This window comes from Cognatitamlana onchidii (genome assembly GCF_004804355.1).
GTDB classification, from domain to species: domain Bacteria; phylum Bacteroidota; class Bacteroidia; order Flavobacteriales; family Flavobacteriaceae; genus Cognatitamlana; species Cognatitamlana onchidii.
This window is the reverse complement of the sequence record NZ_SRWZ01000002.1, coordinates 346,030-576,715: the sequence shown is the minus strand read 5'-3', so window position 1 is coordinate 576,715 and position 230,686 is coordinate 346,030. Positions and strand designations below refer to the sequence as shown.

188 protein-coding genes, 3 tRNA genes, 1 other RNA gene, 1 pseudogene and 1 riboswitch (1 of these 194 cut by a window edge) are annotated in these 230,686 nt (G+C 35.2%); of the genes and pseudogenes, 71 read left to right on the top strand and 122 right to left on the bottom strand.

Annotation, left to right across the window (positions count from 1 at the left end):
- Window positions 1-154 precede the first annotated feature (154 nt).
- The 35 genes and pseudogenes from E5D58_RS06045 to E5D58_RS05875 all read right to left on the bottom strand — a co-directional run bounded on the left by E5D58_RS06045 (window position 155) and on the right by E5D58_RS05875 (window position 39,341).
- Entirely contained in the window at window positions 155-2,572 is a 2,418-nt protein-coding gene (locus E5D58_RS06045; RefSeq protein WP_136480937.1) for a PorP/SprF family type IX secretion system membrane protein, read from the bottom strand.
- Window position 2,573: 1 nt separating this feature from the next.
- The gene (locus tag E5D58_RS06040) at window positions 2,574-4,010 is read right to left on the bottom strand and encodes a T9SS type B sorting domain-containing protein (protein ID WP_136480936.1); all 1,437 of its coding nucleotides are present in this window, start codon (window positions 4,008-4,010) and stop codon (window positions 2,574-2,576) included.
- Between the two features lie 158 nt (window positions 4,011-4,168).
- Window positions 4,169-5,497: a hypothetical protein gene (locus E5D58_RS06035; RefSeq protein WP_136480935.1), complete on the bottom strand. Its 1,329-nt coding sequence runs from the start codon at window positions 5,495-5,497 to the stop codon at window positions 4,169-4,171.
- A 291-nt stretch (window positions 5,498-5,788) separates the two neighbouring features.
- Complete coding sequence (locus E5D58_RS06030; RefSeq protein ID WP_136480934.1) at window positions 5,789-6,238, bottom strand: hypothetical protein; 450 nt, start codon at window positions 6,236-6,238, stop codon at window positions 5,789-5,791.
- A gap of 190 nt (window positions 6,239-6,428) precedes the next feature.
- Window positions 6,429-9,575, bottom strand: a complete 3,147-nt coding sequence (ccsA, locus tag E5D58_RS06025; RefSeq protein WP_235835853.1) for a cytochrome c biogenesis protein CcsA — start codon at window positions 9,573-9,575, stop codon at window positions 6,429-6,431.
- Window positions 9,576-9,660: 85 nt separating this feature from the next.
- Complete coding sequence (gene nrfA, locus E5D58_RS06020) at window positions 9,661-11,157, bottom strand: ammonia-forming cytochrome c nitrite reductase (RefSeq protein ID WP_136480933.1); 1,497 nt, start codon at window positions 11,155-11,157, stop codon at window positions 9,661-9,663.
- 14 nt (window positions 11,158-11,171) lie between these two features.
- Window positions 11,172-11,771, bottom strand: a complete 600-nt coding sequence (gene nrfH, locus E5D58_RS06015; RefSeq protein WP_136480932.1) for a cytochrome c nitrite reductase small subunit — start codon at window positions 11,769-11,771, stop codon at window positions 11,172-11,174.
- A 496-nt stretch (window positions 11,772-12,267) separates the two neighbouring features.
- Window positions 12,268-13,227, bottom strand: coding sequence for a Fic family protein (locus tag E5D58_RS06010; RefSeq protein ID WP_136480931.1), 960 nt, complete (start codon window positions 13,225-13,227; stop codon window positions 12,268-12,270).
- A 142-nt stretch (window positions 13,228-13,369) separates the two neighbouring features.
- Entirely contained in the window at window positions 13,370-14,437 is a 1,068-nt protein-coding gene (locus E5D58_RS06005) for an ABC transporter permease (protein WP_136480930.1), read from the bottom strand.
- A gap of 9 nt (window positions 14,438-14,446) precedes the next feature.
- Window positions 14,447-15,397 (bottom strand): ABC transporter ATP-binding protein, encoded by a 951-nt coding sequence (locus E5D58_RS06000; RefSeq protein WP_136480929.1) that lies wholly within the window; start codon window positions 15,395-15,397, stop codon window positions 14,447-14,449.
- A 2-nt stretch (window positions 15,398-15,399) separates the two neighbouring features.
- Window positions 15,400-16,548, bottom strand: coding sequence for an NEW3 domain-containing protein (locus E5D58_RS05995; protein ID WP_136480928.1), 1,149 nt, complete (start codon window positions 16,546-16,548; stop codon window positions 15,400-15,402).
- Window positions 16,549-16,634: 86 nt separating this feature from the next.
- Window positions 16,635-17,585, bottom strand: coding sequence for a DUF4340 domain-containing protein (locus E5D58_RS05990; RefSeq protein ID WP_136480927.1), 951 nt, complete (start codon window positions 17,583-17,585; stop codon window positions 16,635-16,637).
- 29 nt (window positions 17,586-17,614) lie between these two features.
- The gene (locus E5D58_RS05985) at window positions 17,615-19,117 is read right to left on the bottom strand and encodes a GldG family protein (protein WP_136480926.1); all 1,503 of its coding nucleotides are present in this window, start codon (window positions 19,115-19,117) and stop codon (window positions 17,615-17,617) included.
- Window positions 19,118-19,133: 16 nt separating this feature from the next.
- Complete coding sequence (locus tag E5D58_RS05980; protein WP_136480925.1) at window positions 19,134-19,856, bottom strand: ABC transporter permease subunit; 723 nt, start codon at window positions 19,854-19,856, stop codon at window positions 19,134-19,136.
- Between the two features lie 2 nt (window positions 19,857-19,858).
- Window positions 19,859-20,788 (bottom strand): ATP-binding cassette domain-containing protein, encoded by a 930-nt coding sequence (locus tag E5D58_RS05975; RefSeq protein WP_136480924.1) that lies wholly within the window; start codon window positions 20,786-20,788, stop codon window positions 19,859-19,861.
- Between the two features lie 37 nt (window positions 20,789-20,825).
- Window positions 20,826-21,245, bottom strand: coding sequence for a hypothetical protein (locus E5D58_RS05970; protein WP_136480923.1), 420 nt, complete (start codon window positions 21,243-21,245; stop codon window positions 20,826-20,828).
- A gap of 23 nt (window positions 21,246-21,268) precedes the next feature.
- The gene (locus tag E5D58_RS05965) at window positions 21,269-21,622 is read right to left on the bottom strand and encodes a hypothetical protein (protein WP_136480922.1); all 354 of its coding nucleotides are present in this window, start codon (window positions 21,620-21,622) and stop codon (window positions 21,269-21,271) included.
- A 466-nt stretch (window positions 21,623-22,088) separates the two neighbouring features.
- Entirely contained in the window at window positions 22,089-22,403 is a 315-nt protein-coding gene (locus E5D58_RS05960) for a DUF6730 family protein (protein WP_136480921.1), read from the bottom strand.
- 12 nt (window positions 22,404-22,415) lie between these two features.
- Window positions 22,416-23,273: a relaxase/mobilization nuclease domain-containing protein gene (locus E5D58_RS05955; protein WP_136480920.1), complete on the bottom strand. Its 858-nt coding sequence runs from the start codon at window positions 23,271-23,273 to the stop codon at window positions 22,416-22,418.
- Window positions 23,270-23,794, bottom strand: a complete 525-nt coding sequence (gene mbpA, locus E5D58_RS15105) for a mobilization protein MbpA (protein ID WP_235835852.1) — start codon at window positions 23,792-23,794, stop codon at window positions 23,270-23,272. Before mbpA ends, E5D58_RS05955 begins: the two co-directional genes overlap by 4 nt.
- Entirely contained in the window at window positions 23,769-24,632 is an 864-nt protein-coding gene (locus tag E5D58_RS05945) for a toprim domain-containing protein (protein ID WP_136480919.1), read from the bottom strand. The genes mbpA and E5D58_RS05945 overlap by 26 nt, the downstream gene beginning before the upstream one ends.
- Before the next feature lie 207 nt (window positions 24,633-24,839).
- Window positions 24,840-26,045: pseudogene (locus tag E5D58_RS15210) on the bottom strand (primase-helicase family protein).
- A gap of 26 nt (window positions 26,046-26,071) precedes the next feature.
- The gene (locus E5D58_RS05935) at window positions 26,072-26,359 is read right to left on the bottom strand and encodes a helix-turn-helix domain-containing protein (protein WP_136480918.1); all 288 of its coding nucleotides are present in this window, start codon (window positions 26,357-26,359) and stop codon (window positions 26,072-26,074) included.
- 322 nt (window positions 26,360-26,681) lie between these two features.
- Window positions 26,682-27,845, bottom strand: a complete 1,164-nt coding sequence (locus E5D58_RS05930; RefSeq protein ID WP_136480917.1) for a tyrosine-type recombinase/integrase — start codon at window positions 27,843-27,845, stop codon at window positions 26,682-26,684.
- A 169-nt stretch (window positions 27,846-28,014) separates the two neighbouring features.
- Window positions 28,015-29,430, bottom strand: a complete 1,416-nt coding sequence (mnmE, locus tag E5D58_RS05925) for a tRNA uridine-5-carboxymethylaminomethyl(34) synthesis GTPase MnmE (protein ID WP_136480916.1) — start codon at window positions 29,428-29,430, stop codon at window positions 28,015-28,017.
- 12 nt (window positions 29,431-29,442) lie between these two features.
- Window positions 29,443-30,276, bottom strand: a complete 834-nt coding sequence (locus E5D58_RS05920) for a CvfB family protein (protein WP_136480915.1) — start codon at window positions 30,274-30,276, stop codon at window positions 29,443-29,445.
- An 87-nt stretch (window positions 30,277-30,363) separates the two neighbouring features.
- Window positions 30,364-30,702, bottom strand: a complete 339-nt coding sequence (locus E5D58_RS05915; RefSeq protein ID WP_136480914.1) for a DUF2853 family protein — start codon at window positions 30,700-30,702, stop codon at window positions 30,364-30,366.
- 93 nt (window positions 30,703-30,795) lie between these two features.
- On the bottom strand, window positions 30,796-32,556 hold the full coding sequence (menD, locus tag E5D58_RS05910) for a 2-succinyl-5-enolpyruvyl-6-hydroxy-3-cyclohexene-1-carboxylate synthase (RefSeq protein WP_136480913.1): 1,761 nt from the start codon (window positions 32,554-32,556) through the stop codon (window positions 30,796-30,798).
- Window positions 32,557-32,595: 39 nt separating this feature from the next.
- On the bottom strand, window positions 32,596-33,732 hold the full coding sequence (locus E5D58_RS05905) for a chorismate-binding protein (RefSeq protein ID WP_136480912.1): 1,137 nt from the start codon (window positions 33,730-33,732) through the stop codon (window positions 32,596-32,598).
- Between the two features lie 5 nt (window positions 33,733-33,737).
- A complete protein-coding gene (locus tag E5D58_RS05900; protein WP_136480911.1) occupies window positions 33,738-34,163 on the bottom strand; it encodes a PaaI family thioesterase in 426 nt (141 codons plus the stop codon).
- A 124-nt stretch (window positions 34,164-34,287) separates the two neighbouring features.
- Window positions 34,288-34,974, bottom strand: a complete 687-nt coding sequence (locus E5D58_RS15015; RefSeq protein ID WP_205660300.1) for a hypothetical protein — start codon at window positions 34,972-34,974, stop codon at window positions 34,288-34,290.
- A 145-nt stretch (window positions 34,975-35,119) separates the two neighbouring features.
- A complete protein-coding gene (locus tag E5D58_RS05890) occupies window positions 35,120-36,538 on the bottom strand; it encodes a hypothetical protein (RefSeq protein WP_136480910.1) in 1,419 nt (472 codons plus the stop codon).
- 35 nt (window positions 36,539-36,573) lie between these two features.
- Entirely contained in the window at window positions 36,574-37,395 is an 822-nt protein-coding gene (locus tag E5D58_RS05885) for a transporter (RefSeq protein WP_136480909.1), read from the bottom strand.
- Between the two features lie 104 nt (window positions 37,396-37,499).
- Window positions 37,500-37,982, bottom strand: a complete 483-nt coding sequence (locus tag E5D58_RS05880; RefSeq protein ID WP_136480908.1) for a PAS domain-containing protein — start codon at window positions 37,980-37,982, stop codon at window positions 37,500-37,502.
- A gap of 114 nt (window positions 37,983-38,096) precedes the next feature.
- A riboswitch (cobalamin riboswitch) is annotated at window positions 38,097-38,233 on the bottom strand.
- A 157-nt stretch (window positions 38,234-38,390) separates the two neighbouring features.
- Window positions 38,391-39,341, bottom strand: coding sequence for an NAD(P)H-dependent flavin oxidoreductase (locus tag E5D58_RS05875; protein WP_136480907.1), 951 nt, complete (start codon window positions 39,339-39,341; stop codon window positions 38,391-38,393).
- A gap of 167 nt (window positions 39,342-39,508) precedes the next feature.
- Here E5D58_RS05875 and E5D58_RS05870 point away from each other — a divergent pair, with 167 nt between their 5' ends.
- Window positions 39,509-40,009 carry a hypothetical protein gene (locus E5D58_RS05870; protein WP_136480906.1) on the top strand — a complete coding sequence of 167 codons (501 nt, stop codon included), beginning with the start codon at window positions 39,509-39,511 and terminating at the stop codon, window positions 40,007-40,009.
- 4 nt (window positions 40,010-40,013) lie between these two features.
- Here the strand turns inward: E5D58_RS05870 and E5D58_RS05865 are convergent, their stop codons facing one another.
- From E5D58_RS05865 to dnaK, 3 genes are all read right to left on the bottom strand, one after another.
- A complete protein-coding gene (locus E5D58_RS05865; RefSeq protein WP_136480905.1) occupies window positions 40,014-41,246 on the bottom strand; it encodes a class I SAM-dependent rRNA methyltransferase in 1,233 nt (410 codons plus the stop codon).
- 109 nt (window positions 41,247-41,355) lie between these two features.
- The gene (locus E5D58_RS05860) at window positions 41,356-41,877 is read right to left on the bottom strand and encodes a lipocalin family protein (protein ID WP_136480904.1); all 522 of its coding nucleotides are present in this window, start codon (window positions 41,875-41,877) and stop codon (window positions 41,356-41,358) included.
- A 99-nt stretch (window positions 41,878-41,976) separates the two neighbouring features.
- Window positions 41,977-43,890, bottom strand: a complete 1,914-nt coding sequence (dnaK, locus tag E5D58_RS05855; RefSeq protein WP_136480903.1) for a molecular chaperone DnaK — start codon at window positions 43,888-43,890, stop codon at window positions 41,977-41,979.
- A gap of 322 nt (window positions 43,891-44,212) precedes the next feature.
- Here dnaK and E5D58_RS05850 point away from each other — a divergent pair, with 322 nt between their 5' ends.
- From E5D58_RS05850 to E5D58_RS05825, 6 genes are all read left to right on the top strand, one after another.
- A complete protein-coding gene (locus tag E5D58_RS05850) occupies window positions 44,213-45,634 on the top strand; it encodes an L-serine ammonia-lyase (protein ID WP_136480902.1) in 1,422 nt (473 codons plus the stop codon).
- Between the two features lie 194 nt (window positions 45,635-45,828).
- Window positions 45,829-46,767 carry an NAD-dependent epimerase/dehydratase family protein gene (locus E5D58_RS05845; protein ID WP_136480901.1) on the top strand — a complete coding sequence of 313 codons (939 nt, stop codon included), beginning with the start codon at window positions 45,829-45,831 and terminating at the stop codon, window positions 46,765-46,767.
- Window positions 46,768-46,822: 55 nt separating this feature from the next.
- Window positions 46,823-47,923: an NAD(P)H-dependent flavin oxidoreductase gene (locus tag E5D58_RS05840; protein ID WP_136480900.1), complete on the top strand. Its 1,101-nt coding sequence runs from the start codon at window positions 46,823-46,825 to the stop codon at window positions 47,921-47,923.
- 198 nt (window positions 47,924-48,121) lie between these two features.
- The gene (gene panB / locus E5D58_RS05835; protein WP_136480899.1) at window positions 48,122-48,940 is read left to right on the top strand and encodes a 3-methyl-2-oxobutanoate hydroxymethyltransferase; all 819 of its coding nucleotides are present in this window, start codon (window positions 48,122-48,124) and stop codon (window positions 48,938-48,940) included.
- 26 nt (window positions 48,941-48,966) lie between these two features.
- Window positions 48,967-49,665: an RluA family pseudouridine synthase gene (locus E5D58_RS05830; RefSeq protein WP_136480898.1), complete on the top strand. Its 699-nt coding sequence runs from the start codon at window positions 48,967-48,969 to the stop codon at window positions 49,663-49,665.
- Window positions 49,666-49,699: 34 nt separating this feature from the next.
- Complete coding sequence (locus tag E5D58_RS05825; RefSeq protein ID WP_136480897.1) at window positions 49,700-51,079, top strand: aldehyde dehydrogenase; 1,380 nt, start codon at window positions 49,700-49,702, stop codon at window positions 51,077-51,079.
- A gap of 2 nt (window positions 51,080-51,081) precedes the next feature.
- Here the strand turns inward: E5D58_RS05825 and E5D58_RS05820 are convergent, their stop codons facing one another.
- The 5 genes from E5D58_RS05820 to E5D58_RS05800 all read right to left on the bottom strand — a co-directional run bounded on the left by E5D58_RS05820 (window position 51,082) and on the right by E5D58_RS05800 (window position 54,243).
- On the bottom strand, window positions 51,082-51,882 hold the full coding sequence (locus tag E5D58_RS05820) for a sensor histidine kinase (RefSeq protein WP_136480896.1): 801 nt from the start codon (window positions 51,880-51,882) through the stop codon (window positions 51,082-51,084).
- Window positions 51,858-52,562, bottom strand: coding sequence for a hypothetical protein (locus E5D58_RS05815; protein WP_235835851.1), 705 nt, complete (start codon window positions 52,560-52,562; stop codon window positions 51,858-51,860). The genes E5D58_RS05820 and E5D58_RS05815 overlap by 25 nt, the downstream gene beginning before the upstream one ends.
- Window positions 52,563-52,581: 19 nt before the next feature.
- Window positions 52,582-53,088, bottom strand: coding sequence for a hypothetical protein (locus E5D58_RS05810; protein ID WP_136480895.1), 507 nt, complete (start codon window positions 53,086-53,088; stop codon window positions 52,582-52,584).
- A 68-nt stretch (window positions 53,089-53,156) separates the two neighbouring features.
- Window positions 53,157-53,783: a CPBP family intramembrane glutamic endopeptidase gene (locus E5D58_RS05805; protein WP_136480894.1), complete on the bottom strand. Its 627-nt coding sequence runs from the start codon at window positions 53,781-53,783 to the stop codon at window positions 53,157-53,159.
- Window position 53,784: 1 nt separating this feature from the next.
- Window positions 53,785-54,243 carry an Lrp/AsnC family transcriptional regulator gene (locus tag E5D58_RS05800; protein WP_136480893.1) on the bottom strand — a complete coding sequence of 153 codons (459 nt, stop codon included), beginning with the start codon at window positions 54,241-54,243 and terminating at the stop codon, window positions 53,785-53,787.
- Window positions 54,244-54,403: 160 nt separating this feature from the next.
- On the opposite strand from E5D58_RS05800, the gene E5D58_RS05795 reads away from it, so the two are divergent.
- Complete coding sequence (locus tag E5D58_RS05795; RefSeq protein WP_136480892.1) at window positions 54,404-55,633, top strand: aminotransferase class I/II-fold pyridoxal phosphate-dependent enzyme; 1,230 nt, start codon at window positions 54,404-54,406, stop codon at window positions 55,631-55,633.
- Here the strand turns inward: E5D58_RS05795 and E5D58_RS05790 are convergent.
- Complete coding sequence (locus E5D58_RS05790; RefSeq protein WP_136480891.1) at window positions 55,620-56,642, bottom strand: metal-dependent hydrolase; 1,023 nt, start codon at window positions 56,640-56,642, stop codon at window positions 55,620-55,622. The genes E5D58_RS05795 and E5D58_RS05790 overlap by 14 nt on opposite strands.
- Before the next feature lie 94 nt (window positions 56,643-56,736).
- Here E5D58_RS05790 and nhaC point away from each other — a divergent pair, with 94 nt between their 5' ends.
- The 5 genes from nhaC to E5D58_RS05765 all read left to right on the top strand — a co-directional run bounded on the left by nhaC (window position 56,737) and on the right by E5D58_RS05765 (window position 60,268).
- The gene (gene nhaC, locus E5D58_RS05785; protein ID WP_136480890.1) at window positions 56,737-58,221 is read left to right on the top strand and encodes a Na+/H+ antiporter NhaC; all 1,485 of its coding nucleotides are present in this window, start codon (window positions 56,737-56,739) and stop codon (window positions 58,219-58,221) included.
- A gap of 35 nt (window positions 58,222-58,256) precedes the next feature.
- A complete protein-coding gene (locus E5D58_RS05780) occupies window positions 58,257-58,856 on the top strand; it encodes a potassium channel family protein (protein WP_168796637.1) in 600 nt (199 codons plus the stop codon).
- A gap of 136 nt (window positions 58,857-58,992) precedes the next feature.
- Entirely contained in the window at window positions 58,993-59,637 is a 645-nt protein-coding gene (locus E5D58_RS05775; RefSeq protein WP_136480888.1) for a peroxiredoxin, read from the top strand.
- Window positions 59,638-59,715: 78 nt separating this feature from the next.
- A complete protein-coding gene (locus E5D58_RS05770) occupies window positions 59,716-60,030 on the top strand; it encodes a thioredoxin family protein (RefSeq protein ID WP_136480991.1) in 315 nt (104 codons plus the stop codon).
- The gene (locus E5D58_RS05765; protein WP_136480887.1) at window positions 60,011-60,268 is read left to right on the top strand and encodes a DUF6952 family protein; all 258 of its coding nucleotides are present in this window, start codon (window positions 60,011-60,013) and stop codon (window positions 60,266-60,268) included. Before E5D58_RS05770 ends, E5D58_RS05765 begins: the two co-directional genes overlap by 20 nt.
- A gap of 172 nt (window positions 60,269-60,440) precedes the next feature.
- Here E5D58_RS05765 and E5D58_RS05760 read toward each other — a convergent pair whose 3' ends face one another.
- Both E5D58_RS05760 and katG read right to left on the bottom strand, forming a co-directional pair.
- Window positions 60,441-60,911, bottom strand: coding sequence for an ankyrin repeat domain-containing protein (locus E5D58_RS05760; RefSeq protein ID WP_136480886.1), 471 nt, complete (start codon window positions 60,909-60,911; stop codon window positions 60,441-60,443).
- Window positions 60,912-60,982: 71 nt separating this feature from the next.
- Window positions 60,983-63,175, bottom strand: a complete 2,193-nt coding sequence (gene katG / locus E5D58_RS05755; protein ID WP_136480885.1) for a catalase/peroxidase HPI — start codon at window positions 63,173-63,175, stop codon at window positions 60,983-60,985.
- Window positions 63,176-63,435: 260 nt separating this feature from the next.
- Here katG and tpx point away from each other — a divergent pair, with 260 nt between their 5' ends.
- From tpx to ribB, 6 genes are all read left to right on the top strand, one after another.
- Window positions 63,436-63,942 carry a thiol peroxidase gene (gene tpx, locus E5D58_RS05750; RefSeq protein ID WP_136480884.1) on the top strand — a complete coding sequence of 169 codons (507 nt, stop codon included), beginning with the start codon at window positions 63,436-63,438 and terminating at the stop codon, window positions 63,940-63,942.
- Complete coding sequence (locus E5D58_RS05745) at window positions 63,935-64,303, top strand: diacylglycerol kinase (RefSeq protein WP_136480883.1); 369 nt, start codon at window positions 63,935-63,937, stop codon at window positions 64,301-64,303. The genes tpx and E5D58_RS05745 overlap by 8 nt, the downstream gene beginning before the upstream one ends.
- 178 nt (window positions 64,304-64,481) lie before the next feature.
- Window positions 64,482-66,872 carry an FtsK/SpoIIIE family DNA translocase gene (locus tag E5D58_RS05740; RefSeq protein ID WP_136480882.1) on the top strand — a complete coding sequence of 797 codons (2,391 nt, stop codon included), beginning with the start codon at window positions 64,482-64,484 and terminating at the stop codon, window positions 66,870-66,872.
- A gap of 10 nt (window positions 66,873-66,882) precedes the next feature.
- A complete protein-coding gene (locus tag E5D58_RS05735) occupies window positions 66,883-67,518 on the top strand; it encodes a LolA family protein (RefSeq protein WP_136480881.1) in 636 nt (211 codons plus the stop codon).
- Between the two features lie 8 nt (window positions 67,519-67,526).
- On the top strand, window positions 67,527-69,533 hold the full coding sequence (locus E5D58_RS05730) for an LptF/LptG family permease (RefSeq protein WP_136480880.1): 2,007 nt from the start codon (window positions 67,527-67,529) through the stop codon (window positions 69,531-69,533).
- A 136-nt stretch (window positions 69,534-69,669) separates the two neighbouring features.
- On the top strand, window positions 69,670-70,830 hold the full coding sequence (gene ribB, locus E5D58_RS05725) for a 3,4-dihydroxy-2-butanone-4-phosphate synthase (protein WP_394345704.1): 1,161 nt from the start codon (window positions 69,670-69,672) through the stop codon (window positions 70,828-70,830).
- Window positions 70,831-70,833: 3 nt separating this feature from the next.
- On the opposite strand, the gene E5D58_RS05720 is transcribed toward ribB, so the two are convergent.
- The 3 genes from E5D58_RS05720 to E5D58_RS05710 form a co-directional block, all read right to left on the bottom strand.
- Entirely contained in the window at window positions 70,834-71,955 is a 1,122-nt protein-coding gene (locus E5D58_RS05720) for a T9SS type A sorting domain-containing protein (protein WP_136480879.1), read from the bottom strand.
- Window positions 71,956-72,360: 405 nt separating this feature from the next.
- Window positions 72,361-73,554, bottom strand: a complete 1,194-nt coding sequence (locus tag E5D58_RS05715; RefSeq protein WP_136480878.1) for a DegT/DnrJ/EryC1/StrS family aminotransferase — start codon at window positions 73,552-73,554, stop codon at window positions 72,361-72,363.
- Between the two features lie 145 nt (window positions 73,555-73,699).
- A complete protein-coding gene (locus tag E5D58_RS05710) occupies window positions 73,700-74,329 on the bottom strand; it encodes an NAD(P)H-dependent oxidoreductase (RefSeq protein ID WP_136480877.1) in 630 nt (209 codons plus the stop codon).
- A 218-nt stretch (window positions 74,330-74,547) separates the two neighbouring features.
- On the opposite strand from E5D58_RS05710, the gene E5D58_RS05705 reads away from it, so the two are divergent.
- The 3 genes from E5D58_RS05705 (at window position 74,548) to E5D58_RS05695 (ending at window position 76,719) form a co-directional block, all read left to right on the top strand.
- Window positions 74,548-74,632 (top strand) — tRNA-Ser (locus E5D58_RS05705).
- A 356-nt stretch (window positions 74,633-74,988) separates the two neighbouring features.
- On the top strand, window positions 74,989-75,669 hold the full coding sequence (locus E5D58_RS05700; RefSeq protein ID WP_136480876.1) for a hypothetical protein: 681 nt from the start codon (window positions 74,989-74,991) through the stop codon (window positions 75,667-75,669).
- An 87-nt stretch (window positions 75,670-75,756) separates the two neighbouring features.
- Complete coding sequence (locus E5D58_RS05695; protein ID WP_136480875.1) at window positions 75,757-76,719, top strand: D-2-hydroxyacid dehydrogenase; 963 nt, start codon at window positions 75,757-75,759, stop codon at window positions 76,717-76,719.
- 185 nt (window positions 76,720-76,904) lie between these two features.
- Here E5D58_RS05695 and E5D58_RS05690 read toward each other — a convergent pair.
- The 3 genes from E5D58_RS05690 to E5D58_RS05680 form a co-directional block, all read right to left on the bottom strand.
- Window positions 76,905-76,979 (bottom strand) — tRNA-Pro (locus E5D58_RS05690).
- A gap of 21 nt (window positions 76,980-77,000) precedes the next feature.
- Window positions 77,001-77,084, bottom strand: a tRNA-Ser gene (locus E5D58_RS05685).
- 95 nt (window positions 77,085-77,179) lie between these two features.
- On the bottom strand, window positions 77,180-79,234 hold the full coding sequence (locus E5D58_RS05680; RefSeq protein WP_136480874.1) for an HD family phosphohydrolase: 2,055 nt from the start codon (window positions 79,232-79,234) through the stop codon (window positions 77,180-77,182).
- A gap of 119 nt (window positions 79,235-79,353) precedes the next feature.
- Here E5D58_RS05680 and E5D58_RS05675 point away from each other — a divergent pair, with 119 nt between their 5' ends.
- A complete protein-coding gene (locus E5D58_RS05675) occupies window positions 79,354-80,532 on the top strand; it encodes an acetyl-CoA C-acyltransferase (protein WP_136480873.1) in 1,179 nt (392 codons plus the stop codon).
- 9 nt (window positions 80,533-80,541) lie between these two features.
- On the top strand, window positions 80,542-81,291 hold the full coding sequence (locus tag E5D58_RS05670; RefSeq protein WP_136480872.1) for a C40 family peptidase: 750 nt from the start codon (window positions 80,542-80,544) through the stop codon (window positions 81,289-81,291).
- 229 nt (window positions 81,292-81,520) lie between these two features.
- Here E5D58_RS05670 and E5D58_RS05665 read toward each other — a convergent pair whose 3' ends face one another.
- Together E5D58_RS05665 and gyrA are read right to left on the bottom strand one after the other, a co-directional pair.
- A complete protein-coding gene (locus E5D58_RS05665; protein WP_136480871.1) occupies window positions 81,521-82,774 on the bottom strand; it encodes a tetratricopeptide repeat protein in 1,254 nt (417 codons plus the stop codon).
- 17 nt (window positions 82,775-82,791) lie between these two features.
- The gene (gene gyrA, locus E5D58_RS05660) at window positions 82,792-85,353 is read right to left on the bottom strand and encodes a DNA gyrase subunit A (RefSeq protein WP_136480870.1); all 2,562 of its coding nucleotides are present in this window, start codon (window positions 85,351-85,353) and stop codon (window positions 82,792-82,794) included.
- Window positions 85,354-85,613: 260 nt separating this feature from the next.
- On the opposite strand from gyrA, the gene E5D58_RS05655 reads away from it, so the two are divergent.
- From E5D58_RS05655 to E5D58_RS05635, 5 genes are all read left to right on the top strand, one after another.
- A complete protein-coding gene (locus E5D58_RS05655; RefSeq protein ID WP_136480869.1) occupies window positions 85,614-88,160 on the top strand; it encodes an ATP-dependent Clp protease ATP-binding subunit in 2,547 nt (848 codons plus the stop codon).
- Window positions 88,161-88,237: 77 nt separating this feature from the next.
- The gene (locus E5D58_RS05650) at window positions 88,238-88,843 is read left to right on the top strand and encodes an RNA polymerase sigma factor (RefSeq protein WP_235835849.1); all 606 of its coding nucleotides are present in this window, start codon (window positions 88,238-88,240) and stop codon (window positions 88,841-88,843) included.
- 12 nt (window positions 88,844-88,855) lie between these two features.
- Window positions 88,856-89,422 (top strand): hypothetical protein, encoded by a 567-nt coding sequence (locus E5D58_RS05645; protein ID WP_136480868.1) that lies wholly within the window; start codon window positions 88,856-88,858, stop codon window positions 89,420-89,422.
- A 56-nt stretch (window positions 89,423-89,478) separates the two neighbouring features.
- A complete protein-coding gene (locus E5D58_RS05640; protein WP_136480867.1) occupies window positions 89,479-90,567 on the top strand; it encodes a hypothetical protein in 1,089 nt (362 codons plus the stop codon).
- Window positions 90,568-90,591: 24 nt separating this feature from the next.
- Entirely contained in the window at window positions 90,592-91,323 is a 732-nt protein-coding gene (locus E5D58_RS05635) for a head GIN domain-containing protein (protein ID WP_136480866.1), read from the top strand.
- 59 nt (window positions 91,324-91,382) lie between these two features.
- On the opposite strand, the gene E5D58_RS05630 is transcribed toward E5D58_RS05635, so the two are convergent.
- Window positions 91,383-92,768 (bottom strand): MFS transporter, encoded by a 1,386-nt coding sequence (locus E5D58_RS05630; RefSeq protein ID WP_136480865.1) that lies wholly within the window; start codon window positions 92,766-92,768, stop codon window positions 91,383-91,385.
- Window positions 92,769-92,831: 63 nt separating this feature from the next.
- The gene (locus tag E5D58_RS05625; RefSeq protein WP_136480864.1) at window positions 92,832-93,656 is read right to left on the bottom strand and encodes a M48 family metallopeptidase; all 825 of its coding nucleotides are present in this window, start codon (window positions 93,654-93,656) and stop codon (window positions 92,832-92,834) included.
- A gap of 148 nt (window positions 93,657-93,804) precedes the next feature.
- Here E5D58_RS05625 and msrB point away from each other — a divergent pair, with 148 nt between their 5' ends.
- Window positions 93,805-94,272 (top strand): peptide-methionine (R)-S-oxide reductase MsrB, encoded by a 468-nt coding sequence (gene msrB / locus E5D58_RS05620; RefSeq protein WP_136480863.1) that lies wholly within the window; start codon window positions 93,805-93,807, stop codon window positions 94,270-94,272.
- Window positions 94,273-94,370: 98 nt separating this feature from the next.
- Here msrB and E5D58_RS05615 read toward each other — a convergent pair whose 3' ends face one another.
- Complete coding sequence (locus E5D58_RS05615) at window positions 94,371-95,654, bottom strand: NAD(P)/FAD-dependent oxidoreductase (RefSeq protein WP_136480862.1); 1,284 nt, start codon at window positions 95,652-95,654, stop codon at window positions 94,371-94,373.
- Between the two features lie 107 nt (window positions 95,655-95,761).
- Between E5D58_RS05615 and lpdA the strand changes: the two genes are divergently transcribed.
- Window positions 95,762-97,138: a dihydrolipoyl dehydrogenase gene (gene lpdA, locus E5D58_RS05610; RefSeq protein ID WP_136480861.1), complete on the top strand. Its 1,377-nt coding sequence runs from the start codon at window positions 95,762-95,764 to the stop codon at window positions 97,136-97,138.
- A 73-nt stretch (window positions 97,139-97,211) separates the two neighbouring features.
- Here lpdA and aroQ read toward each other — a convergent pair whose 3' ends face one another.
- Together aroQ and E5D58_RS05600 are read right to left on the bottom strand one after the other, a co-directional pair.
- Window positions 97,212-97,631 carry a type II 3-dehydroquinate dehydratase gene (gene aroQ / locus E5D58_RS05605; protein ID WP_136480860.1) on the bottom strand — a complete coding sequence of 140 codons (420 nt, stop codon included), beginning with the start codon at window positions 97,629-97,631 and terminating at the stop codon, window positions 97,212-97,214.
- A 76-nt stretch (window positions 97,632-97,707) separates the two neighbouring features.
- Window positions 97,708-98,310, bottom strand: coding sequence for a porin family protein (locus tag E5D58_RS05600; RefSeq protein ID WP_136480859.1), 603 nt, complete (start codon window positions 98,308-98,310; stop codon window positions 97,708-97,710).
- 162 nt (window positions 98,311-98,472) lie between these two features.
- Between E5D58_RS05600 and E5D58_RS05595 the strand changes: the two genes are divergently transcribed.
- Window positions 98,473-99,369 (top strand): site-specific tyrosine recombinase, encoded by an 897-nt coding sequence (locus E5D58_RS05595; protein ID WP_136480858.1) that lies wholly within the window; start codon window positions 98,473-98,475, stop codon window positions 99,367-99,369.
- A 48-nt stretch (window positions 99,370-99,417) separates the two neighbouring features.
- Here the strand turns inward: E5D58_RS05595 and rny are convergent, their stop codons facing one another.
- The 4 genes from rny to E5D58_RS05575 form a co-directional block, all read right to left on the bottom strand.
- Window positions 99,418-100,992 carry a ribonuclease Y gene (gene rny / locus E5D58_RS05590; protein ID WP_136480857.1) on the bottom strand — a complete coding sequence of 525 codons (1,575 nt, stop codon included), beginning with the start codon at window positions 100,990-100,992 and terminating at the stop codon, window positions 99,418-99,420.
- Between the two features lie 58 nt (window positions 100,993-101,050).
- A non-coding RNA gene (gene ssrS / locus E5D58_RS05585) (6S RNA) lies at window positions 101,051-101,159 on the bottom strand.
- 55 nt (window positions 101,160-101,214) lie between these two features.
- Window positions 101,215-101,508, bottom strand: a complete 294-nt coding sequence (locus tag E5D58_RS05580) for a cell division protein ZapA (RefSeq protein ID WP_136480856.1) — start codon at window positions 101,506-101,508, stop codon at window positions 101,215-101,217.
- A gap of 14 nt (window positions 101,509-101,522) precedes the next feature.
- Window positions 101,523-101,813: a hypothetical protein gene (locus tag E5D58_RS05575; RefSeq protein ID WP_136480855.1), complete on the bottom strand. Its 291-nt coding sequence runs from the start codon at window positions 101,811-101,813 to the stop codon at window positions 101,523-101,525.
- A gap of 178 nt (window positions 101,814-101,991) precedes the next feature.
- On the opposite strand from E5D58_RS05575, the gene E5D58_RS05570 reads away from it, so the two are divergent.
- Window positions 101,992-103,683, top strand: coding sequence for a M23 family metallopeptidase (locus tag E5D58_RS05570; protein ID WP_136480854.1), 1,692 nt, complete (start codon window positions 101,992-101,994; stop codon window positions 103,681-103,683).
- A 12-nt stretch (window positions 103,684-103,695) separates the two neighbouring features.
- Window positions 103,696-106,155, top strand: a complete 2,460-nt coding sequence (locus tag E5D58_RS05565) for a TonB-dependent receptor (RefSeq protein WP_136480853.1) — start codon at window positions 103,696-103,698, stop codon at window positions 106,153-106,155.
- Here the strand turns inward: E5D58_RS05565 and E5D58_RS05560 are convergent.
- Window positions 106,152-107,303, bottom strand: coding sequence for a cysteine desulfurase family protein (locus E5D58_RS05560; RefSeq protein WP_136480852.1), 1,152 nt, complete (start codon window positions 107,301-107,303; stop codon window positions 106,152-106,154). The two genes, E5D58_RS05565 and E5D58_RS05560, sit on opposite strands and share 4 nt — an antisense overlap.
- 127 nt (window positions 107,304-107,430) lie before the next feature.
- On the opposite strand from E5D58_RS05560, the gene E5D58_RS05555 reads away from it, so the two are divergent.
- On the top strand, window positions 107,431-108,348 hold the full coding sequence (locus E5D58_RS05555; protein ID WP_136480851.1) for a hypothetical protein: 918 nt from the start codon (window positions 107,431-107,433) through the stop codon (window positions 108,346-108,348).
- Here the strand turns inward: E5D58_RS05555 and E5D58_RS05550 are convergent.
- Window positions 108,345-108,905 (bottom strand): Smr/MutS family protein, encoded by a 561-nt coding sequence (locus tag E5D58_RS05550; protein WP_136480850.1) that lies wholly within the window; start codon window positions 108,903-108,905, stop codon window positions 108,345-108,347. The two genes, E5D58_RS05555 and E5D58_RS05550, sit on opposite strands and share 4 nt — an antisense overlap.
- Window positions 108,902-109,099, bottom strand: a complete 198-nt coding sequence (locus tag E5D58_RS05545) for a hypothetical protein (protein ID WP_136480849.1) — start codon at window positions 109,097-109,099, stop codon at window positions 108,902-108,904. Before E5D58_RS05545 ends, E5D58_RS05550 begins: the two co-directional genes overlap by 4 nt.
- Before the next feature lie 157 nt (window positions 109,100-109,256).
- Here E5D58_RS05545 and E5D58_RS05540 point away from each other — a divergent pair, with 157 nt between their 5' ends.
- Both E5D58_RS05540 and E5D58_RS05535 read left to right on the top strand, forming a co-directional pair.
- Window positions 109,257-109,538: a DUF2752 domain-containing protein gene (locus E5D58_RS05540; protein ID WP_136480848.1), complete on the top strand. Its 282-nt coding sequence runs from the start codon at window positions 109,257-109,259 to the stop codon at window positions 109,536-109,538.
- Window positions 109,539-109,540: 2 nt separating this feature from the next.
- A complete protein-coding gene (locus tag E5D58_RS05535) occupies window positions 109,541-109,873 on the top strand; it encodes a CCC motif membrane protein (RefSeq protein WP_136480847.1) in 333 nt (110 codons plus the stop codon).
- Between the two features lie 68 nt (window positions 109,874-109,941).
- On the opposite strand, the gene rocD is transcribed toward E5D58_RS05535, so the two are convergent.
- From rocD to E5D58_RS05520, 3 genes are all read right to left on the bottom strand, one after another.
- Complete coding sequence (rocD, locus tag E5D58_RS05530) at window positions 109,942-111,222, bottom strand: ornithine--oxo-acid transaminase (protein ID WP_136480846.1); 1,281 nt, start codon at window positions 111,220-111,222, stop codon at window positions 109,942-109,944.
- A 136-nt stretch (window positions 111,223-111,358) separates the two neighbouring features.
- Window positions 111,359-111,745, bottom strand: a complete 387-nt coding sequence (locus tag E5D58_RS05525; protein WP_136480845.1) for a DUF6768 family protein — start codon at window positions 111,743-111,745, stop codon at window positions 111,359-111,361.
- A complete protein-coding gene (locus tag E5D58_RS05520; protein WP_136480844.1) occupies window positions 111,735-112,289 on the bottom strand; it encodes an RNA polymerase sigma factor in 555 nt (184 codons plus the stop codon). The genes E5D58_RS05525 and E5D58_RS05520 overlap by 11 nt, the downstream gene beginning before the upstream one ends.
- 132 nt (window positions 112,290-112,421) lie before the next feature.
- Between E5D58_RS05520 and rlmD the strand changes: the two genes are divergently transcribed.
- The 4 genes from rlmD to E5D58_RS05500 all read left to right on the top strand — a co-directional run bounded on the left by rlmD (window position 112,422) and on the right by E5D58_RS05500 (window position 116,074).
- Complete coding sequence (rlmD, locus tag E5D58_RS05515) at window positions 112,422-113,834, top strand: 23S rRNA (uracil(1939)-C(5))-methyltransferase RlmD (RefSeq protein WP_136480843.1); 1,413 nt, start codon at window positions 112,422-112,424, stop codon at window positions 113,832-113,834.
- Window positions 113,835-113,853: 19 nt separating this feature from the next.
- Entirely contained in the window at window positions 113,854-114,396 is a 543-nt protein-coding gene (locus E5D58_RS05510; protein WP_136480842.1) for a DUF6452 family protein, read from the top strand.
- Complete coding sequence (locus E5D58_RS05505; protein ID WP_235835848.1) at window positions 114,383-115,108, top strand: DUF6048 family protein; 726 nt, start codon at window positions 114,383-114,385, stop codon at window positions 115,106-115,108. The genes E5D58_RS05510 and E5D58_RS05505 overlap by 14 nt, the downstream gene beginning before the upstream one ends.
- Before the next feature lie 81 nt (window positions 115,109-115,189).
- Window positions 115,190-116,074: a dienelactone hydrolase family protein gene (locus E5D58_RS05500; RefSeq protein ID WP_136480840.1), complete on the top strand. Its 885-nt coding sequence runs from the start codon at window positions 115,190-115,192 to the stop codon at window positions 116,072-116,074.
- A gap of 21 nt (window positions 116,075-116,095) precedes the next feature.
- Here the strand turns inward: E5D58_RS05500 and E5D58_RS05495 are convergent, their stop codons facing one another.
- Window positions 116,096-117,253, bottom strand: a complete 1,158-nt coding sequence (locus E5D58_RS05495) for a THUMP domain-containing class I SAM-dependent RNA methyltransferase (RefSeq protein WP_136480839.1) — start codon at window positions 117,251-117,253, stop codon at window positions 116,096-116,098.
- Between the two features lie 166 nt (window positions 117,254-117,419).
- On the opposite strand from E5D58_RS05495, the gene E5D58_RS05490 reads away from it, so the two are divergent.
- Genes E5D58_RS05490 through E5D58_RS05480 form a run of 3 tightly spaced genes read left to right on the top strand, consistent with a single transcriptional unit; the run spans window position 117,420 to window position 119,305 of the window.
- Window positions 117,420-118,151 (top strand): class I SAM-dependent methyltransferase, encoded by a 732-nt coding sequence (locus E5D58_RS05490; RefSeq protein ID WP_136480838.1) that lies wholly within the window; start codon window positions 117,420-117,422, stop codon window positions 118,149-118,151.
- A gap of 46 nt (window positions 118,152-118,197) precedes the next feature.
- On the top strand, window positions 118,198-118,872 hold the full coding sequence (locus E5D58_RS05485; protein WP_136480837.1) for a ZIP family metal transporter: 675 nt from the start codon (window positions 118,198-118,200) through the stop codon (window positions 118,870-118,872).
- A 4-nt stretch (window positions 118,873-118,876) separates the two neighbouring features.
- Window positions 118,877-119,305, top strand: a complete 429-nt coding sequence (locus tag E5D58_RS05480) for a DUF4268 domain-containing protein (RefSeq protein WP_136480836.1) — start codon at window positions 118,877-118,879, stop codon at window positions 119,303-119,305.
- On the opposite strand, the gene E5D58_RS05475 is transcribed toward E5D58_RS05480, so the two are convergent.
- Genes E5D58_RS05475 through E5D58_RS05465 form a run of 3 tightly spaced genes read right to left on the bottom strand, consistent with a single transcriptional unit; the run spans window position 119,302 to window position 121,103 of the window.
- Complete coding sequence (locus E5D58_RS05475) at window positions 119,302-119,796, bottom strand: GNAT family N-acetyltransferase (protein WP_136480835.1); 495 nt, start codon at window positions 119,794-119,796, stop codon at window positions 119,302-119,304. The two genes, E5D58_RS05480 and E5D58_RS05475, sit on opposite strands and share 4 nt — an antisense overlap.
- A gap of 1 nt (window position 119,797) precedes the next feature.
- On the bottom strand, window positions 119,798-120,424 hold the full coding sequence (gene trhA / locus E5D58_RS05470; protein ID WP_136480834.1) for a PAQR family membrane homeostasis protein TrhA: 627 nt from the start codon (window positions 120,422-120,424) through the stop codon (window positions 119,798-119,800).
- Window position 120,425: 1 nt separating this feature from the next.
- Complete coding sequence (locus E5D58_RS05465; RefSeq protein ID WP_136480833.1) at window positions 120,426-121,103, bottom strand: DUF4294 domain-containing protein; 678 nt, start codon at window positions 121,101-121,103, stop codon at window positions 120,426-120,428.
- Between the two features lie 104 nt (window positions 121,104-121,207).
- On the opposite strand from E5D58_RS05465, the gene E5D58_RS05460 reads away from it, so the two are divergent.
- Both E5D58_RS05460 and E5D58_RS05455 read left to right on the top strand, forming a co-directional pair.
- Window positions 121,208-122,296: a M42 family metallopeptidase gene (locus E5D58_RS05460; protein ID WP_136480832.1), complete on the top strand. Its 1,089-nt coding sequence runs from the start codon at window positions 121,208-121,210 to the stop codon at window positions 122,294-122,296.
- Between the two features lie 45 nt (window positions 122,297-122,341).
- A complete protein-coding gene (locus tag E5D58_RS05455) occupies window positions 122,342-122,896 on the top strand; it encodes an NUDIX hydrolase (RefSeq protein ID WP_136480831.1) in 555 nt (184 codons plus the stop codon).
- 99 nt (window positions 122,897-122,995) lie between these two features.
- Here the strand turns inward: E5D58_RS05455 and E5D58_RS05450 are convergent, their stop codons facing one another.
- Window positions 122,996-123,595 (bottom strand): YceI family protein, encoded by a 600-nt coding sequence (locus tag E5D58_RS05450; RefSeq protein ID WP_136480830.1) that lies wholly within the window; start codon window positions 123,593-123,595, stop codon window positions 122,996-122,998.
- Between the two features lie 312 nt (window positions 123,596-123,907).
- Between E5D58_RS05450 and E5D58_RS05445 the strand changes: the two genes are divergently transcribed.
- The 3 genes from E5D58_RS05445 to E5D58_RS05435 are packed head-to-tail and all read left to right on the top strand — an operon-like array spanning window position 123,908 to window position 127,382.
- A complete protein-coding gene (locus E5D58_RS05445) occupies window positions 123,908-124,393 on the top strand; it encodes an acetyl-CoA carboxylase biotin carboxyl carrier protein subunit (RefSeq protein WP_136480829.1) in 486 nt (161 codons plus the stop codon).
- Window positions 124,394-124,396: 3 nt separating this feature from the next.
- The gene (gene accC, locus E5D58_RS05440; RefSeq protein WP_136480828.1) at window positions 124,397-125,836 is read left to right on the top strand and encodes an acetyl-CoA carboxylase biotin carboxylase subunit; all 1,440 of its coding nucleotides are present in this window, start codon (window positions 124,397-124,399) and stop codon (window positions 125,834-125,836) included.
- A 4-nt stretch (window positions 125,837-125,840) separates the two neighbouring features.
- Complete coding sequence (locus tag E5D58_RS05435) at window positions 125,841-127,382, top strand: acyl-CoA carboxylase subunit beta (RefSeq protein ID WP_136480827.1); 1,542 nt, start codon at window positions 125,841-125,843, stop codon at window positions 127,380-127,382.
- A 297-nt stretch (window positions 127,383-127,679) separates the two neighbouring features.
- Here the strand turns inward: E5D58_RS05435 and E5D58_RS05430 are convergent, their stop codons facing one another.
- From E5D58_RS05430 to E5D58_RS05415, 4 genes are all read right to left on the bottom strand, one after another.
- Complete coding sequence (locus E5D58_RS05430; protein WP_136480826.1) at window positions 127,680-129,287, bottom strand: helix-turn-helix transcriptional regulator; 1,608 nt, start codon at window positions 129,285-129,287, stop codon at window positions 127,680-127,682.
- 108 nt (window positions 129,288-129,395) lie between these two features.
- Window positions 129,396-129,974 carry a YceI family protein gene (locus tag E5D58_RS05425; RefSeq protein ID WP_136480825.1) on the bottom strand — a complete coding sequence of 193 codons (579 nt, stop codon included), beginning with the start codon at window positions 129,972-129,974 and terminating at the stop codon, window positions 129,396-129,398.
- 111 nt (window positions 129,975-130,085) lie between these two features.
- Window positions 130,086-130,667 carry a Crp/Fnr family transcriptional regulator gene (locus tag E5D58_RS05420; RefSeq protein WP_136480824.1) on the bottom strand — a complete coding sequence of 194 codons (582 nt, stop codon included), beginning with the start codon at window positions 130,665-130,667 and terminating at the stop codon, window positions 130,086-130,088.
- 3 nt (window positions 130,668-130,670) lie between these two features.
- Complete coding sequence (locus tag E5D58_RS05415; RefSeq protein WP_136480823.1) at window positions 130,671-131,117, bottom strand: DinB family protein; 447 nt, start codon at window positions 131,115-131,117, stop codon at window positions 130,671-130,673.
- Window positions 131,118-131,212: 95 nt separating this feature from the next.
- Between E5D58_RS05415 and E5D58_RS05410 the strand changes: the two genes are divergently transcribed.
- Window positions 131,213-132,436, top strand: coding sequence for a multidrug effflux MFS transporter (locus E5D58_RS05410; protein WP_136480822.1), 1,224 nt, complete (start codon window positions 131,213-131,215; stop codon window positions 132,434-132,436).
- Window positions 132,437-132,438: 2 nt separating this feature from the next.
- Here the strand turns inward: E5D58_RS05410 and E5D58_RS05405 are convergent, their stop codons facing one another.
- On the bottom strand, window positions 132,439-132,960 hold the full coding sequence (locus E5D58_RS05405; RefSeq protein ID WP_136480821.1) for a DinB family protein: 522 nt from the start codon (window positions 132,958-132,960) through the stop codon (window positions 132,439-132,441).
- A gap of 12 nt (window positions 132,961-132,972) precedes the next feature.
- A complete protein-coding gene (locus E5D58_RS05400) occupies window positions 132,973-134,733 on the bottom strand; it encodes an ABC transporter ATP-binding protein (protein WP_136480820.1) in 1,761 nt (586 codons plus the stop codon).
- A gap of 162 nt (window positions 134,734-134,895) precedes the next feature.
- Between E5D58_RS05400 and E5D58_RS05395 the strand changes: the two genes are divergently transcribed.
- Window positions 134,896-135,510 (top strand): fumarylacetoacetate hydrolase family protein, encoded by a 615-nt coding sequence (locus E5D58_RS05395; protein ID WP_136480819.1) that lies wholly within the window; start codon window positions 134,896-134,898, stop codon window positions 135,508-135,510.
- Window positions 135,511-135,579: 69 nt separating this feature from the next.
- On the opposite strand, the gene acs is transcribed toward E5D58_RS05395, so the two are convergent.
- The 4 genes from acs to E5D58_RS05375 all read right to left on the bottom strand — a co-directional run bounded on the left by acs (window position 135,580) and on the right by E5D58_RS05375 (window position 140,939).
- Entirely contained in the window at window positions 135,580-137,487 is a 1,908-nt protein-coding gene (gene acs / locus E5D58_RS05390) for an acetate--CoA ligase (protein ID WP_136480818.1), read from the bottom strand.
- A 117-nt stretch (window positions 137,488-137,604) separates the two neighbouring features.
- Window positions 137,605-139,302 (bottom strand): sodium:solute symporter family protein, encoded by a 1,698-nt coding sequence (locus tag E5D58_RS05385; protein ID WP_136480988.1) that lies wholly within the window; start codon window positions 139,300-139,302, stop codon window positions 137,605-137,607.
- A 13-nt stretch (window positions 139,303-139,315) separates the two neighbouring features.
- Window positions 139,316-139,588: a DUF4212 domain-containing protein gene (locus tag E5D58_RS05380; RefSeq protein ID WP_136480817.1), complete on the bottom strand. Its 273-nt coding sequence runs from the start codon at window positions 139,586-139,588 to the stop codon at window positions 139,316-139,318.
- A complete protein-coding gene (locus E5D58_RS05375) occupies window positions 139,581-140,939 on the bottom strand; it encodes an alanine/glycine:cation symporter family protein (RefSeq protein WP_136480816.1) in 1,359 nt (452 codons plus the stop codon). Before E5D58_RS05375 ends, E5D58_RS05380 begins: the two co-directional genes overlap by 8 nt.
- 89 nt (window positions 140,940-141,028) lie before the next feature.
- Between E5D58_RS05375 and E5D58_RS05370 the strand changes: the two genes are divergently transcribed.
- The 4 genes from E5D58_RS05370 to E5D58_RS05355 all read left to right on the top strand — a co-directional run bounded on the left by E5D58_RS05370 (window position 141,029) and on the right by E5D58_RS05355 (window position 145,931).
- A complete protein-coding gene (locus tag E5D58_RS05370) occupies window positions 141,029-142,120 on the top strand; it encodes a heparan-alpha-glucosaminide N-acetyltransferase domain-containing protein (protein ID WP_136480815.1) in 1,092 nt (363 codons plus the stop codon).
- A gap of 4 nt (window positions 142,121-142,124) precedes the next feature.
- On the top strand, window positions 142,125-142,487 hold the full coding sequence (locus E5D58_RS05365) for a TfoX/Sxy family protein (protein ID WP_136480814.1): 363 nt from the start codon (window positions 142,125-142,127) through the stop codon (window positions 142,485-142,487).
- 80 nt (window positions 142,488-142,567) lie between these two features.
- Window positions 142,568-144,934, top strand: coding sequence for an outer membrane beta-barrel family protein (locus E5D58_RS05360; RefSeq protein ID WP_136480813.1), 2,367 nt, complete (start codon window positions 142,568-142,570; stop codon window positions 144,932-144,934).
- Window positions 144,935-145,124: 190 nt separating this feature from the next.
- Entirely contained in the window at window positions 145,125-145,931 is an 807-nt protein-coding gene (locus E5D58_RS05355) for a carbonic anhydrase (RefSeq protein WP_136480812.1), read from the top strand.
- A gap of 68 nt (window positions 145,932-145,999) precedes the next feature.
- Here the strand turns inward: E5D58_RS05355 and E5D58_RS05350 are convergent, their stop codons facing one another.
- Window positions 146,000-146,461, bottom strand: a complete 462-nt coding sequence (locus E5D58_RS05350; RefSeq protein ID WP_136480811.1) for a hypothetical protein — start codon at window positions 146,459-146,461, stop codon at window positions 146,000-146,002.
- 461 nt (window positions 146,462-146,922) lie between these two features.
- Between E5D58_RS05350 and E5D58_RS05345 the strand changes: the two genes are divergently transcribed.
- Complete coding sequence (locus E5D58_RS05345; protein WP_136480810.1) at window positions 146,923-147,570, top strand: HAD family hydrolase; 648 nt, start codon at window positions 146,923-146,925, stop codon at window positions 147,568-147,570.
- Window positions 147,571-147,849: 279 nt separating this feature from the next.
- On the opposite strand, the gene E5D58_RS05340 is transcribed toward E5D58_RS05345, so the two are convergent.
- Complete coding sequence (locus E5D58_RS05340) at window positions 147,850-147,975, bottom strand: winged helix-turn-helix transcriptional regulator (RefSeq protein WP_317129271.1); 126 nt, start codon at window positions 147,973-147,975, stop codon at window positions 147,850-147,852.
- A 305-nt stretch (window positions 147,976-148,280) separates the two neighbouring features.
- On the opposite strand from E5D58_RS05340, the gene E5D58_RS05335 reads away from it, so the two are divergent.
- Window positions 148,281-148,577, top strand: a complete 297-nt coding sequence (locus E5D58_RS05335; RefSeq protein WP_136480809.1) for a putative quinol monooxygenase — start codon at window positions 148,281-148,283, stop codon at window positions 148,575-148,577.
- Between the two features lie 554 nt (window positions 148,578-149,131).
- Here the strand turns inward: E5D58_RS05335 and E5D58_RS05330 are convergent.
- Both E5D58_RS05330 and E5D58_RS05325 read right to left on the bottom strand, forming a co-directional pair.
- Window positions 149,132-149,560, bottom strand: coding sequence for a GNAT family N-acetyltransferase (locus tag E5D58_RS05330; protein ID WP_205660299.1), 429 nt, complete (start codon window positions 149,558-149,560; stop codon window positions 149,132-149,134).
- Between the two features lie 171 nt (window positions 149,561-149,731).
- Complete coding sequence (locus tag E5D58_RS05325; protein WP_136480807.1) at window positions 149,732-150,190, bottom strand: hypothetical protein; 459 nt, start codon at window positions 150,188-150,190, stop codon at window positions 149,732-149,734.
- Window positions 150,191-150,414: 224 nt separating this feature from the next.
- Between E5D58_RS05325 and E5D58_RS05320 the strand changes: the two genes are divergently transcribed.
- From E5D58_RS05320 to E5D58_RS05305, 4 genes are all read left to right on the top strand, one after another.
- The gene (locus tag E5D58_RS05320) at window positions 150,415-151,272 is read left to right on the top strand and encodes a sugar phosphate isomerase/epimerase family protein (RefSeq protein WP_136480806.1); all 858 of its coding nucleotides are present in this window, start codon (window positions 150,415-150,417) and stop codon (window positions 151,270-151,272) included.
- 553 nt (window positions 151,273-151,825) lie between these two features.
- Window positions 151,826-153,706 carry a DUF885 domain-containing protein gene (locus tag E5D58_RS05315; RefSeq protein WP_136480805.1) on the top strand — a complete coding sequence of 627 codons (1,881 nt, stop codon included), beginning with the start codon at window positions 151,826-151,828 and terminating at the stop codon, window positions 153,704-153,706.
- 684 nt (window positions 153,707-154,390) lie between these two features.
- Window positions 154,391-155,632 (top strand): DNA (cytosine-5-)-methyltransferase, encoded by a 1,242-nt coding sequence (gene dcm / locus E5D58_RS05310; protein ID WP_136480804.1) that lies wholly within the window; start codon window positions 154,391-154,393, stop codon window positions 155,630-155,632.
- Window positions 155,589-156,758 (top strand): type II restriction endonuclease, encoded by a 1,170-nt coding sequence (locus tag E5D58_RS05305; protein ID WP_136480803.1) that lies wholly within the window; start codon window positions 155,589-155,591, stop codon window positions 156,756-156,758. The genes dcm and E5D58_RS05305 overlap by 44 nt, the downstream gene beginning before the upstream one ends.
- 201 nt (window positions 156,759-156,959) lie before the next feature.
- Here the strand turns inward: E5D58_RS05305 and E5D58_RS05300 are convergent, their stop codons facing one another.
- Together E5D58_RS05300 and E5D58_RS05295 are read right to left on the bottom strand one after the other, a co-directional pair.
- Window positions 156,960-157,907: a phosphoribosylaminoimidazolesuccinocarboxamide synthase gene (locus E5D58_RS05300; protein ID WP_136480802.1), complete on the bottom strand. Its 948-nt coding sequence runs from the start codon at window positions 157,905-157,907 to the stop codon at window positions 156,960-156,962.
- Window positions 157,908-158,057: 150 nt separating this feature from the next.
- Window positions 158,058-159,011: a PhoH family protein gene (locus E5D58_RS05295; protein WP_136480801.1), complete on the bottom strand. Its 954-nt coding sequence runs from the start codon at window positions 159,009-159,011 to the stop codon at window positions 158,058-158,060.
- Between the two features lie 243 nt (window positions 159,012-159,254).
- Here E5D58_RS05295 and E5D58_RS05290 point away from each other — a divergent pair, with 243 nt between their 5' ends.
- The 7 genes from E5D58_RS05290 to dnaN all read left to right on the top strand — a co-directional run bounded on the left by E5D58_RS05290 (window position 159,255) and on the right by dnaN (window position 165,224).
- Complete coding sequence (locus E5D58_RS05290) at window positions 159,255-160,151, top strand: SAM hydrolase/SAM-dependent halogenase family protein (RefSeq protein ID WP_136480800.1); 897 nt, start codon at window positions 159,255-159,257, stop codon at window positions 160,149-160,151.
- A 17-nt stretch (window positions 160,152-160,168) separates the two neighbouring features.
- Complete coding sequence (locus tag E5D58_RS05285) at window positions 160,169-160,477, top strand: putative quinol monooxygenase (protein ID WP_136480799.1); 309 nt, start codon at window positions 160,169-160,171, stop codon at window positions 160,475-160,477.
- Window positions 160,470-161,015, top strand: a complete 546-nt coding sequence (locus tag E5D58_RS05280) for an isochorismatase family protein (protein ID WP_205660298.1) — start codon at window positions 160,470-160,472, stop codon at window positions 161,013-161,015. The genes E5D58_RS05285 and E5D58_RS05280 overlap by 8 nt, the downstream gene beginning before the upstream one ends.
- 52 nt (window positions 161,016-161,067) lie before the next feature.
- Window positions 161,068-161,787: a gliding motility-associated ABC transporter permease subunit GldF gene (gldF, locus tag E5D58_RS05275; RefSeq protein ID WP_136480797.1), complete on the top strand. Its 720-nt coding sequence runs from the start codon at window positions 161,068-161,070 to the stop codon at window positions 161,785-161,787.
- Window positions 161,784-162,269: a hypothetical protein gene (locus E5D58_RS05270; protein ID WP_136480796.1), complete on the top strand. Its 486-nt coding sequence runs from the start codon at window positions 161,784-161,786 to the stop codon at window positions 162,267-162,269. The genes gldF and E5D58_RS05270 overlap by 4 nt, the downstream gene beginning before the upstream one ends.
- Window positions 162,262-163,929, top strand: a complete 1,668-nt coding sequence (gene gldG, locus E5D58_RS05265) for a gliding motility-associated ABC transporter substrate-binding protein GldG (protein ID WP_136480795.1) — start codon at window positions 162,262-162,264, stop codon at window positions 163,927-163,929. Before E5D58_RS05270 ends, gldG begins: the two co-directional genes overlap by 8 nt.
- Window positions 163,930-164,105: 176 nt before the next feature.
- Window positions 164,106-165,224 carry a DNA polymerase III subunit beta gene (gene dnaN / locus E5D58_RS05260; protein WP_136480794.1) on the top strand — a complete coding sequence of 373 codons (1,119 nt, stop codon included), beginning with the start codon at window positions 164,106-164,108 and terminating at the stop codon, window positions 165,222-165,224.
- A gap of 126 nt (window positions 165,225-165,350) precedes the next feature.
- Here dnaN and E5D58_RS05255 read toward each other — a convergent pair whose 3' ends face one another.
- Window positions 165,351-165,689, bottom strand: a complete 339-nt coding sequence (locus E5D58_RS05255; protein ID WP_136480793.1) for a DUF4870 domain-containing protein — start codon at window positions 165,687-165,689, stop codon at window positions 165,351-165,353.
- A gap of 155 nt (window positions 165,690-165,844) precedes the next feature.
- Here E5D58_RS05255 and E5D58_RS05250 point away from each other — a divergent pair, with 155 nt between their 5' ends.
- The 3 genes from E5D58_RS05250 to E5D58_RS05240 all read left to right on the top strand — a co-directional run bounded on the left by E5D58_RS05250 (window position 165,845) and on the right by E5D58_RS05240 (window position 171,995).
- A complete protein-coding gene (locus tag E5D58_RS05250) occupies window positions 165,845-167,689 on the top strand; it encodes a sigma 54-interacting transcriptional regulator (RefSeq protein WP_136480792.1) in 1,845 nt (614 codons plus the stop codon).
- Between the two features lie 185 nt (window positions 167,690-167,874).
- Window positions 167,875-168,429: an OsmC family protein gene (locus E5D58_RS05245; RefSeq protein WP_136480791.1), complete on the top strand. Its 555-nt coding sequence runs from the start codon at window positions 167,875-167,877 to the stop codon at window positions 168,427-168,429.
- A 77-nt stretch (window positions 168,430-168,506) separates the two neighbouring features.
- Window positions 168,507-171,995, top strand: coding sequence for a 4Fe-4S binding protein (locus E5D58_RS05240; protein WP_136480790.1), 3,489 nt, complete (start codon window positions 168,507-168,509; stop codon window positions 171,993-171,995).
- 123 nt (window positions 171,996-172,118) lie between these two features.
- Here the strand turns inward: E5D58_RS05240 and E5D58_RS05235 are convergent, their stop codons facing one another.
- The 31 genes from E5D58_RS05235 to E5D58_RS05085 form a co-directional block, all read right to left on the bottom strand.
- The gene (locus E5D58_RS05235) at window positions 172,119-173,804 is read right to left on the bottom strand and encodes a GH39 family glycosyl hydrolase (RefSeq protein ID WP_235835847.1); all 1,686 of its coding nucleotides are present in this window, start codon (window positions 173,802-173,804) and stop codon (window positions 172,119-172,121) included.
- Window positions 173,805-173,905: 101 nt separating this feature from the next.
- Window positions 173,906-174,673, bottom strand: coding sequence for a 3-keto-disaccharide hydrolase (locus tag E5D58_RS05230; protein WP_136480788.1), 768 nt, complete (start codon window positions 174,671-174,673; stop codon window positions 173,906-173,908).
- A gap of 9 nt (window positions 174,674-174,682) precedes the next feature.
- Complete coding sequence (locus E5D58_RS05225; RefSeq protein WP_136480787.1) at window positions 174,683-176,272, bottom strand: sulfatase; 1,590 nt, start codon at window positions 176,270-176,272, stop codon at window positions 174,683-174,685.
- Between the two features lie 172 nt (window positions 176,273-176,444).
- Window positions 176,445-178,238 carry a glycoside hydrolase family 43 protein gene (locus tag E5D58_RS05220; RefSeq protein ID WP_136480786.1) on the bottom strand — a complete coding sequence of 598 codons (1,794 nt, stop codon included), beginning with the start codon at window positions 178,236-178,238 and terminating at the stop codon, window positions 176,445-176,447.
- A gap of 12 nt (window positions 178,239-178,250) precedes the next feature.
- Window positions 178,251-179,216 carry a T9SS type A sorting domain-containing protein gene (locus E5D58_RS05215; RefSeq protein WP_136480785.1) on the bottom strand — a complete coding sequence of 322 codons (966 nt, stop codon included), beginning with the start codon at window positions 179,214-179,216 and terminating at the stop codon, window positions 178,251-178,253.
- A gap of 224 nt (window positions 179,217-179,440) precedes the next feature.
- A complete protein-coding gene (locus E5D58_RS05210) occupies window positions 179,441-180,694 on the bottom strand; it encodes a Gfo/Idh/MocA family protein (protein ID WP_136480784.1) in 1,254 nt (417 codons plus the stop codon).
- A gap of 15 nt (window positions 180,695-180,709) precedes the next feature.
- Complete coding sequence (locus E5D58_RS05205; RefSeq protein ID WP_136480783.1) at window positions 180,710-182,047, bottom strand: Gfo/Idh/MocA family protein; 1,338 nt, start codon at window positions 182,045-182,047, stop codon at window positions 180,710-180,712.
- 1 nt (window position 182,048) lies between these two features.
- Window positions 182,049-183,431 (bottom strand): 3-keto-disaccharide hydrolase, encoded by a 1,383-nt coding sequence (locus E5D58_RS05200; protein ID WP_235835846.1) that lies wholly within the window; start codon window positions 183,429-183,431, stop codon window positions 182,049-182,051.
- A gap of 102 nt (window positions 183,432-183,533) precedes the next feature.
- Window positions 183,534-185,045, bottom strand: a complete 1,512-nt coding sequence (locus E5D58_RS05195; RefSeq protein ID WP_136480781.1) for a nucleoside hydrolase-like domain-containing protein — start codon at window positions 185,043-185,045, stop codon at window positions 183,534-183,536.
- A 67-nt stretch (window positions 185,046-185,112) separates the two neighbouring features.
- Entirely contained in the window at window positions 185,113-187,971 is a 2,859-nt protein-coding gene (locus tag E5D58_RS05190) for an alpha-L-rhamnosidase (protein WP_136480780.1), read from the bottom strand.
- A 101-nt stretch (window positions 187,972-188,072) separates the two neighbouring features.
- Window positions 188,073-190,937, bottom strand: a complete 2,865-nt coding sequence (locus tag E5D58_RS05185; protein ID WP_136480779.1) for a glycosyl hydrolase — start codon at window positions 190,935-190,937, stop codon at window positions 188,073-188,075.
- A gap of 36 nt (window positions 190,938-190,973) precedes the next feature.
- Complete coding sequence (locus E5D58_RS05180; RefSeq protein ID WP_136480778.1) at window positions 190,974-193,532, bottom strand: InlB B-repeat-containing protein; 2,559 nt, start codon at window positions 193,530-193,532, stop codon at window positions 190,974-190,976.
- Between the two features lie 405 nt (window positions 193,533-193,937).
- Entirely contained in the window at window positions 193,938-194,990 is a 1,053-nt protein-coding gene (gene rhaT, locus E5D58_RS05175) for an L-rhamnose/proton symporter RhaT (protein WP_136480777.1), read from the bottom strand.
- 239 nt (window positions 194,991-195,229) lie between these two features.
- On the bottom strand, window positions 195,230-196,459 hold the full coding sequence (locus E5D58_RS05170) for a mandelate racemase/muconate lactonizing enzyme family protein (RefSeq protein ID WP_136480776.1): 1,230 nt from the start codon (window positions 196,457-196,459) through the stop codon (window positions 195,230-195,232).
- A gap of 7 nt (window positions 196,460-196,466) precedes the next feature.
- Complete coding sequence (locus E5D58_RS05165; RefSeq protein ID WP_136480775.1) at window positions 196,467-197,927, bottom strand: sulfatase family protein; 1,461 nt, start codon at window positions 197,925-197,927, stop codon at window positions 196,467-196,469.
- A gap of 280 nt (window positions 197,928-198,207) precedes the next feature.
- A complete protein-coding gene (locus tag E5D58_RS05160) occupies window positions 198,208-199,452 on the bottom strand; it encodes a DUF2264 domain-containing protein (RefSeq protein ID WP_136480774.1) in 1,245 nt (414 codons plus the stop codon).
- Window positions 199,453-199,514: 62 nt separating this feature from the next.
- On the bottom strand, window positions 199,515-200,900 hold the full coding sequence (locus E5D58_RS05155; RefSeq protein ID WP_136480773.1) for a sulfatase: 1,386 nt from the start codon (window positions 200,898-200,900) through the stop codon (window positions 199,515-199,517).
- A gap of 62 nt (window positions 200,901-200,962) precedes the next feature.
- Window positions 200,963-204,478 carry a glycosyl hydrolase gene (locus tag E5D58_RS05150; RefSeq protein WP_136480772.1) on the bottom strand — a complete coding sequence of 1,172 codons (3,516 nt, stop codon included), beginning with the start codon at window positions 204,476-204,478 and terminating at the stop codon, window positions 200,963-200,965.
- 19 nt (window positions 204,479-204,497) lie between these two features.
- The gene (locus tag E5D58_RS05145; protein WP_136480771.1) at window positions 204,498-205,943 is read right to left on the bottom strand and encodes an arylsulfatase; all 1,446 of its coding nucleotides are present in this window, start codon (window positions 205,941-205,943) and stop codon (window positions 204,498-204,500) included.
- 20 nt (window positions 205,944-205,963) lie between these two features.
- Entirely contained in the window at window positions 205,964-207,409 is a 1,446-nt protein-coding gene (locus E5D58_RS05140; RefSeq protein WP_136480770.1) for a sulfatase, read from the bottom strand.
- A gap of 93 nt (window positions 207,410-207,502) precedes the next feature.
- Complete coding sequence (locus E5D58_RS05135) at window positions 207,503-210,697, bottom strand: glycosyl hydrolase (protein WP_235835845.1); 3,195 nt, start codon at window positions 210,695-210,697, stop codon at window positions 207,503-207,505.
- A 105-nt stretch (window positions 210,698-210,802) separates the two neighbouring features.
- A complete protein-coding gene (locus tag E5D58_RS05130) occupies window positions 210,803-213,550 on the bottom strand; it encodes an alpha-L-rhamnosidase (protein WP_136480768.1) in 2,748 nt (915 codons plus the stop codon).
- A gap of 64 nt (window positions 213,551-213,614) precedes the next feature.
- Window positions 213,615-214,778 carry a glycoside hydrolase family 88 protein gene (locus tag E5D58_RS05125; protein WP_136480767.1) on the bottom strand — a complete coding sequence of 388 codons (1,164 nt, stop codon included), beginning with the start codon at window positions 214,776-214,778 and terminating at the stop codon, window positions 213,615-213,617.
- A 38-nt stretch (window positions 214,779-214,816) separates the two neighbouring features.
- Window positions 214,817-215,935, bottom strand: coding sequence for a PKD domain-containing protein (locus tag E5D58_RS05120; RefSeq protein ID WP_205660297.1), 1,119 nt, complete (start codon window positions 215,933-215,935; stop codon window positions 214,817-214,819).
- Window positions 215,936-216,074: 139 nt separating this feature from the next.
- Window positions 216,075-217,394, bottom strand: a complete 1,320-nt coding sequence (locus E5D58_RS05115) for a BNR-4 repeat-containing protein (RefSeq protein ID WP_168796636.1) — start codon at window positions 217,392-217,394, stop codon at window positions 216,075-216,077.
- Between the two features lie 109 nt (window positions 217,395-217,503).
- Complete coding sequence (locus E5D58_RS05110) at window positions 217,504-219,888, bottom strand: alpha-L-rhamnosidase-related protein (protein ID WP_136480765.1); 2,385 nt, start codon at window positions 219,886-219,888, stop codon at window positions 217,504-217,506.
- Window positions 219,889-220,284: 396 nt separating this feature from the next.
- Window positions 220,285-222,186, bottom strand: a complete 1,902-nt coding sequence (locus E5D58_RS05105) for a glycoside hydrolase family 88 protein (RefSeq protein WP_136480764.1) — start codon at window positions 222,184-222,186, stop codon at window positions 220,285-220,287.
- Window positions 222,187-222,286: 100 nt separating this feature from the next.
- The gene (locus E5D58_RS05100; RefSeq protein ID WP_136480763.1) at window positions 222,287-223,696 is read right to left on the bottom strand and encodes an L-fucose/L-arabinose isomerase family protein; all 1,410 of its coding nucleotides are present in this window, start codon (window positions 223,694-223,696) and stop codon (window positions 222,287-222,289) included.
- Between the two features lie 11 nt (window positions 223,697-223,707).
- Window positions 223,708-226,956, bottom strand: coding sequence for a family 78 glycoside hydrolase catalytic domain (locus tag E5D58_RS05095; protein WP_168796635.1), 3,249 nt, complete (start codon window positions 226,954-226,956; stop codon window positions 223,708-223,710).
- Window positions 226,957-226,972: 16 nt separating this feature from the next.
- Window positions 226,973-229,507, bottom strand: a complete 2,535-nt coding sequence (locus E5D58_RS05090; protein WP_136480761.1) for a family 78 glycoside hydrolase catalytic domain — start codon at window positions 229,505-229,507, stop codon at window positions 226,973-226,975.
- Between the two features lie 16 nt (window positions 229,508-229,523).
- Window positions 229,524-230,686, bottom strand: the 3' end of a protein-coding gene (locus E5D58_RS05085; protein ID WP_136480760.1) for a family 78 glycoside hydrolase catalytic domain. It continues 2,107 nt past the right edge of the window; the window shows 1,163 of its 3,270 coding nt (coding positions 2,108-3,270); its start codon lies beyond the right edge, outside the window — the gene reads right to left on this strand; it ends in the stop codon at window positions 229,524-229,526.

The window sequence follows — 230,686 nt, the reverse complement described above, 5'->3', positions numbered from 1 at the left end:
CCAAATTCATATGCTTCAACGCTTTAATTAAATACTGATTAACAAAAAAATAGCACCAATCAGAATTGTTTCTAACTAGTGCTATTTTGCATATAACATGGACACCAAAAAACTATACCTATAAATTATTACCTAACTAACTAATTTATTAGTATTAATCTTCAATCCTTACAATAGACATATTGTTATTATAAGCTTTACTGCCTTTTGTTGCCATCGTATTCTGCGCAGAGCTAATATTTGAGTGCTTGTCATAATAGATATAATATTTACTTGTATTTACATCATAGAAGAAATCAATATTGGACTCGCCAGCCGCAACCGCCTTTTTTAAGAAGTCGTCTCTTTTCTTAACATCTGAATGGATAGCAACCACCAAATAGTAGCCCTCTTCTACATGCTTAAGACCTTTAATTATTTGGATATTATCCAATGTTTCACCAGAATCAAAATCACTTGCTTTCAAAGGAACAACACTTACCGAGGTTGTTTGCTTAATTCTTTCGAGACTAGCTCTATCTTTATTATATCTATCATCTTCATTATCATAAAGAGCCCGCTGAATTCTACGCTTTCTTTCAATTTTAATATCCTCTTTAAGTTGTTCAATTCTCAACACCGAACTTTGTCTTAATTGAATGGCCTTTAATTGCTTAGATTTCAGATCTTTTATTTTTTGTTTATAAAACTTATTAGTTGGATCGTCAGAATTAGATACCGTTTTTAATCTTTGTTTATAGATGTTATCTAATCTTCTAATATTGCTATTTTGAGACTTAATTACCTTATCAATCTTTGAAGTTAAAGCCTCAAGTTCTCGGTTTTCCTCACTAATACTTTTAAACGGTTTAGGTGGTTTTATTATACCTTGCTCACTTAAGTCGTTTTCTTCAATTAAATCGTCTAAATCTTTTTGCTTAGCACTTACCTTATCAGCTAATTGGCTCAACAATTCATCTTGCTCTTTATCCGATTGTAAGGCTTCTTGAGTGATTTCATTCATTTCTTTAGTAGCCTCATCTGTTGGCACTATAGGCGCTTGCACAACTTCTTCTTCCGCTCCGGCTAAAGCCTGGGCTTCTTGTTCGGCTTTTAGTCTAGCAGCTTCTTCTGATTGACGCTGTGCTGCTTCCTCTGCCTCTAATCGTTCCGCTTCTGCTAAAGCCTGGGCTTCTTGTTCGGCTTTTAATCTAGCAGCTTCTTCTGATTGACGTTGCGCTGCTTCCTCTGCCTTTAATCGTTCCGCTTCTGCTAAAGCCTGGGCTTCTTGTTCGGCTTTTAATCTAGCAGCTTCTTCTGCTTGACGTTGTGCTGCTTCCTCTGCCTCTAATCGTTCCGCTTCTGCTAAAGCCTGGGCTTCTTGTTCGGCTTTTAATCTAGTAGCATCTTCTGATTGACGCTGTGCTGCTTCCTCTGCCTTTAATCGTTCTGCTTCTGCTAAAGCCTGGGCTTCTTGTTCGGCTTTTAATCTAGCAGCTTCCTTCTCTTTATTTTGTTGTACCAATAAAGCAGCCGCTGCAAGCTCAGTACCGTTTTCTTTCGCTTTACTAGTTTTTCTTGGGTCTGGTTTCGTTCTTGGATTTCGTTTTGCTACTTTACTTCTTTTGTTTTCTTTTATAAGCAAGGCTTCTTCCCTATCGTCCCCACTATAGTCATATCTATTATTATCTTTAAACCTGTAAGCTATAGTAATGTCATGAGAGTGTCCAAGTACATTTATGTCTCCCAATGCTTTTTCATAATTATACTCAATGGCTATCTGAGAACTAATATTTAACCCGACTCCTGCTGAAAAACCATGCAACGTGTTATAACCCACTTGCCCCCATAATCCCTTTGGTACGCTTACCATCATAAGCCCCGAAATAATGGTTTGATCTGGTTTAAACTCTGAACGAATAAAACCAGTAAATTTACTTTCATCGAAAAAACCTCTACTATTAAAGTAGCCCGTATACATACCATGAACTTGAATAGCCTGTTCAGGATTATCTTCCAGCATATTTGATTCTGAAATGTTATAGGCCACAATATTGTTGAGAGAAACTCCTATATCAATAAATCCGGTACCATAGTTTATTCCTGGATTAACTGTAACTAACATATTTGACGGCACATTATCCAGAGCTGGATCCGAAAAATTACTCACCACTTTTCCTTGATTCAATCCACTACTATAAGCCCCTAAATTAAGTCCAAAGGTGAGATTACTATCGCGGCTCAACACCACATTATAGGCAAAATTGGCAACCCCTCCAAACGTTGTTAAAACCCCATAGTTTTGTTGAAATAAACTCAATCCTGCTCCAATGTTTTCTTTAAACCTACCGGAATATCCAGCAATATAAGTTAATGGGGCATTATTAAATTGACCCCATTCGCGTTTATTGGTAAAGCTAATATATTTATTTTGCTCTCTAACAAAACTAAACGTTGGATTAACCAACTGTCTATTAAACTTTAGAGAATTTCTAACAGGTAAATTTAGGGCTACCACGCCCCCTTCCTGTCCATTCAAAAAAAAAGACGAACAGCATGCAAATATCAATATATGTAAAATATATTTTTTCATACTACTTAAATACTGTAATGGTTCCTTTTTTGGTTTGTCCTCCTTCTACCGTTATTACGTAATAAAAGAGCGGATTAACACTATTAAAATCAATAGCGTTTTCTGGCCAATTGTTTTGATAATTGTTAGTTCTTAGTTCTATTTTACCTTGAGAATTCAGTATCAAAACCTCTGTTTCTGAATTGTTTACATAAACTTTAGGAATAACCCATGTGTCGTTTATACCATCACCGTTAGGGCTTATAATATTCGGAATGTTTTCTACATTAGGAAAGGCTTCACTTACTTTAAAGAAAGACTGAGTGGTAAGCTCGCATCCTGAGGTTTGAGTTACCGCTACCATGTAGTTCCCAATTTCACTAACCATATAACTTGCAGTCGTAGCTCCCGATATTTCTTTTTCGTTTAAATACCATTTGTACTCCGGATTAATAGCTTCGGTGGTTACTGTTACCAAAAAGGTCTCTCCTTCATCCAAAACATTATCTTCTAATGCATCTATAGTGCTTTCAAAACGTCCATTATCTAAAACAATTGATGCACTTGTTGTGCAACCTCCTAAGTCAACAACCACAGAATACTCTCCGTCTTCATTAGTCTCATAAACTTGTTCTGTGGCCTCTGGAATTTCGATACCTTCTTTATACCACTGGTAGCTAATACCATTTACAGTGCTTAAAGATGTTGGTCCCTCACTAGCGCAAAACGGGTTTCCTAAACTTGAAGTGATATTACTTGAACCTCCACCAGATGCAATTTCTGATACGGTTACTCTATTTGAAAATGAATTGGAAGTACAAGTCCCATAATTGGTTTCTACAAAATAGGTTCCTGGCGTACTTACGGACAAACTTGCCCCATCTGCTACAAAATCGGCCGTAGTTGGGCTTGTTTCTCTAAACCACCTATAAGTTAAAGATGGATACTTTAAGGGTGAATCGTTTGTTGGTCCACCCGGATTATCTATAGTTAACAGGTAACTACCATCGGTACAATAAGAGGCAGTTGATACTAAGTTATTAATTGAAAATGGGGTGTCTTGAAGCTTAAAGTAAGCTGGAAAAGCATCTGAACTGGTACTAGTTGCTACAGGTGCCGTACTTTTTATTCTTATTTTATAAGACTCCCCTGAGACGGTACTAGGAAAAGCAAAGGTAATAGTTGCCGGCGATGTTGTTATACTCCCAGCAGCTGACGTATAAATGACTTCAGATTCAGAAAAGCTTCCTGAACTATCTGAAAGTTCTATAATAAATTGATTTGTGGTACTTACTGAAGAATCTGGTGAGAACGAAAACCTTACATTATAGGTATTAAAAGAAGGGCTGGCACAAGCTTGACTAAACTCTAAATTAGGCTTACCAATAACAATTTGTGCAACAGATATATTTACAAAACACAAAATGAATAATAGCTTGATATAAACTTTTGAAAACATTCCCATATAACCTTTATTTCAGTAGTTTTTAAAGAATAGACTTTCTCTCTATAAATATTGCTAATTACATGGTGTGAATTAATCACTGTAATCCATGTAATTAGCATTAATTTATTGTCTTGAAAATTGGATGAATTAATATAGCATAACAGACTAAACTAGTTGTCCTTTAAATCAGAGTCAACTTCATTTGACGCAATAATTTTATTAATTCGAAGTCTGTAATCAGGTCTTTTAGAGTTATTTGCAATATCAATAAAAGTTTCTGCATTATGACTTTTAGAGTAAACATTGAAGAATGCATGATTTCCATACCAATTCTCTAAATCCTCGTTATTGGTGTTATTCTCAACAAAAATATTTCCATTGCAATTATTGAAATACATATTTGAAAACTTTATTCTCTCTAAGTTTTCTTGATTAACAACTATTTTTTCTTCAAATATAACGGCAGGATTAAATCCTGAAATAACACTTTTGGTCATATCAAGAGATGCATTTTCTCTAACGTAAACGGCTTCTCTGACAAGTCCCATCTTAATATCTTCTTTAATATTATCGCTTGTATTAAAAAATGTTAAGTTAGTGGCTGATACCGAAGTCATTTTCTTTGTAAAATCTACCTCTTCCTTTTTATCATATGACGCAATTTGTATACATCTTGCTCCACTGCTGTTTGAAACGTATGGCGACCTTAATGCTAAGGAATTACTTATTGCACTTTGTGATCCAAAATTGAATTTAAAATCATTATTATTAGCCTTGTATGATACCGCTTTATTAAGGTTGATGTTACCTCCCCAGATTTCAAAAGAATTTCCAGCACAATAACTAACCATAACATTTTCAAGAAGTGTCTCTCTTCCAACACCTGCTAATAAAAGACCATTAAAATAATCTCCTCCCTTAATACGCTTCCCAGCATATTCGATTCTTACATATTTTAACTTCCCTGAATTACTATTTGCGTTGTCACCGCCGAAATTAGTATTAGCGTAGTTTGATGGATCTGTTTGGTCGTAGAACGACGCTACAGAACCATTTCCAAATCTATTTGTAGGCGCATCTCCTAAAATAATGAGACCTCCCCAATCTCCTGCTCTTTTAACACTTCTATTAGATGTAAATATAATGGGGTCTGTTTCGGAACCGTTAGCAATAATACCTGAACCTCTAGATATGGTTAAGGAACCTTTTGATTGATAGTCACCAATAATAACAGTTCCTGGTTCAATAGTTAACACCGCATTGTTAGTAACAAAAACATTGCCTACTAATAAATAAACATGTCTCTTTTCTAATTTAAGATCTTCGACTATGTTACCAGTTAAAATTTGTGTTGGCTCATCATAGTCCTCATTTCCTGGTTGAAATTCTGTCCAGTTTAACAACCAGTTGTTTGTTCCAATAATTCCCTTTTCCTGTTGAGCAAAAACACTTGTAATAGCAAAAAGAAATATGAAAACGATTTGGGTAAAGCTTTTCATAATAAAAACATTTTAATGTTAAAACCTAATTACGATTTTGTAAAAATTAATTAATACCCAAACATAGTAAAAATTATCCATGAAATACCAATTATTTCGATAAAATACATTTTTTAGTAAAATTTATCAAAATTTTAATCGATGAAATGCGCATATCAACGACAAAAAAGTTTACTGTCTTTATAGAAATTATGAAGTATACGTCCCTAAAGGATTAAATTAGTGTTTCATAAAAAATCCCCTTCAGCATAAAACTGAAGGGGATTTAACAAAACGTTTTGAGATTCGAACTTATCTAAATTCATTATAGGTATGAAGAGATTTCATTATCTCCTCATAAAATAGAATAGCTGCTATAAGATTTTTTGTGTCACTATAAGGTAAGAACTTGCCTTGAAACTCTAAAGTTTTTTCCAAATAATCATCTGTATTATCAAATTGCTCCTCTAAAGCCTTTGTATTATCGTTATTGTCAGGAATACCTAAAGATGTCATAGTAACCCCTGGTTTGGTAGCAAATGCAACGTATGGCAAAGTACTTGTTAAAACCTGATTTCTCTCCGTATAAAGAGCTATTAAATCTCCTTTCCCCATGCGCTCTAGCTCTTCCTTATTGTGGTACTTACTTATACTAAACTTATCAGTAATTATACTCTTAGGTCCTTTACCTTTTTTTTGTGCAAAACTAACGCTCACAATTAAAAAAAGACTAAAACTCAATAACCATATTTTAGATTTCATGTCTAAGATTTAAGGATTTCATCCACAAATTTATGCAATTAACCGAATAAAACAAGCGTTTTATCGATTTTTTTAAAATAATATAAATTTAGTAAGTTTTTTCTTTCTAACGTAAAACTTTAGATTCTTAATTAATTTTTATATTTTACTGTAAATCAATCTTTAGCCTTTATATACACCATACTAACATCTAATCCGATTTTAGTTTAAACTTATCTTTTCTATAAAATGCCAATACAGACACCAAAATAACTATTGCAATTAACACATAAATAAAAGTTGGTACTGGCAATGGATCTCCTGCAGCATAGCTATGAAGGCCAGATAAATAGTAATTAACCCCAAACGATGTCATAATTATAGAACCAAAGGCAAAAACACTTACCATATTTAATACATAAGCACCTTTTAAACCTGGTATTAATCTTAAATGCAATACTATAGCGTATACAATAATACTAATAAGGGCCCAAGTCTCTTTAGGGTCCCATGCCCAATAACGTCCCCACGACTCGTTAGCCCAAATCCCTCCTAAAAAAGTACCTACAGATAAGACAAATAAACCAATAGTCATGGAAATTTCATTAATATAAGTCAATTCTTTAATCCTAATATCTATTTCTTTTTTAGTTTTTTCAGTTTTAAAAATTATCAGTAAAAGCGCCATAAAACCTAATACAGCTGATAAAGCCAGAGGTGCATAGCTACTAACTATTGTAGCCACATGAATTTTTAGCCAAAACGACTTTAACACAGGCATTAAGTTTGTAATTTCTGGACTTAACCAATCTAAATAACTTACAAATAATAAGGCGCCTGCAAATAATGTTGACAGAGGTAATGCAAAATCCGATTTTCTAAACGTAAGTAGTCCACACAATAATAATACCCAGGACACAAATACCAGCATTTCATAGCCATTACTCCATGGGGCATGTTGAGAAACATACCATCTTAAGATAATATTTCCTGTAAACATTAAAAAACAAACTAAAGTAATAATAATTAATAAGTTCCAGAGCACATCAACCACCTTTGGTTCTGTAAAAATTTTAAGAATTGCAATAACGAGTAAGATAGCTCCTAAAGTAAAAAGTACTTGAAACAACCAAAAGTTTAAATTTAATTGATTGTACCAGAGTTCTGCTTCAATTCGTTTTCTGCTGGGAATAATCTCTTTACCCAAAACATCTTGAAATGTTTTAATATATTCTAGTTTTTCACTAGCATCAACCCAGTTCTTATTGTTTACATCACTGAAATAAGTAGGAATGATTTTTTGAGCAAACTGGCCATCCTCTTCTGGAAAGTCTTTAAAGTGATGCGTCTGTGAGTGCCATTTATTGTTGTTATCGTTACTGTTTGGGAAAACCTTAAAATAATTTCCCGAAAAAACATTGAATAAAATATTGAAACGCTCATCTACTTTTAAGATTTCCTTATCAAGCTCGCTTCGTTCCGCCGGCTTTTTCTTGTTAGCCAACTCCGCAGCTTCCGCTAAAATGTACTTTCCATTTTCGTCTAACAACCCTGTGAAAGAAACTAACCCATCCTCACTAATCTCCAGACCTTTAAAAAGTGTACCTCCTTTTTTGGCATCTACTTTTATAAGCGGAACATATTGCCATATGTTTGATGCTGCTTGCATCCCAAGAAACGCTTGATTAGCACTCAATTTAATCCGTGCTCCTTCCTTTGAAAACTGAAAATACGGTTTCCTTGAAAGCTTACGTAAAAATTCTGAGGCCAAGGTATTCATCGGTTTGATACGCCCATCTAAATCTTGAACCATTAATCGCCCAAACATATTGGCATGCTGCTCATCAATAGCTAACTGCTTTATGGTAGATAATGTTACTTCAGGAGCTTTGGTATTACCCTGTCCGTAAACCGATGCGCCAGTTAGTAGCAATAAAACAACCGTTATAAGAGATTTATTCTTCAGCTTTTTCAAACTCTTATTAATTAGAGTGAATCGCGAACTCTTGCCAAATAGTGTAAAAAACATACCAATCATCATTAAAAAGTATCCAACGTAGGTAATATTGGTGCCCAGAGCATCATGATTAACGGCTAATACCGTTCCAAGCTCGTCTGTGTCATAGCTAGCCTGAAAAAACCTATACCCCTTATAATCTAAAACATTGTTCATAAATATTCTATGAGGCGTTGTAATATCGCCATCCAAAACTTTTACTTCACTCGCATAGGCCGAGGGGCTTGTAGAACCAGGATAACGCTTCAATTGAAAATCGTCTAAATGAATTGAAAAAGGCGTCGTAATAGGCTCCGATCCGTAAGAAATTGTAACTTTAATATCATCAAAATCAACCTCATGCTTTGTTGGTAAGAAACCTTCACGATATAATAGTTTTATGGGCTTTAACTGTTTATCTATACTAACATTCACTAATAAAGCATCGTCTTTTTGTTCGTCATTATCTTTGGGTTTTTCTGAAATGCTAACTAATTGAATTTCTGCATTTGGGTGGTATGATAGAGGTACAAAAGAAGCATCTCCATCTCTATATAGAGTGCGTAATTCCATTCTGTGAACACTATCTTTCTTGATGGTTCCTGCTGTTTCAGTGGCCATGACAAACGTAGATAAGTTTCGGGGCGATAAAATGCTAAACACACCGTTATTTTCCATGATGTTTATAACGCCTTCGCTTTCCACATCAAAACCTATTTTATGCTGATGCGCACCAATAGCTTCAATTTCTCCGCGCTCTAAAAAGACTGTTTCTCTGCCATTTCCGGCAGAAACGACCATTTGAATCATGGCCTTTCCATTTTCTACATCATCTTTTATCTCTGGAACAGCATCTGCTATGAATTCATCATATGCTATTGAAACCGTTTTGCCTTTAAACTCATCAACTATTTCAAAATAATTATTGCTTATTGGCGAAAACTCTATTTTTTTTCTAATCGTTTTTGCTGTATGCCCATCAGATAAATGAACATGCAAGTAGTTTTGATCAGAGATAATTAAATTAGAAGCAGCACCCTCTCTTATTCTCATAATACCACCATAGGAGGCATACCTTGTAATCCCTGCTCCTAACAATATGACAATAAACGCTAAATGAAATGTCAATAATGCCCATTTCTCTATACGCCAAAGTTTATACTTGTAAATGTTCATTATAAAACAGATACCAAGCCCCAACATGACCATTTCAAACCACCAGGCGTCATAAATTAATTTCCAGGCTGTAGTTGTACCAAAATCATTTTCAATAAACGTCGCCAAAGCCATGGCTAAACCAAAAACAAACAACAGCACTACTGCCAATATGGGAGATGAAAAAAATTTAAATAGTCGATTCATTGAGCAAGTATTTGTGTATAATCAAAAAAATACCTCATTATAACAATGAGGTATTTTTCTATGTGTATTCTAAATATTAGTATGATTAATTAACAGCCGAAACTGTATTTACTGGCATTTTATCTTCACGAGCTTTAGCAGCCTCTAACCATTTTGGCAATACATTTTCTTTAAAAGCTTCTTTTTCAGCCTCTAATTTTTCCATGTCTAAACCAATAAACTCCTGGGCTTTCTCTTTCGTAGAAATATCGGGCATATCTATAGGTTTATTGTGTCCTAGCTCGGCTAACAGTCTTGCCAGCTTAACGCGGGCCTCCTGAGCAATAACCAATCCACTTCCTATAACCCGAGCTGTTTCAACAGGTGAATGAAACGAAGCGCCGTGAGCTGCTGCAGAATAATCCCAACGCCATTGCGCATGACGAATATCGGTAAGCACTGCCTTCATTTGTTCCTCGGTTGCACCCAAATCCCAGCAAGCTTTGGCTTCTAAATGAGCTTTTACCAGCAGGTCTTCTAATTTTAATCTGTTTTCTGTTGCTTTACGCTGTCTGTCGTAAACATTGGCAATTAATTTCTGTGAATCTTCTCTATGACAAACTTGACAGGCGTTGGATGTATTGTTTAATGGAGACTGAATATGATGGTCTGTAAACTTCTGACCTCCTTCACTCTTGTACGGCATATGACAATCTGCGCAAGAAACACCTCTATCTGCATGCACCCCAGTTGTAAAAGTTTCATATCCTGGGTGTTGTGCTTTCAACATAGGCGCTTTACTAATTTTATGCGTCCAATCTTTAAACTCAAGGTTGTCATAGTAATTTTCCATATCCTCGACAGTCATACCGTCTTTCCATGGAAAAACTAAGTAAGGCGTACCTTCTTTTCCTGGTAAGTTTTTGTTGAAATAATACTCGACATGACACTGCGCACATACTAAAGAGCGCATTTCGTTATGCGTAGCTTGATTAATATCTTTACCCATTGCATCAAAAGCTTCCACTAATGCAGGGCGCGTAATACGAAGTTTCATCGATTTAGGGTCGTGACAATCTGCACAACCTATAGGATTTACAACTTCTTCACCTTTATCAGCCCATTTTCCACTATAAAACTCCTTAATACCTATTTCATTCATAAGTCTCGGAACATCTGGACTTTTACAAGTCCAACATGTTGCAGGCATAGGACCATCTCCTTTTCCTTTTGGGCCTCCTGTTCTTAAAGTGTTATGAATATCTTCGATAGCATACGCATGTCCTCTCCCTTGATTATAATCCTTTGAAAACCCGTAACCAGCAAAAAGAATAACTAATCTTGGATCTTCTTCAAGAACATCGCGCATGGCAGATCCTCCTTGCATAGAAGCAAACGATGTATCTAAAGTTTGCATGTAAGATTGATACTCTAAAGGAAAATTTTCTCCCCAAACTTCATTTCTTGGCTCATTTTCAGCGATATCAACCTGCGGTACATACTTGTACTTGGCTTCCGACTTTCTATTAACAATACTTGATGCTAATAAACCCAATAAGAAAACCACAATAATGGTTACAATAAATAATACTTTGTTTTTCATCTGGTACGCTTTTGTTATTCTTTTATTTGTTTTTCCATCCAAGAAGGAATCACAAGTTCATCCTCTTGATCTGTTGGAATTGGTGCTACATTAAACTTTATAGTTGATAATCCATGGACTTTACCATGTGGTATAAGCTTATGGCAACTCCAACATTGTCTACCCGTTCTATTCCCCTCATGCTGCTCAATCCAACCTCTATACTTGGTTTGAGTAACCTGCTGAACATGGCAACGAATACAGTTTTGTTGCACAACTTCTTGCGAAGCTTCTTTCATTTCAATAACATCAGGCTCTGCTCTAAGAGTAAAAACAGACGCATGATATAGCCCATCTTTTGCTTTAAAATAATACTTATTAAAAATATTATCATGAGGGACATGACAGTCGTTGCAATTAGCCCATTCTCTATGCGAACTATGCATCCAACTGTTATAAACAGGGGTCATAACATGACAGTTTACACAAGCTGTGGGATCGTCTGACATGTAAGACAGTACTCTAGACTCTCTTGCCATAAACAATCCTAAACCAATAATAACAGCTATAAAGAATATGGCTGTTGGCCGCCATCTAGACGTCTTTGGTGGTAATATTTCCTTTTTACGCTTCAAAATAGTATATAGAGTTAGATGTATTTAAGCACTTAAAATAGGAACCAAATTGTATTGAATTACCTTTGTTAAATTTATGAATTAAAATATGTAGTAGCTGGCTATTCAAATCTAATTAGGTAGTGTTAAAGTAAAGTTAATACTTTTATTCTTTTAAACAAGTACTACAAAGTTAATTCTACAATAATATTTGAAATGTGATATTTATCATAGTTTCAAAATAAAAGATTTGATCGTCTTTAATTTTTTGAACAAATAAAAACAACCTATGACAAGGTAATTATGTCTTCTGCAGGATTAGGTGCTTTATAAGAGGGCTCCTAGGTATTACTTTCCAATACAATATGTAACTTCCCTTATTTTATAAGGGTATTAGTGGCATGAGGTGTAAATATGCTACAAAAAATAGCTTCTGTTTTTTTAGCTCGGTAATATTTTCTTCATTTTCATTGTTAATAAATAAAATAGTATTCCCAATCAATGAGCTTATGCTTCCTCAAAATCTAAATTGATATTTAGTTAATCTTTTATCTCCCACTTTTATTAAAATGTTCTGTATAACTGCCCATTTTAAATCCCTGCTTGCTGTCGCCTGGCTTATATCTTTAAAGTTTAACAAATAATCCTTACGGCTAAATTGATTTTCTTTTACGATATCTTTGTACAGTTCAATCCTATCTTGTGTTGTAAGTGTTCTGTTCTGGGTTTTAAATAGGTTTTCTAAGGCTTGAAGTATTATGTTTAACATGAACTCAATAAATGGTGTAGAATGTCCAGATTTATCAGACATGCTTAATACCTTATAGTATTCCTCCTGATTTTCTTTAATGAGACTTTCTACTGGTAGAAACTCAAATACCGGGTATTGTTGCATCAAAATTAAAGTTTGCCATAACCTACCCATACGACCATTACCATCTAAAAACGGATGTATAAATTCAAATTCATAATGAAAAACACAACTTTTGATAAGCAAAACATCGTTATCGATTTTAACATAGTCAAACAAGTCATTCATGAGACCTCTAACCATATCTCCACTTGGAGCAAGATGCTCTACTTTTGAACCTTTAACAATACCAACATTTTTATTTCGCAGCTTTCCTGCATCTTCAATTAAGCCATTCATTAAAATAGCATGAGCCTTTTCTAAGTCTCCTAATTTATTTGGATTAAATGTCCGTAACTGCTCATACACTTTTATAGCGTTTTGAACCTCCAAAATATCCTTTTGCGGCGCAATTACACGTCTATCGTCTAAAAGCGCCGTAATCTGTTCTTCCGTAAGCGTATTACCCTCAATCTCTAAAGAGGATTGTATGGTTTTAATGCGGTTCTTTTTTCGTAATTCGGTTGGTGGTTTGTATAAATGGGTTGCGCTAATTTCTCCGAGTCGCTCAGAAATGGAAACAACTAATTTTAAAATGTTATCAGTAATCTGATAAGGTGGCTTCATTTATAATAGTATCATTTGATAGTATCACAAAGATAGAAGAATATTATTTAATTTTTAAGGAAGCCCATATTATAAATAAAATAATTACACAATTCACTTCCTCCAGAAAAACTAGACTTTTTAATCTAATTAATAAAATTTTCTACTCTCTAGAACGAATTTCCCGCTTCATAAAAATCACATAAGAAAACAAAAAGCATAATAAAGTTAATGCCAATAAACCTGTAACCTGAGGCCAAACCAACAATAGACTTTGTCCTATTGACAAAGTACTTGGAATGGCTCCCTGCATTTGCTCCATAGTTAACGGTCCTAAACTACGTATAGACGGAACCAAAATAGCCGAGGTAATTTGGTCAAACAACTCATTAGGCATTATTTGAACTAAATAAAACTTTAACTTTTGGTATAATAAGATTTTACCTTGGGGTGCATACTTTCCAGGCTCAAATCCTTTTACTATTATATTCACAATAAGCGGATAAAAAATTGTAAAGAACAACCATACAGCCAACCCTAACAATGCTGAAGTTGCAGGTTGTTTAAAACGAGTTGAAAACAAAATAGACAGGTTCAACCAAAAAGAAACATATACAATACTTAATATGGTATAAACAACAATACGCATAAACTCTTCTGCTGTAGGCGGTATTCCGAGAGCAACTAAACCTGCTCCCAAAACCAAAAAACTTAATGCAAAAAGCATCACGCTTACCACAATTATTCCTGCCAAGAATTTCGCATTAATAATATAATCTCTTGGAATTGGTTGCGCCATGGTGCGGCTCAATGTTCCCTTGTTTTGTTCAGAACTAATCGCATCAAACCCTAAGCCTATTCCAAACAATGGCCCCAAAAAGCCTACAAACACAAAAAACGATGGTAAAGTTCCATTTGATTTGGTGAACAAATTCAAGAAAAAGAAAGTGCTATCTGAATTGCTTGTAGTAAGTATTTTGGCACTATCTGACAATGTTGAAAATAAAGTGCCCAAACAAGCTAAAGCAATAATGCTAAATAGGATAATGAAACGCCAGTTTCTTATATGATCCGTAATTTCCTTTTTCACCATTACTTTAAATACTTCTATGCGGGAATTGGAACTATTACCTGGATTTCTTCTTTTAAAGAAATCCTCAAAATTGAACAATTTCAAAGATTTTATTTTGTCTAGTTTTGAAAAACTTATGTTATTTACTATAGTATTCATATTTATTTTTTACTCTTGAAAATATTGATGATAAATATCGTCCAAACCATATTCTTTTTTAGTTAAGTAACTAAGCCCATATCCCAAACTCACAACAAGTTTAGATAGTTCTCCAGAAACATCATGCTTCGATTCCACTAAGAAATGATCCTTGTTTAGTGTCACTTTTCCAACACCTTTTATTGCATTTATCTTATTTGCGAGTTCTTCTAAAGAACAGCTTAAATTACTCTCTTTATTAGTAACCCCTAATTCGATAGTAAATGCATTTTTAGAGAACAATTGTTCTGCCAAGTCACTAATTTTCCCCTTTGCCAATAACTTCCCTTTTACAAATATCCCCACGCGGTCACATACTTGTTGTATTTGATGTAAATGATGTGATGAGAAAAGTACGGTAATACCTTTCTTTCTACTTAGTTTAACAATAAGCTCAAGAAACTTCCTTACCCCCTCTGGATCCAACCCTAATGTAGGTTCATCAAGTATAATAACCTCAGGTTCTTTAATTAGTACGTCTGCAAGACCTAATCGCTGGCGCATTCCCCGAGAATAATTCCCAACCTTTTTATCTTTTGCATCCAATAAGCCTACTTCTTCAAGTATGTTTAAAGCATGTCTTTTTGCTTGTTCTTCAGGAATATTATTTAAACGCGCTATATACATTAAGTTCTGGAGTCCAGAATAGTCGTTATAAAAACCGACATCTTCAGGTAAATACCCTACTTTTCTTTTAACATCCAGTGGATAACGTGTTGCATCAATACCGCATACTTCAACATGTCCAGAATCAACTTCTGTTAGACCAAGAAGCATAAGTATGGTTGTTGATTTACCTGCTCCATTGGGGCCAAGCAAGCCAAAAATCTCGCCTTTTTCAATAGAGAGTGTTAAATCGTCTACTGCTACAAAATTTCCGTACTTTTTGGTTAAACCAGATACTTCTATACGTTTCTCCATAACTATCTTCTACCGTATTTTTTAAATAGATAATAAATAGCTCCTAATGTTCCTGCAATTATTAAAATACCCAACCAACCCCATAATAAAGATGTTTTTACCAGAACTCTTATGGACGCTATTGAAGATACTTCAGGCGTTTTAGCAGTAATTTTTGAAACATAATCTCCCGGAATTGCTTTGTCAGCAGCCTTTATGGTGGCATATACCTGCGTACTGGCACCAGCTTCCAATGAAGGTATGGTATCTGGTTTTATGGATATTTCCCAATTTTTAGGTTTTGAAGTATTAAAAGTAATATCACTCAACCTACTAGAACCAGAATTCTTTACTAATAGTTCTATTTGCTTTTCTCTACCAGAAGTTATACTGGTACTTAATAGACCTGTTGGAGTAGTTAATTCTAAATCATAAGAGCCATTTATAACGACCTCCAATTCTAATTTAGCTGTACTATACTTATTAGTTGCTTGTACAGGTATTTTATAGGTTCCTGCTTTTATACCGTAAGGTGGTTTTACTTCAATGGTAATATTAGCCGTATTTCCAGGTTCTATTTCAACAGCTGTAGCTTGTTTGTAATTAGGTTTAAAGATTACATTCCAACCACGAGGCACTCTTGCTTGTAAAGAATATAATTGTTTCTCCCCGGTATGGTTTTTTAATTGTGCGGAAAAATTAAAATTTGACTTGGAGTGCCCTTCCATGTTAATCTGGTCGGAAGTGAACTCTGTTTTAAAAGTACCTTGTTCTGATACGTCAATTACTATAGGGAGTACATCATAGTTTTTGGCAATCACCCTAATTTTATAGGTTCCTTTATCTACTTTTGAAGGTACATTTATCGTTAAGGAAACCGTTTTTTTCTCTCCGGGAAGTACTGAGATTCTATTAATACTGTAACCTCCTGCCTTTAAAGTGGAATTCCAATCTTTAGGCAACCCTGATAAAGAAATATCAACATGCTTTACCTGACTTCCATAATTTTTAATATCAATGGAATAATCAATAGACTCACCAGGAGGAACTGAAATATTGGTATAGGGCGTATACAAAATAATTCCATTACCTGCCTGAGCGGTGAAATTAAAAAACAATAAAAAAGCTAATGAAAATAAAAAAGTGTTTAGTTGTAATTTTTTGGTTGTCATAAAAAACTATTTTACAATTTTTAAATATGTTTAAAAAAATATGATGATTAATAAACTAAGTGTATGTTTCTTAGTAGTAATTATTTTTAAAAATGATCTTGACTCACAAACAATTGCTTAAATAACCCAGTAGAATCACTCTCAACAAAAACATTCGGATGTTGTGAAGAATTCAAGAAAAACTTATTTTTTATGGAATCCCTATAAGCTTTCACAACCAGGTCTTCTATTGAGTTTCCTTGAATTGTTAGCTTATAATCTGCTTTGCTTTTTGGGGTAAACTCATTTGCGAATTTTGAGCTATTTTGATGGCGCAATGTATTGAGGTATTGAGCCACTTTGGTAGAATCCGGCGTTAGGTTGCCCATAGTCCAAACAGATTCGTTTTTAGAAAGGGAAAAACCACTGTTATCTTCGGTTTCAAATTTCAATTGTGTAATCAAATCTTTATCAACCTTAATAAATTCAGTATTTCTCCATGTATTGAAATTACGCTTAAATGTATTAGCTAGTCCGCTTTTTGTAGCATAGGTTTTAGGGTTTTTATCTATTCTAAAATAAGTAGAGGCATCAACAGAAGGTCGCCCTCCATATCCGGGGTTTTGAGATTGTTTATAGGTTGTTTTCCCAAAATACAGCTTTGTTATCTGTTCTTTACCCTGCTGATGGATTTCAACACATTGTGCCAAAGAATCGGTTAGTGCGTATGCCTTCCATTTATCTTTGGATTTAGCCACTAATCTCTCGGTTTTCATTTCTTCCAACTGACCCAATGTATTCTTAACTGTAGATTGATTCGCTTTAGTTTTAACAGTTCCTTGTTCAACTAGCCAACTATCATTGTCTTTCGAAATAATAATTGGTTCTTCCTCTGTAACTAATGATGAACGAATGACAATTTTATTCACCATGGATGAATCCAATTGAATTACTTCAGATTTAAAATTTGTATTGCTATTCTTTTTAAAATAATTTGTGGCTACAAATAGCAACACCAATCCAATTAATACTATTATTAATATGTTATTTTTTTTCATCTTTTATAACTTAGAATATGATTTAGTTTTTACTCATAATTTTCTTCTATTCTTCTACTGCGCTTATTCCTGTTCATCTGAATCCTAACTACACCATAGATGATTACCAGTGCAATTGGTAGTAAAAAGTTGAGATATTTTAAAGTAGTTTTAGTCCCTTCTTCTAAGGTATCTATTGGGCGGTATCTTATGCCTTTATTTCTTAGATCGATTAATCCAGTATCATCACTTAACCAATCAATGGCATTGACCATAAGGTTAACATTTCCTGATTGTAACTGTTGTTGGCCAGTATTAACGGGAAAATCACCATCTGTAACTACACAAATTCGTGACTTATTACCATTATCATGAATCCGTTCCAATACCCCAGCTACTACTTGATTGGGAGCATTAAAATCCCTTTCTGTCCATTGTTTTTGAATGTCAAAAAACTGGGGAGCCGCCAATGTCGCGGAATTTTTTGATGAAAATGCTAAAGGGGTAAACGTGCTAAGAGAATCTTTGGTTGTAAATTTTAAAGAACTAGGAAATTGCATTACCACTGCTTCCAGACCTTTGGTTACTGGGTGGTCTGCAAATTGGCTTACAATAGGAATGTATGGAAAAGAAACATTCGAGGTAAAATTAAAGAATCCCTGTTGCTGTTGCACACCTACGGTGGCACATTGGGCATCTACAACAAAATCTTCACGCACCTCCAATCCCTTTTCTTTCAGCCATTTTTCTATACCAGTTGTAACTCCATTTCCATAAGAATTATTTAAATCTCCGTTTACCCGATTCAAGGCAATAAACAAGTTACCTCCATTTTCCAAAAATTCATCTAATTGATTAAGGGTAGAATTATTTATAGTATCTGTAGGACGTACTATGGCTAAGGTCTTTATCTCATCAGGAACCTGAATGCTATCGTTTACGATAGTAGACTTAAAATCATATAAAACATCTAAAGCTGTTTTTACTTGTGAAAGCTCTCTAATTGAGGCTTGTCCATTACCTTCCATCAAACCAATTTCTGGTTTATCGGTAACGGCTATCTTCTTTATTGACGAAGATAACAAGTATTCCAAAGGAGCTCCAGGTTGCATAAATGGAATCACTTCTTTTTGGTCTTCCAATTCCAAAACTGCTCCTAAAAATGCTCTTTGCTGCTTCATTTGATCCTTCTCACGAACATTAATCATCACCGAATTAATCCCTGCTTCAACAGCATCGCGTTCTGTTTTTTCATTTTCATTAGGATTAATAAACGTGTATACCAGATTGTCATCTGAATTTCTAGCGTACTCTATTAAATATTCTTCAAAATTATCTTTGGTCTTAGCTATATGAGGTGGAAGATTCTCAGAAAAATAGGCTTTGACGGTAATGGGGTTTTCCAAAGACTTCATGATATCTATTGTTGCTTCACTTAAAGTATATTGCTTGTCTTCGGTTAAATCTATTCTAAAAAAATATTGTTCAGACACTAAATTTACAAATAGCAGAATACCAAAAACCAATAGAATAGTTATGTATGTTTTTTTCATGTGTTTGTAATATTGATTAAGAAAAATGTCTTTTTGATAGGGCCCATTCTCCCAGGTAAAGCCCTAAAACGGTTATAGAAAGAAAATAAACTAAATCCTTAGAATCTATGACTCCCCTGGAAATTGATTCAAAATGAGATTGAAGATTCAAGGCTTCAAAAACCTGTCCCAAAGTACCTGTAAAGTTTTGAGCTAATACGCCAAAAATGATATGGAAAAAGAGACCAATAAAAAGAGCCGTCATAAAGGCGACTATCTGGTTTGTGGTAATACTACTTGCAAAAATCCCAATGGCTGTATATGTAATACTCATCAATAATAAACCAAAGTAGCCACAAATTGTACCACCATTATCCAAATTACCTATACTGGAAACCGTGATTACATAAGGTAATGTTGCCAATAAAGCAATACCTACCAACAAAACCGAACCTAAAAATTTACCTAATATTAATTGACGATCGGATACCGACTTTGTTAGTAAAAGTTCCAGAGTACCTGTTTTTCTTTCCTCTGCTAGCATTTTCATAGTTATAGCTGGAATGAAAAAGAAAAGACTCCATGAGGCAATACTGAAGAATACCCGCAAATTTGCCTGACCTACCAAAAAAATATCGTTTCCATAAAGCCAGGTAAAAAAACCACTAAATCCTAAAAAAAGCCCTAAAATAATATAGGCTATAAGTGAGTCAAAAAAAGTTGCCAATTCTCGTTTGGCTATAATCCATATTGTTTGCATATTTAGTTTACCGTTAAGTTTCTGAAAATATCTTCAAGCTTAGTTTCCATAGGTGTAAGTTCTGTCAAAACCCATTTATTCTGAACACACAGATCAAATATATTCCGCTTGGAAGTTTTCTCTTCAAGGCTCTGTATTTCAAATGCATTTTGGTTTTTCTGAATATACTCTACTGATTGAACAGAATCTAATTCACTCAGTGATTTAAAAATTACATCAGCATCACCGTCTTCAATACGTAATTTTAATACTTCATTACCTTGAGCCTGTTTTCTCAAGGTTTCCGGTGTGCCGTTTGCTACTATCTTACCTCTATTAATGATAAGAATACGGTCGCATGTGGCCTCTACTTCGGGAAGAATGTGTGTACTAAGTATCACTGTTTTTTCTTTTCCTAAATCCCGAATTAATTTTCTAATCTCGATTATTTGATTAGGGTCTAGTCCTGTTGTAGGTTCATCTAAAACTAAAATTTCAGGGTCGTGAATCATGGCCTGAGCTAGCCCCACGCGTTGCCGATACCCTTTTGATAATTCTCCTATCTTTTTGTGCTTTTCTCTATTCAAACCACAAACCCCCACCATTTCACGAATCCTTTTGTCAATGTTGGGTTTGTCTATTCCTTGGAGGGATGCACAAAACTCCAAATAGTCTATTACGGGCATATCTAGGTATAGCGGGTTGTTTTCTGGAAGGTAGCCGATATGCTTTTTTAAGTCATATGAAGGATCTGTAACGCTTTTTCCTCCTATCTGAATATCACCTTTTTCAATGCCTATATAGCCAGTAATCATTTTCATGGTGGTAGATTTACCTGCCCCATTGGGACCTAGAAAACCAAGGACCTCTCCCGTCTTAACATCAAAGCTGATATCATTTACAGCAGTTTGAGGCCCGTAAGTTTTGGTTAGTTTTTCTATTTGTATATCCATATTGATATATCACGTATTTATTTGGTTAAACAATAATTTAAATTTTATTGGTAGGCGATTGCTTTTTTTTGGGCTGATGCCTTTTGAAAATACTATCAAATAGTTTTTGACGGGCTTCTAATCTTTGCTTCCAGATGGAATCGAAGTTTCCAAAGTTTTGTGGAAATATACTAGGAAAACCAAATTCTAAGCTATCAAAAGGATCTCTAAAGGGCATGGATTCTCGATTTGAAAAAAAATGCTTCATTATGGAATCCATTGCTTTAGCTTCCATATTGGAACTACTACTGGAATAACTGTAAATGGAATCATACCTGATAAGGTTTCCATGTTCATCAAACTCTTTATTTACTTCTATTTTCTCCTTAGGCTGTTGTATGGAATCCTTTTTTTGGGCATACGTGGTTGCACTAAACCATAAAGAAATTATTAAAAGTGTTATGCTTAACTTTTTCATGATATTTCAAATTAAATTGATACTTAAGAAGCCTCTACTAGTTTAATATAACTACCTATATTGTCTTTTTGGGTAAGCTGTATTTGTAACGTGTCATTTTCAAATAAAGCAGAGTTTATATATTGATATCGCTTATCAGGTAGAAGTATATCAAAATCTATATATTCTTCATTCTCTTTAGGGCATTTTATCTTAAGTCGGAGTCTTCCATTTTGCACTTCTATCTTATAATTTTCCTTTTTGAGAAAACTGGCCGAAATGAGTATATGAATTCCTGTGGCGTCGAAATCCATTTTAAATTTTTTAAATCCCTTTGAAGAAAAAGTGTTAGGTCTAAATTGATTATTCTTTTTTTTAATAGTATTTATTGATTCCATGGCTATTTTTTTAAATTATACTTGAATATTCCTAAGTATTCGACTAAAGAAACAGAACGAAGAATGATAATTTTATTAAAAAGTAAGACTACATATATTTGAAGAGTCCCTTAGTAGTATTAGTGAGTGATTATCTATAAAACTTAAATTCAAAAAGTTTTATTCCTAAAAGAAGCATAGGAAAGATTAATCGAAATGACATTGGGGAGGATTGTAGTTCCTCATTAAGCCCGCTACTAATTTTGTTCGGCACTAATTTGCCTGTTACTTTTCCAATTGACCAAACAAAAAATGCGGGCAAAAAGCTATTTTCTTGTTTAATAAATTGCATATTTATGACTATTACAAATTTCTGTTAAAATTAAAAAATCAAGAAAATACTAAAAGTTAAAAAAAGTTAAAATGTTAGTTTTGAATCAATATGTATTCGTCATGATAAGGTATTTTTTTAGACATCAGAAGATTTTTAATCAAAAAAATTTATAACAATTAATGTTATACTAATTAAAATACTCAATATAAATACAACTACCACCCAAGTCGGATATATCTTGGCATCCTCAATCTTACTATTGAACCTCCTTTCAAAACTTTTAATCTCGTTTAAATGCGATTGCATCTGCTGTTGATGTTCTTTAATTATGGATTTATATTCGGTAACGTCCATCTGGATTTTTGTGTCTTGTAATTGACTATTGATTGTTTCCATTTTTTCTATACCAGTCTTAAAGTCCTCCAGTTCATTGACCAATAATTCTGTTAGTTCTTCTAGTTTTCCCATGGTGTTTGCTGTTTAATATCCTATGCCTTTTTGTACGGTTTTCTTAATGATGAACTTGGTTAGTTTTAATGCCATGTTTGGGGTAAGGTCTACTACTTTATCTGCTAGTTGTATGGTATTTAAATTTTCTTTTGACATACTGTTTCCTTCTATGCCTGCTATTTGCTTGCCTATGTTTCCAAGTGACATTTGGCGGTGTACTTCACTGCCTTTGAGGTTATGTCCGTCAAATTCAAATCTAAAGCCTTGTAGTTTGTTTTGGTTGTTTATGGTTGGTATGACCTTAACGCCATTGGTTTCCATGGCTTTTAGGTAATCATCAAAGGATTTGGGTTGAAATTGTTTCATGGTCAGATCGTGCCTGCGTTTTATTTCTGCTTGTATTTCGCTTTGGTTGAATTCTTTTTCCATTTGTACTTGTTTTACGGTGGTCAGCCCCAAGTGTTCTGCTGTTCTTTCTGCTGCTTGTTGGCTGCGTTTGCCTATAAAGCTGTCATTGTAGGCTTGTCCTTTAAAGTCTATACGGTTAACGTATAAATGGATGTGCTTGTGTTCTTTGTCCTGATGTACAAAGGCTATGGCTTGCCGCTCTCCTATTGCCATTTCTTTTATGAATTGTCTTGTAATGTTTTCGAGTTCTTTTGTGTTTAGTTTTTTACCGTCTTCTATGGTTGGGCTTATAACAAATGACAGGGTGTTCTTTTTGCAGTGATGGTTCTGGTCTTGTATCATCTTAAATTCTTCTGTGATCTCTGCCGGGGTTTCGCCGTACAGGTATTCTTTTAAGATGATTTCTGCTTCTTTTTCCTGGTTCCATCCATAGGACATAGATGCCCTGGTATGTGATATGCTTTTCCCCTTCCCTATCATGTTTGTAGTTTTTGAAGGTGGGTCTTGATTTCTGCTGCCAGTTGGTATACGGTTTCCGTGAGTTTGGGGTTTCGTTTCCTGTACATGTTTCCTATGGCTTTAAAGTTGTTATGGTATTTTATGAGTGTTTTGTATATGTCTATATGTTCATCTGTCATACGCTCTATAATTTCTTTTTCCAGTACGCTTCTTCTTATATATTCGCTTAGGCTCAATCCACTTCTATCGGCTTTTATTTTTAGGAGTTTCTTTTCGAAGGCTGTACATCGAAATTTTACGAGGTCTCCCTTGCCCTTAAACACTCTTTTTGCTTTGCGACCTTCGGGAGCAAACGAGTTTGTGTCCACAGACACACATCTCGAATTCCTCCCCAACGTCAATTTTGTTTCCGATGCGTCGGTTTTTATATCCAAAGGAATGGCATCTGATTCTTGTAACTGCTCGGTCGGAATTTTTAAATACCGAGGTTTTTCTTTTTTTGGCATCCACTGGAAATCATCTTCTGTCCATTTTTGTTTCATATCTTAATAATTCGTTTAGGTCTTTATAATGTTTATAACTCGCGCTTTGGTCTTTGATGTGTTTAAATTTTTTGGTCAGGTATTGGGATATGTTTTGCCCCGTATTATCTTTGTCTAAATAGAGGCGTACTGTTGTATAGTTGGTTATATATTGTTCCACATCTTTTATAAATGCTATGGAATTTAATATGAGTATATCCGAGGTATTTAGCAGAACATTACTCATTACTGCCAATGACATCAGGTCAAACATGCCTTCCAGAATTATCAGTTGAGAATGCCCTTGATTTATATGGGTAAAGGTTTTTGGGCTACTACTATTTTTTAAGATTTTATTCCGTAGCTCCCAACCTCCCAGATCATTTTTTAAACCTATGGCAAAATAGGTTTTGGTTTTATGGGTGTACCAAACTTCTTTGCAGTATAATTTTGCTATGGATAATGGAATGCTTCTGGATTGTAGATAGCGTATCAGAGCAGGGTGTTTTATCTCCTGAACTTTTGTAATTATAATGCCCGTGGTTCTTTGCAGAATAATGGGTTGCTGTTGAAAAGAAAAATGAGAAATTTCATTGTTTAAAAACTCCAGGGCTTCTTTTACTGTACATTTTAGAATCCTGCTTACTAAATCTATGACATTACCTCCTATTCCCATCCCATGATCGTACCACCTGTTCCTGGTTAAAGAGACTTTAAAAGAGGCTTGGGTTTCTGACCTGAAAGGACTTAGAAACCAAGCTTCTTTTTCCGTTGTCCGATTGGGAAAGTACCCGAGTTTTTCCAGGGCCGTTAGCACGGAAAAATTACGGGCTGTTTCACAATTTATCTTTCTTTTCATTAGCAAGTGTGTATTGGTTTATTTTTTGATGATTTGATGATTTTCTCTGTAAAACCCTATCAATACTAGCTTTGACCTAGCATCATTTTTTCATCGTTTCATCGTTTTTGGTTTTTATCTCTTGTATTCTGTCATCATTATTTTTTTTGATGACAGAATGATGACTGTTTGATGACAACCTTAGCATCAATAAATACAGGGCTTCATCTACTCTGTCATCGTTTCATCAAAATTTTGGACTAAAAAATCCTTTTGAACTGTAAAATATCTTCCTTTGGCGTCTACCATGGTCATATCGCCATCAGTCCAGATTACAAATTTTTGATAGCTATTTGAATTATCTTTATTTGTCAGTTGCCAGTCCTTTTTCAGCAAGCGGCGTAACTGTGTTAAATCTGTTTTTACCCGGGTTCTATTGAGAGCCAATAAGGCATCCATTGGGCAGAGATCTACTGCTTCTAAATCAAACTTCTCTATTACATCTAATAAAATGCTGGCTAATTCCTTTTCTACACGATTGCGGTTGTTCTGTACCAACTTGGTCAGGGCTTTTGTTTTTATTTGTTTTGGGGTAAACCACATACGGGTTACATGTTCTGAATGCATCTTACGATTTGCTAGAAAATGCAGAAATGCAGGTATTTCTGCAATCAAATTTTCTAAGAAATGGGTATCTTCTTTGTCCAACACTGGTACTTTTATAACCCAAAACCTGGTTTCATTGGCATCAATCTTTATAAAGTTCTATTCATTATTACTGCAGAGTATAAACTTTCCAAAAAATTCAACTTCCCGCTTATCTTTTCCTTTCGCTTCCAGTTTGTTGATATTGGTGGTGCTCAGGTATTTAATACGCTCGGTCAGTTCTTCTTTGTTGAACAGGACTTCATCAATGCATATTAAAAGCTTATTTGCCCAATCTGCATTGAACTGGCTACTGAAGCTATCATTGGTCAAATAAGTGAGGTTGTTCTCAAAGATTTCCTTGAGCCATTTTAAGAAGGTGCTTTTTCCTGTGGAACGTTCTTTGGAAACCAAACATAAAATGGGCAGTACTTGTATGGGCTTTTGATATAATAATTGTAGATAATCCAAACCCAATTCAAAGTGTTTTCCGAAAATATGCTCTATAAATTTTAAAGAGTTAGAAACATCGCCCGCTTTGGGAGATTTGCCTAGTGGATAATAAATATTGTAGAAGCCCAGATATTCCTGTTTAAATTCTATATGACTTGGAATACAGGTAAATCCATCATATTTGGGTATTTTGCCTAAATGATCCTTGCCATGGTCCTGTTTGATTGTTTCCATATTCCAAGGCACTAAGATTTCATTAAAATGGCCTGCTATGGTGGGTGCCTTGACTTTTTTATAATAGGACGTACCCACACGTATATATGGTATCTGTTTCATGTCAATAATTTTTCTTATAGAGACCCTTATCTTAATTTATTGCGATTGGTGTAAGTCAGGGCTTCTGCTTCGAGCTCCTGTTTTGATTTCCGATTGTTTTGGAGTAGCCAATCCACCAGTTTTTTCTTCTCAAAGAAGAGCATTTTGCCATTGGGTTTGGAGTGCGGAATCTTGCCTGAAGATGTTAGTTTATAGAGATAACTTCTTGATATACCTGTATAATCACAGGCCTCATCAAAGGTCAATACTTCCTTGTGACCTATGAGCAATTTTTCTAAACGATCTAATCGTTCCAGAATTAATAAATTGTCCATTTTATTCTTTTTAGGATTTATAAAATGAACAAAAGCGCTTTTGTTTTCCCTTTTGGGAGTATGTAAATAAAAGTATAAAAATAGGCTAATGAAAGAAGAAGCAAACCTTATTATTTATTCACAAAAATCTCTTATACAGCAAATTAACTTAATTTAAGACAAATTTCATTACAACAGTAAAGTATAATTTTTCATGAAATCATTTGATGTTATTTAACTATAATATAAATTACGTCTAAGAACCAATATTTAGAAGGTTTTTGAGTTATTAACAACTAGAAAGGTATAGGGTTATTTTTTCTACTCTAAGGAACGTCAATTTTCATTCAACCCCATCTAATTCCAGTTCTAATTTTTGAATCAAATTAGCAGCTTCCTTCATTTTCTTGTCTATGATTTTGGCATATATTTCTGTGGTTCTAATTTCTTTGTGTCCCAGACGCTTAGAAACTGTATAGATATCTGCTCCATTTTCCAAAAGCAAGACTGCATTTGTATGCCTTGCTGAATGAAATGTAATATGCTTAGTTATACCTGCAAACATGCACCATCGTAATAATTGAAGATTCATATGAGCACTATAACGAAGTCCTTTAAATACGCGTGCTTTAGAATCTTGTCTTTTCCCCAGGAGTTCTCTAGCCTGCTCAGATATATACAAGTATTCAACCCCATCTGTTTTCTTCTGCTGAAATACAATACGGTAAATATCATTTCCTGAATTATCTGCCCCCTCTTCGCGTACCTCAGACCATTTTAGTTTATTAACATCAGACCACCGAATCCCAGTTAAAGCCGAAAAGAGAAAGGCACGCTTTAGCAAAGGAATAGAACACCGTGTTTCAGCTAATTTTTGGAGTTCATCAGAAGTAAGGTATTCTCTGGTAGACTCACCCATTGTAAATCCTTTAACTTTTTTGATTAGGTTTTCTTTTAAATAACCTTCATCAAACGCAGCATTTAAACAAGCTTTGAATTTATTAAAGTAAGTATGCTTAGTATTTTGCGATAATCTTTTTTTACTTTTAGTAACAGCAACCGTATCGAGATATTTCCTAAACCCTTTAATAAAGTCTACGTCAATATCATTAAAAGTAATATGTTCTGGACAATATTTCTCTAAGTGTTTTTGGGCAGCATCCCAATTATCATAATTACCTTTGGTTTCATAACGTTCTTCCTTCTTCAATTCATAAAAATCCAATAATGTTGTTTTACCCTTATGGGTATTTTGGATTTTATACTTTCCCTGTAATACTTCCGCTTTTCTAATTACAAAAATTTGTTCAGCTAATTCTAACTGTTCTTTGTTTTTCTTTCTTTCAAAACTAGTTTGAGGATCATCAGTTAGGTATAGGTTTAAATACTCAAATTCCCTAATATGTTTAATTTTTCCTTCTTGAGTAGTTTTAAAACCTTTGTAATATTCAATGTATAAACTTAGCTTCCCACTTTTTAGTTTTTTCTTTCTTAGATGTAATTTCATAATTCGCATTTTTTTACACCTCGGGTGTAAAAATCAATTTTGAGGTGTAAATGAGGTACAAAAAAGTACTAAAAATGAGATATAAAAAGAAATTATAAATCAAAAAGTTTTCAACAACAATTTGATTTACAGTTAATTAAAACCAATTGACATCAAATAAAATTACTGTCTATTTGCCAATACAAAAATTAGCAAAAATGTTCCCTAGTAAATCATCATTGGTAATCTCACCTGTAATTTCACCAAAATAGTAAAGTGCTTGTCTAATATCAATAGCTAATAAATCGCCGGACAAGCCTATTTCTAATCCTTCTTTTACTTTTTGAATATCTTCAAAGGCCTTTAATAAAGAATCATAATGCCTTGAATTTGTTACAATAGTATCATTATTTCTTAAGGCTCCAGTGTTTACATAACTTAGTAGTTTATCTTTTAAGCTATCCACACCAATATTCGCTTTGGCCGACAGCATAATAAACTGTGCGCTTTCTAAATCCCTAAAAACCTCTATTAATGCTGCTTTATCTGCCTCAGAAATTTTATCAATTTTATTTGCTACAACCACTAGTGGCTTTTGAGGGTATCTATTTTTTATTTTTTCGATCTCAACACCAATATTGGATGCTTTAACATTGTTTCCAGAAATAGCATCGGCTTCGAATAAGTAGACCACTACTTGAGACTGTTCAATTTTTTCAAAAGTTTTCTTGATGCCTATACTTTCAACAACATCTTTTGTATCTCGAATTCCTGCCGTATCAATAAATCGAAAACCAATCCCTCCAATGCTAATTTCATCTTCAATCGTATCTCTTGTGGTACCTGCAATATCAGACACAATAGCACGATCCTCATTTAAAAGGGCATTTAATAATGTCGATTTTCCAACATTGGGCTCACCTACAATAGCTACAGGAATACCATTTTTTATAACATTACCTACCGCAAACGAATCTATAAGTCGTTTTAAGACATGGATAATTCTGTCTATTAAATCCTTGAACTGCGTTCTATCGGCAAACTCTACATCTTCTTCAGCGAAGTCAAGCTCCAATTCTATTAGCGATGCGAAGTTTAAAAGTTCTTCTCGCAATTTTGCAATCTCTGACGAAAATCCGCCCCGCATTTGTTGCATTGCGATTTGATGACTGGCTTCATTATCACTTGATATTAAATCGGCAACCGCTTCAGCTTGGGATAAGTCAAGTTTTCCATTTAGAAAAGCCCTCATGGTAAATTCTCCCGCTGTTGCCACTCTGCACCCTTCCCTGAGGAATAACTGAATAATTTCCTGCTGTATATACGTAGAACCATGACAAGATACCTCAACTACATTTTCTCCGGTATATGAGTTCGGATTTTTAAAAACAGAAACCAAAACCTCATCAATGGTACGCTTATTATCCACAATGTGACCTAAATGTATGGTATGTGTGGCTTGTTCCAAAAGGGATTTGTTAGCTATTACAGATTTAAAACAGTTGTTAGCAATTTTTATAGCATCCTCTCCAGACAGCCGAATAACTGAAATAGCACCTGCCCCCGAGGGTGTTGCTAAAGCAACAATGGTATCTTGATTAATCATGGTATCGTGAATTTAAGAAACAAGATAAATACCTTCAGGCTTTATCTCTATTTGGCGCTGCTTATACAATGCTCCTATAGCCTTCTTAAAATTTTTCTTACTCATCTGCATGACTTCCTTAATATCTTCTGGACTAGATTTATCGTTTAAACCTAAAAATCCACTATTATCTTGAAGTTCTTTTAAAATACGTTCTGCATTGGGTTCTATATTTCTGTACCCTATCTGACCCAGTGCAATATCGAGCTTATTTCCTGGTCTTATTTTTTTAACAATACCCTTTACTTTATCGCCAACACTTAAATCTCTAAAAATATTATCCTTGTAAATAATGCCTGAATGCTTCTTATTAACAATAACGTTCATTCCAATCTCTGAAGGATGAGATACTATCAAATCTACTTCCTCAAACGGCTCTACAGTTAGCTCTTTATTATCTAAAAACCTATTGGTTTTACTTGATGCCACTAGACGTTCTGTTTTTTCATCTAAATAACAATACACCAAATACCACCCTCCTGGTTTCATTTTAAAAGCCTGCTCTTTAAAAGGACAAAACAATTCCTTTACCAAACCCCAGTCCAGAAAGGCACCATATTCTGTGACCTGATTACATCGTAACAAGGCAAAATCATTACACTTTACATAGGGTGTTTCCGTAGTTGCTACTGGACGTTCCTCGTTGTCCAGATACACAAAAACATCTAGCTTATCCCAAATCTTAAAAGACTGGGGGACATACCTATTGGGCAATAAAACCTCGTTATCTTCTTCATCAATTAAATAAATTCCGTGATTGGTTTCACGCATTATTTCTAACGTATTTATTTGCCCAAGTTTAATCATGCCGCAAAGGTAATCATATTAGTTTTTTAGATAATAAAAAAGCGTCACAATCTTGTGACGCTTTAAACCTTTAAAATTGTATTGATGCTAATAAGCAGATTCTTTACCAAAATGCTTCGTTAATAAATAATAAACAACAGCTCTATATTTATTTCTATTAGATTGCCCATATTGTTCCATAACAGACGCGATACCTGCATCTAAATCGTCGCTATCAGTAAGCCCTAGCTTTTTAATTAGAAAATTATTTTTAACGGTTGCCAACTCAGACTCATCCGAACTAGAAACAGTTGAGGAGTCAGCATTGTAAATTGAAGGTCCACAACCTATGGTAACTTTTGTTAATAAATCCATATCTGCGTTAACTCCACATTTTTCTTTTAAATCTGCTGCGTATTTAGCAATAAGATCATCTCTTTTACTCATAAATAATAACTTTTTAATGAATTGAAATTTGATTAATAGATAACTTTTTAAAGATACTATTTTTTAGACACAGCTCTAACTTAAGCGTCACAATTATTTTAAATACTCAAAATAGTCTAACAGTATGGTATCATTTATAGATTTTGGTGTAAATACCTCAAGTACTTTTGGTCTTCCTCCGTTTAAATAAAAGGATGTAAGTGCCATTTTTAATTCACCTTCATTAAAAGCAGACTGGTATTCAAGGTTGTACATTTTGCACAAATGCTCTGCTGTTAACTGATGGTTCGTTTCAAAATAGGTGTCGAAGTTCTCCGTGTTTTTATGCCCAGGTAGTATTCTAAAAATACCACCTCCTTGATTATTTATTACGATAATTCTAAATGACGTTGGAATATGATTGTTCCAAAGTGCATTACTGTCATATAAAAAACTTAAATCGCCCGTAATAAATATTGTTGGTTCGTTCCGAGCAACTGCACAACCAATGGCTGTAGAGGTACTGCCATCAATGCCACTTGTCCCTCTGTTACAATATACTTCAATATTTGATTTTAAATTAAATAATTGCGTATAGCGTATTGTTGAGCTATTTCCTGATTGTAAAATACTGTTATCTGGGATAGCATCTAAAACATGTTTAAATACTTTAAAATCTGAGAAAGGTATCTTCGTTAAATACGCTTTATGTCGATTTGCTCGATAATCATTTATGCCAGACCAATATGGTTTGTAGCTACTTTTAGTAGTTTTAGACACCTTAGGCAGAAAGGCCTTAAAAAAGGAATTTGGTGTTGTTTCTATATGTTTATTTAAGCTAAAAAAGGTATCGTTTGCCTTTTTAGGATCCACATGCCAATGATGCTTAGGCTTAAACTTTCTTAATAATTGCTTTATCTTTTTTGAAACTACAAGTCCTCCAAAGGTCAATAAAACATCTGGTTGTAGCTCTTTCTGATTTTTTTCCGTAAGCGGAGCTATGAGCTGATCTATATTGCTGAAAAAACTGTGATGATGCAAATTAGAGGTAGTCTCGGTCAACACAATAACGCTATCGTCTTCTGCTAATTTAACCAACCAATCAGGGTCTATTTCATTAGGATAATTAACCCCAACCAATATCATTTTTTTTAAAGAAGTATTCCACGTATCAACACATGCTCTTATTAATTCGGTTCCAACGTTTTGGTGGTTCTTTTTAAAGTCTATGGCCCTTGGAGATACGTTTAGGCTTTGGACTATTTCATATAGAGGCTCATCAAAAGGTACATTTATATGAACAGGTCCATTTTCTACAATGGCCGCGCTTATTGCCTTATTAATGGATTGCTCATTATAAGCTTGTATATCTTCCTTTAAACCTAAGGTGTGCTCTAGTTTATTTTGAATATTCTTAATAATAGGGGGTTCGTTTGCATATGTCATTTGCCCATCCGTCTTTAAGTCCAGTTTTAAGTTGACAGAAAGCACAACATGATTCTCAAAAACATTTTTTTGATTAATGGTTTGCCCATCACCAATACCTACTAAATATTTGGGTCTATCTGCAGATAAAACAATTAAAGGGATATCGCTATAATAGGCTTCAGATACCGCCGGGTAATAATTTAGTAGAGCGCTTCCAGACGTACATACCAACGCCGTGGGCTCTCGCAACTGTTGCGCAATTCCCAAGGCAAAAAAACCTGCACAACGTTCGTCTACAATACTATAGCATTTAAAATAAGAATCGTTAGTAAAGCCAATTGTTAGCGGTGCATTTCTGCTACCTGGAGAAATAATTATATGCTTAACGCCTTGTAATTTGCATAACTGGATAACAGTTTGTGCAAGGGGAATTTTAGGGTAAATCATTCAGAATTTATCAATAAACAAAAATAAGAAATACGATGGTTATAAAATGCTTTTCATTACCAAAGATTTTGATACAGTTTCTTGCCATTCATGCACTGGATTTGATTTATTGGTTATCCCACCGCCCACATAAATATATGCTTGGCTCTTTTTAATTTGCATGCAGCGTAAATTAACATACAATTGCGTACTACATCTATTTATAGTATATGCCCTATTTTCAATATTTCTTTTGCCAGATCTTGGCGCCACCATGGATTCAAGATTCAATTCACCTAGGAAACCTGTATAGAACTCTCGATTATAGTCCTCATTATTCAAAATAAACTGTTTCGATTTTCCTTTGGGAAGTCCACATACAGCAGGTGTTGGGTGCAAAATATCAATGACCTCTTTTAATGAAACATGTTCTTTTAACAAGGCGGTTACCATTGTTTTTAAATGTACCAGATTGCCTGCCTTAACTGTAGTCGTTGCTAATGCCTGTTTTGTTTCAGTCAAAGCATCTAAACTGTCAATAATAAAATCGGTAACTAGTTGCTGCTCTTCTTTTTCTTTTTCCTCCCATGTTACATCTAAACTGCCGTTATAAACCTGAGTCCCAGCTAAAGCCATCATTGAAAATCGTTTTCCTTCAATTTTTAATAACGTTTCTGGTGTAGCTCCCAACCAAAGTCCTACTTTTGGATGATACCAACCATATACAAATGCTGATTGATATTTACTAATAAGACGTTTAAACGTAGTAATAATATCAAATTCTTTTAACTCAATACACTCCCGTCTAGTAATAACTAATTTTTGGAAACTATTAGAATCCAAAGCGTCTAAACACTTATTAACCAAATCAATATGAATATCCTTAGAATCCCCATTTTCATCATCATAAAGCGTGTTCTTTACAGAGGTATTCTTATCCGCTTCATTATATGCATAGTTCCAATCCTGACACTTTATTGTTTCAGATTTATTATATGGTAAAAGTACCGTTGGTTTAGTGTTATCAAATGGCGAAAAAACAAAACCCTTTTCAGTAAAGTTTTCAGTAAAATAAAGTTGATCTGTATTTTGAAAAATGCCTTTTACTTCTGAATCATTGGGTTTTCTATACACAACAAACGGCAGTTTATTTTTATATTGCTCAACAACACGAGCAATAAAATCCTCTGAATTCATTTTATTTATTTAGATTTTGGAAGTGCAATAGTAGTTAGCTTGCAAATTGAAATTAAATTATCAAAATCATCAGTTACTCTAATTTCTAATAATTGCGTAGTTCTTCCTTTATGCAAATAAGATGCTTTAGCATATACATAGCCGTTTCTTACACTTTTTAAATGATTAGCTGAAATCTCAATACCTCGAACAAATATATTATCTAAATTCATTAATATTTCAGCAGCAAAACTTCCAGTAGTTTCTGCTAGAGCCACTGTAGCACCCCCATGTAATACGCCATCTGGTTGGTGTACCTTAGGCGTTACAGGCATTTTAGCAATGACGTAATCCTCTGAGAAATCTGTAATTTCAATATCTAATGTTTCCATTAAAGTGTTTTTACATACTTTACTGGCTCTAATTAAAATTTCTTCTCGTGATAATTGCATGGTTCTTTTTTCTTGTAAAAATACAAAACCATTGGGTGTGTTTAAATGAAATGATAACATTTCCATAAAAAAAATGCCGCGTGTAAAGTAACACGCGGCACAATATATTGCTTAATAAAAAAATCTATTTCTTTTCTGCCTGTTTAGCAAAGGCTCCTAAAACTTTCTTAGCATATGGCCCAGCGACAGCTGAAGCAGAACCTGGATCTGTAATATTACTAGCGACAACAGCAACTAACTGACGATTTTCAGTCCTTTCTAAATCGTAAATTACTGTTTCTAACTTATATATTTCAGATTCATAAGTTCTTTGAGAACGAGGTACGTAAGTTCCTCCATAACCATAAGGCGAGTAAAACGAACCATAGTAGCCTCCAAAACCACCATATCCACCATAGTATGCAGGGTAGTATCCGCCAGTTGTATACCCACCAGATTCCTCTGTTCTTATTTCTGTTTTTACATCTTTTAAAACCGTTAACGCAATCCCTGTAAAGCCATCACTTTTAAACTTCTTAACCAATCCATCGATATCAGCTTCTGTTAGCTTTTGATTGTGCTTAACTTTGGGGTACTTCACGTAACTTGAAGTAGCATCAATCCCCGCTGCTTGCATTTTAGAGGTTAACTCCTGTTCAAATAACTGCCTAGAAGCTAAATCATCGGTTCTTGCAATAATCAAAAACTTATCATCCATCATTTCTCTAGCGTCTGGTGCAGACCATGAGTCTGTAACTTTAATGGAAGGTCCACAACTATACACTACGGCTAGAAGAATTAAAGCAGCAAATATTTGCAATTTTTTTCTCATAATTTTTGTTTTAATGTTTTTACATATCTGTAAAATAACAGATTTCCTTATTTAAATTAATAGTACGTTCAAATATAAGCAATATTGAAATATATTTATAGTACAAGCAAAAAACAAATTTAGAAAACCCGTGCATATGGTATCCCTAAAAATAATAAACAAAGCCAATATTTAAATTAAGTTGATTTATTGAGGTTTTGGTATTACTAGTTAGCTCGCCTAAAAGGAAGTTTTCTTCTAAAGGATCTGAAATATTTATAATTTGAGAATCTCCTGTGCTCCTACCAGAAATATATGATAGCCCATAAATAAGCTGAAAATGCTTTAAATAATGGCTTAATCCTGCTGAAACATTCATCAAATCCCATTGAGAAATGGAAGGAACAAAATCGGTCGCCCTATTAAGTTTAGAATCGTCAAAACTGTTATTATCCGTATTAAAACCCAGATACAAGGTTGTTTTTGCATTCAATTCTTGAGCCAATCCAATTCCAAAATTTGTTACCGATTTAATGGCTGTTTTCGGAACACCAAAAGCACTAAATTGGTTAAACATACTTGAATTATCGAATTCTTCCTTTTCTATTAATTCATAGGTTCCTACTCCTAAATAATGGGCAATTCTAGCAGAAAGTTCTGTCTTACCAAATTGGTATGTCGCACCTAAATCTAAAGCAAAAGGAAGCTTATTTATGGTATTAATTTTTTCTTGAAATGCAACTTGCCTTATATTACTCTCATCAGTGTTATCTGAAGTAATAAACAACTCCCTATTAATATTTCCTTTCCCAATAAAATCAACATTAATTAGAGGACTGGATAAGGTTAATCCTAGCCTTAGGTTTTCTATTCTATAAGAAAGTCCCAGCTTAAATACTAAACCAGCAGACCTATAAGCAAAGTTTTCATTTAAAGAAGTATTGGCTATAGTTCTAACAAAATCATTTTCCTGATCCACTAAAATGGCGCTGGCGTTGGTGCTTTGAATATAATCAATACTTTTTGCCACTATAAAGGTAGTTAAGCCTACCCCAAAGTTTTTATTGATTTCGTAGCCTGTAGCAAGTCCTAACCAATTTTCTTTCAGTCTGGTATTATAGTTGTAGTTTGCCAAATAGGTCTCCTCTCCAGGATTACTACTAATAACATCCAATTGAGTTTCATTATATGCCCCTAAACCATAATCGGAAAAGGCTTGCGTGATAATTCCAAATGAAAGCGTCCATTTGCTTTCTTCATTGTTTTTTATAACACCGTAAGAACTAGATGGCACAATACCTACAGCCGATTGTTCCAAATCTATATGATCTCCTGCTCCATTTTCGATAAGTAGGCTATTAAAAAAGAAAGACTGCATGTTTAAAGACACGCTATTATTTTTAACAAAAGGTAATAACCCTGGATTATAATAAGCTGCCGCTTGATTTTTTGCATTTGCAACAGCAGCACCACCGGTAAGGGAAGCAATAGCGCCCTGATGAAAATTCCAATAATTATTTTCTTGAGCCGCAATCAGGCCTCCAACGAAAAACACAATTAACAAAAACCTAATCCTTAATCTCATACTAACTTATTCTTAGCTCATTAAATAGCAAAAAACTAAAAAAACAGCGTAAAGCCAAAAGATAACATGGAACGATAAAAATCATTCCCTTCTAGCCTAGGTTTATAGCTCCCTTTAATAATGAACTGTCTTGAAAATTTATAACCAACCAAAGCACTAAAAAACAAGTTGCTTTTGGATGTTTTAGGGGTATACCTATAGTCTGGGGATCCGAAAATCCAGAATTTATCATTTTCGAATCCAAAGAACGATTCAACTCTAACATAATTATTCGCTAATGACTTCTCTGGTAACGTCGCAAAATGATATCTATAGCGTAAAATTCCAGAAATTAACCAATCTGGATTAAATACACTCCACTGCGCTCCTACTTGTGGCTCAAAAGCCCAATTATCAGAACCACTAAAATATTCTTCCCTGCCTGTAGGTATAGTAAGTTTGGCTATTGCAATCATGCCGACGTAGCCTACATCTTTTTTGTTTTTAGGTGTAATATTTCGTTGATAGGTTATATCTAAATCGCTTGGCGAAAAGTATTGTTGAGCATCCGTAAATGTATTTACGAGACCTAACTCAATTTGAAATACCTGATCTTTACTAAGGTATGGTTGGTATATAAAGTGATGATCTAAATAACTGTTCTTGGCATCAACAGTATAATATTCTGCATTATAGTCTATCCAACCATAAGGTAATAGGATATCATTAATTTTATCTTTTTCACTTTTCTTTTCAACAATTCCGATTACCGTACTGTCATTAAGTGTTATTTCTTTGTTCTGTGCAAAAAACAATTGATTCGTGAACAAAAAGCATAAGAGAAAAATTAACTTCCAAAAAGCTAAATTTAATTTCATTAGAGCTATTTAGGTTAAACTGCTTCCAATTTTTTTAAATTATTCAAAAAATACTGTCAATTCAAATATAATCTTTAAAGTTGAAAAGCACTTAATGTTTAAATTTATATATACTTCAACTCTTTTTCGAAAGCTATAAAGTGTGTAATTGTATTCTCATAATTCTTAATTGGATAGATATTCAATTCACATTTGTAAAGACTTCCATTCTTCTTATAATTTAAAATATACTCTGTAAACGGAGAGCCATCCTTTAGCCTCTTTCTTATTCTGCCTAAAGAAGCTTTACTTGTTTGTTCTCCTTGTAAAAAACTTGGCTTTTTGCCAATTGCTAATTTAATGGGATACCCCGTCATTTTTGTAAATCCCCTGTTAACCCATGCAATCTCTCTATTTGCAGAAGTTAAAACAATAGCATCAAACTCTATATCATGAAGTGTGGAGCTTATATTAAAATTCCAATTATATTTATCTTTAAAGATAGAAAGTGTTTTAATGTCCTCATTAATCCTAAAAGATTTAGACTGATTTGATAAATACATGGCGTAAATATCCCAACTTTTTAACGGCCCTTGTTTTGTTTTCATAGTTAAGTAAATTTGCGTGCTTGCAACAAAAAAGCTATCAGCAGTTTAATACTTAATCAATTAAACTCGTTGGAAAATGAAAACATCCTGACCTGCTTCAAATCGCGAAAGCACCATTGGTTATCTATTAAGGGAAGTATCTGGCTCATAATGGTATCTAACCATTAAATACAGTTGCGCGACAGCTTGTGATTTTAACACAATTCCTTCTTTTTATTAGCTCATGCTAAACCTTAATAACTTTACAAAAATATTAAGTTAAAAAAACAATACAAAATTAATAGGTCTATCTGCTATTTATTTTCATCAATTCTGGTTCTTAAAAACGCTTTGTTCTTAACAGAATTATAGGATGGGCTTAAACATATTTCACTTAAATTGTACTAAAGGCGATATAAAACTACAATACTAACGCTCTATTAGCCTTTTAATAATGTCTTTAGTAGGTAATATATTCTTTGTATGTTCTATACTAGGTCCTGCTACCCAAACTGTTTTATACGTAGCTTTGGTAGCAGCATTTTTTGTGGCATTCATGCCAATAGCAAAGCGAATCATTTTTACCCACTTCTTTAGTTTTTTGTTTTTGTTCAAAATTGATTCTAACCAAGTTTGCTTGGTCCCAATTTTTTGAACATAAGGTGTATTAATAACGGTACATGGGGTTCCAGATATACGTTCGGTAATAACAATGTCTTTAGCCCCATAATCAACACAGGCTCGCTTATACTCCTGTGTTACTTGCGCTTCTGTAGAAGCAATGAAAGGACTACCCACAGAAACACCATCCGCACCAAAGCTTAACATCCTATCGACATCCTCTTTTCTACCTACCCCTCCAGCCGAAATAATTGGGATCTCACAGTGCGTCTTCAATTCTTGTATCAAGTCTTTTGGAGACCTATCTCCTCTATGCCCACCAGCTTCATTGTTAACGGCAATAATGGCATCGGCTCCTAAATTCTCTACCTTTTTAGCAAACTTTAAATCGACCACATCGCAAAATACTTTAATCCCAACTTGATGCCCTAGCCTAATTGTCTCTTCAGGGCTTCCTAAGGAGGTTATAATAAAGTCGCACCCCTCTTCGCAAATAACTTTTAATTGGCTTTTATATTTAACATTAGACTTGTTTACAATGAGGTTAAAACCAAAAGCACCTCCCTCTGGTTTTGCCTCCTTTAACGCTATAAGAGCGGCTCTTAACTCCTCTAACGTTCTATAATTGAGTGCTGGGATACATCCCGCAATTCCACTATCCATGGCCGCTTTAACCATAGCTACATTAGACACTAAAAACATGGGAGCTTGGATAATTGGATATTGAATATTTAGCAATGCTGTAAGCTTAGTTTCCATGATTTGTAATTGAGTTTAACAAATATAGTAAATATTATGCACGCATAACACTAGAACAAGTAAGCCACGCTGAAGCTATGAGATAAAAATCTGATATTATGACTATTATCATATTTTTACTATGCACGCATAGTTATTTTTGTCTAATAAACTAAATCCTTAATTCCATGAAATCTTTTTACACCCTGCCTGTAGCGTTAGTATGCTCTTTCTTGTTAAACGGACAAACTATTCAGCTTCAAGAAACTTATATAAACTCCAATATCAGTTATTCTCAAATTGCACAAAATGACGATTTACCACCTTCGATAAAAAAAATAGAAAGCAAAATATTAACTTACGATTTTAAAAATCTTCAGGCATTGTATGATAATAATGACGACGTATACACTGTAACTTTTAGATTACCTGAAGGCAAAGCAGTAGCCAGTTATGATAAAGATGGGCGTATTGTTAAGACCGTTGAAAATTACCAAAATGTAAAACTACCAACAAGTGTTTTGAACACTATATTGAAACAATACCCAGATTGGAACATTAAAGAAGACCAATATTACTTAAGTTATACAAAAGACGCGCCATCATTAGTTCAGATCTACAAAATAAAACTTGAAAAAGACAATAAAACCATGTCTATTAAAACAAACGAAAAAGGAGATATACTCTAAGTCTTTAAGTATCTAAAAAACGATAATACCCACATTTTAAATAAGCGCCTTCTGGAAAACCAATTGGGTGGTCGGTATCGTGTTTCGTTTTTTGTATAGTCTTAAACCGTCGCTGGTTGGAGACTAAAACACTATGATTAATTTCAAAAAAGTCGGTATCCAATACTCGGGATGAGCAAGAAGCCAAAACCAACAAACCATTTGTAGCCGCAAGTTTTTGCCCTAGTTCAGCTAATTGCTTATACTTTTTCTTAGCCAGTTCAATTTCGGAGGATTGCTTTGCAAAACTTGGTGGATCGATAACAACAACATCAAATCTAACTTTGTTTATTATTAATTTTTTAAGCTCTTCAAAGGCATCACCAGCAATGGTTTTATGAGTCCCCGTATAACTATTTAGCTTTGCATTTTGAACGGCAATTTCTAGAGCTTGTTTACTAATATCTAAGCTCGTCACTTCTTTAGCGCCATTGGCAAGGGCGTGCACTGAAAATCCGCCCGCATAGGAGAACACGTCCAATACTGTTTTTCCTTGACTCCAAGCTCCTACTTGCTTTCTATTGGCTCTATGATCTAAGAAATACCCTGTTTTGTGGCCTTTAATCACATTTGCCGAAAAATTTACGCCATGCTCTATAAACTGCACAACTTCATTTTCAAGTGTTCCATAAACGACTTCGCCGTTAATTAATTGATGAAGTTTTGACTGCTCTAATTGCCTGCTTAACCTAATTACAACCGACAATGCTTTTGAAATGTTCTGTAGACTAAGAACAATATCCTCTAAATAAGGAAACCAAATTTCAGAATAAATCTTTACCACAAGTACCGAGGCATAAACATCGGCAATTAAGCCCGGGAATCCATCATTTTCTCCAAAAAGTAAACGATAACTATTGGTATTTGTTTTTAATAGAGGTGTCCTTTTATCATAGGCGTTTTCTATTTTCCTCTGAAAAAACTCAGCATTTACGTCGGCTTTTTCAAAACCATGATGTATCATTTTAATTTGAATAGGGGAATTCAAATCAAATAAGCCCAACCCAATGACTTTATTTTTCTTCTTACTAAAAACAATGGCCAGATCACCAGGTTTTCCATCATTACTTACTTTCGTGATATTATTTGAAAACACCCATGGATGTCCTTTCTGTACGAACTGTTCTCCTTTAGCATTAAGTTTGACTGCGAGACGTTTTGGTCTATCGAAATATGTTAGTTTTGAAGAGAATGACATTTACTAATTTTCTTTACCCAAATGTATTGTTTTAAACCTTATTATTTATCTTAAAGCAAAAAAAAGCCACTTATATAAAAGTGGCTTTCCTCTAATATGGTATAATCGTTTAAACTCTTTTAAAAGAGGCTTCCAACACAAATGTACTTGTTATAGCCTCATCATCTTCTATCTCTGTCTCCTCCTCATAAACTTTAATGACAAGTTCGGTATCAGTTAGTGTCAAAATTTCGACTTCGGTTTCCTCACCTGCTTCGGTAATAATAAGGGTATTACCATTTAATTCCCAAGTACCTCCTTCTAAAAATTCAAAATCCTCAATTTCTTCAGTCAATTCTGTTCCATTTAAAGAATAGGTTAGTCTCATACTAATCGTGCCTTCAGACTCAATAGAACTTGGAGACTCATTAAAGGTCACCAAACTATTATCCAAATCAAACCCTTCGCCTGTAACGCTTGAGGATATTGGTGTCCCAGATACTTCCGCTTGAATTTCTCCGGTTAAATCTAATTTAGTTACATTCCAAGTGCCAACTATATCACCCGTTATAGTGTTTCCTCCATCATCGTCGCTGGAGCAAGCTGACATAACAAGACATAAAATGGATACAAATAAGCTTATTTTTTTCATACTTTTTTTTGTGAAGATAGGTTTAAAAAAAAACGCAACCAAATTGGTTGCGTTTTTTACTTTAATTTATGCATTACCTGCAAAGTAAGTATTGTTCAATTACTTTACTTCTTCGAAATCTACGTCTTCAACATCACTTCCTTCAGACTGTGCTTGATCAGCTGCACCAGCATCTGGCCCTGGCTGTGCACCACCTGCTTGAGCTTCGGCTGCTTGTGCTTTGTAAATCTCTTCACTTGCCGCTTTCCAAATCTCATTCAAGTTATCTAAAGCTGGTTGAATTAAAGCTAAATCTTTAGTTTCAAATTGTTTTTTCAATTCTTCTAAAGCAGCTTCTATCTTCGATTTATTATCAGCTGATAATTTATCGCCAGACTCTTCTAATAATTTTTCAGTTTGAAAAATCATAGAATCCGCTTCGTTTAATTTCTGTGCTTGTTCAGCTGCAGCCTTGTCTGCTTCCGCGTTTGCTTCAGCATCTGCTTTCATTTTCTCGATTTCTTCTTCAGTTAAACCAGAAGAGGCTTCAATTCTGATATCTTGTTTCTTACCAGTCGCTTTATCTTCTGCAGACACTTTAATGATACCATTAGCATCAATATCGAATGTCACTTCAATTTGAGGCGTACCACGTCTTGCTGGTGGAATACCATCTAAATGGAAACGTCCAATTGTTTTATTATCTGCTGCCATTGCACGTTCACCTTGTAATACGTGAATTTCTACTGAAGGCTGATTATCGGCTGCTGTAGAGAACACTTGCGATTTCTTGGTAGGAATGGTTGTATTGGCTTCGATTAACTTGGTAAATACATTACCCATCGTTTCAATACCAAGAGATAACGGCGTTACGTCCAATAAAAGAACGTCTTTTACATCTCCTGTTAATACACCTCCCTGGATTCCAGCTCCTAACGATACTACTTCGTCTGGGTTTACGCCTTTACTTGGCGCTTTTCCGAAAAATTTCTCAACTGCTGTTTGTACCGCAGGAATACGTGTAGAACCACCTACTAAAATAACTTCGTCTATATCACTCTTACTTAATCCAGCCGCTTTTAAAGCAGACTCACATGGCTCAATCGTACGCTTTACTAAATCGTCGATCAATTGCTCAAATTTAGAGCGTGTTAAAGTGCGCACCAAGTGTTTAGGTCCGCTCGCTGTTGCAGTAATATAAGGTAAGTTAATTTCTGTTTGCGCAGAAGATGATAACTCAATCTTTGCTTTTTCAGCTGCTTCCTTTAAACGCTGTAAAGACATAGGGTCTTCTCTTAAGTCCATAGACTCTTCAGCCTTAAACTCTTCAGCTAACCAGTTAATAATTTTTTCATCTACATCATCACCACCTAAGTGCGTATCTCCATCTGTAGACAATACTTCAAATACACCGTCTCCTAATTCAAGGATCGATACATCATGGGTACCACCACCAAAATCGAATACTACTATTTTTTGGTCAGACCCTTTTTTATCTAAACCATAAGCTAATGCTGCGGCGGTAGGCTCATTAATAATACGCTCTACTTTTAAGCCTGCAATTTCACCTGCTTCTTTAGTTGCTTGACGTTGGCTATCGTTAAAGTAAGCTGGTACAGTAATTACCGCTCTACTTACATCGACTCCTAAATAATCTTCAGCAGTCTTCTTCATTTTTTGAAGAATCATTGCAGATAATTCTTGTGGTGTATATAAACGTCCATCAATATCTACTCTAGGTGTATCATTATCACCTTTCACAACATTATATGGTACACGATCTGCTTCTTTTTGAGACTCACTATATTTATTACCCATAAAACGTTTAATAGAATAAACTGTTTTTGTTGGGTTTGTCACCGCCTGACGCTTTGCTGGATCACCAACTTTAATTTCTCCGCCTTCAACAAAGGCAATTACAGAAGGTGTTGTTCTTTTCCCCTCTGCATTAGGAATAACTACAGGCTCATTACCTTCCATTACAGAAACGCAAGAGTTGGTTGTTCCTAAATCAATTCCAATAATTTTACTCATAACTGTTTATTTATATTGTTGAATATTCTTTTTTAAATTCTAGTTGTATAAGTCAATCATTATGCCAACCCCAAAAGTATGACACAGTGTCATATTCAGTAAGTAACAATTTTTTATTATTCTAATGGCGCATCCCTATCGGGTCAGGCTATACGCTACAAGTCCGCGCTCATACTTCGCTGTGGGCTTTTCACTACTATCCTTTGCGCAACCAAGAAGGCTCTATTAAGCAATGGTAATAACTGACAAACTTTACCTAAACGCCATTTGTAAGCCAAAAAACAATATTTATATTTGTTTAACTATAACGTTTTCGTAAACTATGGAAAGTATCTCTGTTTTTGACATGCTTAAAATTGGAATTGGTCCCTCAAGTTCGCACACATTAGGCCCTTGGCGCGCGGCTCAACGCTGGATTCAAGAACTAAAAACAGATCAATCTTTTGACGCCGTCAATACCATAACCATACAACTCTATGGCTCACTATCGCTTACTGGTAAAGGTCATGCCACAGATAAAGCTATTGTATTGGGTTTATTAGGCACAGATCCTGAAACCCTATCAACCAGTAGCATTCCCAAACTAATTAATGAAGTTAAAACCACAAAAACGTTACTTTTAAATGGCGAAAAACCACTTCCTTTTAATTACGGCTTAGATATCGTATTCAATAAAACGTTTTTACCTTTTCATGCCAACGGACTTAGTTTTCAGGCTCATTTAAAAAAAGAAATCAAAACTTCAACCTTCTACTCCATTGGGGGCGGTTTTGTAGTAAAAAAAGAACTTAAAAACTCAAAAAGAAACTATGAAATTAAATGCCTTTTTCCGTACCCAATTGAAAAAGGAATTGACCTTTTAAACTACTGTCAGTTATATGATAAATCGGTTTCACAAATTGTTTTAGAAAATGAAAAATCTATAAGAAATGAAAGTTCTATAGATTATGAACTAAAACGAATTTGGAACGTCATGCTTGAGAGCATGTATCTTGGTTGCCATACCGAAGGCGAATTACCTGGTGGTTTAAAGGTTCGCCGTAGAGCTTTTGACACACATAAAAAGCTTATTGAAAATGCAGAATATTCTACCCCGATTGAATGGATTGCAGCCATAAGAAATACTGAGGTTAAATTTCGCCAAATCATAAAATGGGTTAGCTGTTTTGCCCTTGCTGTAAACGAGGTTAACGCCGATTTAGGTCGCGTTGTTACGGCACCAACAAATGGTAGTGCTGGCGTTATTCCAGCAGTACTCATGTATTATTTAGTCATAGAAAACCATGATGGTAATTTTGAGGATGTTAAAAGATTTCTGCTAGTAGCAGGCGAAATAGGAAGTATTTTTAAAAAGGGTGCAACTATTAGTGCAGCCATGGGTGGTTGTCAAGCAGAAATCGGTGTATCATCGGCCATGGCTGCAGGCGCCTTATGTGAACTTCTTGGTGGAAGCCCTGAACAAGTTTTAATAGCTTCAGAGATTGCTATGGAGCATCATCTTGGCTTAACCTGCGACCCCATTGGAGGATTAGTTCAAGTACCATGTATTGAACGTAACGCAATGGGAGCCATTAAAGCAATTAACGCAGCAGAACTAGCTTTAGATACAGATGCCCATCATGTTAAAGTACCGTTAGACAAGGTAGTGACCACAATGTGGGAAACCGCTAAGGATATGAACTCTAAGTATAAAGAAACCAGTAAAGGTGGCTTAGCTGTAGGAGTTCATTTAACGGATTGTTAATCTATTATTCCTACCAAATACAGCATCCGTAAAGCTGTTTTCTGCAATGTTGGGTGAATTTCTTGATTTTGTACTAATTTTCAGCTATCTTTAAAAACAATCATATTGAAGATTCGCTCCCCTTATTTATGTCACATGGTCTTTATATTACCTCTTGTTTTATAGTGGCATAACTAATCAAAAAACCAGAAAATATGAAAACAGTTGGAATTATTGGGGGCTCAGGATTTATAGGAAGTCATACTACATTAAAATTTTTAGAAGAAGGTTATAAGGTAAAAGTTTCGGCAACAGATATTTCTAAAACCGAAAAATACAACCACCTAAAAGCGTTGCCCAATGCTGAGAATCTTGAAATTCTTCCTTTAAAAGTTGAAAACAAAAGCCAATTAAGGGAATTCGTAAAAGGCTGTGACATCGTGGTACATGGTGGTACCCCGTTTCAGTTAGATGTGCAAGACCCTAAATTGGAGCTATTTGATCCTACTATTAAGGGTACCGAAAACTTTCTTGAAATCGTTAACGAAACCCCAAGCATTGAAAAAGTCGTTTTCGTAGCGTCTGTTGCGGCATATAACACCAATTTCCCAATGCTTCCAGACGGAAAAAACTTAGATGACACCATTGACGAGAACGACACGCCTTTTATGAGTGAAGAAAGCCACCCTTATGCTCAGGCTAAGTTTATTGCTAACCAAACCGTAGAAAAATTTATAAAGGAACATCCAAATACTAATTTTGAGATAACAAGTGTTTCTCCTGTAGCAGTTATGGGAAAATCATTATCAAGCAGAGAGGATTCTACATCTTCAGGTTTACAGTTTTTATTTAAAAATAAGATTGCACCAAATCCGTTTGTGCAAATGCTATTCGACACAGATGCTGAATTTGCAGTTGTTGACGTGAAGGATGTCGCCAATGGTATTTATAGTGCAAGTAATAAAAAAGGCTTAAACGGTAAAAATTACTTACTAAGTGCTGAAAGCTGGAAGGTTTCAGATATATCTGCCATGCTGAACGGAGAAAAACCAAGTGGGCAAACTAGAATAGTTTATAAAAACGATGAAGCACAAAAGGATTTAGAAATTGAATTTAGTCCTGCAATTGTTCCTTTAACTGAGTTTAACAGCTAAACCACGAGATTAAAGCTATTGTCAAACAAACCTACTCCCAGAAAAACCAATAAAAATGAAAAAAAAGGACCATTCTTCAAGAAGGAATTTCTTAAAACTAAGCTCATTAGCTGGATTAGGATTATCCACTACAATTTTTTCTTCTTACAAATCAGAACAACTCAAAGAAACCAAAAAAGAAATAGGGAAATTAAATGAGAGCAGTAAAAGATTATTAAAACTGTTCAATTTAAAATACCCATTTTTTCAAGCTGCTCCCGGTGGTGAAAAGTTAGCTATTGCTGTTGCCAATGCTGGTTGTATGGGAAGTATTCAATTAGCCTGGAAGAAACCAGAAGATGCTTACGAAATAATCAAGAGGTTAAATAATGAAACCAAAGGCAATTATTATGCAAATTATGTATTGCATCGTGGAACTAAATCACTTGATAAGGCCTTGGAAGCAGGTTGTAAAAATTTTCAATTTTCCTGGGGTACTCCAGAAAAAAGTATTGTGGATAAAATTAGAAACGCTGAAGGAACATTAGGTATTCAAGTAACAAGCCCGCTAAACACAAAAAAAGCATTAGAACATAGCCCAGATTTTTTGATATGCCAAGGTATTGAAGCAGGAGGTCATGTTCAAGGGACTTCATATGTGAAGGATATATTACATGAAATAATAGAAACAGCTGGTTCTGTACCTGTTCTTGTTTCAGGAGGAATCTCTACAGGTCATGACATTAGAAATGTAATCAATATGGGTGCCGCTGGAGCCGTAATGGGAACCCGATTAATTGCCACAATAGAAAGTGATATTTCTGATTTTTATAGGCAAAAACTTGTTGAGGCTCAAGAAAACAGCACTGTCTATACCAATTGTTTTAGTGACAAATGGAACGCGATGACCAGAGTATTAAGAAATAGCACATTCCTAAACTGGGAGGCCGCAGGTTGCCCGTTACTAGGAAATAAGCCGGGAGAAGGTGACGTAATAGGTAAAAAGGAGAATGGCAAAGACATTTATAGATATTCTACAGCGGGCCCTTTTGAAGGTGCAACAGGCAATTTAGAAGCAATGATTATGTATGCTGGGAAAGGCGTAGATAAAATAAATGATATTCCTAGTGCTGCCGAATTATTAGAAAGACTTTGTAAGGAGTTTGAGAATAGATAAAATACTAACTGTTTTTTTCTGCTACGACAACTAGCGAACTCACGATTAAAAAAGGTTAAATAGAACTATATGTAAGCAACTTGTTCAATTTTAGGGCTAAACTAACTGATATATAGCCTCCTACCCTCCATTAAAGAAAATAGTAACAGCATAAGCCTTTATTTAGTATTTTTACTTGCTAAATTAAATAAAGAACCAATGTCTGTAGCCAAAAAAGAATACAAACGCGTAACCGTAAAAACTTTAGTAGATATGAAAGCCAATGGTGAGAAAATATCTATGCTTACGGCCTATGATTATACCATGGCCAAAATAGTTGACGGTGCAGGTGTTGATGTTATTCTTGTTGGCGATTCTGCTAGTAATGTTATGGCAGGGCATGAAACTACTTTGCCCATTACTTTAGATCAAATGATTTATCATGCCTCGTCCGTTGTAAGGGCCATTTACCGAGCTTTGATTGTGGTCGATTTACCTTTTGGAAGCTACCAAAGTGACCCTAAAGAAGCACTTCGTTCGGCTATTCGAATTATGAAAGAAAGTGGTGCGCATTCGGTAAAACTTGAAGGTGGTAAGGAAATAAAAGAATCTATTAAGCGTATCCTTAATGCAGGAATACCAGTTATGGGGCATTTAGGACTTACACCACAATCTATTTACAAATTTGGAACTTATACTGTTAGAGCTAAAGAAGAAGAAGAAGCGGAGCGCCTTATTGAGGACGCCAAGTTTTTAGAACGTGTTGGATGCTTTGCTATTGTTTTAGAAAAAATACCTGCCAAATTAGCGAAACAAGTAGCTGAGAGTGTTAGTATTCCAATTATTGGTATTGGGGCTGGACCAGATGTTGATGGTCAGGTTTTAGTGCTACACGACATGCTTGGAATGACTCATGAATTTAACCCCAGATTTTTAAGAAGGTATCTCCACTTATACGATGATATGACAGATGCTATCTCTCAATACGTCGACGATGTAAAAACGCAGGATTTCCCTAATGAGAGTGAAAAGTACTAGTTTGTTGGTTTAAATAATAGAACGCTGTGTCAAACAAAATACGTTCCAACAAGAATAACTTAAGTATTCTTTATGAGGATAATCACATTATTATTGTAAATAAGCGTGCCGGCGATATAGTTCAAGGCGATAAAACTGGGGACAAGCCTCTAAGCGACGTAGTTAAAGAGTTTCTTAAAAAAAAATATAATAAACCTGGTAACGTTTTTCTAGGGACTGTGCATCGATTAGATAGACCTACCACAGGGCTTGTTATTTTCGCTAAAACTAGCAAAGTCCTGCCAAGACTTAATAAACTATTCTTATCCAAAGATATTCACAAAACATATTGGGCACTGGTAAAAGTTAAACCACCCAAAAACCAAGACACCTTAGTACACTGGTTAAAGAAAAACCCAAAGCATAACAAATCTAAAGCCCATAGTAAAGAAGTTCCAGAAAGTAAAAAAGCGATTCTGCATTATAAGCTTCTTAAAACGCTAGACAACTATTATTTACTTGAAGTACATCTAGAAACAGGCAGGCATCATCAAATTCGTAGTCAATTAGCTTCTATTGGATGCCCAATTAAGGGTGATTTAAAATATGGTTTTGAACGAAGTAATAAAGATGCAAGCATTAGCCTGCATGCTAGACATATAGAATTTATTCACCCGGTAAAAAAGGAAAAAATTTCAATAAACGCGGCGCTACCCAGCGATTCTATTTGGAACGCTTGCTTGTAATAATTTTAAATATCTTTAATAAAATTATCATACTTTGGATTCTATTACTAACATTATTAACAAGCAGCGAGCCTTTTTTAAGTCTCAGCAAACCAAAGATGTTGCATTTAGATTGCAGTTACTTAAGTCGCTTAAAACTGAAATTGAATCTAATGAGCAAGCTATTTTTGATGCTTTAAATAAAGATTTTAAAAAATCTGAGTTTGAATCTTATTTAAGTGAACTGGGCTTAGTGCTGTCTGAGTTAAACTTAGTGATTAAAAATCTAAAAAAATGGACTAAACCAAAACGAGTAAAATCATCGTTATTAACCTTTCCTTCAAAAGACTACATATATAAATCACCATACGGAAATACGCTAATAATAGCGCCTTGGAATTATCCCTTTTTATTGGCAATGGAGCCATTAATTATGTCGTTTGCTGCAGGTAATACCATAGTTTTAAAACCAAGTGAATTAACTCCAAATACCTCGAGATTAGTTACCCAAATTATTAGCAACGTGTTTCCGGAGGCTGTAGCGATATGTATAGAAGGTGATGCCGAAGTAGCTAAACAATTATTAAATAAAAAGTGGGATTTTATATTTTTTACTGGAAGCACTAAAGTGGGAAAGCGGGTTGCTCAAGCTGCCGCTTCCACATTAACTCCAGTTGTACTCGAGCTTGGTGGTAAATCGCCCTGTATTATTGACGAATCGGTTAATCTAAAACTAATTGCTCGTAGGCTTGTTTGGGGTAAATTTTTAAATGGAGGGCAAACCTGTATTGCACCAGACTATGTTTTAGTTAAATCTAATATTAAAAAGCATCTTATAGAAGCTTTAAAAGCAGAAATTGTTAAACGCTATACAAGTACACCAATACAATCACCAGATTTCCCAAGAATTATCGATAAAAAAAACACACAAAGGCTTTCTAATTTAATTAGTGGTTTAAATGTTCCTTTTGGAGGTGATATAAATTTAGAAGAGACCTATATATCACCTACTCTTATTGATAATCCCCCTTTACATCACCCCCTAATGAGAGAAGAAATCTTTGGCCCTATATTACCAATAATAGCTTTCGACAATGAACAAGATATAGAAAAAATTATCTGGAGCCTAGATACCCCATTGGCGCTTTATGTATTTTCTACCAACCAAGTTTTTGTAGAAAGCATACTTTCAAAGTTTAGTTTTGGAGGAGGTGTAATTAATGATTTACTTATTCATTTTGGCAATCAACGTTTACCATTTGGTGGTGTAGGACATAGTGGTATGGGAAAATACCATGGTAAATATGGTTTTGATACATTTTCGCATGATAAATCTATAATTAAACGAGGCATATCTACCGATCCTTCTGTAAGATATGCACCATACGCTGGAAAACTAAACCATTTAAAAAAAATCTTTAAATGGCTTGGATAATACTATATGAGTGGGTAAACCAGTGTTAAGGTAACGCCCTGATTTACTCTAGAAGTTAATTCTAATTGCGCCCCAATTAATACGGCTCTGCTCCTCATATTTATTAAACCAGACCCTTTTTCAACGTGATCAATTTCGAACCCCTTGCCATCGTCTTTGGCTGTAATAATAAGAGCTTCGTTTGTATATTTTAAAGCAACATTGATATTTTTTGCTTCCGAATATTTTACAGAATTCGACAAAAACTCTTGAACAATTCTGAATACTATAATTTCATGCTTTCTGTTTTGAAAAGGCACTCTGTTTCCAAAGGTTTCAAGTTCAGCTGAATCAAACTTCATTTTCTTTAATCTATTTAACTCATTAGTAATAGATTTCTCGAAGCCTAAATTAAGTACAACCTCATTATTTAAAGATTTTGACAGCGCCCTTACCTCTGCTAAACTCTCCTTTAAAGCATTCGATGTGTCTTTTAACTTTTCTTTTATATCATTATCAACACTCATCTTTAAAATACTTAACTGCATATTGGCAAAAGATAACAACTGTCCAATATTATCATGTAGTTCCCACCCAATATTTTTTAACGTTTGCTCTTGGCTTTCTGTCTGCGCCTTTGCTATTTCCGATTCAAAAACCTGCTGCTGCTGCATTTTCTCTTGAAGTAGTTTGTTTTTTCGTTTTAAAAACATGATAAAAAACATAATAACTAGCGTGGTTACAATAACCAAGACAGCTATCATGTATACTAATAGATATCGTTCTGCTGCTGTACTTGCTAGTCGTTCTCCGGTCTGCACCATATTAAAGCAAAGGTAAAAGTTGAATACATAAGTATATTTGCAAATAAATAAATTTGCCATTTTAAGAAAATGAAATTCCAATCTCTATGAGAATTATAAATATCGTAAAAAACTAAGGGTGTAATGATTAACCACCATATAAATATAGCTGCACTAATATAAAAATTTAATGATTTGTAAAAGGTTAATATCTTATCACTAATAAGAGTCTCAATAAAATAAAACACCGTGCACATAAAAATTATAACTGCCCCAAAAACACTTATAGAAGGAAAGAATTTGACAAAATATTCATCCAAATTGATTAGTACGAGTAATACCGAATATAAAACAAAACTATACCCAGAAATCTTAATAATCTTTATAAAAAGAGGTCTTTTAAGTACTTTATTATAATAAAATACAACGAAGATAATTGCTCCTATTTTCCAATAAAGCGTAGTCCACCAAAAATTTCTTCTTAATACAGTATCTTCTAAAAAACTTAAAATCCCATTATCTTTGACCAAAAAAATATACATATTTGCTAAATCACAAGCAAAAACCATTATTAAAAATATTACAAAAAATTTAGCAGCTGTATGTTTATACTTTTTATAAAGTATAATTCCTGTAGCAGCAGCTAAAAATTCAAAACAGTAAGTAATTAAATTATAATACTCTAATAAAAAATCATTCATAGATTAGCATCAAAAGTACTTAATATGGTTCTTGCCCACCTCCACCTTCATTCAACGGTCCAGTACCACTTTGAATAAAACTAGAAGAAGAAAATCCTGCCTCCGCATTTAACTTAGATCCAATTGGAGCAATAAACATGGTAGTAAAACCTTCATTTTCCTTGCCTTGTTTATCACCATAAACTCCTAAATAGACACGAATACTGTCCATGCTATAACCTTGTTTTTCAGATTCAACTTCTGCCCAATCTAAGTAATTTCTAACATCGGCTACAGACCAGCCCACAGAGCGTTTATCTATTTTCCTACCCTGTCTTGCAGCAGCAGAATCAACGGCAGGCTTTCTGAATTTTGTCCAATTTTCACTTAGTTCTTTTGCTTCAGTAACAGTTATCACACCCTTCGGTTTGATCATTTTATTTTCTGATATTTCTGTAACCCCTGAGTCGTCAGGACGTGGACAAAAATAATAGGTTAATACAGCTCCAACAATAAAGCCCAAAACAACGTAGATTAATTTTTTCATGATTAATAAGTTTGATTAATAGACTTCTAAAATAGTGAAAGTTTTTTATTGCAAGACTTTATATGAAATCAAGAAGGAAATCCCAATATACTCCCCATACCCACGGTAAACAACCATGAGCCGTAAACGGCATGCTCAATTGAAACTAAAAGAGTTGATCGTATTTTATTATAAGAAAAAGCAAATAGGAACCCTCCTAAAAATGTAATAACTAAAACTAATGTATTCTTAAACAGCATATGAGCCAATGCAAATAAAAAAGCATTTACAACAATTAAAACAGCAGAGGTATTAAATAAGGCTTCATAACGCTTAAAGAAAAAAGTTCTAAATATTAACTCCTGCGGATAAACTGAAAACAACGAGTAAATAATTAAAATAACGACCCAAAGCTGGGGTTTATTTAATAACACATGAAACAAAAACGCTTTATTGGTCAACCAAACAAATAGAGTTGTAAGCGTCGCAATGACTAAAAGTTTAAACAACGTCGTTTTTAAAAATAACATCCAATTTATGTTTTTTGATATTTTTATTTTTTGTTTTTCAACTTTAATTAAAACAAACAAAACATAAAGAAAGCCACTAAGACCTAGGAGTATTTTAACCCAAGGCGCATAATCAAAAAGAAAACTAATGGGAGTAAAGACAAACAATATGAATAACTCGATGTATTTATACAGGGGTGTTCTCATACTAGAAATTAATAACTGAAGTTTGCTTTACCTCATTAATAACAAACATACTGTGCGTACTCCCAATATGATTAATCGTAGTTAATTTGTCAACCATAAAACTTCTAAATTCTGTCATATCCTTGACAATTACCTTTAATAAATAGTCATAATCACCACTCAAATGATAGCACTCCAATACTTCATTTAATTTTTTCACCTCACGCTCAAAACGTATTACAAAATCTTGGCTGTGCTGAATTAACTTAACATGACAAAATACTACAAAATTTCTATCAATACGTGCTTTATTTAAAACGGCTGTATAGCCATCAATAAACCCTTCTTTTTCCAGTTTCTTTATACGTTCGTAAACAGCTGTTACAGAAAGTCCTAGCTTGTTTGATAATTCTTTATGGGTTTGCTTACTGTCTTGCTGTAAATATTCCAGGAGGCGCTTATCTATACTATCGAAAATCATAACAGAAGGTTTTTCTAAATTAAAAGGTTAAATTGAAAGATTCACAAAATAAAAACAACAATTACCATAATATATAGTTTTATTTTCTATAAAAGTAAATAAAAATTGATAATAATTCTAAAATATCATAATTTTACTTAGCATTAATAAAATTATAATCATGGCCTTTAAACCAGCAAATAATATTCAAGATTTACAATATTTTGGTGAATTTGGCGGTGTTAACCCGTCCATTTCTGATTCTTCTACGTATACATTCTTATCGGCAAAAACCATGTTTGATACCTTTGAAGGAAATGCCGATGGGTGCTATTTGTACTCCAGGCACTCTTCTCCCTCCAATTTATATTTAGGCGAAGCCTTGGCCGCGTTGGAAGGAACAGAAACAGCTAATGTCTCTGCATCTGGAATGGGAGCTATTACAGCCACTTTAATGCAATTATGTCATGCCGGTAGTCATATTATCTCTAGCAGAACCATATACGGTGGCACCTACGCTTTTTTAAAAAATTTTGCTCCAAAATTTAATATCACTACAAGTTTTGTTGATATAAATAGGCTCGATCTGATAGAAACCTTAATTAATGAAAACACCAAAGTTATTTATTGCGAATCTGTTAGCAACCCATTGCTTGAAGTGGCCGATATAACTCGACTCTCTAGGATTGCTAAAAAGTATAATCTTAAACTGGTAGTTGACAACACCTTTTCTCCACTGTCTATTGCGCCTGCACTTTTAGGGGCCGATGTGGTTATCCATAGCTTAACCAAATTCATAAATGGATCGAGCGATACGGTTGGTGGTGTGATTTGCGGCTCTCAAGAATTTATTAACGCGCTAAGAAATGTAAATGATGGCGCGTCCATGCTTCTAGGTTCTACATTGGATAGCCTAAGAGCTGCTTCCGTTTTAAAAAATCTACGAACCCTGCATATAAGAATACAACAGCACAGCAAAAATGCTTTGTATTTAGCTCAAAAATTTGAGGCTGATGGATTAAAAACCGTTTACCCGGGACTTGAGTCGCACCCCTCCCATAATTTGTTTAAAAGTATGATGCACGACGCTTATGGTTTCGGAGGGATGCTCACTATTGATGTAGGATCGCTAGAAAAAGCAAATGAGCTCATGGAAATGATGCAGGGCGAAAACTTAGGATATTTGGCTGTTAGTTTGGGGTTCTATAAAACGTTGTTTAGTGCGCCTGGTAGTTCTACCTCTTCGGAAATCCCAGAAGAGGAGCAAGCAAAAATGGGGCTTACAGATGGCTTAATACGGTTTTCTATTGGTTTAGATGCAGATATTGAACGTACGTACAAAGTTATGAGAAATTGTATGCAGCAACTTGACATAGTATCACCCAAGGATGCTTTCATTAAATACCTTTAATACGCTTCCACATAGCCATTAAAACATTACTCATACTATCGAACTCTGGCTCGAAAGGTTTCATGTTAAACCTGTTTTTGTCCTTATATAACTTTAAACTAAATACAGATGATTTTGGGTTGTCTAGATCGATTAAAGGATAGCGTAAATCATTGTATTTGTAGGTACCATCATCAAGTTTATAAATGCTATAATATTGGTTGCTAAACCATGATAGATTTAAAACATCCTTACTAGTTTCTGGTTTTAAGTCTCTTTGTTTAGGTATGCTTCTAAAATTCAAAAACCTGTTTTTGGTATCGAATAAGGAATAATCAGAAACAAAATATGTAGAAGATGTTTCGGCTATACCATACCATAAGATATTATTAAAAATAGCAGGCTGACTGCTAAATCGAGTATACTCAATTTCACTTTCTTTTAAAGATTTTCTAAAAATAGAGTCAACATATAGTTTATTACAAACAGTCATCAGCATATAAACTGAACTGATGCTAATACCTAACTTCAACCATAGCCTTCTTTTTAAAGAGGTTCTTTTAAAAAACATTAGCACCATAATACAGACTAAAAATGGCAAGGTATATAAAGGATCTACAACAGCAATATTGTTAAAAGCCACTCTATAATTGGTAAATGGCGCAAATAATTGGGTACCATAAGGAGTAAAACAATCAAGGATGGGGTGTGTGAATAAAGACCAAAAAAACAGACTTATCCAGTTTCTTACCGAAGTCGTGCCTTTGCGTTTTCCAGAATCATATAACTTATGTACAACCCATCCTAAAATAAAGGCTGCCAGTACCGAAAACAAAATAGAGTGCATAAACCCTCTATGAAACAGCATCGCATCAATTTCATTTCCATAAATTAGACTTCCCACGTAAACATCTAAATCTGGAATGGTTCCACCAATAGCCCCAAACAAAAGTGCCCTATTTCCTATTTTTCTTCCTAGAACCGCTTCTCCACAGGCTGCTCCTAATACAATTTGTGTTAATGAGTCCATAAATTTCTTTGTTGACTCGCAAAAGTAATGAACTATTTCTATTTGCATAGATGACCCGAAAATTGTAACATTACGTATAAATTCAACCTTGAATATGCAAAGCAAAGATATTAAGCCTCATCAACCACAAGACGATACTATTATTGAGAATAAAGCGCTTAATATTTGGGAAGCGTTAATTCCCGTTTTCGTTTTGGTAGGGATGCTTTTCTACAATGTTTTTTTTGTCTTTGGAGATGACGCCCTTAGCGGTAGCAATCAGTTTATACTTATTCTTGGCGCGGCGGTTGCAGCGGTTGTTGGTTTTTACAACAACGTTAGTTATAAACAAATGTTAGATGAAGTTGCCGAAAACGTTAAATCTACAAGTGGTGCCATTCTTATATTGCTTATGGTTGGTGCTTTAGCTGGCACCTGGTTAATTAGTGGAATTATTCCTTCCATGATTTATTATGGATTACAATTGCTTAATCCTACTATATTTTTAGCCGCCTCGGTAGTTATTTGTGCCATTATATCCATTGCAACTGGAAGTTCATGGACCACCTCGGCAACAGTGGGTATAGCCTTGATTGGCATTGGGGAAACCTTAGGGATTTCTCTTGGTATGACAGCGGGGGCTGTTTTGTCTGGTGCTTATTTTGGAGATAAAATGTCACCTCTTAGCGATACCACTAACTTAGCACCAGCTATGGCTGGGGGCGAACTGTTTTCTCATATAAAATATATGTCGTTAACCACAGTTCCTACTATTGTTGTAACTCTGGTGGTATTTATAATAATTGGATTGAATATAGACACTACTGGAATACCCAATATTTCTGGTAAACTAATAGCCATAGATAATGCTTTTAATATTTCACCGTGGCTCTTTTTAGTTCCTATGGCGGTAATTTTCATGATTATTAAAAAGACACCGCCACTTATTGCTTTGCTAATTGGAACCTTGTTAGGTGGTATTGCGGCAATTATAGCGCAACCTAATATCGTTATTAATATCTCAGGAGCCGATAACTTAACATTTCAATCTGCATATAAGGGGGTAATGAAAGCAATTACCGTAGATAGTGCTGTTGAGACCTCTAGTAAAGAACTTAATGATTTGTTTTCATCGGGTGGCATGTCTGGTATGTTAGGCACTATTTGGTTAATTATTTGTGCCATGGTTTTTGGTGGGGTTATGGATGCCATAGGTGCCTTATCTAGAATAAGCCAAGCACTTCTTAGCTTAGCTTCTACTACCTTTGGCCTATTTGCAAGTACCGTAGCTAGTTGCTTAGCCCTAAATGTGACAGCTTCTGATCAATATTTAGCGCTAGTAGTTCCTGGAAAAATGTTTAAAAAGGCTTTTGAAGACAAAGGGCTAGCACCAGAAAACCTAAGTAGAACTCTAGAAGATTCTGGTACCGTTACATCTGTCTTAATTCCATGGAATACTTGTGGTGCTTATCAATCTGGAGTGCTTGGAGTGCCTGTAGCAGACTATTTCTTTTTTGCTATTTTCAACTGGTTAAGTCCTTTTACAACCCTACTTTTTGCAGCTTTTAGAATTAAAATTAAGCAAATTGTATCTAAATAAATGTATTGAAAATGACTAGGTGGATTTTAAACATAATGAATAATAAGCCCGTAGCTTCTGTGCTTTTGCTTGTGCTATCATTAATTTTCATTTTTTTACTACCTGTATTTGAGTATAATAATAAATTCATTTCCGTTATACTATTATCGTTTATTATAATTTTAGCGGGATACTCCATAAGCATAAAAGTAACCGTAATAGGCATCGCAACTGTTTTAATTGAGTTATCTACCAGAGCAACAGATTTTATATATCTAAATTATCTCGCAGAAATTACTTCTAATCTCTTTTTAATTTATATCGTAGGACATCTCATAAAAACCCTAATGAAAACAAAAGATGTTAATATATACACCCTTATAGATGCAGGAAACGGGTATTTACTTTTAGGTCTTATGTTTTATAGTCTAGTTGGGTTTTGTAATCAATATTTAGCTGGGGCCTATAATGCCTCTGCAGAAAGTAACATGGAATTAGTTTATTATACCATGATTACATTAACCACCATTGGATATGGCGATATAACACCTCAACTCCCTATTACACAATCTTTAGCAATGCTAATAGCCGTAACCGGGCAGTTTTATGTTGCTGTAATCGTTGCAATTTTGGTTGGAAAATACTCCAGCAAATAGTATACTCAGGGTGTCTTCGCTTGAGATAAACAAAATCTATGTTTAAATAAGAAATTAAAATTTTATTTACTTCTAAAAGCCTGTGTTAATATTAAATTTGCGACTTAAAATCAATAATAATTAAAACATATTTCAGATGTCATTAGTAGGAAAAAAATTTCCAGATTTAAACGTAGACGCCATGAACGAAATGGGCGATACTTTTAAAGTAAACGTTCTTGAAGAAGCAATAAATAGCAAAAAGAAAGTGCTTCTTTTTTGGTACCCAAAAGATTTTACGTTTGTTTGCCCAACTGAATTACATGCTTTTCAAGCAGCTTTACCAGAATTTGAAAAACGCAATACCATTATAATAGGAGCGTCTTGCGACACACCAGAAGTTCATTTTGCTTGGTTAAACACTGAAAAAAACAACGGAGGTATTGAAGGCGTAACGTATCCGCTTTTAGCTGATAGCAACAGAAACTTATCTAGTGTTTTAGGTATTTTAGATATTACCAATGAAACTTACGACGAAGAAACAGGTACTGTTCAGGTAGAAGGAGACAATGTTACTTACAGAGCTACTTACATTATTGATGAAGAAGGTGTGATTCAACACGAAAGTGTAAACAATATGCCTTTAGGAAGAAATGTTGGAGAATATTTGCGTATTGTTGACGCCCTTACACATGTACAAGAGAAAGGAGAAGTTTGTCCTGCAAACTGGGAAGATGGTAAAGAAGCTATGAACGCAAACGCAAAAGCTACTGCCGAATATTTAGCTGCTCACGTAAACTAAAAACTTCAATAGATAAGTTCGAAGTTCTAATGTAATGTCATGATTAGAACTTGGAATGATTCAACTAAAAAAAATGTCATGTTAAAAGAATTGAGTGAAGATAATCTGCAAAGTTTAGTCTCTGATAATGAGACGGTTGTTGTACAGTATTCAGCAACTTGGTGTGGTAATTGTAGAATCATGAAACCAAAAGTAAAAAAGTTAGCATCTGAGTTAGCAGACGTTACTTTTATTATTGCTGACGCGGAAAAATTCCCTGAAAGCAGAAAATTGGCTACCGTAGATAACTTACCAACCTTTGCCACTTTTAAAAATGGGGCATTTGTGAACCAAGTGCAGACTAATAAATTTGATGTTTTAAAAGACTTAGTAAATGAAGTTACCAGTAATTAAGCATTTAACTCAATTTATTGAAGACAATGACGAGGATTTCGTTGTTGAAACTATTGAGACCCTCGAGGCCTTAACCGAAGTGCCTTCACTTAAAGATGAAGAACTAGATGTTATAGGTGAATTGATTTCGAATATGTATGGTGCCATTGAGGTTAATAACATGGTTAAAGAAGGTACGCCTAAAAAAGACGCTTTAAATAGTTTTATGCAGCGGGTTCTTGGTTCTATTGACACATAATTGAAAAAGAAAAATTAGTTTATAAAACCACTTCAATTGAAGTGGTTTTTTTATTCTCAAATATTGACTTTGCAAAAATATTCAGCCACCTATTTTCCTATCTGCAATGCCTCACTAAAACGACGTAACCAACTAGTAAACGAAAAACCCATGAAAATGGTTTATAGATAACTCAATGCAACAACTCTAAAATCCCCTTAAACCCTTTTTCTTCAGCATAGTTTAAAGCTATTTTACCCTCATTATCTTTTAAGCGTTTATCTGCTTTATGTTTTAACAATAAATCGACCATACCAACTTGATTATACATGGTTGCAAAAATCAAAGGTGTTACGCCATTATTATTTTTGGCATTAACATGTGCGCCATGTTTTATTAGTACATCTGCTAAACTCGTATTCCCTTTAAAGGCAACACCTATTAACGCGGTATTACCTTGGGTATCGGTAGCATCAATCGTTACTTGATGTTCCACTAAAGTTTTAACAACTTCAACTTTATCAAAATAAGACGCAAAAATAAGCGGTGTAAAACCTCTTGCGTCTTTAGTATTAACCAAATCTGGATTTCTGTTTAATTGAGCTTTCAGGGCTTCAATATTACCCGTTTGTATGGTTTTAAAAAATAATTCGTTTTCGTTCATGGTAGGATTTTATAAACAGAAAAGGGATAAGCTTAAAACCCATCCCATTTCCTTTAGTACTTACATTTATTTTATTTTAAATCAAATCGATCTAAGTTCATAACTTTAGTCCAAGCCGCAACAAAATCCGTAATAAACTTTTCTTCACCATCATTCGCGGCATAAACTTCGGCTACAGCCCTAAGCTCCGTATTCGAACCAAATATTAAGTCGGCACGAGTTCCTTTAAATTTAACCGCTCCGGTTCTTCGATCACGCCCTTCAAATAGCGTACTATCATTTGAAGTAGCACTCCAAGTCAAGGCAAAATCTAAAACATTTGAAAAGAAGTCATTAGTTAAATGTCCTGGTGTCTCTGTAAACACACCGTAATCCGAATTATCAAAATTTGCTCCAAGCACTCGCATTCCGCCAACTAAAACAGTCATTTCAGGAATTGACAAAGACATCAAATTAGCTCGATCTACTAATAAGTCTTCAGCAGCAACTTTTAAACCCTCTTTTTTATAGTTTCTAAAGCCATCAGCCAAAGGTTCTAAATATCCAAAAGACTCTAAATCGGTTTGCTCTTGTGATGCATCTCCTCTACCTTGAGTAAAAGGAACTTCAATAGCATGCCCAGCATTTCTAGCAGCCTCTTCAATTCCTGCATTTCCAGCAAGTACTATTAAATCTGATATGGATACGTCTCCAGAAAAATCCTTTTGAATCCCTTCAAGAACGTTTAGTACCCTATTTAACTGTTCTGGATTATTCACCTCCCAACTTCGCTGTGGTTCTAAACGAATTCTTGCACCATTAGCTCCACCTCGCTTATCTGAATCTCTATAAGTAGAAGCAGATGCCCAAGCGGTAGTTACTAGTTCTGATATTTTTAACCCAGACGCCAAAACCATCTTCTTTAATTGTGCTAAATCATCACTACTTAAAGTATAATTCACCTTTGGTATTGGATCTTGCCAAAGCAACTCTTCTTGTGGCACTTCGGGTCCTAAATACCGGTCTACAGGTCCCATATCACGATGTGTTAATTTATACCACGCTCTTGCAAAAGCATCCTCAAATTCTTTCGGATTTTCGTAAAAACGTTTTGAAATTTTCAAATATTCAGGATCCAATTTCAAAGCCATGTCGGCATCTGTCATCATTAAGGCCTGTTTTTTTGAGGCATCACCCGCGGCTGGAGCCATTCTAGCCTGGGAAGCTTTGGTTGGTGTCCATTGACTCGCACCGGCTGGACTCGTTGTTAATTCCCAATCATAATTCAATAACACGTCAAAGTAATCATGGTCCCATGTTATAGGGTTTGGCGTCCAGGCTCCCTCTAAGCCACTAGTTATAGCATCATCCAACACGCCAGAACCATAACTATTCTTCCAACCTGTACTCATATTTTCAATGGGAGCTCCTTGAGGTTCAGCGCCAACATACTTGTCGGGATTAGCCGCACCATGGGCTTTCCCAAAAGTATGACCACCAGCCGTTAGCGCTACAGTCTCTTCATCGTTCATAGCCATTCTACCAAAAGTCTCGCGCATTAATTGCGCTGAACCAAGCGGATTCGAAGATCCATTAGGTCCTTCAGGGTTTACATAGATAAGCCCCATGTGCGCCGCGCCTAAATGACCTTCTAATTTTTCCTCTTCAAACCTTTCCCTATTTCCTAACCATTCTGTTTCAGACCCCCAGTAAACATCTTGTTCAGGCTCCCAAACATCTACACGCCCTCCAGCAAAACCAAAGGTTTTAAAACCCATTGATTCCAGAGCACAATTTCCAGCAAGTATCATTAAATCTGCCCATGATAGTTTTGCGCCATACTTCTTTTTAACAGGCCACAGCAGTAAACGTGCCTTGTCTAGGTTTCCGTTGTCAGGCCAACTGTTAAGTGGTGCAAAACGCTGATTACCAGTATTTGCTCCTCCTCGACCATCTCCCACCCGATAGGTGCCCGCACTATGCCAAGCCATACGTATCATAAGTGGTCCGTAGTGCCCATAATCTGCAGGCCACCAATCTTGAGAATCGGTCATTAAATCTATAACTTCTTGTTTAAGCTTGTAGTAATCTATACTATTAAACGCCCGAGCATAATCAAAATCTTCAACCATGGGGTTCGACTTTTTATCATGCTGTCTTAATATATTAAGTTTAAGTTCATTGGGCCACCAGTCTCTGTTCTTGGTTCCTCCTCCTGCTGTTTCTTTCTGAGTACCACTCATAAATGGGCACTTGCTAATGTCGTTGCTGTTTGAGTTGTGCATAGTCTTTTATTTTAATTAATATCCTTCCTCTAGTTCCCATAAAGTTAAGGATTGTATAGATTCAAAATACAACCAACATATCTTTATATATTATATTTTCATTGAAAAAACTTATTATTGGTCAAAAAACCATAATTTAAACTAATACTTGTGTTTTTAGAGTTTGTAATATCTTCGTCATAATTATTTCATAAAGATGATGTTTTCGGGTCTTTACATTTTAAATATGCTTATTTTAGTCGTTCTAAAAAAAACAAAAAATGGCTAATATCACTTTGGGCGGAACCCCAGTAAAAACTTCCGGAAGTTTACCAGTAATTGGATCTCAATTACAAGATTTTGAATTGGTAGCAACAGACCTATCTTCTAAAACACTTAATGATTTTGCTGGTAACAAGTTAGTTCTAAATATTTTTCCTAGTGTAAATACTAGAGTATGTGCAGCTTCTGTAAGACAATTTAACACTGAAGCAAGCGAATTGGAAAACACTAAAGTTCTGTGTGTTTCCAGAGACTTACCTTTTGCACAAGATCAATTTTGTGCTGCTGAAGGCTTAGAAAATGTAATTATGCTATCTGATTTTAAAACAGGCGCCTTTGGAAAAGCAAACGGTTTAATTTTTGAAACTGGTAAATTTTCTGGACTACTTTCGAGATCTATTATTGTTACAGACTCACATGGCAAAATAATTTATACTGAACAAGTTTCTGAAACTGGAGAAGAACCTAACTATAAAGCAGCTTTAGAAGTGCTTTACAATGAATAAAAAGGAATCCTTTTTTAAAAATAGAATAAAAAGTGTTGGGTATGCTTTTAAGGGGGCATTATTACTATTAAAAACCGAGGCGAGTATTCAGGTGCAATGCGCCATTGGTGTAATTGTTACCATAGCTGGATTCTATTTCAAGATTTCTACTAATGAATGGATTTTACAAACATTGGCTATTGGACTGGTTATGAGTATGGAAGGTATGAATACAGCTATTGAAGAAATTGCAAATTTTATTCATCCAGAAAGACATTCAAAAATTGGATTGATTAAAGATCTTGCCGCAGGAGCTGTATTTATTGCTTCCGTTTTTGCTTCAATAGCTGGATTAATCATATATATTCCGAAAGTATTTTAACCCCGCCTAAGAGTCCTTTATTATGTAAAAAGCTTGGCACATATTCATAATATGTAACTGGTGCAATTTTTCAAAATAAAGTTTCGTTAACGTTAGTAATTTGTATTTTTGTTGCATTGTGAAAACAATTCAGTACAAGCAATTTTTTAATGTTTGAAATTAAACCAACAAGCTATTAATGGCTAAACGCAAACCCAAAACTAAAAAAGCACCTAAAAAACAAATAAAAATGCCCAGTTTTAAGTTGTCAAATCAACAAAAGCTGGTGCTTGGTAGTTTTTTGGTAATATTGGGCATATTACTGGCTATCGCGTTTATCTCCTTTTTATTTACAGGTGAGGCCGACCAAAGTGCCCTCTCAGAATTTGCTGCCAGAGAAGTAAAAACAAAAAACTGGTTGAGCAAGTCTGGGGCATGGCTAAGTGATCTTTTTATTCAAAGAGGTTTTGGAATTCCTTCTTTTATCTTTTCTGGTTTGATTTTTCTATCAGGGGTTTATGTGCTAATGGATTTGAGTAAAACTAAGTTAGCAAAACACTGGTTTTGGGGTACTCTTATTGTGATTTGGTTTTCAATTCTTTTAGGCTTTTTTAATAAACAATATGACATACTTGGAGGTACTATAGGTTTTGAAACCAATACGTATCTTCAAGATTATATAGGAAAAATTGGTGTTTTACTTTTATTAGTATTTGGGCTAATAACCTATCTAGCTATAAGGTTTCAGGTTACTTTTGAAAGCATTTCTGGATTATTTAAATCTACGAAGAAAAATATACAAGGTGATCTTTCTGAACTCAAGGAGGACCTCATTATTCCTGTTGATAACAATTTGTCTGATGAAGCTGAAGCTATAAAAACCGCTTTTGAAATTCCTTTAGAAAATAAAAAACCTGAAGCAGAAGTAGTTGAGAAAAAAATAAAAGCTGAAACGGCCCCTCTTCAAGTTAAGGTTACTGAACCTGAAATTGAAGAGACTCCTGAACTTGAAATAAAAGTTGAAGATTTAAAAGAGGAAGTCTCCGAATCTAACAATTTAGCCCAGAAGCTAGTTGAAGATTTTGGGCAATTTGATCCTACTTTAGAACTAGCAAAATATCAATTCCCAACATTAGATCTTTTAAAGAAATATGATACCGAAGGCATCAAGATAAATCAAGAAGAACTTGAAGAAAACAAAAACAGAATTGTTGAAACCCTCAATAATTACAAAATAGGTATTGCAAGCATAAAAGCAACCATAGGCCCTACGGTTACCCTATATGAAATTGTTCCTGAAGCTGGGATTAGAATATCTAAAATAAAGAATTTGGAAGATGATATTGCTTTATCATTATCTGCCTTAGGTATTCGTATTATTGCACCAATACCAGGTAAAGGAACCATTGGTATTGAAGTCCCTAATAAGAACTCTACCATTGTCTCGATGCGCTCTGTTATTGCTTCAAAGAAGTTCCAAAACTCCAATATGCAGTTACCTATTGCTCTTGGTAAAACTATTAGCAACGAAACTTTTGTTGTTGATTTAGCAAAAATGCCTCACTTACTCATGGCAGGAGCAACAGGGCAAGGTAAATCGGTTGGGCTAAACGCTGTATTAACCTCCTTACTCTATAAAAAGCATCCGGCCGAAGTTAAATTCATACTCGTTGATCCTAAAAAAGTTGAGCTTACGCTATTCAATAAAATTGAACGTCATTATTTAGCAAAATTGCCTGATAGCGAGGATGCCATTATTACAGATAATACAAAAGTGATTAATACTTTGAATTCGCTTTGTATTGAAATGGATAATCGATATGAACTGCTTAAAAATGCCATGTGCAGAAATATAGCAGAGTACAACGCAAAATTTAAGGCTAGAAAATTAAATCCTAATGATGGGCATCAATTTTTGCCATACATAGTACTGGTGGTTGATGAGTTTGCCGATTTGATTATGACGGCCGGAAAGGAAGTGGAAACGCCTATCGCAAGATTAGCACAATTGGCACGCGCCATTGGTATTCATTTAATCATTGCCACGCAACGCCCTTCTGTTAATGTTATTACTGGTATTATTAAGGCCAATTTCCCGGCAAGAATAGCCTTTAGGGTAACTTCTAAAATTGACTCACGTACTATTTTAGATGGCTCTGGTGCCGACCAGCTTATTGGACGAGGCGATATGTTATACACTCAGGGCAACGACCTTATTCGTGTACAATGTGCTTTTGTAGATACCCCCGAAGTCGAAAAAATAACAGACTACATCGGATCTCAAAAAGCATATCCTGATGCCTATATGTTGCCAGAATATATTGGTGAAGAGAGTGGCACAAGTCTTGATATAGACATTTCGGACCGAGATAAATTGTTTAAAGATGCCGCCATAGTGATTGTAACTGCACAACAAGGATCGGCGTCTTTGCTGCAGCGAAAACTTAAATTAGGGTACAATAGAGCCGGAAGACTCATAGATCAATTAGAAGCTGCTGGTATTGTAGGTCCCTTTGAAGGAAGTAAAGCGCGACAAGTTTTAATTCCAGATTTACAAGCTTTAGATCAACACTTAGAAAATGAAATATAATTATAAGAGCATGAAAAGAATCATTACCATATTAATACTGACCTTTAGTATACACACATTTGCCCAAATCAATGCGGAAACTTTGCTAAAAGAAGTGTCGGAGAAAGTAAAGAGTTATGACAACATAAGTCTAGATTTTAAGTATGTTTTAGAAAACACTTCAGAGCATATTAAACAAGAAACCAAAGGAGATGTGGTTATGCAGGGCGATAAATACCGATTGAATATTCTTGGAGTGACACGGCTTTTTGATGGCAAAGCATTATACAGCATAAGTGCTGAAGATGAAGAAGTTTCTATAACTTCTAATATTGATGAAGATAATAATAGTATTACACCTAGTAAAATGTTATCTTTTTATGAAGATGGATACACATATAAACTAGATATTGAGCAAAACATAAAAGGCAGAAAAATACAATATGTCAAATTAATTCCTATTGATTCTAATTCAGAAATAGAGAATATCCTTTTAGGAATTGACGCTCAAACCAAACATATTTATAACTTAATTCAAACTGGCAAAAACGGTACTAAAACGACTCTTACGGTAAGCACTTTTGAAACCAACCAGCCTTTATCAAAAACTTTATTTGTGTTTGATGCTAATAAGTATAAAGACTATTACATCAATAACCTCGACTAAGCTTATAAGTGAAAATTCTAGATCGCTACATATTAACCTCTTATCTTAAAACCTTCCTCAGCGTGTTTATTATACTCATGCTGATTTTTATTTTACAGACTATCTGGCTTTATATTAAGGAACTGGCAGGGAAAGATTTAGACATTATAGTTATTGTAAAATTTCTGGTCTATTTCATGCCAAAACTAATTCCCTTAGTTTTACCACTAACCATACTTTTGGCTTCCATTATGGTGTTTGGGAGTTTTGCCGAGAATTACGAGTTCGCTGCCATGAAATCTACAGGAATCTCGCTTCAACGTGCTATGTCTGGTTTAAGTATTTTTATTGTAGGCTTGGGCATCTTAACATTTTTGTTTTCTAACAATGTTATTCCTTGGGCCGAATTAAAGTCCTATAATCTAAGGCGTAACATAGCCAAATTAAAACCGGCTATGTTATTGGCAGAAGGACAATTTAATGAAGTAGGCACCTACAACATTAAATTTATAGACAAATACGGCGATAGAGATCAGTTTTTAAAGGATGTTACCATTCATGTTAAGGGTAACGACGGAAGAACAAATGCGACTGTAATTAAATCTAAAACTGGAGAATTAGCGAGTGAAAAGGATTCAAACGTACTAAAACTAATTTTACTAGATGGTTATTATTACAGTGATCTTTCACCTAAAAAAACAAAAGAAAAAGAGAAGAAACCATTTGTGAAAAGCTCTTTTGAGAAAAAAGTAATCAATATTGACTTATCGAAACTCAATGAAGTAAATTTTGATGACGAGTCTCAGACCGACAAATACAATATGCTTAATATAGTGGGATTAAATACAACCATTGATTCCTTAGTTAAGCGCAGTGAAGTTGACCATAGGGCTTTTTCTAAAAATTTACATCAACGGTCTGGTTTTACAAGGTTTAATAGAAATTCCATTCGTCCCGTTAAAAATAAAAAAATAAGCAAGCCAGATAGCGTTCAATATTCTGGCAACCTGTTAGATATTTATAAAACAAAAGATAAAATTGAGCTTGTCGATTTTGCGACAAAATCATTGAAAAGTTCCAAACAGATTATTACATCTAAAGACTCCACAGTAAAAAGCGCGAAAGCATGGCTAAATAGGCACATCATTTCGTTTCATGAAAAATTTGCCTTAGGCTTTGCCTGTATTATTCTGTTTTTTGTTGGAGCACCTCTTGGAGCCTTAATTAGAAAAGGAGGTATTGGTCTACCTATGGTTATAGCCATCCTGTTGTTTTTAACGTATCATTTTATTGGTATTTTTGCCACCAATAGTGCAAAAAGTGACGGATTTAATCCAATATTAGCCAGCTGGTTTTCTACCTTAGTTATGTTGCCCCTTGGGTTCTTTTTAACCAAGCGCGCCACAGCCGATAGAGGCCTATTTGAAGGTCAAGGGATTTTAGAACCTCTTAAGAAAGTATTTGGCATTAAGCAAGCAAGTACCGATCCTGACGAATCTAAATATGATGTTTCCTCTAAAGAGTACGAAACCTTAAATGCTTACGACAACAATAAACTTATTAACATAATTAAAAATTACAGGGAGTATGACTATTCCATAACTTACAAAAACACCGCACTTTCTGTTTTAAATAATAGAGGTATTACGAATCAACAGTTAAAATTTGCAGGGCATTTTACCAATCAAAAATTTGAAGAAGCTTTTAGATTAAGAAATAGATTTACGGAAGATTCACAACTAGCATTTATACTTTATATCATTTTTGCAGTGTTAAGTTTAACTGGTAGGATTTTAGAAAACAATGGCTACGAATGCATTGGAAATCCGTTGTTTATATTTGGAGTTTTGGTTGGAGTCTTGTATTTCTTCGCTTTAATTAGATCTTTTATAAGTAGCTCTATTTTTAATAAGCATGTTGGTAAGGAGTCGTTAACTGGATCTATAGTTTTTATTCTTATTGGCTTACCTGCATACTTTTTAGTGTACTTATATGAGAAGAAAAAAGTTGACAAAAGTTTACATCTTACCGATTAAGCCACTCTATAAATTTAGAAAAATACGCTCTCATTGGTCTCTCAATTTATCTAAACTATTAAATCTCTACCTTAAACAAACAAAGACTAAAGCCCTAATAGTTTAGAATCTTTAAAATAAGCAATATCTTTGCATTATGACAGTAAACACCATGACACCAAAAAACGGTACACCTTTGAAATTAAATACCATTCATGAGGCTATTGATGACATTAGAAACGGAAAAGTAATTATTGTTGTAGACGATGAAAACCGTGAAAATGAAGGTGATTTCTTGGCCGCAGCCGATAAGGTTACCCCAGAAATGATAAACTTTATGGCTACCCATGGTAGAGGGCTTATTTGCGCGCCACTTACCGAAAACAGATGCAAAGAATTGGAACTAAATATGATGGTTCGTAATAATACGGATCCCATGGAAACTGCTTTTACAGTATCTGTAGATTTGCGTGGAAATGGAGTAACAACAGGTATATCTGCTAGTGACAGAGCCAAAACAATTAAGGCTCTCATTGACCATGACACCAAACCTTTTGAATTGGCACGTCCAGGTCATATTTTTCCTCTGGTAGCAAAAGAAGGTGGGGTTTTAAGAAGAACAGGACATACTGAAGCCGCCATTGATTTTGCTCGATTAGCAGGTTTAAATCCAGCTGGAGTCATTGTGGAAATTATGAATGAAGATGGCAGTATGGCTAGGCTCCCTGAATTATTTGAGGTGGCCCATAAACTGGATTTAAAAATTGTTTCTATTGAAGACTTGGTTGCTTACAGAATGCAACATGACTCCTTAATTGAAAAAAAGGAAGATTTTCAAATAACAACAAGATTTGGAAGTTTTAGGTTAAGAGCCTACAAGCAAACCACTAACAATCAAATACATATTGCTCTTACTAAAGGACAATGGAAAGATCATGAGGAGGTACTAACCCGCATTAATTCTACCTTGGTTAATAATGATATATTAGGAACACTAACCAATAATGCCGATAAGCAACTAGACGATATGTTTAGAGTCATTAATGATGCTGGAAAAGGTGCTATTATTTTTATAAATCAAGAATCTCAATCTATGAATATTTTAAGTAGACTAGCCTACTTAAAAGAAAATCAATCTAATAAGCAAATAGCTAAAGCTCCTAAGGTTAATATGGATAACAGAGATTTTGGTATTGGCGCACAAATATTGCACGACTTAAACATCCATAAGTTACGTCTCATTTCAAACACCAAACAAACCAAGCGCGTTGGTTTGATTGGTTATGGTTTAGAGATTGTCGATTATGTAAATTATTAATTGTTACTTAATTACTAGTTTTCTGGAAAATTTATTGTTTTCTATATCTACGCGTAAAATATATAATCCCGATTTAAGGCCTTCTACATTCAATTGATTGACTTTATTTGACGACAGTACTTTTTTACCTAGTAAATTATAAAGTTCTATAGTATTAATGGTTCCTGCAGATTTTATATTAAGCACCGTTGAAACAGGATTAGGAAACACCTTAAAACTATCTTCCTCAAAAGTACTTATACTTAATCCTATCATACTATAAGTAGCTTCCTCTTTATATTCAGGAAGCCACTTATCCGTTCCAGAATCCCAATTTTCATAAGTAAAAACACTTCTATTTCCATTGTCATACTCGCTCGAGGCTCTATCGCTGTTTTCCCAGCTGCTACCATTCCACGTTTGCGTTAATTGCTCAGTTTGAAGTGTCCCCATATATGAGTATAAAGATCTTTCTGATGTATCCCATCCACTGCCATTCCATGTTTCCCCAAAATCTTCTTCTGGTAAATCATTCATATTGTAACTTCTTTGGATACGTTCGTCTAGTTCCCACATTTCGCTGCTTTCATTCCACTCGCTAAACACCCCTTGAGAAGCGAGTCCAGAAGAGTAGGATAACTCCAATTTATCTTCGTTAACCCATTTACTCATACCGATATCCCATCTTTGGTCAATCTGAACAGTTAAGTTAGAACCATCATACTCATATTTAATTCTAGAACTATTCTGGTAACTCATGGTTAAAAAGTTATAAGTCTCTCTGGTTTCTTCCTTTAAATTACTTGATCCATTATAATAAACATAGGTTACTTTTGAGCCATTTAACCACTCCATTGAAGAACTATCCCAAAACTGCTGAATCGCTAATGTTATGTTATTGTTAGCATCATAAGTCTTTGTAATCTGATAAATCGTTTCCATACTTGGCACTTGATATGCCAGTATTTTCGTTTCCTTATCTCCTCCGTTATCATAAGTATATTGCTCGGTAACATCGTGTTTCCATTCTGAAGGGTTCGAACTTGTATCCCAAGAATAAATTTTTTTCGTCTCTATCTTGTAATTCTGTGCAAAACTAAAGAGCGAGAAGAAAATAAATACTGAAAAAAAATAGAATTGTTTCATGATTAATAGCTTTAAATTAAAATATGTTGAAATAAGCCGTTACTACCTATACAATATCCTTTAAAAACTAGAAAAAAAACGAAGCAATTTAAAACCTTATATATTTAGCAACTACCTTTTTGCTACTAATTAATTGCTTATACGTAAAACGACAGAAGTTCTTAACGTTTTACTTTGCAGAGAGAATAATCTAAAATATTTGATTAAAGATACAAAATTAAATTATGATTTAAAAGAATTAAACAAACACAAAAAGACTTTAACTAACTGTAATAGATGTGTTTAAAACACCATCTCATGTAAATGACATAAGAAAAAGCCAAAAAAGTACAAGTAAAAAAAATACCCTAACAGACCAGGTTATGCGGTCTCCTAGGGCATATTTCGAATCTACGTTCTTATATTTTAAAGACAAGCTTTTATAGCCATAACCATTTTAGCTGCTCTATCTTTAACTTCCTCTTCTGTCCAAGATAGTTTTATTAAGCAAGAAATATTTCTCGCTATTAATGCATCAGACTGCGGGAATTCAGCCGTTTTAAGATAGGCCAAGCCTTCTTTTACTTCTTTAGATATTGGAAATAAAGATTTTAACTCTTTTAAATGATCCCATCTCCTAATATAATGCCAGTTATTATTATAATAATGAAAACATCCATCAACACCATTTTCTTTAAACGCTGCAGACACTTTATTTGTTATTTCTAAGCTCGGCAAAAAGAAACTTAAAAACCCATAGTTTTCAACACCTCCTTCTGGTACTGTTCTAAAAGCAACTTCTGGAATTTCTGAAAGCGCCTCCTTTATAATACCAAAGTTCTTTTCTTGAATTGCCAAAAACTCAGGTAAACGTCTGGCTTGCGCTAAGCCCACAGCTGCATGTAATTCTGAAATCCTAAAGTTGTATCCTAAAAACGGATGTGTTTCGGCCCCTCTATCGTTACCAACATGATCATGACCATGGTCGGTGTAATGATCTGCATTTAAATAATAATCCTCATTATTGGTTATTACCGCACCGCCTTCTGCACTAGTTATAGTTTTTACAAAGTCAAATGAAAAACACCCTAAGTCGCCAATACTACCAAGAGGAACCCCATTAAAAGTGGCTCCAATAGCTTGGCAAGCATCTTCAATAAGCAAAACATCATTCTTTTTTGCTATAGCTTGTAACTCTCCCATTCTGGCCATACTGCCACACATCTGTACCACCATTATAGCTTTAGTTTTTGGGGTTATAGCAGCTTCTACAGCCTTAGGGTCTAATCCAAGGGTGTCGTCAATATCTACCAAAACAGGAATGGCACCCAAAAGCATAATGGATTCAAAACTAGCCACAAAGGTAAATGTTGGCATAATCACCTCGTCTCCGGCTCCCACACCAGCCGCTGCCAGTGCTACGGTTACGGCAGCTGTACCACTAGAAACTAATTGTACATGTTTAGATTGTAATTTTTGTCCAATCTCGGCTTCCAATTCTTTAGCTTTCCAATGGCCATTGCGCATACCATCAAAACCATAGCGCATAAAGACACCATTATCTAAAACATCGTTTACTTCTTTTCTCTCTAAATCTCCAATTAATTCAAATCCTGGCATAATTTTAATATTTTATTATATGTTGATCGTATTCTTGCGTTAGGGATTGAGGCATTTGTTGAAGCTCCTCGCAGAGAGCGACTGCCGAAAGCCTGACCTATATACTGAACTAAATTCAGGATATAGGTAACGCCCAATTTATTCATTATAATTCAATTACTGCTTGCGCAATTGGTTTTCTTACTTTTTTGAAATCTGCAAATATATCGTCATCTGCTCGATAGCCAATAGGTAATAGCAACACCGATTTTAAGCCTTTTTCTTCTAAATTTAAAATACTATCGTACTTTGCTGGTATAAAGCCTTCCATAGGGCAGGAATCTATCCCTTCAATGGCGCACACGGTCATTAAATTACCTAATGCTATATATGCCTGATTGGTCGACCATTGTTGACGTTCGCTAACAGACATACTCGCCATCATTTTAATTAAATCGTCTTTATAAGGATCTAGTATTTCATTTGAAGTTCGTCTTATATCCTGAATGTTGTCATAATAAGCTTCAACATCTTTTTTTTCAATATCCTTTTGAATGCATATAACCAATAAATGCGAGGCTTCTAAAACCTGTTTTTGAAAGTAAGAATGCTCTACTAGACTTGCTCGTAAAAGCTTGTCTTCAACCACTAAAAGCTTAATTGTTTGCAAACCAAATGAGGTTGCCGTTAAATTAAAAGCTTGTTTTAAAAGACTTAATTTATCTTCTGAAAGCTTTTTGGAGGCATTAAATTTTTTAGTTGCATAACGCCATTGTAGCTTCTTTATGGTTTCCATCTTAAGATTATTTGAATGCAAAAATACGGGATGTGGATGTGATTTTAAACACAAAGGAATAAAAATATAGTTTGAAGCAAAATCAATGAAAATTATTTTTAAAAAAATGACGAATTATTTGAAAGAATTGAAAAAGGGTTCTATATTTGCACCCGCCTACGGGAAAAGAATTTCCCTCCGGCGGGCAAGCCCGCTAAAAGGCAAACGCAATAGACACTGGAGAAATGGCAGAGTGGTCGAATGCGGCAGTCTTGAAAACTGTTGAGGGTCACACCTCCGGGGGTTCGAATCCCTCTTTCTCCGCAAAATAAACCCGAAACTTTCGTTTCGGGTTTTGTATTTTCAGAATACGTTGAAAGTTTGCTTTCATAAGCGTATGAAAATGCAAAACCAAACAAGCGCTATGCTTGACATATAAAAAACGTAGGCTTTGTTCTAGCTTTTTTTTGTTCATATAACTTTAACATGAGCAAATACTTTAACAAGACTGAGACTTTCTTTCTCCACTTAAAAAGTACTGAAAAAGGTTCATGTATGTTCTGAATATTTTTTTTACCCTCGCCTATCTATAATAAGTTGATTCATTTATATTTGTCTTTAATACAAAGAGCCTAATTATAGATTAGGTAATTAAATCTAAATTCAATTAAACTTGTTTTATGTCTAAAAAAAATACGCCTTTTGCAAAACTTTTATTAGTAGCTGTTCTTGCCATATGTTTTTCAAACTGCTCAACCGTGAAAGTTGTGAACTCATGGTCCTCTGATAATATAGAAACAATAGCTTCCAAAAATATATTGGTAATAGTAAAGGCAAAAAAAGACCAACTCAGACAAACGTATGAGGCCAAAATTGCAAAAAAGCTTAGAGGTGCTAATTTTAATGCTATTGAGAGCTACTCAAAATTTCCTGAATTAAATCCTAACGATTCTATTTCCGAAGCCGATATAGACAGAATAAAAGCACTTTTCAAAAAAGAAGGCTTCAATGCGGTAGTTTATAGCGCTGTTATTGGAGTTGAGACGCTTTCTAAAACATCGGTTTCTGGAGGATATGAGGCAGGAACTACTTTAGGAGCTCATCCGTACATAAACACTGTAGGATTTTATGGTTTTTACACCTCTCCTATTCCTACACCGGCTTTTAAAGGCGTATATGAGGAACCTACCTATGACATACAAACTGCAAAAATATATGTATTAGAAACCAGAACATACAATCTAGACTTACCTGAAAAAGAGCAGCTTGTTGCAGTGGTAACATCAAAAATTGAAAATGTTGAAACCTCGCATAATTTAGCCAACAATTATGCTAAAGCTGTTTTAGAAAGTTTAAAATAATTATAATACCAACATTTATTGAATTCTTCTTCATAGGAATCGTTCTGAAATTATAATGAACTGTCCCTGTGATTAAACCCTATTATAATGAAAATAGTAGTTCTTGACGGTTACACCCTTAATCCAGGAGATTTAAGCTGGGAAGGCATCAAAAAGTTTGGCGAATTAAAGGTATTTGACAGAACCCCTTTTAATACGTCAGATATTCTGACTAATATAGGCGAAGCCGATATAGTGTTAACCAACAAAACGCCTATTAATAAAGCGGTTATAGAACAATCAAACAACCTAAAGTACATTGGTGTGCTCGCTACTGGGTATAATGTTGTAGATGTTGAAACGGCTCGAAAACACAATATTGTAGCTACCAACGTACCAGCGTACAGTACCATATCTGTAGCACAATTTACCATGGCACTCCTGTTAGAAATGTGTCATCATATTGGGGGGCACAATCTAGCTGTTAAACAAGGAGATTGGGTTAACAGTAAAGATTTTAGTTTCTGGAAATACCCACTTATTGAATTACAAAACAAAACCATTGGACTTATAGGCTTTGGTAATATAGGACAATCAACAGCGAAAATGGCGCAGGCTTTTGGGCTAAAGGTACTTGTTTACAGCAGAACCATTAAACCAGAATTTGAAAGTGAAACCTGCAAATTTGTTTCTTTCAAGGAACTTTTAAAACATTCAGATATTATTAGTTTGCATTGTCCTCTTACTGAAAAGACTTCAGGAATCATTAACAAAACTAATATCGCCAAAATGAAAGATGGCGTTATGCTAATTAACACCTCTAGAGGTCCATTAATAGTGGAAGACGATTTAAAGGAGGCTTTAAACGCAAACAAGATAGCGTACGCAGCCTTAGATGTTATCTCTGAGGAGCCCATGAGAAAGCATAACCCTCTATTAGAGGCAAAAAATTGCATTATAACACCACATATTGCTTGGGCTCCAAAAGAAGCTCGTCAAAGACTTATGGATACGGCCTTAAACAATATTAAAGCGTTCCTACAAGGTGCTCCCATCAATAGGGTTTATTAGACGCAAAAGCTTATTTTAGAATGCGCTATTATATTTTGGATAACAAGTTACTGGAATAACTAAAAGTTAATAGAAAAGCTTATATATTAAGCTTTTTTAATGGGCTTCCATTTTAAACAAATAACTCCTTATTAAAATAAAAAAAGCCTCAATTCAAATGAATTGAGGCTTTCAAGAACTATTCGTCGGGGTGGCAGGATTCGAACCTGCGACCTCCGCGTCCCAAACGCGGCGCGATAACCGGGCTACGCTACACCCCGATTCTGGTTATCTAAAAATTGCGGAGAGACCGGGACTCGAACCCGGGCAGCACTTGCGCGCTGACAGATTAGCAATCTGCTCCATTACCACTCTGGCACCTCTCCTAAAATTCTATAAGAACTTCTGCAATAAAATTGCGGTTGCAAATGTAGCCTAAACTCAATAAGAACGCAACTATTTTATTTACTTTTTTTAATTTTTATTCGGGGTATTCAATCCTTAAATGATAAATGTTTGCTAGCTTGTGTTTTAGCACTTTTTTTATCGATTGAATTTCTTTAAAAGTAATATTAGCATTTAAAAATTGATCCTCTTCAATTTGTTTGTTAATGATATTTTCTACAAAGGATTCAATTTTTGACGAGGTTGGTTCTTTTAAACTTTTGGATGCGGCCTCTATACTATCGCACATCATTAAAATAGCCGTTTCTTTGCTGAACGGTTTTGGACCAGGATAACTAAAATCTAACTTATCTACCTCATTATCAGGATACGCATTTTTTTCCTGCATATAAAAGTAATATACCATGCTAGTACCATGATGCGTTCTTATAAAGTCAATAACGCGATCTGGTAAATTATTTTTCCTGGCTATTTCAATACCATTAATAACATGATCTACAATAATTTTAGCACTCTCTTTTGATGAGAGCTCGTCATGAGGGTTAATACCTGTAGATTGATTTTCAGTATAGTAAGTTGGATTTTTCATTTTACCTATATCATGATACAAAGCACCCACTCTAACTAACATGGCGTTCGCTCCTATTTCGTTAGCAGAGGCTTCGGCTAAATTCGCCACGTTTAAAGAATGATGAAACGTGCCTGGAGCCTTATTAGCCAATTCCTTTAACAATTTGGTATTGGTGTCTGATAATTCTAATAGGGATACATCGGAAACTAGTCCAAAAAGTTTTTCATAGGCATATATTAAAGGCTGAACAAACAAAGTAGCAACCCCCCCAAGTATAAACCATATAAAAGTTTCCCACTTAAGTGCCTCTACACTTCCTTCATGGATAACAAAAAAAGCAAAATAAGCAATAATGTATATAAGTGTTATTTGCCCTACAGAAATAAACAAATTAGCTCGTTTGTATAATTCAGACACGGTAAGTATAGTTACTATTCCTGCTATAATTTGCAAAAATACGTACTCATAACTATTAGGTACAATAAAACCTAAAAGAAGCACTGTAAGAACATGAGCAAACAGCCCTAACCTAGCATCAAAAAACGCTTTAAAAACTAGAGGTAATACACAAATGGGGACCACATAAATGTACTTAGAATTATAATTTACTACCAAAGTAGTTATAAATATTAATAGGGAAATATTGAAGAAAATAAATGTTACTTTAGTATTATTCTCAAATACGTTTGTTCTATATTTCCTTAAAAAAAGTAAAAGCATGAGCAATGCTAATGACACAAGTAACGTATAAGCAAAGAGAATCCAATTGTAGTTAGACTCATTCCATACTTGAGATTCGTATTCTGACTGAAGTGATTTTAGTATTTGAAACTTATCGCCCTCAACCACCTCTCCTTTAGAGACAATAAGGGTTTCTTTGGCCACACTTCCTCTGGTGTACGCGACTTTAGTTAACTCATCCTTTAATAAATTATCTGAAAAAGCCTTATTAAACTCTAGGTTAGGCTCAACCAAATCGAAAAATAATGCAATAAAATCTTCTTTATAATCCAGTAAACTACTTCCAACAAACTCGTTTTCAATTATTGGAGCCAATTCATCTTGCGCAATTAAATTACTAAAAAAACCTTCTTTGAACTTTTCTCGCCCATCAATAACGACAATACTCCTTTCTTTGCTATAATTCAATTTTTCATTTAGCACTCCATATGCATAAAGGGTTGAAATAATATTTTCACCTGCTTGCTGTAACTTCTGAAACTTCGATTTTGGAATAGAATCTAAAAACTGACTCTTTAACTGAACAATAAAATCCTCCTTTACTTTAGAATGAATACTCTTATCTATATTAAAATACAACACAGAATTTGAAGTGATTGCCCTTTTTTCTGAAGCAATCTCTAAATCGGTCTTTTTAATGGCAAAATCGAAAGGCGCATACAAGTTTTCAGATTGCCAAGGTTTGCCTTTTTCAAAACTATACTTAAACTTACCACTTTTAGGAAATAAATAAACAATTAAAATGGTAGTACAAATAAAAAGCAGAGCCTTGTAAATTAAGGAATGATTTCTGTATAATTTATTAATAAGGTCTTTCATGTAGATACCAAAAATAATAAAATTATAAGCTTCTAGCGTTATTTTATACTGAAGGAATCATACATTTATAAACTAAAAAATCGTTATTTTCGCAAGTACTAAACTAAATTGTTTAATAGATGAATAAGGAAGTTGTTATCGTCTCTGCAGCCAGAACGCCAATAGGCAGTTTTTTAGGTGCTTTATCCACTATTCCTGCGCCTAAACTTGGTGCCATAGCTATTCAAGGTGCCCTGAACAAGATAAACCTTAGACCAGATCTTGTCGAAGAGGTTCTAATGGGTAACGTTGTGCAAGCGGGAACTGGTCAAGCCCCCGCAAGACAAGCAGCTATTTATGCAGGTATTCCTGATACCGTACCATGCACAACGGTTAATAAAGTATGCGCATCTGGCATGAAGGCCGTTATGCAAGCTGCTCAATCCATTGCTTTAGGAGATGCCGATGTAATAGTAGCAGGAGGCATGGAGAATATGAGTTTAATTCCTCATTATACAAATATAAGAACAGCAACTAAATTTGGATCTTCAACTTTAATTGATGGCATGCAACGAGATGGACTTGTTGATGCATATAATAGCAATGCCATGGGAATTTGTGCTGACGCCTGTGCTGGAAAATACAAGTTTACAAGAGAAGACCAAGACGCCTTTGCTATTCGATCGTATAAGCGATCCAAAAGCGCTTGGGATAATCATAAATTTAATGATGAAGTCGTCCCAGTTGAAGTTCCTCAGCGCAAAGGAGACCCTATATCGATAACTCAAGATGAAGAGTTTCTAAATGTAAAAATGGATAAAATACCACTGTTGCGTCCAGCTTTTTCAAAAAATGGCACCGTTACGGCAGCCAATGCATCTACAATTAACGATGGTGCTGCTGCCTTAATACTTATGAGTAAAGAAAAAGCAATTGCGCTTGGTATAAAACCCATGGCAACCATAAAAAGTTATGCAGATGCAGCCCAAGAACCAGAATGGTTTACCACAGCACCTGCCAAAGCTTTACCAAAAGCTTTAAAAAAGGCTAATATAAACCTATCTGATGTAGATTTTTTTGAACTAAACGAGGCTTTTTCTGTTGTTGGACTTGCTAATATGAAAATTTTAGGCCTTAATGAAGACAAGGTTAACGTTCATGGGGGCGCTGTATCTTTAGGGCATCCTTTGGGTTGCTCTGGCGCTCGAATTATAACCACATTATTAAATGTTCTTGAACAAAACGATGCCAAAATTGGCGCTGCAGCTATTTGTAATGGTGGCGGAGGTGCATCGGCAATTATTGTAGAACGTAATTAAGAGGTTTTAATGCAATACGGAATTTGTAATTTAAGCATTGTCCCTCTGAGAAATGAACCAGCAGACACGAGCGAGCTAGTATCGCAAGTGCTATATGGTGAAATTTTTAAAGTAATAGAGCATCGCAAAAACTGGAGTAGAATTAGATTAGCCTTTGATAATTATGAAGGGTGGCTAGACAATAAACAGTTCGTTTTTATTTCAGAAACCAATTATAAAGCGTTAAACAAAGAAACACCAAGACTTTCCTCAGACCTGGTTGAATTTATTGAAGATGAGAACAACCAACTATCCCCTATTTCTATAGGTTCATCACTTAATGGAATAAAACTTCTAAACCATAAGTATGACGGTAATGAAACCAATATAGCGAGTGTTAAATCCAACTTAGTACATACTGCATTTACCTACCTAAATTCTCCTTACTTGTGGGGAGGAAAAACGCCTTTTGGAATTGACTGCTCTGGCTTTACTCAAATGGTCTATAAATTAAATGGTTATAAGCTACTTCGCGATGCATCGCAACAGGCCACGCAAGGCGAACCATTAAGTTTTATTGAAGAAAGTGAACCAGGCGATTTGGCATTTTTTGACAATAGCGAAGGCCAAATTGTGCACGTAGGCATAATTATGAAAGATAATTATATTATTCATGCACATGGTAAGGTAAGAATTGATAGATTAGATCATTCTGGGATTTATAATGTGGACAAAAAAACACATACTCACAAATTGCGTGTTATTAAAAAGATAGTTTAAAAATAAATTTTTAATCTGTAAATGTAATACCAAATAAGAGCTACACTTTTAATTAAAGAGTCTATTGAAACTTATAAAAACCTAGGACCTCATTTAGCCCCTAACTTGAAAACTCCAAACTTTGTTCTAACAAAAAAACCTGCGAAGTTAACTTCACAGGTTTAATCTAGTTTATTTAATAATCTGTCAACCTATTTTAGGACGACTCACTTAGAAAAGTTGAATACTTTTATTGAGCACTTTCAATGTCCTCAACCTTAGCTTTCATCTCTTTAAATTTATCAGTTTCTCCAAGAATACTATAAATATTCATTAAGGTTTTGGCAGCGTTAATATTTTTAGGAGCCATTTCAAGGGCCTTAGTTAGATACGGCACAGCATCAGAATATAATTTTTCACGTTGCTCACGCAACTCATCATAACGCTTGTTATCTGCAGAAGAATTTCCTAAACCATTCATCTCTTCAATTAATGGTTGCTCTCCAGACAAAATTAAAGCCGATATATTAATATAGGCGTTAACATATTTTGGATCTAACTCAATGGCTTTTTCGTAGTAGGCTTTTGCCTCTTCTGGGTGGTTTGCCTCAGCTGCTATAACACCAAGATTGTATCTTAGTTCGGCATTATTTGGATCAATCTCTACCGCTTCTTCCAGAAGCTTTCCAAACTCCTCCATATTACCCATTTTAAAATGAACATTTGCTTCAGACAATATTAGGTTCACATCATTTGGACTCGCAGCTCTAGCATCTTTCATAGCTTCAATAGCCTTTTCATTATCGCCATTGTTTACATAAATAAGCGCTACATTTTTCACAATCTCTCCTCGTTTAGAATCTGTTTTTCTAATTTCAGGATTTTCGTGCGTACCCGATTTAACAGAAAGATCGCGCATACTAACACTTGGAAATGTGTCCACCTCTCCAGTTTCTTTATTTGTAGCAACAATTTCCTCTACTATTCCGGTATAACCTAAATCTTTTAGTTTCTGATATAAAACTAATGCACGATCGTAATCTGGTACACTTACAGCCGTAGCAGCCGCATAATACAGATAAACAGTATCTTTTGTATTTAAATCATAGGTTTTTTCGAAATACTTTGAAGCTTCTCCATAGTTCTTCTGTTCGTATTGCTTATTCCCTTTTTGCAAGAAATCGTTAGTCATCTGAGTTTTTAACTCCGATTTTTCATTTTGATATGTATCCTCTAACTTTTCAAGATCTTTTAGAGCTACATCAATATCCGCATCCTTTCCTTGGCCGTCCGCAAACAAAGCTAAACTGTGCAAATAGTAGTACTTCTCTTTTAGTTTAGGATCGAGTGATTCAAGCATTGGCTCAACCGCATTTAACGCGGTAACAGCATCTGCAAACCCCTTGCTCTTAATAGCTTTTTCAGCAGCCTTTAACTCTTTTTTTTGCGCAAAAGAGAAACCTCCTAATGCAATTGCCAAAGCTACAATAATTTGTTTTTTCATTTTTTGTAATATTTAATTTAACTTTCAGTGTTATTGTTAATGTCGTTGTTATCAAGAGCTGTGCCATCTTTAGACTCACTACTGTTTTCAGCCGCTTCTATGTCTTCAACCTCATCTTCATCATGCATCACTTTAGCTACAGCCGCAATAGAATCGTTCCCTTTTAAATTAATCAATTTAACCCCTTGAGTCGCTCTTCCCATCACTCTTAAGTTTTCGACTACCATCCTAATGGCAATTCCGGATTTATTGATAATCATTAAATCGTCATTATCTGTTACAGTCTTAATGGCAACTAGATTCCCCGTTTTCTCAGTTATGGAAATCGTCTTTACACCTTTACCTCCTCTGTTAGTTACTCTATAAACGGGCTCTCCATCTTCTGGATCATCAATATAGGTGCGCTTACCATATCCATTCTCCGAAACCACCAATACAGATTCTTCCTGCGGATTTTCAACCGTAACCATACCAATTACCTCATCTTTATCATGAGCTAATGTAATGCCTCTTACTCCAGAAGCCCCTCTTCCCATAGGACGTGTTTTAGCCTCTTCAAAACGAATAGCTTTTCCTGATTTAAGCGCTAACATAACCTGACTGTTTCCAGTGGTTAACTTAGCCTCTAAAAGCTCGTCATTATCTTTAATTGTAATGGCATTAATCCCGTTAGTTCTTGGTCTTGAATATTGCTCCAGCGATGTCTTTTTAACCTGTCCATTCTTGGTAGCCATGATTACATAATGACTATTAATATAAGCCTCATCTTTTAAGTCCTGAGTACAAATAAAGGCCATCACCTTATCATCTTGCTCAATATTTATAAGGTTTTGTATCGCTCTACCTTTTGATGTTTTGCTTCCTTCTGGTATTTCATAAACACGCATCCAGAAACACTTCCCTTTTTGGGTAAAGAACAGCATATATTGATGGTTAGTCCCAACAAAGAGGTGTTCCAGAAAATCTTCATTCCTAGTAGTCGATGCCTTCTGTCCAACACCTCCTCTATTTTGTGTTTTATACTCAGTTAAGGAAGTTCTCTTAATATAACCCGCATGAGAAATAGTTATTACTACTTTTTCATCAGGAATCATATCTTCTATACTTAAATCCCCTCCAGCGTATTCAATCGTAGATCGCCGTTCGTCACCATATTTATCTTTGATGATTACTAACTCCTCCTTAATAATATCCATTCTTCTTTCTTTCTTATCAAGAATGTCTTTAAGGTCTTCTATTGTTTTCATCAACTCCTCATATTCAGCTCTTAACTTATCCTGCTCTAGACCAGTAAGTTGACGCAACCTCATTTCAACAATCGCTTTAGCTTGAATCTCTGTTAATTTAAAACGTTCAATTAACTTTGATCTGGCCTCATCAGCATTTGCTGAAGCTCGAATTAACGCAATGACTTCATCAATATTATCCGATGCAATTATCAGACCTTCAAGTATATGCGCGCGCTCTTCAGCCTTTCGCAACTCATATTTTGTTCTTCTTACAACAACCTCGTGCCTGTGCTCAACAAAATAATGAATTAAATCTTTAAGATTTAATAGCTGTGGCCTGCCATTTACAAGCGCGATGTTATTAACACTAAATGAGGATTGTAGAGCTGTATACTTAAATAATTTATTTAAAACAATGTTTGGTATTGCATCGCGTTTTAAAACATAAACAATTCGCATACCGTTTCTATCTGACTCATCACGAATTGTTGAGATACCTTCCAACTTCTTATCATTAACTAAATCGGCAGTTTTTTTAATCATATCTGCCTTATTAATTTGATAAGGTATTTCATCTACCACAATACATTCTCTGCCATTTATTTCTTCAATATTTGCTTTTCCTCGTATTACAATGCGCCCTCTTCCTGTCTGAAATGCTTCTTTTACACCATCGTAGCCATAAATTGTTCCGCCCGTAGGGAAATCCGGCGCCTTTACAAGCTTTATAAGGTCATCAACTTCAATATCATTATTATCAATATAGGCGATTGTTCCATCTACAACTTCTGCAAGGTTATGAGGCGGCATATTAGTAGCCATACCAACAGCAATACCCGAAGCTCCATTAACCAACAATCCTGGAATACGGGTTGGCAAAACAGTAGGTTCTTGAAGGGTGTCGTCGAAATTTAATTTATGATCAACTGTTTCCTTTTCAATATCCGCTAACATATCCTCAGAAATCTTCCGCATTCTTGCCTCAGTATAACGCATTGCTGCAGGACTATCTCCATCAATAGACCCAAAGTTTCCTTGACCATCAACTAACATATAACGCAAACTCCACTCTTGTGCCATGCGCACCATAGCATCATAAACAGATGTATCCCCATGTGGGTGGTATTTACCTAAAACCTCTCCAACTATTCTTGCGGATTTTTTATGTGCCGAATTAGCTCTAACACCAAGTTCATGCATACCATAAAGCACACGTCTATGAACTGGTTTTAGACCATCTCTTACGTCAGGTAAAGCACGTGACACAATGACCGACATAGAGTAATCTATGTAAGCCGATTTCATCTCATCCTCAATGTTAATAGGAATCAATTTTTCTCCTTCTGCCATATATAATTTAATTTAATTTTTCAGTGTTTTTCAAAACATGCTAATATAAGTATTTCAGCAGTCATAGTAAGACTATCACGCCTTGTTTTTCGTGTAATTTATTAACAATTTTTACGACTAGTTTGGTTAATAAGTATGAACCCTAAAATTTTGATTTAATAAAGATTTTTTCGTCAATTAGCGTTTTAGCGTTTAATTAAGGAACAGTTTTTGTCTTTAGTAAAATGTTTTACTATTTTTAATGCAGAAAGGATATAATTATGGATGATAATTTTTCACCTAGAGTAAAAGATGTTATAGCTTACAGTAAAGAGGAAGCTTTACGTTTGGGACACGATTTTATTGGCACCGAACACCTCATGCTTGGGCTACTTAGAGATGGAAGTGGAAAAGCAATAAATATTTTAAGTGCCCTTGATATTGATTTAAATCATTTAAGGCGTAAAGTAGAGATTTTAAGTCCTGCCAACCCTAACATAAGTGTAATGTCTAACCAAAAAAAGAATCTACACCTAACAAGGCAAGCAGAGCGTGCTTTAAAAACCACTTTTTTAGAAGCTAAACTCTTCCAGAGCTCATCAATAAATACAGCGCATTTGTTGCTGTGTATTTTGAGAAATGAAAACGACCCTACTACCAAACTCTTAAATAAGTTAAAAGTTGACTATGATAATGTTAAAGAACAATTTAAATCTATGATAACAAACGATAACGATTATATAGAACCGAAAGCGGAATTTCAAGATGACGATACCGCCTCAAGTGAGGACGCTTCAAAAGACAATATTTTTAATGCGCCTGCAGGCAAGTCTAATAAAAAGTCTAAAACACCTGTTTTAGATAATTTTGGGCGTGATTTAACGGCTTTAGCCGAAGAAGGAAAGCTTGACCCTGTAGTTGGTCGAGAAAAGGAAATACAGCGTGTTTCTCAAGTTTTAAGTAGAAGAAAGAAAAATAATCCGCTTTTAATTGGAGAGCCTGGCGTTGGTAAGTCGGCTATTGCAGAAGGCTTAGCCTTAAGGATCGTAAAAAGGAAAGTATCTCGCATCTTGTTTAATAAACGTGTGGTGACGCTCGACCTAGCCAGCTTAGTGGCCGGGACCAAATACCGCGGTCAATTTGAAGAACGCATGAAAGCTGTAATGAATGAATTAGAAAAAAACGACGACGTTATTCTATTCATTGATGAAATCCACACCATAGTTGGTGCCGGTGGCGCTACTGGAAGCTTGGATGCCTCAAACATGTTTAAGCCGGCCCTTGCAAGAGGAGAAATTCAATGTATTGGCGCTACAACCCTTGACGAATACAGGCAATACATTGAAAAAGATGGTGCCCTTGAAAGACGTTTTCAAAAAGTAATCGTAGAGCCTACTTCGGTTGAAGAGACCATTGAAATTCTTAACAATATAAAAGGCAAATACGAAGAACATCATAATGTTGATTATACACCAGGAGCTATTGCTGCCTGTGTGAAATTGACCAATAGATATATGACCGAACGGTTTCTTCCAGACAAAGCGATTGATGCATTAGATGAAGCGGGATCGAGAGTTCATATAACTAACATTGATGTTCCAAAGCAAATTATCGAGCTTGAAAAACAGTTAGAAGCTATCAAGGAAACTAAAAATGCGGTAGTAAGAAAACAAAAGTATGAAGAAGCTGCAAAACTAAGAGATGATGAAAAGCGCATAGAAAAAGAACTTGCTAGCGCTCAAGAGAAATGGGAAGAAGACACAAAGCAACATCGTGAAATCGTTACAGAAGATAACGTAGCCGATGTCGTGTCTATGATGACGGGGGTTCCTGTAAATAGAATTGCCCAAACCGAAATTAATAAACTTGCGGAGTTACCAAATCTTATAAAAGGAAAAGTTATTGGCCAAGATGACGCCGTTGCTAAGGTAGTAAAGGCCATTCAAAGAAATAGAGCTGGCTTAAAAGATCCTAATAAGCCTATCGGTTCCTTTATATTCCTGGGTCAAACTGGTGTTGGTAAAACCCAATTAGCAAAAGTACTATCAAGAGAATTATTCGACAGCGAAGATTCTTTAGTTAGAATTGATATGAGTGAATACATGGAGAAATTTGCCATTTCAAGACTTATTGGTGCTCCTCCAGGATACGTGGGCTATGAAGAAGGTGGTCAACTTACCGAAAAAGTAAGACGCAAACCTTATGCAGTCATATTACTTGATGAAATTGAAAAGGCGCATCCAGATGTTTTCAATATGTTGTTACAAGTACTTGATGATGGCTACCTTACCGATAGTTTAGGTAGAAAAATTGACTTTAGAAACACTATCATTATTATGACTTCGAATATTGGTGCTAGAAAACTGAAAGATTTTGGAACAGGTATTGGTTTTGGAACGGCCTCTCAAAAAGCACAGGAAGATGCTAATGCCAGAAGTGTTATTGAAAATGCCTTAAAGAAATCGTTCGCACCAGAGTTTTTAAATAGAATTGACGATGTTATTGTTTTCAATCCTTTAGAAAAAGAAGATATCAATAAGATTATCGATATTGAGCTTGAAAAACTACTTGGTAGAATTAAAAACCTTGGATACAATCTTAAACTTACAGATGGCGCTAAAGATTATATTGCAGAGAAAGGTTTTGACAAGCAGTACGGAGCGCGACCTTTAAAAAGAGCCATTCAAAAATATGTGGAAGATTCCCTTGCGGAAGAAATTGTTGCTTCAAACCTAGAAGAAGGTGACCATATTAAGATTGACTACGATAAGAAAAATGATGAATTAAAAATCACAATTGAAAAGGCCGAAAAGCCCACAGAATCATAACAACTTGGTTTATCTGAAGAAAAAAAATCCTACTTTCATTCGAATGTGGGATTTTTTTTTTGAATAAACTGTAACAAATGCAAATAACTACAATCTATATAATAACAACAAAACTATTAGTGACGCTAACCAACTTAAATACTGAAGAACTAATCACACTTTGTAAATCTAAAAACCAATCAGCCCAATTGGAAATTTACAACAGATATTACAAGGCTATGTATAATACTTCAATAAGAATTGTAAAGGATAGTTTTGAAGCAGAAGACATCATGCAAGATGCTTTTTTACAAGCCTTTACCAAACTTAAAACACTTAAAGACGATAGTACTTTTGGTGCTTGGTTAAAACGAATAGTCGTTAATAAAAGTATACACCACTACAGGCAATTAATAAAAAAGAACGAAACCTCTATTGATGATGTTTTATATAAAATTGAAGAAAGCACATATGAATCTGAACAAGATCATAACTATAATAATTTAAAAGCTAATCAAGTATTAGACACAATGAAAACTTTAAAGGATAATTACAGAATTGTGCTAACGCTAAACTTAATAGAAGGTTATGATTACGAGGAGATAGGTGAAATTTTGAATATATCCTATCAAAATACACGAACCATGGTGTCTCGAGCTAAAATGAGCTTAAGGCAAAAATTAAATCAAGTAGCAAGGATTTAAAAATAAAAAAATATGAACGATAATAATATAGATAAAGTTTTTGAAAATTTAAAGAATCAATTTGATGTTGATTCTCCAAAATCCGCACACGAATTACGATTTCAACAAAAACTAGAAACACAGAATAACAGTGCTGCAAAAGTCCTAAAACTTAAGCCCAGCATATGGAAACCCATATTTGCTATAGCAGCATCTATAGTTATGCTACTTGCTGTTTTTATTAATTTGAATGGAGGTGATAAAAAGTCAGATTTAGCCAGTGTATCTCCCGAAATGGCAAAAACTCAGGACTTCTTCACTGCTTCAATTAATGAAGAATTGAGAAAATTAAAAGCTGAATCCTCTCCCGAAGTTCAAGTACTAATACAAGACGCACTAAAGCGTATTCAGGTTTTAGAAAATGACTATGCTGGTTTAAAAATAGACTTAAAGGAAAGCGGTGAAGACAATCGTGTTATTTATGCTATGATCTCAAATTTTCAAAATAGAATCGACATTTTACAAAATACTCTAGAGCAAATTGAAATAGTTAAACAATTAAATTATTCATCAGACGGTTTATTAGAATCAAATATTTAATAGCAAAAAATGATTAAATAAAAATTTATCGATCGTCCCTATTAAAAAACGAACACATGAAAAAAATTATACACATTGGCATAGTAATCAGCTTGCTTATACTTCCTCTACTAATTTCAGCTTCAAGTAAGACAGATTTTAAGCACACTAAAACTAAGACTATTAAAAAGGAGTTTTCTGTAAATAAAAATGCCTCTTTAGAAGTTGACAATAGCTACGGAAACCTTGATGTAGTCACTTGGGATGAAAACAGAATTGTTTTTGAAATAACCATAACCACCTCAGGGAACAATGAGGAAAAAACTCAAGAAAAACTTGATGAAATAACGGTTAATTTTTCTGCAAATTCTGATGCCGTCTCTGCAAGAACCATGTTTGGCAATAAAAAATCTGGCTCCTGGTGGAATTGGGGTAATAGTGGAAAAATTAAAATGAAGATTAATTATCTCATCAAAATGCCAATAACCAATAAGATAAACTTAAGTAATGACTATGGTAATATTAACGTTGACAAATTAAAGGGACAGGCCAAATTGAGCTGTGATTATGGCAAGATTACTACTAAAGAGCTTATGGCTGCAGATAATGCTATAAGTTTTGATTATTCTAAAGGCTGTTATTTTGAGTATATTAACAGTGGTAAAATTAATGCGGACTATAGTGATTTTACCATAGCAAAAACTAAGGATATTCATATTTCTGCAGACTACTCCAACTCCAAAATAGAAATTGCTGAAAACGTAAAGTATACCTGCGACTATGGAAATATGAAAATAGATGCCGCAAACAATATTGACGGCAATGGCGATTACCTAACAACCGTAATTGGAGATGTTTACAACAACGTCACTCTAAGAGCCGATTATGGATCTATAAAAATAAAACATCTAACAGAAAGCGCTGGAAATGTAGATATTAAATCTGATTACGTTGGAATTAACATTGGATACGCGCAAGATTACTATTTCGACTTTAATATTAGACTAGATTATGGCTCGTTAAGGGAAAGTGATGGTTTAACATTTATTAAAAAGAACATACAATCAAGTGATAAATATTATAGTGGCTATCGAGGAACACAATCTACAGGCAACTTAATATCTATAACATCGGACTATGGCAGTGTTTCATTAAAACCATACTAATATCATTAATCAAAATCAAAATTTATGAAAACTATTAGCATCTTAAAAATCGCATTTACAATTATTAGTTGCTTACTAATTTCAACCACTCAAGCACAATGGAAAAAAATTAAAGGCAATGGCAATAAGGTTTCTATTATGAGGTCTACGCCAGAATACAGTGGCATTAAGTGTGCTGGATCTTTTGACTATATTTTAGTTAAAGGCAAAGAAGGTTCCTTAACGCTTGAGGGCGACGAGAACTTACTAGATTTTATAATTACTGAAGTAAAAGGAGATATCTTAAAAGTAAAAGTGAAAGATGGCGTGAGCCTAAAAACAAGGAATGGTAGCTCTATAAAAATAACCATTCCTTTTGAAAGTATTAATAAGGTAGCTTTGGCAGGTTCTGGAGATTTATATAGCAAAAACGTAATTAACACTTCTAGTTTAGATGTCTCTCTCGCTGGTTCTGGAGATATCACTTTAGATATTAAAACGGAATCTGTAGAAAGTGCACTATCAGGATCTGGCGATATTACTTTAAAAGGTACAACCGAAAACCTTGAATCGAAAGTTGCCGGGTCGGGCGATTTCCATGGCTTTGAGCTAGACGCTAATAACACTGAAGTTTACGTTGCTGGATCTGGAGACGCCAAAGTAGTTGGTAACAAAACTTTAAAAGCAAGGGTTTCAGGATCTGGTGATATTGCATATCATGGCTCTCCTGAAAAAGAAGACACCAAGGTTTCAGGGTCAGGAAGTATTAGCAACTAAATTTTCATCAATCAATAATCTGTTTAAAACCTCATGATTCGTCATGAGATTTTTTAGCATTATACTTCAGCGCTACCCTTAGGAACTCTAAGTAGCATTACGATCCCCAGCAAAAAGAAAATAAACAGAAACAATATGGCGTTACGCATAGTACCAGTAATTTGATCGATACTAGCAAAGATTACCATACCTATTACGATACCAACTTTTTCGGCAACATCATAAAAACTAAAATAAGACGTTGTGTCTTCTGTTTCCGGTAAAAATTTTGAATAGGTAGACCTAGCTAATGACTGGATACCTCCCATAACAAAACCAACTACCCCAGCAGCAATATAAAACTGTGTTGGGGTAAACATAAAATAAGCATAGAAACAAGTAGCCATCCAAATCATGTTAATACCTATTAAGGTTTTAATATTACCAAACTTTTCAGAAGCCAATGAGGTTAAATATGCTCCAAGAACGGCTATTAGCTGAATAATTAGTATACTTCCAATCAAGCCAACAGTTTTTTCAGAATCACCTCCCCAATTAATTTCTTCTTCTCCAAAATATACAGCTACTAACATAATAGTTTGTACAGCCATACTAAACACGAAAAAAGCATACAGGTACCTTTTTAATCTTAAATTTGACTTTAATTGAACCCATACCTGTTTCAGTTCTCGTATCCCATTAAAAATTATAGCTCTAGTTACTTTATTACCAGAAGAAACACCCTTTGGCAAATAATAAAAGGAATACTGACTAAATAAGGCCCACCAGACACCAACCGTAACAAAAGACACTCTCATAGCTTTGATAGAAGCGTTATTCTTTGCGGCCTCTAGAGCTTGGTTTACGGCTGATTCATTTCCTGAGTTTAACAAGGCTTCAGAAATTGATATTTCGAAACCAAACCACTCTGGCTTCATAACCATAGCTAAGTTTAAAATTAACAACAAAACACTACCAATATATCCCCAAGCAAATCCTTTGGCGCTTATCCTATCTTGTTGCTCTTCAAAAGCAATGTCTGGTAAGTAAGAATTATAAAATACCAAACTCCCCCAATAACCAATTAGCCCCATAAAATAAAATAGCAAACTAACATGAATATGCTCCAGATTGAACCAATATAACCCAATGCAACCTAAGCTTCCCAGATAGCAAAAAAACTTCATAAAAGCTTTCTTATTACCCACGTAATCTGCAATGCCAGATAGAATTGGAGATGTTAAAGCCACCACCAAAAACGTAAAGGCCGTAACAAACGTTATTAAAGCGGTACTTTTAAATTCAAACCCAAAAGCAGATACCGTTTTAATCTCAGAAATAAAAAGTGCCGAGTAAAAAATGGGAAAGATAGAAGATGCTATGGTAAGTGTATAAACGGAATTCGCCCAGTCGTAAAACGCCCAAGCATTTAGTAGCTTTTTACTACCTTTTTTAAGTTCTGACATATAAAAAGCTGCTCTTTTGTAAGCAGCTTCTAAAGTAATCAAATATTTTTAGTTAGTAGAAAATTAGTATTCTCTAAATTTTGTTACACCAAATTTTTGAGCCTCGGCAGCCGCCGCAGGTGCCAATGCTGTTAAGTTAGCGATGCGAGAATCATTAGAGGGGTGTGTGCTTAAAATTTCTGGAGGCGCTTGCCCGCTCCCGCTATTAGCTTTCATGCGTTTCCATAATTCTGCTGCTTCAGCAGGATCATAGCCCGCTATAGCCATTAAATACAGTCCAATTTTATCTGCCTCAGTTTCATGGCTTCTGCTAAAAGGAAGCATAACCCCAAGTTGCGAACCAACACCATAATACTGGTTAAATGCATCTCTTGCTCTTGGATCATTTAATGCAATATTACCCGCTACTGCTCCAACTTGCTGGAGCATACCAGCACTCATTCTTTGCTGTCCATGATTAGCCAACGCATGTGCTACTTCATGTCCCATTATAGCAGCAACCCCTGTTTCAGATTTCGCAACAGGTAGAATCCCCGTATAAAACACTATTTTACCTCCTGGCATACACCAAGCATTCACCGTTTCGTCATCTACTAAATTATATTCCCATTTGTAATCATTTAAATAACTGTGGTGCCCATTAGCAGTTAACCACCGTTCGGCTGCACTAGCAATTCGTTGCCCTACCCTAGTAATCATCTGAGCGTCTTTAGTTCCTGTTACTACTTTATTCTCTGACAAAAATTGATCATATTGAGCAAAAGCCGTTGGAAATAACTGTGAGTTTGGCACAAGAGCCATAGTCTTTTGGCCAGTAAATGGATTGGTGGCACAAGACCATATTACCAATACCAAAACCAATAACCCTCCAATTTTATTAAAATTCATAAAAGTCTGTTTAATTCGTTCTAAAAATACAAATTTGTTCCTTTACAATTATAAGACACGTTCTACTTTTTTGGTCACATTTTTAATACTAAAACCATATTTTCTTTGTAATGTTTTAATTTACAAAACGACTGGATAAAGAAAAACTATGAAACATTTAATAATACTTTGCTTACTCGTGATAGGATGTAAAGGTAATAGTCAAAAAAAAACTACAGATAAATACAAGGTATCGAAGGCCGAGGCCGAATGGAAAGCACAATTATCGGACCAAGAATATTACGTTTTAAGAAAATCAGGCACAGAGCGTGCGTTTACGAGTCCGCTAAACAAACATTATGAGAAAGGAATTTACGTTTGTAAAGCCTGTGAAACTCCATTATTTAAAAGTGATCACAAATATGATTCTGGAAGTGGTTGGCCTAGTTTTGATAGAGAAATAAAGGGCAATGTGGCCTTTTCAACAGACTATAAAATAGGTTATGCTAGAACAGAAGAGCACTGTGCCACCTGTGGTAGCCATTTAGGACATGTCTTTAATGATGGCCCTCGAGACACTACAGGCAAACGCCATTGCATTAATGGCATTGCTCTAAAATTTATTCCGAAATCATAAGTTTAAGGCTCTATCATTATGGAATAGCGTGCTACTCATAAACCAAAATAAATTCAGCCAAGAGAAAAAAAGAAAGCACTATACGAATGACATGTAAATCAATCCTCCACCCTATTCTTAAATGGCCTTATAATTAACCTAGCTTCCCTGTCGAACCTAACATAGTTATATACCCAATTAACAAAAACGACCATTCGATTTCTAAAACCGATAAGAAAAAATAGATGGACAAACATCCATACATACCATGCAAAAACTCCTTGAAACTTAAAACGTTTTAAATCTACCACGGCTTTATTTCTTCCTATAGTAGCCATGGCCCCCTTATTAGTATATTCAAAAGGGCGCATAGGTTTTTCTTCAATCAAGTTTAAAATATTGTCGCCCAATTGGTCTCCCTGTTGCATGGCAGGCTGTGCCATCATAGGTAATCCGTTCGGGCTTTCTTTAGTGGCCATGCAAGCAATATCTCCAATGGCAAAAATATGATCGAAACCCTTTACTTGATTAAATTCGTTAACTAAAATGCGGTTACCTCTGCTAACAAATTCCTGGGCATCCAGGCCTTTAATTGTGGCGCCTTTTACTCCTGCGGCCCAAACTAAAGTTGCCGTATCAAAAGTTAAATCTGAATTTGTTGTAACCGTTCGGCCATCATAATTAGTAACCTTAACATTCTTCCATATATTAACACCTAATTTCTCTAAGAAAACTTCTGCTTTCTCCGATGCCTTGGCACTCATACCTTTTAATAAGCAGTTTCCAGATTGTATAATATGTATTTGGGCCATCCTAGTATCAAGATCTGGATAATCTTTAGGCAAAATACCTTTCTTAATTTCAGCCAATGCACCAGCTAACTCCACCCCTGTTGGACCGCCACCTACAATCACAAAATTCATTAAGGCATTTCGCTCGTTTAAATCTGATGTTAAAAGAGCTTCTTCAAAATTCTCAAGAATCAAACTCCTTAAATTCAAAGATTGTGGTATCGTTTTCATTGCCATGCTATGGCGCTCAATTTCAGAATTCCCAAAATAATTAGTTGTAGAACCTGAAGCCACTACTAAATAATCGAACTTAAGCTTTCCTATGTTTGTTTGTACCTTGTTTTTTTTAATATCAATTTCTTCTACATTGGCCAATCTAAAAAAGAAATTAGGAAAATCCTTTAATATCTTTCTAATAGGATAGGCTATAGAGTCAGGTTCCAAACCACCCGTAGACACTTGGTATAGTAAGGGCTGAAATGTATGATAATTGTGCTTATCTAAAAGTACAACTTGCACTTCTTGCTTTGATAATTTCTTTGCCAGAGCAATTCCAGCAAATCCACCGCCTATAATTACTATTCTAGGATAACTAGTTCTAGGTATGTTCATAAAATCAAACTTGTTCCACAAAGGTAAGATTTAAGACCTAAATTTAAGGGCTTCTAAATTCATTATTCGAATTCGATTTTGTAAATTCGTACCCTAAAATTTAACACATGAGTAAATACGATATTATTGTTCTTGGAAGTGGTCCTGGTGGCTATGTAACAGCTATTAGAGCATCTCAATTAGGTTTTAAAACCGCTATTGTTGAAAAAGAAAGTTTAGGTGGTGTATGTTTAAATTGGGGATGTATTCCAACAAAAGCCTTGCTAAAATCAGCCCAAGTGTTTGAATATCTGAAACATGCAGAAGATTACGGACTTAAAGTAAATGATGCTAAACACGATTTTGATGCCGTTGTAAAACGCAGCCGTGGTGTTGCAAATGGAATGAGCAAGGGAATTGAGTTTTTAATGAAAAAGAATAAAATTGACGTTATAAAAGGTTATGGAAAACTTAAACCTGGGAAGAAAATTGACGTTGATGGTACTGAATATAGCGCTAATAACATCATTATAGCTACAGGAGCGCGTTCAAGAGAATTACCTAGCTTACCTCAAGATGGTAAAAAGGTTATCGGTTATAGAGAAGCCATGAGTTTACCAAAACAACCAAAGAAAATGATTGTTGTTGGTTCTGGAGCAATTGGTGTTGAGTTCGCTTACTTTTACAACTCAATGGGTACTGAAGTAACTGTTGTTGAGTATTTACCTAATATTGTGCCAGTTGAAGATGAAGACGTATCGAAACAATTAGAGCGTTCGTTTAAAAAGAATGGTGTGAAGATTATGACCTCTGCCGAAGTTACGTCGGTTGACACTTCTGGTGATGGTGTTAAAGCCACTGTTAAAACTAAAAAGGGCGAGGAAGTTCTTGAAGCTGATGTTATTTTGAGTGCTGTTGGTATTAAAACGAATATTGAGAATATTGGTTTAGAAGACGTTGGTATTGTTGTAGATAGAGATAAAATTATAGTAAATGATTTTTATCAAACTAATATCCCTGGTTATTTTGCTATTGGAGATGTTACACCGGGTCAAGCGTTGGCACACGTAGCTTCTGCTGAAGGCATTTTATGTGTTGAAAAACTTGCAGGACATCATGTTGAAGCTTTGGATTATGGCAATATTCCTGGTTGTACCTATTGTTCTCCTGAAATAGCTTCTGTTGGTTTAACCGAAAAGCAAGCTAAAGACAAAGGCTTAGATATTAAAGTTGGTAAATTTCCATTCTCGGCTTCTGGAAAAGCGAGTGCAGGAGGAAATAAAGATGGTTTTGTAAAAGTTATCTTTGATGCTAAATATGGGGAATGGTTAGGCTGCCATATGATTGGTGCTGGAGTTACCGATATGGTTGCCGAGGCTGTGGTTGCTAGAAAACTAGAAACTACTGGACACGAAGTTCTAAAAGCTGTTCACCCACACCCTACTATGAGTGAGGCAGTAATGGAAGCAGTTGCCGATGCTTATGACGAATGTATCCATATATAAGAGCTATAATAAATTCCAAAATAAAAAAGTTCCAGAAATCTGGGACTTTTTTATTTATGTCTGTTTTTTAAATTTAATCAAGAAAGCTTTGAATGGCTAGTTCGTAACTCTGAAGTCCAAACCCAAGAATTACCCCTTTTGCATTTGGAGAAATATAGGATTGATGACGAAATTCCTCCCTACCAAAAGTATTTGAAATATGAACTTCTATAACTGGAGTTTCAATACCCTTTATCGCGTCTCCAATACCAATACTTGTATGTGTATAGGCACCTGCATTAAGAATAGCACCATCATAACTAAACCCTATTTCATGTAGTTTATTAATTATCTCTCCTTCTATATTTGATTGATAATAACTCAATTCAACAGTGGGATACTTATTTTTGATTTTATCAAAAAACTCTGTAAATGTTAAACTACCATAAATATTTGGCTCTCTTTTGCCCAATAAATTTAAATTAGGTCCATTGATAATAATTAGTTTTTTCATATTTCAAAAATATAAAAAAGCTATAAAAAAACCGAAGTTCAAAACTTCGGTTTAAAATATTCGTATTTAACGGTTTTCAAATGTCAAAAATAACTCCCACGTTAAAAGCAGAGGTAGCATTAAATACACTAAAATCTTCGTCAAACAAATCAACGAAACCATTATACCCCTGATATTGAATGTACAATTGTGTATCATTGGCAATATCAAATTTATAGCCTATACCTACTCCCAAACCTACATCAAAAGAACTTTCAATCATGTCTTTAACATCCACGTTCCCTTCTGGGGTATCTGCTTTAGCACTAACTAAAAATCCAATAGTGGGACCAAAATTTAAGAACCAATTTCTTCTTGACCCAAAATGCCAATTAGCATGTAAAGGTATAGCTATGTAATTCAATTTATCAATAAAGTCTTGACCAGATATAGTAATTTTAGTTCCTTTAGAGTCATAGATAAGACCTGAACGAAAGCTCCAACGGTTATTCAAATAATATTCAACAGTAGCGCCAACATTAAAAGCTGTCCTAATTTTATTATTTAAACTTTCCGAACTCGAATAATTTGAAAAGTTTAAACCCAATTGAGGAGCTACTGTGAAGTCCCCTTTTTCATTCTGTGCGTTCATAATAGAAAAAGCTAATACCATAATGGGTATCAAAAATAATTTCTTCATAATATTTTATTATTAATTTGGATGCGGCAAATAAATAACAAAAAAAGTATTTTACCACACATATTTGAGGTTTATTCATACAAAATATCTTAAAATTTAGTAATATAACTAAACCCAAATATGCTTGTATAGATAAAAACCTTATTCGTACTTTTACTTATCATGAAATGGCAACAAGCACTTAAAGACTACCAGTTATATTTAAAAATAGAACGCGGGTTATCTCAAAATTCTATTAACAGTTATGTTCTAGACATTAAAAAATTAATGAACCATCTGGAAGCTAATAATATAGCGAAATCCCCAATTTCAATTGAATCTGATACCATTCAACAATTCATCTATCAAATTGCTCAGGTAGTGAATGCTCGATCTCAATCTCGAATTATCTCAGGACTTAAAAGCTTTTTTAACTACTTAATTTTTGAAGATTACCGAACCAGTAATCCCTTAGAGCTCATAGAATCTCCTAAAATAGGAAGAAAGCTTCCGGACACCCTTTCTGAAGATGAAATTGATACTCTTATTAAAGCTATAGATTTAAGCAAACCAGAAGGCGAAAGAAACCGTGCAATGCTAGAAACCTTGTATGGCTGTGGTTTGCGTGTAAGCGAGCTTATAAATCTTAAAATCTCTGATTTGTTTTTTGAAGAAGGGTTTATAAAAGTAACTGGAAAAGGAGATAAACAACGTTTTGTTCCTATTATTGACATTACTCAAAAATATATTAACCTTTACCGATATGAGATTAGAACTCATTTAAACATTCAAGCTGGCTTTGAAGATACATTATTTCTTAATAGAAGAGGCAAACAGCTTACTAGGGCTATGGTTTTTACAATAATAAAACAACTTGCTGAAAAGACTGGGCTAAAGAAAAAAGTTTCTCCCCACACTTTTAGACATTCTTTTGCAACGCACCTATTAAAAAATGATGCCGATTTGAGATCCATACAGCTTATGCTTGGACATGAAAACATCACTGCCACAGAGGTATACGTACATCTAGATAAAAGTCATCTAACTAAAGTTGTAGAAAAATATCATCCTAGAAAATAAAAATCCAGCATAAAGCTGGATTTAATATTTTGAACATGAGAGAATAAGCTATTTTGCAATATTAACCGCTCTTGTTTCCCTTATTACTGTTACCTTAACCTGACCAGGATATGTCATATCGGTTTGAACTTTTTGAGAAATATTAAATGATAAATCTGCTGCTTTTTGATCATCGACCTTTTCACTTTCAACAATGACTCTAAGTTCACGACCAGCCTGAATAGCATAGGCCTTTTTTACACCGTTAAACCCAAAAGCGATATCCTCCAAATCTTTTAAACGTTGTATATAACTGTCTAATACTTGACGTCTTGCCCCTGGTCTTGCTCCCGAAATAGCATCACAAACTTGAATTATAGGAGCTAACAAAGATTTCATTTCAATTTCATCATGGTGCGCTCCAATGGCATTACACACCTCTCCTTTTTCATTATATTTTTCAGCCCATTGCATCCCTAAAATAGCATGAGGCGTTTCCATATCTGCTTCTGCATCTGGCACTTTTCCAATATCATGAAGTAAACCTGCTCGTTTTGCAAGTTTAGGATTCAACCCTAATTCGGCCGCCATAACACCACAAAGCTTAGCTACTTCACGAGAGTGCTGAAGCAAATTTTGTCCGTAAGAAGAACGGTACTTCATTCTACCTACCATTTTAATTAATTCTGGGTGTAAATTATGAATCCCCAAATCAATAACGGTACGTTTACCTACTTCAATAATTTCCTGTTCAATTTGCTTTTGAGTTTTCTTTACAATCTCTTCAATCCTTGCTGGATGGATTCTGCCATCGGTTACTAGCTTATGCAAAGATAAACGAGCTACTTCTCGTCTTACAGAATCAAAACATGATAAAATAATCGCTTCAGGCGTATCGTCTACAATAATCTCAACACCAGTCGCCGCTTCAATCGCTCTAATATTTCTTCCCTCTCTACCAATAATTCTTCCTTTTACGTCATCCGATTCAATATTAAATACAGACACACAATTATCAACAGCCTCTTCGGTTCCAATGCGCTGAATGGTATTAATAATAACCTTTTTAGCGTCCTGTTCTGCCGTCAACTTAGCCTCTTCCATAGCACTTTGAATAAAAGCCATGGCATCATTTTTAGCCTCACCCTTGAGAGATTCAACCAATTGTTCTTTAGCCTCTTCAGCAGATAAACTAGAAATAACTTCTAATTGCTGTACCTGACTTTTATGCAGTCTATCTAACTCCTCTTGCCTTTTTTCAAGAACATCTAGCCTGTGATTGTAATCATTGATTTTTCTGTCAAGACTCTCATTGAGCTTCTTACCTTTAGAGAGTTCGTTGGAAATCTGAGACTCTTTATCCCGTGTGCGCTTTTCAGCTTCGGCCATTTTTTTATCTCTTGCCAGAATGACCTTTTCATGTTCTGCTTTTAGTTCAATAAACTTCTCCTTAGCTTGAAGAATCTTATCTTTTTTAAGGTTTTCACCTTCGCTTTTCGCTTCTTTAAGTATTAATGAAGCACTTTTTTTTGCTTCCTTAACAAGTTTTGAAGCATTATTTTTCTCTAATGTCTTGGCTATAATAAATCCTATGATTAAGCCTAATATGACACCGCCAACTGCAAATATAATTGAGTTATCCATCGTTAATTTAGTGGTTTATATATATAAAAAAAGCCTACACTAGTATAAAGTTTTGTATAAACTCCTTAAAAACAAGTTTAGGGCTAACAAATTGATCAAGGATCTGCGACTAAGGCAGCATGCTTTTACAACTTAAACTCACCCTTTTTAAAGAATTAACGTTGAGTTTATCAAAAAAAATAACCAATGCAGGCAGTAACTTTTATCTATTTTAAAGAACGTTTAAGAAACTAAATGTTTTGTGAGTAATTCGTCTAAAGCCTTAAGCTTTTCTTCAACATGCTCACTAACATTTGCTTTATCTATTGTTTTCTGTTCTACTTGAGAGGCAAACTGCAGCGCACACATCGCTAAAACATCTTGTTTATCTCTTACAGAATAACTTTGCTCAAACTGTTTAATCATTAGCTCAATATTCTTAGCTGCTTTTCGTAAACCTTCTTCCTGAATTGCATCAATAGTTAAAGGATATACTCTATTCGCTATAGATAGCTTTATTTTAAGCTTTTCGGCCATTACAATCTTCTACTTTAATCCGAGAGTTGCGCTATACAATGATCAATATCTCTGATTAAGGCATTTATTTTAAGCTTAGTTTCTCTTTTATTATCGTCACTACCAAGTATGGAATTTGCCATTTTTAGAGCCTCATACTTTTCTTCCCAAGCACTAATTTCAGTTTTTCGAGAAGAATTTAAACGCTTTGAAACCTCTAACTCTTCATTTAATTTCAAATTAGCATGCTTTAAAAGCTCTAGTTTGTGTAATAATTTACTAATCTTGTTTTCTAATGAATCTACAATATCTTCAATATTACTCATTTACAAAATTCAATACTTACATCACAAAGTTAACATTACTTGCTTTAAATAACAATTGTTTTTTCATAAAAAATAAAAATGCTATTCCTCGATACTGCGAAGAAAATACTGGCTTGATTTTTGTTCACAGCTTTGCGTTTTAGTATCAAATTAATAATTTAGCCCCACATTATTAGATATGCGATTTTTACCTGCCCTTTATTTACTGCTTCTTTTATCAATTGTAACTCAAGCTCAAACTTCGTATCCACAAGATTATTTCAATCCGCCATTAAACGTTCCTTTAGTATTATCTGGTACTTTTGGTGAGTTACGTTCAAATCATTTCCATGCGGGTTTAGACATAAAGACTCAGCAAACTACAGGTTTAAAGGTTTTTGCATCTGCGAATGGTTTTGTAAGTAGAATTAAAGTATCTCATTTTGGCTATGGTAAAGCTTTATATATTACTCATCCCAATGGTTACACAACTGTTTATGCACATTTACAAAAGTTCGCCCCCACTATTGAAGCTTATGTTAAAAAGGCTCAATACAAAAAAGAGTCCTACGAAATAGAACTCTTTCCAAAAGCAGAAGAATTGCCCGTTTTTCAAGATAGTTTGGTTGCATATAGTGGGAATTCTGGAGGTTCGGGAGGGCCACATCTTCATTTTGAAATAAGGGATAAAAATGAACACCCCATGAACCCAATGTTATTTGGGTTAGATGTAAAGGATACTACAAGTCCTGTTGTTAAATCTATCTATGCTTATCCTTTAGATACTAAATCCTTTATAAACCAAAGTAACACAAAACAAAAGCTTCGATTAATACCTTTATTAAACGGCGATTATAAAGTTGAAAATATTGATGCCATTGGTTCCATAGGTTTCGGTATTGAAACAATAGATAGGCAAGATCTAGGAGCCAACGCCAATGGTGTTGCTAATATTCAAACTTTTGTTAATGGTAGTAGAAATTTTGAGCTCGATTTTAAACGGTTTTCTTTTAACGAAAGTAAGCACATAAATCAACTCATTGATTATGAAAACTACATTAGCAAAAAGTCTAGAGTTCAGAAATTATTCAAAAAAAACAATCCTCTTAGTATAATTAAGTCGTCTGCAAATAATGGATTTATAGCCATTGAAGATAGCACTAACGTTGTTTACAAGATAAGAGTGGCCGACTATAAAAATAATGAAGCTTGGGTAACCGTGCACATTAACGGAACAAATTTAACCAAAGGAGAAGCTATAAAAACGATTGCATCCCCTTATTTTGTTAACTCAAAACAAACAATTAATCTTAAAAAAGGGCGCGTATCTGTTGATTTTTACAAAGACACATTCTACGAAAACTTCTATATTGATTTTGACGTTAAAAATGACACGCTTTTTTTACATGATGACACTAAGGCGGCTAAAAAAAACTTTCGTGTTGCTTTTGACGTAAGTCACTATAACCAAAAAGACAGAAACAAACTTTATATTGCTCGTCTAATAGGCAAAAAAAAGTATCCGACTTATACAAGTACCAAAAGAAAAGGCAACGAATTAGTCACAAATACGAAAAAGCTAGGCACTTATGCGCTGGCGCTAGACACCGTAAAACCTTCTATAAAGCCGGTAAATTTTAAAAACAAACAGTGGTTAAAAAACTACAGGTTTCTAAAAATTAAAATTGATGATGACGCTTCTGGTATCTCCAATTTTAGAGCTACGGTAAACGGGAAATGGATTCTTATGGAGTATGATTACAAAACTAAAACATTATCTTATGATTTTAATGATAAGATGATTCTTGATACAAAGAATAATTTAAAGCTTATTGTTACTGATAATGTTGGAAATAATTCTACATTTGAAACGTTATTTTACAAAAAATAAACTTTTTTACTTTTGAGAGCAGGACTTTTACGAACCACTATACTTCTATTTTTATTTACAACCATAAGTTTTGCTCAAACAGCAACCATAAGAGGAATCATTTTAGATGAGAACGACAGACCCGTTGATGAGGTAAATATAAAAGCCAATAACACAGGAACCACGTCTAATAAAAATGGATTTTATAATCTTACTATACCAACAGACCAAGATGTAACCGTAGAATTCACTCATATTTCCCATAAAAAGATTTCAAGCGTATTTAACCTTAAAAAAGGCGAAGTTTTTGAATTTAATCCTGTTATGAGCGCATCTGTAGAGCAGATTACTACTGTGGTTATTACAGGAAATAGAAGAAAAGATGTTGAAGGTATTATTACATTAAAGCCTGAAGCGATTAGAAAAATACCCGGAGCTAACGCTGGAGTTGAAAATCTGCTCCTTACACTACCTGGAGTTAGCAACAATAACGAATTAAGCACACAATATTCGGTTCGTGGTGGAAACTTTGATGAAAACCTCGTTTACGTAAATGACATTGAAGTGTATCGACCGTTTTTAATTCGTTCTGGTCAACAAGAAGGCTTAAGCTTTGTGAACACCGATATGGTTCAGAATGTAGAGTTTTCTGCTGGTGGTTTTCAATCTAAATATGGAGATAAACTCTCATCTGTATTAGATATTACCTATAAAGACCCATATCAGTTTGAGGTTAATGCCGACTTGAGCCTACTTGGAGGCAGTCTATCGGTTGAAAATATTAGTAAAGATTCTAAGTTCACAGCAATTGTTGGAGGGCGGTATCGAGATAATAGTTTATTAGTTAATGCAAGAGAGACCGAAACAAATTTTCAACCAACTTTTGCCGATATTCAAGGTTTTTTTACTTACCGATTTACAAATAAATTTCATTTAAGTTTTTTAGGAAACGCCTCGATAAACACCTACAACTACGAACCAGTTTCAAGGCAAACTAATTTTGGAACCTTAGCAGAGCCTATCGCTCTTATAGTCTTTTATGAAGGACAAGAAAAAGACAGATACCAAACATTATTTGGAGCTCTAAAAGGATCCTATTTTGCGAGCGACGATTTAACGCTACATCTTATTACCTCAAGTTATCATACAAGAGAAGAAGAATACTTTGATATTTTTGCTCAGTACAGATTAGGAGAAGTGAATGCTAATATTGGAGATGAAGATTTTGGAGAAGTAGCATTTTCTGAAGGTATAGGAAGTCAGCTAACACACGGTAGAAATGACCTTGACGCTTTAATAACGAATATTGAGCATAAAGGCGATTTTAAAGTTGACGATAACCGTATTGAATGGTCTGTAAAATACACCAACGAAGATATTCGCGACCGTTTAGTTGAATGGGAAGTTATTGATTCGGCAGGGTTTTCTATTAGACCTCCTAGCTTACCTGCAAATGAACAACCTTATGAGCCTTATACAGGGCCCTTAGAACCTTTTCAAAATGTTAGAGCAAAAAACAATACGCAAATTAATAGGCTTCAAGCTTATGCTCAATGGAGTAAGCGCAGTACGCTCGGGAAAAGCGATGTTTGGTATAATGCAGGTATTAGGATGCATAACTGGTCTGTTAAGGGAGAAGGTATAGCCTCTAATAACAGCAGCGTTTTTACACCAAGAGCGCAGTTTGCTATTAAGCCTGACTGGGAAAAAGACATGCTTTTTAGAGTAGCTGCAGGATTCTACTACCAGCCTCCATTTTACCGCGAACTTAGAGATTCCAGTGGTGTTGTTCAACCCAAAGTTAAATCGCAAAAATCGTTTCATGCTGTTATAGGAAATGATTATAGTTTTGAAATGTGGGACAGACCCTTTAAACTTACCTCCGAAATTTTTTATAAAAACTTATGGGATGTAAACCCCTATACGCTAGAAAATGTTCGTATTAGGTATCGGGCTAAAAATAATGCTACTGCATATGCTTACGGATTGGACTTAAGATTAAACGGTGAGTTTGTGCCGGGAACCGAATCTTGGTTTAGTTTTGGCTACCTAAAAACTGAAGAGAATATTGATAACCGAGGATATATCTCCAGGCCAACAGATCAGAGGCTTAAATTTGCAGCTCTGTTTCAAGATTATGTACCTACCATGCCTAATTTAAAAGTGTATTTGAATTTGGTATATAATACAGGTTTACCTGGAGGTTCTCCTAGTTATGCAGACCCCTATGAATACCAAAGTAGACTCCCAGATTATAGACGAGCAGATTTGGGCCTTCAGTATGTAATTGTCGATGCTAACAAACAATTTTCGAGAGGATGGAGAAAACCCTTCAAAGCCCTCTCATTCGGATTTGAAATATATAATATGTTTGATGCTCAAAACTCCATAACCAATACTTGGGTTAGAGACGTAAGCAACAAAAGGCAAATAGCTATACCTAATTATTTAACACCTCGAGTTTTTAATGTAAGAACAACCATGAGGTTTTAAGGTGTTTGTATAAAAGTTTTTAAAGTTTCAACAACATAATCAACTTCTTCTCTAGTATTATTAATACTAAATGAGAAACGCAAAGACGGTTTTTCTAATGCTTCTTTATTCAATATTTCTGTTAGAACATGCGATTTTTGTGAACTGCCACTTTGACAAGCACTTCCTTTTGAACAAGCAATACCTTTTAAATCCAACTGAAAAAGAAGCATCGCCGATTTCTCTGGAGGGATGGGTAATTGAACATTAACCATAGTATAAGTACTTTTTTCGTCATTTCCTGATGCAGCATTTAGTTTGTAATTGGATATATAACGCTCTAGTTGCTTAATAAAATAAGCTTTGAGTTCCTTAATGTATTTGCTTTCAGAATTCAAGTTTTGATAGGCCAAATCAAGCGCTTTTTCCATACCAACAATACTGTGAATGTTTTCAGTTCCTGCTCGTAGACCTCTTTCTTGTTCTCCACCTAATATCATAGGCCTCAACCGAGAATTCTTTTTTATATAGGCAAAACCAACACCTTTTGGACCATGAAATTTATGAGCCGATGCGGCAAGAAAATCGACCCCCACATTCTGTAAGTCTAGTTTATAACGCCCTACAGACTGGACAGCATCAGTATGAAATAAGGCATTATGCGAATGGCACAAATCAGCTACCTGTTTTAAGTTTAAAATGGTTCCAATTTCATTGTTAATATGCATTAAACTTACCAGCGTGTAGCGCGTCTCATTTTGTAATAGATTATCTAACTGAATCAAGTCTAATTCGCCTTCAGCATTTATTTCTAAATAATTCACCTCAACATTAAAGCGCTCTTGTAACTGTTCAACTGTGTGTAAAACAGCATGATGCTCAATTTTGGATGTAATAATCCTAGATACCCCCAAATCTTTTACAGCACTTTTTAAAACCAAATTGTCGGCCTCGGTTCCTCCAGAGGTGAATATAATTTCTCCTGCCGATACATTTAAATGCTTTGCTATAGATTTTCTAGACTGCTCTAATAAAACCCTTGAAGAACGTCCAAAAGCATGTGATGAAGATGGATTTCCAAAATTACTTTTCATAATATCAAACACAACCTGCGCCACTTCTTCGCGAATTGGAGTTGTTGCTGCATTATCAAAATATACCTGTTTCATCTTGCTATTTCCAAATTTTAACCAAAATAAGGTCTCTTATGGAGCCCAAAAATACTTGAAATAAAATTATTATCAATATGATACGTTATAATTATCAATTCGTTTATTTTTGCCAAAAACAAATGGTATGCGTCGGTTATTTTTAGTACTTATTTCTTTCTTTTTTGTTTTCATACAATCTTGCAATGATGGGGATATTATTACTGTAGAACTTGATTTTGAGGATACCTTTGAAGCTTGTGGATCAACAAACCTGGTGCTATTTAAAACAAAAGAAGACCCTTCTGAATCACTGTCACTAAAGCTAAGCGGTGTCACTTTAGAAGATATTTTAAAAGTTGATGATAATGGCCTTTTCGAGAAAACCTATTCCATAAATTCTTCAAACCCTTTTAATTATAGAACTTACAGTAATACAAACCTACCTAGTGATTTATTTTGTAGTGATATTCCAAATTCAGAAGTTAGTATAACTCAAGATATTGCGAGTACAAGTGGTCAGGCAGATGTTAAAACCGTACTTACAGAAGATGATAACGATGGGGTTCCAGCCTTATTAGAAGACAGAAATAATAATGGTGATTTGGAAGACGATGATACCGATCGTGATGGCATTCCTGATTATATTGATGCTGATGACGATGGCGACAATATCCTTACAAAAGATGAAAATCCAGACCCTAATGAAGACGGAAGCCTCAATGGTGCCCAAGACACAGATGGAGATGGTATTCCTGATTATTTAGATAATGATGATGACGGTGACGGTGTAAAAACAAGAGACGAAGAAAATGATTCTCAAGACAACAACCCTGCTAACGATATTACTAACCCAGAGGTTGGTGCCGATTTTTTAAATCCCGAAGTAGCCAATACTGTTCCTGCCACTGGATACAGAGATCATAGTATTTCCCAAACCTTTGAAGTAACTCTAATATTGAGAGATATTGATATACAAGTTATTTCAGCAGATCTTCTAGACTTTGGAAAACTGGTTGATGCTGCCCTATCTAAAACAAGAAAAGGAGAGCCTATTTTTAACTAGTTTCTTGTATTTTGATAGATATAAACTTCGGTAGCTCCTAAACCATATTTTTGATAATTAGCATCATAATATTTCAGGTTTTCATATCTACCAAACAAGTATTCCAGCTCTAATTTTAATACGCCTTGCCCTACCCCATGAATAAAAACTACTTTTTGAATTCGTTTTGACATAGCAAATTCTAACTGCCTTCTTGCGGTATCTAATTGCAAAGTAAGCATCTCATGATTACTCATACCTCGGGAAGACTTAACCAATTGATGAATGTGTAAGTCTACCTCTAAAGTCGGTTCATATCTATCTTTAGCACGCTTTTTTATAGATTGTTTTTTTGGGGGGGGTTCTTTATTGGCTAAAACGGATCCCACACTTGCATTTGTAAAAAGGTTAGCATTTATTTTACCATCTCCCCCATTCTTAACTAGTTCATGTTTAGCAAAACGTAGTAAAAACCCATCGTTTGTTTCAATAGTAATAGTGGTTCCATCCATATGTTTTATTACGCCTGACAAATCTTCATCTAAAACTAAAACCTTATCCCCAACCTTAAAACTCATAACTCTTCTTTGGCATTATGGTTCTCGTCTTCTCCATCCCCTCTACTTGGAATGGTTCTGGCAATTCTATAAATCCCCAACATTAAAAGTACAATTCCAGCAATCAACAAAAACTGATTTTGCTTTTCTCCAACTTTGCTATAGGTAGCAATAAATGCTCCTATTATGATAAGAATATAGTTTAAATATTTCATAGACGTACTTAAAAATTTATGGATTGCAAATTACATTAAAAAAAATACTTCTTGGAACTCTAAAAAAAGTAGATTCCAAGAAGTTATTATCAGCTTGAAATTAAAGATTGTTTTTATTTTTCTTTTATTATTTTTAAACTTTCATTGAATCGTACTTATGGAGGAATACATGTTACCATGCTTAAATAAAAAACTATTAGGTTTTGAATGTTTAGGTTGTGGTATGCAACGGGCTTTAGCTCTAATATTAAAGGGAGAGTTTGTGGATGCTTTTTTTATGTATCCTGCTATTTACACCCTTGTCATGCTTTTCGGGTTAATAATTTTTAATGCCTATAAAAATTTAAAATTGGGTACCAAACTAATTGCTATATTAGCCATACTCAATGCTGTTATAATCGTTTCAAGCTTCATTATAAAAACCTTTCTAATTACTTAAAAATGGAACAACAAAAAATACCAAACTCAACGCTTATTCTTGTTTTAGGAATACTATCAATACCTACATGCTGCTGCTATGGCGTAGTTGGTTTAATTCTTGCAATAATTGCCATTGTTTTAGCAAATAAGGCATCAAAAGTATATTCAGAAAACCCAGAGATTTATACGGGTATTCAAAACGTGAAGACAGGTAAAGTATTAGCCATAATAGGCATCGTACTATCCGTTTTATACCTAATTATGTTTATTTCAATGATTTCAATGTTTGGCTGGGAAACTTTACAGGATCAAGAGTTAATGCAAGAAAAGATACAAGAATTATTAGAACAGTAATATCTTATACAAACAATTAAAAAAAGCGACCTTTTGGTCGCTTTTTTTAATTTATCTATTGTTGCCTCCTATGCTTCAAACGCTTTAAGGGTTTCAATAATAATAGAAACACAGTCGAGTAATTGTTCCTTTGTCATAACTAAGGGTGGTGCAAACCTAATGATATTACCATGAGTAGGTTTTGCTAATAGCCCATTGTCTTTAAGAGCCAAACAAATATCCCAAGCTTTATTACTACCTTCATCATCATTTATAACAATGGCATTAAGCAATCCTTTGCCTCTTACAAGCCTAACGATAGAACTTGTTTTTATAAATTTATTTAGTTCTTCTCTAAAAATATTACCTAATTCGAAAGCATTTTGAGCCAGATTCTCGTCCCTGATAACCTCTAATGCTGCCATAGCCACAGCCGCGGCCACAGGGTTGCCTCCAAAGGTACTTCCATGGTTACCAGGTTTAATAACATCCATTACGTTATTATTCGCTAAAACGGCAGAAACTGGATACACACCTCCACTTATAGCTTTACCTAAAATTAGTACATCTGGCTTTACTTCGGGTTTTCCTTCGCAACTTTTAATAGAACAATTACAATTACCACAAGTAGCCAATAACCTTCCCGTTCTTGCTATTCCTGTTTGCACCTCGTCTGCAATAAATAAAACATGATACTTATCGCATAGCGCTTTTGCTTTAACTAAATAATCCCCGCTTGGCACATAAACTCCGGCTTCTCCTTGAATAGGCTCCACCAAAAAACCTGCAATGTTTGGGCTTGATTTTAAAGCATCTTCCAAGGCTAAAAGATTATCGTACTCAACTTTTATAAATCCTTGTGTATACGGCCCAAAATTTTCGCGTGCTATTGGGTCGTTAGAAAATGAAATAATAGTTGTTGTTCTTCCATGAAAATTGTTTTCACAAACTATTATTTCTGCTTTATTCTCATCAATTCCTTTTACCTCATAGGCCCATTTTCTACAAAGTTTTAAAGCCGTTTCAACAGCTTCTGCCCCTGTATTCATGGGTAAGAGCTTATCAAATCCGAAAAAATTACAAGTAAATTTTTCAAATTTTCCTAGTACATCATTATGAAAAGCTCTTGAGGTTAAGGTTAATGTCTGAGCTTGCTGTATCATAGCATCAACAATTCTAGGATGACAATGCCCTTGATTTACAGCAGAGTAAGCCGATAAAAAATCATAATACTTTTTACCTTCAACGTCCCAAACATACACACCTTCTCCTTTGTTTAATACTACTGGTAGCGGATGGTAATTGTGTGCACCATACTTGTTTTCTAAATCTATCGCTTGTTGCGAGGTGAGTTGGTCTAAAACAGCCATTTTAATTTAGTTTTAAATTAATAAATAACCATTCCTTATCTACCTTTATCCTTTCGAAGTTTGTCGAAAATTCAGCGTGGGAAAGAAATCATCCCTAGGAGCTACAAATCTAACTAAAAAAATCTATTCAAAAAATTTACTCAGAAATTCTCCCAGACAACGATGATACCTGAAGCTCCAACCGTTTTATTTCGCGTAACAGCGCATTTTTGTCCATTTGCAACCAAACAAACAACTTTATCATTCCTGCAAAAATTAAACATACAAAACCTGCCGAGGCCCATTTTATTAATTGGTTGGTACTTTCTGTATTTAAAAACTGCACCAAACAATAAAAGAACAAGGCCACAACAACCAAATTAACAATATTCATTAAAATCAAAATCCATTTAATTTTACCTTGAAATAACCCTCCTACTTGTTCAAGTAAGTTTTGTTCTTCAAGTTTATCATAAAACTTGGCTTCTTCTTCGTTTAAAGTTTCTTTAATTAACTTATCAATATCTTCCATATTATTTTTCATAATTTCTATTATTTAATATTAACTTCATTTTTTCTCTAGCATGAAATAGTCTAGACTTTGCCGTTCCGACAGTTATATTTAATATGCTACTTATCTCTTTTAGCGAATAATCCTGAACGTAAAACATTCTAATAACCACTTGCTGATTTCTAGGCAATTTATTTATTGTAGATAGCAACTGCTGTTTTAATTGACTATTAGTCTGCTCCTCTACTTCAATCTGTTCTTGATTATACGCATAGTCTATTAAAGACAACCTTGATTTATTGTTTTTTTTTATCCAGTCTATTGATCTGTGATAAACAATCCGTAAAGCCCAACTAGCAAAACTTTCAGGTTTTTTCAGATTATCTATTTTAGATATTATTACGCTCCAACTATCTTGTGCAATATCTTTAGCAACATCGGCATCCTTTACCAACCAATATGCTTTTTCACAAAAACTTTTATGCCAATACTTTACTAACTGTTGTAATGCTGTTTTGTTACCAGATTGATACGCTAACACCAGATTACCATCTCTTATTTGCTGCTTCTTATTCATTAACATCTCGCTACTTACACTATAAAGACACCTAAAAGTTAAAAAGGTTCATTTTATTAATATTTAAAATGAAAAATTTAAAGTTAATGGAAATAAAAGCATTTTATTTACGGCTATTATTATTTTTGCAGCATGTCAAGAAAAAAATCAAGAAAACAAATTTTTGAACAGGTAGAAGTCATTGATGCTGGTGCCAAGGGGAAGACCATAGCCAAAGCACCAGATGGTAAAGTTATTTTTCTTCCAAACGCTGTGCCAGGAGATGTGGTGGATGTACAAACCTTTAAAAAGCGAAAAGCTTATTATGAAGGTAAGGCTACCGTATTTCATAAGCTTTCTGAAAAACGTACTACCCCAGAGTGTAAACATTATGGAACATGCGGCGGATGTAAATGGCAAGATATGGCCTACGAACATCAGCTATATTATAAACAGAAGGAAGTGACCAATAATTTAACCCGAATAGGGCATATTGAACTTCCTGAAGTAACCCCTATTCTTGGTTCTAAAGATCAGTATTTTTATAGAAATAAAATGGAGTTTTCTTTTAGTGATAGTAGATGGCTAACGCTAGAAGAAATTCAATCTGATAAACATCTGGACGATAAGAATGCTCTAGGATTTCACATCCCAGGCATGTGGGATAAAATTCTTGACGTAAAACAATGTTATTTACAAGCAGACCCATCAAATGCTATTAGAAACGGTGTAAAAGAATTTGCTATTGCAAACGGGCTGGAGTTCTTTAATACCAGAAACCAAACAGGTTTATTAAGGACTATGATGATTAGAACCTCTAGTACGGGCGATATTATGGTTTTAGTCCAATTTTTTAAAGAAGACAAGGCCAAACGGGAGCTGCTTCTTAATTATATTGCTACAACGTTTCCGGAGGTAAGCTCTTTACAATATGTTATCAATAACAAGGCAAATGACACTATTTATGACCAAGATGTGATTTGTTATAAAGGACGCGATCATATTTTTGAGAATATGGAAGGTTTAAAATTTAAAATTAATGCCAAATCCTTCTATCAAACTAATTCTAATCAAGCTTACGAGCTTTATAAAATCACCCGAGATTTTGCAGGATTAACTGGGCATGAGCTGGTCTATGATTTATATACTGGCACTGGGACCATAGCACAATTTGTTTCAAAAAAAGCAAAAAAAGTAATAGGTGTAGAATCTGTTCCCGATGCCATTAAAGCCGCCCAAGAAAACGCACAATTAAATCATATAAAAAACGTTGAGTTTTTTGTTGGAGACATGAAAAACGTGTTTAATGCAGCGTTTATAAATACACATGGCGAACCAGATGTTATTATCACAGACCCTCCTAGAGATGGCATGCATAAAGATGTGGTTAGTCAAATTCTAAATATAGCGCCTAAACGTGTTGTATATGTAAGTTGTAACAGTGCCACTCAAGCCAGAGATTTAGCCTTGATGGATGCGCAATATAAAGTTATTAAAACCCAAGCAGTAGATATGTTTCCGCAAACATTTCATGTAGAAAATGTTGTACTTTTAGAACGTCGATAAATCGACCCTAACTATGAAAATGAAGTATTTAAAACTCCTTTTTATTCCCTTGGTAATAATTGTTGCTATTGTTTTTGCCTGTGAACCAGATGATATTTGTCCAGAATCAACACCTACCACACCAAGATTAATAATTGATTTTTATGACGTGAATAGTCCAGAAAACAAAAAAAACGTTTTTGATATCGTGGTTGTTGGTGTGGGAAATGAAAGTATACTGGAAGGCTATAGTTTTCAAGATACCGACAATGTGTTGCTCCCTCTAAAAACCGATGAAAATACCACCCAATATACCTTAATAAAGGAAGCTAGTATAAATGACAATGACACACCAGATGATCCTAGCGATGACTTTATTGAAGGTAACGCAGACACTATTACCATTAACTATAGTAGAGAGTTAGTATATGTATCTAGAGCTTGTGGATATAAAACGGTTTATAAAAATGTGACCTTGACTATTGAAGATGATGACGATAATTGGATGAAAACAAGGCAACCTATGAATGATAATCAATCTGTTGAAGATGAATTTGAAACACACTTTAATGTTACGCACTAATTGTTTTTTAGTCTTATTGTTTTGCTGTGTTTCGCTTTACGGGCAGAACGACAGTATTACAGAATTGGAAACTACTAACACCAAGATTCAGCTAAAATATGGTTTAAGAATTGGGGCTGATATTGCCAAATTAGGACGTACATTTTTAGATGATGAGTATTCAGGATTTGAAATTATTGGAGATTTTAGACTCACGCAAAAGCTCTACATTGCTGGTGAAATTGGGTTTGAAGAAAAAAGCACCATTACAAATTACATGGATATTACCACAACGGGCACTTACCTGAAAGCAGGTATTGATTATAACATGTATGAAAACTGGTTAGACATGGATAACATGATTTTCGCTGGGTTTAGAATAGGAGCCAGTACATTTAGCCACGATTTAAATAGTGCCACCGTATATACCACCAACCAGTACTGGTCGCCACAACTTACCTCCCGAGAAAAAATTGAATTTTCTGGATTAAATGCCATCTGGGCAGAAATCCTTTTAGGAATTAAAGCAGAATTATTTAATAACCTTTATATGGGCTTAAATGTTCAGCTTAAGTTTTTAGGAACAGAAAAAGTCCCTGATAACTTCGGTAATGTGTACATACCTGGATATCATAAAAACTACGATAGTAGTATTATTGGTGTTGGTTATAGCTATACACTGTCCTATAGAATACCCTTTTTTAAGAAAGATAAGGTTGAAAAAACGGAGTAATCAAGGTTCCTGATTCAGTATTGTCTGCATAGTTTGTTTAAATTTTGATTACCTTTAAGACTGGTTCTTAACATAGGAAAAATGAAAAAATTAACGAAAGAGGATATTAATCAAGAAGTTTTTGATCTGTATGATGACTATGCCCATAATAAACTAGGAAGACGCCAATTTATTGAAAAACTATCCGTTTATGCCATTGGAGGCCTAACGGTTTCTACATTATTAAGTTTTATAACACCAAACTACATTGATAACCTACTGGTAAAACCTGACGACACTAGATTGAATTCAGATTATATTACCTACAATTCCCCAAAAGGCGGTGGCACCATAAAAGGTTTGTTATCGCAACCTGATAATAATACAGAAAAACTACCTGGTATTATTGTTGTGCACGAAAACAGAGGATTAAACCCATATATTGAAGATGTGGGTAGACGGGCTGCTCTTGATGGTTTTTTATCACTAGCACCCGATGCTTTAAGTCCTTTAGGGGGGTACCCCGGAAATGATGACGATGGCAGAGCTTTGCAAAAGAAAAGAGACCGCTTTGATATGCTTCAAGATTTTATTGCCGCTTATAACTATTTATTAAATCATGAAAATTGTAATGGTAAAGTGGGGGTTGTTGGATTTTGCTTTGGTGGTTGGATTTCAAATATGATGGCCGTAAATATTCCTAGTTTATCTGCAGCTGTACCCTTTTATGGTGGGCAACCTTCCGAAGAAGACACCGCAAAAATTAAAGCGCCTCTTTTACTTCAATATGCGGAGTTAGATAAAAGAGTAAATGCTGGTTGGCCTGCCTATGAAGCTGCACTCAAAAAATTTAACATCACTTACACCGCATATATTTACCCAGGAGTGAATCATGGTTTTCATAACAATACAACGCCAAGATACGATGCCTCTGCAGCTGATTTAGCGTGGAAGCGAACCATTGCTTTTTTTAAAGAACATTTATAGGATATCGTCCAGAAAGCAATATTACTTCATATACTTTCCTTTCTTACTGCCTTCATACATAACATACTTAACCAAACGTGACTCTAGTTTGGCATTATACAATTGTATTTTCCTTGAAGGACGCAAACCTACATGCTTAAGCGCATCCATGTTTGAGGTTATAAACCAAGCATCCGTACCCGGATAATTACGCTTTAACGTATTGCCTATATTGGCATAAAACTCTTGCATATCGATGTTTAGACGCTCACCATAAGGTGGGTTAAAAACCATATGCAACTTGCCTGCTCCTGCTTTTTGAGTTTTGAAAAAATCTTCGTGTTTAACGGTTATAAAATCCTCAAGTTGCGCATTTATCACATTCTCTTTTGCCTTTTTAACTGCGCTAGGGGCTTTATCATATCCTGTTATTTGATAATGAAAGTCTCTCGTTTTTTTTAATAACGACTCTTCAATTTTCTCAAACAAATCAACATCCCAATCTTGCCAACGCTCAAAAGCAAACTCTTTTCTCATAAGGTTTGGTGGTATGTTACAAGCAATCATTGCAGCCTCAATAAGCATGGTACCCGAACCACACATGGGATCCATAAAATCGGATTGCCCATCCCATCCTGAAAGCATAATGAGCCCTGCTGCCAACACCTCATTAATAGGTGCTATATTGGTAGCTGTTTTATACCCTCTTTTATGCAACGAATCGCCCGAAGAATCTAAGGAAATGGTGCATTTTCGTCTATCAATATGAACATTTATTTTTAGGTCGGGGAACTTTAAATCGACATTAGGTCGCTGCCCATCGGTATCTCTAAATTTATCTACTATGGCATCTTTTGTTTTTTGCGAAATAAATAGTGAGTGTGAAAACAAATCGGAATAAATAGTGGCATCAATTGCTAAAGACCCGGTCGGCTTTAAGTATTTTGACCAATCCATAGCATAAATCTTATTATACAAGTCTTGCTCACTATGTACAGTAAAGGTTTTTATAGGTTTTAGAATTTTTATAGCAGTTCGCAGTCCCAAATTTGCTTTATACATAAAGCCTTTATCTCCAACAAAAGAAACGTTTCGTACACCTTTCTTGATGTTTTGTGCTCCTAACTGTCTTAACTCGTTTTCTAATAAATCTTCAAAACCAAAAAGCGTTTTGGCCAACATATTGAAATTTTCTCCCATTTTTTTCGTCTGATAGGTTGCAAAAATAATGTAATTTTGTGCAAATTAACCAGCAATAGCAGATAATGGGTTAAGGATTGAAGCGGCATCCTTTTTTGAGGCACGAAAAAAAGATACAGCAAAAAGCCTGACCCCCGCTTTAAGGGGGTAACCCCCAACACAATTTATGACTAGCAAAACAACATCTTGGTTTACTTCCTGGTTTGACACGCCATTTTATCACATTTTATATAAGGATAGAGATGACACCGAAGCCCATGCCTTTATGGATACGCTTACAGATTATTTGAATATTCCTGAGCATGGGAGTATTCTAGATTTGGCTTGTGGTAAAGGCCGCCATGCCCGTTACCTAAATAAAATTGGCTATGATGTTACTGGGGTTGACCTAAGCGAAAATAGCATTGAGTTTGCTAAGCAGTTTGAAAACCACAGATTGCATTTTGAGGTTCATAATATGTGTAACCCTTACCATAAACAATTTGATGCCGTATTTAACTTATTTACCAGTTTTGGCTATTTTGAAAACGATATAGACAATCTTAGAACCATAAAGGCCATAAAGGCTGAGTTGAATGAAACCGGATTTGGTGTTATCGATTTTATGAACAGTGAATATGTTATTGATAATTTGGTTGCTGAAGAGGTTAAAACGGTTGATGATATTACCTTTAAATTAAAACGCTATGTAGAACAAGGTTACGTTATAAAAGACATTACCTTTAAGGCCAATGATAGGTTGTATAACTTTCAGGAGCGTGTTCGAGGTTTTACTTTAGCAGATTTTGAATTGCTTTTTGAACAAGCAGGCGTTTATTTACTTGACGTTTTCGGCGATTATAAACTTAACAAGTTTAATCCCAAATCGTCTGAAAGGCTCGTTATGATTTTTAAATAGATTAAATACCTTATTTTTGGCGCTTTTGTGACTATTATTTTTTTGAATGAATAAATTTCTTTTTCCTATATACGCTGTTGTCCTTGGAGTTATAATAGCTAAAGTATCAAAAAACCAAAAAAACTGGAACACTAAGCTGCTGTTATCATTTAGTGGTGCATTCTTATTAGCGTTAACGTTATTTGAACTTTTACCAGAGGTTTACGAACATTTAGATACGAAGCGAACAGGATTATTCATTATGCTTGGAATTTTACTGCAAATCATTCTTGAGTTATTCTCAAAAGGTGCAGAACACGGGCATGTACATATTCACAAAAACACAACAGCCTTCCCTTGGGTATTGTTTATTAGCTTATGTATTCATAGTTTTTTAGAAGGCTTCCCGATACACCAGCATAACGACATGGTATACGGTGTATTAATACATAAAATTCCTATTGCGGCCTTGGTGAGCATGTTTTTATTTCAGTCGAAGTTTAGTACTTCACAAATTATGACGTTTTTAGTTGTTTTTGCAGCCATGACACCACTAGGTACTTATATTTCAAATACTGCGCCTTTAGGGACTAAATTAGCCCACAGTATAAATGCCATCGTTATTGGTATCTTTTTCCATATTTCTACAACTATTTTATTTGAAAGTGGAGAGGGACATAAATTTAACTTCTCAAAGTTTATCTCAATTATTCTAGGGGTTAGCATAGCCTATTTTATTTAAGACCATGTTTAGTATGGAAGAATCTAGAAGGCTAAGACAAGAATTTTGGACCAGCTTTGGAAAATCGTTTCCTAGAAAATGGACCTTGTACAACACGAAACTTAAGGGTGTTAGCTTTAAATTTTATTTTGATAACAAAACTGCACTTGTTGCCTTAGATTTAGAAGATGATCTTGAGTATAGAATAAAATATTGGGAGAAACTTCTAGCCCTAAAAAGCATTTTATTAGACGACTATCTACCAGAGGCTATATTTGACGAAACTTATTTTCTCGATAACCAAAAAGAGATTTCTAGAATCTATATACCCTTAGAACACAAAGTATCTATCCATAACAAAAACTCCTGGCGAGCGGTTATGGAATTTTTTAATGAAAAAATGACTTTGTTCGAGGCCTTTTTTGAGGAATACAAAGAGATTATAGATGCTTAATTAATCTGCTTAATCATTTCATAGTCATCCATTATATACCCATTACCAATATCTGTAACGAGGGGTCCATTATTTAAAAATCCCATTTTTTTGTAAGCCAATATGGCATTTATATTGTTAACATTAACAGTTAATCTAATCTTAGAAAGCTTATAATGGTAGGCCTTTTCAGTAATAAAGGCCATGGCCTTCTTCCCAATTTTTTGCCCTCTGTATTTATCTAAAACATAAATTTTGCTTAAAAACAGAGAATCCTCTTCTTTTTTAATGGCTAAATAACCAACAGGTAGATTTTCAAAACTTAGAATATAATATTTAAAACCACCTTTTATTTGGCTTTCAATGGCTTTGGCACTTTGAAACTTATCTAGCATATAAAGTACTTGTTCCTCTCCTATTATCGGTGTATAATGCGCTTTCCAAATACTACTTGCCAACCTTTGTATTTCCTTAAAATGCATTTCTAGATGTGCTTCACTAATAGTTACCATTTCACACGACATAACAGTACGCCATAAAAAAATGACAAATAGCCCCTGCTAAAACAAATACATGCCAAATAACATGATTATAGGGAATGCGCTCTATGGCATAAAAAATAATGCCAGCGGTGTAGAATAACCCGCCTCCAAATAACAACAAAACACCATTGGGACCAATAGCTTGAGATAAATTAGCAAAGTCGAAAACGATAAGCCAACCCATCACCAAATAAAGTAAAGTAGAAAACCAACCCAATTTACCAGTAAAAAAGATTTTTAAAACCGTACCTACCAGAGCAATAATCCAGACCGCGTAAAACAAGACCCATCCTTTACTATGAGATAAGGCAATTAATGTTACTGGAGTATAAGTACCTGCAATAAGTAAATAAATACTAATATGATCTAAAACTCTAAAGTAGTGCTTATAGCGCCTATTATGAATAGCGTGATAAAGTGTTGAAGCAGTAAAAAGTATTACAATAGACACTCCATATACCACCACACTTGGCAAGGCATACGGTGTTTTATTCGTATTTGAAAAAACCAATAAGCATAAGGCAAAAACACCTAAAATGGCACCTAGACCATGGGTATAGGCATTTAGTTTTTCTTCAAATGGCGTTTGTAAACGCATATCATTTGCTGCTTTTTTGATGAATCCACTTATCGGTTAAATCATAAAAATCAAACTCAATTGCTGGTTTTTGACGTTCTAAGCGGCCCGCCTGAAAACTGCGTTGTAGAATATCTTCAATCAAATAATCCTCTTTTACATCCTCCGGATCAAACTCCCGTTTCAGAGAAATATCAAACATACTAGCCGTAGTATTATACCAAAACGCCCGCCATCCACTGCGCAATTCTTTAACCAAATCAAAAGCTGTTTCGCCGGTTTGTCTGTGTATAAGCTTAACCAAAATCTGACCCTCGGTACGTGTTAACTTTTTTAATTCTTCAGAAAACTCGCCTTCTATATACTTCTGTATCTTTTTAGTATAACGTTTTTTTTTGCGGTTCTTGGTAAGCTTTTTTAAATGTGTATTCATAGAGTCTAATCGCTCTGCCGCCATTTTTGCATAAGGATACACTTTTATGGTTTTTCTCCTGAGTATTAAATACCTGATGCGCTCTTCCCTGTTTCCAAACTCTAACTTATGCAAAAGCATAACTTCATCCAAATCTATAGAACGTCTTGGAATAGAATCCCCTTCGATTATTAAATATTCGATTGAGATTGAATCCTGTTCTATTTCATGAACCTGAGCAAGCATAAAAACAGGAAAAAAAATAAATATGTACCTTAAAATTTTCATCCTAAAAAGACTGGAGCATATAACATGCCAAAATTAAGAATTTACATGGGTTTAAACATGTTGTATTTTATTTATATTATTATTTTAGTGCAAAACTTTTATAAATGGCAAAACAGCGTATTCTTAACAAAAAGTCCATGGACTTTTTAGAAAAATATTTAAATAATGCGGCCCCAACGGGTTATGAATGGGAAGGACAAAAACTATGGATGGACTACTTAAAACCATATGTAGACGAATTTATAACAGATACTTACGGCACAGCTGTGGGAGTTATAAACCCCAAAGCTAAATACAAAGTGGTTATAGAAGGCCATGCAGATGAAATTAGTTGGTATGTGAATTATATTTCAGACAACGGCCTTATATACGTTATTAGAAATGGTGGAAGCGACCACCAAATTGCACCGAGTAAAATTGTTGATATCCATACCAAAAAAGGGATTGTTAAAGGTGTATTTGGTTGGCCCGCTATTCATACGAGAAACCGAGCTAAGGAAGAAGCCCCAAAACCAGACAATATTTTTATTGACTGCGGATGTAAGAATAAAGAGGAAGTTGAAAAATTAGGCGTTCATGTAGGTTGTGTAATCACTTACCCAGATGAGTTTCATATTTTGAACGATGATAAATTTGTTTGCAGAGCACTCGACAACCGTATGGGTGGTTTTATGATTGCCGAAGTTGCCAGACTCCTAAAAGAGAATAAAAAGGAGTTACCTTTTGGTCTCTATATTACCAATTCTGTACAAGAGGAAATTGGCCTGCGTGGTGCCGAAATGATTACCCATACCATTAAACCCAATGTGGCCATTGTGACCGACGTGACGCACGACACAACCACCCCTATGATTGAACAAAAAAAAGAAGGTCATTTAGAACTTGGTAAAGGTCCTGTCGTGGCCTACGCGCCTGCCGTACAACAAAAGCTAAGAGATTTAATTACCGATACGGCTGAAACTAAAGAGATTCCTTTTCAACGTTCTGCACTATCTAGAGCTACTGGAACGGATACAGATGCTTTTGCTTATAGTAATGGTGGCGTTGCTTCTGCCTTAATATCATTACCTCTAAGATACATGCATACAACCGTTGAAATGGTGCACAGAGATGATGTTGAAAACGTTATTAAATTAATCTATGAAACACTGCTTAAAATTGAAGATGGAGAAACCTTTAGCTATTTTGAATAAAAACAATGAGCCTCATCTTTTTGAGGCTTTTTAATGAGATATTAAGTGGACGAACGTATTGATATTGCCGACAAAACCGGCAAACTACTGGGGAAAAGTGAGTTGAAATCTATTATTCACCAAAAGGGTTATTACCACCATACGGCTCATATTTGGTTTTATACCAAGCAAGGTAATATTCTACTTTCCCAACGTTCGGCAAAAAAAATAATCTGTCCACTTATGTGGGATGTTTCGGTTGCAGGACATATTGATGCCGGAGAAACACCCGAAGAGGCCAGTATTAGAGAAACTAAGGAAGAAATAGGTTTGCAAATAAATGAAACAGATTTAATAAAAATTGGTGTTTTTAATTGTTTTCAATCTTATGAATCAGGCATTATTGATAACGAGTTTCACAACACCTTTTTAGCTGAATTAAGGGTCCCAATTTCTAAGCTTGTACCTCAAGAAGATGAAGTTGAAAATCTTAAATTAGTATCCATATCAGAGTTTGAAATACTTTTAGAGACTATTGGAAACAACCATAATCATTTTGTTCCTTCAAACAAAGATTACTATCTGCATATTCTGGGGCAAATAAAATCTCGCATATCCTGAATTCTTAGTTTAGGCTTCATTTTCAAGCACAAAAAAAACCTCCGTACTTATAACATAATTGGTGTTGTTAGTAAGGAGGTTTTTATTTTCAATTAAACTCTAGAGTATTGTGGATTGCACAAAACTAGTATCAAATCTTAAAACAATATCGTCTTTTGCTTGAATAGTACCCATTAATGCTTCTGGAGGCGTTAAATTGAAGGCTGTCATTTTAAGGGTCGCTTTACCCTGCAACTTAACTTTATTATTAGCGATACTCACGTTAAACGCTATTGGAACCTCCTTTTTAGTTCCTGCAATAATTAAATCGCCCATGGCTTTTAATTCAAAAATCCCGTTACCTATATCTTTAATGTTGGTCACTTCGGAGAGAGTGAATAAAATGAATTTGTATTCATTAGATTTCAAGGTCTCTGAAACTGTTTCTGTAATACCAGGCTTTACTCCTGTTAAGCCCTCCGTAAGCACAGTGAGTGATAAATGTGCTATCTCACACGTTTGCAAATTATTAAACCGTATTGTTCCTTGTTGTGTTTGAGCATCTATTTTCCAACCATGTAAATTAGATGTCCCAAAAACTGTTAAGGATGATGCATCATTTTCAAGTTGCAATACTTGACCTTGTGCATTACTAAATGTAAAAGCAATTGCTAATAAGCAAATCGTTAATTTGTTAAAAAAAATACCTTTAGTTTTCATGACATAAATAGTTAAAATTATACCGCAAAAGTCAATCTTTACAAATTATTAATATATGACCAAAATCATGTTTTTATTATTAATTCAATAATTTTAGAATGTTTTTTAATATCAAAATTATCATATAATCATGATTATGGATTTATATCGAGATTATCATAATTAAAAAATTCAAAGTTTAATAGAACGCCACCATATCAATGCACTTTACATTCACTGTAATACATTTTAAATAAATAGTATCAAACAATCTATAAAACGGCATTGAAACACCTTTTAAATTTATGTATCTTTAGAGAACAATTTCCTGTTATGAAAAAAAGCTTTAAGGTTAAAGTGAATTCAAAACTAGAATTCCAAATAGATACTGATCAGATAATAAACGCTAATTTAATTCTCGAAGGGGACCATAGATACCATATACTCTACCAAAATAAATCAGTTCAAGCAGAGGTTGTAAGTTCCGATTTTAATAAAAAGACCTACCTAATAAAAATTAACAATAAAGAATTTCTTATTGAGATTAAGGATAGTCTTGATCAGTTAATTGACAAAATGGGCTTTGCTTCTGGTTTAGCAAAACAACTGGATTCAATTAAGGCACCCATGCCAGGGCTCATTTTAGAAACTCATGTAAAAGAAGGTCAGAATGTAAAAGAGCATGACACTTTACTCATCTTAGAAGCTATGAAAATGGAAAATATTATCACATCTCCAAGAGATGGTATCATAAAAACCATAGCCATTTCAAAAGGAGAAGCTGTTGAAAAGAATCAATTACTTATTGAATTTGAATAATTTATGAAAAAAATACTTGTTGCCAATCGCGGAGAAATTGCCATAAGAGTTATGAAAACAGCTCAAAAAATGGGTATTAAAACCGTGGCTGTTTTTTCGAAGGCAGATAGAGATGCACCCCATGTTAAATATGCAGATGAAGCAGTTTGTATTGGAGAGGCGCCTTCCAATCAATCCTATTTAAGAGGCGATAAGATTATTGAGGTTGCGAAAAGCTTGCAGGTAGATGCTATTCACCCTGGGTATGGCTTTTTAAGTGAAAATGCCAGTTTTTCAGAATTATGCGAAACCCACAACATTATTTTTATCGGACCAAAACCCAAAGCCATTAAAATTATGGGAAGCAAATTGGCGGCTAAAGAAGCGGTAAAAGCTTATAATATTCCAATGGTCCCAGGGGTTGAAAAAGCGATAACCGATGTTAATAAAGCAAAAGCTATTGCAACAGATATTGGTTTTCCAATACTTATAAAAGCCTCGGCAGGAGGTGGTGGAAAAGGCATGCGTATTGTTGAAAAAGCAAGTGACTTAGAATCGCAAATGAATCGGGCCATTAGCGAAGCAACATCGGCATTTGGAGACGGCTCTGTTTTTATTGAAAAGTACGTAGCGTCTCCACGCCATATCGAAATACAAGTTATGGCCGATAGCTATGGCAACGTGATCCATTTCTTTGAAAGAGAATGCAGTATCCAAAGGAGGCATCAAAAAGTTGTGGAAGAAGCTCCCTCTTCCATACTAACAGAAGAATTAAGGAACGATATGGGGCAAGCAGCTATACGTGTTGCTAAGGCTTGTGACTATTTAGGAGCTGGTACGGTAGAATTCCTTTTAGATGCAGATCATAATTTTTATTTTCTTGAAATGAATACACGCCTACAGGTGGAACATCCAGTTTCTGAGCTCATCTCAGGTGTTGATCTTGTTGAGCTTCAAATTAAAATAGCACGAGGAGAACCATTAAATATAACGCAAGAAGATCTATCCATTAACGGACATGCGCTTGAATTACGAGTTTATGCCGAAGACCCTATGAATGACTTTTTACCTAGCGTAGGCACACTCGAAGTCTATAAAGTACCAAAAGGTAAAGGTATTCGGGTGGACAACGGTTTTGAGGAAGATATGGAAATCCCTATTTATTATGATCCTATGCTAGCCAAGCTAATCACCTATGGAAAAACACGGGAGGAAGCTATTGAATTAATGATACAGGCTATTGAAAATTATCAAATAAAGGGAGTACAATCTACCTTAGCATTTGGCAAGTTTGTATGCGAGCATGAAGCCTTTCGCTCCGGCAATTTTGATACTCATTTTGTAAAAAACTATTATTCTCCAAGTATTTTGGAGGAGCAAATAAAGGACGAATCAAAGTTAGCAGCTCTTATTGCGCTTAATCAATACATAAAAGATCAAAAAACACTTAGACTTCCAAACTAGAACCATGAATAAGAAAACAGACAAATTAAACAAAAAGTTGGCACAAGCTTATTTAGGTGGTGGGCAGGCTCGAATTGACAAACAGCATGATAAGAAAAAACTAACTGCAAGAGAACGGGTAACCTACCTTATGGATGAAGGATCTTTCGAAGAGATTGGCACTTTGGTAACGCATAGAACCACAGATTTTGGAATGGCAGACCAAGTTTATTATGGTGATGGTGTTATAACAGGCTATGGAACTATAAACAGCAGATTGGTATACGTCTATGCCCAAGATTTCACCGTTTTTGGAGGCGCCTTGTCTGAAACACATGCCGAAAAAATCTGTAAAATTATGGATATGGCTGTAAAAACTGGAGCTCCAATTATAGGTTTAAACGATTCTGGCGGAGCAAGAATTCAAGAAGGTGTTCGTTCTTTAGGAGGCTATGCAGACATTTTTTTTAGAAATGTTCAAGCATCGGGGGTTATTCCGCAAATATCAGCTATTATGGGACCTTGTGCAGGAGGAGCTGTTTATTCCCCAGCCATCACCGATTTCACCATTATGGTTGAAAACACTAGTTATATGTTCGTAACAGGGCCCAATGTGGTGAAAACTGTAACTAATGAAGAAGTTACTAGCGAGGAGCTAGGAGGCGCACATACACACGCGTCAAAATCTGGGGTTGCCCACAAGACCTCAACTAACGACATCCAATGTCTTGAAGATGTTAAAACGTTACTGAGTTATTTGCCTCAAAACAATACAGAAACTCCAAAAAAAATAGATTTCGAATTTAAAGATGAGATCCGAGAAGAACTAACAGATATCGTACCCGATAATCCGAACAAACCCTACGACATGCATAAGGTAATCTCGGGTATTATCGATCAAGATTCCTTTTTCGAAATCCATAAAGATTATGCAGAGAGCATTATTGTAGGATTTGCAAGATTAGGTGGTCGTAGCATTGGTATTGTTGCAAATCAACCTATGTCGTTTGCAGGAGTTTTAGGTGTTAATAGTTCTCGAAAAGCAGCAAGGTTTGCGAGGTTTTGCGATTGCTTTAATATTCCTTTATTAGTTTTAGTTGATGTTCCTGGTTTTTTACCCGGTACCGATCAAGAATGGAATGGTATTATTGTACACGGTGCTAAATTACTCTATGCCTTGAGTGAGGCTACCGTACCAAGAGTTACTGTAATTACGAGAAAAGCTTATGGTGGTGCTTACGATGTTATGAATTCGAAACATATTGGTGCTGATATGAATTTTGCATGGCCCGGAGCAGAAATTGCTGTTATGGGGGCAAAAGGAGCCAGTGAAATTATCTTTAAAAAAGAAATTGCTAGTGCAGATGATCCGGCAAAAAAACTTGCCGAAAAAGAACAGGAGTATGCAGACAAGTTTGCCAATCCTTATGCGGCTGCAAAACGAGGGTTTATTGACGAAGTCATTCTTCCCAAAAACACCAGGCGCAAATTATTAAAAGCGTTCTCTATGCTTGAAAATAAAATAGTTGATAGACCAAAACGTAAACACGGAAATATCCCCTTATAGAAAAAGAAAAGGAAGCTCAAAATTGAACTTCCTTTTGCCCTTAAAAAACTATTTGACATTTATAATTTATAATATGTTTGATAACATCCTAAAACCAACCAATTCTGTTATCCATTATAAATCTATCAAATAAGACCTGGTCAATCTAAGGACCAACCTAGGCGTATAAAAAGATTAATAGCTTAACAAAGATGCTCATATTTTTATAAAGTAATGCGTAAAACCTATACGCAACGACTACGCACATGAATAAAATTCGGAAAATAATGGGAGTTAGTAAGTATTTCCTTTATTAACCTAGTCTTTATCTTTCAAAGCTTCGTCCAGAAATTCAAACATGCTCATTTGTCGGTTTTGAATATTTAGTTTTTTACGTATTCTGTAACGCTTACTTTCAATAGCTCTTGTTGATGTTCCTAGGAATATTGCAATCTCTTTACTCTTAAACTCTGTATACAAATAATAGCATATAATAACCTCTGAATCTGAAAGTTGTGGATATTTTTTAGCCAGCTTGCTAAAAAACTCAACATTCAAATCATTTATAAGCTCCAAATGATTTTCATTTTGAGAGGTAACCATTGAAGAATTTAACCTTACATTCTTATACAACTCTTTTATTTTACTTCGCTGCTCACTTACTTCATCAACTGTACTTATAGCTTTTACTTCTTTTTTAACTTCTCCAATATAATCCTCCAACCCCTTTACTTTAACCTTTAACTTCTCATGATTACTTTTTAGATAATTTAGGCTTGTTCGCTGATTTTTGTAGTCTAAAACTTTTAGTTTTAATTTCTTGTAATTCCAAATCCATAGAATAGAGAAAAAGATTAAACAGGAAGCCAATATACTTAAGGCAATCGTTTTTAAATACCCTCTATCACTTTCTTTATCAAGCGCCTCCCTAGCGAGAAGTAATCTGTTATTGATATCAAAACTAGAATCCATAACATTTTCAAACATCTTATCTTCAAAAACTTTTAAAGAATCAATGTATGCTTTTGATATGTTAAATTCTCCCTTATTTGCATAATAATTAGAGTATAGTTTAAAATAATCTCGTTTAGTATCTTCCCCCATAAAATCTGTGAGCGAACTTGAAGCAACAAGATACTTTTCAACGGAGTCCAATACCATTTTCTTATCAAAAACCTCAGCAAAACACACATTAAGCGCTCCCTTAAAAGAATAATAATTATAAGGCACTACAGTTGGGTGATTCAAGAGTTTTAGAAATTTTTCGTAGTATAACTGGGCCTTTTCAAAATCCTCTAGGTGAATATAATTGGTGCTTATCATGAATAATGCAAACATATTATAATAAGCGTCTTCATCAATTTTCGCATAATCATCTAATTGACTCAATAACATCGCATTGCACTGTTTATATTCCTTATTTAAAAAGGCGGTATAAGCTTCCGTTTGATAGACGTCAATCTTTCCATATCGAGAATTAGACTTGTTATAGTAGTATCTCGCTTTATCTAAATAATTAAAAGCCGTACTATCTTTTTTCTTAAAATAAATATTCTTGAACAAGGCTAGGGCTACATCGCCTGCTGTTTCATAATTTTCTTCTTTTTCAGCATATTCGAGCGCTAAAATATTGTATTGATAAGATGTTGGGTAATCCTCAAACTCATCATAAATAATTGATTTGAGGGCATAGTAATCAGCAATTTTGCCTTCTATTGATTTTTCTAAAGGCATTGGAATGGAATCTAAAAACCTTAACGCCTTTTTGGAGTTGTAATCGATATTGGAATCGGCAGAATCCACATATTTTGAATAATCCTGGCAATTGCCTGGTAAAAACCAAGCAAAGCTAACAACGCACCATATGATTCTTAAGAGCTGAATACTAAATGAATTAAAAACGAATTCAATAGTAAAAATACTCAAATTATCAAGCTTTTGTCAAATTACACAAATGAAATGATTCTTTTAAAGTTATAAAACAACAAGGCACCTCTAAAAGAGGTGCCCTGTTCAGCTATTAATCAAATTTAATTAAAACTCTAAATCTGCTACTAAGTCAAATTCATCGTATATCGCTTTATCCTTTAAATCATCAAAAAAGCTTGTTGAACCATAACGTACATCATATTTTGATCGATCTACTTTTAATGAGGCGGTTGCTTTACTTCCATACACTGAAATAGTAAATGACACAGGATTTGTTTTACCTTTAATAGTTAAATCTCCAGTCACATCAAAAGCATTTTTACCAGAAGCTTTAACCTCTTTAAATACTAATGTCGCTGTAGGATGCTTTTCAACTCCAAAGAAGTCATCTGACTTCAAATGTCCATCTAACTTATCTTTGTATTCTCCGTCCAAATCGGTAGCATTTATAGTGGTCATATCAATAACAAACTCTCCTCCTGTTAATTGGTTACCATCAAAAATTAATGTACCCGACTTTAATGTAATAGTTCCTTCATGAGAACCAGTTACTTTATATCCTTTCCAAACAACTTTACTTTTATCTGTTTTTACCGTTTTTTTGTCTCCTTCAATAGTTGTAAACGATAAGGTAAAAAAAGCTACTAAGGCCATTATAGCCGACTGTTTTAATGTATTTTTCATTTTAATTGTTTTTAAATTCGTTTTTAAATTATATCTACAAATATCTTGCATAAAAGGTCGTGATAAAATAAAGTAGATTACAAAAAAAAGTTAAACTAGATTAACTTTTAATTACTCTTGCAATAATTGTTTCTTCAGCTTGCTAAGAAATTCTTTAGTAATACCTAAGTAGGAGGCAATCATGTATTGAGGTACCCTTTGCTCTATGTTTGGGTATTGATCTTTAAAGTATTGGTACTGTTGTTTTGCATTAAGACTTAAACCTCTTACTATTCTTTTTTGCGACGACACTAAATGCCGTTCTAATAGTTTTCTGAATAATCGTTCTAGCTTTGGAATAGATTCAAACATAGCTTCTTGATCTTCATAGGAAAACTGATAAACACTTGTATTTTCTAAACATTGTACATTATAATCTGCTGGGGTTTGGGTGATGAAGCTCCCTATGTCTGAGACCCACCAATCTTCAATACCAAACATAATAATATGTTCCTGCCCCTTGTCATCTACTAAAAAGGTTCTTGTACAACCCGAAACAACAAAATTTGTAAACCTACAAATATCACCTTGTTGCACCAAATACTGCCCTTTTAGATATTTTCGAAAGGAGATCTTAGAGAGAAAAATAGCTTCTTCTTCTTTAGAAAGGCTTATATATTTTGAAATGTAATTTAAAAGTAGTTGCTGACTCATTTTTTAAACATCTAATAAACGCCTGTGATAATTAATTTGCCCAAGATGGTATGAAAAATGGTGTACCAAATGTGTTAAAAAATATTCAGTCGTCATGGGTTCATTAAAAACCTCAATGGGGTATAGTTTTGCAATGTCTTCAGGTTGTAGTTTTCTTAAAGATGATTCTACCATTATAAAAGTTTCGTCAATTTGTTGAACAAGTAATGTCCTAGCAACATTTTTCTTACTAAACTCTAATTTGCGGTGTCTTACATAACCTGTGTTTCCGAGTACAGCACCAATAAAATGGTTTAAATTCCCAATGAGATGAAGGCATAAATTACCCGACGAATTTGCAATAGACTTATCTAAAACCCAAAGATTATTTTCATTGCTATACAGCATAATCTCTTTCTTAAGGCTGTTTAAATCTCTAGTAAATATCTTGATTAAAGTTTCTGTGTACATTTTAGTTCTGTAAACATCAAATTTAACAATAATAAGATTGCTTTATTATATGATTAAAAAGTTTCTCTAGAATTAAATTAAATTATTTTTGCGGCATGAAAGAACCACAAAACTTCAAATTTGAGTTTGTTGCTTTAATGGCTTCTTTAATGTCTATTGTAGCACTGTCTATAGATGCCCTGTTACCAGCTATTCCTCAAATAGGTGCGCATTTAAACGTTGTAAACACAACAAATAACCAGCTGTTAATTACTATGATATTTTTGGGCTTAGGGTTTGGGCAGCTCATCTTCGGTCCTTTATCAGATAGTTTTGGTAGAAAACCAATCGTTTATTTTGGTTTTGGGGTGTTTATTTTGGGGAGTATTATTTGTGTTAGCACCAAAAACTTTAATATGATGATTTTGGGGCGGGTTTTACAAGGTATTGGCCTGTCGTCTCCAAGAAGCCTAGCACTTTCCATGATCCGCGATTCCTTTAGTGGTGACTACATGGCTAAAATAGTATCTATTGTAGTGATGTTCTTCATTCTAGTTCCTGTAATTGCACCTTCTATGGGGCAACTTTTAATTACTTTTTTTAGTTGGAAATCTATTTTCTATGTCAATCTTATTTTTGGCGTAGTTATCATGTTTTGGTTTTGGCTACGCCAACCTGAAACGCTTTCTAAATCCAAACGTATAGAATTTAGTTCCCATATTTTTATTGATGGGACTAAAGAATTTTTTAAATACAAAGAGGCTGTTGCGTTTACATTGGTCTCAGGTTTTATAACAGGATCATTTATGGTGTACTTAAGCACAGCACAACAGATATTTCAAGAACAGTATAAACTAGCGGATATGTTTCCCTACATATTTGCAAGTTTAGCCATATCTGTTGGCTTGGCTACATTTATGAATAGCAGACTAGTTGTTAAGTTTGGCATGTGGCGCATTGCTTATTTAGCTACCATAGCCTACGCTACAATTTCTATTTTATATACCATATTATTCTGGTCTGGCACTAACCCAAGTATATACGTTCTATTAACATTTTTCGCACTTCAGTTCTTCGCCGTTGGATTCTTATTTGGAAATTTAAGAGCTATTGCTATGCAACCACTAGGCCATATTGCTGGCATTGGAGCAGCGCTTAACGGATGCATATCTACTATTATGGCTGTACCTATTGCTAATTATATTGGACGGTATGTAGTTAATTCTGTGCTTCCTCTATTTATTGGGTTTTCTGTTTTTGGCCTTTTATCAGTAATGGTTTTTCTTTATATGAAACGTTATAGAAGTTCTGAAAAATCTCAACATCAAATAGCAAACTAATTTTAAGGAAGATAGCGTTCCTTTAATATCTGAATATGATGCCGTTCATGCCCTATAACTGCAAATGCAGCTGCCCGACCTGACATGGCACTACCGTTTGCATTTCCTATATGCGTCAAGTCTTCCTTGGATACACTCTTTAAAAAAACGATAGAATTATTTCGAACCGCCCGATATTCTTCTATTAAAGCATTTAATGTTTTTTTATGAACTTGAGCTGGTTGTATATAATCATTTTGGTTAAAACCCGCTAAAGGGGCGCTATCATGCCTAGAAATTCTGAAACATCTATGCATAAACACACGTTCAGTATCAATAATGTGTTGAAAAACCTCCTTCACACTCCACTTTCCAACTTCGTACTTGTATGCTATTTTTTCTTTAGGTATGGATTTAAAAAACTCGACAACCTGTGTCATACCCCGCTCATAAAGCTCTAAAAGCACACTTTCTTCATGTAGTTTATCTATATAAGTACTATAAAATACATCATACTCATTCGGGTTTAATTCTGCTTTGATCATACTTTTATTACGTTATATTTTTGCTTGGTAAGTAAACAACTCATAGTAACGTCCTTTTAAGGCAATGAGCTCATCATGGGTTCCAGATTCTACAATATTTCCAGACTCTATGACTAAAATTTGGTCTGCTTTCTTAATAGTGCTTAACCTATGGGCAATTACAATGGTTGTTCTATCTTTGACTAATTCGTTTAAACTCCTTTGAATTAAAGCCTCACTTTCGGTATCTAAATTTGAAGTCGCTTCATCTAGAATAATAATCTTAGGGTTTGCCAAAATAGCCCTTGCTATTGCCAAACGCTGTCTTTGTCCTCCTGATAATTTCACGCCGCGTTCACCAATTAAAGTCTCAAGGCCTTCTTCAAACCTATCGGTAAATTCATTAACATGAGCGGCCTTTACAGCACTTAATAATTCGTCTTCAGTGGCATCAGGTCTTGGAAACATAATATTCTCTCTTATACTTCCTTCAAACAAAAACTCATCTTGAAGCACTACACCCAAATATTTTCTATAACTAGTCAACTTTACTCTGGACAAGTCTTGGCCATCAATAGTTACTTTTCCCGAATTTGGGTTTAGAAAAGTAGCCGATAAACCTGCTATTGTAGATTTCCCAGATCCGGAGCTACCTACCAATGCTGTTACAGAACCAGCGGGTGCCTTAAAACTAATATTATGCAATACTTCTTTACCTGCTTCATATGAGAATGATACATTACTAAACTCAATCTCACCTTTTAAGGTATTAAGTTCTATGGTTCTATTCTCATTATCGGCTTCGGCGGTCATATTCATAAGCTCTTCGGTTCTATCTAAGCCTGCGAGTGCTTCGGTAAGCTGGCTCCCAATATTACTCATCTGAACAATAGGCGCAATCATAAAACCTAAAACAAGCGTAAAAAATAAAAAGTCCCCTGTAGTCATCTCACTTTGAATCATATAATAGCCGCCAATCCCCATGATACCAGTAGTTGCAACCCCAATAAGAAAGGTTGAAGAGCTCGTCATAAATGCCGTAGCTGTTAGGCTTTTTTTTACATTAAGAAATAGTTTATTAACTCCTTTTTCAAAAATCTTGTTTTCTTGGGCTTCAGCATTAAAAGCCTTAATAACTCTAACTCCCGCTAAGGTTTCGGTTAATCTACCCTTAACCTCAGCATTTATCTTACCACGCTTCCTAAATATGGGTCTTATATACTTAAAAGCCCTCAGGGCAATATATCCAAATATAGAGAGTGGAACAAACACGAAGAGCGTCATCCAAGGATTAAGTTTAATTAAAATAATAAGTGATACAATAGCGGTAAAAGAGCCCCCAACTAACTGTACCAATCCAGTGCCAATTAAATTTCTAACACCTTCAACATCACTCATAATTCTTGAAACGAGTGCCCCAGATTTTGTGTTATCAAAAAAACTAATGGGTAATGACAAGACCTTTTTCTGAACTTGTGCTCTTAATTCACTTATTAAAAACTGGGCTTGCACACTTAAAATCCGAGTTAACGAAAATGAGGTCACCGCTTGAATTAATATGGCTATAAGAACAATTACAATCAAATTCCATAATTGAGAAGGATCTTTACTTGGTACAACCTCATCTAATAACACTTTACTTTGCCAAGGTAATACTAGTCCTGCCAAACTTCTTATTACTATGAGGACAAGCCCAATAAAAACCAAATTTCTTCTTGGCCAAATAATAGTTTTAAAAGCTTGTAGAATACTAACCTTAGATTTCACGCTAGTGGCTTCTTTATATTGCCTCATGTTTTTTACGTGAAAGGTAGGTGTTTTAAGGAAGCCTACCTAGTAATCCAAACAAAGAAATACTGGTTTGACATCAAAAAAACCATGAAAAATCCAAGAGACGAGGGGCATTATTATGTACTTTTATGCATTTAAAATTAGTTAATCTAAAAAATCTTAAACATGAAAATTATAGGTATCGGAAAGAACTATGTAAACGATAAAAATGACATCCCAGGATTAAAAACAGGGAATCAGCTCATTTTCATTAAAGCGGAAAGTACTTTGGTAACCGATAATAAGGATATTACATTTCCAGAAATTACAAACGAGCTGGTATTTGAAGTAGAGCTCGTAGCTAAAATTGGAAAAACAGGTAAGAACATTTCTGAAGCCGAGGCTGCTTCACACATTAGCGAAATTGGTATTGGTATTGATTATACGGCTAAAGATGTGTTAGGACCTAGTAGAGCCAATAAAGGACCTTGGGCTTTAGCTAAAGGCTTTGATGGGGCTTCTCCAGTAAATGGCTTTAAACCCATATCTCATTTTAAAAATATTAACGATATTAACTTTAGCTTGAATATCAATGGTAATAACATTCAAACTGGAAACACCAGTGATATGATATATAATTTTAACGAAATAATTGCTTATGTCTCCAAGTTTATGACCTTAGAACCCGGTGATTTAATCTTTACTGGTACTCCTGCTACAGGTGCTGGTTTAAATTATAAAGGAGATCATTTAGAAGCTTTTATTGAAGACGAACTGCTTCTTGATTTTAAATTGATATAATCTAAAAACTCGTTTAATAAGAGGGTTAAAGTATTGCATTCTTAACCCTCTTTAGGACTGCTTATCAAATTATAAAGACTGATCGATAATCTCCTTAACCACCTCAGGGTTTAGTAATGTAGATGTATCTCCAAGATTTGATGTTTCTTTGCAAGCTATTTTTCTTAAAATACGTCGCATAATTTTTCCGGATCGCGTTTTGGGCAAGCCTCCGGTAAATTGTATTTTATCTAATTTGGCAATAGGTCCAATATGCTCGGTAATTATTTGATTAATCTCTTTACGTAAGTTATTCTGATCTCTGGACTCTCCTGTTTCTTTTAAAGTTATGTAACCATACAAAGCACTGCCTTTAACCTCATGAGGGAATCCTACTATAGCAGATTCGGCTACTGCAGGATGTTCATTAATAGCATCTTCTATAGGCGCTGTTCCTAAATTATGCCCAGAAACAATAATCACATCATCTACCCTACCTGTAATTCTGTAATAACCAACCTCATCGCGTAATGCACCATCTCCTGTAAAATACTTGTTTTTAAATGCTGAAAAATAAGTATCCTTATAACGCTGATGATTACCCCAAATAGTCCTTGCCATACTTGGCCAAGGGAATTTTATACATAAGCGTCCTTCCACCTGATTCCCTTTTAATTCTGTTCCTTGCTCATCCATTAAAGCAGGCTGAATACCTATAAATGGTAACGTGGCATATGTTGGTTTGGTTGGTGTTACGAATGGAATGGGTGTTATCATAATACCCCCCGTTTCTGTTTGCCACCAAGTATCTACTATGGGACTTTTCTTTTTACCCACATTATCATTATACCAGTGCCATGCCTCCTCATTTATAGGCTCTCCAACAGAGCCCAATACTTTTAGTGAGGATAAATCATATTTTTCAACAAGACCTACTCCTTCTTTAGCCAATGCTCTAATAGCCGTAGGGGCTGTATAGAACTGATTGACCTTATGCTTTTGAACAATGTCCCAAAAACGACCAAAATCAGGGTAACTAGGAACTCCTTCAAACATAACGGTGGTAGCTCCATTAGCTAGAGGGCCATAAACGATATAACTATGCCCAGTAATCCAACCGATGTCTGCCGTGCACCAATAGATATCGTTTTCACGATATTGAAATACATTTTTAAATGTATAAGCTGTATGCACCATATACCCAGCTGTGGTATGCACCATCCCCTTGGGCATTCCTGTAGATCCAGACGTATATAATATAAATAGTGGATCTTCCGCATTCATAACTTCAGCCTTACATACTGGAGAAGCCTTATCTAGTAAAGGCTGTAACCATTCATCTCTATCTGCTTTCATCTTGATATCTGAATGAATACGCTTTGCCACTAAAACGCTTTGCACACAGGAACAATCTTTTAAAGCATCATCCACTATACCTTTTAAATCGATAGTTTTTGCACCTCTGTATGACCCATCGCTAGTTATCACCATTTTACAATCACTATCGTTTATTCTGGTTGATAAAGCCGTTGAAGAAAACCCAGCAAATACCACAGAATGAATGGCGCCTATCCTAGCACAAGCTAAAACCGAAATGGCCAATTCGGGAATCATAGGTAAATAAATACATACCCGATCTCCCTTTTTTATGCCTTTTAGTTTTAAAACATTGGCAAACTTATTAACGCGCTCATGTAATTGAGAATAAGTGATATGTTCAGTCTCCTCTTTAGGATCATTAGGTTCAAAGAGTATTGCCGTTTTGTTTCCTCTAGTTGCTAGATGTCGGTCTATACAGTTCTCTGTAATATTTAGCTTTGCCCCTTCAAACCAAGACACTTCAGGTTTTGAAAAATCCCAGCTTAATACCTTATCCCACTTTCGCTGCCACATAAAATGCTCTTCAGCAATCTCTTCCCAAAAGTTTTCAGGTTCTCTTACAGATTTTCTATAAACTTGATAGTATTCTTCTAAATGTTTTATGTGGTAATTACTCATGCGTTATTAGTTTTATTTAAGTTTAAAAGGTGTTCTAAAATAGCAAATAATTGATTTTGGAATAAACTTTTTCTACGAGTGACTGCATTCTTTCTGCAGAATTCATAAATATCCCTCTTAGTGTGTTGACTCTCCTGCTCCGCTTGGTATTCTTATATTCTCAACAATGTCTTGCACGTCTTCTGGCGGCGATGCTGTAAACATCATAACTGTTATCGAAACTATAAAATTAAGAATCATGGCTACAGATCCAAATCCTTCGGGCGAGATACCAAACCACCATTCACTCTTATCGGGTAGCACCTCATCAAACCATCCCAATTTATATTTTATCATATACAAAAGCATGCATATAATCCCAACCAACATGCCTGCAATGGCTCCTTCCTTATTCATTCTCTTATAAAAAATTCCCAAAATAATAGCTGGAAAAAAAGAAGCGGCTGCCAAACCAAAAGCTAGCGCCACTACTGCTGCTACAAACCCAGGCGGGTTAATACCAAAGTACCCAGCAACACATACGGCTCCTACGGCCGACAACCGTGCGGCAACCAACTCGCCTTTTTCTGAGATACCAGGGTTCATTATTTTTTTTATAAGATCGTGAGACACAGAAGAGGAGATTACCAATAATAACCCTGCTGCCGTAGATAACGCCGCTGCTAACCCTCCTGCTGCTACAAGCGCAATAACCCAGTTGGGAAGTTTGGCAATTTCTGGGTTTGCTAAAACCATGATATCCCTGTCTATGGTTAGTTCGTTCTTATTAGAGTCTGCCAGATATTGAATGGTACCATCTCCATTTTTATCTGTAAAACTAATTAATCCTGTTGTCTCCCATTTTTTAAACCAATCTGGCACCGAATTATATGGCTTATCTGACACCGTTTCAATCATATTTGTACGTGCAAATACGGCCACTGCCGGTGCAGTGGAATATAATAACACTATAAGCAACAAGGCAATACCAGCAGACTTCCGAGCATCTTTCACTTTTTTTACAGTAAAAAAACGGACTATAACATGAGGCAAACCGGCTGTACCGACCATAAGTGCTAAGGTAATAGCAAAAATATCTATGCTCGATTTAGATCCCTCTGTATATTCTGCAAAGCCTAATTGCGTACTTAAGCCATCTAGTTTATCTAAAAGGTAGATTCCTGAGCCATCATTTAATTCACTTCCAAATCCTAATTGTGGGATGGCTTGCCCTGTCATTTGAATAGATATAAATATGGCGGGAACCATAAAAGCAAAAATGAGCACACAATACTGTGCCACCTGCGTATAGGTAATGCCTTTCATCCCTCCTAAAACGGCATAAAAAAGTACAATTAACATCCCTATTATAACCCCTGTGTTTATATCGACTTCAAGAAATCTTGAAAACACAATACCCACACCCCGCATTTGTCCAGCCACATAGGTAAATGATACTAATAAAGCACAAAAAACGGCTACTATTCTAGCTGTTTTAGAATAATACCTGTCTCCAATAAAATCGGGTACGGTAAACTTTCCAAATTTCCTTAAATACGGTGCTAATAATAGAGCTAATAATACATAACCGCCGGTCCATCCCATTAAATATACAGCACCATCGTAACCTGCAAAAGAAATGATTCCTGCCATAGAAATGAACGACGCTGCGCTCATCCAATCTGCAGCAGTTGCCATGCCATTGGCCCATGGCGATACCCCGCCACCTGCAACATAAAACTCTTCGGTTGAACCTGCTCTAGACCAAATAGCGATACCTATGTACAATGCGAATGTTAACCCAACCAAAATATAAGTCCAATTTTGAACTCCTATAGGCTCCGCCATGCTACTTATCATAGCCATATTTTTTATCTAGTTTATTCATTAATCGAACGTACACGAAAATGAGGATCACAAAAACATACATGGACCCCTGCTGGGCAAACCAAAACCCCAGTTTAAACCCACCAAACCTTATCTCATTTAAAGCATCTTTAAATATAATAGAGGCTCCAAAAGACACGAGAAACCAGATACTCAAAAGTATAAGTACGTATTTGATATTGTCTTTCCAATAAGACTTAGCATGCGCTCTTTTTGTTGCTTTTTGTTTAGTCATATTTCATTTTATATGCTTTAATCTCTTTTACTACTTTAGGTGCCAATATGATGGTTGATACCATGGTTGGAATTGCCATAAGGGCAAAAACACCATCAATTAAATTTAGTATGATACTAAATGGCATAGTAGCAGCCATTACAATACTGATAATATAAATATAGTTATAATAGTGTTTCTTATGGGATCCGAATAAAAAAGACATACATTTTGTACCATAATAAGCATAAGAAAAAAGAGAAGACACACTAAAAATAATCACGCAAATCATTAATAAATAGCTCCCATATTGGGGCATAACCTGATTAAAAGCGGCGGCGGTTAAGCTTACACCATCATAGGATGATGACTGCCATACACCAGTTACAAGAATGGCCAATGCTGTTAATGTACAAACCACTAGCGTATCAATAGCAGGTCCTAACATGGCTACCAACCCTTCCCGAATAGGTTCATTTGTTTTTGCTGCTCCATGAGCCATTGGAGCTGTGCCGATACCAGCCTCATTTGAAAAAGCGCCCCTACGAATACCCAATAACATTAAACCTCCTAATACACCACCTAAAAAAGGGTCGCCTTTATAATAATTTGCCGAAAAAGCATCCGTAAAAATTAACATGGTATATTTTGGAACCTGTTCATAATTAGCCAGTAAGATAAAGAGTACCAACCCAAAATAAAGCAATACCATACTAGGCACTAGCTTAGAGGCTGCATTACTAATACGTTTTAATCCCCCAAGAATAATAGCTGCGGTAATAACTACGAGAACAAAAGCCAGAATTAAGTTAGACTTAAATCCTACCTCCACACCATTTGGGATTAGAACAATATCATTGATAGCTTGTGTTAATTGATTAACATTTACAACAGGAAGTGCACCTATCATTCCAAAAAGACTAAACATTATGGCTAAGGGTTTCCAAGAAGTTCCCAAACCTTCTTTAATGACATACATGGGGCCTCCTTGTAAAACTCCAGAGCTATCTTTACCTCTGTACATAATTGCCAATGTAGAAGTGAAGAATTTTGTAGACATTCCTACAATGGCGCTTACCCACATCCAAAACATAGCCCCTGGCCCTCCCACCGAAATAGCCACAGCAACCCCAGCTATATTGCCCATGCCTATGGTAGATGATAAGGCCGTGGTCAGCGCTTTAAAATGTGAAATCTCACCAGAATGATTCGAATCATTGTACTTCCCTCTTAAAATTTGAATTGCATGACCAAAATACCTAAAGGGTAAAAACTTCGATAATATTAAAAGATACAATCCTCCTCCTATGAGCAAAATCACCAACGGTAAACCCCAGGCATGATTAGAAAATGATTCTATAAATTTGGCCATTTAAATCCTTATGATTTTATAAATATATCACTTTACAAACATTCTGTTTAAATTATTTAAAGGTATCTTTATACCAGCAAAACCACCACATGCCTAAATCTAATCGTCTTTATTTCATTGATGCCGTTAGAGCCTTTGCTATTTTAATGATGCTTCAGGGCCACTTTATTGATACCCTTCTTTCTCCAATATATAGAGACAAGAATAATGTAATTTACACTACATGGTCCTATTTTAGAGGTATTACAGCTCCAGTGTTTTTCACAATTTCTGGTTTAGTTTTTACTTATTTGCTGTTAAGAGCTTATGCCAAAGGCAATGATAAGCCAAGAATTAAAAAAGGGGTTTTTAGAGGCCTCTTACTTATTGGTATAGGTTACAGCCTACGCATTAATATTTTTGGATGGATTAGCGGTTATTTCAATCCTTATTTTCTTGTTATCGATGTTTTACAGTGTATTGGTTTATCTCTTATATTATTGGTCGGTTTGCACATCCTTTTAAAAAAACATACTTATATTTTTTCCATCATTCTTTTTATAATTGGTAGTATCTGCTTCATTACCGAACCTTTATACAGAACACTAACCTTAGATAATATCCCTGCTGTAATTGCAAATTACATGACCAAAAGCAATGGTTCGGTATTTACCATTTTGCCATGGTTTGGGTATACGGCTTTTGGAGCGTTTATATCTACAGTATTTTTTAGACATGTTCATAAAAACAGATTTAAACCACTGGTAGTAGCGTCCTTTTTCATTATTGGTGTTTTACTCATTTATGGCTCTTCTTGGTTTCTACTGGAACTTTATGACATGACTAAAATTGAATTGTTAAAACGTAGTGCCGATTACAATTACCTTTTTACAAGACTGGGAGATGTTATCATATTATTTGGACTTTTTTATGCTTTTGAACGCTTCTTAAAGAAATCTATAATAGCAAGAATAGGAGAAAAAACGTTATCTATTTATGTTATTCATTTCATATTACTTTATGGAAGCTTTACAGGTTACGGTATAAAACGTTTTCTGTATAAATCTTTAGAACCCTACCAAGCTATTGCTGGCGCAATTATATTTATGATAGCGGTTTGTTTTATTTCATTTCACTATGCGAAAACCAACCATTTTGTATATAATTTAATAAGAAAATTGGCAGATAAAATAAAAAAATAAGATCATGGCTTATGACGAATATTTAGCCGATAGAATTCGGCAACAGTTAAATGAAAAACAAGTACATTTCACTGAACTAAAAATGATGGGAGGCTTATGCTTTAAACTAGATAATAAAATGCTTTGTGGAATTCACATTGACAAGAAATACGGTGATAGCTTATTAATGGCCCGTATTGGTCAACATGTATACCTGGATGAACTTACAAAACCTGTTTGCCTACCCATGGATTTTACTGGTCGTCCAATGAAGGGCTATATTTTTATAACACCCGAGGGTTTTGACACTGAAAAAGACCTATCCTATTGGCTAGATTTATGCATTGCATTTAACCCTTTAGCAAAGGCAAGTAGAAAGAAAAATTAAGAATACTTTAATAAATAGCGCTAATAGGCCAGGTTTAATTATCCTTATTTTTGCGGAGTTCGATTAAACTGAATCCCCATATGCGTCACCTTTTACTCCTTATTATATTACTTTTCAATCTAAACTATGTTTCTGCTCAGAATCAAGACATTGAAATTAAAGGAAAGGTTATAGAAAGTACCAACAACTTAGCTATTGAATATGCCACTATATCCATCTTAAATTCCGAATCTCAAGAACCTATCACGGGAACAATAAGCAGCGAGGACGGATCTTTTTCAATTAGAACAGATGCTTCAAATTTCTATATTGAAGTTAGCTTTATTGGCTTTAAAACAAGAAGTTTTAAAGATTTCAAAATAATTAATAATGCGGTTGATTTAAAAACTATTATTCTCAATGAAGATAATGAAACACTCGATGAAGTTGTTATTCAGGCTGAAAAATCAAAGCTAGAATTTAAATTAGATAAGCGTGTATTTAATGTAGGTGCCGATATTAGTTCAACAGGTGCGAGCGCTTTTGAAGTTTTAAATAATGTACCTTCTGTTAATGTCAATATTGAAGGTGAAGTGAGTTTAAGAGGTAATCAAGGGGTTCAAATTCTTATTAACGGCAAACCTTCTGTATTAGCTGCAGCAGATGGTAATGCCTTAGGCACCATTACGGCCGATATGATTGAAAAGATTGAAGTCATTACCAATCCTTCTGCAAAATATGATGCTGAAGGCACTTCTGGAATAATAAATATTGTGCTTGAAAAATCTGAAAAAAAAGGTCTCAATGGATCAGCTACGTTAAATTTTGGTATTCCAAACAGCAACAGCTTCGGATTAAGTATGAATAAAAGAACAGAAAAATTTAATCTATTTAGTCAATTAGGATTCGGATTGAGAACATTTCCTGATGAACGCGAATACATCAACAGGGATTTCAGCAACAATATCACCATTCGAAGCTCTGGAGAAGGTGAGTTTAATGAAAAATTTAGTAATATCTTGTTAGGTACTGACTATCATTTGAATGATTGGAATATCATAACGCTTTCAGCATCATTTGCATATGAGGTAGAAGACAGGAATTCACTAGCTAACTTCAATCAGAGTGACGCGGGTAATAGCATTACAGACAGCTGGTTAAGAGATGAACGAACGGAAGCTACCAACCCCAAGTTACGCTATGAACTTCAGTATAAAAAGGACTTTAAAAGACATAAAGACCAAACCTTATTATTTAGTGCTTTAGGCAGTTCTTTTAAAAAAGACGAATCCTCAAACTTTAAAAACACCACTCTTTTTGGCGATATGGAAGATTTCTTGCAAAAAACAAGAACAGATTACGCCTTAGAAGACTACACATTTAAATTAGATTATACACACCCCTTTTTAGAAAAGTACACTTTGGAGGCCGGATCACAATATGTAATAAATAGTGTTACCAATGACTTTGCCGTAAGTGATTTTGTTAATGGAGAATGGATAGATAACCCGAACCTAACCAATATTTTTGACTTTAATCAGAACGTATTAGGCGTTTATACCACAGTGGCCTATGAAGGTACTCAATGGGGTGTTAAACTAGGTGTAAGACTCGAAAATACAGACCTTGAAACCCTTCTAGAAAACACAAACGAAAAAAACACGAATAATTATTCAAACTTCTTTCCTAGCGGTCATTTATCTTATAAGATTAATGAGAATTTTTCAATCCAAGCCGGGTTTTCTAAACGTATACGGAGACCAAGACTTCGTGAATTAAACCCTTTTTCAAACATTAGGAATAACTTTAGCATCAGCACAGGAAATCCTAATTTACAACCCGAATTCACCGACTCCTATGAAATAACGAGCATACACAAAATAGGCAAAGCATCTTTAAACTTCAGTCTATATAACCGTTATACCACAAGTGTTATTGAACGTATCACGTATTTTGAAAATAATAGAAGTATTACGAGACCGGAAAATGTTGGAACTAATTTAACCACAGGTTTAGAAATGAACGGCAAATATAACCCCACTAATTGGCTTTCAATAAACGGCGACTTTAATATCAATTATTTTAATAGAGATGGTGAATTTGAAGGTACTTCTTTTGATTTTAAGGGTAATCGATGGTCGACAAGACTAACGTCTAAGATTAAATTACCAGCTGATTTTGATTTAGAATTATCTGGTGATTATAGATCGAAGTATCAAAATGTGCAGAGCGACATTGAGGATAATATTTTTGCAGATTTTGGGCTAAGAAAAAAAGTATTTAAGGGTAAACTCATTTTAAACTTGAGTATTCGAGATGTCTTTGCCTCAAGAATTGACCAAAGTACTACCACCCAACCAGAGTTTTTTATCTACAATAGTAGGCAACGTGGTCGTTTTACGTCCATTGGTATTAGTTATGGATTTGGAAAAGGTGAAGCCATGCAGTTTTCAGGAAGAAGACGTTAGCTAAACGATACCATAAAAAATTACTCAAATGCTAAGGTAATTTTCTTGCCGATAAAGCCCTATGAATCTGCACCGAAAACGAAATAGTTAATAAAAATATACTTCATTATTTAAAAACTGATAAATGTAAGGTTTTCGACGTGCTGAGATAAGTAAATTTGTGCATACAAACTATTGAAACTACATAATCATGAAAGCAAAACTAACGGTGGTACTATATGGTGTTACCCTTTTGGTACTAAGTGCATGCATTCAAGCCCCGAGAACAGTAAAAAAAGAACAACATCTTGATAGTAAAACAGCTAACCACGAAGTTCATTGGAGTTATTCCGGAGAAACCTCTCCTAAACATTGGGCGGAAATTGAAAAATATTCCGATTGTGACGGAGAATTGCAATCACCCATAAACATTATTCACAGAAGTGCCGATTCTATTAAAATTGGTAATAAATTTGAAATGTTCTATACACCTAATACGTTTTTAAGTGAAGTGAAGAATGATGGACACTCCATAAAATTTGCTTTTGAATCGGGAGATTCAATACGGTATAAAAATGACATCTACTACCTAAAGCAAATTCATTTTCATGAGCCTGCCGAACATAAAATTAATGGCCTTATTTACCCTATCGAAATGCACTTAGTACACCAAAGTAAAAGTGGTAGATTTACCGTTTTAGGCATTTTAGGCGAAGAAGGGGCAGAAAGTGATTTATTTGAATTTTTTCAAAGTTTCTTGCCTCTTGAAAATGGTGAAACCAAAGACATCGATGAACAAATTGATTTATCGTACCTGCAGCTCGACAAAAAAACTTATTATACCTATAAAGGCTCTTTAACCACACCACCCTGTTCGGAAAGTGTGCATTGGGTAGTATTTAAGGAACCTTTTATTTTATCTGTTGAAGAAGTATTAACTTTAAAAAGCAATATGCCTATCAATAATTATAGGATTGAGCAGCCCTTAAATGGACGCGTGGTTAAATACAATTTCTAGATAACCAATAACAATAAAAAAAGACCTTTTAACAAAGGTCTTTTTTTATTGTTTTACAATGCTAATATTTAATCCGTTTTTAGCATTGGAATCTCAAGTGCTAATTCGGCATTAATTAAATCATCGATTTTGTTTAGTGCCTGGATAAATTTAGCAGCTTCTGTAGCTGGAATTATTTTCGTAGCCTTTTTATAATACTTCTTTTTTAGCTTTAACACATCTTCCTTATAACCAAAGGATTGAGCTACTAAGGTACTCGCTTTTTCATCGGTAAGATTTTCAAAATTATCTGCAAAATCTTTAATAATGGCAATACGCTTATTCTGCACTTTATAATTTTCTGCTTCGTATTCGCTGTACATTTCCCAAAACGCCGTTTTTTGAGCATCAGTTAAATTCAAAACACTACCAATAGCATCTTTAGTTCCAACCTTAATAACTTCTCTAGACATTTCAATGTAATCATTAGATTGCGAATAACTTGCTAAACCAATAAATAGCAATACAATAAGTAAAAGTGGTTTTTTCATTCTTGAAGGTTTTTAGTTTTATCAAATATACTCATATACGGTTTTATTCACTAACAAAATATTTAAGAATAAATACTGTAGTTTTTATTATATGAAGGTGCATTAAAACCTAAAAACACTTTCAAATAGCATTTTGGTTATTTCACCATCGAAATGAGATGTTTCGCCCATTCTACAGCCATAACCAATATGCAAACACACTATATTTGAATAGAATAAAAAAGGAAACTATAATACTTAAAAGAGACGCTTAACTCTATAAAATAAGCCATAATAGTAAGTTTTTCATATGGTTAGTTTGGTTAGTTTGAAAACCGCTCAGTGATCTCAAAAGCTGGGCGGTTTTTTTTTAATAATTATATAGAAAAACAGGATGCTCAACTATAGCTTTTTGTTTACTTTCAATTTTTATAACTATCCAATCTTATTTAAGATAGCGCACATTTAACACCTTGTACAATATGACATATAAAGCCGTAATATTTGATTTAGACGGAACACTAGTAAACTCCATTGAAGACATTGCCGATGCCATGAACACCGTTCTTAAAGGTTATAACTACCCAACACATGACTATAAAACCTATAAAAATTTTGTTGGTAGTGGTGTAAAAAGTCTGGTTATTAAAGCCTTACCAGAAGCTCATAGCCATGAGGAACAGATTAATAAGTGCCATAAGGCCATGATGACGGTGTATAAAGACCAATGTACCCAAAAGACAAAACCTTACGAAGGCATTAAAGACCTCCTAGAAGAACTAAGAATAAGAGAATTAAAAATGAGTGTATTGTCTAATAAAGCCGATGCACTTACAAAGAAAGTGGTGGCCAGCATATTTCCAGATTATTTTAATCCGGTTCTAGGTCTAAAAATTGAAGCTCATAAAAAACCTAACCCGATAGCAGCGCTCGAAATATGCAATACCCTTGGGATTTCTCCTGAAGAAGCCATTTATGTTGGCGATACAGGAATCGATATACAAACTGCCAAGAACGCTAATATGCTAGCTGTTGGTGTTCCATGGGGTTTTAGAGATCGAGAAGAACTTTTAGAATGTGGTGCAGACCTGATTTTAGAGCAACCTAAAGACCTCTTGAAGCTTTTATAAATTAAGTTAAAACCCTCCAGTTAGATATCAGGCTATTTCAGCAAACTATTTAGACGGTTCACTAACTATACGTCCTAAAACCAACGATAAGCGAACTATATTTGAATAGAAATAAAAAAAGAATAAGAAAAAAGAGATGCTTAACTCTATAAAATTAGATTAATAGTAAGTTTTTCATATGGTTAGTTTGGTTAGTTTGAAAACCGCTCAGTGATCTCAAAAACTGAGCGGTTTTTTTATGCTAAATCTTATCTAAAGAATAAACAACGTGTAGCACCACTACTTTGAATGATTCTTAACTGCAAAGTCTCCCCAGGCGGCTATGTCATGAATAAGCGGAATTAGTGTTTTCCCTAAATCTGTTAGGGTGTATTCTACTTTTAATGGCGGCTTAGAAGTATACACCTAGGGCCTTATTAACCCATCTGCCTCTAAAGCTTTTCATTTTAAACTTAAGATTCGTTCGATGAAATGGTATAACTTTGTTTAAAGAGCAAAATTGAGGCTGATTCATCTAAAGGTTGGGTAAACTGCTTTAATCCTTTTATTAGACCACTATCTAAAGTATCTTTACAGTCCTGTTTTGATTGAAAACCATACGCCCTTGTAGGCCTAGCCATTGCTTATAGAAAAAAAACGATTTTAAAGTAAACAACCTAAATCCAGACGATCTCTAGACAAAATAATAGAAACTATTTAACGAAGTAATTATGAGTAATCAACAACTAACGGTTATTGCAAAAATAATTGCAAAGCCCGAAAAACTGGAACTAGTAAAAACAGAATTATTAAAACTTATCCATACGACAAGGCAAGAAGCCGGGTGTATTAACTACGATTTACATCAAGACAATCAAAATAAAACACATTTTCTGTTTTATGAAAACTGGGAGAACCGACAGCTTTGGCAAGCACACATGAAAACTAAGCACATTGCGGATTATTCAAAAGCCACAGAAGGCGCCATAGAAAACTTCGAGTTGCAAGAAATGACTGTTATTGGCTAAACATAGAATAAAACCTTGAGTAAACAATTTCGTAGCCATAAAACATACCAGAAATTAAATGTAATACTACACTTTTATAACATAGTGATAATAATCTAATACACTAGCTACGCTTTCAATTTTAAACTAGGTTATTTCAACATAGTTTTAGTAGGCTTCACCTAAAAAACAGCGGTTTTAAGGAGTTATAAACGGTACCTTTAATATAGAATCAATAATATATACTATGGATTTTATAATAATACTGGTACTAAGCATTGTATTTGGGGCTCTTGGTTTTGAGATGTTGGTATTTATTTTAAATCGTAAACAACAACAACAGCAGCATAGCCAAGATATACATCCCAAATCGGATGTGTGGGAGAGAAAGCGCTAGACAGGTAGCATTGAGCTACGTAAATTATTATAAGAGTGCTAAAAATAGTACGCTTTTATAAAACAAGAAAAAGAAAAATTATAAAGAATGTATTGATTCTTTTAAACCGCTTATTTTTTATGATTTAGGTGGTTTTTTTTATTGCATGACATCCTGGCTACCAAATAAAACACGAGTCTTAGACTAGAGATAATCTATATACATTAGTTTCTCTTTTAACAAAACCTAACTTCTGATATAATTTATTTGCCGCAACACGTTCTGGACTAGAGGTTAAATTAATACTCTTTATTTGTCTTTTTGCCACAAAATCGATAGCAAACAACACCAAATCTTTACCTACCCCTTTGCCTCTGGCTTTGGCATCAACTACAACATCTTCTATCCAAACCTTATCGCCGGTGGGTATTTTATAAAACACCAAGGTTAATGTTCCCAAAATTTGATTATTCTCTTGAGCAACAAACAATTCGGTAGCATTTGATTTTACGATATCCTCAAGGTCTTTTTTCGATGGTAATGTGCAACTTGATGATAATTGCGGAATCAAACTATCAAAGGCCTTAATGGTTTGATTGGTTACCTGAGTAAGCTTATAAATCTTCATTATTGATAATTAATGGTATTAGCTTGAAGAGCGGTTTTACGTTGTTGAAATATAAGAAATAAAAGCGCTATTAAATAAGACTGGCACTAAAAATAAGAGCGCCTACTTCATCAATAAACAAAAAAGGTCTTTCTAAAAAAGAAAGACCTTTTTAACTTCTTATTCCTTGTTTTAAGACTGTATTAACGGAATTTCTAAAGCTAACTCAGCATCAACCAAATCGTCAATTTTATTAATGGCCTGAAGAAACTTTGCAGCCTCTGTTGCTGGTATTACTTTCTTCATTTTTTTGTAATACTTCTTTAGCAACTTCATGTCTTCTTTTTTAAAGGCAAAAAACCTTTTTACCATTTCATCAGCTTTCTCATCAGTCATATCACCATAATTTTTGGCGTAGTCCTTTATTAATGCTATGCGCTTATCTTTAACAAAATAGCTAAGGCCTTCATACTCATTATAAAGTGTCCAAAACTCTTTGCTTTGGGCATCATCTAATTCCATAACCTCGGCAATAGCCTCTTTAGTTTCAGTTTCTAAAACAGCTCTAACCAGTTCAACATATTCATTGGTTTGGGCAAAATTAGTCATCCCTACGAATAGGAAAGCAATAAGTAAAAGTGATTTTTTCATTTCTTTATAGGATTAAATTATTTGTTAAAGATACTAAGTATCTTACAAAAAAGAGCTGCTGCCCTCAAAACATTTTATTAAAAATGAGTCCTTAAGACTAAATCGAAACGTATTATTTTTTCAAACCTTATCTTTACGAGGCTAGCCATTCTTAATAACTCAAAAAAAACCATACCATGGATAATAAAAGATGACGCTTTTTACAAAGCCTGGTCCTAGCTCCTATGGCCTTAGGAGCACAACATATTGTCGCTAATACTTTTATAAATCCTGTTCAAAAAAGTTCGCGCGTACAATATAGTGTCAATGCTTTTACTTTTAATGAACAGCTAAAAAATGGAGAGATGTCCTTTTTTGACATGATGGATTTTGCATCCAATCTAGGACTAAACGCCGTTGATTTAACAGGCTATTACTTTTCTGGTTACCCTAATATACCCGATAACAAAACGCTTTTTGCTTTAAAGAAAAAAGCTCTAGAATTAGGTTTAAATATTTCATGGACGGGGGTTAGAAATAATTTTGTGAGCCCAGATACGGCAGCCAGAAATGCTGATATTACCATGATAAAAGACTGGCTGCAAGTATCTTCAAAACTAGGGGCTTCCATTATGCGCATTTTTGCTGGTAAGGGGGCTTACAAAGGGTATACAAAAGACCAAGTAAAAACTTGGATGGTAGCAGACTTTAAAACCTGTGCCAAATATGCCGAGGATACAGGTGTTATTGCCGCTATGCAACATCATAATGACTTTTTATACCATGCCGATGAAGTTATCGATATTTTAAAACGTGTGGACTCTGAGTGGTTTGGATTGGTATTAGATACTGGTAGTTTAAGGCAAGGCGACCCTTATGCCGAGATTAAAAAATTAGCACCCTACGCGAACTACTGGTTTATAAAAGAATTGGTTTATGTAAATGGGGTGCCAGAACCTGTAAATATGACCAAGATTGCCAGCATATTAAAAGAGGTTAACTATAAGGGTTATATTTCTTTTGAAAGTTTAACCGAAGGTGACCCAAAAGAGATTGTTAGCACCATGTTTCAAGATTTTAAAACGGCCTATCAGTCAAACTAAACAACACAATTTATAAAGAGGCCTGCTTTGGTTTGATTAAACCATGTGACTTTTTAAACAATTTGGTGTCTTAACACTAGGTAATATAAATTACTATGTAGTTTTGGTTAGTTTAAACCGCTCAATAACTCCCCAAGATTGAGCGGTTTTTTATTTCGTAACCTTAACAAAAAGTTTAGTTGATATTCTAGACAGTTCACTTGGCAAAAAAGCTACTTCACTAAGTTTTACCTCAAAAAACAGGCACAGCCAATGTATCTTTGAATAGAAATAAAACGCAAATAGTAATAGTTTTTAAAAAGAGAGGCTTAACTCTATAACACAAGTCGTAATAGTAAGTTTTTCATATGGTTAGTTTGGTTAGTTTGAAAACCGCTCAGTGATCTCAAAAGCTGAGCGGTTTTTTTTGGTTAATAACTATCTGCAACTTTAAGGTTAAAAGACCATGTTTATCAGAAACAACCTTTAACTTCGCTTATCGACTTTATATAAATCCTTCATAATGAAGGATATCATCAAAGTTAGCCTTTATTACAGAACTGATTAAAACACCATGGATAACAAAAAACGTACTTGGAAATTTTGGACTGGAAGAGCCTTGCTCTTACTTCTAGTCCTTGGAGGGCTATGGCTTACCAACCTTATATGGTTTAAGCCCTTCAGCATCAATCATTTTTATGAAAAAGTATTCATCGAACTTGTATTAGACAGTCCAGAATTAACTACAGAATTGGGTATTCCTGTCATTTATAACTGGTCTAAAGATGAGCTCGATGATATTTCTGATGCCAAACAGTGGGAAAGCTTCAATAAATCAAAACAGGACTATGAAACTCTATTGAGCTACGATTATGACAAGCAATCACCAGAAAATCAATTAAATACTGATATTCTGGCATACTACATGAAAATTAATGTGATAGAATCAGAGCCTTTCTCCTATTATGGCTATCCGGTCAATCAATTATTTGGAACGCATAGTAGTCTGCCTAGTATGATGTCGAGCAGTCATAAGCTCAATGACGAAAGTGATATCCAAGCTTATATTTCTCGTTTATCACAATTCGACACGAAATTTTCGCAGCGTATTGAAAATCTCAGAATCCGAGAATCAAAAGGCATCATACCCCCCAGGTTTATAAATAAGTTAGTACTGGAAGATCTGAAGGGATTTATTGGGCTGCAAAAAGACTCGCTGGGAAATCTTCCCGATACTTCCATGGCGATAACATCCAATATTCTTTACACAAATTTCGAAACGAAAGTAGCAGAAATAGATATCTCGGATGATAAAAAGTCGAATTATAAAAAACAAGTATTCGATACCATTGAAAACGTCGTATTTCCTGCTTACCAGAGTCTTATTGTCTATTTTGAAAACCTAAATCATAAGGCTACCAATGACGCCGGTGTATGGAAATTCCCTAATGGTAAGGCATACTACCGTTATAGATTAAAAAAGGCGACTACCTTGGACCTTGATCCCGAAGAAATATATGCCATTGGACTTTCGGAAGTCGCTAGGATAAAACAAGAAATGAATGCCATTTTAGAAACAGTGGGCTATGCCGACTCCACAAAAACCATTGGTGAAATTATCCAGAAACTTAATCAGGAAGAGCGCTTTATGTATCCGAATAACGATGAAGGTCACGAAATGATTCTCCGCGACTTTGACAGTATATTAATCGATATTAGCCAAGGTTTAGATCTTGCCTTCAGCATAAGGCCAAAAGCGAAGCTGGAAGTAAAGCGTGTGCCAGTGTTTAGAGAAGCGGGGGCTTCGCTGGCTTATTACCAAGGTCCTGCTATGGATGGTTCTCGCGGCGGTATCTTTTATATCAATTTAAGAGCTCCAAATGAAGTTGCGAAATTTGGCATGAAGACATTAGCCTATCATGAAGGCATTCCAGGTCATCATTTTCAAATAGCTATTCAAAATGAGTTAGAGGGCTTACCCACCTTCAGAAACGTTATTCCCTTTAAAGCTTATGGCGAAGGATGGGCGTTATATACAGAGCAACTCGCATGGGAATTGGGTTTCTACGAAAATGACCCTTTCGGCAATTTAGGACGGCTGCAAGCCGAAATGTTGAGATCTGTGCGCTTGGTTGTAGACGCTGGTATACATTACAAAAAATGGACTCGGGAAGAAGCCATTGATTACATGGTTACCAATACAGGCTTACCTACTAATGAAATTACTACAGAAGTAGAACGTTATATAGTTACGCCAGGTCAAGCCTGCTCATATAAGGTAGGTATGATGAAACTATTAGAGCTAAGAGAAAAGGCCAAACAAGAACTCGGTAAGGCATTCGATTTACGGAAATTTCATAATGCAGTATTGAAAAATGGATCTGTTCCTTTAACCGTTTTGGAGAAGATTATAGATGATTACATTAGTGCAACATTGGAGAATAGCAATAGTTAAATTTTTAGAGCATAAGAAATATAAAAAACAAAGGCTAACAACACCTATACGCAACTCAAATAAACCCACATACAAAAAAGGCCTTGATCGATCAAGGTCTTTTTTCATTCTTATCACTTTAATTCATACTTTAGTATACCAGAACGCCGCTTCAAGACACATTTAGGGCGCTTCCCTGTATTTCACCCAAAACTAAAACCTAACCCGATGTATATTTGAATAGAAATAAAAACAAAAAGAGTATTTAATAGCATAAAAGAGACGCCTAACTCAATAAAATGGCAGATAATAGTAAGATTTTCATTTGGTTAGTTTGGTTAGTTTAAAAACCACTTAGTGACCTCAAAAGCTGAGCGTTTTTTTGGTTAATAACTTTTCTTAACTTCTGGTTGTAAAAGACTACATTTTTCTTTTTTAGAATTAACTTTACCCATAAGAAGAATATAAGCCACCTGTGCTGAACTGGTTTCAATATTAAAACAGACGTATATCATAAAGTTGTACATAATGCAATCCCACCGCTAAAACAGCACATTTATTTTCCCCAAACGCATCATCCCAAGCTGAAAAATAAAAGAGCTGTTTTCTGCCTTTGCACTCGAAAAATCGTTAACAAGATTGTGAACAAACACGACTGAATATGTTGTGAATTGCTTTCAGAATTTTGTTTCTTTACAAATTAGTATGGCTAAGAAATATTCGAAAATAAAAAAGGAGTTACAAATCAAAGTTGACAAAATAGTTGACAACGATTTGGCGTACTTAACACACTATTTTCAGAACCATAAAAATGGTGTTTCTCAATATTTTAAGCCAACTGCAAAAGAATATCTCACAGAACTTCACGAGGAAAATAACATCCTCAAAGAACCTGATTTTCAATATTATTTGCCAATCGAATGGGATATTCCTTTTCCGCCACCGAAAAATCCAACTTTCAAATTTATCGATTTGTTTGCTGGAATTGGAGGAATACGACTTGCATATCAGAATAATGGCGGAAAGTGTGTTTTCTCAAGTGAATGGGACAAGTTTTCAAAACAAACTTACGAGGCGAATTTTGGCGAAGTGCCCTTTGGAGACATAACTAAAATCTCAGAAAAAGAAATTCCAGACCACGATATTTTATTGGGTGGTTTTCCTTGCCAACCATTTTCAATTGCTGGCGTTTCAAAGAAAAAATCTCTTGGAAGACAACACGGTTTTTTGGATAAAACGCAAGGAACATTATTTTTTGACATTGCTCGAATAATAAAACATAAAAAGCCAAAGGCTTTTATGCTCGAAAATGTTAAAAATCTTGTTTCGCACGATAAGAAAAAAACATTCAAAATTATTACCGAAACTCTGACCGAATTAGGCTATTCTTTGCATTACAAAGTTTTGGACGGCAAATATTATGTTCCACAACACCGTGAACGAATAATCATTGTTGGTTTCAAAAAATCGGTTTTCAAAGGCAAAGAAACTTTTGAATTTCCACAGCCCGAAGATGCAAATTTTGCCATTCGAGAAATTCTTCAACGAAAAGTGGACGATAAATACACACTTTCAGACAAATTGTGGAATTATCTTCAAGAATACAAGAAAAAGCACCAAGCGAAAGGTAACGGATTTGGATTTGGATTAACTGACCTCAATGGAATATCGAGGACAATGAGCGCACGGTATTATAAAGACGGAGCAGAAATATTAATTCCACAAAGAGGTAAAAATCCAAGAAGATTGACACCAAGAGAATGTGCAAGGCTTCAAGGGTTTCCAGATAATTTCATAATTCCTGTTTCAAACAACCAAGCATACAAACAATTTGGCAACTCTGTTGTAATGCCTTTGATACAAGCAGTCGGCAATAACATTGCAAAAGAACTTTCAAAATTAAATGAGCATATTAGAGAAAGCAATTCAATCAGCACAGCAGTCTGAAATAGCATTTAGCAAATTCATTAAGCCTAACGACACAGGTTCAACTGGAGGACATCAAGCTGGTTTTCACTTGCATAAAAGCTCTTGGCCATTATTTTTTGAAACAGAGGGACAAAAAGGCTCGAACAAAGACCATTTTGCCACTATTAAATGGCAAGATGATTTTGAAACGACAAGCAGATTTATTTATTACGGAAAAGGCACGAGGAATGAGTATCGCTTAACTCGGTTTGGAAGAGGTTTTCCGTACTTAACAGACGACAATGTTGGCGATTTGCTTGTAATTTCCAAAAGGTCTAGCGACTACTTTGAGGCATTTGTTTTAAGTACAGATGAAGATATAGAGGACTTTTTTACTGCTCTAAACATTTCATCTACTGAAACCAATGGAATAATACCTAAGCAATTTGAGCAAACAGCTGAAGAACAATTAATTGGTTGCTTTCTACAATATATAAAAGCTTTGGCTGTCGATTTTCCACCAACTTTAGAAATAGCAACAAATGCGAGAAATTGTTACATCAATTCCTTTGGTGTAACGCCAAGTCAAATTAAGGCGAACCCAGATAAACAAATTTTAAAATGGCTTGAAACAGAATACGACCTTTTCAAAACGTTGGAAAATGACAGATATGCCGAGTTGATTAAAAATCCTTTTCCATCTGTTGAAGAATTGGTTATTTCTGCTAACACAATCCTTAATCGCAGAAAAAGTCGTGCAGGAAAATCTCTCGAACACCACTTGGAAGAGATATTTAGGATATCGGAACTTATTTTTCAAACTCAAGTAACCACAGAAAACAATAAAAAACCTGACTTCTTATTTCCGAATATCGAGGCTTACCACAATCCTAACTTTAATGAGAATAATTTGATTTTGTTAGCATCAAAAACGACTTGTAAAGATAGGTGGCGACAGATTTTGAACGAGGCAGACAGGATAAAAACAAAGCACCTGTTTACCCTTCAACAAGGAATATCAAAAAATCAACTTGCAGAAATGAAACAATATGACGTGCAATTGGTAGTACCAAAAGCATATTTATCGAGCTTCCCACCGGAACATAGAGCTGATATAATGATATTGGAACAATTTGTTAGTCGAGTAAATGAAACGCAGAATTAGCCAACGTTACGAGCCATACACATTTACAGTCGCTTCAGCCAACGCACAACCAAAACTGTAAAAGAGTATGTCTCTGCCAACGCTACAAACTGAACGCGAAAGCACTATGTACAACAACGTATAAGCGTAACTAAAAAAATCCACAAAAAAAAGACCATGAAAATCAAGGTCTTTTTTAATTTAAAACAAGTGTTAAAACACTTATTTTAAGTATTCTAAGACATTCGCTTCTATACGTGCTTGTATATCAGAAACATCTGCTTTTACAAAGGTTTCGCCTGTAATGTTTTCATACAATTCAATATACCGTTCGGATACGCTGGTAATATATGCGTCGCTCATTTCGGGTACGGTTTGCCCCTCCAGCCCTTGAAAATTATTCGAAATAAGCCATTGGCGCACAAACTCTTTAGAGAGTTGTTTTTGGGCCTCCCCTTTTGCTTGGCGTTCCTTGTAGCCTTCTGCATAAAAGTAACGTGAGGAATCTGGCGTGTGTATCTCGTCTATCAATACTATCTGCCCATCTTTAGTTTTACCAAATTCGTATTTGGTATCTACTAAAATAAGCCCCCTAGAAGCTGCAATCTCCGAGCCTCGCTTAAATAGTTTACGGGTATAATCTTCTAAAACCAGATAATCGGCCTCACTTACAATACCTTTAGCAAGAATATCTTCGCGCGAAATATCCTCGTCATGATCGCCCATTTCGGCTTTGGTGGCTGGGGTAATAATAGGCTCGGGAAAGGCATCATTTTCTTGCATGCCTTCTGGCATAGGCACCCCACAAAGCATACGCTTACCTGCTTTATACTCTCTGGCCGCATGCCCAGACATATACCCTCGTATTACCATTTCTACCTTAAAAGGTTCGCATAAATGCCCTACCGCCACATTAGGGTCGGGAGTGGCTGTTAACCAATTAGGTACCAAATCCTCGGTAGCAGCCATCATTTTAGTGGCGATTTGGTTTAGTATTTGCCCTTTATAAGGAATGCCTTTTGGCATCACTACATCGAAGGCCGAAAGCCTATCGGTAGCAATCATAACCAATTCTTGGTCGTTAATATTATAAACTTCTCTTACTTTTCCTTTATAGACATGTTTTTGCCCAGGAAACTTAAAATTGGTATCTATTATGGTATTACTCATCTGTTTGTGCTTTTAGCTTATGGCATGTAGCGTTTTTATTTTATCTACTAAGTTTATTACCAGTTTATAGGCCCTAGCCCGGATTGAGGCATTTGTTGGAGCTCCTTGCAAAGAGCGACTGCCGAAAGCCGGAAATAGCTACTAAAAAAATTAATCTCTGTTTTCTATATTTTTATAAGCCGCAATAACCTTTTTAACCAGTTTATGGCGAATCACATCTTTATCGTCTAAAAATATCATGCCTACGCCTTCTACATTTTTTAAAATTAGTAAGGCTTCCTTTAAGCCCGAAATGGTACGACGCGGTAAATCTATCTGTCCAGGATCGCCTGTTAGTAGGAATTTCGCGTTTTTACCCATACGTGTTAAAAACATTTTCATTTGCGCATGGGTGGTGTTTTGGCCTTCATCGAGTATTACAAACGCATTATCGAGCGTACGCCCGCGCATAAATGCCAATGGTGCTATTTGAATGGTACCACTCTCTATATAATGGGCCAGTTTTTCGGGAGCAATCATATCACGCAAGGCATCGTAAAGCGGTTGCATGTAGGGGTCTAACTTTTCTTTTAAATCGCCTGGTAAAAACCCTAAATTTTCACCAGCCTCTACCGCAGGGCGCGTTAATATAATACGCTTAACTTCCTTATTCTTTAAGGCTTGTACAGCCAGTGCCACCCCTGTATAGGTTTTACCGGTTCCTGCCGGACCAATAGCAAACACCATATCGTTTTTTCGCATAAGCTCCACCAGCTTACGTTGGTTAGCCGTTTGAGCTTTTATAAGTTTACCACCAACACCGTGCACGATCACCTCGCCGCTTTGTTTTGAGGTGGTATAATCGTCGCTACTCTGGCTGGTTAGTACACGCTCAATAACGTTTTCATCTAGTTTATTGTACTTGGCGTAATGTTTAAAAAGCATCGTCATGCGCCTATCAAATTCCTCCAGCAATTCTTCGTCGCCAAAGGCTTTTATTTTGTTTCCGCGCGCTACAATTTTAAGTTTTGGAAAATACGTTTTAAGAAGTTCAATATTGGTGTTTTGGGCTCCAAAAAACTCTTTTGGAGTAATGGCTTCAAGTTCTAGAATAAGTTCGTTCAAAGGCTATCGTTTAATTTTAAAGTTTGGTTGCTTAAAGCTTAAAACAAGCTTTGATATAGCAATCCATTGGTTTTATTTAGCATTTTTAATTGGCAATAACACCTTCTTATTACCTGACAATTTCATTTAAAACATAAAACTGAAAACGAAAATTTTATGTAGGTTTGTGTGATATTATTGTTGAACTCAAAAATACGTAAATTTGAGTGACATAACCTTAAAAACATATCAACAATTTTGCCCATGGCAATCATTACATTAACAACCGATTTTGGGGAAAAAGATCACTTTGCTGGCGCTACAAAAGGCGCTATTTACAGTGAGCTGCCTGATGTAAAAATTGTTGATATCTCACATTCTATTTCGCCGTTTAATATTCCTGAAGCGGCCTACATAATTCAAAATGCTTATAGTAGTTTTCCTAAAGGTACCATTCATATTATTGGGATAGATGCCGAGATAAACCCCGAGAATAAGCATATTGCTATTAAACTGGATGATCATTATTTTATCTGTGCCAATAATGGTATTATGAGTATGATTTGCTCTGAAATTGCACCAGAAAAAATAGTTGAAATTAACATTCATGATAAAATACAAACCAGCTTTCCTGTTTTAGACGTTTTTGTTAAAGTAGCTTGCCACATAGCACGTGGAGGCACCCTAGAAGTGATAGGAAAGAATATTCCGGAAATAAAGCCTATAAAGAATATTGTGCCCTACGTAAACGACGATAAAACACAAATTATAGGAAGTGTTATTTACATTGATAACTATGGGAACGTAGTAACGAACATTAAGAGAAGCTTTTTTGAAACGATTCAAAAAGGACGTGATTTTGAAATTTCGGCACGTAACTACACGTTTAAAAAAATTCATAAGAAGTACAGCGATATTGTGAATTTTGATATTCCAGAAAACAAGCGCCATGATGAAGGCCGGAAGTTAGTTGTTTTTAACTCTGGTAATTTTTTAGAGATTGCGGTTTATAAAAGTAATTCTGCTACTGTTGGTAGTGCCTCTACCCTTTTAGGTTTAGGACTTATGGATGCTGTAAGTATAAAATTTACACCAAAACCGGTTATTCCGCAGGGTATGGAGCTCCCAAAAAAAATACATAATGTATCGGACTTTGAGTAACCTTAACAACTACTTTTATGTTTGTTAGAATCGTTAAAATGGGATTTCATGAGGAGTACATTGAAACCTTCTTAAATCATTTTAAGGATAATAAATTGGCCATAAGAGGCTTTAAAGGGTGTCAATTTTTGGAGTTATATAGAGATAAAACCAACCCAACTATATTTTTCACTTATAGCTATTGGGAATCTGAAGACGATTTAGAAGCCTACCGGCATTCTAAATTGTTTAAAGGTGTGTGGGGCCAAACCAAACCCTTATTTAATAGACCTCCCGAAGCTTGGAGTGTGGATAAAATAACCTCTTTAGGCAAGGATTATGGCTAAAAAAGCACTTTTAGTGATTGATATGCAGAAAGGGTCTTTTACACCAAAAACACCACGCTATGATACGGCTGGTGTGGTAAGTAGAATGAATAAACTTGCGCACCTTTTTAACAGGAAAGGACTCCCCGTTATTTATATTCAGCATGATGGCACTAGAGATAACAACTTTTTACCTCATACGGAAGCCTGGGAGTTACTCGACACACTAGACGTACCCGGTGATGCTTACAGAATAGATAAATACGCGAACGATGTATTCTATAAATCTAAGCTTAAAGCGACCTTAGATAGCCTTAATGTCGATGCATTGGTCATTACGGGCTGTGCTACAGATTTTTGTGTAGCGGCCACAATTCAATCGGCTATAGCAAAAGATTATGATATTACGGTGGTGGCCAATGGCCATACTACAGGAGATAGACCTCATTTAAGTGCCAAACAGGTAATAAGACACTACAACTGGGTTTGGCAAAACATGATTCCCACAAAAGGTGAAATAAAAGTGAAAGATTTTGAAAGCATCGTGGCATCTTTATAAAAATATTAAGGATAAAAATTTTACCTTTAGCCCAAACTCAAAGAACAACTAAATGCTTGCCATTTTAAAAAAAGAAATAAACACGTTTTTTGCATCTCCTATTGGCTATTTAGTTATTGCTATTTTCTTAGTTTTAAACGGGTTATTCCTATGGCTTTTTAAAGGCGAATTTAATATTTTAGATTATGGGTTTGCCGATCTATCGGCCTTCTTTTTACTGGCGCCTTGGATTCTTATTTTCCTGATACCAGCAGTAACCATGCGCAGTTTTTCGGACGAAAAAAAACAAGGTACCCTAGAACTTTTATTAACGAAACCGATATCGCAATTTCATATTGTTTTAGGCAAGTATTTTGGAGCCTTTGCTTTAATTATAATTGCCTTAGTACCAACATTGCTTTATGTATTCACGGTGTATCAATTGGGAGACCCGGTGGGAAATATAGACATGGGTAGCACCTGGGGATCTTATTTCGGACTCCTATTTTTGGTGGCCGCCTATACGGCTATTGGAGTGTTTGCCTCCACATTATCAGATAATCAAATTGTGGCTTTTATTAGTGCCGTTTTTATATGCTTTGTGTTTTATATTGGTTTTGAAGGGCTGGCTGATTTTGCCTCTAGTAATTTTATTGAACAATTAGGCATGAGTGCTCATTTTAAAAGTATGGGACGTGGCGTTATAGACACTAGAGATATAGTCTACTTCATAAGTATTACAATATCGTTTTTATGGTTAACTAAATTAAATTTGAACCCTCAAAATAAATGATCTTAACCCCCACATTTATTATATTGATTAGCATCGTTTTTATCTTAGTATGGTTGTTTGTAAGAACTATAGATAAGAGAAAATGGCTAACACTTTTGGTTAGTTTAGCCCTTACCCCCATTGCTTACTTTTATGTGTTTTACCCCATTTTAAATATATTTAGTAGTTATCATCATGAAAAACGTTTTAATGCCAAAGCCTGGGAAGACAAACCCGAACTACGTTTTGAAATGATGCATACCATTGTAAAGGACAGTATATTTATTGGTAAAACCAAAGATGAAGTACAACCCCTCCTAGGAAAAGCGGAATGGTATGGATGGGACGACAGCCTTAAAGCCAATTCTCCTGAAAAGTGGAATTACAATCTTGGGTTTAAACCTGGTGCCTTAAATAATATGCAAGAGTGCATCGAACTACAGTTTAAAAACAATAAAGTAGCCGCATTAAAAACCTATCAACTAGAAAAGACTTTTGAATAAAACATTTAAACACATAAGCCTACTTATTATAGTTTTAATAGCTGTTAACTTTATTAGCAGTAAACTATACCAACGTTTTGATTTAACTGCCGATAAACGCTATACCCTTAGCGAATCGGCACTAAATATTATAAAAGATGTTGATTCTCCCATTGTGGTTGATGTGTTTTTAGAAGGTGCCGATTTTCCTTCTGAATTTAGACGGCTTCAAAAAGAAACTACCCAGTTGCTTGATGAGTTTGCTGCCGAAAATAACCATATTATTTATAATTTTATCAACCCTTTAGGGGATGAAGCAACCAAAGAGGACAACATTCAACAACTTACACAGCGCGGATTAACCCCCATGCAAATGCAGGTTACCGAAAGTGGAAAATCTTCAAAAGCCATTATTTTCCCTTGGGCCTTAGCTAGTTATAACGAGCAAACGGTAACAATTCCGCTAGTAAAAAATAAAATAGGTGCTAACCAGCAAGAATTGGTTAGTAATTCTGTACAACATTTAGAGTATGCTTTTGCTGATGGTTTTAGTAAACTTATCCATCCTAAGCGCAGAAAAGTAGCTATTTTAAAAGGCAACAACCAACTTGAAGACAAGTATATAGCAGACTTTGCAAAAAAATTGGGTGAATATTATTATATCGCCCCATTCACACTTGATAGCGTAGCTTCTAATGCACAAAAAACACTAAACGACCTGAATAAGTTCGATTTAATTATTTCGGCAAAACCTACAGAGCCCTTTACAGAAACAGAAAAGCTGGTTTTAGATCAATATACCATGAACGGTGGTAAAAGCCTGTGGCTTATAGATGCCATAGCTATAGAAAAAGATAGCCTTTATAATGATCGAGGCTTAAACGTGGCTATCCCTAGAGATTTAAACCTAACCGATTTCTTTTTTAAATACGGTTTGCGTATTAATCCTGTTATGGTAAGCACCTTGTACTCTGCTCCTATTACATTGGCTATGGGCGAAGGCAGCCAATCGCAATTCCAGCATTTAAGGTGGCCCTATTCACCATTAGCAGGATCGATTAGTAACCACCCTATTGTAAATAATTTAAATATTGTTAAGTTCGATTTTGCAAATCAAATTGACACGCTTAAAAACAATATTAAGAAGACTATTTTATTGCAATCGGCACCATTAAGCAAGTTAGAAGGCACACCAAGAGAAGTAAGTTTAGAGGTGGTTACCAAAGAGCAAAACCCGCAAGATTTTAATAAAGGGAACCAAAATTTAGCGGTTCTTTTGGAGGGAGAGTTTAGTTCGGCTTACAGCCAACGTATAAAACCTTTTAAAGTAAAAAATGGTTTAGAGAAAAGTGAACCTACCAAAATGATTGTGATTGCCGATGGGAACGTTATTAAAAATGATGTTATTAGAAATGCCCCTCAAGAACTTGGTTTCGATAGATGGACGGGACAAACCTATGGGAATAAAGAATTTTTACTGAATGCCGTTAATTATTTATTGGACGATAATGGACTTATAAACATTCGGTCGAAGGAATTGGCCGTTGCCTTCTTAAATCAGCAAAAAATAACCCAAGAAAAAACCACATGGCAACTCGTAAACATACTGCTACCATTGGCATTACTAGGTGTTTTTGGTTTTGTATTTAACTACTTGAGAAAGAAAAAATACGCAGCCTAAATGTTAATAAGTTTGTTTCCAAATATTGACCGTATAGAATATATTTGTAGGTAACAGAATAACATTTATTAAACTAATCCAAACTTAGATGGAACATTTATAACTAAGCAGGTAAAGCACCCTTAGTTCATTACCATAAATGTGACATGTGATCTCTAAAAAATATAATTCAGCACATGAAATTTATTGTATCAAGTACATACTTATTAAAGCAATTACAAGTTTTGGGTGGTGTTATTAACAGTTCGAACACCTTACCTATTTTAGATAACTTTTTATTTGAATTAAACCAAAGTCAACTGACCGTTTCTGCGAGCGATTTAGAAACCACCATGGCTTCTACTTTAGATGTAGAAAGTGATACAGAAGGTAGTGTAGCTATACCCGCTCGTTTACTTTTAGATACTTTAAAGACGTTTCCTGAACAACCCTTAACCTTTGTTGTTGAAGATAATAATACGGTTGAAATTAGCTCGAATCATGGTAAATATGCTTTGGCCTATGCCGATGGTAAAGAGTTCCCGAAAGCTGTAGCCTTAGAAGACCCAAGTAAAACGGTAGTAACTGGTGATGTTTTAGCAACGGCCATAAGCAAAACTATTTTTGCCGCAGGTAATGATGATTTACGCCCCGTTATGAGCGGCGTATTCTTCCAGTTTTCTACCGAAGGATTAACCTTTGTGGCTACCGATGCACACAAACTAGTAAAATATTCAAGAGCCGATATTAAAGCGAATCAGGTAGCTGAATTTATTATGCCTAAAAAACCTTTAAATCTTTTAAAAGGTATTTTGGCGGCTAGCGAAGATGACGTTACTATTGAATACAACGAAAGTAATGCTAAGTTTACTTTTGAAAATTCAGAGTTAATTTGTCGTTTAATAGACGGTAAGTATCCTAATTATGAGGCAGTAATACCTAAAGAAAATCCAAATAAATTAGTGATAGGTAGAAATCAGTTTTTAAATTCTGTACGTCGCGTTAGTATTTTCTCTAACAAAACGACGCACCAAATACGATTAAAAATAGCTGGTGCCGAATTGAATATATCGGCTGAAGATGTCGATTATAGCAATAAAGCAGAAGAACGCTTAACCTGCGATTACCAAGGAGACGATATGCAAATTGGATTTAACTCACGTTTTTTAACGGAAATGCTAAACAACTTGAGCTCTGACGATGTTCAATTAGAAATGAGTATGCCCAATAGAGCAGGTATTTTAACCCCTATAGATGGTCTTGATGAAGGTGAACAAGTAACCATGCTGGTTATGCCCGTTATGTTAAACAACTAATTATTAGAAAATATATTTCAAGATAAAGAGCAGTAATCTTTAAGGTTACTGCTTTTTTTATTTATCCACGTAATAAAAAAACACCCACCAAAAAGTGGGTGTTTCAATTTATCTTTTGAAATAATACTAACTAATAAAATTAAAAGATAAAGGATATGATGTGGCCTCGCCTCTACTTGCTCTTATGGCATTTATAATAGGAAAGATAATAGCAATAATACCTAAAACGGCAAATCCTAATAAGCCTAAGCCAAATAATAGGATTAGAGGTACGCAAATTATACAATATACAATAAGGCTTAATTGAAAATTTACAATATTCTTACCATGGGTATCCATTTCGTATACTTTATCTTTTTGCGTTAACCATAGTACCAATGGTAATATTAAACTACCGAAACCAATAACTAAGGTAATTAACTGGCTCAAATGGGTAATAACGATAAGTTGATTGTCTTGTCTCATGATGATGGTTTTTGATTGATTTACAAATATATGACGCTCATAAATCAAAAATGTTACATGTCTTAATGATTTTATTTATGGTAAAAGTCTTTATTAATATGCTCATATGGTATCTTACAAAGAATTAATATCTTTATATAATCTATACGTGTTCTATGGACCATTTGTCACCTAATAATTATATTGATTTCCTTTCGGAAATTCCTTTTTTCTCTGAGGTCTCCAAGCCTTCACTTAAAAAACTCATTGTTAACACCCAAGAAGAAAGTTATATTAAAAATGAAGTTGTTTTTAAAAAAAATGATTTAGGAGACTCCATGTATGCCATAGTAAGTGGTTCGGTAAAAGTTCATGACAATGCGCATGTTTATGATACCTTAAGTTCTGGAGATTGTTTTGGTGAATACGCTTTAATTGACAATGAAACACGATCGGCGTCCATTACCGCACTTGAAAAAACTCTGGTTCTAAAAATTGAGCGCCAACACTTTCTTGATTTAATGGCAAGTGATAGCGGATTTTCCCAAGGAATATTAGCCGTCATGATAAAGCGTCATAGAGAATTGGATACCATCCAGGAGCAACTTGCAAGTTCTAAAAAAGCCATGGAACTTGCTAACTCCAAAATGAGCGGACTCATTAATGGTGCCATGGACGCCATTATCATGTTTGATAATCAGTTTAAAATTGTTTTAACAAACACTGCTGCCAATAATTTACTGGAAAATGAAGACACTATACAACGTAATGTCCTTTTCTTTTTTGATGAAGAAAGCGCTCAATTAATAGAAGATCTAGTAACCAATAATCGCAGTGACCAAGCCTTTAATAAATATATTCCCAACACAGTTAAAATTATAGGGTCCAATAACGGAGAATCTTTAAATGAAGGCACCATAAGCACCTATGGTTCCAACTCGGAAACCTTTTACACATTAATCTTAAGACGTATTGACGACCGAATTATTGCGGAAAACCAAATTAATCTCTTAACAAAACAAACGGAATATTTAGAAGAAGAAATTAAAGAACTTACCAGTAGTTATGGCATCATTGCGAAAGACAAAAAAATGCAAGATGCTCTAAATCTTATACATCAGGTGGCCAAAACAGATGCCACCGTTTTAATACATGGAGAAACTGGTACAGGAAAAGAACTGGTGGCAAGAGCGATTCATAGGGAGAGCCTAAGAAATGATAAACCCTTAATACGCATAAACTGCGGTGCTATTCCTGCAAATCTTATAGAAAGCGAATTGTTTGGTCATGAAAAGGGGGCCTTTACAGGAGCTACCACAAGTAGAAAAGGCCGATTTCTCCTTGCAGATAAGGGTACTATTTTTTTGGATGAAATTGGTGAAATGCCCTTAGAATTACAACCTAAACTATTGCGTATTATACAGGAAGGCGAATTTGACCCAGTTGGAAGCTCTGAAACGATTAAAGTAGATGTTAGAATTATCGCGGCCACGCACCGCGATTTATTTGAGTTTTCCAAGACAGGTAAATTCCGTGAAGATTTGTATTACAGACTTAACGTATTTCCTATTGAAGTTCCCGCACTTCGTGATAGAGGTGAGGATTTGTTTTTAATTGCGCAAGACATGATTGAACAGTTTTCAAAAAAACTTAATAAACCCAATCTACCTCTTACAGATGCAGACAAAGCCTTATTAGACTCTTATAATTGGCCAGGCAATGTAAGAGAACTTCAGAACCTGATTGAGCGTGCGGTAATTGTTTCGAACAACGGACATATTAATTGGCAGGCCATTATTCCGAATGAAACACTTGCAGTAAAACCAAGTATTGAACCATCACCAGATCGCATCTTAACATCCAAAGAACTTTTAGCCTTAGAAAAAGACAATATCCTAAAAGCCTTGAGGCATACAAAATGGAAAGTCTCTGGTCCAAATGGCGCTGCGGCCCTTTTACAATTACCTCCCACTACTTTGGCTTCAAAAATTAAAGCCATGAACATAGAGCGACCTATTTAAAACGAAATATCGTTAAATAATTCACGAAATATCGTTAATATACGAATATACGTAATAACATATTCCTTCTATATTTTACTTAAACAGCTGATTATCAATTTTTTAAATAGTTTGGCATAGCAATAGCATAAAACAAACCAAACATTTAAAAAATCAATTATTAATCAAATTAAAATTTAGAAAACATGATTACAACAGCAAATGTAAAAAACGGCGTAAACGTAGACCAATTAGTTGAGACTATTGAGGCGGTACAACAAAACCCTGAATTAGCAAAATTCCAATTCAGATCAAAAAACAACTGGATAAACGGTGGGCACTGTGTTTCTAGCATCAAAGAATTTTATGGTGTTGGTTCTGAAGATGAGTCGCGCCAAGAAACCTTCACTATGGAATGTGACCACCCAAGCGTACTATTAGGAAATGATACAGCTCCTACACCTCCTGAAGTAGTTTTACATGCTTTAGGTTCTTGTTTAACAGCGGCTATGACCTATCATGCAGCTGCAAATGGTATTGATATTGAAGGCGCCTCTTCAACCTTAGAAGGCAACGCAGACTTACAAGGTTTTTTAGGCTTAGATCCTGAAATAAGACCTGGTTTTGACGGTATCACCTTCAAACTAAAGGTAAAATCGGATGCTTCTGCAGAACAATTAGAAACCTTAGCCAAGTTCTCTCCTGTTTTTGATATGATTTCAAACCCTACTCCTGTTTCTATAGAAATAGTTAAAGAGTAAAATTCTTTTAAAAAGACTGCTCTTAAAAATGAGCAGTCTTTTTTTCTAGTAAACTATCATTAAAAACACACCTCACCATGAAAACATCAAAATACAGCATATTAACAGCTAACCAAGCAGTTGCTAAAATTGCTTATAAAACAAATGAGGTGTTTCCAATATATCCTATCACTCCAGCCTCAGATATGAGTGAACTTGTTGAACAATGGTGTGCAGAAAATAAACCTAACGCCTTTGAACAAACACCTTCTGTTTTTCAGATGCAGAGTGAGTCTGGTGTAGCTGGAGCTATGCACGGTGCCCTACAAACAGGAGCACTTTCAAGCACTTTTACCGCTTCGCAAGGCTTATTATTAATGCTTCCTAATTTGTATAAAATTGCCGGAGAATTAACTCCCAACGTTATTCATGTTGCCACAAGAAGCCTTGCAACCCATGCCCTATCCGTATTTGGCGACCATAGTGATGTTATGGCTGTGCGACAATCTGGATATGCCATACTTAGTAGTGCGTCTGTTCAAGAAGCTCAAGACTTTGCTTTAATTGCTCAAGCCTCTTCTTTAGCCTCTCAAATACCTTTCATTCATTTCTTTGATGGTTTTAGAACCTCCCATGAAATCAACAAAATAGAAACTATTAGCGATAAGGTTATCAACGCCTTAATCAATCAAAACGATATAAAAACACATAAAGCACGAGCCTTAACCCCAAACGCTCCAGTAATACGAGGTACGTCTCAAGGACCCGATGTATTCTTTCAAAGCAGAGAGGCTATAAACCCACATTATGATCGGTGTCCTAATTTGGTTCAAAAACATATGGACCTTTTTAAAACGCTTACTGGACGTACTTATAAGCTTTTTGATTACGTTGGTCACCCAGAAGCAGAATATCTGGTTATCACCATGGCTTCTTCTACCGAAACGATAGAAACCACGATAGCGCAGCTTAATAAACAGGGTGAAAAATATGGCCTTATAAAAGTTAGACTTTTTAGACCTTTTAGTACAAAACACCTCATTGAAGCACTACCAAAACAGATTAAAAGCATTGCTGTATTAGATAGAACAAAAGAACCTGGTGCCAGCGGGGACCCCTTGTACCTGGATGTACTACAATCTGTTTCTAAGGCTTTTCAAAACAATCAACTTGAGCAATTCCCAAAAATTATCGGCGGCAGATACGGGTTGTCCTCTAAAGAGTTTACCCCTGCGATGGTTAAAGCGATTTATAATAACCTAAAACAGAATCGACCAAAACCAAACTTTACGGTTGGTATAATTGACGATGTTAAAAACCTAAGTCTAGATTATTCTAAAAACGTAGAACTAAAACACCCTAATTACCAAGCTATCTTTTACCAAAGTAAACATAAAAGGAGCTCTGAAAGTCTTTTTAATACGCTAAAATTTATAGGAAATAAAACCCCTAATTACGTTCAAGGATACACACAATGCGACTATAAAAAATCCAATTCTTATAACATAGCGCATTTGCGTTATGGTCCATCACCAATTCAAGCACCATATTTAATTGACCAAGCCAACTTTATAGGTTGTCAACATGCGCACTTCAAATCATTTAAACCCATAATAAACAAAATTAAAGCCCATGGTATCATTTTGGTTAATACATCGCAAACATCCAAAGCATTTTGGCAATCTTTAGCTTTACAAGAACAACTTGATATTATTGCAAAAAATGTGAGCCTTCATGTTGTAAATACAGATGAGTTAAACATGAACCATGAACAAAACCCAACATCCATATCTCATTTTCATGCTTGTTTTTTAGCATTGCAATCAGGCTTCATTAACAATACCTTTCATAATTTAAAAGATTATATTTATCAGGTAGATACGACTAGCCCAACAACAAAACAACCTACTACAACAACTTACAAATCAGCTTTTAAAGACACCCTCTTAGGACAATTGCTAGAACATAGCGGTGATAATATACCTGTGAGTCTATTACCCGTAGATGGTACCTACCCAACCAATACCTCGATGTATAATCCATCACAAAAAGGTGCTTTTTTACCTAAATGGGATACCGATCAATGTACGCAATGTGGGGCCTGTAGTATGGCTTGCCCTCAAGGCGCATTGAGGATTAAAGCATACGATGATAACTACTTAACGAACGCTCCTGTTGGTTTTAAACATACAAAATCTAAAGACTTTAACCTTTTAAATTATACCATCGATATTCATCCCGACCAATGTAATAGTTGCAACCACTGTATAGAAGCTTGCCCATCTAATGCTTTGAGTAAAACTAATACGTGTAACAACCTAAAAGATGACACGTACCACTGGAATTTCTTTGAAAGCATTCCAGAGTTTGACCGGTCTCAAATAAATCCTAGTATAATAAGCGAACAACAATTGCAAGAACCATTGTTTAAATATTCAACTGGTGTTGAAGGGTGTGGGGAAGCGCCTTACTTAAAATTATTATCTCAACTTTTTGGAGATAGACTTTTAATTGCTAACGCCACGGGTGCTAGTTCTATATTTGGGGGTGCTCTGCCAACAACCCCATGGGCTCAAAACACCTTAGGCCAAGGTCCGGCTTGGTCAAATTCGTTATTTGAAGATAATGCCGAATTTGGACTAGGTTTTAGAATGTCGTTAAATCAAAACGAAAAACAGTCGAAAACACTGCTTAACAAATTATCAAACCAGTTACCACTGCATTTGGTCACTAACATCTTAAACAATAAGCAGCTAAACGAAGTCGAGATAATAAAACAACGGCAAAACGTAGCGCTGTTAAAATCCAAACTAAAGTCCATAAACACTATAGAAGCTAGATTATTATTAAACTCAGCTGACAGTCTTATTAAACAAAGTGTTTGGATTGTTGGAGGTGATGGTTGGGCCTATGATATTGGATATGGTGGCATAGACCATGTTTTAGCATCGGGAGAAAATGTAAATATTTTAGTGTTAGACAATGAAGTTTATGATAATACTGGAGCACAAGCCTCTAAAGCGACACCTTTTGGTGCCCAAGCCAAATTTGCCTTTGCTGGAAAACAAAAACAAAAAAAAGATTTAGGTAAGTTAGCTATGACCTATACTAATGTTTACGTAGCTTCTGTAGCTATCGGAGCAGATCAAGAACAAACATTAAGAGCTTTTAATGAGGCTGAAAGCTTTAACGGCCCTTCACTTATCGTTGCTTATAGCCAAAGTGAATCCCATGGTATAGATATGAAACACCCACAGAAATATCATAAGGCCGCGGTAAATTCGGGACAATGGGTTTTATACAGAAACAATCCTGAACGGTGTAAAAAAGGACTTAACCCATTTATCTTAGATTCCGATATACCCTCCATTAAAATAGAAGCCTATTTACGGCTAGAAAAACGCTTTTCAAAACTTTTGAATGGATGTGAAATCACTTTGAGAAACCATATAAAAACGGTTCAAAAACAGGTTGACCTACGTTTTGATAGCTACTTATCTAAGTCTTTAGAACCTGGTAAAGTGAACAGATCTCAACTCCTTCAACAGAAAAAAATCAGGCAACAATTATCTTATAACAAAAAGTAATTCAATAAATATAGCCATCCCCCTAATGTTTTACAAGTTCTCAAAAAATCAGAATCGTAACCTCTTTTATTAATCACTCATTAATATTTGCCTTATAGCCTTTTTCTTTTGGTGCGCTTTATACTACTTAGGCATTAATTCTATTAATTTCACGCTGTGAGGCTCTAAATCTACTTTTAAAATTAAGCTACCATCCCGTTTTACAACAACGGAATCTGTTACTGTTTGCTGCAGTTTTGCTAAATTTTCATACTTAGACATATTCGAATTTAGCACATTTTTCCAGTCATTATCAAATCTGTCAGAAGGACGGTTACCATAAATGCGTCCATTTGATTTTTCATTGACACCTGCATTCCTAACATCCTTATATAATTCGTGCATCATAACACTGTGATTTTTATCAACCGTCCATTCCTTCATGTTCCATTTATCGCCCCCTGAAATTACCCCACCTGTTAGTTTAGGATAAACAGTACGCTTGTTTGTACTTGTTCTGGATGTATTGTGGTTATAAACCAGCACATAAATAATATCACCCTTTATCACAGGAATTACGCCTGTGTATCCACTAAAATTATCCATAACGTCTATTCTACTGCCTCCTTCCATCTTTTGTAGCATGCGCATTACATTCTTTCTACCTTGAGGCAAATCGCTTGATTCAATCTCTTGCCCCCAATCATAGACTTCAGAAATATTATACTCAAAAACCTTATCTGCCACAGTAGCATACCAGCTTGCTCCAAGCTCGGTAGCATCCGATAAACTTAATCCTCTTACTCGGTTTTCATCTCTAAGTATTCCAAACTCTTGAATATCTAAAGGAATAGCAGAGAATTTAGGAATACTATTTAATTTATTTCTGTATGGTTCTATTTTTTCAGGTAAAGCAAAGGTATTTTGATCTATTTTTTCATAATAGGAAATTGAGAAAAAATCCATTTTCGTCCCAGTTTCACCAGTGGCATAATTAACGCCATTAGCACAATGATCAATCAGTTCTGTAGTAAATTTTGCAGCACTAGATTCTGTCAGCATATTTCCTGGACCTACAATAGCGTCAGGTATAACTTTTAGCACCTCATCTACTGTAATATCGTAATGCTTAAAATACTCTTGCATTGTCCCATTCCAGTGATTAGGGGTATAATTAGGTTCCGTACTTACTCTAAATCGCCAAGTCTTTACTTCATTCATACCAAATTCATCCACCAAAGTAGTTAAAAACGCATTCACATACTGCCTCCAATGGTCGTAATTATCTGGAGGACTGGTATTTCCATAAGTATTAACTACTTTATTGGCAACCATCTCCCAAGGAACCTTACTCAAAACTATTCTCGGTTTAAAACCCGTACTCATGAAGTCGCGCATGTTAGTAAGCAAATCACTAAAATCTGTAACAATCTTTCCAGAGGCATCTACCCCCTTATAAAACATGTTAAGGTTATCTGTTCTACCTCCCATGGTTCTTACCAGGTTGTAGCTTTTCACGTAATCCTTTATGGAGAGAATTGAATTCCTAAAACCAGAAGCACTAAACCTTGTTTGATTAATCATTGGACGTGTTGACCAAAAATTATGAAACTGCCCCACCACAGCCCCCGTATTTATGGTAGCAATTGTGTTGGGATCGAGCGTGCTTTCATCTATTCCTGCAGGATCTTCCGGACCTTCGGGTGTTTCCGGCTCCTCTGGCTCAGGGCTTTCTATAATTTCTAGCTCTACTTCATTAGGGTTTGCACAATTATAAGTAACGATAAGAATTGTAAAAAACATTGCTACAAATAAGCAATGTTTAGTCATTTTTAAAATCATAGCAACTAAACTTAATAGTTTTGCCGCAAAATTACTTTATAATCTTTAAAAAAGTATCTTGAAGTGTGCTGATAAAACTCTTAAAAAAATTACAAATGTTTTAAAAGAATATTTTTGTAAGCTACCTTCATAGGTGGTCCAACGTGAACTTGAACACCTATAAAGCCTTTTAAAGTCTTATTAATGGTATCTAAATCCGTGACTTCACTCATTAAAACGCCATTTACAAAATGTTGCATCCTATTTCCGACAACTTTAATATGGACCAGATTCCATTCATCAGATTTAATATGAGATTTTAATTGTTCCTTAGTACCTAAGGTATCGCTCACTAGCCTTGTTTGCCAACAATTCTTTTTTACATTTTTACGAATGTTGGTTTTAGGTATACTATCCGGCATTTTCGGAATAGTCACGGTTTCCCCCATATAGGCCAATGTGGTTCGCTTTTTCTCTTCGTAATTCTGTCCTGTATACTTGTTTTTCCCATCTATATCACATTGATATCCCCTTAAAGCAAAAGGCAGCCCTTCCATAATTTCACTTCTATAATTGATCCCACTATTTCCAGACTCCGTAATCCTGTATTCTAGTTTTAACTCAAAATTTTCAGGCTGTTCTTTTTTGTAGATAATAAACGAATTTCGCTTTAGTATAGTTTCTGGAGTGACCTCCCCTGTTAAAATACCATCTTCAACACGCCAGTATGTTGGATCTCCTTCCCATCCATCTAGATTTTGTCCATTAAATATGGAAATAAAATCACCCTTATTATTCTTCTTTTCTGATTTATTTCCACATGAAATCAAGAGACAAAGCAATACTACACTTAAACAAGAACTATATACACCTTTCATTTTTAACTATTAATCGATTGTTACTTGACTCCCCCACCAATCCTTATTAGGTTTAAAATCTGGAGACAACATGGCCTCTCTTTGAATCTCTAGGTTTGGTAGTTTTTTATTTATCATATTTTGTAAATACTGTTTACGTTTCTCCAAATTAAACTCCTTATCCTTAGTTGGATATACCGCATTTACTTCTTTTAGCCATTGCATCAGCTCATCACTAAGTGCTTTGGCTTTGGATGTGTTTTGAGATATTACATTCTCATTATCTTGTTCAGACGACGGGAGCTTAAACAATTCTTCTCGCCCATCTTCCCAGTAATGAATGAGTTTCCAACCCTCTTTTTGTATGATTGAAGATGGCTCACCGCCTTGATTACCATAATGTGGGTAATGCCAAAACAATGGTCTACTATTACTAAAAGCTTTACCTTCTAGTACTGGCTTTAAACTGATACCATCTTTATGTTGATTTTCTATTAAAGGTAGGTTTGCTAAATCTAATAATGTAGGATACAAATCGGTGCTAACCACTGGTAATTCCGAGGATTTTATAGTATTTAACCAAGGTACTTTAATAAAAAAGGGCTCTTTTATTCCGCCTTCCCACTGGTAACCTTTACCACCTCTTAACGGCAAATTACTCGTAGCATAATGATCTCCAGAAGCTACACCACCATTATCTGAGGTAAACACAACAATGGTATTTTTGTCTACACCATTATCCTTTAAAGCTTTTAAAACGACACCTACAGCATCATCCATGGTTTCTACCAAACCACCATAAACGGGATTATCTTGTACTTGACGAACAGGAAGTACGCGCTCCATTTTATACCCTGATTCTGAGATTCCTATGCTATCGGCTTTATCTCGGTACTTCGCCCATTTATCTTGTGTAGTTTGCAAGGGAGCATGCACGGCATAGAAAGATAAAAATGCGAAAAATGTAGAATCCTTATGTTTACCTATAAAATCTGCCGTTTCATTTGCCAAGCGCATGGTTAGATTTTCACCAGCTTTCTCATCCTTCAACATAGGATTATTAAATGGTCCGAAAAAGCCTCCGGCTGGTCCTCCACGATGAAAACCGCCTTTATTGATATCAAAACCGTGGTCTTCTGGATAAGATCCTTTATCTCCCAAATGCCATTTACCAGCAAAAAAAGTTTTATAGCCTTGTGCTTTAAACGCCTCGGCAAGGGTTATATCTTCCTTTGGTAACTGCATAACATAATTAGCTGGCAACATTTTATCATGCCGGTTTCTTTTACGCCAATCCGTTCCAGCTTTTGCCCCAATCCAATCGGTAATACCATGACGCGCCGTAAACTTACCTGTCATAATACTTGCCCTCGAGGGACTACAAACTCTACTGGCCGCGTATCCATTGGAAAACATAACCCCTTCCGTTGCTAACTTATCTATATTTGGAGTTTCATAAAATGTGCTACCTGTAACGCTTAGGTCATGATAACCTAAATCGTCTACTAGTATAAATACAATGTTCGGATTCTTATTTTCCTTTAATAATTTGTCTTTTTTATGACATCCTGAGACAAATAGTGCTATTAAAACCCAAGCAAAAGCTCTTAGTGTATACATCAATAATTCTGTTTTTAACTATCCTGAATTGTTCTTGTTTAAATCTAATCGACCTTTTGGTCCTGATAAATCAGACATTAAAGATTGTAACCTTTATTGAAGTTTCTCCTTGAGCCCTATTATGCAAGGCCAACTTGACTTCAGCCAGACTACACGATTAAAAATATCAAAACTATAAGGATTTTGCCGCCTTTGGCCCGTCATAATCATAAGTAAACCAATCTACATCAATGTATCCAGCATCTTCTTGTTCGTTCCATGAAAAGAAACCAAGGCGGTCTCCCGTCCATTTCCCAAAGGCAATCGTAAACGTTGGTCCAAAACGTGTATAGTTTTCACCATCGAGGCTATACCAATAAGTGGCTTGATTACTATTATTTGTGGTCTTTACGTATAAATTATTTCCTTTTATTTCTGGCCCCATGGTCTTTTGAGCCATAGGATCCATGTAAAACAAGTGCTTTTTTCCTTCTTCATCTACTTCCACACCTAGTAAGTTAAATACGCCCCCATAGCGCACAAAGCCCGCTAATTGATGCGGTTGCATCCCTGAAATATCGAATTTTGCCTCGGCTGTTCCTGTGGTAATCCCCATAATACGTTGACTTAAAGTATTGCAGGCTCTCCAAAAATCGGAATCGGAACCATCGTTATTGGTCCATTCGTTTATATTTGGACCATAACCCTTTTCATTGGGTAATACTTTACTGGCTTTAAGGCGTAACCAACCTGGACGCTCTGTTAACGACCAATGCGTATTTCTTGGATTGTGATTCCATTCCCATTGAAAACCTAATTTGGCCGACGAAAAATCGTCATCTGAACTTGGTGCTGAAATTGGGTAACCGTCTATTGGTTTTTTGTACTGCTTTACGGGCTCTCCAATACCGTCGTTATCTTCGTCTACACCAATAATAGGCCATCCATCTACCCAATTAACAGGAGCTAAACATTGCGGGCGTCCTTGAAAAGGGATATCATCGTTTTGAATTAATTGATGCATATACCACCATGACTTATCTGGCGCTTGCATTAAACCGCCTTGACTACAACTACGATTGTTAAAAGCTGTTCCTTTTTCTAAAACGGTTTTTACTTCATAGGGACCATAAATACTTTCTTTAGAACGCAGTACAATCTGCTTTCTGTCATTTTTAGGATTCTTAACACCTGGTTTAGTAGATTTGTCGCCCATAGTCCATTGTGCTAAAAAGATATACCAGGTACCTTCAATTTTATAAATTTTTGCGGCTTCAGCGCCCATACCTGTATACACTAATTTACCTTCGTCTAGGATTTTAGTGCCATCCCAACTCATTTCGTAAATTCTATTTTCGTTACCTTCTATTGTATTATCAGGGCTTTTTTGCTTACCCGCAGTATTAATTATAACATAAGCTTTATGCGTTTCTTCATCCCAAAATACACCAGGGTCGTCCAATACTTTTGCTTTTGGCAACATCATAATAGGCTTGCTCCATGGTCCTCTAATATCTTTCGCCGTAGCCACCATCAACCCATGTTGGTAATCTATTTGATAGCAATACCAAGTCCCTTCATGGTAAGCCAAGTCGCCTGCCCAGGTACCAAAAGAATAGCCATTCATTCTATCCCAATTATATTCTGGGGCCCATGACAAACTTTCAAAAACATGGCCCACATTGGTCCAATTTACCATGTCTTTAGATTCTAAAATCGGCATTCCTGGAGACATATGTTGTTTGGATGTAATCATATAATAGGTGTCACCTACTTGCTCAATATCTGAATCTGGATAATCGGCATTTAAAATAGGATTAATATAGCTGCCATCACCTTGGTCTCCAAAGCTTCCGGTTTGGGCTTTAGCATGAGCTATATCTTTGGATTCAGACACATTAGAATTAGCATTTTCAGGCTTTGATTTACAACTAACCAAAGAAACTAATACCAATGAATGAATAACAACTAATCGTGATATTTTCATCTTATATTGTCTTTATAACTTAATGATCTTCTTGGTAAAAGAAAACAGATTGTCACCGCTACTAATAAAATAAATACCGCTTTTTAAATCAGAAATATTAATTGTCTGGCTTTTGGTATCTGTTTCTATGGTTTTTACTATAGCACCATGAATATTGGAAATAACAAGCTTTGATTTCACTGGTAAATTATCAACATTAATAACATCCTTAGTTGGGTTTGGATATACTTTAACCTCTTTAAACCTGTTCGAAGCAGTTGATAAAGATCCATCATAACACGTAGATTCCGGGTTATTTAAATTCCGTGACACAGCATCTGAAACATCACTTCTTTTTAACACCATTTTATCAATAAATAAATATGATGATCTTGCATCTACGGTAATGGTATATTCTTTTGCTTCTTCAAAAACAACCCATACTTTATGAGAATCATGGTCGTTGGTATTTGTTACAAACCCCCAAGTTAACCTATTTCCAAAGGCCTTTATAAAATTTTGAGTAGAACTACCTGCAGCACAGGTTAAATTAGGATCGCTATTACATAAAGGCTTGGGGTATACCTTATTTCCACTTTTGATGCCATAAAAATCCTCTCCATCTATTTTTAACCAAGCATCGTTGTGCTCTCCTTTCTTATCACCGAACCCGACTCTCATACGCCATTCAAATTTATAGGTCCCTGGGTTGTTTATTTTTATATTATAAACTATAGGCGCACCAGAAAGCGCATTAAAAGATTGAGGTCCATCCCAATATATATAAGTAATAGCGGTTCCTGGTAAATCAGGATCTGGATCCTCAATTCCAGTTTTCCAGTCTGAATTTGCTGGTAAAATACCAGATTCCATTTCGATAGTTAGCAAACCATCTTTTTCTTCAAAAGGAAGTGTACCGTCACAAACTGCCGTCTGGGCAAAAGTGCCAAGTGACAGTGTTAAAAGACCGAGTAAGGTAAATGTAATATTTTTTTTCATATCTGTTTTTTTAGTTTAAAATTTAGTATTATGAAACCATATATCATCAAAAAACATGGCTGTTTTCTAAGTCACTTCAAATATAACCAAGCGTTTTAGGTATCTTATCCTGAACTGTCATGTTTGTAATGACTAATGCAGTTTACTAACGAGGCAAACACCACCTCCCTTTTATGGTTGATACTCTATGCGAATATTGACAAACTTGTATAAAAAATGTAATGTTATACATCATACTCTGGCAGCCACTTTACAACCGTTTCTTCTCGTATTGCTTTGTTCGCCATATGTACAGAAATAGCACTCTGATAGCCATCCTTTAAACCTAAAAACAAAGGTTCTTCTCCTTTTATAGCCTTAGCAAAATTCTTATAAAGATGCCATGTCACATTAAAGTTATCGTTATCTGTTGGGTAAATTAAATCGTCACTATTTTTGGTATATATCTCTCGCTTGTTATCATTCCCAATAATTTTAACGGACGCACCAGATACGCTGTCAACACTATCCTTCCATTTTTCATCAACCTTTTTTCCTTCAGGAATAATTTCTGCCTTATTCATTCCATGACAAATAATTGTTGCCTTGTCTCCGTAAATTTTCATTTGATACCCCTCATAACTATTATTCAAAATAGAGTGAAAACCTACTTTTACGCCATTAGGATAGTCGAATAAGGTATGAACATTGTCACATGTTTCTCGGCCATCTTTCCAGTAATCTATACCGCCAGTACCAACTACTTTTAAAGGATGTGCATTCAATAAATTATCTACCATATTCAAAAGGTGCGACCCTAATTCTGCCATTAAACCACCTGAATACGCCTTATACATACGCCAATTAATTTGGCGCTCCAGTTCTGGAGTGGGTACTTTTCTGCGCCAATTACTATGCCTGTCCCAGGAACAATCAATACGCGTTATAGTTCCACAATGGCCAGCATCAATAATACTCTTTATGGAATTAAACACTGGATGCAGCTGATACTGATAAGATACCTGAAAAATTTTATCACTTTGATCACCTCGCCTCTTAATCGCTTTACATTGATCAATATTATATGCCAAGGTTTTTTCGCACATAATATGTTTTCCAGCATCGAAAGCCGCCATTACTATTCTGAAGTGCTCATGTAATGGCGCTGCTATTATAACGGCATCAATGTCTTTCAATGCCAAAAGACTTTCAAAGTCTGAAAACGTATCAACGCTATTAGTAATATATTGCTTAGCAGTGTCCATTTGAAATTCCAAAGTATCGCACAAGGCAATTACCTTTATTTCTGGAACAAAATCTAAGGCTTTCAAAATACCCTTGCCTCGATTCCCTAATCCAATAACGCCTACTTTAATACGCTCTTGGTCTGGCACTTGTTTTAATACAAACTCCTCTTTATTCTTACATGCTACCAACCCTAATCCTATGGCGGTTGCAGTAAGCGAGCTTAGTTTAATGAAGTCTCTCCTTGATGTCATTATTCTATTTTAATATTATAACGACGGTTCCCAACCTTCTGCATACTCTCTACTCCAAAGCTTCATGGCATCCTTATCTAACATCTTACCAGTTTTAGAATCAACTTTAAAACCTTTATCAATGCGGTACGCTACGTTGCCGTAATGCACCAATGCCATACTAATTGAAGCATCATCTATTGGAGCCATTAAAGGTGCCTTATCTCTAATGGCACTAAAAAAGTTTTCAACGTGAAGCGTAGAAATACCACCACCGCCACCTAAAGCTAGGCCACCTTCTTTGCTGGCATTCTCTACAGTTTCAACAAGCTCTCCTTTTCTGTCATATAAACGGTATACCCCGCGATCTACAAACACCGTACCTTCACTACCATAAATAATAGTACCGCGGCCCGCACCATACGTAGAATATCCATTGCGACTTTTACCGTCCCAAACAATACTTGTATTGTTATCAAACTCAAACTTCGCATTCATCGTATCATACATTTCCCAACCATCATTTACAAATGCTGTCTTTGTTCCATCGACCTCAACATAATTAGGAAAATCGACACCAAGAGCCCACCGGGCAACATCGAGTTCATGGGTAGCATTATTACCTAACTCGGCGGTACCATAGTTCCAGCCATACCAATGCCAATTATAATTCCAAGTTTCTGAGGTATATTCGCGCCTCACAGCAGGGCCTTGAAATAATTCCCAATCTAGTCCCTGAGGAACGGGAGCATTTTTTTGCAAAGGCACCTCTCCTCTTCTATTATTGTAGAAAGCCAAAGCTTTGTAGGGTGTTCCTATTATGCCGTCGTGTATCTTTTGAATTATTTCAACGGTATGCGCAGCTGAACGTTGTTGGTTTCCCATTTGGACAACACGATCGTATTTTTTTTGTGCCGCAACTAACAATTCATTTTCAGCCATATTATGACTACAAGGCTTCTCAACATAAACATGTTTCCCTTCTTTTAATGCCATAATAGACCCTGGCGCATGCCAATGGTCTGGTGTTATATTAAAAAAAGCATCTACGTTTTTATCCTCTAAAACTTTACGAATGTCATTTTCTAGTTTTGGTTTATAATCTAACATGGAAGCTACTTTGGCAGCTGCTTTTTCACGTTGTTTTTCCATGACATCACAGAGATAAACGAGCTCCACATTATTTTTTTTAACAGCAATTGGTGTATACATAGCTCCAACACGTCGGCCTAAACCTGCAATAGCGACATTAATTCTATCATTTGCGCCTATTATTTTGTTATAACTTTGAGCAGACATAGAAAGTCCACCAATCATTAACCCTGCAGAACCTGCTGCAGTTTTCTTTATAAAACTTCTTCGAGATGTCGCCATATTATAATTCTTTAATCTTTATATTTTTATAAAACACTTGGTCTCCGTGATCTTGCAAAAGAATATTACCTGCTTCTGCTTCACCAAAATTGGGCCAATCTTTGTATTTGCTTGCCGCTATCTGATCGCGCCATTGCTGACCACTACGATTGTATTTCACTACTAAAATGTCATTTAGATAATGCTCAACATCTGCTCTATTGACTACAATTCTTGCACGATTCCAAATGTATTTACCCTCGTGTCTACTGACGAGTTTTTTATTATAAGGTAAATCGGGATTAAATTTTTGAGCATTCGCTGTGATGATATCGTATAGTGACGCTAAAGTTCGATTGCCATCCTTCCCTCTTTTAGCGTCTGGATGCCGTTTATCATCCAATATTTGAAACTCACATCCAATGGATGACCCCTTACCTTTATTGAGTTCTGTATCTACAAAATACTTGATGCCGCTATTTGCACCTTCAGTCAACAGGAAATCCACTTGCAACTCAAAGCTTGAGTACTCTTTAATAGTTACAATATCTCCACCATTTTCAGACTCTTCTCCTCCTGCGTCCGCCACTATTAGCATGCCGTCTTCTATAGACCAACCTTCTTCGGGGAAAGCATCCAGTTTGGCTCCTCTCCAACCTTCTGTTGTCTTTCCATCCCAAAGCAATTTCCAACCTTCCGCAATTTCTCTTTCGGAAAGCTGATTGGTGAGGTAGCTATTTTGAACAATGGGTGTTTCAATCACCTTTCGGTTCTGCTCTAAATTCGTTGTGCATATTTTGATATTCTTGAATTTTACCTGCCTGCCCTCAATCTCCTTCTTCTTTCCTATGGAATGCACCTGTAACCCGATAAATCCAGAGTCATCAACATCATCAACTAAGTCTGCAGTTTGTACTCCATTGACCCAAACTCTGAGATTGTTTCCGATTGCTTCGATTCGAAACGTATTCCATTCGTTAAGTTTGAATGCATTCTTTGCTTCTGGATTTCGCTCAAGATTGTACAACCATTTTCTTCTGGCCTCATCATAAATACCACCTGTCCATTTACGCTTGGACGGATCCATTTCCATTTGATAACCATGCACCCTACCATTCATGTATTCAGGTGTACTTTGGGCTCTAAACATCACACCAGAATTCGCATCATCTTCAAGATAGCTTTCAAACGTGAGGATAAAATCTGAATATGAGTCTTTGGTACAAAGAAACGTATTGGGTGTATTTCCTACATAGGTTCCCACAATGACGCCATCCTCTACTGTAAAAGGTGCCGTCCCATTTTTTATTTCCCAACCATCTAAATTTTTGCCATTAAAAAGCGACACAAAATCACTCTTTTCACTTTGACAAGAATAAAAAACAGTTAACAAAATTAAGCTCATAAAAAAAGTTTTCATCTATTTAAATATATTTAGTTATTCTAATTTATTTCTAATTTTAGCTTATAACAACCTATTACTTCTACAACTATTAAGGTCTTCTTTCTAATTTACATCTATAACTAGACGACGATAATCTACTAATGGTACGATACTGTTATCATCCCAAACTTCTAATATAACATGTAACGCTTTACCTTCCGCATCATCTGGAATTTTTATTTTTATTTTATTCTGTGATGCATCCGCTATTGGAAACGCCTTGCTGTATGGTCTATTTCCGGCTTCTGCGTAAATAAACCAGTTGAATCTCAAACTATCATTGTCTGGGTCTGTAGACTTTGAAGCATCAAAACTCAAAGTTTCGCCTATTTTACTTTTTAGAAAAATAATAGCATCACTTTGGTCACCATCGATAACCGCCTTAGGATAATGGTTTGCTTGTTCAAAATGCTTTACACACCAATCCATTCGCGCTTTAAAGTCATTCCACATGGCTTGTCGCCATCTGAAGATACCTGTATTTTTATCGGCGTATTGTTTGCCTGTTTCAGGATCTGTCCACATGTCTTTGGCATCAGTATACATCGCCCAAGGCTTAAATTGTGATTCCTCTTTGGCAACAAAATCGAATCGTGCTGGAATATTCTCTACTTTTTCAAGGGTATACCTTCCACTCCAGCCTCCCCAGGTTTGCTTAGTTGGGTCCGTAAGTCCTGCGGACACAAAACGCATCCAAGGAATGGTTCCGCCACCTTCAATAAAATTGGGCAACGCTTCGGTGAAATAGGCATTTTCGTTAATATAAGCTCTCACGGGATACAATTCACCTAGTGGCCCGTGCCCTGTCCTTACATGCACATTCGCCCAATCGTCTTGTCCTTTAGCTGTGTAATCGAAAGGTTTCCAATGATGAGGTCCTAAATCGTGTGCCCATGGCCCTCCATAGGCTTTGGTTTGGTAAATACTTCTAATCCAATGAATCTCTGGAAACTCCCTACAGGTCCAAGCGCCTAGTGTACTTTGTCCAGCATTTTCAAAGATGTAAAGCTTCTTTATAACTGATTCTAATTCAGCTTCACTATGGGTTGATCTGTAGTCTAAAAGTGCTTGGGCTATGGTTCCAGCACCTCCATTACAAATGATATGAATGGGTCTATTATCGTCCTTATCTAAGGCTTCAATTATCAAATTAGAACCTTCCGTACTTTTTCCTTCTCCAATACCTATACGCCTGTTGTCAGGTTGCCCAACCACCACAATACTTCTTAAATACTCTGGGTCATGCCATCCTTTGGCATGTAGCTTTAAATTGGGTAATACCTTTTCATAGGCATCTATAAGCTCAAGAAACAATTCAGGTTTTAAGGTTTGATATTCCGGATTCGGATGATTTAAACCTCGAAACGGACTAGAAACCGCTATAAGACCTTCTAAATCAAAGGTGTTTGAACATATGAGCATGTGTAACATTTGCTGAACCTCATCCGGTTCATTACCCATATCAGCTAGAATAATGACTCTAGACTTGTCAATGTTTTTAAATTCCATTTCAGGAGCACATCCAAAAAAGGAAATGATAAAAACGATTAGTAATATGAGTTTAAATGATTTCATTAACAATATATCAATTTCAATAGTTTAGGACTGGCTCAAAACACTCCAACATTATAAAATTGTAGAGTTAAGATTTTGAATAAACAATGTTATAATCTCCTGACCCTAAAATCACATTCGAATTATCTTCAACCTTTAAACCATATTCACTTTGTGCATCAGAGAACGATTTTCCATTAATCACTAATGATTCTAATTCTTCTTGACTTAAAACTAATTTAGCTTTTGTATTAAATGGCACTTTAAGATTCATTTTGAACGTATTGTTTTCAACTTCCCAGGCATTCTGTATAGTTCCATAAGGCGTTGGCACTTCTACTGTTGTACTTGTTAGTTGAGATGGAAATTGAGGATTAACAACAAACGCTTTAAAACCAGTTTTTTCAGTAGATGTTTGAATGCCACCTAAACTCTCATAAAAATACGTAGCAAAACCGGTGTGCATAGGATGATTTAAGGAATTGGTTGGACCTTCCATGTCTTCCCAAACAAATTGGCGTTCTGGCCATGTGGTAAAACCAGAATTCATAACGTAAGTCTGACTTGGAAATTCTGGCGTTGTTAAAATATCATAAGCCAAATCTGTTTTTCCGTATTTAGACAATACCGTATAAATATATCTGTTGCCATGAATTCCTGTAGAATGATGCCCTCCTTTAACTTCAACTATATCATGTACCAATCCATTTACCACAGTTTCAATATCATTCTCTGGGACGATTCCAAATTGTAAGGCCTGAACTGTTGCGGTCTGACTTTGATACCATTTGTGATTTGTGCCCGGGATTTCAACTAAGAACTCCTTATTAAACGCAGTTTTCAAGGCTTCTTTCTCTTGCTTAATTCTTGCTTCATACTCTGCATCGTTGTTCATTTTAGCAAATCGCTCCATAATACCCAAAACATCATAAAAATAGGCGTTTGCCGAAATGATTGGGTCACATTCCATAGCACTTGGATTTTTACGTCTGTCCCAAAGTGGCGGACACCAATCGCCCATACCATCTTGCATAATGCCATTTTCACCTTTAAAGTTTAGATAGAAATCGGTTAAGCCTTTCATGGCGTCGTAATATTCTTTTACGATTTCGTCATCACCATAAAACTTGTAATTGTACCAAGGCAAATACATGGTTGCTACACCCCAATCTATTTTTGCATAGGTAGACGTTCGCTTTCCTGGAGCAATCATAGTAGGCACTTGAAACTTAAACTCTGGGTTATTATGTCCCTTTGTTGGTCGCATTTGTGTACGGATATCTTCCATATACTTTTTATAGAAATCGTACATATCGTAATTATACAAGGCGTACTCACAAAATGCGTGTGCATCACCTAACCAACCGCATTTTTCGCGATGCGGACAATCTTCGGGGATACCGTGAATATTATCAGCTATCGTCCATTTACTAATGCTATGCATTTTATTAAACAGTTCATCGGATGATGTAAAACTGCCTTTTTCTTGAATATCTGTAGCTACTAAAACCGCCTTTATCATGTTAGCATCTGGTTTTGTTGAAACCCCTTTTACTTTAGCAAATCTAAAACCGTGATAACTAAATTTTGGTTCCCAAGACTCCAAACCATCCCCTTTACAAATGTACTCGTACAGTTGAGGCATACCATTAGCGCCTCCACCGGTAGAACCTGGGTAGATATCGCTTCCATTGGTTAATAACGCTTCTGTGGTAATAACTTCAATAAGCTGTCCTTCTTTTTCCTTTACATTCAACTTAATCCAACCCGCAATGTTTTGACCAAAATCTACAATCCATTCTCCATCTGCACCTTTAAATACCTTTTGAGGTTCAAGCTCTTGTAACTTTTTTATCGGTGGAATTTGCTGTGCACTAATCTTTTTAATTTTTGGTAAAGCTTCTTTAGCTTGCCCCCAATTTGAATCGTTGTAACCGACATTTGCCCAATCACCAATTTCAAAACGAGCATCATAGGTATCCCCGCCATAAATGTTATTAAACACAATTGGCCCTGTAGATTCTTTCCAAGATGCATTTGTAACAAAATCAGCTTTTGAACCATCGGTATATTTTAACTTCACCAAACAAAGTACGGTTGGAGGTCCATAAGCCAAATCTCTATCGGATTCAGGGTCCCGTTTCCAAGAAATATTTTGACCGTAAAAGCCATTGCCTAGGTTAATTCCGAAGGCGTTTTTACCTGATTTTAAATTGTCTGTAATATCATAATTGACATAATAGGCCTGCTTATCGTAATTTGATGGTGCAGGGTCCAACACATGGTCACCCACCTTTTCACCATTTAAATACAATTCGTAATAGCCTAAACCACAGATATAAACCTGAGCATTTTCAATATCTTTTTCAATTTCTAGTTCCTTTCTGAAATAGCTCGCAGGAAAACCATCGACTGGTTCCGGTTTATCCATTTTTCCGGTCTTATAATCCCTAAATCGGTATTCAGAGGTTCTCTTATCTTCATTTAGGGTAATCCATTTGGCTTCTCCCCAATTACTCTCATTCATCAACCCCATTTGAAAAGTTTGCACATCAGACCACGAAGAAGCGGTACCAGCTTCATCCCAAATCTTTACTTTCCAAACATAAGATTTTAAAGCTTCCAAAGTTTCGCCTTCAAACTTAACATATGTAGATTGAGAGCTATTCACTTTTGAAGAATTCCAAATATCAGCATCATTTTCGTTTAATTTATCCTGAGCAGATGCTACCAAAATTTGATATCCCGATTGCGACTTATTGAATCCTTCTGCATTAACAACCCATGAAAAAAGAGGTTGTTCACTTTCAATAGTTTTTGGACTTTCTTTTGAATTAAGGGTTAGTTTTTCAAAAGATATTGGCGCTCTTGGTGTTGAAACTTGATTACAAGCCACACAAAAGATAGCCAAAAACAGTAGTGATAATAGTGTTTGTTTTTTGTTCATTTTAAAGTTCTTAATTAAACCGAAAGTATAAGTTTTACAAGCAGTTGAAGGTATTTTTTTTGTATAACAACCTCATCCTGTACTCTCATGCATTACACCAACTAATACTTGAGTAATTTTATTGGGCCTTGTATTCCTATTGAAACCAAATCTTTATAACGTCTTGTCCATACATTTGTATTGGGATTGTTTATTGATTTACAGTAATTAGCTAACACGGTTGTATAATGGATTTCTATAGTATTCTCCCTTTCATTTAAATAGTCAGCAACTGGATATATGGCATTACCATACCAATGTGTTCCAACTTTTTTACCATTAACATAAACCGTTGTTACACCACCATTTACCTCCCCTAAATCAATATGGGTATATTGCCCATTATTCTTAAAATTTGCTTTATAAATCAGTTCTCCACCAAAAGATGTTTGGGTACTATCTGATGATTGGCTAAAATCAACCAATTCAGTCATATTCCATGTGAATGTTTTATCATCAATTCTTTTTCCATTCACTTCCCAATTGGTATCAATAACCTTAGAATGACTTACTATCTTGAATTTTTCTTTCGGAACTTCCATGGGTTTTTCGTCTTCAAAAACTATTAATAAAGACTCCAACGGGGCTAAAACTATCTTTAATTCATTTGAATTAGTATTATAATGATATGGTGTTCGCTCTCCTGTTTCAGGGTTCCATACATAAGGATACTTTCCTATTACAGAAAAATTTGCTTCGAAACTAGTGGTTTCAAACCTATGTATATTTGTAAAGAAATATATATCTTTTTCGGGTGTGTATTGGTGAATTTGATACACATTTTTTGTTGGATTACTAATAGAGACATCTGGTTTTACCCCAGTTTCATTTAGCATGTTTTGGGTCCATAAGAATAGTGCATTTAAAGATTCTGGTCTATCAAGTTCAATTATGGCTTCTGGATTATTATTGACCAATTTTCCCATTGCGTTTTCTACCAAAACATCATTTTCCTGATAATTGGTGTAGTGTAGTGATTTTGTTGGCAATTCATCAATAGCTACTACTTTTCCTCCAGATTCAACAAAAGCTTTAATCTTTAAAGCCGATTCTGGACTGATAGATTTTAAACTTGCTAACACCAAGAGCTTATAGTTCATATTGCCATACGAAATAAGCCCATCTTTAATTGTAGCATCTTCCAGCACATTTTGGTTTATATATTCACAAGAATACCCCAACTGACTAATCGGCTCCCACAGCTTGTATAGATATTTTGGTTCCATATGAAATGGTTCTCTGGCTAAACCTTTATCTCCCCATAAATCGGCTGTTGGACCTAAAATAGCAATAGATTTATCGGCTTGAGAATTTTGAAAGACAGATGATAATCTGGCATTATATTCAACCCATAAATGTAAATGTTTCCACCACGTATTTTGTTCACTAAAGTAAGCCCCATAGCGAATCCATCCTGGAAACGGTTCTGATGCTGGCGAATAATTATAACCGTGTAAAATGGAATGGTTAATACCTGTGATAAAGTTCATGTCGTCATGTTGTTTTATCTCTTCTAAAGTGGTCTTAAACACACCATTGGTATTCGTCATAGTTTCACAACTGGTTATTTTTTTGCCAGTTAAATGCGCTCCAGACGACGCGTACATATTCCAAATCATATAACCATGGCTTTGCTTCCATTGCCAAAGAGAGTCTTTCATTTCTGCAGAATAAATCCAGTTGTTACTTTCAGGAATATCTGGTATCATATACCCATCTAACATGCCCATTAAAAATGGGGTACCGTAAGCTTGATACCTACATAATACGTCATTCTCTTCACAAAAATCTTTGTAGGTTTGAGTGAAATTTTTCAAAAACACTTCTACCAATAATTTGTTGTAATCATAGCGAACACGCTTTAACGCATCTTTAAAGTCTTCTGAAAACTCCTCGGAAAATCTATCAACGGAATAATTACCTTGGGCTGAATAAAAAACAAAAGGCATCCACTTATCTAATTTATAACCATAAGTTTCGAAAAAGACCGTATTGAAATTGTCAGTCCAATTGGCCCCAGATACCTCAATACTATCACAAAATATTGCTCTTATTAATTGGCTTAAAGGAATTCCCGATCGTTCTGAAATCCTCTTCAAACGGGACAAATAGGCTCGTGTCATTTCCTTTTTGTAGTGATCCATTACTGGCCCTGCTCCGCCTGGGGCTCCTAAAGTAACATCTCTAAAATTTTGCTGAATAAGCTCATAACTTAAGTAAAAATTTTCCCCTGCGTTTATAGTATAAATAAGCTCTCCATTGGCATTAACATGCGGTTTTAAATCGATAATTTGATCTACACTAGAACAATTCTTTGGAACCAAGGAGATACTGGCTAATTTATATTTAGTTCTTTTACTTAAATGCCTTTGTGTTCTAGTTTGCTTGGACTTAGATTTAAAACTCTCGATAAGGGTCGCTTCATCTAAAGAAATAGTTTCGCCACTCTTATAGGGTATTTTATCGGTTACAATACGCTGGCAGGTTTCTTCGTTTGTTAAAAACTCACCTCCAAATGGCCAACCAGTCCCCGCAATCATATCGGTTATCATGCCTAAATCTTTTGCCTTTTTTGAGGCATGCACCACCATATCAATCCATGCGTCACTCATCCAAACTAAAGATTCTGCGCTTTTATTAAAAGCAACGGGCATTGCTATTGGGTTGATTTCTACACCACCAAAACCTGCTTTTTTAAGAGATTCAAGTTGTCTATCAAGCTCTTCTGATTTCACCTTGTTACCATTCCACCACCAACGCACAAAAGGTCGTGCTTCTGGAAGTGGATTTTGGAATTTGCCAAATAAATCTTCACTAGATTTGTTTTGACTTTCACGATGACAACTGCTTAAAGAAAAAATAGTTAATATTAAAATGAACAAACGAGTTCCCTTAAAGTACACAGATGAAGCTGTTACGTATGTCATTTCTAACTATTTCAAGATGGTTTTAGATAAATTACACTAATATAACAATTTAGCAAAAGAGTTTCCCATTCTTAAAATATACATCCCTTTTGAAAATGAAGATATATTCACTTTATTACCTTTTCCAGAAAGTACTTTTCTTCCAGTTATGGTATAAACCTCCCAATTTTGAGGTGTTTGCGTTTTTATATCAAACACACCGCTACTACTAGGGTTAGGAAATACACTTATCCTATTTATATCAGGTTCTGCTGTAGATAATACATCCATTGAAAATACAGCTTTTATATTCATATCCGTTGTTACTGCTACATTTACAGGATTATTAATACTTGTAACATCGCCCTCCCAACGTTCAAACTTCCAACCTTCATTTGCGATAGCATTTAGACTTAATTCTTGTCCGTGCAATGCTGTACCACTACTATAATTTAAAAGACCTTGGCCATCCTTACTCAGGGTTACCGTATGAACAGTTGAATTTATTGGAATAAATTCTATGCTATCAAAAACAAGACTTCCAGAGTTGAAATTATTATAAAATTTAAATTCATTAATTGTATCAGTCCATAGTCCCCAATTAATTAAATCAAAATCTAAGGTATGCCATTGGTTATCATTGGGTACTGTTTCTTTTTTTCTTCCGGACTTAAAACTTGTCCCTGGGGCATTTGGCAACATTTGAAGATCGGGTTTATTTGTACTATTCTTAACCACAATTCTTAAAGTACTATAGAGACTAGCATTTATATTTAAACCCGTTATGGCTACCATGGGCCAAGAAGCTCCTGAAGAAAAAGCCACGTCTAATTTATCATTATCTGTATTTATGGTCATACCTCCATTAACGGCAGACCAGGCAGAAAAATCTTCAGTAGAAGTCCACACAAAATTTGCTGGAGTTATGGTTTCAACAAAAGCCGATTCTGGTCTAAATTCAAATTTCTCGAAAGCAAACGATCCAATTTGTGTTGATATTTTAACTTCAGATCCAGGTTTACCATCATTTCGGTCTTGGGTAGTAAGACTTTTCCATACTGTAAATTGATGCGGGTTTGGGTTGTTGTAATTTTGATATGCCGTATACCCTTCCTCTGTTAACGTGCGATCTGGAGCACCTTTTTCATCAAAACCGTTTTTTACGAAATGTGAATTGTTAATTAAAAAATTTTGAAGTTTATTATGTTCTTTTCCATAAGACTTACTTCGGTAGTATAATGTTGTTCCAACGGGTAAATCTGTAAAAAAAGAAATATCCACATTTTCGCTATCTCTATAGCTAAGAGAGCTGCTGTTATAATTATATATCAATACATCAAACTCACTTTCCGATTCTTTTTTGGCAAAGATAGCATCCAACTCATTCGTTGATATATTTGGGTTCCCTGAAGCTGTAGTTTCATAACGAACCATATCTAGCATTGCATTTAACTCTTTTATGGCGTCGGGGTCTTCACTTCCAGTTCTATTTCCCCATCTGTAAATAAACTCTAGGCCTTTGTCTTTATTTTTATAATACGTGTTAGAAAAAATTAATTCTACGATTTCTCTATGTGAAGTTTCGCAGCCAATTGTTCCTTTACCATCTGCACCATTCATAGTGGTTACGGTTTTATACTCCATAATATCTATTAATGTTTCAGAGTTCCACTTAGGGTTGTTTATAAGAGGTGCAAAATTTTTGGTGTATTTGCCATTCATATCTCTTAAATTACTATTACCGATAACAATATAATCAGATAACCCCCAAAAGTCGCACTTTATGTTATTAGCATAATTGTAATCAATAAGTCCTTCAATAAAAGAAGCATAGGGTTCTCCTTTATAATTTAAAATGGTTCCATCTTTATACAAAAACCCGGGATTTCTGGTATGCAATCCAACTTTAGCATTTGGTAAAACAGATCGAACTGCACGTTCTGTATTTGCAAAATGCTCTATAAAGTCTTGCTTTGTACCGAACCAATGATCTGGGGTTTCAATTTCTGAACCCACTCTAAAACGCCATGATAAAACCTTTTCTTCACCATAAGTTTCTACCAATTTGGTCATTAATGCTTTTATAAAATCATGATAAGCCTGCTTATCTGCAGGTGGTAAAGAGTTTCCATAAATGGATATTCTTTCATTTTCTCGAAAATTGACATTATCTCTTGTGCCTTCTGGAATAAAAGTATAACCATGTTGAAATGCCCAAGGTGGCTGATCTAACGCTATCTGTAAAATTTCAGTCTGTGAATTAACTACTTTATTTAGTCGTTCTATAAGCGGGTCCCACCTATAGATATATTGATTGTTGATAGAATCATATATACAAGGATCATAATCTAAATCTTTTTGAGGAACACCATTTACAACTTTATTGATGCCACCAATCATTCTAACAATGTTCATTTTGAGACCTGAGCGGATATTAGATCCATTTCTTGGACTTATTCTATTAGCAACATCCCAAACATTATGAATCGGGAGTTTCTTATCGTTTTCGCTTGTAAAATCTGTAGATAACTTTACTTGTGCGTTAATATTTGAAACGAAAATAAAACACAGCAAATAGAAGATATTTTTTTTAAAGGAACGTTTTTTCTTCATCATAAAAATTCTTTTGCTTTGTAAAATTATGTCTTTTTATATGATTAAATATCCTGCACAGTCATGACGCATCCCATTACATCATGACTGTACAAGATAAAAAATGTGAACAAATCGAAAGCTTATGTTTCTTGAAATTATAATAGCTTAAAAATGGAATTGCAAATATTATTAAGCAAGTTTATCCCTCATTATAGCCTTTAAAAATCACTTTCCCTCTAATTAAAACGCCCATACCACGTTCTAGTTTATACTACTTGGGGTTGAAAACGCTGTAAACATAGGACATAAAAAAAGCTTTTTTTGAAGATAAAGCAACCAAAATCATTGGTGTTTAAATTCAAAAAAAGCTTTAATATTAGGCTTACAATTTTTATCTAAGCCCTACTTAAATAATTTTCGTTTAGACTATAACGAATTTCCTATACCTACTAAAACAACAGACAAAAGAATAACTACAATTCCAGCTGTGATTGTCCATTTAGTTTTTGGAGCAACTCCTTTCCATTCTTTTCGGTAAATACCCCAGAAATTAGCTGTTAAAATAATAGTAGACATATGTAAAATCCAAGAACTAGCACCGCTACCAAGTTTACTTTCACCCATTCCATAGAAAAAGAATTGCAAAAACCAAATGGTTCCTGCTAGCGCAGAAAACAGTATATTATTACGAATAGGTGTACTCTTGTTTGTAAAGTCTTTGTAAGATTTGTTTTTTAAACTCAATATGGTTGTCCAAACTAAATTGGTTACCAAACCACCCCAAAGAATCACAACAAACGTTACATTATTAGCAAATAAATGATCGTAACCTGCTTCCACAGCGGCATCTGCTAAGGGCTTTCCAGACTCTATACCAAAACTAAAGAAAGAACTTAGAATTCCTGAAATAATGGCCACAATCAATCCCTTAACCAGGTTAAACTCTGAAACAGATTTCTTTTTTTCTTCATCAGTAAGCTCCTTTTCTTTTAAAATCCCAGCTCTACCGCATAATGCAATACCTATAAGACAAACCAAAACACCCAATAAAACAACTTGACCCCCAGAAGACCCTAACATATCTGTAAAAGAAACTTTCCCTTCCGTAGGACTAAAATTATAGTATATAGAGGGTACAACAGCACCAAAAGCAGCACAAAAACCTAGAACCACAGAATTACCTAGAGACATTCCTAAATAACGAACCCCAAGCCCATAAGATAATCCTCCAACTCCCCATAGTAATCCCATTAAAAAAGTAAACCATACAATTGTACTGGAACCAGCCGCTATAATGTCTAAAAATCCTGGAACCGTTAAATAGGCCGCCAATGGTGGTACAATTAGCCATGACATTAAACCTCCAACTATCCAATAACTTTCCCAGGCCCAACCTTTAACTTTGTTAAACGGCATATAGAAACTACCTGACGCAACTCCTCCTAACGAATGAAATATTACTCCTAATAATGCTTGCATATTTACTATTTTAAAATTCTAATCTAAGGCCCTAAATTACTTCTTGACATATTTTAAACCATCCTGCACTATCATGAGTATTTAAGAACGTCAAAATTAAAATAGTATTAAAACTGACATTTTGAAAACCTACCTTGTAAAATTTGCTTTTACAATTTAGCGCAAACGGACATAACCTAAGAACAACAATTATAACATTTTTTTATTAATCCAATACATAGATGTTTATTTATACTACACTATATTTTTGTATGAAATTCACATACTTTTCTTAATCTTTTCGTATCTAACTCCACTCCGAAACCTGCTGTTGGATTCAACGAATAATAACCATTACTTTCTTTGTAAGTTGGTTTCTTTATCAAACAATCTATATAATTTTTAGAATCTTCTTCTTTCTCAATAGCTTCCACCCAAGTAGCACCAGCCCCAATGGCTATTTGTTGCCAAGCAGAACATGCAGGCCCAACTAAACTATCGTCTCCTATCATAACTTTAGCATCCATACCCTTAACTTTATTTGCTAATTGAACCGTATGCTTAAGGCTTCCCATGGTAGAAGGGTGCAAGTTGTAAATTCTTCCCATTCCAGCCGCTATAGTATTTAACCCTTTCCATGCCGGTCGCATAGGGGCATCTGGAATTAAAGTTAAATCGCCAACCATATCTTGTAGTTGTATCCATTGTTCTGTTTTTAAATGTGCTGGGTCTTCAATAGCATCTAGTCCACCATCTTTAAAACGTTCTAAAATAGCCTTTAATTCGTCAAGCGATTTCCACTTTTTATAGCCTTTATTGACGTCTGAAATTACCATCGCTTCATCACCTAAAACATCTCTAATGGTATTAAGCAATGTCATATCTACCGTTTCATCCCCATACATTTTAAACTTCATATGATGCCCGAGGTTCTGTTCGATACTTTTTTGAGCTTCTGCTCTCACCTTATTCTCGTCCTTATCTAGAATACAATAGAGGCCCGGAACTGGATCACTTCCCAATAAACCTAATAATTCTGTTGCTGATTTATTTTGAAGTCTACCTGATAAGTCCAGTAATGCCATATCTAAAGATTCTAACATTTTAAGAGAGCGCTTTGACCCCAAAACTTGCTCTGACGCTAATAACTTTTGAGCCTCTCCTATTGTTAAACCTTTAAACTGTTTTAGATATTTAACCCAGTCTGTTGGTTTAAAGTTAGGATTGTTTTTAGATGCTGGTGTTTCTGTCCATCCGTAAAATTCTCCTGAGGAAATCTTGATAAACAAATGCTGGCGGTTATGCCATGTCCCCCAAGAAAAATATCTAGGTATATTAATATCGTATCGAAAAACTTCGATTTCAGTAATCTTTTCGTTCAAATATTCAGTTCCATCTTTACCTACGCAAGCAGATAATAATGGGTATGTTGCACCAACTATACCAAGTGCCGACATGCTTTTTATAAAATCGCGTCTGTTTGTTTTCATATTGTTTTTACCAAGGGTCGTTCATAGAAGTCAGTAAGTCCGCTAATTCTTTTTCCATCTTAGCATCTAAATTGGCATCTTTTCCCCAAATATTTGTCATCTGGTAAGGATCTATAGTATCATGATAGAGGTAATGAAATTTATCTCCACTTTCGTGCTTAACCACTGCGTAGGTATACTCTTTTGTTCTAAAACCACGCGCATCTCCTTTAGAAGCGAAACTTTTTCCTCCAAAATATAACTGCTTTTCTGGGCGTATGACCTCTTTATTGAAGAACACATCGGAATAATCAATACCTTCAACAGCTTTAGGAATTTCAGTGTTTAAATTCATTAACCCCAACAGCGTTGGCATATAGTCTGGAACGCTTATTAACAAATCTTCGTGTTTAGGTTTAACTTTTTTTGGATAATGAATTATCAGAGGAATTTTATAAGCCTCTTTAAACCAAACATTTTTATGCATTAACCCTTGGCTTCCTAACATTTCGCCATGATCGGCAGAAAACACAATAATAGTATTTTCATATAAACCTTTCTCCTTTAACTTTTCGATAACACGGCCTATTTGATCATCAACACCATTAACAGATGCAAAATAATCAGTCGCTTGATCCAAGCGTTTTTCTACGCCATGGTCTCCTCTTTTTAATTCGTGATTATCAGTAAATTGAACATTTGGCCGGTTTAGAACATCCTTATAACTTAACCCTTCATAACGTTCTTTGTATCGTTCTGGCACTTGTTTAAACGGTGTATGCGGCGGATTTATGGACCAAAACAATGCAAAAGGTTCATCTGGTTTTCTTTGGTTTTCAGTATTTTCTAAATAATCAATAACAACATTGGCTTCATGCAAAGCAGACCATTGCTTTGGATAAATTTTATCCTCTTCTCCGCCATCGGTTGTCCAATAATACGGATCGTTGTGTCTGTTATGTGTACCATATGCATACCAAAAAGAGAACCCATGTCTTCTATCTGGTGGACACCAAGTATCCCAAATACGCTTTACATCTGGTGCTGTAGGTTCTGGACCATCTAAATGCCATTTACCTACGTAACCGGCACTATAGCCATTGCCAACTAAAACATCTGAAATACAAACCTCATCTTTCTTTAAGTAGTTACCAAATTCTGTGCGTTGGGAGTTACAATTTTCTACAACGCCAGTGGAAAGTGAATAGCGCCCGGTCATTAACATGGCTCTATAAGGACTACACAATGGATTGTTGGCTACGGCTTCACTAAAAAACACACCTTCTTTTGCCAGCTGGTCTATGTTTGGTGTGTACACAGGGTCTTCTTTTAAAAAGCCTAAAGATGCTTGCCTGTATTGGTCTGCAAAAATAAAGAGCAGATTGGGTTTTTGTTGTTCATTTTTAACTTCAGTAGTTTTGTTTTTGCATGAAAAAACTATAACAACAGCAAAAACTAATAAAAGTATTTTTGAGTTTGAAAAATTCATTTTTGAAATATCAATTTTTAGATTTTATTAATTCTCGAAAATTGTAAAAAATTAGAAACCTCTATCTTCTGTAGTCCTGGGTTTAAATTTAAAAAACGACAAATTACTTTGAATTTCCTGCATAAACAAGAACTACCAATAATAGAATTTCCAAAATTTGTGCGGGAATAGTCCATTATGTTTTTGAATCATATCATTCTTTTCGGTAAATCTCCAGAAGTTTAACATTAAAACTCTAGTAGATATTTACAAAACTTAGAAACTTGTTGCCATACCTAATTTATTTCTTTCTAAATGATGATTTCACGTCTAAACCTTTCCAGACTTTCTTTGAAGTCCAATTTGCTGCGGGTTCAGACCAAAAGGGATTTGACGCAGGTAACCCCAGCGGTAACATTCCCACGCTACATAAATACAAACTTCCAGTTGAGATATAACGTTCCCCAATACCGGGTTGATGACCAACAATTCCAATATGCAACCATCCTTCCTCATCGAAGGTATTAGGCGCTTCAATGCTCCTATAAATAACTTCTGAAAGAGCACTACGCACCTGTTCTGGTTTTATAGATTCTGGCAACTCTTTTTCAAGTGCCACTTGCGCTAAAGTTTGAAACGCCCCAAAACGATAAGCCAAAGACCTTCCTAAAGGCGGATAAGTACCTTCTGGAGAGATAAAATGTTCTTGCACCAACGCGTATCTTATGGCTCTTCCTAAATATTTTTGATAATGCTTTTCAGTCTTTATTCCTTTTTCAACCATTACTTTTGAAATATCGAGTAACATGGGTTGAATAACATAACTATTGTAATAATCCCAAACAAAATGGGGACCATCGCCGTAATAGCCTCCACCTTTATACCAATCCTCATGATGTTGTAATGCAGATTCAATCTGGTCAAGTTCGCAAGAACCTTCAACCTTTAAAATAAATGCCTCAACCATGGCTGTAAACAATTCCCAATTATTACCTTTCTTTATTATAACACGACTAGACTTAAATGCTTTCAACACATTAGTTTTAGTCATTTCATCTAAAGGTAACCAAAGCTGATTGTAAGCTCTTAAGAGTCCATGTGCCATAAAAGCTGTATCAACTAATGGTTGATTGCCTTGGTTAAAATTCAAGAAGTCAGGCGACTCAGGATTTACAGAATTAGTAATACATTTTCTTGATAACTCGATGTATCGCAAACGTAATTTACCCTCATCAGTTTCATCAGCTCCAAGTTCTAACCAAGGTGCAATACCTGCCAGCAGTCGCCCAAAAGCCTCCAAATGTGTTACTGAAGTACGGTCTACATTGCCAAATCTCACTGGCATGTTTTGCTTAAGCGTTTCTTTACTCAAATTATTAAGTACTGGGTCTGCAATTTTTGTCATGGTAGATACCCAATACGCTCTTGTATCATGTTTTGATTGTGCCTCAATTTGAAATAATACCAAAAAACAAATAGCTAAAACAAGTAAAAAAATCCTTATAAATGGTGTTTTATCATCAAATTCTGTTGTATTGTTTATCATAGAATATTTAGATTTAGCTTTAATTATTTTCAAAATTTGGACTAAAAAAGTTAATTCAAAGCTTAATTCTGGTATTCAGGATTTAACTCCGTTGGAATTGGTGCTTTGGTTGCTCCCCACCAGTTTTTCAAGTCTGTTAACAATTCTTCTTTTTTACTTGGATTTGCTGATGCCAAATTATTACGTTCGCCAATGTCTTCAGCTAAATTGTACAATTCTATACCATCGTCTTCAAAATAATAATGTAATTTCCAATCGCCTTTTCGTATTACAGAACCTGGGCGTGTTCTAAATAAAGGGTCTCTATTTTCATTATCGTTTCTATAATAAGCCTGAAGATAGATAGGGAAATGCCAAAACAAAGGTCGCTCTAGTGTTTCTGTTTTACCCTCTAAAACTGACGAAAGATTATTTCCATCTAATTCAAGTTGCGCATTTTCAATCCCTGCATACTCCAAAATTGTTGGAAAAATATCGAGATTGGTTATGGGTACTTCACTTTTTGCATTAGGTTTAATTTTGTCGTTATAAACGAAGAAAAAAGGTTCACGAATACCGCCTTCAAAGTAGCTTCCCTTTCCTGCTCGCAAGGGTTTTTGTTTAGTAATACCATACAAACCACCATTATCTGAGGTAAATACAAAAAAAGTCTTATCAAAAAGATTTTTGTCTTTTAATGTTTTGATGAGCAACCCAATATTTCTATCTAGATTATCTACCATAGTTGCGTACTTTGGATTTCCTTGACCATTCCAAGGCACCTTATTTTTGTATTTAGGTAATAAGCTATCTACTGGCATTATGGGTGTGTGTACAGCATAAGGCGAATAATACAAGAAAAATGGGGATGAAATTGTATCTACAAATTTCAATGTGTTTTCCATTATCAAATCGGTTAAATATTCGCTCTTACCATTTTCAATTTTAACATTTTTATAGGGTGGATAATAACTTTTGGGAAGTCCGTTATGTGCCCCACCAATATTCACATCAAACCCATATTCTAAGGGGTTGTGACTCAAGTGCCATTTCCCTGCATGACAGGTTTTATAACCGTTCTTTTTTAAAACTTTAGGAATGATTGCATGAGTTGATGCTAATATGGTTGTATTTGGTGTTGGAATAAGTTTTCTGTCTTTTGATTGTCCTCTTTCAGAAGAATTTACCGTGTAAATTCCATGACGTGGTGTCCATAACCCCGTCATTAAACAGGCTCTACTTGGGGCGCAATTTGCTGATGCCGCATAACCATTGGTAAACACTATACCTTGAGCAGAAAGCGCATCAATATTTGGTGTTTCGTAATATTCGCTACCCATAAAACCAACATCTCTCCAACCCATGTCATCAACATTTATAATAATAATATTGGGTATGGTTGTGTCTTGCTTGGTTTTGCAAGCTACACATATTAGTAACACTAAACTTAAGAGTATTATTCGCATCATATTTTAATTTTGTTAGCTAATTTAAAGCTTAAATTAACTTCAATAAACTTTGTTTTAATTTTCTATAACTTCTTGACTTTTGAAACACTAATTTTAACAGGACCTATTAAACCAGATGGTAAAAGTTCTGAGTTTTTATTATAATGTTTAAACGCAGCTAGAGTTACACGTTCTGTTGGTCGATTGGTATTGTTTAAAAGCCACTTGGGCCATTGTTTTATATGTGGTCCTTTGCGCTCATAATCTAATGCTAATTGCTCATCTCCAATTAATCTATTTGGCCAAAGGTTTGTAATTTTTATTTCAAGTGTATTTGTACCCTTTAATATTGCATCATCAAGATTGATTCTATATGGGGTTTTCCATAAAATTCCAAGGTTTTCTCCATTAAGAATCACTTCAGCAATTACCTTAACATTACTTAAATCTAATTCTAAAGAATAACACGATTTTATAAGTTTTGTAGGGATTTGAAACTCCTTTTTATAGCTAGCTGTCCCCGAAAAATAACGAATATCTTCTTCTAAAGCATCCGACCAAGAAATCAATTGATTAAATGTAGTTTCTAAAGTATCTTTGTTTATTAGCGGGAAGCTTACTTGCCAATCATTAGATAAATCAATAGGCTCTGGTATTGATTTTACTTTTAACGTTTTGGTTTTTCCGTTTGAAGATTCGTATTTTATTTCTCCCGCAAAGGGTGTAACCAAATTCACTTTATCATCTTCAAATACTAATTTTGGTTCTGATGTTGCTTGAGTCAATTTTAATATCTCTCCATTGGAAACAGCAACCTTTTTCTCTTCATTATTAGTTGTGTAAATAACGCGTAGGGCTTTCTTTGTCTTAATTTCTTTTCCTTCAAGGAAACCATCATTTACTGGAATTTCATATACACCTGAAGCAACCATTAATTTTACTTTTTCAGTTACATCAAAAACTGGTTTGTTTGGGGGGATGCCATTAACACCTCTAGTAAACTTTCCAAAGACAGCTTTTAAGATTTCTAGTTTACCGCTAGCAGGAGCGTCAATTTCTAACCATTCTCTTTCCATGGCATTTTTTTCGAAGACCGCTTCTCCTATTTTATATTGAATGCGCAATTCTTTTTTGTAACCTGGGGCAGGATCTCCTATAGAAAGTTCTCTAGTCGCGTGTATATTTAATCCATTATTTTGAATCCTGTTTGCAACTACCTCCGTGACATCAACCAAGCCATCAGGTAAAAATGTTCCATATTCTGCTTTGATAATTTTCAAGTTTGAAAGGGGCTTTACTACTGGATTTTTCAACTTCATTTCAGCATTTACAATATGTTGATCTGAATGTGTCGGATTTCTAAAAACCACAAAAACAGAACCTTCTGGCTCAAACGAAATTGATACTGTTGTAGTACCATCATCATTTTTATGCCATATTGCAGCCTTAGTTATTTCTCCGGTTTCGGCATTCCAAAGCTCAGGTTGTTTTCCTGATACTCGAAAACGACAGGCTAACTCTCGACTTTCTTTCTTAGAATTTACTACAAAATAAATGTCGGTATCTTCTGTTTTTCTGTGAATAAAATCTATGGATTCCTGACTTTCTTCTTCAATAGAAAAATCGGGAGGTAATGTGCCGTTTTTTAAAACATCTAAAATCGAGTTATCTTTAATAACACCCGAATTCCATAAATTATCAGCTAACTCAACAACCTTTTCATCGCAAGTAGGATACTTTTCAAGACTTGGCGATTTTTTTGGTTTTGGACCACTAATTTGTGCTCCTATATTGGCTAGTTCTTTAATCTTAGTAACCGTTTCTGGTGTCATCCATTCGTTTGAAGGTAACACCAAAGCTTGATATTTTTCACCAACCGATGTACACACTAAACCATCCTTAACCGTTAATGAATTTATCTTGTTAGACCCAATCACATCATAATCATATCCTAATTTTTTTATTTCTGGCATTAATAAGGCGTCATTGGGAGATGCTTCTCCTGTAAATACTAACACATCGGCTACAGAAGTACCTTGTTGCAATAAAAACTGACCTCTACTGATATAATTTACAAAAGGTTTGCTCTGATTCCACCACGTATTTAAACGGTTAAAATCTGTTCCAAAAACCTGTAAAGTCAATCCAGGTCCAACATTCCAAGGTTGGTGTACATAACAGTGAAAAACAAAGCGATTGATACCTTGCGCCCAGGCCAAATCGCCCATGGCTTTTAGTGTACCTGGATGTTGGTTCCAGCCTCCCACACCAGTAAAAGATTCTGCTTCGGCAATTGGGCTTCCATTTAATTTGGCAATCGAAGCAACAAATTTTGGCGAGTCAAAAAAGGCCAAACTACCACTCCAAAACTCTGACATTACCATATCTGCAGTTGCACCAACTTGCATGCTATCAAATGGTCCCCAATAGGGTTCTGTAGAAAATTGCATGCCGTTTTTATGGCAAAGTTCACCGAAATAACCGTAATAATTCTTAGCAATTAAATCTCCAATAGTGCGTCTAAAATCCCAAAGAAAACGTTCCGTTTCTTCGCCGTTTTCTATATAGTAACCAGCTAATGCAGGTAAATATGCTTTACAGTTGTAAGAACGAAGGTTTTTAAATTCTTCAGCGAAATTTGCTGTCCAGTTTGTAGTACCTACCTCGTAGCTATCAATATGGCATCTTGTGACAGCAGTACCTATTAAAGTATCTAATTTTTTAATAATGGGTTGGATGCCACCTTGCCAAAAAACATCAACCGCTTTTTTATTCATTTTATCGCATTCTAAACCACGTCCGCCATCACTCGGAAAACGATTTTTTTCACCAGTTGGTGTATGTCCAATTCGTAAAATAGTCCATTCGCCTTTAGGTGCTTGCCATTTTAAAACTCCATCTTTCGAAAGCTTTGTTGTCAAATCGATAATTTCTGCTTTTTTAACTATTGCCAAATCAGAAACATTCTTATTATCAGGCGTTAGGTGGTTTCTAACTTTATGCGAAAGTATTTTTGTATCTAATTCGTCAATACGCTGGTCGTTTTTAGGTTTAGGAAAAGCAAGAATGGCGATGTCTCTATAATAATTTAAGTGTGTTTTAGGCTGAGGTAGTTTAGCGTTAAATGTACTATTTCCGGTATGTGAGGTTTCAGAAAAAACCAGTTCTTGCATCGCATATTCTGGGGTGATTGATGGTCCACCTGTTGACGACCACCCGGCACCATTATGAAAACTCAATTCGAGTTTTAACCGTTTGGCTTCAGAGGCTGCAAAATGAAATAAATCTAGCCATGCCGTACTTAAATAATCAGCAAAACCTTTAGGGTTTCCTAAATTCACATTAAAAATCAAAGCGCCCTGAATACCAACGTTTTTCATGGCTTCTAGATCGGCTGTAATGCCTTCTTTTGTTACATTTCCGTTTATCCAAAACCACATAGTACGTGGTTTCGAAGATGCTGGTGGATTTTTGAAGTTTTGTTGAAGAAATAGGCTTTCTGCGTTAGTAGAGCTTGAATTTTCGATACATGACGTAAAAAACATCATCACTGCAAAGCAAATACTCATCGCGATTAAAATAGAATATTTAGTTCTCATAAAAAACTTTAAATAGTAATTATTTCTGTTTCTTCTTCATCAGAGGAAACTCGGGATGTTCTGTTCTAGAATATTTGATAAAATGTAATAGCTCATTTGCCTTCTCTGGATACTGTTCTGCAATATTATTTTGCTCGCGTATATCATTACTTAAATCATATAATTCAACAGGTTTTTTATCGAACTTTACAGCTTTCCAATTATCCTGTCTTACCGCTTGAATAGGCCCCTGTCTTTCGTTAAACTCCCAATACAAATAGTTATGTTTTTGTTGCTTATTGTCATTTCCTAAAAGTGTTGGCGCATAAGAAATTCCATCTATGTTATCGGTGGGTTTTACACCTGCCAATTCGCATGCTGTTGGCAAAAAGTCCCAAAAGGCAGAAATGTGGTCGGTTTTTGTACCTGCTTTAATTTTATTTGGCCAATAGGCTAAAAATGGTGTATGAATGCCTCCTTCGTACAAATCACGTTTATGCCCTTTGAAATGGCCATTACTGTTAAAAAACTCATTTTTTAAATCGTCATACTCGTGTCCGTTATCACTAGTAAAAACAATTAAGGTATTATCGGCTACACCTAGATTTTCTAGTTGTTTTACAAGATTTCCAATATCTCTATCCATTGTAGACACCATTGCTGCATAGGTAATATGACCATCTTCATCATGACGATAGTGCCCTGGTGTCATCTTTCGTTTTGGCCAACCCAAATTCTTGTATTGCTCTTTTTCTTTTTCTAGAATAGTTAATTCGAAATGTGGAATCGTATAAGACAAATACAAAAAGAACGGTTCTTTATGGTTTTTGTCAATAAACTCAGTAGCTTTTTCAGTTATTAAATAATGAATGTGTTGTCCTTTTTTTGTTTTTGGATCATTTCCTTTTAAAGCTAATCTTTCTTCATTTTCAAAAATACTCTCAGGATAATAATGATGTGCTGGCGAGTGTTGGTTAAATCCGTAGAAATAATCAAACCCTTGTTTGTTGGGTATACCATCAGTTAAGTTTTCTGCAAGTCCCCATTTCCCCACAATTCCTGTCGTATAACCTGCGCGTTTTAATTCTTCTGCAACAGTAACGTCTTCTGCATTAATATCTACAGGTGTACCACTTGCGGTCCACCTTGGATTGCCTCTTACAGTACTATGCCCTGTATGTTTACCTGTCATTAACACTGCACGTGAAGGTCCACAAACTGAAGACCCTGTGTAATGGTTGGTAAAAACCATTCCGTTTGCAGCTAGCTTATCAATATTTGGGGTTTTAATTTTGTTTTGACCGTTAAAGCCTAGATCTCCATAACCCAAATCGTCTGCTAGAATAAAAATAATGTTAGGTTTCGATACGACTTCTTTACTTTTAGTTAATTCGTTTCGCTCCTCTACATTTTTTGTTTTACAACTCGTTGTACTTATAACGAATGTAACCAAGACCATTAATTTTAATAGTGCTTTTGTTTTCATTTTTTAGCTATTAAACTTATCTATTTTTTATTTGATGACTCTAACCTAGAATATAACTCTTCCTTTAACCTTTTGACTAATTCTAAATGTTCGTTAACAATATTTTTAGTTTCTTTTTCTGCTGTTGTGTGATCATATAATTCTACAAATCCGTCTTTATGTAGCGTCATTCTATGCGTTGATGTTCGAATAGTTGAAGCTTTATTATTGTAGGCAATAGCGCTGTGACCATCAGTATCTGGTGCTTCTAATATTGTTTTTAACGATACACCGTGACTATACTCAGGCATTTCAATTTCAGCTAGATCACATAAGGTTGGAAAAATATCTACTGTTTCTACAATAGCATTTGTAGTTGCACCTTTATTTTTCATTGCTGGATAATAAATGATTAAAGGAGCATGTAACGATTCCTCAAACAAACTGTGTTTTCCCCAAATGGCATGTTCACCTAAGTGCCAGCCATGATCTCCCCAAAGTACTACTATAGTGTTTTTATCTGCTCCCGTTCTTTTTAACTCTGCCAGAATTTTACCTACTTGAGCATCAGCATAACTTACACAAGCAGCATAATGACGACGTACTTCATTAGCAAAATTAGCATCACTGTTTGGATTTTTCCCCCAACGATTGTACTTCATAAATTCACCCGAACCATGCCATGTAGTTTTACCATTTGGTTTTTGAGGATGCTTTATATCTGGAAGCTCCATGCTATTATATTGATCATAGTACTTTTTAGGTGCACCAAAAGGCAAGTGTGGTTTTATAATTCCAACAGCTAAAAAAAAAGGATTTTTATTATTACTGGCAAGTGCCCTCAATTGTTTTGTAGCCTCATCCATAATGGCACCGTCTGGATAAATAGTATCATCACCTTCTACAGTCTCATATACAGCCATATTAGATGATTTTTCTCGAATTTGCCCATTGGCTAAGCCATGCATCATTCCTCTTGGGTGTTTCCATTCTGAAACTGGCATTAAATGTTTATCCCAAGCATTGGGCATTTCAATTTTAGTACTGTCATTCCAATTCTTGCCACCTCGTCCGCCCGGGTGATGAGACACCTTTCCTACAGAAACTGTAGTGTAACCATGCGATTTGAACCACTCTGGCATACTTCTATCTATTTCCTGTATACCTTCGTTTATTTTTTTTGCTCTCTGAAAAAGTGCATTATTTCCTGCTGGCCCAAATTGTCCGGTCAATAAAGTGAATCTAGATGGTCCACAACTTGGAGAATTCACGAAATGCTTTTGGAATCTAATGCCTTGTTCCGCTAGAGCATCAATGTTTGGTGAGCTAATATAAGTTGCTCCAAAACTCTTTAATTCTGGACGAAGATCATCCACACAAATAAGTAGCACATTTGTCTTTTTAGAAAAGCTTTTTTTTTGACAATTTACTATTCCAAAAAAAGATAGCATTAAGTAGACAAGAAATCTTCTTTGTTTAAATTTCATCCAAGTATATTTTAAATTTCGTACGATAGTCTTAATTTTTTTCGAGGTATATACTCGATTGTATTTCTGTTTTTACTTTAAGTCTAAAACCCTCTAGTTACCCGTATACTCAATAGTTACAGGCCCAATTAATCCTGATTTTTGTAAAGGAGACTCAGGTGTTATTTTATCGATAACTATCCAAGTGTATTTTTCATCTTCTTTACGCGATTTGTCTCTTATCAATTGATTACGCCATAAGTTTACCACTTCAATTTCTAGTTTGTTTTCACCTGTTTTAATGGCTTCTGAAACGTTTAATCGATAAGGCGCCATCCATACACCTCCAATAGCTTTTCCATTTAATTTTACTTTCGCCATTACTGATACATTTCCTAAATCGATATACATTTCTTGATGCTTAGGAAGTTCGTCAATTGTAAAGGTTTTGGTATAAGTTGCTGTACCCGAATAGAATTTTATTTGTTCATTATCTGAAGTTGACCAGTCTATTAATTCATTGAATTCAACAACATCTTTAGGCCCAATCTCTTTATTTTGAAAATCGACAGTAAAATCCTTATCCAAAGTAACTAGCGATTTGTATTCTGGAAAATTAGATGCTTTATCTGTTTTAACTTCTTTACTAAAAACAACAAACCAACTTTGAGCGCCTTCAAATTGCAATGGCACTTTAATTCCAGTTGAAGTCATTTCATACTCTGGTAAATCTCTAATTTCTCCAGTTAAAGCATTCCATAATTGTGGTTTTAAACTTTTATCGGTTCTAAAAACTGGAGCAATGTTTAGCTGTTTATCACTTTGGTTTGATATAAAATAAACATCCATTCCTGGCATGCTTCTATGTATCCAAAGTACAGGGGTATCTGCGGGAACATCAATATCTTTAGCTAAGTTTAGTTCAGAAAAAATGTCAGCTAGTTCGTAGCCATCCCAAATTTTTCCTTTTCCATAGGTTGCTTTCATTTTGCTATCAACATAATTGGCATTCCACATTTTATTTGCCAAATCTTTTACTATGTTATCAGATGTCGGATAATTTGATAAACTTGGTGATTTTTCTGGTTTTGGTCCTAGAATTGTTCCTCCTTGTGCAACTAACTGTTCCAACTTGGTTAATAATTCTGGACGCATGGTTTTAAAAGGTGGTAACACCATCACTTTATAACTCATGCCATCGGGCAATACAAAACGACCATCTTTAACGGTAAGTCTGTCTATAATTACTTCTGCATTTATATAATCATACGAATACCCTTTTGGAATTTCTGGTATTCTACCTCCAGTCATAATAGGCGCATCTTCCCCTATAAAATAACAAACATCGGCTACATATTTACCTTGTTGCAATAGATGTTGGCAACGACGTAAATAATCAAAGTACGTATCTGCTTGACTAAACCAAGTGTTGTGACGGTTGAATTCTGTACCAAACCAAGCATTCATTCCTGGTTTTCTATTATCATCTGGTTGTTGAATGTACAAGTGTAATACAAAATGATTGATACCTTCAGTTAACGCCCAATCGCCACGCTTTTTAAGCATTGCAGGATGTCTTAAATAGGCTCTTCTAGATGAAGTAAATGCTTCAGCAGAAGTAATTGGTTTACCATATGTATGTGCTGTAGAAGAAGATGCTTTACACTCAATATTACCCAATGTGCCTTCATTCCAAAACTCACCAGCAATTAAATCAGATTGGCCACCATACATCATAAATTCACTAGGGAAACCCCAATGCCCATAATTCTCTAACCAAGTTTCTAAATTATGTTTGTTGCTTGCTTTTTTAAGACCTCCTACATATTCGTATGCCACATCATCGGCGATGGAACGACGTAAATCCCATAGAAAACGTTCGGATTGTTCTACACTACCAACAATTCTACCAGAAAGCACTGGTAAAAACGGTACTGGGTCATATCCGAATTTTTCTTTGAACTTCATTTCATAACCATCGGTCCAGTTTTGAGAGCCTTGTTCGTAACTATCGGCCACAACATATTTAAAAGCAGATTTACTTTCTTCGGGAATACGTTTTAAAAACTCTCCTACAAAATTATCAAAATGATATTGTGCGAATCCACTATTCATTTTATCGATTTCATAACCTACACCTTGAGGAGCAGCCGGTGCATTTTTTGTACCTGTTGGTGTCATTCCCATGCGCATAATTGTCCAATTCCCCTTTGGTGCATCCCAATTAAGCACACCATTTTCATCTAATTTATCACTCAAATCGATAACCTCATCTGGGTTAACCGTAAAACTCATGTCTTTCAATGCTTCTTGTCTTCCAAAAATGTAGGTATCCCAATCAGGCTTTGGTGTAGAATGCATTTTACCCAATTGTTTTTCAATGTATTTATCCAAAACAGGAGCTTCAGAGATGTTGATTTCAGCAAAGCCATATCCACCTCTCCTATCTCTAAAATTGGTGCATTTTAGAATAAATTTACTGGCTTTTGTTTCTGGCAAAACCGTTGCAAAATCACCGGTTTCTATAGACGCTACATTAGGCGTTATTCGGAATCGATCGAATTGAAATTCTTTGATAAGTTCTTCCTTACCATTTACAACTGCAAACAAACTCATATTACACTTAAAAGCCCTACTTGGAATGACAGTTATAGAACGTGCTGTAATGGGTTCCGCAAGGTCAAAACTAATTTCTAAAGTTTCTCCTTTTTTTGGTTCAAAGCTGGTATCTGCTTCCTTAATACCATCAGATAAAATGCTAACATCAACGTCACTCCAATTGGAAGTGATTTTTGTAGGAATAAATTGTGTACTTCGTTTTTCAACATCTGAAGATTTAAACGCGAAAGTATGCGTATCTTGAAACTTTTCTTTTGGTTTTTTTAATGATAATGTTAATGCTTTACCACCTGAAACCTTAGTTTCGCTAAAAGTTAAATAACGCATAGCTTTGGTATAATCTACCCATGGCCCACCACTTTGACTCCAACCAGGACAATTGAAAATACCAATATCTACACCAATACGCTTGCCTTCAACCACAGCGTGTACCATATGGCTCCACCAATCTTCGCTCAACATGGGCACTTTACCATCTTTATGAGCCGGGTTTATATTACCAATTAGTGCACCACCAACACCTGCTTTTTTCATGGCCAATAAATCTTTGGTAATACCTTCTTTTGAGATATCATCGTTTATCCAATACCAATAACACCAAATGATATTTTCTTCGGAAGGTGTAACAAAATCTGATTTAATGATGTCGTAATTCTTTGAATCGTTACAAGACACTATTGTTAAGATCATTATTGAAAATACTGTCAATACTTGCGTATTTCTTTTTAAAAACATCTCTATGGTTGATTTTTAGTATTTAGTTAAATTTTTATTCTTAATAGTTCATTGACTTTTTTACCGAGCATTATAATAAACTAACTCATAATCTCCACTCTCTAAATTATCTAGAATTAAAGAGTTTTTATGTATTCGAAATTTTACTTCATTTCCATTGACCATCAAGTTTGGTTGTTTGATAAATAATGGTAATATCACTTTTGCTAATGAATTTGGTGGTACACTTATATTGTAAACAAAATCACTTCCAATGAATTTCCAAGACGACTTAATTTTTCCATATTGTGATTTATAACTCCCTGAAGTCTCTTTCAATTTTAAGTGGGGCATAGGCGCAAATAAAATCTTTTTATAGCCTGCTTCCAATGGCGCAATTCCTGCAATGCGCTCGTACATCCATTGTCCAATTGCTCCATAGGCATAATGATTAAATGATAAAGCTCTATCTGCAAAACCATTATCGTGCGTATAACCATCCCAACGTTCCCACATTGTGGTAGCTCCTTGATTGATGCTGTAAAACCACGACGGATACGTTTCTTTGAATAAAATCTCAAATAGTTTATCAGTGTTGCCAGTTTTATCTAAAACTGGTGCTAATAACGGTGTGCCAATAAAACCTGTTCTTAGATGATTATCGGTCGCTTCTATCTCCTTTAACAAATGATAAATAGCTTTATCTGCTGTTTCTTGTGATAAAATATCAAACCCTAAAGCCAATAAATAGCCTGTTTGTGTTGGTTTATAAGGTTGTTTTATTTTACCTTCATCATTGAAATATTCGTTTTCAAAAGCTTTTGAAATTGAGTCTAAAAGTTGCTCATAATACTTTTTATCTTCATTTAAACCTAGAATATCAGCGGCTTTCATAGTCAATTTAACGGATTGTGCGTAATACGCAGTAGAAATTAATGTATTTGGGGTATCGCCGCGTCTGTCGTCTTTTTGCTGAGAATAGGGTTGCAGCCAATCGCCAACAGTAGACATATAACTGATATAATTATTCGATTCTGAAGAATGATAATCACACCAATGTTTCATCATACCATAGTTTTCCTCTAAAACACTTGTATCGCCTGTTCTGAAATACAATTCCCAAGGTACTATAGTACAAGCATCCGACCAACCTGCCTGTGCAAATTTCCCAGTAAAATTGGGCACCACAACAGGAATACCTCCATTAGCAAATTGCTCTTCTCGCATACTACTTAACCATGCCGCCCAAAACGCGTGTGTGTCTGACAAATATAATGAGGTTGGTATAAACACTTGTGCATCACCTGTCCAACCCAAACGTTCACTACGTTGTGGACAATCTAAAGGCACATCAAAAAAATTGCCTCGTAATCCCCATTGAATGTTGCAATGCAATTGATTTAACTTGTTATGAGATGTCTCAAACTCCCCTTTCATATTAAAATCGGAATACTGTACTATTCCTGTTGCCCAAGATTTTTCAGGTTTGAAGATTGAATTAAATCCACTTAACTCAACATAACGAAATCCGTGAAAGGTAAACTTGGGCTGCCATGAAATGATGCTATCATTCTTTGCAATATAATAATCTATGGATTTTGCAGAACCTAAGTTTTTAGTAAACAATTCACCATTAGCATCCAATATTTCACCATGTCTTAGCATGATGGTATCGCCTTTTTTTACAGGCAAATTTAATTGCACGACGCCTACCATATTTTGACCAAAATCAAATAAAACTTCTCCATTATTTTGTTTGGTTATTTTAACAGGCTGCAGTTTCAGTTTGTTTTTAATAACCGGATGTTTCTTGGGAAATAGTTGGGTTTTAGGGTCAATATTTTCGGTTACCACAGGTTCCCAAGCACTATCATCAAATTGAGGTTGACTCCAATTTGGCATTTCATAATTCGCGTCATACACTTCACCATCATACAATCCTGATGTTCGAATAGGCCCATTTCTGGTTGCTTTCCAATTTTTATCGGAGATTATTGTTTTTACATTTCCTTTACAATCCTCAATCTCTAACTGACAAATCACTTGAGGAGGCGCAATAACGGTATCCCATCTTCTTCGAGGTCCAAATCTTCCTGAATGCCATCCTTCAGCGAGGATAATCCCTATGGAATTTTTATCATTCTGTAAATTTTCAGTAACATCATAGGTTAGTGTCTCAATGCGTTTATGATAAGGAGTCCAACCTGGTGTAAGCACATCATTTCCAATCTTTTGTCCATTAATTTGTGCTTGAAACACGCCTTTTGAAGTAATATATAGTCGCGCTTTTTTTACTTCAATATCTAATTTAAAATCGTTTCTTAAATATTGTGGTCTGAATAATCGTGTACCATATTGGGTAGTTTCCCATTCTTCTGGGTCTGGAATTTTTATCCATTGGGCTTTCCAATCAGTATTAGATAGTAAACCCATTTCAATTTGGGCTGTTTCACTCCAATTTGATGGATTGTCATTTTCATCCCAATACTGTACTTGCCAAAAAACGTTTTCTCTTGATTTAAAGGGTGTCCCTTCGTATTTTACAAAAGCAGATTGATTTGAGGTGACCTTACCTGAATTCCAAATATCTGGTTGATTTGGTAATAATTCAGGTTTTGAAGCTACAACAATAGTATATGCTGTTTGCTTTTTAATGTTTTGGGATAATTTCCACGAAAATGAAGGTGTAACATCATAAAAACCTAAAGGATTTTGGAATCCTTCAGAAACTCGCAACTCCTCCGGAGCTTGTTCTGTATTTTTTAGTGTTCCAATACAATTTAAGAGTATACATTGCAAAAGTGCTATGAATATGATGTTAATTTTCATAGGTTTCTATGCTATTATGTATTTAAAATGTTCATGAATATTAGCTCTTTTGATAATACCTTCTTTATTGTTCAATAATACGTTTTAAGCGCAAAAGCGCTTCCAAATAATAGTAATCTGCATAATTGATAGGCACATCAATCTCTCCATTTCTAGGAAAATTACCAACACTATGTTCTAATATAAATCCGCCATTTTTACCAAATTCAGAAAAGTAGTTATCAGAGCTTAAAGACTTCAAAATATTTTCTGCCAAATCTTTATACTCTGTATTTTTAGTGTATGTATAGAGCTCTAAATATGCTGAAGCATAAACAGCAGCAGCAGACGCGTCTTTATACATAATGGCTTCGTCTTTTACATCAAAATCCCAAATTGGTACAAAATCTTCTGGTAAATTTTTAGGGATAAATGTTGCCACCTGTTTTGCTTGTTCTAAATACGCAGGGTTTTTGGTGTAACGGTAACACATGGTATACCCGTATAAAGCCCAAGATTGACCTCTTGCCCAACTGCTTTCATTATGTAAACCTTGGTGCGTTAATTTTTTGAATACAGACCCATCTTCTGGATTATAATCTACTACGTGCCAAGTACTGTAATTAGCTCTGAAATGATTTTTTAGTGTTGTATTGGCGTGATTAATAGCTATATTTTTGTATTTATCATTTCCAGTTAAAATTGAAGCTTCAAATAGCATTTCTAAATTCAACATATTGTCTATAATTACAGGAAACGTCCATCTATCTTTACCAAAATCCCAACTTTTAATGCAGCCGACTATGGAGTCATATCTAGATATTAAGGATTCTGAAGCATCAATAACCACTTGTTTATAGGCTTCGTTTTTGGTTAATTTATAACCCTCTCCAAAAGAACAATAAAACATAAAGCCCAAATCGTGGGTTGTATTGATATCTTTAGCATCAATAAATAGATTCTGAAAATGGTGTGCGCCTTCTTTCCATTTTGCATCTTGAGTATGCTCATATAATTTCCAACAAGAACCAGGAAAGAACCCTTGTGTCCAATCCATTTTTCGTTTTGCCCAATCTATTTCTCCATGCTCATCAAGACTTCTTGGTATTTTATTTTCAGCATAAGATGAATCTAATAATACCGTAAATTGTTTTTCAGCTTTTTCTATGGCTGAATCGACAGCGAAATCAGGACTTTTACATGCGATTAATCCTGCGACAACCAATAAGGAAATAATTAATTTCTTCATTTTATTTTTTAATTCAATATTATAAAAGGCAACAAAACTTATTTTGTGACCACATCCCAAACTTTTGAGCGTATCGATTTACCTCCTTTACTTTCAACAGTAAGCACAACCGTCCAATGGTCTGCAGTTTTATATCGATGTACAGGGTTTGGCTCATTAGAAGTTGTTCCATCTCCAAAATCCCAAGTCCACTTTTCAACCTTACCTAGCGATTCATCTTTGAAGGCGAAAACACGCCTATCTCTATCCACCTCAACAAAAGACCAATTGGCTTGAAGCTCTGGTTCTAATTCCTTAATCAATGGCATTAATCTAAAAGCATTCATAAAATCGCCATCATGAATCATATCTATATCATGTGAAAGACTTGTAAAATCCTTTCTTTCTTTATTATCATTATCATAATCAATAACACTCCATGACATCGCAATTATTTCATTTTCTTTTAAATCTGAAACAGCAGAACGGTTTATACCCTCAATAGATGCGTGGTCGAATGGTGTTATCCAAAACTCCATTTTAAGGAGGCCTGATTTACCTTGTTCTAAATCATGCTCGTAAGCGGCGTTAGCATACGGAAAGTCTTTAATCCAAGGGGTATTTCCCCAAACCATAGCCCAGTCTTTATTTACAGCAGGTATAAAAACATGGTAATTTTGCGCATGCGACCCGTGTCCTCTAAAATGTAATTCTTCTATAGGAATCCTCTTTTTATTCGCGTTCCACTTTTTTATAAAATTACCACCAGAAACATCGGCATCTACTACCAATTCAAAAATGTCTTGTTTGATATCTAATTGTTCAAAATCCCAGAAATCATCAAACACTTCTACATAAAAGTATAAACGGTTTAGGTCTTTTACCCACCCTACTTTAACGGTAATATCTAAATCGGTCGCATCAAGGTTAAAGCCAATGCCGTTAATAGCTTCTTTCATTTGGTCTAAACCAATGGCATAGGTATTTGGCACTAAATTCCAATCGGAAAAGTCACCATCTATTCTAGGCATTTTGTGTTGTGGAAATTGAAAAATTGGGTAAATCGTATCACGATTGGATTGGGCATAAGATTGTGGCATACCAAAAGCTATAATCACCAGAAAACAAAAAAGTAAACGGATCATGTTTTTTTTATTAAATTTAATTCTTTTATTCATAGTAATGCTTCTTTTTATGCTGTGCATTAGAAAGCAATGAATTCACAACTAAAAATATTACTAGAATAATTCTCTTGTTTCTCATAATTTTATATTACTTGATGTATTTATTTAATTCTTTCATTTCAAGACGATTAAACTAATCTAACTTTATTGTAATTGCCTCGTTTTTAATTCTGGTTATAGGTCCATTTTCTCCTAAAAGATAAATTCTGGAATATGGTGTGCCTTTTATTTTTTGAGTAACCAGGATGCGCGCATCATCATGGGCATTTCTTGTAAAATTTGACATCAGGAATTTTGATCCTTCATGACTATATAACGCCTGTGTTTTATCAAATTGGTTCAGACTTTTATAACTTTTCCACCAGGCAAGTTCACCTTCAGTGTTATTATTAGAATCCAATAAATAGCCTAGGTTATTATCTTCATCAATGTACATTTCTCCTCTGGCTTCCACTGGTAAATTGGTATTACCACCAATCCATTTTGATCCATCCCATTGGTAGTTAACCAATTGCTTAGGCGCACCGTGTCTGGTTTTATTATCTGCGCCTTCATACCAACTTATAATTGGAAAACCATCATGGCTTAAACCTATGCTACCTATATGATTCCATCGACTTCCGGTGTTCACGGCTAAGGTCATTTTATCGGCATATTCTTTGGTAAGTGGAATCTTTAATGTCTCTTCTTTTATATTTCGCCATTCATTCTTGGCAGTATCAAAAACCATAAAATAACAATGGTGTCGTTCTCCAATATGCACATTATTTATACTTCGGCATAAATGATAATTGTATGATACCAGAATTTCATTTGAGTTACCGATCTTTAAATCGGTATACCAGGAATCATAGGTGTTTGTCATGGTTGAATCTTCAACAGGTTTCGTCTTTAAAAACGAAACCGGCGGCGAAAATGTGATGCCGTTATCTTTAGTAACTTGATATACCCAATTACTTCGGTGGGCACCATGACGATAAAACAAATAGATGTCGCCATTAGCCATCTTTAAAAACTGACTGTAAGTGCCAAATGGCGAAATATTGTCTACTTCTTCCCAAGAACTAATATCCAATGGATTTTTAGTTTTAACGTGAATTTGTTTCCCGCCATTATAATTGCCCAATGCATTTTCACCTAAGGCTCTAGATCCGCCATGACCACCAAAAACCACATGAATATAGCCCTCGTTATCTAAAATCAATGTTGGTTTACCGTGATTATCGATCTTTTTTCCGGGCTTTTTACCCAATACACTTGTTCCTGCTTTAAAAGGACCAATCCATTTTTTTTCAGCATGATTATAAGCCGCTACAAAAGGATCTTCCTTTTCCCCTTGATAGGTTATATAGGTTACACCTTTGTAATACTCACCGGCATTACCCACAATGGGATTTCCAAAAGCATTGTTAGCGAAGTAATCTACATGTTCTGGTTCTGACTGACAAGACATATAGGATGTTGTAAATAGTAATAAAAAGATTGAAAAATAAAATCTCATTGATTTATTAAGATTATTTCACTTCAGTATTCAAAAGATTACAAATTAAATTAGCTAAGGATTACTTCTTGTATATTGCTAATGCTTCCCATTTACCAGAAGCAACCTTAAACTTCAAAAATTGCTCATCTTCTTCAACAAATTCTAATCCCGAAAGTTTCTTTTTTGATTTTCCATTCTTCCAAACGGTTTTTCCGTTGACTTCAACAGAACCAATTCGTTTTTCAGATTTTGGAATCCCAATAATAGCCGATGTTTGTTCTGGAGATTCTAAACCTAATTCATAGGTATTCTCGCTTTTGTGCATTTGAATAACAATATCTCCTTTTACCGTTGGAATGGTCTTTTCAATTGATTTGAAATGTACCAATGTTGGCATAATTTGAAATTCGCTCCAAGCTAACTGAGTTGGCTCAACGCCGGCAACATATTTTGACAATATGGTGTTAGACCCATTCCAAGCATGATTATAACTTCCTTTGTTTCCAAATTTTTCATAAAGGGTAGTCATGCCTTCTTGGTCTACCTGACTTTGATACATCTCTTTCATACGTTGCAAGGAAGCTTTTGGGCGACCTGCAATAAACATGGCCTCTTCAGCCATCCACTCAAAATGTGGACTAGAAAAACGGTTTGAAATTAAAACATTATCTACTATTTGATCGTAATAATCAGGGTTTGCAATTCCTGAAATAATAGCAATAGCATTCGCGCGGTCATCTTTCAGATTTTCAGGATTGGTACTATAAAAACCATCTTTCCAATACGCTTCGTCATATGCTGCTTTCATAGAAGTCATGCGCTTATCATACCATTTAATGTGCTCATCATTACCCAAAACCACAGCCATTTTTTTAGCTTCTCGTAAGGCCAAATAATAGAAAGCCATTTGAATGGGTTCTTGATCAATAGTGCCTTTTACACCCCAATCAAGCCAATTCCAGGTATCAGGACTTTTTCCTTTTCTATATTCTGGAAGACCGTTTTCTTTCATAGGAAATAAGTCTAAATAGCGGTACAAATAAGGGTAAGCAATTTCAAGGGTTTCTTTATCGCCAGTATTTAAATAATAAGGCCAAACTACCTGAGCTATAAACTGTAAACTTTGGCACACTAACTCTCTAACACGAAGCGGACCTAAAGCCCCAATGACATCATCTTGACTAAAATATACAGTCTGTAAAATAGCTTTTTTTAAGAGCTGACGTCCAGCATCATCCATAGCATAGAATAAATATCCTGTTTGGTCTGCCACATCGCCTATCCACAACGCACGTTCGCGGTCTGGACAATCCATAAAATTATCGCGAGCACAAACAAATAGGGTATTGTTCCCCATATCCCATAAACGGTTGTAAAATGGGTCGTCTATCTTAAAACTACCAGCCATTTCCCCAACACTCATCCAACGGTATTTTAAGGCGTTTACTTTTACGCCTGCAGGAATGGTATATTGCACTTCATGACCGTTAAACCATGAGTAACTTTCAAACTTTTGAAGTCCATCCTTGGCAATATAAGTGGCGTTAATTTTATTTCTATTGTTATCTGTGCTAATAAAAATACTATCGCCTGCTTTTGCTTCAATTTCCAGATATGGTGTTACTTGCTTATTGAACGGCAATCTCGCTATAATGGTTGTACCTTGACTAACAAACGGGAATTCTAAATCTTCATGATTGGCATAATTCTGTAAACCATGATTGATTAAATGAGGTACTATATTTTTTTCAACATTGTACCAAGGTGCTACACCTAATTGACCTTTTTCTGAAGCATTTGCCCAATTGGCATCGTTAAAATCTTGTTTGTACCAAGCTTTGTCTGTCCAGTCGTTTAAGGCTTTTTGTGCATTAAATTTCACTGAGTATTGTACTAGGGACTTACTAGCTGGTTCTATGGTGTTATCATAACCTGGATGTTGCAAAACCTTCCAACTGCTATCTGAAACCAATTGTTGATTTCCTATTTCTGAAGAGAATAACAAACCGCCATTTCCACTGTCAATGTGGGTTCCCTTATGGGTTTCACGTCCCCAAAACCAAACTAATATAGCTATGGTGTTTTCACCTTTTCTTAAATAAGGCTGAATGTTTAAAGCTTCGTACCAAGAGTTGGCAGGTGTTATTTTATCTTTGCGATTCCATGCTCCAGCCTGACTTGGACCACGAGATAAGCCGCCTTCAAAAATTACCATTTCACCGTTTATCCATAACCAGAATTTACTATCAACCGATATATGAGCTTCAACATTTTCTGGTATTTCTTCTAATGTTACCGTCTTTCTAAAACTCATCCATGTATTGGAGGGACTGTCTTCTTGTTGCCAAATCCATTGGGCATTTCCCCAATTAGGATTCGTGGCAAATGTTGCTGTACTGATAATTAAAATAAGGAGTTTAAAAATGTTTGTTAAACATTGATTTTGAAGATATTTGATTAACATTAGATATAGGTCTGTTATTGGATGAATTTAACTTTTAAAGGAAACTGAAAATTACGTATTGCTTCCATGATAATTATCCTGTAATGTCATGATATCCTGTAAAAAATGCACTTTTTATTACGGTTTTCAGAATTAATCAAGAAGTATAATAACTTCCTATCCTCAATATGAATGAGATTATTTAGGAAAAAGGATGAAAAACCAAATTTTAAACGTGCCTTAGGGCTATTCTTTACATTCAAATTAGATTTTATCTGTCCTAATTTTAAACAGGCCACAACCATAAAACTTTAGAATTTCCATTTTCTTGTAACGGCTTTTTTTGAAATCAAAAGCTTTTCAAATATTAACGTAAATTGAATGGCTTACTAACCAAATGAAATCTTACTTGTATAATTATTTGCCTCCGTCTTCATCCAACACTTTTAATTCTTCTAAAATCGCCAAACCAAAAAAACCAGTGGTATATGCACAACTTGACGGAAAGTACTCCCGAATACCGACCATAGAATGAGACGTGCTACCTACCAAACCGCCTACTGCCTCAGGATCGGGACCTGTATATTGGTTCTCTAAACACCATGACAAGGCCTTGCGGGCTGTTTTTAGATATTCTTTTTTACCTGTAGCTTCATACAGCTGATAAAATAACAAACTCCAGAGTGCAGTACCTTTTTCTGAAATGCTTTCTTCCTTTGGGTCTTTAATAAATATAAATGACCAAGAACCATCGGCATTCTGGTTTTCCTGAAGATGCTTAGCCATTTTTTCGGCATACTCTAAGTAAATCGTATCGGGATACATTCTGTTCATGGCTAATAAGCCTTCCATCGCCCAACCTGAACCGCGCGTCATTCGCATGGTTTCAATAGTCTCCTTTGTTGTCCAATTATAGGCTCTATGCCATAAACCATCCTCCCTTTGAAAAACCTTCATATGTTTATCCATAAATTTTTTTCCACTTTCTCGAAATCGTTCGTCTCCTGTTACCTCATAAAGCGCAGCATGGCCTTCCGGATCCCACCCAGTCTCATCTAGAATTTTTGCATTGAAAATATCATCATCGTAACGATAAAAGTGCGGTAAAACATCATATTTATCGAGTATGGCATCTTTTTTAAGGCACCAATATTTTGAAGCCTCTAAATAGGTGCTATCCCCTGTTGCTTGAAATAAAGGCATCAATGCCCATCGAATCATGACACCTGAATCTGAAGTACCAATCCATTTTGAATAGCCATGGAATCGACGCATCCATATAACCAAAAATGACCCATCACTTGGATGCCCTTCCTCTTTTAATTGATATTTTATAATATTACGCCCTATTTTGTCTGCAGACTCAATCAAATCTTGGGTATTGTATAATTTTTGGATTTCTTGCACCTTTATAGCATCAAGTACCATTTTCACATACTGGGTACTCGCCCAATTCCAATAAGTTGTTCGGTGCAATTTGGCTTCGATATCATAAAATGCGAAGAGGCTACCATAAGTGGGACTGGATATATTATTGTTTTGTCTGCGCAAACCATCGGCAATGACCAAATCTAATGCTGCGATGAGTCGCTCTCTAGATACTGGGCCACCCTTCATTTGTTCAACTTCATCAGCTTTTTGCAATACCACAGGTTCATGGGCTATACGCACAGAAGCTATTTCTGTTGCTGTGTTATTGTTGTAAATATAAACGCTCACTTTTCCTGACCAATCTTCTGACAAAAGTGTATACGTATGCCTAAATTCTCTGAGTATAACGGGATAGGTTTTTCGTAAATATACTTTCTCAATTTTTGGCGTCTTATGATCAAGCATCAACGAGTTTTCCCAATACTCCAATTGGTGTGATGGTAGTTTAATTTCTTTTTTTAAAGGTAAACTGTCCCTAAAAAAAGGCCCTCCGAAAATATAGCTACCGTCGGGCTCTTCCTCAAAAACACAAACGCCATCCATACCTAGTTCTAATTCAACATCTACCACCGGGTATCTTACGTCTAAAGAAGATTTTTGAAACCCCTGAGCCCTTGCTTCTGGATTTGGGTCATTTTGGTAAATTTCTCGCGCACTAGAGAGGGGGTCATTTCTATCCGACTCAATTCTAATTTCGAATTCTGTGATTCCCTTTGGAATATAGGCATCTACTAGTAATTGTTTGCCGTTTTTTGTAAGTTGTAATTCGGCATCGCTGTTGTCCGAAGATGCTTGATACCCCTGTGAAAAAGCTGAAGCGCTAAGAGTTACGAATAAAATTGCTGTTACATTTTTTAAAAATTGAGTTGTATTTAGTTTTGTTGACATTAGTTTTTGGTGTTTATTACTCTTGTTTGGTTTGTGTCTGAGAAATTAACCAAAGTTTAAGTTTAAACTATCCTGTAATATCATGATTGATTTTAAAACCCTAACAAATCCGAACTACTCGTAAATCGAGCAGATTTCCTAATTTTTCAATCTTATTGGCGATATGACCCACACCAATGGCACAATGATGGGATGGTCCTTGTTTAGACCATTCGTTCATAAAAGCGCGTGCTCCAATGGAAAAACGGTAACGGCTGTTTGTATTACCTATATGCAATACTGGCCCTTCAACCGACTCACCTTCTGCGACTAATAAAAACACATCATCTTTACCTTCTACAACAGATAATAAGGTTACCGGACCATGTTGCACTGTCATTTGAATAGATAAGCCTTTTCCGGGTTTCCCATGATAAACAGGCAGGGGTACTAACTGTACCTTTCCTTTAGCAATAGCAAAATGTGCAGGACCATCATGCCCTAACATGACGATATCATCATTAAAATCCATGGCATAAAACTCAGAGAATGACCCTCCTACCCCAAAGGCATCCATAATTTTCATGGCTTGAGCATTTTTCACTTCATACTCACCAGCTACGGGAATATTTTTTCCTGTCAACAACGTATTTCCTGCAATAACCGAAGTAACTATATTTTCATATTCATTGGCTGTTTCGCCTTCATAGTAATAGGCCATGGAACCCAAATTATGGTTTTCAACCAATTTATCTAAAGCGATTGATGTTTTTGCGGCACGCACTAGTTCAGATTGTTCACAGGCATCAATAACTTCAAAAGTGTTTCTAAATTCGGTAATTTTTTCTTCAACCTCTTGCTCAGTAACTGCATCGCGGTATTTTTTCACTTCACACATTTCAACAATTTCTATATGAGTCCCAAAGGCCGACGATTGTTTGGTTAAATCTGAATAAACATCAAGCATACCGCAGTAATAATGTCCTAAAACGCCCAATCTATTATTACGCATTATAGCTGCTACCTTAGCGGCATCAATCCAGTCTTGAATCTCTTCCCAAACGGCAGGTTCATCCAAATAACCAGTAACAAATTCATAATCAATACCTGAACGATTAAGTACATTGGCAAATTCAGGCACAGAACACGCCTGACAATGTGCCAACCACTCCCCTGTCATCTTACCTCGATCGCCAAGTTTATTGAAGCTTTTATAGTCGATAGCGGCTACAGGTTGAATGTTTAATATAATAACCGGACATTTCACTTTTTGAACCACAGGTAATATTGTTGACGACAATGCATAAGTAGATACATACAGAAATAATATATCTACATCTTCAGTTTTTAAGACCTGTGCTTTTTCTCGAGCTACTACTGGAGAGTCAACCAGACCTACGTTTATAACTTCGGCTCCAAAGCCTTCCATTTTATCTGCGATTTGTTGTTGGTAACCTTCTAATCGCTCTAATAAACCTTCAAACTGAGGCCAATAGGTATCTAATCCGATACCAAACAATCCTACTTTCATATTGCTAATGTTTAATTATAAATCTTTATTTCTTTAATTGATGGTGCTTTACCTGCTTCTTCCATGAATATTCTACACTTATTAGAAGTTACCGCCTCAAAAACATGTTCTTTATTAGCACCACATTCTGAGCCATTAGTCAAAATAACCCATTCGTCATTTTTAAAATATGCAATGTTATACTTTGAAATATGGGCCCCATGTTCATCAATAACTACTTTGCTAAACGTTTGTGGCTTCACCCATTCTACCTCTAAATATTGATCCGTGTTACCATTTGCTAGCCATCGGGTTTCTTCATTGTCATCATTAGCTTTGAAGGCTTCAAATCCTGGTAATTTTTCGGTTTTAATAAACATGGATGAGGCATTCATCCTACCAATGGTTGCTAAATTTTGTGATGGATTTATAGGGTCTGGAACTTCTGTTTTTGGTAAGGCATTCACTTTAAAATCATAAATACCTGAGGCTACATTGTATATTATGTAATTACCAACCGCTTCATTTTTTTCTGAACCAACATATTCAACACCTTTAGATGTTTCAGCTAGTTGTTCGCCTTCATAAATATCATTTTTATCCTTTGCTGGTAAATAGACTTTAGCCGAAGTGTTTACTGGAATTTCAATATGAAACGAAGCCTCGTTATCCTGTTTTTCCCAATTCACAATCACATTACCATACATGGATTTGTATTCGGTATTTGCGAATTTTAAATCGCCTACAACAGTAGGTTTAATAAGCATATGTTGCATACCAGGTTGTTCTGGATTGGGTCTAATACCACCAAAACCTTTAATGAAATAGCCACCAATACCTGTGTAACAGGTGTGTATTTGACTATTACCAACGGCAGACCAACGTTCTGGCCATGTGGTATGCCCTTGTTCTAAAAAGTATCCATAGCTTGGGTGATGTTTATCTTTTAACAACTCGTAAACCAAATCCATACGTTCTCCCGATTCTATAAAATAGCGTGTATAAAGGGCTTGACCTGAACTTCCGGTATCGTAATACGGAAATTTATACAGCATATTATCCGCCAACTGATTGGTCACTTTTTGTTGCTCTGCTTCTGGTGTTACACCGGATAATAAAGCAAAGGCTTGATTAACTTGAATGCCATCTAAATACTGGCCTGTTTCTGGATTGTAAGACAAGACGTGTGTTGCTTTTTGTTGTACCTCTAATCGCTTGGCATATGCCTTTTCATCTTCCGTTTTACCCAAAGCTTTAGCTATTCCCTTGGCACATTGCAACATATAGGCATATAAACAATTATTAAAGTGGGCTGCTCCAGGAGAATTACTGCTTGTCCAGAAATTACCACGTGGCGTACACCAATCGCCCAACCCAGGCATTTCTCGCTTACCGCGTTCACCAACTTTTAGAGCGCCTCCGTGACTAAAATTGGAATGCTCAAACAACCAATTCATCCATTTTTGCATGGATACATAATTGTCTTCTAACACCTTTTTATCACCCAACATTCTATAGGTTTCCCAAACGGTTAAAGGACTATTAGCCTTCCACATTAAAAATGGGCGATCTTCTTCGTTAACTACAGCACGTATTTGCCCATCTGATAATTGTGCGTCTCGCGTAAATTGTAAATATTGATCCATATAGGCGCCACTTTCAAAATTAGGCAGTGCATCACCATACATGGCGGCAACCGTTACTTCTCCCCAACCTCTTCGCTCACGATGTGGACAATCTACTAAAATACCATCCATAGTATTCGCTAAATAGGTATCAAGATTTACTTTATAAATCTGATTTAATAGAGAATCTGAAGATTCAAATTGACTAATTTGCTTCCTATCATTAGTAACCACATAACCTTTTACATCTGCTATTTTTGGTTCATATTTTAAACCATATACGGTTACCCATCGTCCTCCCGCCACATTAAATCGGTTGGTAAATTTACCCTTTCCAGATTGCCCAAAAATATATTTGCTCTTTTGATTCCAGTTCATCACTACGCCTTTTTGATCACTTATTTCAAACAAAATAGAATCGCCTTCAACACCGTTTTTAAGGTTCATCTCAAAAAATCCAGTATAATTTCTCCCCATATCTATGCGATAGTTATTGTGTTTGTTTTTTCTAATAGCAATAGGCTCTATTTCTTCAAACCTAATCTGGGGCTCTACAATTTGCGTACTTAATTGAGCCATTATAGGCCCATATATTGCCCGTACCTCCCTGCTTTTATTGCTATTCAAAGCAAAACTAATATTATTCCCTTCTGGAATTTTAGCATTCAATTCTTCGTGATTGTAAACGGTTGCATTTATCCAATTGCTATCATCATAACTTGGAGTATGCCAATCGTCCTCTCTTTTTCTATCGTCTATTGTTTCACCACCAAAACGTAAAATATCCCAATCGCCATAATATTCTGAATGGCTTTTTTTGGTTTTCCAAGAGGTATCCGTTTTTAGAGTGATATTCTCATCTCCAACAACAATTTCAGCTTGCGCTTTAAATACAAATGGAATGTTTCGGTATTCCCTAATGCGTCGCCATCTAGACCAACCTGCAGCATGCCATATAGCAATGACGTTATCGCCTTTTTTCAATTTATCGGACACATCATAGGTTAAATAAGGAATTCGTTTTTTCATATATGAAGACACAGGGTTCAACACATTATCTGTAATTTTTTCACCATTTACATACAATTCGTGATACCCGAAAGAGCCGACAAACACAAATGCGGAAGACGGATTTTCTTTTAATTCAAAATTCTTTCTGTACCAATTATGATCTGTCTTTTTTTGGTCGGGTTTCATAATCCAATCGCCTTTCCAATCAGATTGGTTTAATAAGCCCATTGAAAACGTAGTGGGTTCACTCCAGTTTGAAGCGACTTCATCCATATCCCAAATTTTTACTTTCCAGAAGTATTGTTTTGCCGATGCTAATGTATTTCCTTGATAGCCAACATTTACCGATTGGTTGGAGTCAATTTTTCCAGAATCCCAAACATCGGCATTATTGCTTTCCAAATTTTTTAAAGTGCTTGATACTAAAATTTGATAGCCGGTTTGTTTCTGCCCTCTTGTTTGTGTATCCTCAAAGAGCTTCCAACTTAACCTTGGTGTAGCATTATCGATTCCCAAAGGGTTCGATTTATATTCACATTTCAGATCTGTAACCTTTACTTCGGAAGGTTTAGTATTACAACTGCTAAACAGATTAATAACCAATACAATGATTAGATATGTTCCAAAATTCCTTAGATGCTTCATTATAACACTATATTTTTTATTTTGAACTTGATATTCGTATGATGTGTTTACCTGGTAATACATTAAATACATTAGCTGTAACTGATGTATTATTTAATGTGATTTGTTCATTTTGATAATATGGTAACTGCACAAAAGCTTCTGATTGTTCTGGTACTGAAATGGTCCAAATAATTTCTTTATCTTCCTTTTTCCAAGAACTTTCAATGTTACCTTGAGACGATTTATGGGTTACTTCTACCCAATTTAAACCTTCAAGAAATATTGGTTTTAAATAGAACTTTTTAAATCCGGGATAATCCTCATTAGGTCTTATGCCTCCCAAACTCTCATGAAATGAAGCCGCAAAACCACTTTGCATTGGGTGGTTAAATGAATGTCGATAATACCGCTCCTTTTTATCCCAATTGCTAACACCTTCTGGCCACACGGTTAAATCGTGTTCCTCGGTCATAAATCCTAAACTCGGATAATCGGTAATACTCCACAAGTGCTTTGTCACTGCATCATGTCCGTAATCATTAAGCACGGTGTATAGCGGACGATGCCCAAAAATTCCCGTACTGTAATGCCCATTTTTATCTTTCATGATAAGGTTTGCTAAATTATCAGCAACCAGTTGCTCTAAGCCTTTAGGAACCAAACCAGAATACAACGCAAACACATTACCCGTTTGGGAACCATAGGACTTCGTTTTTTCTTTAAAAAAGGTTTTATTAAAAGCCGTCTTGACCAATTTCGCTTTTTCAGCATAACTATTGGCAGCTTCTTTTTTATCCAACACTAATGCCATTTTTTCCATAGACATTAAAGACTGATAATACAGAGCCGTTGACGTTAACGCCGGCGGTGTATCCATTTCTGGGTTACCTCCAGGAGGACACCAATCGCCAAATCCGCCGTTTATGATACCATCTTCTTGTACTTTTTCATCTAGGTAAGCCATCCAGCCTTCCATCATATCCCAAGCACCTTCAATGATGACGGCATCGCCATAATACACATACGAAAACCATGGTACCATAATGGTGGCAGCTCCCCAATCTGGTCGGGCTTGTAAACAGAGACGTTTTCCAACGGAAATATTAGACGGCGCTCGCGAATCATAAGGAAAAGGGTCTTTAAAATGTGCTTTAGAAACCCCCAAAACCGTTTCCATATCGGCAGATGTTTTTTGCCACAATTGTTTTAAATCAAAATTAAAACTAGCCGCTTCGGCAACTACATAAGCATCACCCATCCACGCGCAACGTTCTCGGTGCGGACAATCACTCAACAAGCCTTGAATATTATCCTCGATAGTCCACATAGAGACCTCGTAAAACTTATTTATTAATGGGTCTGAACATTTAAAAGTTCCTATGCGTTCTGCATCTGTGCGAACCAACCAACCCGTAAATTGACTTAAATCTGGTGTTTTACTTAATCCTTCAATTTGAACATATCGAAAGGCATGATAGGTAAAACGGGGTTCCCAAGTTTCAGTACCATTGCCCTTACAGATATACACATCGGTTTGCGTATTTCCAGTAACGTGAATTCCAGTAGATGCTGGGTCTATATTTTGTTTATCGGGCATGAGATGTTCAGCAAAACGCATTTTTACAACAGTACCCTCCTTTTCTTTTACAGAAATAGCTAACCATCCCGTCATGTTTTGACCCATATCTAAAATCCAACCCCGTTCTGCTTTCCAAACCGCTATAGGTTTAACTGTTCTTATCTTTCGCATAGGCTCTAAATCCTGCTCCAATAAATTTTGTGTTGGTGCTTCCATTATTTCAACAGGTTCCCATGAAGTATCATCAAACTTATAACTATTCCAATCACTTAACGCTTCACGTGCATCGTAAGTTTCTCCATGATAAATATTATCAAAAAGGACAGGACTACTGTGTGCTTTCCAACTTTCATCGGTAACAATTTGTTCTTTAGTTCCGTCGGTATAAAGGATGTTTAAAACCAAAGTTGCTCTCGGTTTTCCATAAGAAAGCCCAGGAGCAAACGCCATATTTTGTCCGTAAAACCCATTACCTAACATTAATCCCATACTGTTGTTATTACGAAGCTCCTTAGTAATATCATGACGCACATAAAAGGCCCGCTTGTTGTATGAGGTTTGGGCGGGGTCGAGCACACGGTCTCCCACTTTTTCTCCATTTAAATACAACTCATAAAGCCCTAGTCCACAAACGGCTACTTCTGCTAATGCCACTTCTTTAGAAATCGAAAACCCTTTTCTTAGAAGCACAGAAGGATGGGTTTTGCGTCGGCTTACTTTCAAATCTTCCTCGGTAGGCTTCCAAGTATTAATATTCATGGGGGGTTGGTTGCGCACCAAATCTCTTGCCGCCCATGCCTCTGGGCGCTGGTCTTTGGTATAGCCAATCCACTTGGCGCTGTCCCACTGTATTGGAAGAAATACATCTTCGTTTAACGCAATCTCAGAATCTTTTTTATTTGATTGCGAACAACTGCTTAGAAGAAAGCAAATTGCTACAAAACAGGTTATTAAAATTATATTTTTCCTTAAAGACCAACATGTATTCATGTATATTTTTTAAATTTTAATTTGAATAATATATTTCTAATTCTGAAATTCCAGGTATAGCTTTAGAACCTTCTATCAGTATTCTAAACTTTGAAGTAATTACATCCTGAAATTGATGCATTTTATTAGGACCACAATAAGTATCTTCTAACAAATCCACCCACTTTTCATTTTTAAAATATCGAATTTTATAGTTTGAAATATGGTTACCTTTTTCACTAATGACAACTTTGTTGAACATTTGCGGTTTAAACCATTCTACTTCCAACCATTCGTTTGCTTTTGTAACGGCCTTCCAATAAGTCTCCAGATTTTCATCATTTGCCCTAAATGCTTCAAAAAGTGGTAGTTTTTCAGAATCGATAGTCATTGAGGAGGCATTCATACGACCAATTAATGTCAAATTATCGGGTTTATTCAAAGGCTCTGGATAACTTACTTTTGGTAATTCCGATACTTCAAAACCATACACACCTGATACCACTTCAAAAATGATATAATTACCAACCGCATCGCTTTTCTCAGAACCAATATATTTAATTCCCTCAGACTTTTCAGCAGGCATTCCTCCTTCAAAAACTGATTCTTTTTCATTTGCTGGAATATAAACTTTAGCCAAAGTATTTATAGGGATTTCTATATGAAACGTCGCTGTTTCATCAGCGATTTTCCAATTTGAAACAATGGCACCATAAGGGGATTGGTAACTTGCATTTACATAGTTTAAATCACCAACAGGAGCGGGCTTCACGATAAATTGTTGCATACCTGGTCGCTCTGGGTCTGGTCTAATTCCCGCAAAACCTTTAATAAAATAACCACCAATACCCGTATAACAAGTATGAATTTGGCTATTACCGATAGCAGACCATCGTTCTGGCCACACGGTTTTTCCTTGCTCTAAAAAGTAGCCGTAACTAGGGTGGCGTTTATCTTTTAACAATTCATAAATTAAATCCATCCGTTCACCGTGTTCTATAAAATAGCGCGTGTAAAGGGCCTGACCCGAACTACCGGTATCGTAATACGGGAATTTATATAAAACTTGGTCCACCAAATTATCATAGACCTTTTGTTTTTCTGACTTGGGAGTAACTCCAGAAAGTAAAGCAAAAGCCTGATTTACTTGATGCCCTTCTCCGTATTTTCCAGTTAGCTCATTATATATCTTTTTATGTG

What these genes read in the sequence shown, in the direction of transcription:
- E5D58_RS06045 (WP_136480937.1), bottom strand. Translation starts at nt 2,572, where the DNA reads ATGAAAAAATATATTTTACATATATTGATATTTGCATGCTGTTCGTCT.
- E5D58_RS06040 (WP_136480936.1), bottom strand. Translation starts at nt 4,010, where the DNA reads ATGTTTTCAAAAGTTTATATCAAGCTATTATTCATTTTGTGTTTTGTA.
- E5D58_RS06035 (WP_136480935.1), bottom strand. Translation starts at nt 5,497, where the DNA reads ATGAAAAGCTTTACCCAAATCGTTTTCATATTTCTTTTTGCTATTACA.
- E5D58_RS06030 (WP_136480934.1), bottom strand. Translation starts at nt 6,238, where the DNA reads ATGAAATCTAAAATATGGTTATTGAGTTTTAGTCTTTTTTTAATTGTG.
- ccsA (WP_235835853.1), bottom strand. Translation starts at nt 9,575, where the DNA reads ATGAATCGACTATTTAAATTTTTTTCATCTCCCATATTGGCAGTAGTG.
- nrfA (WP_136480933.1), bottom strand. Translation starts at nt 11,157, where the DNA reads ATGAAAAACAAAGTATTATTTATTGTAACCATTATTGTGGTTTTCTTA.
- E5D58_RS06010 (WP_136480931.1), bottom strand. Translation starts at nt 13,227, where the DNA reads ATGAAGCCACCTTATCAGATTACTGATAACATTTTAAAATTAGTTGTT.
- E5D58_RS06005 (WP_136480930.1), bottom strand. Translation starts at nt 14,437, where the DNA reads ATGAATACTATAGTAAATAACATAAGTTTTTCAAAACTAGACAAAATA.
- E5D58_RS06000 (WP_136480929.1), bottom strand. Translation starts at nt 15,397, where the DNA reads ATGGAGAAACGTATAGAAGTATCTGGTTTAACCAAAAAGTACGGAAAT.
- E5D58_RS05995 (WP_136480928.1), bottom strand. Translation starts at nt 16,548, where the DNA reads ATGACAACCAAAAAATTACAACTAAACACTTTTTTATTTTCATTAGCT.
- E5D58_RS05990 (WP_136480927.1), bottom strand. Translation starts at nt 17,585, where the DNA reads ATGAAAAAAAATAACATATTAATAATAGTATTAATTGGATTGGTGTTG.
- E5D58_RS05985 (WP_136480926.1), bottom strand. Translation starts at nt 19,117, where the DNA reads ATGAAAAAAACATACATAACTATTCTATTGGTTTTTGGTATTCTGCTA.
- E5D58_RS05980 (WP_136480925.1), bottom strand. Translation starts at nt 19,856, where the DNA reads ATGCAAACAATATGGATTATAGCCAAACGAGAATTGGCAACTTTTTTT.
- E5D58_RS05975 (WP_136480924.1), bottom strand. Translation starts at nt 20,788, where the DNA reads ATGGATATACAAATAGAAAAACTAACCAAAACTTACGGGCCTCAAACT.
- E5D58_RS05970 (WP_136480923.1), bottom strand. Translation starts at nt 21,245, where the DNA reads ATGAAAAAGTTAAGCATAACACTTTTAATAATTTCTTTATGGTTTAGT.
- E5D58_RS05965 (WP_136480922.1), bottom strand. Translation starts at nt 21,622, where the DNA reads ATGGAATCAATAAATACTATTAAAAAAAAGAATAATCAATTTAGACCT.
- E5D58_RS05960 (WP_136480921.1), bottom strand. Translation starts at nt 22,403, where the DNA reads ATGGGAAAACTAGAAGAACTAACAGAATTATTGGTCAATGAACTGGAG.
- E5D58_RS05955 (WP_136480920.1), bottom strand. Translation starts at nt 23,273, where the DNA reads ATGATAGGGAAGGGGAAAAGCATATCACATACCAGGGCATCTATGTCC.
- mbpA (WP_235835852.1), bottom strand. Translation starts at nt 23,794, where the DNA reads ATGAAACAAAAATGGACAGAAGATGATTTCCAGTGGATGCCAAAAAAA.
- E5D58_RS05945 (WP_136480919.1), bottom strand. Translation starts at nt 24,632, where the DNA reads ATGAAAAGAAAGATAAATTGTGAAACAGCCCGTAATTTTTCCGTGCTA.
- E5D58_RS05935 (WP_136480918.1), bottom strand. Translation starts at nt 26,359, where the DNA reads ATGGACAATTTATTAATTCTGGAACGATTAGATCGTTTAGAAAAATTG.
- E5D58_RS05930 (WP_136480917.1), bottom strand. Translation starts at nt 27,845, where the DNA reads ATGAAATTACATCTAAGAAAGAAAAAACTAAAAAGTGGGAAGCTAAGT.
- mnmE (WP_136480916.1), bottom strand. Translation starts at nt 29,430, where the DNA reads ATGATTAATCAAGATACCATTGTTGCTTTAGCAACACCCTCGGGGGCA.
- E5D58_RS05920 (WP_136480915.1), bottom strand. Translation starts at nt 30,276, where the DNA reads ATGATTAAACTTGGGCAAATAAATACGTTAGAAATAATGCGTGAAACC.
- E5D58_RS05915 (WP_136480914.1), bottom strand. Translation starts at nt 30,702, where the DNA reads ATGAGTAAAAGAGATGATCTTATTGCTAAATACGCAGCAGATTTAAAA.
- menD (WP_136480913.1), bottom strand. Translation starts at nt 32,556, where the DNA reads ATGATTTACCCTAAAATTCCCCTTGCACAAACTGTTATCCAGTTATGC.
- E5D58_RS05905 (WP_136480912.1), bottom strand. Translation starts at nt 33,732, where the DNA reads ATGAATTCAGAGGATTTTATTGCTCGTGTTGTTGAGCAATATAAAAAT.
- E5D58_RS05900 (WP_136480911.1), bottom strand. Translation starts at nt 34,163, where the DNA reads ATGCAATTATCACGAGAAGAAATTTTAATTAGAGCCAGTAAAGTATGT.
- E5D58_RS15015 (WP_205660300.1), bottom strand. Translation starts at nt 34,974, where the DNA reads ATGAGAAAAAAATTGCAAATATTTGCTGCTTTAATTCTTCTAGCCGTA.
- E5D58_RS05890 (WP_136480910.1), bottom strand. Translation starts at nt 36,538, where the DNA reads ATGAGATTAAGGATTAGGTTTTTGTTAATTGTGTTTTTCGTTGGAGGC.
- E5D58_RS05885 (WP_136480909.1), bottom strand. Translation starts at nt 37,395, where the DNA reads ATGAAATTAAATTTAGCTTTTTGGAAGTTAATTTTTCTCTTATGCTTT.
- E5D58_RS05880 (WP_136480908.1), bottom strand. Translation starts at nt 37,982, where the DNA reads ATGAAAACAAAACAAGGGCCGTTAAAAAGTTGGGATATTTACGCCATG.
- E5D58_RS05875 (WP_136480907.1), bottom strand. Translation starts at nt 39,341, where the DNA reads ATGGAAACTAAGCTTACAGCATTGCTAAATATTCAATATCCAATTATC.
- E5D58_RS05870 (WP_136480906.1), top strand. Translation starts at nt 39,509, where the DNA reads ATGAAATCTTTTTACACCCTGCCTGTAGCGTTAGTATGCTCTTTCTTG.
- E5D58_RS05865 (WP_136480905.1), bottom strand. Translation starts at nt 41,246, where the DNA reads ATGTCATTCTCTTCAAAACTAACATATTTCGATAGACCAAAACGTCTC.
- E5D58_RS05860 (WP_136480904.1), bottom strand. Translation starts at nt 41,877, where the DNA reads ATGAAAAAAATAAGCTTATTTGTATCCATTTTATGTCTTGTTATGTCA.
- dnaK (WP_136480903.1), bottom strand. Translation starts at nt 43,890, where the DNA reads ATGAGTAAAATTATTGGAATTGATTTAGGAACAACCAACTCTTGCGTT.
- E5D58_RS05850 (WP_136480902.1), top strand. Translation starts at nt 44,213, where the DNA reads ATGGAAAGTATCTCTGTTTTTGACATGCTTAAAATTGGAATTGGTCCC.
- E5D58_RS05845 (WP_136480901.1), top strand. Translation starts at nt 45,829, where the DNA reads ATGAAAACAGTTGGAATTATTGGGGGCTCAGGATTTATAGGAAGTCAT.
- E5D58_RS05840 (WP_136480900.1), top strand. Translation starts at nt 46,823, where the DNA reads ATGAAAAAAAAGGACCATTCTTCAAGAAGGAATTTCTTAAAACTAAGC.
- panB (WP_136480899.1), top strand. Translation starts at nt 48,122, where the DNA reads ATGTCTGTAGCCAAAAAAGAATACAAACGCGTAACCGTAAAAACTTTA.
- E5D58_RS05820 (WP_136480896.1), bottom strand. Translation starts at nt 51,882, where the DNA reads ATGGTGCAGACCGGAGAACGACTAGCAAGTACAGCAGCAGAACGATAT.
- E5D58_RS05815 (WP_235835851.1), bottom strand. Translation starts at nt 52,562, where the DNA reads ATGAATGATTTTTTATTAGAGTATTATAATTTAATTACTTACTGTTTT.
- E5D58_RS05810 (WP_136480895.1), bottom strand. Translation starts at nt 53,088, where the DNA reads ATGAAAAAATTAATCTACGTTGTTTTGGGCTTTATTGTTGGAGCTGTA.
- E5D58_RS05805 (WP_136480894.1), bottom strand. Translation starts at nt 53,783, where the DNA reads ATGAGAACACCCCTGTATAAATACATCGAGTTATTCATATTGTTTGTC.
- E5D58_RS05800 (WP_136480893.1), bottom strand. Translation starts at nt 54,243, where the DNA reads ATGATTTTCGATAGTATAGATAAGCGCCTCCTGGAATATTTACAGCAA.
- E5D58_RS05795 (WP_136480892.1), top strand. Translation starts at nt 54,404, where the DNA reads ATGGCCTTTAAACCAGCAAATAATATTCAAGATTTACAATATTTTGGT.
- E5D58_RS05790 (WP_136480891.1), bottom strand. Translation starts at nt 56,642, where the DNA reads ATGGACTCATTAACACAAATTGTATTAGGAGCAGCCTGTGGAGAAGCG.
- nhaC (WP_136480890.1), top strand. Translation starts at nt 56,737, where the DNA reads ATGCAAAGCAAAGATATTAAGCCTCATCAACCACAAGACGATACTATT.
- E5D58_RS05780 (WP_168796637.1), top strand. Translation starts at nt 58,257, where the DNA reads ATGAATAATAAGCCCGTAGCTTCTGTGCTTTTGCTTGTGCTATCATTA.
- E5D58_RS05775 (WP_136480888.1), top strand. Translation starts at nt 58,993, where the DNA reads ATGTCATTAGTAGGAAAAAAATTTCCAGATTTAAACGTAGACGCCATG.
- E5D58_RS05770 (WP_136480991.1), top strand. Translation starts at nt 59,716, where the DNA reads ATGTTAAAAGAATTGAGTGAAGATAATCTGCAAAGTTTAGTCTCTGAT.
- E5D58_RS05765 (WP_136480887.1), top strand. Translation starts at nt 60,011, where the DNA reads ATGAAGTTACCAGTAATTAAGCATTTAACTCAATTTATTGAAGACAAT.
- E5D58_RS05760 (WP_136480886.1), bottom strand. Translation starts at nt 60,911, where the DNA reads ATGAACGAAAACGAATTATTTTTTAAAACCATACAAACGGGTAATATT.
- katG (WP_136480885.1), bottom strand. Translation starts at nt 63,175, where the DNA reads ATGCACAACTCAAACAGCAACGACATTAGCAAGTGCCCATTTATGAGT.
- tpx (WP_136480884.1), top strand. Translation starts at nt 63,436, where the DNA reads ATGGCTAATATCACTTTGGGCGGAACCCCAGTAAAAACTTCCGGAAGT.
- E5D58_RS05745 (WP_136480883.1), top strand. Translation starts at nt 63,935, where the DNA reads ATGAATAAAAAGGAATCCTTTTTTAAAAATAGAATAAAAAGTGTTGGG.
- E5D58_RS05740 (WP_136480882.1), top strand. Translation starts at nt 64,482, where the DNA reads ATGGCTAAACGCAAACCCAAAACTAAAAAAGCACCTAAAAAACAAATA.
- E5D58_RS05735 (WP_136480881.1), top strand. Translation starts at nt 66,883, where the DNA reads ATGAAAAGAATCATTACCATATTAATACTGACCTTTAGTATACACACA.
- ribB (WP_394345704.1), top strand. Translation starts at nt 69,670, where the DNA reads ATGACAGTAAACACCATGACACCAAAAAACGGTACACCTTTGAAATTA.
- E5D58_RS05720 (WP_136480879.1), bottom strand. Translation starts at nt 71,955, where the DNA reads ATGAAACAATTCTATTTTTTTTCAGTATTTATTTTCTTCTCGCTCTTT.
- E5D58_RS05715 (WP_136480878.1), bottom strand. Translation starts at nt 73,554, where the DNA reads ATGCCAGGATTTGAATTAATTGGAGATTTAGAGAGAAAAGAAGTAAAC.
- E5D58_RS05710 (WP_136480877.1), bottom strand. Translation starts at nt 74,329, where the DNA reads ATGGAAACCATAAAGAAGCTACAATGGCGTTATGCAACTAAAAAATTT.
- E5D58_RS05700 (WP_136480876.1), top strand. Translation starts at nt 74,989, where the DNA reads ATGTCTAAAAAAAATACGCCTTTTGCAAAACTTTTATTAGTAGCTGTT.
- E5D58_RS05695 (WP_136480875.1), top strand. Translation starts at nt 75,757, where the DNA reads ATGAAAATAGTAGTTCTTGACGGTTACACCCTTAATCCAGGAGATTTA.
- E5D58_RS05680 (WP_136480874.1), bottom strand. Translation starts at nt 79,234, where the DNA reads ATGAAAGACCTTATTAATAAATTATACAGAAATCATTCCTTAATTTAC.
- E5D58_RS05675 (WP_136480873.1), top strand. Translation starts at nt 79,354, where the DNA reads ATGAATAAGGAAGTTGTTATCGTCTCTGCAGCCAGAACGCCAATAGGC.
- E5D58_RS05670 (WP_136480872.1), top strand. Translation starts at nt 80,542, where the DNA reads ATGCAATACGGAATTTGTAATTTAAGCATTGTCCCTCTGAGAAATGAA.
- E5D58_RS05665 (WP_136480871.1), bottom strand. Translation starts at nt 82,774, where the DNA reads ATGAAAAAACAAATTATTGTAGCTTTGGCAATTGCATTAGGAGGTTTC.
- gyrA (WP_136480870.1), bottom strand. Translation starts at nt 85,353, where the DNA reads ATGGCAGAAGGAGAAAAATTGATTCCTATTAACATTGAGGATGAGATG.
- E5D58_RS05655 (WP_136480869.1), top strand. Translation starts at nt 85,614, where the DNA reads ATGGATGATAATTTTTCACCTAGAGTAAAAGATGTTATAGCTTACAGT.
- E5D58_RS05650 (WP_235835849.1), top strand. Translation starts at nt 88,238, where the DNA reads ATGCAAATAACTACAATCTATATAATAACAACAAAACTATTAGTGACG.
- E5D58_RS05645 (WP_136480868.1), top strand. Translation starts at nt 88,856, where the DNA reads ATGAACGATAATAATATAGATAAAGTTTTTGAAAATTTAAAGAATCAA.
- E5D58_RS05640 (WP_136480867.1), top strand. Translation starts at nt 89,479, where the DNA reads ATGAAAAAAATTATACACATTGGCATAGTAATCAGCTTGCTTATACTT.
- E5D58_RS05635 (WP_136480866.1), top strand. Translation starts at nt 90,592, where the DNA reads ATGAAAACTATTAGCATCTTAAAAATCGCATTTACAATTATTAGTTGC.
- E5D58_RS05630 (WP_136480865.1), bottom strand. Translation starts at nt 92,768, where the DNA reads ATGTCAGAACTTAAAAAAGGTAGTAAAAAGCTACTAAATGCTTGGGCG.
- E5D58_RS05625 (WP_136480864.1), bottom strand. Translation starts at nt 93,656, where the DNA reads ATGAATTTTAATAAAATTGGAGGGTTATTGGTTTTGGTATTGGTAATA.
- msrB (WP_136480863.1), top strand. Translation starts at nt 93,805, where the DNA reads ATGAAACATTTAATAATACTTTGCTTACTCGTGATAGGATGTAAAGGT.
- E5D58_RS05615 (WP_136480862.1), bottom strand. Translation starts at nt 95,654, where the DNA reads ATGAACATACCTAGAACTAGTTATCCTAGAATAGTAATTATAGGCGGT.
- lpdA (WP_136480861.1), top strand. Translation starts at nt 95,762, where the DNA reads ATGAGTAAATACGATATTATTGTTCTTGGAAGTGGTCCTGGTGGCTAT.
- aroQ (WP_136480860.1), bottom strand. Translation starts at nt 97,631, where the DNA reads ATGAAAAAACTAATTATTATCAATGGACCTAATTTAAATTTATTGGGC.
- E5D58_RS05600 (WP_136480859.1), bottom strand. Translation starts at nt 98,310, where the DNA reads ATGAAGAAATTATTTTTGATACCCATTATGGTATTAGCTTTTTCTATT.
- E5D58_RS05595 (WP_136480858.1), top strand. Translation starts at nt 98,473, where the DNA reads ATGAAATGGCAACAAGCACTTAAAGACTACCAGTTATATTTAAAAATA.
- rny (WP_136480857.1), bottom strand. Translation starts at nt 100,992, where the DNA reads ATGGATAACTCAATTATATTTGCAGTTGGCGGTGTCATATTAGGCTTA.
- E5D58_RS05580 (WP_136480856.1), bottom strand. Translation starts at nt 101,508, where the DNA reads ATGGCCGAAAAGCTTAAAATAAAGCTATCTATAGCGAATAGAGTATAT.
- E5D58_RS05575 (WP_136480855.1), bottom strand. Translation starts at nt 101,813, where the DNA reads ATGAGTAATATTGAAGATATTGTAGATTCATTAGAAAACAAGATTAGT.
- E5D58_RS05570 (WP_136480854.1), top strand. Translation starts at nt 101,992, where the DNA reads ATGCGATTTTTACCTGCCCTTTATTTACTGCTTCTTTTATCAATTGTA.
- E5D58_RS05560 (WP_136480852.1), bottom strand. Translation starts at nt 107,303, where the DNA reads ATGAAACAGGTATATTTTGATAATGCAGCAACAACTCCAATTCGCGAA.
- E5D58_RS05555 (WP_136480851.1), top strand. Translation starts at nt 107,431, where the DNA reads ATGCGTCGGTTATTTTTAGTACTTATTTCTTTCTTTTTTGTTTTCATA.
- E5D58_RS05550 (WP_136480850.1), bottom strand. Translation starts at nt 108,905, where the DNA reads ATGAGTTTTAAGGTTGGGGATAAGGTTTTAGTTTTAGATGAAGATTTG.
- E5D58_RS05545 (WP_136480849.1), bottom strand. Translation starts at nt 109,099, where the DNA reads ATGAAATATTTAAACTATATTCTTATCATAATAGGAGCATTTATTGCT.
- E5D58_RS05540 (WP_136480848.1), top strand. Translation starts at nt 109,257, where the DNA reads ATGGAGGAATACATGTTACCATGCTTAAATAAAAAACTATTAGGTTTT.
- E5D58_RS05535 (WP_136480847.1), top strand. Translation starts at nt 109,541, where the DNA reads ATGGAACAACAAAAAATACCAAACTCAACGCTTATTCTTGTTTTAGGA.
- rocD (WP_136480846.1), bottom strand. Translation starts at nt 111,222, where the DNA reads ATGGCTGTTTTAGACCAACTCACCTCGCAACAAGCGATAGATTTAGAA.
- E5D58_RS05525 (WP_136480845.1), bottom strand. Translation starts at nt 111,745, where the DNA reads ATGAAAAATAATATGGAAGATATTGATAAGTTAATTAAAGAAACTTTA.
- E5D58_RS05520 (WP_136480844.1), bottom strand. Translation starts at nt 112,289, where the DNA reads ATGAATAAGAAGCAGCAAATAAGAGATGGTAATCTGGTGTTAGCGTAT.
- rlmD (WP_136480843.1), top strand. Translation starts at nt 112,422, where the DNA reads ATGTCAAGAAAAAAATCAAGAAAACAAATTTTTGAACAGGTAGAAGTC.
- E5D58_RS05510 (WP_136480842.1), top strand. Translation starts at nt 113,854, where the DNA reads ATGAAGTATTTAAAACTCCTTTTTATTCCCTTGGTAATAATTGTTGCT.
- E5D58_RS05505 (WP_235835848.1), top strand. Translation starts at nt 114,383, where the DNA reads ATGTTACGCACTAATTGTTTTTTAGTCTTATTGTTTTGCTGTGTTTCG.
- E5D58_RS05500 (WP_136480840.1), top strand. Translation starts at nt 115,190, where the DNA reads ATGAAAAAATTAACGAAAGAGGATATTAATCAAGAAGTTTTTGATCTG.
- E5D58_RS05495 (WP_136480839.1), bottom strand. Translation starts at nt 117,253, where the DNA reads ATGGGAGAAAATTTCAATATGTTGGCCAAAACGCTTTTTGGTTTTGAA.
- E5D58_RS05490 (WP_136480838.1), top strand. Translation starts at nt 117,420, where the DNA reads ATGACTAGCAAAACAACATCTTGGTTTACTTCCTGGTTTGACACGCCA.
- E5D58_RS05485 (WP_136480837.1), top strand. Translation starts at nt 118,198, where the DNA reads ATGAATAAATTTCTTTTTCCTATATACGCTGTTGTCCTTGGAGTTATA.
- E5D58_RS05480 (WP_136480836.1), top strand. Translation starts at nt 118,877, where the DNA reads ATGTTTAGTATGGAAGAATCTAGAAGGCTAAGACAAGAATTTTGGACC.
- E5D58_RS05475 (WP_136480835.1), bottom strand. Translation starts at nt 119,796, where the DNA reads ATGGTAACTATTAGTGAAGCACATCTAGAAATGCATTTTAAGGAAATA.
- trhA (WP_136480834.1), bottom strand. Translation starts at nt 120,424, where the DNA reads ATGCGTTTACAAACGCCATTTGAAGAAAAACTAAATGCCTATACCCAT.
- E5D58_RS05465 (WP_136480833.1), bottom strand. Translation starts at nt 121,103, where the DNA reads ATGAAAATTTTAAGGTACATATTTATTTTTTTTCCTGTTTTTATGCTT.
- E5D58_RS05460 (WP_136480832.1), top strand. Translation starts at nt 121,208, where the DNA reads ATGGCAAAACAGCGTATTCTTAACAAAAAGTCCATGGACTTTTTAGAA.
- E5D58_RS05450 (WP_136480830.1), bottom strand. Translation starts at nt 123,595, where the DNA reads ATGAAAACTAAAGGTATTTTTTTTAACAAATTAACGATTTGCTTATTA.
- E5D58_RS05445 (WP_136480829.1), top strand. Translation starts at nt 123,908, where the DNA reads ATGAAAAAAAGCTTTAAGGTTAAAGTGAATTCAAAACTAGAATTCCAA.
- accC (WP_136480828.1), top strand. Translation starts at nt 124,397, where the DNA reads ATGAAAAAAATACTTGTTGCCAATCGCGGAGAAATTGCCATAAGAGTT.
- E5D58_RS05435 (WP_136480827.1), top strand. Translation starts at nt 125,841, where the DNA reads ATGAATAAGAAAACAGACAAATTAAACAAAAAGTTGGCACAAGCTTAT.
- E5D58_RS05425 (WP_136480825.1), bottom strand. Translation starts at nt 129,974, where the DNA reads ATGAAAAATACATTAAAACAGTCGGCTATAATGGCCTTAGTAGCTTTT.
- E5D58_RS05420 (WP_136480824.1), bottom strand. Translation starts at nt 130,667, where the DNA reads ATGAGTCAGCAACTACTTTTAAATTACATTTCAAAATATATAAGCCTT.
- E5D58_RS05415 (WP_136480823.1), bottom strand. Translation starts at nt 131,117, where the DNA reads ATGTACACAGAAACTTTAATCAAGATATTTACTAGAGATTTAAACAGC.
- E5D58_RS05410 (WP_136480822.1), top strand. Translation starts at nt 131,213, where the DNA reads ATGAAAGAACCACAAAACTTCAAATTTGAGTTTGTTGCTTTAATGGCT.
- E5D58_RS05405 (WP_136480821.1), bottom strand. Translation starts at nt 132,960, where the DNA reads ATGATCAAAGCAGAATTAAACCCGAATGAGTATGATGTATTTTATAGT.
- E5D58_RS05400 (WP_136480820.1), bottom strand. Translation starts at nt 134,733, where the DNA reads ATGAGGCAATATAAAGAAGCCACTAGCGTGAAATCTAAGGTTAGTATT.
- E5D58_RS05395 (WP_136480819.1), top strand. Translation starts at nt 134,896, where the DNA reads ATGAAAATTATAGGTATCGGAAAGAACTATGTAAACGATAAAAATGAC.
- acs (WP_136480818.1), bottom strand. Translation starts at nt 137,487, where the DNA reads ATGAGTAATTACCACATAAAACATTTAGAAGAATACTATCAAGTTTAT.
- E5D58_RS05380 (WP_136480817.1), bottom strand. Translation starts at nt 139,588, where the DNA reads ATGACTAAACAAAAAGCAACAAAAAGAGCGCATGCTAAGTCTTATTGG.
- E5D58_RS05375 (WP_136480816.1), bottom strand. Translation starts at nt 140,939, where the DNA reads ATGGCCAAATTTATAGAATCATTTTCTAATCATGCCTGGGGTTTACCG.
- E5D58_RS05370 (WP_136480815.1), top strand. Translation starts at nt 141,029, where the DNA reads ATGCCTAAATCTAATCGTCTTTATTTCATTGATGCCGTTAGAGCCTTT.
- E5D58_RS05365 (WP_136480814.1), top strand. Translation starts at nt 142,125, where the DNA reads ATGGCTTATGACGAATATTTAGCCGATAGAATTCGGCAACAGTTAAAT.
- E5D58_RS05360 (WP_136480813.1), top strand. Translation starts at nt 142,568, where the DNA reads ATGCGTCACCTTTTACTCCTTATTATATTACTTTTCAATCTAAACTAT.
- E5D58_RS05355 (WP_136480812.1), top strand. Translation starts at nt 145,125, where the DNA reads ATGAAAGCAAAACTAACGGTGGTACTATATGGTGTTACCCTTTTGGTA.
- E5D58_RS05350 (WP_136480811.1), bottom strand. Translation starts at nt 146,461, where the DNA reads ATGAAAAAACCACTTTTACTTATTGTATTGCTATTTATTGGTTTAGCA.
- E5D58_RS05345 (WP_136480810.1), top strand. Translation starts at nt 146,923, where the DNA reads ATGACATATAAAGCCGTAATATTTGATTTAGACGGAACACTAGTAAAC.
- E5D58_RS05335 (WP_136480809.1), top strand. Translation starts at nt 148,281, where the DNA reads ATGAGTAATCAACAACTAACGGTTATTGCAAAAATAATTGCAAAGCCC.
- E5D58_RS05330 (WP_205660299.1), bottom strand. Translation starts at nt 149,560, where the DNA reads ATGAAGATTTATAAGCTTACTCAGGTAACCAATCAAACCATTAAGGCC.
- E5D58_RS05325 (WP_136480807.1), bottom strand. Translation starts at nt 150,190, where the DNA reads ATGAAAAAATCACTTTTACTTATTGCTTTCCTATTCGTAGGGATGACT.
- E5D58_RS05320 (WP_136480806.1), top strand. Translation starts at nt 150,415, where the DNA reads ATGGCCTTAGGAGCACAACATATTGTCGCTAATACTTTTATAAATCCT.
- E5D58_RS05315 (WP_136480805.1), top strand. Translation starts at nt 151,826, where the DNA reads ATGGATAACAAAAAACGTACTTGGAAATTTTGGACTGGAAGAGCCTTG.
- dcm (WP_136480804.1), top strand. Translation starts at nt 154,391, where the DNA reads ATGGCTAAGAAATATTCGAAAATAAAAAAGGAGTTACAAATCAAAGTT.
- E5D58_RS05305 (WP_136480803.1), top strand. Translation starts at nt 155,589, where the DNA reads ATGAGCATATTAGAGAAAGCAATTCAATCAGCACAGCAGTCTGAAATA.
- E5D58_RS05300 (WP_136480802.1), bottom strand. Translation starts at nt 157,907, where the DNA reads ATGAGTAATACCATAATAGATACCAATTTTAAGTTTCCTGGGCAAAAA.
- E5D58_RS05290 (WP_136480800.1), top strand. Translation starts at nt 159,255, where the DNA reads ATGGCAATCATTACATTAACAACCGATTTTGGGGAAAAAGATCACTTT.
- E5D58_RS05285 (WP_136480799.1), top strand. Translation starts at nt 160,169, where the DNA reads ATGTTTGTTAGAATCGTTAAAATGGGATTTCATGAGGAGTACATTGAA.
- E5D58_RS05280 (WP_205660298.1), top strand. Translation starts at nt 160,470, where the DNA reads ATGGCTAAAAAAGCACTTTTAGTGATTGATATGCAGAAAGGGTCTTTT.
- gldF (WP_136480797.1), top strand. Translation starts at nt 161,068, where the DNA reads ATGCTTGCCATTTTAAAAAAAGAAATAAACACGTTTTTTGCATCTCCT.
- E5D58_RS05270 (WP_136480796.1), top strand. Translation starts at nt 161,784, where the DNA reads ATGATCTTAACCCCCACATTTATTATATTGATTAGCATCGTTTTTATC.
- dnaN (WP_136480794.1), top strand. Translation starts at nt 164,106, where the DNA reads ATGAAATTTATTGTATCAAGTACATACTTATTAAAGCAATTACAAGTT.
- E5D58_RS05255 (WP_136480793.1), bottom strand. Translation starts at nt 165,689, where the DNA reads ATGAGACAAGACAATCAACTTATCGTTATTACCCATTTGAGCCAGTTA.
- E5D58_RS05250 (WP_136480792.1), top strand. Translation starts at nt 165,845, where the DNA reads ATGGACCATTTGTCACCTAATAATTATATTGATTTCCTTTCGGAAATT.
- E5D58_RS05245 (WP_136480791.1), top strand. Translation starts at nt 167,875, where the DNA reads ATGATTACAACAGCAAATGTAAAAAACGGCGTAAACGTAGACCAATTA.
- E5D58_RS05240 (WP_136480790.1), top strand. Translation starts at nt 168,507, where the DNA reads ATGAAAACATCAAAATACAGCATATTAACAGCTAACCAAGCAGTTGCT.
- E5D58_RS05235 (WP_235835847.1), bottom strand. Translation starts at nt 173,804, where the DNA reads ATGACTAAACATTGCTTATTTGTAGCAATGTTTTTTACAATTCTTATC.
- E5D58_RS05230 (WP_136480788.1), bottom strand. Translation starts at nt 174,673, where the DNA reads ATGAAAGGTGTATATAGTTCTTGTTTAAGTGTAGTATTGCTTTGTCTC.
- E5D58_RS05225 (WP_136480787.1), bottom strand. Translation starts at nt 176,272, where the DNA reads ATGTATACACTAAGAGCTTTTGCTTGGGTTTTAATAGCACTATTTGTC.
- E5D58_RS05220 (WP_136480786.1), bottom strand. Translation starts at nt 178,238, where the DNA reads ATGAAAATATCACGATTAGTTGTTATTCATTCATTGGTATTAGTTTCT.
- E5D58_RS05215 (WP_136480785.1), bottom strand. Translation starts at nt 179,216, where the DNA reads ATGAAAAAAAATATTACATTTACCTTACTCGGTCTTTTAACACTGTCA.
- E5D58_RS05210 (WP_136480784.1), bottom strand. Translation starts at nt 180,694, where the DNA reads ATGACATCAAGGAGAGACTTCATTAAACTAAGCTCGCTTACTGCAACC.
- E5D58_RS05205 (WP_136480783.1), bottom strand. Translation starts at nt 182,047, where the DNA reads ATGGCGACATCTCGAAGAAGTTTTATAAAGAAAACTGCAGCAGGTTCT.
- E5D58_RS05200 (WP_235835846.1), bottom strand. Translation starts at nt 183,431, where the DNA reads ATGAGCTTAATTTTGTTAACTGTTTTTTATTCTTGTCAAAGTGAAAAG.
- E5D58_RS05195 (WP_136480781.1), bottom strand. Translation starts at nt 185,045, where the DNA reads ATGAAATCATTTAAACTCATATTACTAATCGTTTTTATCATTTCCTTT.
- E5D58_RS05190 (WP_136480780.1), bottom strand. Translation starts at nt 187,971, where the DNA reads ATGAACAAAAAACAAACACTATTATCACTACTGTTTTTGGCTATCTTT.
- E5D58_RS05185 (WP_136480779.1), bottom strand. Translation starts at nt 190,937, where the DNA reads ATGACATACGTAACAGCTTCATCTGTGTACTTTAAGGGAACTCGTTTG.
- E5D58_RS05180 (WP_136480778.1), bottom strand. Translation starts at nt 193,532, where the DNA reads ATGATGAAGAAAAAACGTTCCTTTAAAAAAAATATCTTCTATTTGCTG.
- rhaT (WP_136480777.1), bottom strand. Translation starts at nt 194,990, where the DNA reads ATGCAAGCATTATTAGGAGTAATATTTCATTCGTTAGGAGGAGTTGCG.
- E5D58_RS05170 (WP_136480776.1), bottom strand. Translation starts at nt 196,459, where the DNA reads ATGAAAACAAACAGACGCGATTTTATAAAAAGCATGTCGGCACTTGGT.
- E5D58_RS05165 (WP_136480775.1), bottom strand. Translation starts at nt 197,927, where the DNA reads ATGAATTTTTCAAACTCAAAAATACTTTTATTAGTTTTTGCTGTTGTT.
- E5D58_RS05160 (WP_136480774.1), bottom strand. Translation starts at nt 199,452, where the DNA reads ATGATAAACAATACAACAGAATTTGATGATAAAACACCATTTATAAGG.
- E5D58_RS05155 (WP_136480773.1), bottom strand. Translation starts at nt 200,900, where the DNA reads ATGATGCGAATAATACTCTTAAGTTTAGTGTTACTAATATGTGTAGCT.
- E5D58_RS05150 (WP_136480772.1), bottom strand. Translation starts at nt 204,478, where the DNA reads ATGAGAACTAAATATTCTATTTTAATCGCGATGAGTATTTGCTTTGCA.
- E5D58_RS05145 (WP_136480771.1), bottom strand. Translation starts at nt 205,943, where the DNA reads ATGAAAACAAAAGCACTATTAAAATTAATGGTCTTGGTTACATTCGTT.
- E5D58_RS05140 (WP_136480770.1), bottom strand. Translation starts at nt 207,409, where the DNA reads ATGAAATTTAAACAAAGAAGATTTCTTGTCTACTTAATGCTATCTTTT.
- E5D58_RS05135 (WP_235835845.1), bottom strand. Translation starts at nt 210,697, where the DNA reads ATGATCTTAACAATAGTGTCTTGTAACGATTCAAAGAATTACGACATC.
- E5D58_RS05130 (WP_136480768.1), bottom strand. Translation starts at nt 213,550, where the DNA reads ATGAAAATTAACATCATATTCATAGCACTTTTGCAATGTATACTCTTA.
- E5D58_RS05125 (WP_136480767.1), bottom strand. Translation starts at nt 214,778, where the DNA reads ATGAAGAAATTAATTATTTCCTTATTGGTTGTCGCAGGATTAATCGCA.
- E5D58_RS05120 (WP_205660297.1), bottom strand. Translation starts at nt 215,935, where the DNA reads ATGAATAAAAGAATTAAATTTAATAAAAAAAACATGATCCGTTTACTT.
- E5D58_RS05115 (WP_168796636.1), bottom strand. Translation starts at nt 217,394, where the DNA reads ATGTCTTGTCAGTCAGAACCAGAACATGTAGATTACTTCGCTAACAAT.
- E5D58_RS05110 (WP_136480765.1), bottom strand. Translation starts at nt 219,888, where the DNA reads ATGTTAATCAAATATCTTCAAAATCAATGTTTAACAAACATTTTTAAA.
- E5D58_RS05105 (WP_136480764.1), bottom strand. Translation starts at nt 222,186, where the DNA reads ATGTCAACAAAACTAAATACAACTCAATTTTTAAAAAATGTAACAGCA.
- E5D58_RS05100 (WP_136480763.1), bottom strand. Translation starts at nt 223,696, where the DNA reads ATGAAAGTAGGATTGTTTGGTATCGGATTAGATACCTATTGGCCTCAG.
- E5D58_RS05095 (WP_168796635.1), bottom strand. Translation starts at nt 226,956, where the DNA reads ATGAAGCATCTAAGGAATTTTGGAACATATCTAATCATTGTATTGGTT.
- E5D58_RS05090 (WP_136480761.1), bottom strand. Translation starts at nt 229,507, where the DNA reads ATGAATACATGTTGGTCTTTAAGGAAAAATATAATTTTAATAACCTGT.